204 protein-coding genes, 11 tRNA genes, 1 rRNA gene and 2 pseudogenes (1 of these 218 cut by a window edge) are annotated in these 230,686 nt (G+C 51.5%); 175 read left to right on the forward strand and 43 right to left on the reverse strand.

Features of this window, described 5'->3' with window-relative positions; all coding sequences use genetic code 11:
- The 23 genes from WFJ73_RS23630 to glmS form a co-directional block, all read left to right on the forward strand.
- Nucleotides 1–109, forward strand: a 23S ribosomal RNA gene (locus WFJ73_RS23630); the annotation flags it as partial.
- Between the two features lie 57 nt (nucleotides 110–166).
- Nucleotides 167–242: transfer RNA gene (locus WFJ73_RS23635), tRNA-Asn, on the forward strand.
- A 3-nt stretch (nucleotides 243–245) separates the two neighbouring features.
- Nucleotides 246–321, forward strand: a tRNA-Thr gene (locus WFJ73_RS23640).
- Nucleotides 322–336: 15 nt separating this feature from the next.
- Nucleotides 337–411, forward strand: a tRNA-Glu gene (locus WFJ73_RS23645).
- Between the two features lie 37 nt (nucleotides 412–448).
- Nucleotides 449–524: transfer RNA gene (locus WFJ73_RS23650), tRNA-Val, on the forward strand.
- Between the two features lie 9 nt (nucleotides 525–533).
- Nucleotides 534–608 (forward strand) — tRNA-Gln (locus WFJ73_RS23655).
- Nucleotides 609–617: 9 nt separating this feature from the next.
- A tRNA-Lys gene (locus WFJ73_RS23660) sits at nucleotides 618–690 on the forward strand.
- Nucleotides 691–714: 24 nt separating this feature from the next.
- Nucleotides 715–797 (forward strand) — tRNA-Leu (locus WFJ73_RS23665).
- Between the two features lie 92 nt (nucleotides 798–889).
- Nucleotides 890–1,624 (forward strand): oxygen-insensitive NADPH nitroreductase, encoded by a 735-nt coding sequence (gene nfsA, locus WFJ73_RS23670; protein ID WP_336775424.1) that lies wholly within the window; start codon nucleotides 890–892, stop codon nucleotides 1,622–1,624.
- A 197-nt stretch (nucleotides 1,625–1,821) separates the two neighbouring features.
- Entirely contained in the window at nucleotides 1,822–2,673 is an 852-nt protein-coding gene (locus WFJ73_RS23675) for an ABC transporter ATP-binding protein (RefSeq protein ID WP_336775425.1), read from the forward strand.
- Nucleotides 2,674–2,830: 157 nt separating this feature from the next.
- Nucleotides 2,831–2,905 (forward strand) — tRNA-Gly (locus WFJ73_RS23680).
- 6 nt (nucleotides 2,906–2,911) lie between these two features.
- Nucleotides 2,912–2,988 (forward strand) — tRNA-Arg (locus WFJ73_RS23685).
- Nucleotides 2,989–3,017: 29 nt separating this feature from the next.
- A tRNA-Pro gene (locus WFJ73_RS23690) sits at nucleotides 3,018–3,094 on the forward strand.
- A gap of 8 nt (nucleotides 3,095–3,102) precedes the next feature.
- A tRNA-Gly gene (locus WFJ73_RS23695) sits at nucleotides 3,103–3,176 on the forward strand.
- A 186-nt stretch (nucleotides 3,177–3,362) separates the two neighbouring features.
- Entirely contained in the window at nucleotides 3,363–6,173 is a 2,811-nt protein-coding gene (ppc, locus tag WFJ73_RS23700) for a phosphoenolpyruvate carboxylase (protein ID WP_336775426.1), read from the forward strand.
- Nucleotides 6,174–6,366: 193 nt separating this feature from the next.
- A complete protein-coding gene (locus WFJ73_RS23705; protein ID WP_336775427.1) occupies nucleotides 6,367–7,491 on the forward strand; it encodes a S1C family serine protease in 1,125 nt (374 codons plus the stop codon).
- A 124-nt stretch (nucleotides 7,492–7,615) separates the two neighbouring features.
- Nucleotides 7,616–8,527: an EamA family transporter gene (locus WFJ73_RS23710; protein WP_336775428.1), complete on the forward strand. Its 912-nt coding sequence runs from the start codon at nucleotides 7,616–7,618 to the stop codon at nucleotides 8,525–8,527.
- Nucleotides 8,528–8,760: 233 nt separating this feature from the next.
- Nucleotides 8,761–9,327, forward strand: a complete 567-nt coding sequence (sigW, locus tag WFJ73_RS23715; RefSeq protein ID WP_015847179.1) for an RNA polymerase sigma factor SigW — start codon at nucleotides 8,761–8,763, stop codon at nucleotides 9,325–9,327.
- Between the two features lie 93 nt (nucleotides 9,328–9,420).
- On the forward strand, nucleotides 9,421–10,053 hold the full coding sequence (locus WFJ73_RS23720; RefSeq protein WP_015847178.1) for a zf-HC2 domain-containing protein: 633 nt from the start codon (nucleotides 9,421–9,423) through the stop codon (nucleotides 10,051–10,053).
- Between the two features lie 207 nt (nucleotides 10,054–10,260).
- Nucleotides 10,261–11,115 (forward strand): diadenylate cyclase CdaA, encoded by an 855-nt coding sequence (gene cdaA / locus WFJ73_RS23725; protein ID WP_336775429.1) that lies wholly within the window; start codon nucleotides 10,261–10,263, stop codon nucleotides 11,113–11,115.
- Nucleotides 11,108–12,568, forward strand: coding sequence for a CdaR family protein (locus WFJ73_RS23730; protein ID WP_336775430.1), 1,461 nt, complete (start codon nucleotides 11,108–11,110; stop codon nucleotides 12,566–12,568). Before cdaA ends, WFJ73_RS23730 begins: the two co-directional genes overlap by 8 nt.
- A 127-nt stretch (nucleotides 12,569–12,695) precedes the next feature.
- Nucleotides 12,696–14,036, forward strand: a complete 1,341-nt coding sequence (gene glmM / locus WFJ73_RS23735; RefSeq protein ID WP_336775431.1) for a phosphoglucosamine mutase — start codon at nucleotides 12,696–12,698, stop codon at nucleotides 14,034–14,036.
- Between the two features lie 677 nt (nucleotides 14,037–14,713).
- Nucleotides 14,714–16,546 carry a glutamine--fructose-6-phosphate transaminase (isomerizing) gene (gene glmS, locus WFJ73_RS23740; protein WP_336775432.1) on the forward strand — a complete coding sequence of 611 codons (1,833 nt, stop codon included), beginning with the start codon at nucleotides 14,714–14,716 and terminating at the stop codon, nucleotides 16,544–16,546.
- Between the two features lie 78 nt (nucleotides 16,547–16,624).
- Here the strand turns inward: glmS and WFJ73_RS23745 are convergent, their stop codons facing one another.
- A complete protein-coding gene (locus WFJ73_RS23745) occupies nucleotides 16,625–17,335 on the reverse strand; it encodes an SDR family NAD(P)-dependent oxidoreductase (protein ID WP_336775433.1) in 711 nt (236 codons plus the stop codon).
- 104 nt (nucleotides 17,336–17,439) lie between these two features.
- Between WFJ73_RS23745 and WFJ73_RS23750 the strand changes: the two genes are divergently transcribed.
- The 11 genes from WFJ73_RS23750 to WFJ73_RS23800 all read left to right on the forward strand — a co-directional run bounded on the left by WFJ73_RS23750 (nucleotide 17,440) and on the right by WFJ73_RS23800 (nucleotide 30,620).
- On the forward strand, nucleotides 17,440–17,799 hold the full coding sequence (locus WFJ73_RS23750) for a MerR family transcriptional regulator (protein ID WP_336775434.1): 360 nt from the start codon (nucleotides 17,440–17,442) through the stop codon (nucleotides 17,797–17,799).
- Nucleotides 17,800–17,869: 70 nt separating this feature from the next.
- A complete protein-coding gene (locus WFJ73_RS23755; RefSeq protein ID WP_336775435.1) occupies nucleotides 17,870–18,016 on the forward strand; it encodes a hypothetical protein in 147 nt (48 codons plus the stop codon).
- Nucleotides 18,017–18,177: 161 nt separating this feature from the next.
- Nucleotides 18,178–18,525: a VOC family protein gene (locus tag WFJ73_RS23760; RefSeq protein WP_336775436.1), complete on the forward strand. Its 348-nt coding sequence runs from the start codon at nucleotides 18,178–18,180 to the stop codon at nucleotides 18,523–18,525.
- 284 nt (nucleotides 18,526–18,809) lie between these two features.
- Nucleotides 18,810–19,661, forward strand: coding sequence for a helix-turn-helix transcriptional regulator (locus tag WFJ73_RS23765; protein ID WP_336775437.1), 852 nt, complete (start codon nucleotides 18,810–18,812; stop codon nucleotides 19,659–19,661).
- A 63-nt stretch (nucleotides 19,662–19,724) separates the two neighbouring features.
- Entirely contained in the window at nucleotides 19,725–21,533 is a 1,809-nt protein-coding gene (locus WFJ73_RS23770) for a cache domain-containing sensor histidine kinase (RefSeq protein WP_336775438.1), read from the forward strand.
- Between the two features lies 1 nt (nucleotide 21,534).
- Nucleotides 21,535–23,181, forward strand: coding sequence for a response regulator transcription factor (locus WFJ73_RS23775; RefSeq protein ID WP_336775439.1), 1,647 nt, complete (start codon nucleotides 21,535–21,537; stop codon nucleotides 23,179–23,181).
- Between the two features lie 111 nt (nucleotides 23,182–23,292).
- Nucleotides 23,293–24,891, forward strand: a complete 1,599-nt coding sequence (locus WFJ73_RS23780; protein WP_336775440.1) for an extracellular solute-binding protein — start codon at nucleotides 23,293–23,295, stop codon at nucleotides 24,889–24,891.
- 33 nt (nucleotides 24,892–24,924) lie between these two features.
- Complete coding sequence (locus tag WFJ73_RS23785; RefSeq protein WP_336775441.1) at nucleotides 24,925–25,887, forward strand: ABC transporter permease; 963 nt, start codon at nucleotides 24,925–24,927, stop codon at nucleotides 25,885–25,887.
- Between the two features lie 14 nt (nucleotides 25,888–25,901).
- A complete protein-coding gene (locus WFJ73_RS23790) occupies nucleotides 25,902–26,789 on the forward strand; it encodes a carbohydrate ABC transporter permease (RefSeq protein WP_201007840.1) in 888 nt (295 codons plus the stop codon).
- Between the two features lie 35 nt (nucleotides 26,790–26,824).
- Entirely contained in the window at nucleotides 26,825–28,840 is a 2,016-nt protein-coding gene (locus WFJ73_RS23795; protein WP_336775442.1) for an alpha-L-arabinofuranosidase C-terminal domain-containing protein, read from the forward strand.
- 16 nt (nucleotides 28,841–28,856) lie between these two features.
- The gene (locus tag WFJ73_RS23800) at nucleotides 28,857–30,620 is read left to right on the forward strand and encodes a glycoside hydrolase family 2 protein (protein ID WP_336775443.1); all 1,764 of its coding nucleotides are present in this window, start codon (nucleotides 28,857–28,859) and stop codon (nucleotides 30,618–30,620) included.
- A 125-nt stretch (nucleotides 30,621–30,745) separates the two neighbouring features.
- On the opposite strand, the gene WFJ73_RS23805 is transcribed toward WFJ73_RS23800, so the two are convergent.
- Entirely contained in the window at nucleotides 30,746–32,281 is a 1,536-nt protein-coding gene (locus tag WFJ73_RS23805; RefSeq protein ID WP_336775444.1) for a sulfatase family protein, read from the reverse strand.
- 105 nt (nucleotides 32,282–32,386) lie between these two features.
- Between WFJ73_RS23805 and WFJ73_RS23810 the strand changes: the two genes are divergently transcribed.
- Nucleotides 32,387–33,265 (forward strand): AraC family transcriptional regulator, encoded by an 879-nt coding sequence (locus WFJ73_RS23810; RefSeq protein ID WP_336775445.1) that lies wholly within the window; start codon nucleotides 32,387–32,389, stop codon nucleotides 33,263–33,265.
- A gap of 87 nt (nucleotides 33,266–33,352) precedes the next feature.
- Here WFJ73_RS23810 and WFJ73_RS23815 read toward each other — a convergent pair whose 3' ends face one another.
- The 4 genes from WFJ73_RS23815 to WFJ73_RS23830 are packed head-to-tail and all read right to left on the reverse strand — an operon-like array spanning nucleotide 33,353 to nucleotide 37,487.
- Complete coding sequence (locus WFJ73_RS23815; protein WP_336775446.1) at nucleotides 33,353–34,429, reverse strand: acyltransferase; 1,077 nt, start codon at nucleotides 34,427–34,429, stop codon at nucleotides 33,353–33,355.
- Entirely contained in the window at nucleotides 34,422–35,273 is an 852-nt protein-coding gene (locus WFJ73_RS23820; RefSeq protein ID WP_336775447.1) for a D-alanyl-D-alanine carboxypeptidase family protein, read from the reverse strand. The genes WFJ73_RS23815 and WFJ73_RS23820 overlap by 8 nt, the downstream gene beginning before the upstream one ends.
- Nucleotides 35,225–36,394: an alanine racemase gene (gene alr, locus WFJ73_RS23825; protein ID WP_336775448.1), complete on the reverse strand. Its 1,170-nt coding sequence runs from the start codon at nucleotides 36,392–36,394 to the stop codon at nucleotides 35,225–35,227. Before alr ends, WFJ73_RS23820 begins: the two co-directional genes overlap by 49 nt.
- 16 nt (nucleotides 36,395–36,410) lie before the next feature.
- Complete coding sequence (locus tag WFJ73_RS23830; protein WP_336775449.1) at nucleotides 36,411–37,487, reverse strand: D-alanine--D-alanine ligase family protein; 1,077 nt, start codon at nucleotides 37,485–37,487, stop codon at nucleotides 36,411–36,413.
- A gap of 192 nt (nucleotides 37,488–37,679) precedes the next feature.
- On the opposite strand from WFJ73_RS23830, the gene WFJ73_RS23835 reads away from it, so the two are divergent.
- The 3 genes from WFJ73_RS23835 to WFJ73_RS23845 are packed head-to-tail and all read left to right on the forward strand — an operon-like array spanning nucleotide 37,680 to nucleotide 40,513.
- On the forward strand, nucleotides 37,680–38,381 hold the full coding sequence (locus tag WFJ73_RS23835) for a response regulator transcription factor (RefSeq protein WP_336775450.1): 702 nt from the start codon (nucleotides 37,680–37,682) through the stop codon (nucleotides 38,379–38,381).
- On the forward strand, nucleotides 38,371–39,501 hold the full coding sequence (locus WFJ73_RS23840) for a sensor histidine kinase (protein ID WP_336775451.1): 1,131 nt from the start codon (nucleotides 38,371–38,373) through the stop codon (nucleotides 39,499–39,501). The genes WFJ73_RS23835 and WFJ73_RS23840 overlap by 11 nt, the downstream gene beginning before the upstream one ends.
- Before the next feature lie 40 nt (nucleotides 39,502–39,541).
- Nucleotides 39,542–40,513, forward strand: coding sequence for a Gfo/Idh/MocA family protein (locus WFJ73_RS23845; protein ID WP_336775452.1), 972 nt, complete (start codon nucleotides 39,542–39,544; stop codon nucleotides 40,511–40,513).
- A gap of 74 nt (nucleotides 40,514–40,587) precedes the next feature.
- Here WFJ73_RS23845 and WFJ73_RS23850 read toward each other — a convergent pair whose 3' ends face one another.
- Both WFJ73_RS23850 and WFJ73_RS23855 read right to left on the reverse strand, forming a co-directional pair.
- Nucleotides 40,588–40,929 (reverse strand): nuclear transport factor 2 family protein, encoded by a 342-nt coding sequence (locus WFJ73_RS23850; RefSeq protein ID WP_336775453.1) that lies wholly within the window; start codon nucleotides 40,927–40,929, stop codon nucleotides 40,588–40,590.
- Between the two features lie 24 nt (nucleotides 40,930–40,953).
- On the reverse strand, nucleotides 40,954–41,745 hold the full coding sequence (locus WFJ73_RS23855; protein ID WP_336775454.1) for an SDR family oxidoreductase: 792 nt from the start codon (nucleotides 41,743–41,745) through the stop codon (nucleotides 40,954–40,956).
- A 128-nt stretch (nucleotides 41,746–41,873) separates the two neighbouring features.
- On the opposite strand from WFJ73_RS23855, the gene WFJ73_RS23860 reads away from it, so the two are divergent.
- From WFJ73_RS23860 to WFJ73_RS23900, 9 genes are all read left to right on the forward strand, one after another.
- Complete coding sequence (locus tag WFJ73_RS23860) at nucleotides 41,874–42,761, forward strand: LysR family transcriptional regulator (protein WP_336775455.1); 888 nt, start codon at nucleotides 41,874–41,876, stop codon at nucleotides 42,759–42,761.
- A 100-nt stretch (nucleotides 42,762–42,861) separates the two neighbouring features.
- A complete protein-coding gene (locus WFJ73_RS23865) occupies nucleotides 42,862–43,149 on the forward strand; it encodes a DUF1330 domain-containing protein (protein ID WP_336775456.1) in 288 nt (95 codons plus the stop codon).
- 219 nt (nucleotides 43,150–43,368) lie between these two features.
- Nucleotides 43,369–43,746: a BlaI/MecI/CopY family transcriptional regulator gene (locus WFJ73_RS23870; RefSeq protein WP_336775457.1), complete on the forward strand. Its 378-nt coding sequence runs from the start codon at nucleotides 43,369–43,371 to the stop codon at nucleotides 43,744–43,746.
- Nucleotides 43,747–43,751: 5 nt separating this feature from the next.
- Nucleotides 43,752–45,542, forward strand: coding sequence for a M56 family metallopeptidase (locus WFJ73_RS23875; RefSeq protein ID WP_336775458.1), 1,791 nt, complete (start codon nucleotides 43,752–43,754; stop codon nucleotides 45,540–45,542).
- Nucleotides 45,543–45,649: 107 nt separating this feature from the next.
- Nucleotides 45,650–46,003, forward strand: coding sequence for a CidA/LrgA family protein (locus WFJ73_RS23880; protein ID WP_336775459.1), 354 nt, complete (start codon nucleotides 45,650–45,652; stop codon nucleotides 46,001–46,003).
- Complete coding sequence (locus WFJ73_RS23885; protein ID WP_336775460.1) at nucleotides 45,996–46,682, forward strand: LrgB family protein; 687 nt, start codon at nucleotides 45,996–45,998, stop codon at nucleotides 46,680–46,682. The genes WFJ73_RS23880 and WFJ73_RS23885 overlap by 8 nt, the downstream gene beginning before the upstream one ends.
- Nucleotides 46,683–46,886: 204 nt before the next feature.
- Nucleotides 46,887–48,308, forward strand: a complete 1,422-nt coding sequence (locus WFJ73_RS23890; RefSeq protein WP_336775461.1) for an ABC transporter substrate-binding protein — start codon at nucleotides 46,887–46,889, stop codon at nucleotides 48,306–48,308.
- A gap of 60 nt (nucleotides 48,309–48,368) precedes the next feature.
- Nucleotides 48,369–49,343 carry a carbohydrate ABC transporter permease gene (locus WFJ73_RS23895; protein WP_336775462.1) on the forward strand — a complete coding sequence of 325 codons (975 nt, stop codon included), beginning with the start codon at nucleotides 48,369–48,371 and terminating at the stop codon, nucleotides 49,341–49,343.
- Between the two features lie 3 nt (nucleotides 49,344–49,346).
- Nucleotides 49,347–50,201, forward strand: coding sequence for a carbohydrate ABC transporter permease (locus WFJ73_RS23900; RefSeq protein WP_015847142.1), 855 nt, complete (start codon nucleotides 49,347–49,349; stop codon nucleotides 50,199–50,201).
- 537 nt (nucleotides 50,202–50,738) lie between these two features.
- Here the strand turns inward: WFJ73_RS23900 and WFJ73_RS23905 are convergent.
- Both WFJ73_RS23905 and WFJ73_RS23910 read right to left on the reverse strand, forming a co-directional pair.
- The gene (locus WFJ73_RS23905; protein WP_336775463.1) at nucleotides 50,739–52,331 is read right to left on the reverse strand and encodes a response regulator; all 1,593 of its coding nucleotides are present in this window, start codon (nucleotides 52,329–52,331) and stop codon (nucleotides 50,739–50,741) included.
- Nucleotides 52,332–52,334: 3 nt separating this feature from the next.
- Entirely contained in the window at nucleotides 52,335–54,080 is a 1,746-nt protein-coding gene (locus WFJ73_RS23910) for a sensor histidine kinase (protein WP_336775464.1), read from the reverse strand.
- A gap of 293 nt (nucleotides 54,081–54,373) precedes the next feature.
- Between WFJ73_RS23910 and WFJ73_RS23915 the strand changes: the two genes are divergently transcribed.
- The 7 genes from WFJ73_RS23915 (at nucleotide 54,374) to WFJ73_RS23945 (ending at nucleotide 60,940) form a co-directional block, all read left to right on the forward strand.
- Complete coding sequence (locus tag WFJ73_RS23915) at nucleotides 54,374–55,303, forward strand: ABC transporter permease (RefSeq protein WP_336775465.1); 930 nt, start codon at nucleotides 54,374–54,376, stop codon at nucleotides 55,301–55,303.
- Nucleotides 55,304–55,407: 104 nt separating this feature from the next.
- Nucleotides 55,408–56,319, forward strand: coding sequence for a carbohydrate ABC transporter permease (locus tag WFJ73_RS23920; RefSeq protein ID WP_336775466.1), 912 nt, complete (start codon nucleotides 55,408–55,410; stop codon nucleotides 56,317–56,319).
- A 48-nt stretch (nucleotides 56,320–56,367) separates the two neighbouring features.
- Complete coding sequence (locus tag WFJ73_RS23925; protein WP_336775467.1) at nucleotides 56,368–58,008, forward strand: extracellular solute-binding protein; 1,641 nt, start codon at nucleotides 56,368–56,370, stop codon at nucleotides 58,006–58,008.
- A 69-nt stretch (nucleotides 58,009–58,077) separates the two neighbouring features.
- Complete coding sequence (locus WFJ73_RS23930; protein ID WP_336775468.1) at nucleotides 58,078–58,812, forward strand: ThuA domain-containing protein; 735 nt, start codon at nucleotides 58,078–58,080, stop codon at nucleotides 58,810–58,812.
- Nucleotides 58,813–58,830: 18 nt separating this feature from the next.
- Complete coding sequence (locus WFJ73_RS23935) at nucleotides 58,831–59,880, forward strand: Gfo/Idh/MocA family protein (protein WP_336775469.1); 1,050 nt, start codon at nucleotides 58,831–58,833, stop codon at nucleotides 59,878–59,880.
- 141 nt (nucleotides 59,881–60,021) lie between these two features.
- The gene (locus WFJ73_RS23940; protein WP_336775470.1) at nucleotides 60,022–60,348 is read left to right on the forward strand and encodes a hypothetical protein; all 327 of its coding nucleotides are present in this window, start codon (nucleotides 60,022–60,024) and stop codon (nucleotides 60,346–60,348) included.
- Nucleotides 60,349–60,367: 19 nt separating this feature from the next.
- Nucleotides 60,368–60,940: a DMP19 family protein gene (locus tag WFJ73_RS23945; RefSeq protein WP_336775471.1), complete on the forward strand. Its 573-nt coding sequence runs from the start codon at nucleotides 60,368–60,370 to the stop codon at nucleotides 60,938–60,940.
- 74 nt (nucleotides 60,941–61,014) lie between these two features.
- Here WFJ73_RS23945 and WFJ73_RS23950 read toward each other — a convergent pair whose 3' ends face one another.
- Nucleotides 61,015–61,689, reverse strand: a complete 675-nt coding sequence (locus WFJ73_RS23950) for a hypothetical protein (protein ID WP_336775472.1) — start codon at nucleotides 61,687–61,689, stop codon at nucleotides 61,015–61,017.
- 20 nt (nucleotides 61,690–61,709) lie between these two features.
- Nucleotides 61,710–62,594 carry an alpha/beta hydrolase gene (locus WFJ73_RS23955; protein WP_336775473.1) on the reverse strand — a complete coding sequence of 295 codons (885 nt, stop codon included), beginning with the start codon at nucleotides 62,592–62,594 and terminating at the stop codon, nucleotides 61,710–61,712.
- 210 nt (nucleotides 62,595–62,804) lie between these two features.
- On the opposite strand from WFJ73_RS23955, the gene WFJ73_RS23960 reads away from it, so the two are divergent.
- The 8 genes from WFJ73_RS23960 to WFJ73_RS23995 all read left to right on the forward strand — a co-directional run bounded on the left by WFJ73_RS23960 (nucleotide 62,805) and on the right by WFJ73_RS23995 (nucleotide 77,375).
- Entirely contained in the window at nucleotides 62,805–64,634 is a 1,830-nt protein-coding gene (locus WFJ73_RS23960; RefSeq protein ID WP_336775474.1) for a cache domain-containing sensor histidine kinase, read from the forward strand.
- The gene (locus tag WFJ73_RS23965) at nucleotides 64,627–66,165 is read left to right on the forward strand and encodes a response regulator transcription factor (RefSeq protein ID WP_336775475.1); all 1,539 of its coding nucleotides are present in this window, start codon (nucleotides 64,627–64,629) and stop codon (nucleotides 66,163–66,165) included. The genes WFJ73_RS23960 and WFJ73_RS23965 overlap by 8 nt, the downstream gene beginning before the upstream one ends.
- Before the next feature lie 151 nt (nucleotides 66,166–66,316).
- Nucleotides 66,317–67,816 (forward strand): ABC transporter substrate-binding protein, encoded by a 1,500-nt coding sequence (locus WFJ73_RS23970; protein WP_336775476.1) that lies wholly within the window; start codon nucleotides 66,317–66,319, stop codon nucleotides 67,814–67,816.
- 315 nt (nucleotides 67,817–68,131) lie between these two features.
- The gene (locus WFJ73_RS23975) at nucleotides 68,132–69,067 is read left to right on the forward strand and encodes an ABC transporter permease (protein WP_336775477.1); all 936 of its coding nucleotides are present in this window, start codon (nucleotides 68,132–68,134) and stop codon (nucleotides 69,065–69,067) included.
- An 18-nt stretch (nucleotides 69,068–69,085) separates the two neighbouring features.
- A complete protein-coding gene (locus WFJ73_RS23980; RefSeq protein WP_336775478.1) occupies nucleotides 69,086–70,000 on the forward strand; it encodes a carbohydrate ABC transporter permease in 915 nt (304 codons plus the stop codon).
- A 155-nt stretch (nucleotides 70,001–70,155) separates the two neighbouring features.
- A complete protein-coding gene (locus WFJ73_RS23985; protein ID WP_336775479.1) occupies nucleotides 70,156–71,481 on the forward strand; it encodes a glycoside hydrolase family 125 protein in 1,326 nt (441 codons plus the stop codon).
- Nucleotides 71,474–74,587, forward strand: a complete 3,114-nt coding sequence (locus WFJ73_RS23990; protein WP_336775480.1) for a beta-galactosidase — start codon at nucleotides 71,474–71,476, stop codon at nucleotides 74,585–74,587. Before WFJ73_RS23985 ends, WFJ73_RS23990 begins: the two co-directional genes overlap by 8 nt.
- Before the next feature lie 28 nt (nucleotides 74,588–74,615).
- Nucleotides 74,616–77,375, forward strand: coding sequence for an alpha-mannosidase (locus WFJ73_RS23995; protein WP_336775481.1), 2,760 nt, complete (start codon nucleotides 74,616–74,618; stop codon nucleotides 77,373–77,375).
- A 112-nt stretch (nucleotides 77,376–77,487) separates the two neighbouring features.
- Here the strand turns inward: WFJ73_RS23995 and WFJ73_RS24000 are convergent, their stop codons facing one another.
- Nucleotides 77,488–78,798 carry an amidohydrolase family protein gene (locus WFJ73_RS24000; RefSeq protein ID WP_336775482.1) on the reverse strand — a complete coding sequence of 437 codons (1,311 nt, stop codon included), beginning with the start codon at nucleotides 78,796–78,798 and terminating at the stop codon, nucleotides 77,488–77,490.
- Nucleotides 78,799–78,956: 158 nt separating this feature from the next.
- On the opposite strand from WFJ73_RS24000, the gene WFJ73_RS24005 reads away from it, so the two are divergent.
- From WFJ73_RS24005 to WFJ73_RS24015, 3 genes are all read left to right on the forward strand, one after another.
- Nucleotides 78,957–79,385 carry a MarR family winged helix-turn-helix transcriptional regulator gene (locus WFJ73_RS24005; protein WP_336775483.1) on the forward strand — a complete coding sequence of 143 codons (429 nt, stop codon included), beginning with the start codon at nucleotides 78,957–78,959 and terminating at the stop codon, nucleotides 79,383–79,385.
- A 395-nt stretch (nucleotides 79,386–79,780) separates the two neighbouring features.
- Complete coding sequence (locus tag WFJ73_RS24010; RefSeq protein WP_336775484.1) at nucleotides 79,781–81,532, forward strand: methyl-accepting chemotaxis protein; 1,752 nt, start codon at nucleotides 79,781–79,783, stop codon at nucleotides 81,530–81,532.
- A 72-nt stretch (nucleotides 81,533–81,604) separates the two neighbouring features.
- Complete coding sequence (locus WFJ73_RS24015) at nucleotides 81,605–85,279, forward strand: non-ribosomal peptide synthetase family protein (protein ID WP_336775485.1); 3,675 nt, start codon at nucleotides 81,605–81,607, stop codon at nucleotides 85,277–85,279.
- Nucleotides 85,280–85,636: 357 nt separating this feature from the next.
- Here the strand turns inward: WFJ73_RS24015 and WFJ73_RS24020 are convergent, their stop codons facing one another.
- Nucleotides 85,637–89,455, reverse strand: a complete 3,819-nt coding sequence (locus tag WFJ73_RS24020; RefSeq protein ID WP_336775486.1) for a fibronectin type III domain-containing protein — start codon at nucleotides 89,453–89,455, stop codon at nucleotides 85,637–85,639.
- Between the two features lie 452 nt (nucleotides 89,456–89,907).
- On the opposite strand from WFJ73_RS24020, the gene WFJ73_RS24025 reads away from it, so the two are divergent.
- The 6 genes from WFJ73_RS24025 to WFJ73_RS24050 all read left to right on the forward strand — a co-directional run bounded on the left by WFJ73_RS24025 (nucleotide 89,908) and on the right by WFJ73_RS24050 (nucleotide 100,381).
- Nucleotides 89,908–94,443, forward strand: coding sequence for an S-layer homology domain-containing protein (locus WFJ73_RS24025; protein ID WP_336775487.1), 4,536 nt, complete (start codon nucleotides 89,908–89,910; stop codon nucleotides 94,441–94,443).
- A gap of 374 nt (nucleotides 94,444–94,817) precedes the next feature.
- Nucleotides 94,818–95,918: a Gfo/Idh/MocA family protein gene (locus WFJ73_RS24030; RefSeq protein ID WP_336775488.1), complete on the forward strand. Its 1,101-nt coding sequence runs from the start codon at nucleotides 94,818–94,820 to the stop codon at nucleotides 95,916–95,918.
- Nucleotides 95,919–95,930: 12 nt separating this feature from the next.
- Nucleotides 95,931–96,824 carry a carbohydrate ABC transporter permease gene (locus WFJ73_RS24035; protein ID WP_336775489.1) on the forward strand — a complete coding sequence of 298 codons (894 nt, stop codon included), beginning with the start codon at nucleotides 95,931–95,933 and terminating at the stop codon, nucleotides 96,822–96,824.
- A 14-nt stretch (nucleotides 96,825–96,838) separates the two neighbouring features.
- Nucleotides 96,839–97,678, forward strand: coding sequence for a carbohydrate ABC transporter permease (locus WFJ73_RS24040; protein WP_127492530.1), 840 nt, complete (start codon nucleotides 96,839–96,841; stop codon nucleotides 97,676–97,678).
- A gap of 80 nt (nucleotides 97,679–97,758) precedes the next feature.
- The gene (locus WFJ73_RS24045; protein WP_336775490.1) at nucleotides 97,759–99,132 is read left to right on the forward strand and encodes an ABC transporter substrate-binding protein; all 1,374 of its coding nucleotides are present in this window, start codon (nucleotides 97,759–97,761) and stop codon (nucleotides 99,130–99,132) included.
- Between the two features lie 196 nt (nucleotides 99,133–99,328).
- A complete protein-coding gene (locus WFJ73_RS24050; RefSeq protein ID WP_336775491.1) occupies nucleotides 99,329–100,381 on the forward strand; it encodes a LacI family DNA-binding transcriptional regulator in 1,053 nt (350 codons plus the stop codon).
- Nucleotides 100,382–100,806: 425 nt separating this feature from the next.
- On the opposite strand, the gene WFJ73_RS24055 is transcribed toward WFJ73_RS24050, so the two are convergent.
- The gene (locus WFJ73_RS24055) at nucleotides 100,807–101,706 is read right to left on the reverse strand and encodes an AraC family transcriptional regulator (RefSeq protein ID WP_336775492.1); all 900 of its coding nucleotides are present in this window, start codon (nucleotides 101,704–101,706) and stop codon (nucleotides 100,807–100,809) included.
- Nucleotides 101,707–101,852: 146 nt separating this feature from the next.
- On the opposite strand from WFJ73_RS24055, the gene WFJ73_RS24060 reads away from it, so the two are divergent.
- From WFJ73_RS24060 to WFJ73_RS24120, 13 genes are all read left to right on the forward strand, one after another.
- A complete protein-coding gene (locus tag WFJ73_RS24060) occupies nucleotides 101,853–102,701 on the forward strand; it encodes a sugar phosphate isomerase/epimerase family protein (protein WP_336775493.1) in 849 nt (282 codons plus the stop codon).
- Nucleotides 102,701–103,723, forward strand: a complete 1,023-nt coding sequence (locus WFJ73_RS24065) for a Gfo/Idh/MocA family protein (RefSeq protein ID WP_336775494.1) — start codon at nucleotides 102,701–102,703, stop codon at nucleotides 103,721–103,723. The genes WFJ73_RS24060 and WFJ73_RS24065 overlap by 1 nt, the downstream gene beginning before the upstream one ends.
- A gap of 14 nt (nucleotides 103,724–103,737) precedes the next feature.
- Nucleotides 103,738–104,385: a carbohydrate-binding family 9-like protein gene (locus tag WFJ73_RS24070; RefSeq protein WP_336775495.1), complete on the forward strand. Its 648-nt coding sequence runs from the start codon at nucleotides 103,738–103,740 to the stop codon at nucleotides 104,383–104,385.
- A 664-nt stretch (nucleotides 104,386–105,049) separates the two neighbouring features.
- Nucleotides 105,050–105,988: a hypothetical protein gene (locus tag WFJ73_RS24075; protein WP_336775496.1), complete on the forward strand. Its 939-nt coding sequence runs from the start codon at nucleotides 105,050–105,052 to the stop codon at nucleotides 105,986–105,988.
- 366 nt (nucleotides 105,989–106,354) lie between these two features.
- Nucleotides 106,355–106,927, forward strand: coding sequence for a sulfurtransferase TusA family protein (locus WFJ73_RS24080; RefSeq protein ID WP_336775497.1), 573 nt, complete (start codon nucleotides 106,355–106,357; stop codon nucleotides 106,925–106,927).
- A gap of 31 nt (nucleotides 106,928–106,958) precedes the next feature.
- Nucleotides 106,959–107,354, forward strand: coding sequence for a DsrE/DsrF/DrsH-like family protein (locus WFJ73_RS24085; protein WP_336775498.1), 396 nt, complete (start codon nucleotides 106,959–106,961; stop codon nucleotides 107,352–107,354).
- 42 nt (nucleotides 107,355–107,396) lie between these two features.
- Nucleotides 107,397–108,542 carry an MBL fold metallo-hydrolase gene (locus WFJ73_RS24090; protein ID WP_336775499.1) on the forward strand — a complete coding sequence of 382 codons (1,146 nt, stop codon included), beginning with the start codon at nucleotides 107,397–107,399 and terminating at the stop codon, nucleotides 108,540–108,542.
- Nucleotides 108,543–108,577: 35 nt separating this feature from the next.
- Nucleotides 108,578–108,805 (forward strand): sulfurtransferase TusA family protein, encoded by a 228-nt coding sequence (locus WFJ73_RS24095; protein WP_336775500.1) that lies wholly within the window; start codon nucleotides 108,578–108,580, stop codon nucleotides 108,803–108,805.
- 318 nt (nucleotides 108,806–109,123) lie between these two features.
- Nucleotides 109,124–109,912: a sulfite exporter TauE/SafE family protein gene (locus tag WFJ73_RS24100; RefSeq protein ID WP_336775501.1), complete on the forward strand. Its 789-nt coding sequence runs from the start codon at nucleotides 109,124–109,126 to the stop codon at nucleotides 109,910–109,912.
- 106 nt (nucleotides 109,913–110,018) lie between these two features.
- Nucleotides 110,019–110,492, forward strand: a complete 474-nt coding sequence (locus tag WFJ73_RS24105; RefSeq protein WP_127492556.1) for a DsrE/DsrF/DrsH-like family protein — start codon at nucleotides 110,019–110,021, stop codon at nucleotides 110,490–110,492.
- 71 nt (nucleotides 110,493–110,563) lie between these two features.
- Nucleotides 110,564–110,833 (forward strand): metal-sensitive transcriptional regulator, encoded by a 270-nt coding sequence (locus WFJ73_RS24110; protein WP_127492559.1) that lies wholly within the window; start codon nucleotides 110,564–110,566, stop codon nucleotides 110,831–110,833.
- Between the two features lie 36 nt (nucleotides 110,834–110,869).
- Nucleotides 110,870–111,181: a rhodanese-like domain-containing protein gene (locus WFJ73_RS24115; protein ID WP_336775502.1), complete on the forward strand. Its 312-nt coding sequence runs from the start codon at nucleotides 110,870–110,872 to the stop codon at nucleotides 111,179–111,181.
- A complete protein-coding gene (locus WFJ73_RS24120; protein WP_336775503.1) occupies nucleotides 111,181–111,564 on the forward strand; it encodes a rhodanese-like domain-containing protein in 384 nt (127 codons plus the stop codon). The genes WFJ73_RS24115 and WFJ73_RS24120 overlap by 1 nt, the downstream gene beginning before the upstream one ends.
- 95 nt (nucleotides 111,565–111,659) lie before the next feature.
- Here WFJ73_RS24120 and WFJ73_RS24125 read toward each other — a convergent pair whose 3' ends face one another.
- Nucleotides 111,660–112,109 carry an SRPBCC family protein gene (locus WFJ73_RS24125; RefSeq protein WP_336775634.1) on the reverse strand — a complete coding sequence of 150 codons (450 nt, stop codon included), beginning with the start codon at nucleotides 112,107–112,109 and terminating at the stop codon, nucleotides 111,660–111,662.
- Nucleotides 112,110–112,231: 122 nt separating this feature from the next.
- Here WFJ73_RS24125 and WFJ73_RS24130 point away from each other — a divergent pair, with 122 nt between their 5' ends.
- The 3 genes from WFJ73_RS24130 to WFJ73_RS24140 all read left to right on the forward strand — a co-directional run bounded on the left by WFJ73_RS24130 (nucleotide 112,232) and on the right by WFJ73_RS24140 (nucleotide 114,980).
- Nucleotides 112,232–113,041, forward strand: coding sequence for an AraC family transcriptional regulator (locus tag WFJ73_RS24130; protein ID WP_336775504.1), 810 nt, complete (start codon nucleotides 112,232–112,234; stop codon nucleotides 113,039–113,041).
- Between the two features lie 25 nt (nucleotides 113,042–113,066).
- A complete protein-coding gene (locus tag WFJ73_RS24135; RefSeq protein WP_336775505.1) occupies nucleotides 113,067–114,491 on the forward strand; it encodes an aldehyde dehydrogenase family protein in 1,425 nt (474 codons plus the stop codon).
- Nucleotides 114,492–114,776: 285 nt separating this feature from the next.
- The gene (locus tag WFJ73_RS24140; protein ID WP_336775506.1) at nucleotides 114,777–114,980 is read left to right on the forward strand and encodes a zinc ribbon domain-containing protein; all 204 of its coding nucleotides are present in this window, start codon (nucleotides 114,777–114,779) and stop codon (nucleotides 114,978–114,980) included.
- A gap of 71 nt (nucleotides 114,981–115,051) precedes the next feature.
- Here WFJ73_RS24140 and WFJ73_RS24145 read toward each other — a convergent pair.
- Nucleotides 115,052–115,543, reverse strand: a pseudogene (locus WFJ73_RS24145) (IS3 family transposase); the annotation flags it as partial.
- A 192-nt stretch (nucleotides 115,544–115,735) separates the two neighbouring features.
- On the opposite strand from WFJ73_RS24145, the gene WFJ73_RS24150 reads away from it, so the two are divergent.
- A complete protein-coding gene (locus WFJ73_RS24150) occupies nucleotides 115,736–115,906 on the forward strand; it encodes a hypothetical protein (RefSeq protein ID WP_336775507.1) in 171 nt (56 codons plus the stop codon).
- A 58-nt stretch (nucleotides 115,907–115,964) separates the two neighbouring features.
- Entirely contained in the window at nucleotides 115,965–116,327 is a 363-nt protein-coding gene (locus WFJ73_RS24155; RefSeq protein WP_336775508.1) for a hypothetical protein, read from the forward strand.
- Between the two features lie 213 nt (nucleotides 116,328–116,540).
- Here the strand turns inward: WFJ73_RS24155 and WFJ73_RS24160 are convergent.
- Nucleotides 116,541–117,209, reverse strand: a pseudogene (locus WFJ73_RS24160) (helix-turn-helix domain-containing protein); the annotation flags it as partial.
- A 141-nt stretch (nucleotides 117,210–117,350) separates the two neighbouring features.
- Between WFJ73_RS24160 and WFJ73_RS24165 the strand changes: the two are divergent.
- The 5 genes from WFJ73_RS24165 (at nucleotide 117,351) to WFJ73_RS24185 (ending at nucleotide 120,137) form a co-directional block, all read left to right on the forward strand.
- On the forward strand, nucleotides 117,351–118,454 hold the full coding sequence (locus tag WFJ73_RS24165) for a WG repeat-containing protein (protein WP_336775509.1): 1,104 nt from the start codon (nucleotides 117,351–117,353) through the stop codon (nucleotides 118,452–118,454).
- 175 nt (nucleotides 118,455–118,629) lie between these two features.
- Nucleotides 118,630–119,106: a DUF2975 domain-containing protein gene (locus WFJ73_RS24170; protein ID WP_336775510.1), complete on the forward strand. Its 477-nt coding sequence runs from the start codon at nucleotides 118,630–118,632 to the stop codon at nucleotides 119,104–119,106.
- An 11-nt stretch (nucleotides 119,107–119,117) separates the two neighbouring features.
- The gene (locus tag WFJ73_RS24175; RefSeq protein WP_336775511.1) at nucleotides 119,118–119,342 is read left to right on the forward strand and encodes a helix-turn-helix domain-containing protein; all 225 of its coding nucleotides are present in this window, start codon (nucleotides 119,118–119,120) and stop codon (nucleotides 119,340–119,342) included.
- Between the two features lie 144 nt (nucleotides 119,343–119,486).
- Nucleotides 119,487–119,873, forward strand: a complete 387-nt coding sequence (locus tag WFJ73_RS24180) for a hypothetical protein (RefSeq protein ID WP_336775512.1) — start codon at nucleotides 119,487–119,489, stop codon at nucleotides 119,871–119,873.
- 30 nt (nucleotides 119,874–119,903) lie between these two features.
- Nucleotides 119,904–120,137, forward strand: a complete 234-nt coding sequence (locus tag WFJ73_RS24185; protein ID WP_336775513.1) for a YdeI/OmpD-associated family protein — start codon at nucleotides 119,904–119,906, stop codon at nucleotides 120,135–120,137.
- A 54-nt stretch (nucleotides 120,138–120,191) separates the two neighbouring features.
- On the opposite strand, the gene WFJ73_RS24190 is transcribed toward WFJ73_RS24185, so the two are convergent.
- Nucleotides 120,192–120,989, reverse strand: coding sequence for a hypothetical protein (locus WFJ73_RS24190; RefSeq protein ID WP_336775514.1), 798 nt, complete (start codon nucleotides 120,987–120,989; stop codon nucleotides 120,192–120,194).
- A gap of 196 nt (nucleotides 120,990–121,185) precedes the next feature.
- Here WFJ73_RS24190 and WFJ73_RS24195 point away from each other — a divergent pair, with 196 nt between their 5' ends.
- Nucleotides 121,186–121,848 (forward strand): copper amine oxidase N-terminal domain-containing protein, encoded by a 663-nt coding sequence (locus tag WFJ73_RS24195; protein WP_336775515.1) that lies wholly within the window; start codon nucleotides 121,186–121,188, stop codon nucleotides 121,846–121,848.
- Nucleotides 121,849–121,933: 85 nt separating this feature from the next.
- Here WFJ73_RS24195 and WFJ73_RS24200 read toward each other — a convergent pair whose 3' ends face one another.
- Nucleotides 121,934–123,148: a low temperature requirement protein A gene (locus WFJ73_RS24200; RefSeq protein ID WP_336775516.1), complete on the reverse strand. Its 1,215-nt coding sequence runs from the start codon at nucleotides 123,146–123,148 to the stop codon at nucleotides 121,934–121,936.
- A gap of 143 nt (nucleotides 123,149–123,291) precedes the next feature.
- Here WFJ73_RS24200 and WFJ73_RS24205 point away from each other — a divergent pair, with 143 nt between their 5' ends.
- Entirely contained in the window at nucleotides 123,292–123,711 is a 420-nt protein-coding gene (locus WFJ73_RS24205) for an organic hydroperoxide resistance protein (protein ID WP_336775517.1), read from the forward strand.
- 190 nt (nucleotides 123,712–123,901) lie between these two features.
- Nucleotides 123,902–124,645, forward strand: a complete 744-nt coding sequence (locus tag WFJ73_RS24210) for a hypothetical protein (RefSeq protein WP_336775518.1) — start codon at nucleotides 123,902–123,904, stop codon at nucleotides 124,643–124,645.
- A 4-nt stretch (nucleotides 124,646–124,649) separates the two neighbouring features.
- On the opposite strand, the gene WFJ73_RS24215 is transcribed toward WFJ73_RS24210, so the two are convergent.
- The 3 genes from WFJ73_RS24215 to WFJ73_RS24225 all read right to left on the reverse strand — a co-directional run bounded on the left by WFJ73_RS24215 (nucleotide 124,650) and on the right by WFJ73_RS24225 (nucleotide 126,248).
- Entirely contained in the window at nucleotides 124,650–125,078 is a 429-nt protein-coding gene (locus WFJ73_RS24215; protein ID WP_336775519.1) for a hypothetical protein, read from the reverse strand.
- A gap of 277 nt (nucleotides 125,079–125,355) precedes the next feature.
- Nucleotides 125,356–125,871: an SRPBCC domain-containing protein gene (locus WFJ73_RS24220; RefSeq protein WP_336775520.1), complete on the reverse strand. Its 516-nt coding sequence runs from the start codon at nucleotides 125,869–125,871 to the stop codon at nucleotides 125,356–125,358.
- Complete coding sequence (locus WFJ73_RS24225; protein ID WP_336775521.1) at nucleotides 125,868–126,248, reverse strand: ArsR/SmtB family transcription factor; 381 nt, start codon at nucleotides 126,246–126,248, stop codon at nucleotides 125,868–125,870. The genes WFJ73_RS24220 and WFJ73_RS24225 overlap by 4 nt, the downstream gene beginning before the upstream one ends.
- Nucleotides 126,249–126,407: 159 nt before the next feature.
- On the opposite strand from WFJ73_RS24225, the gene WFJ73_RS24230 reads away from it, so the two are divergent.
- From WFJ73_RS24230 to WFJ73_RS24240, 3 genes are all read left to right on the forward strand, one after another.
- Nucleotides 126,408–126,824 carry a hypothetical protein gene (locus WFJ73_RS24230; protein ID WP_336775522.1) on the forward strand — a complete coding sequence of 139 codons (417 nt, stop codon included), beginning with the start codon at nucleotides 126,408–126,410 and terminating at the stop codon, nucleotides 126,822–126,824.
- Nucleotides 126,825–127,244: 420 nt separating this feature from the next.
- A complete protein-coding gene (locus WFJ73_RS24235) occupies nucleotides 127,245–133,175 on the forward strand; it encodes a rhamnogalacturonan lyase family protein (RefSeq protein ID WP_336775523.1) in 5,931 nt (1,976 codons plus the stop codon).
- A gap of 120 nt (nucleotides 133,176–133,295) precedes the next feature.
- Entirely contained in the window at nucleotides 133,296–133,997 is a 702-nt protein-coding gene (locus WFJ73_RS24240; RefSeq protein ID WP_336775524.1) for a phosphatase PAP2 family protein, read from the forward strand.
- 28 nt (nucleotides 133,998–134,025) lie between these two features.
- Here WFJ73_RS24240 and WFJ73_RS24245 read toward each other — a convergent pair whose 3' ends face one another.
- Entirely contained in the window at nucleotides 134,026–134,214 is a 189-nt protein-coding gene (locus tag WFJ73_RS24245) for a hypothetical protein (RefSeq protein ID WP_336775525.1), read from the reverse strand.
- Nucleotides 134,215–134,346: 132 nt separating this feature from the next.
- Between WFJ73_RS24245 and WFJ73_RS24250 the strand changes: the two genes are divergently transcribed.
- On the forward strand, nucleotides 134,347–136,122 hold the full coding sequence (locus WFJ73_RS24250; RefSeq protein WP_336775526.1) for an SgrR family transcriptional regulator: 1,776 nt from the start codon (nucleotides 134,347–134,349) through the stop codon (nucleotides 136,120–136,122).
- A 55-nt stretch (nucleotides 136,123–136,177) separates the two neighbouring features.
- Here WFJ73_RS24250 and WFJ73_RS24255 read toward each other — a convergent pair whose 3' ends face one another.
- The 3 genes from WFJ73_RS24255 to WFJ73_RS24265 are packed head-to-tail and all read right to left on the reverse strand — an operon-like array spanning nucleotide 136,178 to nucleotide 138,247.
- The gene (locus WFJ73_RS24255) at nucleotides 136,178–136,636 is read right to left on the reverse strand and encodes a hypothetical protein (RefSeq protein ID WP_336775527.1); all 459 of its coding nucleotides are present in this window, start codon (nucleotides 136,634–136,636) and stop codon (nucleotides 136,178–136,180) included.
- On the reverse strand, nucleotides 136,633–137,406 hold the full coding sequence (locus WFJ73_RS24260; protein WP_336775528.1) for a hypothetical protein: 774 nt from the start codon (nucleotides 137,404–137,406) through the stop codon (nucleotides 136,633–136,635). Before WFJ73_RS24260 ends, WFJ73_RS24255 begins: the two co-directional genes overlap by 4 nt.
- A 4-nt stretch (nucleotides 137,407–137,410) precedes the next feature.
- On the reverse strand, nucleotides 137,411–138,247 hold the full coding sequence (locus tag WFJ73_RS24265) for a hypothetical protein (RefSeq protein ID WP_336775529.1): 837 nt from the start codon (nucleotides 138,245–138,247) through the stop codon (nucleotides 137,411–137,413).
- A gap of 224 nt (nucleotides 138,248–138,471) precedes the next feature.
- On the opposite strand from WFJ73_RS24265, the gene WFJ73_RS24270 reads away from it, so the two are divergent.
- Nucleotides 138,472–138,627 carry a hypothetical protein gene (locus WFJ73_RS24270; RefSeq protein WP_336775530.1) on the forward strand — a complete coding sequence of 52 codons (156 nt, stop codon included), beginning with the start codon at nucleotides 138,472–138,474 and terminating at the stop codon, nucleotides 138,625–138,627.
- Between the two features lie 703 nt (nucleotides 138,628–139,330).
- Nucleotides 139,331–139,804: a Cys-tRNA(Pro) deacylase gene (gene ybaK / locus WFJ73_RS24275; RefSeq protein ID WP_336775531.1), complete on the forward strand. Its 474-nt coding sequence runs from the start codon at nucleotides 139,331–139,333 to the stop codon at nucleotides 139,802–139,804.
- A 14-nt stretch (nucleotides 139,805–139,818) separates the two neighbouring features.
- On the opposite strand, the gene WFJ73_RS24280 is transcribed toward ybaK, so the two are convergent.
- Nucleotides 139,819–140,238, reverse strand: coding sequence for a GNAT family N-acetyltransferase (locus tag WFJ73_RS24280; RefSeq protein ID WP_336775532.1), 420 nt, complete (start codon nucleotides 140,236–140,238; stop codon nucleotides 139,819–139,821).
- Between the two features lie 153 nt (nucleotides 140,239–140,391).
- Between WFJ73_RS24280 and WFJ73_RS24285 the strand changes: the two genes are divergently transcribed.
- The 27 genes from WFJ73_RS24285 (at nucleotide 140,392) to WFJ73_RS24415 (ending at nucleotide 169,565) form a co-directional block, all read left to right on the forward strand.
- Nucleotides 140,392–141,198, forward strand: a complete 807-nt coding sequence (locus WFJ73_RS24285) for an alpha/beta fold hydrolase (RefSeq protein WP_336775533.1) — start codon at nucleotides 140,392–140,394, stop codon at nucleotides 141,196–141,198.
- A 71-nt stretch (nucleotides 141,199–141,269) separates the two neighbouring features.
- Nucleotides 141,270–141,704 carry a YciI family protein gene (locus WFJ73_RS24290; RefSeq protein ID WP_336775534.1) on the forward strand — a complete coding sequence of 145 codons (435 nt, stop codon included), beginning with the start codon at nucleotides 141,270–141,272 and terminating at the stop codon, nucleotides 141,702–141,704.
- On the forward strand, nucleotides 141,701–142,969 hold the full coding sequence (locus tag WFJ73_RS24295; RefSeq protein WP_336775535.1) for an RNA polymerase sigma factor: 1,269 nt from the start codon (nucleotides 141,701–141,703) through the stop codon (nucleotides 142,967–142,969). The genes WFJ73_RS24290 and WFJ73_RS24295 overlap by 4 nt, the downstream gene beginning before the upstream one ends.
- Complete coding sequence (locus WFJ73_RS24300) at nucleotides 142,969–143,391, forward strand: YciI family protein (protein WP_336775536.1); 423 nt, start codon at nucleotides 142,969–142,971, stop codon at nucleotides 143,389–143,391. The genes WFJ73_RS24295 and WFJ73_RS24300 overlap by 1 nt, the downstream gene beginning before the upstream one ends.
- 83 nt (nucleotides 143,392–143,474) lie before the next feature.
- A complete protein-coding gene (locus WFJ73_RS24305) occupies nucleotides 143,475–143,849 on the forward strand; it encodes a VOC family protein (RefSeq protein ID WP_336775537.1) in 375 nt (124 codons plus the stop codon).
- A 206-nt stretch (nucleotides 143,850–144,055) separates the two neighbouring features.
- Entirely contained in the window at nucleotides 144,056–145,033 is a 978-nt protein-coding gene (locus WFJ73_RS24310; protein ID WP_336775538.1) for a LacI family DNA-binding transcriptional regulator, read from the forward strand.
- A gap of 215 nt (nucleotides 145,034–145,248) precedes the next feature.
- Nucleotides 145,249–146,586: an ABC transporter substrate-binding protein gene (locus tag WFJ73_RS24315; RefSeq protein WP_336775539.1), complete on the forward strand. Its 1,338-nt coding sequence runs from the start codon at nucleotides 145,249–145,251 to the stop codon at nucleotides 146,584–146,586.
- A 234-nt stretch (nucleotides 146,587–146,820) separates the two neighbouring features.
- On the forward strand, nucleotides 146,821–147,705 hold the full coding sequence (locus WFJ73_RS24320) for a carbohydrate ABC transporter permease (RefSeq protein ID WP_336775540.1): 885 nt from the start codon (nucleotides 146,821–146,823) through the stop codon (nucleotides 147,703–147,705).
- Nucleotides 147,705–148,532: a carbohydrate ABC transporter permease gene (locus WFJ73_RS24325; RefSeq protein WP_336775541.1), complete on the forward strand. Its 828-nt coding sequence runs from the start codon at nucleotides 147,705–147,707 to the stop codon at nucleotides 148,530–148,532. Before WFJ73_RS24320 ends, WFJ73_RS24325 begins: the two co-directional genes overlap by 1 nt.
- 114 nt (nucleotides 148,533–148,646) lie before the next feature.
- Nucleotides 148,647–150,116 carry a glycoside hydrolase family 32 protein gene (locus WFJ73_RS24330; RefSeq protein WP_336775542.1) on the forward strand — a complete coding sequence of 490 codons (1,470 nt, stop codon included), beginning with the start codon at nucleotides 148,647–148,649 and terminating at the stop codon, nucleotides 150,114–150,116.
- 40 nt (nucleotides 150,117–150,156) lie between these two features.
- Nucleotides 150,157–151,110, forward strand: coding sequence for a carbohydrate kinase family protein (locus tag WFJ73_RS24335; protein WP_336775543.1), 954 nt, complete (start codon nucleotides 150,157–150,159; stop codon nucleotides 151,108–151,110).
- Between the two features lie 198 nt (nucleotides 151,111–151,308).
- Complete coding sequence (locus WFJ73_RS24340) at nucleotides 151,309–151,731, forward strand: hypothetical protein (RefSeq protein ID WP_336775544.1); 423 nt, start codon at nucleotides 151,309–151,311, stop codon at nucleotides 151,729–151,731.
- Nucleotides 151,728–152,393, forward strand: a complete 666-nt coding sequence (locus WFJ73_RS24345) for a hypothetical protein (protein WP_336775545.1) — start codon at nucleotides 151,728–151,730, stop codon at nucleotides 152,391–152,393. Before WFJ73_RS24340 ends, WFJ73_RS24345 begins: the two co-directional genes overlap by 4 nt.
- 137 nt (nucleotides 152,394–152,530) lie before the next feature.
- Nucleotides 152,531–154,081 (forward strand): spore germination protein, encoded by a 1,551-nt coding sequence (locus WFJ73_RS24350; RefSeq protein WP_336775546.1) that lies wholly within the window; start codon nucleotides 152,531–152,533, stop codon nucleotides 154,079–154,081.
- Nucleotides 154,082–154,096: 15 nt separating this feature from the next.
- Nucleotides 154,097–155,281 carry a Ger(x)C family spore germination protein gene (locus WFJ73_RS24355; protein WP_336775547.1) on the forward strand — a complete coding sequence of 395 codons (1,185 nt, stop codon included), beginning with the start codon at nucleotides 154,097–154,099 and terminating at the stop codon, nucleotides 155,279–155,281.
- A gap of 22 nt (nucleotides 155,282–155,303) precedes the next feature.
- Nucleotides 155,304–155,528: a hypothetical protein gene (locus tag WFJ73_RS24360; RefSeq protein ID WP_336775548.1), complete on the forward strand. Its 225-nt coding sequence runs from the start codon at nucleotides 155,304–155,306 to the stop codon at nucleotides 155,526–155,528.
- 21 nt (nucleotides 155,529–155,549) lie between these two features.
- On the forward strand, nucleotides 155,550–156,701 hold the full coding sequence (locus tag WFJ73_RS24365) for a GerAB/ArcD/ProY family transporter (protein ID WP_336775549.1): 1,152 nt from the start codon (nucleotides 155,550–155,552) through the stop codon (nucleotides 156,699–156,701).
- 105 nt (nucleotides 156,702–156,806) lie between these two features.
- Nucleotides 156,807–157,598: an NUDIX domain-containing protein gene (locus WFJ73_RS24370; protein WP_317981163.1), complete on the forward strand. Its 792-nt coding sequence runs from the start codon at nucleotides 156,807–156,809 to the stop codon at nucleotides 157,596–157,598.
- Between the two features lie 81 nt (nucleotides 157,599–157,679).
- Nucleotides 157,680–158,606 (forward strand): hypothetical protein, encoded by a 927-nt coding sequence (locus WFJ73_RS24375; protein ID WP_336775550.1) that lies wholly within the window; start codon nucleotides 157,680–157,682, stop codon nucleotides 158,604–158,606.
- 26 nt (nucleotides 158,607–158,632) lie between these two features.
- Entirely contained in the window at nucleotides 158,633–160,132 is a 1,500-nt protein-coding gene (locus tag WFJ73_RS24380; protein ID WP_336775551.1) for a nicotinate phosphoribosyltransferase, read from the forward strand.
- Entirely contained in the window at nucleotides 160,129–160,755 is a 627-nt protein-coding gene (gene nadD / locus WFJ73_RS24385; protein ID WP_336775552.1) for a nicotinate-nucleotide adenylyltransferase, read from the forward strand. Before WFJ73_RS24380 ends, nadD begins: the two co-directional genes overlap by 4 nt.
- A 22-nt stretch (nucleotides 160,756–160,777) precedes the next feature.
- On the forward strand, nucleotides 160,778–161,608 hold the full coding sequence (gene nadE / locus WFJ73_RS24390; RefSeq protein WP_336775553.1) for an ammonia-dependent NAD(+) synthetase: 831 nt from the start codon (nucleotides 160,778–160,780) through the stop codon (nucleotides 161,606–161,608).
- A 198-nt stretch (nucleotides 161,609–161,806) separates the two neighbouring features.
- Nucleotides 161,807–162,889 (forward strand): LacI family DNA-binding transcriptional regulator, encoded by a 1,083-nt coding sequence (locus WFJ73_RS24395; protein ID WP_336775554.1) that lies wholly within the window; start codon nucleotides 161,807–161,809, stop codon nucleotides 162,887–162,889.
- Between the two features lie 260 nt (nucleotides 162,890–163,149).
- Nucleotides 163,150–165,927 (forward strand): beta-galactosidase, encoded by a 2,778-nt coding sequence (locus WFJ73_RS24400; protein ID WP_336775555.1) that lies wholly within the window; start codon nucleotides 163,150–163,152, stop codon nucleotides 165,925–165,927.
- A gap of 51 nt (nucleotides 165,928–165,978) precedes the next feature.
- Entirely contained in the window at nucleotides 165,979–166,944 is a 966-nt protein-coding gene (locus tag WFJ73_RS24405; RefSeq protein ID WP_336775556.1) for an ABC transporter permease, read from the forward strand.
- Nucleotides 166,945–166,955: 11 nt separating this feature from the next.
- Nucleotides 166,956–167,870, forward strand: a complete 915-nt coding sequence (locus WFJ73_RS24410; protein WP_336775557.1) for a carbohydrate ABC transporter permease — start codon at nucleotides 166,956–166,958, stop codon at nucleotides 167,868–167,870.
- 75 nt (nucleotides 167,871–167,945) lie between these two features.
- Nucleotides 167,946–169,565, forward strand: a complete 1,620-nt coding sequence (locus WFJ73_RS24415) for a DUF3502 domain-containing protein (RefSeq protein WP_336775558.1) — start codon at nucleotides 167,946–167,948, stop codon at nucleotides 169,563–169,565.
- A gap of 59 nt (nucleotides 169,566–169,624) precedes the next feature.
- Here WFJ73_RS24415 and WFJ73_RS24420 read toward each other — a convergent pair whose 3' ends face one another.
- Nucleotides 169,625–170,089 carry a GyrI-like domain-containing protein gene (locus WFJ73_RS24420; RefSeq protein ID WP_336775559.1) on the reverse strand — a complete coding sequence of 155 codons (465 nt, stop codon included), beginning with the start codon at nucleotides 170,087–170,089 and terminating at the stop codon, nucleotides 169,625–169,627.
- 205 nt (nucleotides 170,090–170,294) lie between these two features.
- Between WFJ73_RS24420 and WFJ73_RS24425 the strand changes: the two genes are divergently transcribed.
- Nucleotides 170,295–170,717, forward strand: a complete 423-nt coding sequence (locus tag WFJ73_RS24425; RefSeq protein WP_336775560.1) for a universal stress protein — start codon at nucleotides 170,295–170,297, stop codon at nucleotides 170,715–170,717.
- A 92-nt stretch (nucleotides 170,718–170,809) separates the two neighbouring features.
- Here the strand turns inward: WFJ73_RS24425 and WFJ73_RS24430 are convergent, their stop codons facing one another.
- A complete protein-coding gene (locus WFJ73_RS24430; protein ID WP_336775561.1) occupies nucleotides 170,810–171,604 on the reverse strand; it encodes a Nif3-like dinuclear metal center hexameric protein in 795 nt (264 codons plus the stop codon).
- Between the two features lie 3 nt (nucleotides 171,605–171,607).
- Nucleotides 171,608–172,204, reverse strand: a complete 597-nt coding sequence (locus WFJ73_RS24435) for a YdeI/OmpD-associated family protein (RefSeq protein ID WP_336775562.1) — start codon at nucleotides 172,202–172,204, stop codon at nucleotides 171,608–171,610.
- 146 nt (nucleotides 172,205–172,350) lie between these two features.
- Between WFJ73_RS24435 and WFJ73_RS24440 the strand changes: the two genes are divergently transcribed.
- The 3 genes from WFJ73_RS24440 to hmpA all read left to right on the forward strand — a co-directional run bounded on the left by WFJ73_RS24440 (nucleotide 172,351) and on the right by hmpA (nucleotide 174,905).
- A complete protein-coding gene (locus WFJ73_RS24440) occupies nucleotides 172,351–172,791 on the forward strand; it encodes a GNAT family N-acetyltransferase (protein WP_336775563.1) in 441 nt (146 codons plus the stop codon).
- A 22-nt stretch (nucleotides 172,792–172,813) separates the two neighbouring features.
- Nucleotides 172,814–173,338, forward strand: a complete 525-nt coding sequence (locus WFJ73_RS24445; protein ID WP_336775564.1) for a hypothetical protein — start codon at nucleotides 172,814–172,816, stop codon at nucleotides 173,336–173,338.
- A gap of 328 nt (nucleotides 173,339–173,666) precedes the next feature.
- Nucleotides 173,667–174,905 carry an NO-inducible flavohemoprotein gene (hmpA, locus tag WFJ73_RS24450; RefSeq protein WP_336775565.1) on the forward strand — a complete coding sequence of 413 codons (1,239 nt, stop codon included), beginning with the start codon at nucleotides 173,667–173,669 and terminating at the stop codon, nucleotides 174,903–174,905.
- Between the two features lie 14 nt (nucleotides 174,906–174,919).
- Here hmpA and WFJ73_RS24455 read toward each other — a convergent pair whose 3' ends face one another.
- The gene (locus WFJ73_RS24455) at nucleotides 174,920–175,423 is read right to left on the reverse strand and encodes a Crp/Fnr family transcriptional regulator (protein WP_336775566.1); all 504 of its coding nucleotides are present in this window, start codon (nucleotides 175,421–175,423) and stop codon (nucleotides 174,920–174,922) included.
- Between the two features lie 151 nt (nucleotides 175,424–175,574).
- Between WFJ73_RS24455 and WFJ73_RS24460 the strand changes: the two genes are divergently transcribed.
- Complete coding sequence (locus WFJ73_RS24460; RefSeq protein WP_336775567.1) at nucleotides 175,575–176,699, forward strand: nucleotidyltransferase family protein; 1,125 nt, start codon at nucleotides 175,575–175,577, stop codon at nucleotides 176,697–176,699.
- Nucleotides 176,700–176,814: 115 nt separating this feature from the next.
- On the opposite strand, the gene WFJ73_RS24465 is transcribed toward WFJ73_RS24460, so the two are convergent.
- Nucleotides 176,815–177,264: a MarR family winged helix-turn-helix transcriptional regulator gene (locus WFJ73_RS24465; RefSeq protein WP_336775568.1), complete on the reverse strand. Its 450-nt coding sequence runs from the start codon at nucleotides 177,262–177,264 to the stop codon at nucleotides 176,815–176,817.
- A 122-nt stretch (nucleotides 177,265–177,386) separates the two neighbouring features.
- Here WFJ73_RS24465 and WFJ73_RS24470 point away from each other — a divergent pair, with 122 nt between their 5' ends.
- From WFJ73_RS24470 to WFJ73_RS24490, 5 genes are all read left to right on the forward strand, one after another.
- Nucleotides 177,387–178,745: a UDP-glucose dehydrogenase family protein gene (locus WFJ73_RS24470; protein ID WP_336775569.1), complete on the forward strand. Its 1,359-nt coding sequence runs from the start codon at nucleotides 177,387–177,389 to the stop codon at nucleotides 178,743–178,745.
- A complete protein-coding gene (locus WFJ73_RS24475) occupies nucleotides 178,742–179,779 on the forward strand; it encodes a GDP-mannose 4,6-dehydratase (protein WP_336775570.1) in 1,038 nt (345 codons plus the stop codon). Before WFJ73_RS24470 ends, WFJ73_RS24475 begins: the two co-directional genes overlap by 4 nt.
- The gene (locus WFJ73_RS24480; RefSeq protein WP_336775571.1) at nucleotides 179,772–180,479 is read left to right on the forward strand and encodes a glycosyltransferase family 2 protein; all 708 of its coding nucleotides are present in this window, start codon (nucleotides 179,772–179,774) and stop codon (nucleotides 180,477–180,479) included. Before WFJ73_RS24475 ends, WFJ73_RS24480 begins: the two co-directional genes overlap by 8 nt.
- A 2-nt stretch (nucleotides 180,480–180,481) precedes the next feature.
- Complete coding sequence (locus WFJ73_RS24485) at nucleotides 180,482–180,805, forward strand: lipid-A-disaccharide synthase N-terminal domain-containing protein (protein WP_336775572.1); 324 nt, start codon at nucleotides 180,482–180,484, stop codon at nucleotides 180,803–180,805.
- Between the two features lie 473 nt (nucleotides 180,806–181,278).
- Nucleotides 181,279–185,373 (forward strand): galactose-binding domain-containing protein, encoded by a 4,095-nt coding sequence (locus WFJ73_RS24490; RefSeq protein ID WP_336775573.1) that lies wholly within the window; start codon nucleotides 181,279–181,281, stop codon nucleotides 185,371–185,373.
- A gap of 386 nt (nucleotides 185,374–185,759) precedes the next feature.
- Here WFJ73_RS24490 and WFJ73_RS24495 read toward each other — a convergent pair whose 3' ends face one another.
- Nucleotides 185,760–185,915: a hypothetical protein gene (locus WFJ73_RS24495; protein WP_015847029.1), complete on the reverse strand. Its 156-nt coding sequence runs from the start codon at nucleotides 185,913–185,915 to the stop codon at nucleotides 185,760–185,762.
- 263 nt (nucleotides 185,916–186,178) lie between these two features.
- On the opposite strand from WFJ73_RS24495, the gene WFJ73_RS24500 reads away from it, so the two are divergent.
- Nucleotides 186,179–186,718 (forward strand): GNAT family N-acetyltransferase, encoded by a 540-nt coding sequence (locus WFJ73_RS24500; RefSeq protein WP_336775574.1) that lies wholly within the window; start codon nucleotides 186,179–186,181, stop codon nucleotides 186,716–186,718.
- 67 nt (nucleotides 186,719–186,785) lie between these two features.
- Here WFJ73_RS24500 and WFJ73_RS24505 read toward each other — a convergent pair whose 3' ends face one another.
- Nucleotides 186,786–187,190 (reverse strand): VOC family protein, encoded by a 405-nt coding sequence (locus tag WFJ73_RS24505; protein WP_336775575.1) that lies wholly within the window; start codon nucleotides 187,188–187,190, stop codon nucleotides 186,786–186,788.
- Between the two features lie 82 nt (nucleotides 187,191–187,272).
- Complete coding sequence (locus WFJ73_RS24510) at nucleotides 187,273–188,559, reverse strand: galactokinase (RefSeq protein WP_336775576.1); 1,287 nt, start codon at nucleotides 188,557–188,559, stop codon at nucleotides 187,273–187,275.
- A gap of 261 nt (nucleotides 188,560–188,820) precedes the next feature.
- On the opposite strand from WFJ73_RS24510, the gene WFJ73_RS24515 reads away from it, so the two are divergent.
- The 5 genes from WFJ73_RS24515 to WFJ73_RS24535 all read left to right on the forward strand — a co-directional run bounded on the left by WFJ73_RS24515 (nucleotide 188,821) and on the right by WFJ73_RS24535 (nucleotide 192,409).
- The gene (locus WFJ73_RS24515; protein WP_336775577.1) at nucleotides 188,821–189,465 is read left to right on the forward strand and encodes a DUF6882 domain-containing protein; all 645 of its coding nucleotides are present in this window, start codon (nucleotides 188,821–188,823) and stop codon (nucleotides 189,463–189,465) included.
- A 146-nt stretch (nucleotides 189,466–189,611) separates the two neighbouring features.
- Complete coding sequence (locus WFJ73_RS24520) at nucleotides 189,612–189,941, forward strand: PadR family transcriptional regulator (protein WP_336775578.1); 330 nt, start codon at nucleotides 189,612–189,614, stop codon at nucleotides 189,939–189,941.
- 13 nt (nucleotides 189,942–189,954) lie between these two features.
- Nucleotides 189,955–190,824: a pentapeptide repeat-containing protein gene (locus WFJ73_RS24525; RefSeq protein ID WP_336775579.1), complete on the forward strand. Its 870-nt coding sequence runs from the start codon at nucleotides 189,955–189,957 to the stop codon at nucleotides 190,822–190,824.
- A gap of 55 nt (nucleotides 190,825–190,879) precedes the next feature.
- On the forward strand, nucleotides 190,880–191,641 hold the full coding sequence (locus WFJ73_RS24530) for an ABC transporter ATP-binding protein (RefSeq protein ID WP_336775580.1): 762 nt from the start codon (nucleotides 190,880–190,882) through the stop codon (nucleotides 191,639–191,641).
- Entirely contained in the window at nucleotides 191,642–192,409 is a 768-nt protein-coding gene (locus WFJ73_RS24535) for an ABC transporter permease (RefSeq protein ID WP_336775581.1), read from the forward strand.
- A gap of 62 nt (nucleotides 192,410–192,471) precedes the next feature.
- Here the strand turns inward: WFJ73_RS24535 and WFJ73_RS24540 are convergent, their stop codons facing one another.
- On the reverse strand, nucleotides 192,472–193,824 hold the full coding sequence (locus WFJ73_RS24540) for an MATE family efflux transporter (protein ID WP_336775582.1): 1,353 nt from the start codon (nucleotides 193,822–193,824) through the stop codon (nucleotides 192,472–192,474).
- 134 nt (nucleotides 193,825–193,958) lie between these two features.
- On the opposite strand from WFJ73_RS24540, the gene WFJ73_RS24545 reads away from it, so the two are divergent.
- The 3 genes from WFJ73_RS24545 (at nucleotide 193,959) to WFJ73_RS24555 (ending at nucleotide 195,766) form a co-directional block, all read left to right on the forward strand.
- Nucleotides 193,959–194,651, forward strand: coding sequence for a TetR/AcrR family transcriptional regulator (locus WFJ73_RS24545; RefSeq protein ID WP_336775583.1), 693 nt, complete (start codon nucleotides 193,959–193,961; stop codon nucleotides 194,649–194,651).
- Nucleotides 194,652–194,811: 160 nt separating this feature from the next.
- Nucleotides 194,812–195,078, forward strand: a complete 267-nt coding sequence (locus WFJ73_RS24550) for an autorepressor SdpR family transcription factor (RefSeq protein WP_015847019.1) — start codon at nucleotides 194,812–194,814, stop codon at nucleotides 195,076–195,078.
- Between the two features lie 7 nt (nucleotides 195,079–195,085).
- A complete protein-coding gene (locus WFJ73_RS24555; RefSeq protein ID WP_336775584.1) occupies nucleotides 195,086–195,766 on the forward strand; it encodes an SdpI family protein in 681 nt (226 codons plus the stop codon).
- Nucleotides 195,767–195,831: 65 nt separating this feature from the next.
- Here WFJ73_RS24555 and WFJ73_RS24560 read toward each other — a convergent pair whose 3' ends face one another.
- The gene (locus tag WFJ73_RS24560; RefSeq protein ID WP_336775585.1) at nucleotides 195,832–196,518 is read right to left on the reverse strand and encodes a TetR/AcrR family transcriptional regulator; all 687 of its coding nucleotides are present in this window, start codon (nucleotides 196,516–196,518) and stop codon (nucleotides 195,832–195,834) included.
- Between the two features lie 178 nt (nucleotides 196,519–196,696).
- On the opposite strand from WFJ73_RS24560, the gene WFJ73_RS24565 reads away from it, so the two are divergent.
- The 18 genes from WFJ73_RS24565 to WFJ73_RS24650 all read left to right on the forward strand — a co-directional run bounded on the left by WFJ73_RS24565 (nucleotide 196,697) and on the right by WFJ73_RS24650 (nucleotide 215,940).
- Nucleotides 196,697–198,148 carry an MDR family MFS transporter gene (locus WFJ73_RS24565; protein WP_336775586.1) on the forward strand — a complete coding sequence of 484 codons (1,452 nt, stop codon included), beginning with the start codon at nucleotides 196,697–196,699 and terminating at the stop codon, nucleotides 198,146–198,148.
- A gap of 212 nt (nucleotides 198,149–198,360) precedes the next feature.
- Nucleotides 198,361–199,158: an ABC transporter permease gene (locus WFJ73_RS24570; protein ID WP_336775587.1), complete on the forward strand. Its 798-nt coding sequence runs from the start codon at nucleotides 198,361–198,363 to the stop codon at nucleotides 199,156–199,158.
- Nucleotides 199,159–199,176: 18 nt separating this feature from the next.
- On the forward strand, nucleotides 199,177–200,067 hold the full coding sequence (locus WFJ73_RS24575; protein WP_336775588.1) for an ABC transporter permease: 891 nt from the start codon (nucleotides 199,177–199,179) through the stop codon (nucleotides 200,065–200,067).
- A gap of 96 nt (nucleotides 200,068–200,163) precedes the next feature.
- Entirely contained in the window at nucleotides 200,164–201,783 is a 1,620-nt protein-coding gene (locus WFJ73_RS24580) for an FAD-binding protein (RefSeq protein WP_336775589.1), read from the forward strand.
- Nucleotides 201,780–202,112, forward strand: a complete 333-nt coding sequence (locus WFJ73_RS24585; RefSeq protein WP_336775590.1) for a ferredoxin family protein — start codon at nucleotides 201,780–201,782, stop codon at nucleotides 202,110–202,112. Before WFJ73_RS24580 ends, WFJ73_RS24585 begins: the two co-directional genes overlap by 4 nt.
- Nucleotides 202,113–202,154: 42 nt before the next feature.
- The gene (locus WFJ73_RS24590) at nucleotides 202,155–203,228 is read left to right on the forward strand and encodes an ABC transporter substrate-binding protein (RefSeq protein ID WP_336775591.1); all 1,074 of its coding nucleotides are present in this window, start codon (nucleotides 202,155–202,157) and stop codon (nucleotides 203,226–203,228) included.
- A gap of 31 nt (nucleotides 203,229–203,259) precedes the next feature.
- Entirely contained in the window at nucleotides 203,260–204,057 is a 798-nt protein-coding gene (locus tag WFJ73_RS24595; RefSeq protein WP_336775592.1) for an alpha/beta hydrolase family protein, read from the forward strand.
- Between the two features lie 60 nt (nucleotides 204,058–204,117).
- On the forward strand, nucleotides 204,118–205,752 hold the full coding sequence (locus WFJ73_RS24600; RefSeq protein ID WP_336775593.1) for an FAD-binding protein: 1,635 nt from the start codon (nucleotides 204,118–204,120) through the stop codon (nucleotides 205,750–205,752).
- Nucleotides 205,749–206,141: a ferredoxin family protein gene (locus WFJ73_RS24605; RefSeq protein WP_336775594.1), complete on the forward strand. Its 393-nt coding sequence runs from the start codon at nucleotides 205,749–205,751 to the stop codon at nucleotides 206,139–206,141. The genes WFJ73_RS24600 and WFJ73_RS24605 overlap by 4 nt, the downstream gene beginning before the upstream one ends.
- A gap of 149 nt (nucleotides 206,142–206,290) precedes the next feature.
- On the forward strand, nucleotides 206,291–206,968 hold the full coding sequence (locus WFJ73_RS24610; RefSeq protein ID WP_336775595.1) for a response regulator transcription factor: 678 nt from the start codon (nucleotides 206,291–206,293) through the stop codon (nucleotides 206,966–206,968).
- Entirely contained in the window at nucleotides 206,965–208,344 is a 1,380-nt protein-coding gene (locus WFJ73_RS24615) for a sensor histidine kinase (RefSeq protein ID WP_336775596.1), read from the forward strand. The genes WFJ73_RS24610 and WFJ73_RS24615 overlap by 4 nt, the downstream gene beginning before the upstream one ends.
- Nucleotides 208,345–208,409: 65 nt before the next feature.
- Entirely contained in the window at nucleotides 208,410–209,522 is a 1,113-nt protein-coding gene (locus tag WFJ73_RS24620) for an ABC transporter permease (RefSeq protein WP_336775597.1), read from the forward strand.
- The gene (locus WFJ73_RS24625) at nucleotides 209,519–210,196 is read left to right on the forward strand and encodes an ABC transporter ATP-binding protein (protein WP_336775598.1); all 678 of its coding nucleotides are present in this window, start codon (nucleotides 209,519–209,521) and stop codon (nucleotides 210,194–210,196) included. The genes WFJ73_RS24620 and WFJ73_RS24625 overlap by 4 nt, the downstream gene beginning before the upstream one ends.
- Before the next feature lie 308 nt (nucleotides 210,197–210,504).
- The gene (locus tag WFJ73_RS24630; RefSeq protein WP_336775599.1) at nucleotides 210,505–211,044 is read left to right on the forward strand and encodes a hypothetical protein; all 540 of its coding nucleotides are present in this window, start codon (nucleotides 210,505–210,507) and stop codon (nucleotides 211,042–211,044) included.
- A 143-nt stretch (nucleotides 211,045–211,187) separates the two neighbouring features.
- Nucleotides 211,188–212,210, forward strand: a complete 1,023-nt coding sequence (locus WFJ73_RS24635) for a LacI family DNA-binding transcriptional regulator (protein ID WP_336775600.1) — start codon at nucleotides 211,188–211,190, stop codon at nucleotides 212,208–212,210.
- A gap of 32 nt (nucleotides 212,211–212,242) precedes the next feature.
- Nucleotides 212,243–214,435 carry an alpha-galactosidase gene (locus tag WFJ73_RS24640; protein WP_336775601.1) on the forward strand — a complete coding sequence of 731 codons (2,193 nt, stop codon included), beginning with the start codon at nucleotides 212,243–212,245 and terminating at the stop codon, nucleotides 214,433–214,435.
- A 146-nt stretch (nucleotides 214,436–214,581) separates the two neighbouring features.
- Nucleotides 214,582–215,193 (forward strand): hypothetical protein, encoded by a 612-nt coding sequence (locus WFJ73_RS24645; protein WP_336775602.1) that lies wholly within the window; start codon nucleotides 214,582–214,584, stop codon nucleotides 215,191–215,193.
- Nucleotides 215,194–215,262: 69 nt separating this feature from the next.
- Complete coding sequence (locus tag WFJ73_RS24650; protein ID WP_336775603.1) at nucleotides 215,263–215,940, forward strand: VOC family protein; 678 nt, start codon at nucleotides 215,263–215,265, stop codon at nucleotides 215,938–215,940.
- A gap of 45 nt (nucleotides 215,941–215,985) precedes the next feature.
- Here the strand turns inward: WFJ73_RS24650 and WFJ73_RS24655 are convergent, their stop codons facing one another.
- Entirely contained in the window at nucleotides 215,986–216,834 is an 849-nt protein-coding gene (locus tag WFJ73_RS24655) for a helix-turn-helix domain-containing protein (protein ID WP_336775604.1), read from the reverse strand.
- A gap of 125 nt (nucleotides 216,835–216,959) precedes the next feature.
- Between WFJ73_RS24655 and WFJ73_RS24660 the strand changes: the two genes are divergently transcribed.
- Nucleotides 216,960–219,368 (forward strand): glycoside hydrolase family 2 TIM barrel-domain containing protein, encoded by a 2,409-nt coding sequence (locus WFJ73_RS24660; RefSeq protein ID WP_336775605.1) that lies wholly within the window; start codon nucleotides 216,960–216,962, stop codon nucleotides 219,366–219,368.
- 48 nt (nucleotides 219,369–219,416) lie between these two features.
- Nucleotides 219,417–220,496: a glycoside hydrolase family 172 protein gene (locus tag WFJ73_RS24665; protein WP_336775606.1), complete on the forward strand. Its 1,080-nt coding sequence runs from the start codon at nucleotides 219,417–219,419 to the stop codon at nucleotides 220,494–220,496.
- 80 nt (nucleotides 220,497–220,576) lie between these two features.
- On the opposite strand, the gene WFJ73_RS24670 is transcribed toward WFJ73_RS24665, so the two are convergent.
- Nucleotides 220,577–221,872, reverse strand: coding sequence for a UDP-glucose dehydrogenase family protein (locus tag WFJ73_RS24670; protein WP_336775607.1), 1,296 nt, complete (start codon nucleotides 221,870–221,872; stop codon nucleotides 220,577–220,579).
- On the reverse strand, nucleotides 221,869–222,861 hold the full coding sequence (locus tag WFJ73_RS24675) for a sugar phosphate nucleotidyltransferase (protein ID WP_336775608.1): 993 nt from the start codon (nucleotides 222,859–222,861) through the stop codon (nucleotides 221,869–221,871). Before WFJ73_RS24675 ends, WFJ73_RS24670 begins: the two co-directional genes overlap by 4 nt.
- Before the next feature lie 191 nt (nucleotides 222,862–223,052).
- Here WFJ73_RS24675 and WFJ73_RS24680 point away from each other — a divergent pair, with 191 nt between their 5' ends.
- Both WFJ73_RS24680 and WFJ73_RS24685 read left to right on the forward strand, forming a co-directional pair.
- A complete protein-coding gene (locus WFJ73_RS24680) occupies nucleotides 223,053–224,081 on the forward strand; it encodes a glycosyltransferase family 4 protein (protein WP_336775609.1) in 1,029 nt (342 codons plus the stop codon).
- Nucleotides 224,082–224,771 (forward strand): glycosyltransferase family 2 protein, encoded by a 690-nt coding sequence (locus WFJ73_RS24685; protein ID WP_336775610.1) that lies wholly within the window; start codon nucleotides 224,082–224,084, stop codon nucleotides 224,769–224,771.
- A gap of 172 nt (nucleotides 224,772–224,943) precedes the next feature.
- Here WFJ73_RS24685 and WFJ73_RS24690 read toward each other — a convergent pair whose 3' ends face one another.
- Both WFJ73_RS24690 and WFJ73_RS24695 read right to left on the reverse strand, forming a co-directional pair.
- Nucleotides 224,944–225,357 carry a cupin domain-containing protein gene (locus tag WFJ73_RS24690; protein ID WP_336775611.1) on the reverse strand — a complete coding sequence of 138 codons (414 nt, stop codon included), beginning with the start codon at nucleotides 225,355–225,357 and terminating at the stop codon, nucleotides 224,944–224,946.
- Nucleotides 225,354–226,229, reverse strand: coding sequence for an AraC family transcriptional regulator (locus tag WFJ73_RS24695; protein ID WP_336775612.1), 876 nt, complete (start codon nucleotides 226,227–226,229; stop codon nucleotides 225,354–225,356). The genes WFJ73_RS24690 and WFJ73_RS24695 overlap by 4 nt, the downstream gene beginning before the upstream one ends.
- Nucleotides 226,230–226,404: 175 nt before the next feature.
- Here WFJ73_RS24695 and WFJ73_RS24700 point away from each other — a divergent pair, with 175 nt between their 5' ends.
- The 4 genes from WFJ73_RS24700 to htpG form a co-directional block, all read left to right on the forward strand.
- Nucleotides 226,405–227,781 (forward strand): MATE family efflux transporter, encoded by a 1,377-nt coding sequence (locus WFJ73_RS24700; protein WP_336775613.1) that lies wholly within the window; start codon nucleotides 226,405–226,407, stop codon nucleotides 227,779–227,781.
- A gap of 173 nt (nucleotides 227,782–227,954) precedes the next feature.
- Nucleotides 227,955–228,146, forward strand: a complete 192-nt coding sequence (locus WFJ73_RS24705; protein ID WP_336775614.1) for a hypothetical protein — start codon at nucleotides 227,955–227,957, stop codon at nucleotides 228,144–228,146.
- Nucleotides 228,147–228,162: 16 nt separating this feature from the next.
- Complete coding sequence (locus WFJ73_RS24710) at nucleotides 228,163–229,644, forward strand: serine hydrolase domain-containing protein (protein WP_336775615.1); 1,482 nt, start codon at nucleotides 228,163–228,165, stop codon at nucleotides 229,642–229,644.
- A 101-nt stretch (nucleotides 229,645–229,745) separates the two neighbouring features.
- On the forward strand, nucleotides 229,746–230,686 hold the 5' portion of the coding sequence (gene htpG / locus WFJ73_RS24715; RefSeq protein ID WP_336775616.1) for a molecular chaperone HtpG. It continues 940 nt past the right edge of the window; the window shows 941 of its 1,881 coding nt (coding positions 1–941); it begins with the start codon at nucleotides 229,746–229,748; the stop codon falls past the right edge of the window.

Raw genomic sequence — 230,686 nt, forward strand, 5'->3', positions numbered from 1 at the left:
ATTTCCCAATTAGTAAGACCCCTTGAAGACGACGAGGTTGATAGGTTCGGGGTGGAAGCACAGCAATGTGTGGAGCTGACGAATACTAATCGGTCGAGGGCTTATCCTAAAGTCTTAAGAGTTACACTTTCGCATCCAGTTTTCAAGGCACAAGCTTTGAATGTATTCCCTGATAGCTCAGTTGGTAGAGCACTCGACTGTTAATCGAGTTGTCACAGGTTCGAGTCCTGTTCGGGGAGCCATTTGCTCTCATAGCTCAGTAGGTAGAGTGCATCCATGGTAAGGATGAGGTCACCGGTTCGATCCCGGTTGAGAGCTCCAGAAGCACTTTTTCTAGGCCCGTTGGTCAAGGGGTTAAGACACCTCCCTTTCACGGAGGTAACAGGGGTTCGAATCCCCTACGGGTCACCATATATACTTATTTACACGGTGGATCATTAATGCCTGTGGAGGCTTAGCTCAGCTGGGAGAGCATCTGCCTTACAAGCAGAGGGTCGGGGGTTCGATCCCCTCAGCCTCCACCATTACAACATTGGGGATTAGCCAAGCGGTAAGGCAACGGACTTTGACTCCGTCACTCCAAGGTTCGAATCCTTGATCCCCAGCCATTTTAATGCGAGCCATTAGCTCAGTTGGTAGAGCACCTGACTTTTAATCAGGGTGTCGAAGGTTCGAGTCCTTCATGGCTCACTTTTCTTAATAAGTTTTACCCATGCGCGTATGGCGGAATTGGCAGACGCACCAGACTTAGGATCTGGCGGGCGACCGTGGGGGTTCAAGTCCCTCTACGCGCACCATACTTACCATCCAAACCTTCAGGAGATGTCCTGGAGGTTTTTTTGTGCTACATTGTAGCCATATCATTATTAGGACAAAGGAGATATCGATAATGAATGAAATGATAACTTTAATAAAGCAGCATCGTTCTATTCGCAAATTTACGAAGGATCCGGTGACAGAACAACAGCTGGATGCCATATTAACGGCGGCGCAGCAAGCATCTACTTCAAGCAATATGCAGGCTTATTCAGTCATTGGGATTACTGACATGGCACTACGCAGTGAGCTGGCTAAGCTGGCAGGTAACCAAGCTTATATAGAGGAAAGCCCCGTATTCCTCGTCTGGTGCGCTGACCTGTACCGCTGGGAGCAAGCAGCTAAACGGCATTATGAGGACGAGATGCCAAGCACGACGGAGAATTTTATTATCGGTACGGTGGATGCGGCATTAGCGGCGCAGAATGCAGCTATAGCGGCTGAATCTCTCGGACTTGGGATTGTGTATATCGGGGGGATCCGAAATCAGCCGAAGCAGGTGTCTGAGCTTCTGCAGCTCCCGCAGCAAGTGTACCCGGTGTTTGGGATGTGTATTGGCGTTCCGGATCAATCTCCGCTTAACCGACCGCGTCTGCCGCGTCAGGCGGTCTATTTCGAGAATACTTACAAGCAGGGCGCAATAGACTCTGCTATTGATACTTACGATGAGACGTTAAGCGCTTATATGAAGGCAAGATCGAACGGGAAGGCCAGCGCAACATGGTCACAGGCGATGGCCGGCAAAGCGGGACCGGTACGCATTCACATGCGCTCCTTTTTAGAGAATCAAGGGTTTAAGCTCGAGTAAGGTTAAGTTCCTTAAACATTAAATCGGTTAATCCAAATTTCATTTGGTCAAGTATCACATTTCTGTCATTGACAACGCATCTGAGAACGATTATCATTATACTTAGTTAATTGATAATTGTTATCACGGACGCGCTGTAGGCGCATATTAAATGACAACGATCTGCCTTACGGCATCGGAAGGAGCGTGCAGGTCAAATGATTCGTCTTGCGACTTCGAATCTGGACATTGCTTATGATGATCGACTCATCGTTCAAAATTTAAATATTGCTATCCCTCAAGGCAAAATTACGGCCCTTGTTGGTTCTAACGGATCGGGTAAATCGACCATCCTGAAGACGATGGCACGGTTGATGCATCCATCTGGAGGCAGCGTTCTCTTGGACGGAAGATCGATTCACAAGCAGTCTACAAAAGAAGTGGCGAAGCAGCTTGCGATTTTGCCGCAGAATCCGACAGCTCCGGACGGACTGACCGTTGCCGAGCTTGTATCGTATGGCCGCTTCCCTTATCAGAAGGGCTTTGGTTCCTTGACGAAGGAAGACCGCGGTATTATCCAATGGGCCATTGAAGCGACAGGCATGGGGGAATTCACCGATCGCCCGGTTGACCAACTGTCTGGCGGTCAGCGCCAGCGCGCGTGGATCGCAATGGCACTTGCGCAAGAAACGGACATTTTATTCCTCGACGAACCAACGACCTTTCTCGATATGGCCCATCAGTTGGAGGTTCTCCATTTGCTGCAGAAGCTTAACGAGATGAACAACCGTACGGTTGTTATGGTGGTCCATGATTTGAACCATGCATCGCGTTACGCGCATCATATGGTTGCCATTAAGAAGGGTACTGTCGTAGGCGAAGGAACGCCGGCTGAAGTTATGACACCGGATGTTTTGCGTGAAGTATTTAATATCGAAGCAGACATCGTTCCTGATCCGCGTACAGGCGTACCGCTTTGCCTGCCACACGCATTAGCTGGGGAACCGGCTGCCGATAAAGCAATGGCCGATACGAAACCTGAACGGATTTTGACAGCTGCAGGAGCATAATTATAACGAAAAGCCGTGCCGAAAAGCGCGGCTTTTTCTTTTCAAAACTTTTCTTTAAAAAACTTTTATAAAACAGTTGCATTTTGTTTTTGAAGGTGATATATTATTACTTGTCGCCGCGATGATAACAAAACGCGAACGACAACGAAAGTAACATGCGGAAGTGGCTCAGCGGTAGAGCATCGCCTTGCCAAGGCGAGGGTCGCGGGTTCGATTCCCGTCTTCCGCTCCATAATGTGCGGCCTTAGCTCAGCTGGATAGAGCGTTTGACTACGAATCAAAAGGTCAGGAGTTCGAATCTCTTAGGCCGCGCCAATTTTTTACTAATACTTACTTATATTTGTCGGGATGTAGCTCAGCTTGGTAGAGCACCTGGTTTGGGACCAGGGGGTCGCATGTTCAAATCGTGTCATCCCGACCATTTAATACGCGGGTGTAGTTCAATGGTAGAACTTTAGCCTTCCAAGCTAATAGCGTGGGTTCGATTCCCATCACCCGCTCCAGATTTTCAAACAATCTCCTTCTTCGGAAGGAGTTTTTATATTTTATCCCCTTATATTGGCAGCCCCCGCGGGGGCTGCCTTTCGCGCTTTCTGAAAAGAAAGTGGGCGCTTCGGGCTTCAACCGAGCGACGTTTTGTAGTATGATGATTAGAAGTTGAAAATGCGTTAAAGTACAGGAGGATCAGTATGTCGGACCAAGTAACATCGACTTTATCGGCACAACATCGGCCGCAGGCTAACAATTTGCTGCGCAGAGACGTCCGTTTCCTAGGCAACATACTTGGGGAAGTGCTCGTCCATCAAGGCGGCCGCGAACTGCTGGATATCGTCGAGCAAATTCGTGAAACAAGTAAAGCGTTACGCGCTGAATTTGTACCTGAGCTTTTTGAACAGTTTAAGACGACAATCGCATCATTAAGTCCCGAAAATCGCCATCAGGTGATCCGTGCATTCGCGATCTATTTCCAATTGGTCAACATTGCAGAGCAGAACCACCGTATTCGCCGTAAACGCGACTACGAGCGTTCCGCAGGAGAAAGTGTACAACGAGGTTCCATTGAGAGCGCGATTTCCGATCTGAAAGAGCGCAACATCGATGTTGAAGGTGTTCAAGAAATCTTGAGCAACATTTCACTCGAGCTCGTAATGACTGCGCATCCGACGGAAGCGACGCGTCGTGCCGTGCTTGATATTCACAAGCGGATTGCCGAAGACGTAATGGAGCTTGATAATCCGACTCTGACTTACCGCGAACGCGAGATCCTTCGGGACAAGCTGCTGAACGAAGTGCTTATTCTGTGGCAGACCGATGAGCTTCGCGACCGTAAGCCAACTGTTATCGATGAAGTGCGCAACGGGTTGTATTACTTCGACGAAACCCTGTTTGAGGTGCTTCCTAACGTATACGAAGAATTGGAACGCAATCTTACGAAATATTATCCGGGCGAGTCCTGGCATGTACCAAGCTACCTGCGCTTTGGCTCATGGATCGGCGGAGACCGCGACGGCAATCCGTCCGTAACCGCTAAGGTCACATGGGAGACGCTGACGCTTAACCGCCAGCTGGCTATCAAAAAATACGAAGAAAAGCTGCATGAGCTTGTTGGCATTCTGAGCTTCAGCACGAACCTGGTTGAAGTATCCGAAGAGCTGATCAACTCGATTAAGAAAGACCGCGAGCACGTTGAGCTCAAGTGTATCGACCTGTGGCGTAATGCGAAGGAACCTTACCGCATTAAGCTGGGCTTTATGCTGGAGAAGCTGGCCAATACGCGCGACGAGTCGCTCAAAGGCTCTGCAATGCGTTATAACAGCGCAAGCGAGCTGCTTGAGGATCTGTACATTATCGACCGCAGCTTGCGCGGACATTTTGCCGATTACGTAGCGGATACGCATATTGGCAAGCTTGTGCGCCAAGTGGAGCTGTTTGGCTTCCATATGCTTACTCTTGATATCCGTCAGCACAGCCAAGAGCATGAGAATGCGATGGCTGAGATTTTGGCGAAGATGAATATCGTTTCGAACTACGGTTCCTTGTCGGAAGAAGAAAAGATTGAATTGCTCAGCAAATTGCTGGAGGACCCGCGTCCGCTTACTTCTTCCCATCTGGATTACTCGGCATCGACTCGCGAGTGCCTCGACGTGTATCACACGGTCTACAGAGCGCAACAAGAGTTCGGACCGGAATGTATTTCGACTTATCTGATAAGTATGACACAAGGCGCCAGCGATATGCTGGAGGTTATGGTCTTCGCGAAAGAGGTTGGCCTGTTCCGCAAGGAAGCAGACGGCAGCGTTCGTTGCACGCTGCAATCCGTGCCTCTCTTCGAGACGATTGACGATCTTCACGCTGCACCTGGCATTATGAAGCTGCTCTTCGAGCTGCCAATCTATCGTCAAGCCGTTGCCGCAAGAGGCGACCTGCATGAAATTATGCTGGGTTACTCCGATAGCAATAAAGACGGCGGCGCGGTAACAGCGAACTGGGAGCTGCGCGTAGCGCTTAATGATATTACCGCAACTGCCGGCGAATACGGCATTAAGCTGAAGTTCTTCCATGGCCGCGGCGGTGCGCTTGGCCGTGGCGGAATGCCTCTTAACCGCAGTATTCTGGCTCAACCGCCTCATACGGTTGGCGGCGGTATTAAGATTACCGAGCAAGGCGAAGTATTGTCTTCGCGTTATTCGATGCAGGGCATTGCTTACCGCAGTCTGGAGCAGGCAACATGGGCGCTCGTTACGGCTGCCCGTCTTGCGAAATACCCGCAAGCACAAGATGATGCCGTGCTGAAAGAGTGGGAAGAGATTTCCCGTTCGATCTCGGAAACGGCACTGAACAAATATCAGGATCTGATCTTCCGCGATCCGGACTTCCTGACTTACTTCAAGGAGTCGACTCCGCTTCCTGAGGTTGGCGAGCTGAACATCGGTTCCCGTCCATCGAAACGGAAAAACAGTGACCGCTTTGAAGACCTCCGTGCAATTCCTTGGGTATTTGCATGGACGCAGAGCCGTTACTTGCTGCCGGCATGGTATGCGGCAGGTACTGCCTTGAAGCAATATACCGGCGATGACGCAAAACGTCTTGAAACATTGAAGACGATGTACGAGAAATTCCCGTTCTTCCGTTCGCTTATAGACAATCTGCAAATGGCGCTTGCTAAAGCAGATTTGACGATTGCGAAGGAATATGCGGATATGATCGCCGACAGCACGATTCGTGACCGTATCTTCACGCAGATCGAGAACGAATATAAGCTGACTTCGGATATGATCTTGAGCATCACCGGACAAGACGAGATTCTGGACAACGTACCTGTTATTCAGGAATCGATTCGTCTCCGCAATCCTTACGTGGATCCGCTCAGCTACATGCAGGTTCAGCTTCTGACAGAGCTGAGAGAGCTGCGCGCGAAGGAAGAAGACGATCCTGAGCTGCTCCGCGAAGTACTTCTTACTATCAACGGAATTGCTGCTGGTCTGAGAAACACGGGCTAACAGCAGACTTTATAACCGGGCATTCGGCTTACTACAAGCCGGATTGCCCGGTTTTTTCGTTTTCGCCTATTATTTATCCTCCTTTAAAATCCGCTTAAGTTTGATTTAAGGTACAACCCTCATGATAGTGATCAAGCAAGCGACATCAATTGCGAACGAAAATAGCGATTGTAATGACAAAGGAGCGATTACGATGAACCAAAACGAATTCGAAAATAACCAAGTAAACGAAAACGATACAACTAACACGGAATCTATAGCTGAACATAAGCCGTACACCTATACTTACGGACCTAGCCGGTCGGCAGCGAATCTTCGCGAAGCATACGAGAATCAATTACAGCTGACGGGGACGGATGGTTCCGATGGCGGATACGGCAGCGGCGGCAAGAAGAAGGGGAAGAAATCGCAGGCCAAAGCGATGGTTGCGGCGTTCCTTGTTGGCGCTGTAGTAATCAGCGGGTTTATGTACGCATCGGATAAAACAAATCTGTTCACCGGTAATCAGCAGCCTACGGCGGCAACCACGCTGGCTAGCAATCCGGCGCAGCAGTCCGCTGGCGTAACGACGGCATCTGTAAGCGTTGATGCTTCGATCGCTGATGTATATAAAGCAGCATCTCCTGCCGTAGTCAAAATCGAGAATTACACGGAGCCGGTTCAAAGCACCGGTAGAGGCTTCAGCGGCAGAGGGGGAGGCTGGCAAGGATTTAGCCAAACACCGCAGTCCCAAAGCGGAAGCGGCCAATCCGATTCCACGGATAGCTCGAATTTGCAGCTGGCAGGAACGGGTACGGGATTCTTTTTCGAATCCTCCGGTTATATCCTGACCAATGATCATGTTGTTGAGGGAGCCGCGCAAGTGAAGGTGCAAGTAGAAGGTTACGATGAGCCGTTTGTGGCAGAGGTTGTAGGCGAGAATGCGGATCAGGACTTGGCCGTATTGAAAATTACAGGATCCAAAGCATTCCCGACGTTAGCCATTGGCGATTCCGATCAAACCGCTATCGGGGATTGGGTTATCGCAATCGGCAATCCGTATGGATTCGACCACACGATGACCGTCGGGGTACTCAGCGCGAAGGAACGTCCGATTACAATTAGCGAAGACGATGGTACCGAGCATCAATACGAGCATCTGCTGCAAACGGATGCTTCGATCAACCCGGGCAACTCCGGCGGACCGCTGTTGAATGCAAAAGGCGAGGTTATCGGTATTAATACAGCCGTGAATGCAGAAGCGCAAGGCATCGGATTTGCTATTCCAACCGGCACGATTCAAGAAACCCTGAAGCAATTGCTTGGCCGTAGTGCATAATGCCATAATCCATTTATAAGCAAAACAAAACGAAGAGGCCGCTTACGCGCCTCTTCGTTTTGTTTTGCTTTTGCGGGGGGAGAACCGATATAATAGATCAGATGCGAATGGAGGTTTTTGTTCGGTGAAAACTTCATCTGGCTATTGGACGGGCGTTGTTATGGTCATTATCGCTGCGGCATGCTACGGAATCATGTCGCCGGTACTAAAGCTTGCATACGGACATGACTATACCTTTCAGCAAATAACGGTACACCAGGTCGGAATAGGCGCGGCGCTTCTGTGGATTCTTCTCCTTCTTCGGCCAAGCACATGGAGCAAGCTGGCATTCAGCTTGAAGCATTGGGCGGCATTAGCGTTTACCGGTATTTTCGGCCTGAGTATGACAACCGTATTATATAATCAAACCCTGGAGAGATTGGATGCTTCCTTCTCAATTGTCTTGCTTTTTCAGTTCATGTGGATTACGATTTTGCTAGAAAGTTTGCGGGACCGGAAATGGCCGACGAAATGGCAATGGGCAGCAATCGTTATGGCCATGGCAGGAACGGTACTGGCTGCCGGACTGCTTCAGAATAAACTTACGGATATGGATTGGGCTGGTGTTGGATATGGGCTGGCATCGGCGTTCTCATACAGCCTTTTTCTGTTTCTGGCGGGCAGGGTTGCTCCTGGTTACGATCCTGTCTTTAAGTCAGCTCTTATGATGTCGTTCGGATTTATTGTAATTCTGACTTTGTACGGCTATAAGGCATTTGATGGCGTTGACCAGCAATGGGGGCTTCTGGGATGGGGATTCGCGCTTGGGCTGCTAGGGCAGGTCATGCCGACCGTTTTCTTTAATGCAGGTATTCCCCGAGTAGGTAGCGGACTAGCTTCCATGCTTGGAGCAACGGAGCTGCCTTTTGCCGTGGTAAGCGCATGGCTGATTCTAGGGGAACCGATAACGTTAATCGGTACAGCGGGCATATTGCTTATTCTGGGCGGTATTGCGGTGGCCGAATACGGTGCGCGCTTAAGGCGGCAAGCCGCGTGACCATGCTTACGAAGTAAGAATTAACACGAACGCGTGATTGGACCATGCTTACGAAGTAAGAATTAACACGAACGCGTGATTGGACCATGCTTACGAAGTAAGAATTATCACGAATGAGTGATTGGACCATGCTTACGAAGTAAGAATTAACACGAACGGCGTGATTGGACCATGCTTACGAAGTAAGAATTATCACAAAAAGCGTGTGATAATTCTTTGTAGGAGGATGAATAGTGAATGTATTGGAAGCCCGTCTCGCCAGATTAGCGTTGAAAGGCGACCAGCGGGCATTTGCTGAGCTTGTAGGTCTGTATCAGGACAAGCTGTTCCATATGGCCTACCGAATGTTATATAACCGCCAAGAGGCGGAAGACGTCGTTCAGGAAACGTTCCTGCGCGTCTATAAAAATCTGGAGCGATACGACGAGTCGCTCAAATTCTCCACGTGGATATACCGGATTGCGACGAATCTTTGTATCGACCGGCTGAGAAAGCGGAAGCCTTCTTATTCATTGGATGCGGAGTCTACGGATCATGAAGGCCTGGATGGCTATTCCATGATCCCAAGCGATGACCGTACCCCGGAATCCGAGCTTCTGCTGTCGGAGACTCAGCGCATTATTCACGAATCGATCGAATCGCTCCCTCCGAAGTACAAGACGATTATGATGCTCCGCTATATTCAGGAGATGTCCCTGCAGGAGATTGGCGATGTTCTGGATATGCCGGTCACGACAATCAAGACGCGTGTCCACCGCGGCAGGGAGTTTTTGCGGAAAAAGCTGGAACACAAGTTATAGCTTAAAAAAAGTGAAACATCTGATGCGAGCTGTACGTACTCTATAAATGTGAAGAGCTTATGCGCGAGCAAACGAAAGAAAGGACTGGCTGCTATGAATTGCAACGTCGCGGTTGTATGGATGCATGATTATTTGGACGGCGATCTGCCGCGTGAAGATGCGCAAGAACTAAAAAATCATTTGCACTCATGTCCCGCTTGCCTGGCCCGCTTTGAACAGCTGGAGAAAACGGAAGCGATGATGCTGGGTACGCTAGAGCATACCGTTTCCATTCCCGATTATGATAAATCAGCTCTGACTGACCGTATTATGGCGCAGCTGCCAAAACCGGCAAAAACAAAAGAGCGTCGCGGCGTGCTCCGGTTCATCTACAAGTATCCGGGTCTTACGGCTGCCGCGTTGTTCGTGCTTGTCATGCTTGGCAGCTTCACTTCAATATGGGAACAGGATTCAAAGCTGATTGTATCCGGAGAAGATCTGCAGCAGGTTGTTATTAACGGAAACACGGTTACGGTACCGGAAGGCGCCCATGTAAAGGGGAATCTGGTTGTCGAGAATGGAACGGCTGATGTGAAAGGCGAAGTGGAAGGCAACGTAACGGTCATCGACGGCAGCCTCAATCTGGCATCAACGGGGTACATTGCAGGACAAAGCCGGACCATTGATCAGGCGCTAGACTGGTTCTGGTACAAAGTGACGGAAACGTTCAGCGGATTGGCTTCTTAGGACGAACTGCCTCTCTTGCAGAGAGGCGGTTATTTTTTTTATGAAAAAAAGGGTTTCGAAGTGCAATTCTAGAAAAGAATAAAGTTGAGTCCAAAAAAACGCATGATGGAGCGTCATACGTTTCGCGGCTGAAATATAGGCGGAAGATAGAGAAATCTTATACTTACTTAAATGATGAGTTGTCGTCGGCAGTTTGGGGGTTGATCTATGAATTACTTCAATGATTTGACTTGGAATGGCTGGATAAAGGACATCATTGATATCGGCATCGTCAGTTATATTATCTATAAATTGATTTTGCTGGTAAGAGGCACAAGAGCAGTCCAGCTTTTGAAAGGGATTTTGGTCCTGGTTGGTACCTGGGCGATAAGTACCTGGTTTAATCTGTATACGCTGAAATGGCTAATGAACCAGATGTTTACTTTTGGCGTCCTGGCGGTATTTATTATTTTCCAACCGGAGCTTCGTCGCGCGCTTGAGCAATTGGGACGCGGGAAGCTGTTTGCCCGTACGTCTACGCTGGAGCGGGATATTATAGCCGAACAGGTTGAGAGCGTCATGAAGGCTGTTCAGCACATGGCTCAGCGGACCATCGGGGCGTTGATTGTTTTTGAACGGAACACGGGAGTCAGCGAGCTGATCGAATCCGGGATTCAGATGGAATCGCGGATTACGTCAGAGCTGCTCATAAATATTTTTACGCCAAATACGCCGCTGCATGACGGAGCGGTTATTATCCGGGGCAATCAGATTATGGCCGCGGGCTGTTATTTGCCGCTCTCGGAAAATCCGTTTATCAGCAAAGAGCTGGGGACGCGCCATCGCGCAGCGATCGGGGTAAGCGAGGTGAGTGACGCCATCGCGGTTATCGTGTCGGAGGAGACGGGACAAGTCTCCCTTGCGATTAACGGCATGATTGTCCGTGATATTAAGGAAGAATCGCTTATTTCCAAGCTGTTCGAAGAGCTGACGCCGAAACAGACGAACGGCAAGGAGCGGGCAACCGTTTCTTCGTTCTCGTTCTCCTCGTTCTGGAAGCGGAAAGGAGGCCGCGATGGATAAGTGGTTAAGTCATCCGACGATACTTAAGATTCTTTCTGTGGCGATTGCGCTGCTTCTATGGGCTATGGTCCATTTTGACCCGGAATCGACCCCGGCCACGGTGACTTCCACGATGGATACAAAAGTCATTGAGGCCGCCTCGGTTATTCCGACCGGACTGGACGAAACGAAATACGCACTCGTAAATGTAGAACCTACCGTTGTCCGGCTGGTCGTAGAAGGACGCAAAGCTAATCTGTTGACGATGAAAGACGAGGATTATGCGGTGCATCTGGATTTAAGTCATGTGACGCCTGGCGAGCATGTGGTGCCGCTGACCTATGATTTGCCCAAGGGCATTAGTCTGATTGAAATGTCGCCGCGTTCCGCTACAGTGGATATTGTAGAGATCGAGACGAAGACGTTCGAGCTTGGGGTCGCAACGGAAGGGACGCCTGCGAACGGTTATATTGCCGGTACGCCAACGGTGAAATCGGGAACGATCGTAAACGTTACTCTGCCGAAGGACGAGATGGCTCTTGTAGGGGCCGTGCGTACAACCGTTGATATCGAAGGCTCGGAGAAGAACGTTGTGAATAAAAAGGCACAGGTTGTTGTCTACGATACGGAAGGCGAAGCGATGGAGCATGCGATCGTTAAACCCTCAACGGTTGAAGTGGAAGTACCGGTGACTCCGCCGCTTAAGACGATGCCTCTGCAGCTCAGCTTTACGGGTAGTCTACCGGATGGACTAAGCGTGAGCTCGGTAAAAGCGGATATTGATAAAGTTGCCGTATACGGGGATCAGAAGCTTCTGGATTCCATGGATACCTATACCGGAGGCGTGACGGTCGATCTGTCGAAGATCAAAGAATCGGGCACGGTCAAAGCAAAGGTAACGGCTGTTGGCGACGTGAAGATGGTTGAGCCGTCAGAGATCAACGTGGAGGTTACGGTTGTGCCTTCCCAGACGCTGACGCTGGACCGGAGCGTAATCTTGAATGATTTGCCCGATGGGCTTAAGACTGCCTTTAAGGATCCCTCAAACGGCCATATCTCGATAACGGTTCGCGGTGCGCCAAATATGCTTGCGGCTATTCAGGCTAACGATGTGAGGCTTATCGCGGATCTGAGCGATGCCAAGATTGGTCAAGCCACGTTTCCGCTTCTTGTGAAGCTGCCGCGGTTTATCGACCTGGCCGATGAATCGCAGAAATTTACGGTTACGCTTGATATTGAGGACAAAAACGCCACTAGCGGGAACAACACGGACGGCGGCAGCAGCAACAATGGCAACGGGGATGTTCCGGCCGGAGGTCAGCCGGAGGATACGCCTTCGCCGCCGGATACGAATACGGGAGCAGGAAACGGTACCGGAAATGGCTCCGGAAATAGCCCGGGCACGAATACAGGCTCCAGTCCTGATCCTTCTTCGAGTACAGACACCGAGGCCGATCCGGATACCGGCCATTAACGAATGAAAGCATGGAAGCGGAAAAAGCGGTAATTAATAGTAGTTCAAAAGCAGCCTCAGATGGAGTAGGATATGGAATAGGCCATTTGCAGCAGCAGATTTAACGACAAAAGGGGCATGAGAAACGATGGGGAAATATTTTGGTACGGACGGAGTGCGCGGAGTAGCCAATCAGGAGCTGACTCCGGAGCTTGCTTATAAAATCGGGCGCTGCGGCGGTTACGTATTAACAGGACAGGCGGATAAGCCTAAAGTCGTTATCGGCCTGGATACACGGATCTCGGGTCCGATGCTGGAGGCTGCTCTAATTGCAGGTCTTCTGTCGATTGGCGCAAGCGTTATTCGTCTTGGCGTCGTATCGACACCTGCGGTTGCGTACATTACGCGCGAGCTTAAAGCGGATGCGGGCGTTATGATCTCGGCTTCGCATAACCCGGTTCAGGATAACGGCATTAAGTTCTTTGGCGGCGACGGCTTCAAGCTGTCCGACGAGACGGAGCTTGAAATCGAGCGTCTGATTGATGCTGAAGTGGATGAACTGCCACGTCCAATCGGCGGCGATATCGGTGCGGTAACGAACGACGATCAGGCCAAGTTCCGTTATCTTGATTACTTGAAAACAACGATTAAAGGCGATTTCGGCGGCATCAAAATCGTTCTCGACTGCGCGCATGGCTCTGCATACGAGCTGGCTCCAAAAGTATTCCGCGAGCTTGGCGCGGAGATTATTACCGTAGGCGCAGAGCCGGACGGCCGCAACATCAATGCGGGCGTTGGTTCGACTCATCCGGAATATTTGCGCGAGCAGGTTCTGGCTCATGGCGCGGACCTAGGTCTTTCGTTTGACGGCGATGCCGACCGTCTGATCGCGATTGACGATAAAGGCGAAGAAGTAGACGGCGACTACATCTTGTGCATCTGCGGCGATGCGATGAAGCGGGCAGGCAAGCTGCATAACGATACGATTGTTACAACCGTTATGGCGAACATCGGTTTCTTCAAAGCGACGCAGCGCCTTGGTCTGAATACGGCGCAAACCGCAGTCGGCGACCGTTACGTAATGGAAGAAATGCGCCGCGGCGGCTTTAACCTGGGCGGCGAACAGTCCGGCCACGTGATCTTCCTTGACTACAACACAACCGGCGACGGTATTCTGACGGCTCTGCAGCTGGTGGATACACTCGTGGCATCCGGCCAGAAGTTAAGCGAGCTAAAAACGCTGATGAGCAAATATCCGCAGGTGCTGGTGAACGTTCGCGTAGCGGATAAGAGCCTATACGCGGGAAATGAGGCAATCGTTAACGCCGCTGAGCAGGTTGAGAAGGAGCTTGGCGATAACGGCCGCGTGCTTGTTCGACCTTCCGGTACGGAGTCTCTGATCCGCGTTATGGCGGAAGGCCCGGATAAGGACCAGATCGAGGAGTATGTGGCACGAATCGTAAATGTCGTGAAAGAGCAATTAGGCTAAACGTTAGCGGGCTTAAAGCCTTTGCATATACATGCAAAAGTCTCCACGAATCCGTGGAGACTTTTACATGTGCGGCTAGGCAAATGAATATATAGGTAATGTAAGGGAATTCAATTATTTTAGAAGTTGGGGCAAATGTATGACTACGCTTGGGCAATTCGGACGAGAAGGCGTATATTGTTAGTGGAAAATAAGGGCGTTGTTCGTCCTGCGTCTAAAGTTCAGGTTGCGAAACAAGTCGAAAGTGAATATGATAGGAAGTATGATTCAAGCAGGAAAGCGAGGATAGAGGTTAAAATTAACGTTTTATAAGCGCCAGAGCTTCAAGGGGGATGACGCCTTCCAATCTTATTTACAAGATCGGGGAGGGTCACACGAGGAAGCTGACGAGGTGAAGGTGTTCGAATTATTCGGCGGGGACCTTCCGGTTATCGCAAAGCCAACCGAAAGCCGATACGCAAAAAAATTGGGCGACCGATCTCACAAACGTTCGGCAGGCTGCACGTATTGATCATCTTATTCCTTTCGAGGTTTTTTACAAACATGCTCCCGTATGTCTATGGTGCCGCCTGAGGGGCTGGCACGGGCAAAAGGGAAAATAACGCCTGTGCCGCATATAGGCTGGCAGCCATATTCATAGTGGGGAGACTACTATTGATTATCGGAGGTCTTTATATATGTGTGGTATTGTAGGATATATTGGTAAACGTGATTCTCAGGATATTTTGATCGAAGGACTTAAGAAGCTGGAATACCGCGGTTATGACTCCGCCGGTATTGCGGTATTCACAACGAACGGACTGGAGATCAAGAAATCCAAAGGACGTCTGGCTGTCTTGGAGGATAAACTGCGTAATGAGCCGCTCGCCGGGTCGGTTGGCATCGGACATACACGCTGGGCTACTCATGGCAAGCCATCGGACGTTAATTCGCATCCTCATACGGATAACTCGGCGAAGTTCTCGGTCGTGCATAACGGCATTGTCGAAAACTACCTGGATCTGAAAGATGAGCTGATGGCGAAAGGACATCGTTTTGTGTCGGAGACGGACACAGAGGTTATCTCGCACTTGGTTGCTGACGAATACGACGGCAACATTGTCGAAGCGGTACAACGTGCCGTAAAACGCATGCGCGGCGCGTTTGCGCTTGGCGTATTGACGGAATACGAACCAGAACGTCTGGTTGCGGTTCGTTTTGCAAGCCCGCTTGTTATCGGCATCGGCGAAGGCGAGAACTTTATCGGGTCGGATATTCCGGCAATTTTGGAGCATACTCGAAATGTATACATCTTGAACGACGGCGAAATGGCTGTATTGACACGCGATAGTGTCGAACTCATGACGACAGAAGGCGAATTTATTTCCAAGGAAATATACCATGTCGATTGGGATCTTGTGACAGCGGAGAAAGCCGGATTTGATCATTTTATGCTGAAAGAAATTTACGAGCAGCCGAAGGCTTACCGTGACACCATGCTGGGCCGCATTGCGGAAGATGGCAAGTCCGTAAACCTGAAAGAGCTGACGATGACGGCGGATTACGTGAAGTCGATCCGTAAAGTGCATATCGTTGCTTGCGGTACGGCTTATCATGCAGGCATGGTTGGCAAAACGGTTATCGAATCGCTCGCGCGCATCCCGGTTGAGACGGATGTAGCCTCCGAATACCGTTACCGTTCGCCAATTATTACGCCTGACACGCTTGTTATCGTAGTCAGCCAATCGGGCGAAACGGCGGATACGCTGGCTGCGCTTCGCGAAGCGCAACGCAACGGTGCCCGCGTTCTCGCGATCACTAACGTTGTAGGCAGCTCGGTAGCCCGTGAAGCGGACGATGTGCTTGTTACTTGGGCAGGTCCGGAAATTGCGGTAGCATCGACAAAAGCTTATACATCGCAGCTGATTGCCTTCTACCTGTTTGGTCTGCACTTGGCTACCATCCTTGGAACAAAAGACGAAGCAACCGTTGCAGGTCTCATCGCAGCTATGAACGAGCTTCCCGAGCAAGTAGAGAGCATTCTCGAAAATGCTCCGGTTCTAAAGCAAGTAGCAGAATCGATCTCGCATCATAAGAGCCTGTTCTTCATCGGCCGCGGCGTTGACTATGCAGTTGCGCAAGAAGGTTCGCTGAAGCTGAAAGAAATCTCGTACATTCACTCCGAAGCGTATGCGGCGGGCGAGCTGAAGCACGGTACGCTGGCCTTGATCGAGGACGGTATTCCGGTCATCGCGCTTGTCACGCAAGAAGAGCTGTACGAAAAAACGCTGAGCAACATCAAGGAAGTAAAAGCACGCGGCGCGCATGTCTTTGGTCTTGCGAATGCAGGCAGCGAAGTGGAAGTAGGCAAATCGGTTGACGAATTGTTCGCGATTCCGAAAACTTTGCCGCTTCTGGCACCAGCCCTGTCGGTTGTGCCGCTGCAGCTGATCTCCTACTACGCATCGCTGGCACTTGGCCATGACGTTGATAAACCGCGTAACCTGGCGAAGTCGGTTACGGTGGAATAAGGTTTTAAAAGGATGTTTTGAATAATGAAAAGCCAGCAGCCGAAGGGCTGCTGGCTTTTTTACGCATAACGAATAGGATTACCACGCGATAACGCCTTGCTCATTCAGAAATTCACCGTTGTGTCGCTTACCGTCCGTTGCGTATCCTACGATAATGGCAGCACCTTCTGCCTTCGATTTACCGCCTTCCGCATTGCCGTTCAGATCGGTTGTCGTGAAACCAGGCGTTACAGCGAATACTTGAGCACCGCTGTTTCTTAGTTCATAGGCCATCGATAAGGTCATGGCATTATTGGCCGTTTTAGACGAGTTATAATCGAAGGCGTTTAACGTGAATTCGGCGTTTTGCATATGGTTAAGGGATGCCATGTCGGTTGATACGTTGACGATCGTGCCTTCGTTATCCTTGATCAACGGAAACAAGCGTTGGTTTAAGCGATAGGTACCGAAGAAATTTACTTCAAAAGCGTTACGCAGATCTTCTTCTTTCGTATCCGTAAAGGAACTGGAAAAGGCACCTGGCATGCCTGCATTGTTAATCAGAAGCTTTAACGCCGGATATTTCGTCTTGATTATTTGCGAAGCTGTTTCAATGCTCGTCAAATCAGTCATGTCGATTTGCATCCATTCCACGTCCAATCCTTGAGCGGACAGCTCGGAAACGGCGACTTGGCCCCGCTGCGCGTCGCGGGCGCCGAGGACCACCCGCCAGCCTTTTTCGCCCAGCTGTTTGGCGATTTCAAATCCGATTCCTTTATTCGCTCCCGTTACAAGTGCGGTCTTTTTCATTAGAATCCCTCTCTCATTGATTGTTTTTCGTTTCATGATTTATAGCTTAATATGCTACACTTAGTGTAGGTCAACATCCAAAATTCTATCTATCGAGGACAAGTATGTTTACAATTGGACATGTAGCGAAGGAGACGGGATTGAATATAGGTGCAATTCGCTTCTATGAAAGAAAAGGGCTGTTGGAACCGGCCGCGCGGAACGAACAAAATAATCGACTTTATACCAAGCAAGATCTGAATTGGCTGGTTTTCATCAGATGTCTTCGCGAAACCGGAATGAGCGTGGAAGACATAAAGCAATACTATGACATGGTAAAAGCCGGAACCGCCACTCTTCCTGAAAGAATTAAGCTTATTCAAGAACAGAAGCAAAAGCTTTTGGACGATATTGAGGAGAAGAAGTCGCAGCTCACTCACTTAGAACATAAGCTTGACCGTTATTATCGCGGTGAGAATTACTAGACAGAGCCCCGGAGATACTCGAGGCTCATTTTTTTAGCTGCGGTTATCCTTGGATTATTGGAGGGAACGAATGCAAGCAGCGATAAATAGGAAACGGTGGCCTGCCATCGCGGGGGGTTGCCGTCATACCGTTGGTCTTAAGTCGGACGGCATGGCGACTGCTGAGGCAGAGACGGATAACCGACTGGAGTCGGAAGAAGACTTGAAATGTATGTGAGCGATGAGCTTCGATGCCAATCTATTTTGCGAATTTGGCGTTAACGCCAAAAGACCATCTTGATTCCATCGTGAAATATTTGGATATGAAGGCTCAACAAGCATTAGCGAAATTAAGACCAAACGGGAAATAAATCTGATGAGTGACAGGGGATAGCTACGATGATCAAAGGCTTCGGAGGAGTATTTTGGAGAACCAAAAATCTTGAAGCGGTTAAAAAATGGTACAGCGAAGTGCTGCAGCTCGAAATAGGGGATTGGAACGGGACTATGATAAAAGCCCAATCGGAAAACGAAACGATCTTCTCTTTCTTTGCCGAGGATGACCCTTATTTCCCGACAGATCAACAAGTGATGCTGAATTTCCAAGTCCATAATATGGACGAGACGATTAAGCATCTTGAACAGGTTGGCGTTCCTCTGGCAAAGGAAAAAGAGAGCAGCGAATACGGACAGTTTGTTTGGATTGAAGATCCGGATGGTCGGCTGATCGAGCTTTGGGAGAAGTAATTAACGCAAGCGATTGTTATTGAGGTTATTAATTGATGCGACTAATAGGTCCAAAGAGGTTGTTCTGATACTCAGAGCAGCCTTTTTTATTTTTAGCGCTCTCACGCCTAAGGATGATGAAGCCGTTTCAACTTGATTGCGCGCGAGTAGATGATACAAAAAATATCAATATGTCAGGTTTACGAAAATCGGATCTCATTATATGCTTAGTTATATTGAGATTATAATCTTAAAACAGAATTATCTATTGTCATTTTGTTAGCTTAAGTGAGGAGATAGCGGACATGAGGGAGTACGATTACGAATATGCGGACTTTATCTACTACACGCCAGGAGAGCTGGACAAGGCAGGACGGCTGTGGCCGGTAAGGGCGGGAAGATGTCTAGCCAAGCCCCATTATAAGGTTGGGCCAAAACGAATCGAGTGCCACAGCATTCATTTCGTGCGGGAAGGAAAGCTGCGACTCGAATATGAGGGCCGGCAGGTGGAGCTTGCAAGGGGAGACCTCTTCGTCTTATTCCCGGACCGAACGTACTATTACGACATGCTCCCGGCCGAACGCCCGCTCGAGATGCGCTGGCTGGCTATCGACGGAGACCGGGTAGAGGCACTGCTTCAACTGGCGGGTCTTACGGAGCAAGAACCATTTCGCAAAGGTACCGTATCTTCGCGGATTGAAGCTGCCGCAGACCGGGCTATCGATGCGCTGGAGCGGGTTCAGCGATGGCGGCCTGCGGTGGCCTTGGAGCTGCAAGGGCATCTGTACAGTCTGCTCTCGGCCCTGATGCTGGAAGAGGCCGGGCAAGGCCCGGAGCTTGCAAGCTGGATCCACGAATGCGCGGAGTATATGGAGCTCCATGCGACTGAAGGAATTACCGTCCAGCAGGTGGCCGAATTTGCGGGCGTACACCGCTCTTATTTTACTCAAGTCTTTACGGAAGAAATGGGGATGCCCCCGATGAAATATATGCAGAAGGTTCGGATGGAGAAGGCTAGACGCCTCTTAATCGATACCCATGCTTCGGTGACGGAGATCGGATTGTCGCTGGGATATCCGAATCTGTATACGTTCACAAGGGCCTTCAAAATGTACTTCAAGGAATCTCCGCTGGCTTTAAGAAAGGCAGAGGCTTAGCCGATTCAGTCCTGTTATTGATGTAAGCGATTGCATTAATCTCCTCAAAAGGAGTTGTCCGTAATGAAGCTGTCCACCCTTAGGCGCTGGGTATCGCCAAGCCTCAGCATTCAAGGCAAAATTTTTCTGGCGTTCAGCCTTGTCGCTCTTCTCTCTATCGTATCGATCTCCGTCATTGTCTATCTCAACATGCGGGAGACGATCAAGTCCAACGCCGTAACCTCGGTATCGGATAGTATCAGGCAAGCCGACGAGTCATTAAACATTATGCTGGAGGAGATTGACCGGCTTAATACGATTGTTGTTACGAATAAAAGCACCGTGATCGATACGTTACTCAGCCCCTCGGAGGAAATAAGCTATGAGTGGTTCCAGGAGCAGAAGCGGATTGAGGAATTCCTGTCGTCTTTAGTCGCGAACAAGCCTTATATTGCGCGGATTGCCGTCGTAGGCCTAAGCGGCAAAGTGTTTTTCACCGGCGGGCCGTGGCTGGACCGTAGCGTACTCGGAACGCCAATGATGGACTATATGCTGCGCAACGGCTCGCGTCATGCCTATTTGAAGCAGACGGGCGTCACGGAGACGATAACGGTCGGCCGCGAAATCCGCTACAACCGCCAGACGATTGGCGTGGTGATGGTCGATCTGAATTACGACTTTATCCGCAAGACATACGGCGTTAGGCCAACCGCAGACAGTATGCTGTATGTGCTTGATCAGCAGGACGAATTCGTGTACCGGTATGATCACTCGCCAAGCTTTGCGCCCTCCGATCAGAAAATCGTCGACATGAAGCGCAAATTTGCGAAGCTTGGCAAGGTTGAGGGCGATGTGGAGGAGAGGGTCATTGGCGGCAGGTCCTATATCGTGGTCAGCCGGCAATCGGACCATACGGGCTGGTCGACGCTGGCGCTTATCCCGACGGATTCGCTGCTCAGCGAATCGGCCCGCCTGCTGAAGCTGATCATTGAAGCGTCGGCGATCGTCCTGCTGGTCGTCCTCGTTGTCTCGCTCCAGGTGTCGTCGCGCATTACGATTAATATCCGGCGCTTGAAGTCCATGATGATGCTGGTGAAGGACGGCAACCTGACGTTGCCGAAGAAGGAGATCGCTGCAAAGGACGAGGTGGGGCAGCTGTACCACGTGTTTATTGGCATGGTGGAGGAGCTGAAGCGGTTATTCGAAGGGATACGCGTAAGCGAGCAGGAGAAGCGGGAGGCCGAGCTGACTGCGCTTCAGGCGCAGATACGTCCTCATTTTCTCTACAATTCTCTTAATACGATCAAATATTTGGCCAAGCTCAACGGGACTCCAAACATAGAGGAGGTATCCGGCTCATTAATCGATTTGATGCGGGGCGTGTTGGGCAACTCCAACGAGTATTTGACGGTAAGGGAGGAGCTGGATTACGTGCGCAGCTATATCTCTATCGTCAAATACAAATACATGGAGCCGATTATCGTTCACGAAGAGATTGAAGATCCGTCGTTATTAGACAGCCGTGTTCTGAAGCTAACGCTGCAGCCCATTGTGGAGAACGCGGTTCTGCATGGAATTGGCTCGCGGGAGCAAGGCGGCTTCGTCACGATACGGGTATACGAGGATAACCGCGATCTGATGATCGAAGTGACGGACAACGGTAAAGGAATGACGTCCGAGCAGATGGAGCTGCTGCTGGGCGGAACGGGCACAAAACCGACTTCTTCGCGGTTCAGCGGAATGGGCGTGCGCAACGTGCACGAGAGAATCATCCGTTCGTTTGAAGCCCCCTACGGCATCAGGCTGTACAGCGAGCCTGGCTTGTATACGAAGGTCGAAATTCGTTTTCCCAATCTGCGGGGCCGGGCAGGCGCCGACCAAGAGGTGAGCTAATATGTATCGCGTGTTATTGGTAGACGACGAGCCGCTCGTTCGCAACGATCTGCGGTCTTTATTGGATTTTCGCGCCCATGGCTTCGAGCTCTGCGGAGAGGCTCAAAGCGCGGATTCGGCATTGGACATGATTGGGGAACAACGTCCCGACGTGGCAATCCTCGACGTCAACATGCCGGGAATGAACGGCGTGGATTTGAATCGGACGATCAAGCAGCGGTATCCCGCCGTCCAGACGATTATGCTAAGCAGCTATGACGATTACGACTACGTCCGGGACTGCCTGAAGAACGGCTCGGTCGATTATTTGCTGAAGCACCGGCTGGACAAGGAAACTTTGCTGGCGATGCTTGAAAAAGCAGTCCAGGCAGGTAAAGCATCCGAAGCCGCGGGTGAAGACGACGAATCGTCCCTCTTCAATGTCGAGTTGGTCCGGAGCCAGATCGCCGATCTGGCAAGAGGCAAGGCGGAAGCCGCAAGGGAGCTTGAAGGAAGCATCAAGCGTTACGGCATGTACCCGCAGGCGGATTTGTATGCGGCAGCGGTCCTGCAGATCGTTCCTTTTCTGCTGCTGACGGAGTCCAATACCGACGTGCAGACGAACCGGCTGGTCCAGCAGGTTGTCGAGCTTATGCAGCAGAGTCTGGGAGACGCGCGAGAGCGTACGGCTGCTTACGTGGAGGAAGGGCGGATCGTCGTCGTGTTTGCCATGCGGGAGCGGAGCGAGCACGCGGCCGCAAGCGAAGCGGCCAGAAGCATGAGCAAGCTTGGCCACGCGCTCGAGATGTACTTGAACTTGAAATCGATCTTTGCGGTTGGGCATGTATGCAACAGCTTGTCGCAGCTTGGGGCAAGCTGCGCCTCCGCCGAACGGGCGCTTGATGCGACAACCCAAGCCGCTAACCCAAATGCAGAGCGCGGAAAAGGCACGCGGGAGAGCCGCGTCGCGCTTACGATCGAAGAGCAGAAGCAGCTGCTGCTTGCCATCGAGAGGCTGGACGGGCAAGGCGCGCAGCGCCTGATCGCTTCGGTATTCGAGCCGCTTCGCGGGCTTCCTTTGCATTCGCACGCGGTGCAGATGACGGTCAGCGAGCTGCTTCATATCGGCGATAAGGCGTTGAAAAAAGGGAACCGGTCCCCGATAGGGACAACGAAGGATGCGGATCGTCTGCCGTCGCGCGGCGAGCTTAACCGTCTTGGGAGCGTCGGCGAGCTGGAGAAATGGCTTCAGTCGTTCTATGGCGTCTTGCTCGTTCTGCTTAAGGAGCATCACGCGACAGGCAGCTATTCCCGCCATGTATCTCAGGCGATCGGTTTTATTCTGGAGCGGTATTCCGATATCGTGACGCTGGAGCTTGCGGCAGGCTTTATCGGCTTAAATGCCTCCTATCTGAGCCGGATCTTCAAGGACGAGACGCAGTCGACGTTCTCCGAATACGTGAACCGGGTACGGGTCGACGCGGCGCGCAGGCTGCTGGAAAGCGGCCAATATACCATCAAGCAGGTCAGCGACCAGGTGGGCTTTTCCACGCACAACTATTTCTTCAAGGTATTCAAGGAAGTGACGGGCATGACGCCGCAGGCGTATTGGAACAGTCTCGGAGACGGAAAGGCAGCGGCAAAAGAATCCGTAAAATATGTGGAGTAAATAGTCATATAAGTGTAACTCGGCGTAACCGGCCGTACTTTATAATCGAGTAACACCGGCGGTAAACGCTTACAAGTACCGGTGAATTGAAAGTCTGGAGGGTATATAAACATGCGAAAAACATGGGGGAGATATGCTTTCGCCACGATGCTTGTTACCGGATTGATCGTATCCGGCTGCAGCAACGGCGGTAACGGCAATAGCAATGACAAAGGCGGCAATACGGGGGATTCCAAATCATCGGGCTCGGCGGAGAATGCGGTAAAAACGGAAGGATTCCCGATCGTTGATACGCCGATCAAGCTGAAGATGTTTACGCGCGTCGCACCCGTAAACGGTCCGTTCAAGGACATGCCGGTCTTTCAGGATTACGAGAAGATGAGCAACATCAAGGTCGATTTTATCGAGGCGCCGACCGACGGCTTCGCGGAGAAGAAAAACCTCCTGTTCGCATCCAATGAGCTTCCCGATGCTTTGTATCGTTCGGGTCTGACGCAGCTGGAGACGGTCCGTTACGGATCTTCGGGACAACTGATTCCGCTGGAGAAATTGATTGATCAATACGCGCCGAACCTGAAGAGTCTCATGGATCAATATCCGGAGATCCGCGCGGGCATCACGACGCCGGAGGGACATATTTACGCGATTCCGGGCATTGTTACGTTAGGCTCCGCCCGGACCGACAAGAGATGGATCAACAAGGCATGGCTGGATAAGCTGGGCCTGAAGGTGCCTGAGACGACCGACGAATTGTATGAAGTGCTGAAGGCATTCCGCGACGGCGATCCGAACGGCAACGGGAAAGCGGACGAGATTCCGATGACCGCGCGTATCGGCTTGCCAATCGTCTATCAAATGGCTGGGGCATTCGGGCTTGATTCCCAGCTCGGCTACAACATTAATGTCGAGAACGATAAAGTGCATATCTGGAGCGGCGACGAGCAGTACAAAGAGCTGCTCATGTATTTGAACAAGCTCTATAAGGAGAAGCTTATCGATCCTGAGATTTTCTCCCACACGGAAGCGCAATATCTTGCCAAGCAAGGTACGGGCAATACGGGATACTTCTTCGATCAGACGAACAATAACTTCCTGACCATTCAGGATCAATATATTGGCATTGCACCTCAAGCAGGTCCTAATGGCGACCGCCTGCAAAGCCAAGTCGCTCCGGTGCCGCGCGACTACGGAGCATTCGCCATTACGTCCGTCAACAAATATCCGGAAGCGACCATGCGCTGGATCGACTACTTCTACAGCGACGAAGGCTCAACGCTGCTGCGTTTCGGCCGGGAAGGCGAGCATTACGAAATGAAGGACGGTATCCCTTACTACAAGGAAGAGCTTCTGAACGTAGCGGGCGCCCAGGCAAAAATTACGCCATACGCCGGCGGCGGCGCGCCTCATCTCATCAGCGACAAAGTAGCATCGTTCATCAACCCGCCTCAAGTACAAGAGGCTTACGAGCAGCTTGAGCCGTATTTGCCGAAAATCCGCTATGCGCCGCCGTTGTTTGACGAAGCGACTGCCCAGAAAGTTAACGTACTGCGCAATGACATCGACAAATATTTCGAAGAGCAAAGCACGAAGTTCATCGTTGGGGCGCTCAGCTTCGACAAGTGGGACGAATTCCAGTCCACGCTGAAGAAAATGAACATTGCCGATCTTGAGAAGCTTTACCAGGATGCTTATGACAAAATGGCCAAATAAATGGGATGCCGCGAAGAGAAGGAGGGGTTGCTCATGGACAGCATGATCGAGAACGCGGGGGCGGCCCCCGTTCCCGGCCGCAAGAAGAGAAGCGACGGGCTGCTGAGAAAAATGGCGAAGCGGTATGATTTGTACCTCATGCTGCTGCCGCCGCTCGCCTTTTATTTAATTTTCCATTACGGGCCGCTGTACGGCCTGCAGATCGCCTTCAAAAACTTCAATCCGGCCAAAGGCATTATCGGCAGCCCGTGGGAAGGCTTCGGCCATTTCGAACGGTTTTTCAACTCGTATTACTTCTGGCGGCTGCTGTGGAATACGGTATCCATCAACTTGTTCTCGCTCCTCATCGCCTTCCCGGTACCGATCCTGCTGGCGCTGCTCGTGAACGAAATCAAAAGCCGGGCCTACAGCAAATGGCTGCAAAATATTACGTACATCCCGCATTTTATCTCGGTTGTTGTCATCGTTGGCATTCTGAATGTGTTTCTGTCGCCGAAGACGGGACCCGTCAACCAGCTGATCGAGGCGTTTGGCGGCACGCCGATTAATTTCCTGCAGGAAGCTGCCTGGTTTAAGCCGATCTTTATCGGGTCGAACATCTGGCAAAGCATGGGCTGGCAATCCATTATCTATATCGCCGCGCTCAGCGGGGTGAACCCGCAGCTGTACGAAGCGGCCAAGATGGACGGCGCCTCGCGGCTCCGCCGCATCTGGCACGTATCGCTGCCGGGCATTATGCCGGTTATCGTCATCTTGCTCATTCTCGATATCGGCCACTTCATGAACATTGGCTTCGAGAAAATTTTGCTTATGCAGAACAACCTGAATCTGGAATCCAGCGACGTCATCTCCACGTTCGTCTATACGACGGGAATCTTGAAGGGCGAGTACAGCTACACGGCGGCCATCGGCCTGTTCAACTCGGTGATCAACCTTATGCTGCTGCTGCTCGTAAACCGTTTTGCCCGCAAGACGTCGGAGACGAGCTTATGGTAAGGAGGTAATCGCTTATGGAAAAGAGCATAAGTCCGTCGAATGAGCGTTTGTTCGACGCAGTTGTATATATCATAGCCGCCATTATTATGGTCATTGTGTTATACCCGCTGCTGTTTATTGTCAGCGCGTCGTTCAGCGACCCGGCCAAAGTATTAAACGGCGACGTGTGGTTGCTGCCGCAAGGCCTCAATGTCGAGGCTTACGCCAACATTTTGCAGAACGACAAGATCTGGACCGGCTACGGCAACTCGATTATGTATACGGTCATCGGAACCGTCATTAACATTATCATGACGATTCTTGCGGCGTATCCGCTCTCGAGACCCGATCTTCCCTTGCGCAACGGGATTATGGTCCTGATTACGATGACGATGTTTTTCAGCGGAGGTCTTATCCCGACTTATTTGCTGGTCAAAGACCTGGGCATGGTCGACACCATGTGGGCGCTGATCGTACCTGGCGCTATCGCGACGTACAATCTTATCGTTATGCGCACATATTTTCAGAACAGTATCCCTTGGGAGCTGCAGGAGGCGGCCCATATGGACGGCTGCTCCAACTGGAGACTGCTCGTCAGCATCATCCTGCCGCTCTCAAAGCCGATTCTGGCCGTCATGGTGCTGTTCTACGCGGTTGGCCACTGGAACTCGTTCTTCAACGCATTGATCTATATTCGCGATGAAGGCAAATATCCGCTTCAGCTTGTGCTCCGCGAAATCTTGCTGATCAGCCAATCCGCCCAAACTGACGGCGGAAGCGTTGGCCTGGAGAAACAAATTTTGCTGTCGGAGAGCATCAAATTCGCGGTTATCATTGTGTCCAGCCTGCCCGTGCTGGTCATGTATCCCTTTGTGCAGCGGCATTTCGTCAAAGGCGTCATGATTGGCTCCATCAAGGGATAAGGCGACTATACTAACGTTTTCTATGGAGGTTCATTTTGACTAACAAAGCTAACATAACCGTCGATTGCGCAGGAGCGAGCCGGCATGCCGTCAACCCGTACCTGTTCGGGCACTTTGTCGAAGACATCCGGGACCATATGGAAGCCATGCTGGCCTTCCCTCTCAAGGATATGGACTTCGAGAGCGAGTCTGAAACGAAGCGGGAAATATCCGGAGGCTGGCAAGCTTATACGAACGGCCGCAATACGAAATATGCATTGGAGGCGCCCGCGCCCAAGCATTCGGGACGGGCGCAGCGCATCCGCTTGTTAAGCGATGATGAGGCCTATGCCGGAATCGCGCAGAAGGCCGCCCTCAAAGGGCCTGCCGATTATAAGGTGAAAGTGGTCGCCCGCGCGTCGATTGAGCTAAAGCGGCTGGTGGTGGAAGCGGTGGACCGGCATACGGAGGAAAACCTTGGTTCAGTAGTTATCGAGCTCGCCGGTCATAACTGGCGGGAATACGAAGCGGACTTAGCCGTCTCCCGTGCTTGCGCCGACGCCGAGCTTCGCGTCTATATTCCCGGCGATCATCCGCGCTGGGCGGATCACGTGTCGACCGGCATGCTGTGGCTCGATCACGTATCCTTGCTTGCAGCCGACAGTATCGCCCTGGTGAAGCGCGAGGTCATCGACATGACGAGAGAGCTGAACGCCGGCATGATGAGACTGGCCGGTAATTACATCAGCGCCTACCATTGGGAGCATGGCGTTGGTCCCGTGCTGGAGAGACCGGTTATGTACAACGAGGCATGGGGCGGCTGGACGAGCAAATATTTTGGCACGGACGAATTTATCGCCTTCTGCCGGGAGCTTCAGGTAGAGCCTCTCATTTGCGTGAACGACGGATCCGGAACGCCCCAAGAGGCGGCGGCATGGATCGAGTATTGCAATGGCGCGGCCGATACGCCGATGGGAGCTTTGCGCGCCGCGAACGGAAATCCCGAGCCGTACGGCGTGAAATATTGGGAGATTGGCAACGAGGTATGGGGAGGGTGGCAGGTTGGGACCTGCTCCGCCGAAGAATTCGCGGCGCGCACGGTATCGTTCGCCGAAGCGATGAAAGCGGCGGACCCTTCCATCGTGCTGCTTGCCTGCGGCCATTACGACCAAGCGTGGAACAAGCCGGTGCTGGAGCAGGCCGGCGAGCTGATCGACTATTTGACCCTGCATATCTACCATGGTTACGGACCTTTCGGCATGAACAGAAGCACGCCTCCGGAGGACCGGTACAAAGCCATTGCGGCCTATCCGGAATTCACGCGGCATTACTTGCGGGAGACAACGGACAGCATTAAGGCAAATCCGAAGCATGCTCATGTCAAAATCGCTATTACCGAATACAACACGATGTATTATCCGAATACGATCCGCAAAGGGCTGCCGAACGAGCATACGCTTGGCGCGGCGGTTGCCAATGCCGCCAACCTGAACGAAATGCTTCGTTCAAGCGATATGGTGCATATCGGCAGCTTCTCCGATCTGGTCAACGGCTGGCTTGGCGGCTGCATCCGGGTGGGCGATTATTATGCCGACCAATATTGCGGCAAAGAGTCCGGCTGGAGCAATCGGCCGCTCGACGTGTACGGGACGCCAACCTACGAGGTCATGAAGCTGTACGCAAACCGCGACCTGCAGCATATGCTTGCCGTGAAGGCGGACTGTGCGACATTTGCCGTGCCGTCGCTAAAGGAGATTCCAGTAGAACTGAACGGGCTGCCGGAGCTGGACATCGCGGCGGGCATCAACGGAGCCGGCGATACCGTTACGGTATTTATCGTTAACCGCGGGCTAAACGAAGTGAATGCCGTGCTGGACTTGGCTGCCTTCGACGCGGCCGGAGAGATGGTTCTGCACGAAATTACCGGCGAAGGCTACGACGAGATCAACAGCGTTTTCGAGCCGGAGAACATCATGAGCAAGAGCCGAACCGTGCAGACAGCCGAATGGCAGCAGGGCGTTCCGCTTCGCCCGTCTTCCATCTATGCAGCGGTATTCCAAGGCAAGGCATAGGAGCAGGAGGTGCAGCATGACAACGAAATCATATAGCAAGGACTATCCCAGACCCCAGCTCGTGCGCGGCGATTGGCATAATCTGAACGGCGAATGGGACTTCCGCTTCGACGACGCAAACGCCGGCGAGCGCGGGAAGTGGCAGGCGGCATTCGAGGCAACGCACCGGATTAACGTACCGTTCACGTACGAAACCAAAGTCAGCGGTATCGGCGAGGAAAGCTTTCATCCTTATGTGTGGTATAGCAGAGAAGTCTCCGTTCCGGCGGAAGCGGCGGGCAAGCAGGCTATTCTGCATTTTCAGGCCGTGGACTATGACGCCAAAGTATGGATTAACGGCGAGCTGGCCGGGAGGCATCAAGGCGGCTATGCGGCATTCTCCGTCGACATGACGCCGTATCTGAGGTTCGGAGCCGATAACCGGATAACGGTGAAGGTAACGGACAGCAACAGCTGCTACCAGCCGAGAGGCAAGCAGCGTTGGGTGCCGGACAACTTTGAATGCTTCTACGTGCAAACGACGGGCATCTGGCAGACGGTATGGATGGAATACGTAGAGGAAGAGCGGCTGGAGTCGGTCAAAATAACGCCGGATCTCGACCGCCATGTCGTTCGGTTCGATTACGAGGTAAACGGTGTCCGGCCCGGAGGCGATCTTCTGCTGGAGGCCATCGTCACATTCAAGGGGCAGCCCGTGAAGCGGGTTGCGCTGGGGATTGATCGCCCGTGCCTCTCGGTTGAGGTTGATCTTCACCATGAAGCAAACGGCCCGTGGAAAAGGGCGTATTGGACTCCGGCCCGTCCGAACTTGTACGATGTGGAGTTCGTACTGACCTCGGGCGGGCGTGTCGTCGACCGTACGCTTTCTTATTTCGGCATGCGGAAAATATCCATTGAGAACGGCAAGGTACTGCTCAACAACGCGCCGATCTACCAACGGCTTATTTTGGACCAGGGCTATTGGACGGACAGCCATCTGACGCCGCCAAGCGAAGAAGCGTTGATAGAGGATATAGACCTGATCCTGGCGATGGGTTACAACGGCGTGCGCAAGCATATGAAGATTGAGGATGCCCGTTTTCTCTATTGGTGCGACGTAAAGGGGCTGCTCGTTTGGTCGGAGATGGCGGCGACATTCGAGTTCCATGACCGCGCGGTCGAGGCCTTCACGAAGGAATGGCTGGAAATTATCAAGCAGCAGCATAACCATCCGAGCATCATTACGTGGGTGCCGTTCAACGAGTCGTGGGGGATTGGAAATATCCTTCGCGACAAGCGGCAGCAGAAGTTTACGGAGGGCATCTACCATCTCACGAAGTCGTTTGATCCGAATCGCCCGGTTATCGTCAACGACGGCTGGGAGCATACCGTATCGGATATCGTGACGCTGCATGATTACGTCCAGACCGGAGACGGCTTCCTGAAGCGTTACCGGGATAACAAGGAGGCTATCATGTCGCGAGAGACGACCTGCAACCATTGGAAATATGCCTTTGCCGAGGGCTACGGCTACCGGGGACAGCCGATTATCATCAGCGAGTTCGGCGGCATTGCGTTCCAGTCGGACAAGGGCTGGGGCTATGGGGAGCAGGTGGATTCGGTCGAAGCCTTCACGGAGCGCTTCAAGGGGCTTACGCAAGCCATCAAGTCCGTCGATTATATTTGCGGCTATTGCTATACGCAGGTGGCCGACGTGCAGCAGGAGATCAACGGTCTGCTTACGGAGGATCGCAAGCCGAAGATTCCGCTGGAAGAGATTCGGGCGATTAACTTGGGTTGATCTGCCTCCGCGAAAATAACGATAGAAACCGGGTCTGCAGCGTGCAGGCGCGGTTTCTTTTCGACGTCGTACAAAAGGGCTATTCCAAGTCATTTTATGACCGGGATAGCCCTTGTTCATTGCGCCTACGCGCCCGAGATGCGCGGCATCGGCATCGGTTCCTTGCCAAGCTCCGCCCAGATGTACTTGAGCAGCAGCTCGGATTTCAGCGCCGCGTATGCCGGATCGTCCCACAAGTTGTTAAGCTCGCCTGGGTCATCCTGGAAATCGAAGATTTCGCCGTAGGTCTGGTTGTAATAGACCGTGATTTTGTAACGCTGGTCGACGTACGTTTTCTGATGAATGGTTGTTGGCTCATGACGGAATTCGCAGATGGCATGATCTCTGGCAGCGGGTGCCTTGCCTTTCCATACCTCGCTTTGATCGACGCCGGTCATTGCATGCGGGACCGGAATGCCGCTGAGCGACAGGAACGTTGGCGCAAGGTCAACCAGCGATTGGATCGCGTCTGACGTTACTCCCGCCGGAACCTGCCTTGGATAACGCACGATAAACGGCAGGCGAATCAGGTCCTCGTAATGGAAGCCGCCTTTGGCCTGCAGACCATGCTGGCCGAAGAAATGGCCATGGTCCGTCGTAAAGACGACGACCGTATTGTCCGCGATGCCAAGCTCTTCGAGCTTGTCGAGGATGGTGCCGATATATTTGTCCATCATGCTGATCATGCCGTAATAGACGGCAACCAGCTTCTTCTTATCGTAGTCGGTTAGCTTCTTTTTCTCCCCGTATTCATAGTAATGGTGCGAACGGTAACCGTGAATGCCGTTACCGGATTCCGCCCAAGGAGAGAAGTCTGGATTATCCTCTTGCGTGAGGCCGAAATGAGGCGGGTTTTGGTCGTGCTCGCCTGGCACGATATCCGGAATCGTCAGGGAATCGGGATCGTACATCGTATCCCATGGCTCCGGCACCAGATATTCCGGATGCGGGTCGAAGAAGCTTGACCAGAGGAAGAACGGTTTGTCTTCTTCGGCGTATTGCTCCATAAGCGCGTTCGTTCGCTCCGCGATCCAGGTGTTGTAATGATATTTTTCGGGAATCGGCCATTTGTATGTGATAGCGGGATCCATGCTGCCTGTTGGAGGAAGGAAATAATCCCGCCAATTGGAGCAGCCTTTCTCTTCCATCCATAAGGCATAATGCTGGCCTACATGAGCTTCGTTGGTATGATTGCGCGTTAGCTCGACATGCTCGAAGCCGTAGAAAGGACCGTTGAATTGCTTCCATTTCTCCAAATCCTGCAGGACCGGGTAAGCCTCAAGCGACGGGTATTCCTCCGTTGAAGACAGCGGCTGAAAATGGGCTTTGCCAACCAGCGCGGTTTTGTAGCCGGCAGAATTAAAATCTTCCCCGACGAAGTGCCGGTCTTCCAGAAGCTTGGTTCCGAGCGTCCAAGCGCCGTGCTGGCTTGGGTATTGGCCCGTAATAATGGATGCACGACTTGGCGTGCAGGTCGGATTCGGACAGTAGGCTCTCGTAAAGGTTGTGCCGGACCGAATAAGCCGGTCTAAATTGGGCGTGCTTAATTCGTTATTGAAATAACCTAGTGTATTCCAATGCTGCTGATCGCTTGTAATCAACAAAATGTTTGGTTTTTTCAAGAGAAAATCGCCTCCATGCCAATCATTGTAATAGATATGAGGCAGTCGTAAAATAGCATCATGTATGGTTGATTTACCAATTTGTCAGGTAGGGGGCGGATTGTGATGAATAGCAATAGTTCGGTAGGCTTCGAAACCGCCGAGTTTCTGTTCCATGCGATAAGCGAGCTGGACAAGCAATGCTCGATATGGCCCGTAAGAGGGGGGCTGACGGAGACCAGGCAAGGTTACAGTGCCGGACCCAAAAGGATTGAGAGTTATAGCCTGCATATCGTAAAGGAAGGCTTCGTTCGGGTAGAGTGGGATGCGGATAATAGCGTAACGCTGTCGGCAGGGGATCTGTTCTGCTTGTTCCCTGCGCGTACCTATACGTACTATGCGATCGAAGGGGAAAAGCCGCCCCGGATGAGCTGGATTGTGATGGATGGCCCACGCGCAGCAGAGATGCTGGCGCTTACCGGCATCAGTTACGAAAGGCCGTTTCTGGAGAAGGGATGGACGCAAGAGGCAGAGCGGTCGCTTCTTGGCTTGCTTGATCTGATGCGGAGCGGGGAGACGGAGAGCGCCCATGTTCGGTCGCTTGAAATGCAAAGCCTGCTGTACCGTCTATTGGCAGCCTTATGCCGGACGGTTCCACTTGCGTATGCCCTGAATGCCACGGATTGGGTCAAGCAAAGCCTGTCCTATATCCGGCAGCATGCCACGGAAGGCATCACCGTCCAGCAGGCAGCCAAGGCAGCGGGAATGAACCGGACGTATTACTCCGTTGCTTTCGCGGAAAAGGTTGGAATGCCGCCAAGCGATTTCATTACGCAGGTACGGATGGAATCCGCCAAGCGGCTTCTTGCGGAGACGGATGCCTCCATTACGGAGGTCGCTTATACGACCGGCTATTCCTCTTTGTATGCTTTTACGCGAACGTTTAAAAATCGTATTGGGGAAACGCCAACTGCCTACCGGGAAGCGATTTGGAAACGAATATAGTCCAATAAGCCTACGCCACATACTTGTTGTCCACAGTTATTCACAAAGTTATACACATATTAAGAGCGCTTTCTATCGGACAACTGTTCATTTTCGAAGTGTTATCCACTTGTCCACAGGAGTTGTTATCCACATCCGCATAGGAGCTTTGAGCTTCCCGATGATTGCCAACAGCCATACGCTAAACGCGGACAACCCAATCGACAGCAGACAGACCGCGGCGAAATGAAGCAGACTATTCGAGATAAATATCCGCTCTAGATGCACGGCTTCGGCAGCTCCGCGGACAAGCACGATAGCCAAGGGATGCAGTATATATACCCATGTCCGCCACTCCCGGAACCTTTTGCTGGCCGGAACCTTCCACTGCATGGACCATTGGAATAAGAAATAGGTAGCGGGAATCGTAAACACATACATGCTGTCATGCCGCGGAATTCCCGACGAGTGCAGAAGTATCCCTTCGGCGAACATAAGTCCAAGCGATCCCGCAAACATAGCCGCGCTTACGATTGGCTTTCGGGCCGGAGGAGGCTGCTTGGCTGACCAAGCTCCCATTGCCAAATAAAGAGGGGCATAGAACAGTCCGTTGCGGGTGTAATCAAACACCTTAAACATCCCTTCGTAGATAGAGGTCAGCTCTTTACTGTTTTGCAGGATGCCAAAGTAGCTGTCTCCAAGCAGCCCGATGATGTACAAGAGCCCGGCCGAAGCCAGCACCGCCTTCATCGGCATGAACCGCACCATTGTACAAGTTATCAACAGGCCGATCATTAACGCCGGCAAATACCATAGGTGATAAAAGGTTCCGTCGAACACGATGTCTTTGATGACGGAATACGTCGTTAAGGAATCGGAGAAATAACCGGTATATAGGTTCAGCGGAATGTACAGGACAATGGCAATGGCGTAGAGCTTTACAATTTTCAGCAGGTAGCCTTGAACAGCTTTTCGATCCGTTAACGGATTGCCGGACAGCTTGCGGAACAATAGGAATCCGGCTGTCATAAAAAAGACGGGAACGGCAATACGCGTAAGCAGATTGCTTACAAGAAAATCGGCGGCAGCGCTGTATGATAGAAGCGGGCTGGTATGATTGGCAACAACGAGCAGAGCGGCTGCGAATTTGAGCCAATCGAGTCCGCCATATCCCGTTCTAGACATGGGATCGCCTGCTTTTATCCCTAAACGCGGTCACGATAAAACCGTCAACGTTATTCCCTGACAAGTTGAAGCGGTCGCATGGGATAAGGGGAATTGACGTCGAAGCTCCTGCGTCTGCCGCCACGTAATAGATTTCAACAAATGAACGATCGTCCTCGAATAAAAAATGTTCATTGTTGTAGGTGTAGCTTCTAAGCGCGTCGATATATTCCTCCAGGCACCAATCGTTCCGCTCCATAATGTCTGCATGGGGATAACCGATGTAACGGAAATGCCAAGGCTCGCACGAGATTTGAGTGAGGGCTTCCTTGCCTTCCTTGTAACGCTGAATGAAACCAAAGCTTGCTGCAAGCTGCTTAAAGGACTTATAGACATCCGTGTCCGGGAACGCCGGTGCGATAAAATCAATCTCTTTGCTGAGCCGGCCAACGTCGATAGCCAGCCCCGTTTGGTGCTCGCTCCGGTCGGGCAATGCGACATAACGTGCCGTGTAATCCGCGCCGTTGTCCGCTAAGGAGGAGCTGTAAATCTGTTCCTGGTCATTTTTGGTCCGATAGCCGCTAACCGCGATAATATCGTCCATCCCTTGGCTGGCCTCAAGAAGCTCGGCCAACTGGCGTAAGCAGGTTCGCTCTAACCTCATGCCATCCTTCAGCGTATGGATAGCCGGGATCGAACGGATTGGCGCTAAACGGTCCGAAGAAGGGATTTGCCGTATGGGATTCTCCCGATTAATCAAGACCAGATGTCCTTTGTGAACACCGGAATTGGCGGTTTGAATGGTTGTGTGAAACGTTATATGACGGCCTGGCTGATGTCGTCCGGCCAAGTTGTTTTGTCCCATCTTGTACGTACCTCCTCGATATCTTTATAGGTTCTCGCAACTCTTGTTCCCAGCGAAGTGGAGACTTCCTGCGCAACGCTTCCGATATGGGCGGCAAGCTCGGCAAATGTAATACGCTGCCCGCCTTGAGCACCAATCAAGGTAACCGGCGTGCCTTCCGCGTAAGGGGCCGGAAGCTTGATCATCAGCTGATCCATGCAGATTTTGCCCACAATGGGAGCGCGATGGCCGCCAATGAGCACATCCGTACCTTGCATCCGCTGCGCCCAGCCGTCGGCATAACCGATAGGCACCGTTCCGATCCATTCCTCCTCTTCGGCCCGGTAAGAATTGTCGTAGCCGAGATATTCTCCCGCAGCGAGCTTCTTCACTTGAATCAGGCGGCTATGAAGACTTAAGGCCGGCTCCAGCTTAACCGGACAAGCAAGCTTAGCAGGGTAAAAGCCGTACATCGCCGCTCCGATCCGGACCATATCCATCGCCAGATGAGGAAATCTCAGCGCCGCTACGCTACCCGCGCAATGATAATGACGGATGACGAGTCCTGAAGCGCGTGCCCATTCCTTCATATCGAGGAATCGGGCAGTCTGCTGCTCGAGAAAGCGGGTATCCTCTTGCCCGGCCGTAGCAAAATGCGTATAGAAACCGTCCACGTCAACATCTTCATTCTGCAGCCATGGAACAAGCTCATCCCATTCTTGCTTGGTCCGGATACCGATTCGCCCAAGCCCCGTATCCATTTTCACATGAACCCGAAGCTTGCCTGCGGGGCAAGGCTTAAAGTCCCGCATCTCGGAAAACCATTTGGCGCTTGTTACGGTTAAGGAGAGATTATGCCTCAGAGCCAATTGCACAAGCTCCGGCCCGATAGGCGTTAATACGAGAATCGGCAGCTTTACTCCGGCATCGCGCAGCCGAATCGCTTCTTCCAGGTAAGCAACCGCCAAATAATCCGCGCCGGCCCTCATCGCGGCCATGGCCGACTCGATGTCTCCATGCCCGTAGCCGTTCGCCTTCACGACAGCCATCAGCTTCACCGTACCGGGAAGAGACCGGCGAATGTTCAGCATATTCTCCCGAATACGGCTCAAACTAATTTCAGCCCAAGTGTCTCTTAACATATGACTCTCACCTCGCTTATTTCGTATATTGAATCTTTTGTTTATCTTGGTGACGGGCAATGGCATGCCCGATTAATTGTTCGATCAGCTCGGAATAGGACGTTCCGTTCGTGCGTTCCCACATAACCGGGTACATACTGAAATTCGTAAATCCGGGCAGCGCGTTTATCTCGTTCAGGTACAGTTGACCTTCTCCGTCAAGGAAGAAGTCGACGCGGGCAAGGCCTTCGCAGCCATGAGCTTGATAGGCGCGGATTGCCAGCTCCCGAATTCGCGGAGTCAGGCCGTCCGCCAGCTTGGCGGGAATTTGCATGGTAAGCCGCTTGTCCATGTATTTGGATTCGTAATCGAAGAAAACATGATCATGAATGAACTCGCCGGGCAGCGAGGCAAGAGGCTTCTCATTGCCGATAACGGCGACTTGAATTTCTCTGCCGCTCACTTCGCGTTCGATAACAAGCTTTTTATCGTAAGAGAAGGCTTCATGGATACCGGCGAGGAGCTCTCCGCGGTTCGTGCATCTGCTGATGCCGATACTGGAGCCAAGGGAAGCAGGCTTCACGTAACACGGATATCCAATGGCATCTTCCAACCTGCGCAATACGGCTGCCTGATCCGTTGTCCACTCCTCATGGCGGTACACCCGATATTCCGTCTGATTAATGCCGGCTTGGGCCAGCATCTGCTTCGACATCGCCTTGTCCAAGGTTAATGCGGCAGCCAGCACGCCATTGCCTACATAAGGAACGTTCAACAGCTCCAGCAGGCCTTGTACCGTACCGTCTTCTCCATTGGGACCATGAAGAAGCGGCAAGACGACTTTTGGACCGGGAAGGGCCATAATGCCCGACAGAATCTCACCGATGGAATGGGCAGGATCAGGAAACGCTGGCTGAGCAATCAGCCGTTCAATCGACAACTCATCCTTGGCAAGATGACCCGGCGTGCACCACAAGCCTTCGCGGGTAATGTAGACGGGATAAACCTCGTAGCGGCTTTCGTCAATGGATTGAAGGACGGTGACGGCCGTTTTTAACGACACTTCATGTTCGACGGATTTGCCGCCGTATAGCACGTATAGCTTTGTTTTCATCTATTTCTACCTCCGGGTATATTCTTGTCCGTTGCTCTATATCCAAGATAACGCGCCGGGCCGTTGAGGTTCGTAAGACATCCTAAAGGAAACCTTAAGAATTTCTTATTTGTGATTGAAGGCTGTCCGCTCCGTAGAATATTTCTGATACACTATAGCCACATTCATTAACCAAATAGACGGGGAGATCTCATGAATACCATTCAAATTCTGATCGCGGACGATGACCTGGAAATCGCGGAGCTGATCAAAATCTATCTGACCAACGAAGGATATCAGGTGCTTATTGCGGGCAACGGCCGGGAGGCCATGGAGCTAATCGCCAAGGAATCCTTCCAATTAATGATTCTCGACGTCATGATGCCGGAGATGAACGGCCTGGAGGTTGTCCGGGCGGTACGCGCGGAGTATGGCATTCCGATCTTGATGCTGAGTGCCAAAGCGGAGGACATGGACAAAATCATGGGGCTGACGACAGGCGCCGACGATTACATGGTGAAACCGTTTAACGCGCTGGAGCTGATTGCCCGGGTGAAGTCGCTGCTCCGCAGGTCCATTTATTTGAATCCTCAGCTTCAAACGGCGCAGGATCAGGACATCATCCAGCTTCATTCCCTGAAAATAAGCAAGAAATCGCATACCGTAACGGTGGAGGATCGGGGGATTAATCTGACGTCAACGGAGTTTGATATTTTGTACTTGCTGGCGAGCCATCCCGGGCAGGTATTTAGCGCGGAGGCAATCTTTGAAGCGGTGTGGAAGGACAGGTTCCTGGAATCCAACAACACCGTGATGGTGCATATAAGCAAGCTTCGGGATAAATTGGAGAGCGAGCTGGGCGGCGTTAAGCTGATTCAGACCGTGTGGGGAGTAGGGTACAAAATTGAGCCGTAAACCGTGGAAAAGCCTTCGTTTTAAAATGCTGTATCTGTTCGGGCTAAGCGCGCTTGCCTCGTTCTTCACGACGGGGCTGCTATATCTGGCCGCGATCGCCGCGTACAGCAGCGATATGTTTTATCTTTCCCCTCTGCTGAGGGAGGTCTTTGATAAGTTTGGAATTTTAACGTCGTATATTACCGTCACCCTTGTCTTTTTTTTCATCTATTTCTTCGCTTTAAGCCGTTCGACAATCCGTTACTTAATGAGAATCTCGCAAGGAATCGAACGGATTGCCGGCGGGGATTTCGAATCCCGGCTGCCGGTGCGAGGCGGGGACGAGCTTGGAGCGTTGGCGGAAAATATCAATAAAATGACGGCTCAGCTTAAGTTCTCCATCGAGGAGGAGCGGCGCACGGAACGGACAAAAGCCGAGCTTGTGACCAACGTATCCCACGATTTGCGCACGCCTCTAACGTCTATTGTCGGGTACCTGGGCCTGATCGAAGAAGACCGTTACCGGGATGAGGTGGAACTAAGGCATTACGTTCAAATCGCTTATGAGAAATCGACTCGTCTGAAGACGATGATCGACGATTTGTTCGAATATACGAGGACAAGCGGCGGAATAGGGCTTCGGCTGTCCCCCATCAATCTGGTAGAGATGATTGGCCAGTTGGCGGCCCAATTCCGCTTGCAATTCGAGCAGGCGGAGATGCAATGCCGGTTGGCTCTTCCGGATCATTCGATCCTCGTCGATGCGGACGGAGACAAGCTTGTCCGGGTGTTCGAGAATCTGGTCGTTAACGCCATTCAATACGGAAAAGAGGGCAGGCAGATCGATATCTCGGTATGGAGCGAGAGGGGGCTGGCCGTCGTGGAAATTGCGAATTACGGAGAGCCCTTGCCGGCTTCGGTAATTCCCCTATTGTTCGAACGGTTCTATCGCGGCGAGCAGTCCCGTTCCCAGAATACCGGCGGTTCAGGTCTAGGTCTCGCGATCGCCAAGAACATTGTCGAACTGCATCATGGCATGATTTCCGCGGCGAGTGCCGAAGGGAAAACCTCTTTTAAGGTCGAGCTTCCGCTTGGCGGCAAAGATCTCCTTGACATCCATAGGGACGCAGGTAAACATTAGGGGGAAGGCATAAAACTACGACGTTAGGTGGGAATGTAGAGTGACTCTTCGAATTGGTATTGCGGGAACGGGCTGGTTTGGACGGATGCATGCGGAAAAGCTTGCTGCGATGGAAGGGGTAAGCGTCAGCGCGTTTTGCGGGACAAGCCTCGATAAGGCGGAAACGGCAGCAAGGCCTTATAGCGACGCTCGCGGTTACGACACGATTGAAGCGATGCTTGAGGACCGCAAGCTGGATGCGGTATATATTTGTACGCCGCCGTTTGCTCATGGCGAGATTGAATTAGCGCTTGCGGAGAGGGGGATTCCTTTCCTCGTCGAAAAGCCGATTGGCGTAGACGAGGAGACACCGTCCCGGATCCGTCAGGTGATTGCAGATAAAGGACTTATTACGTCGGTTGGTTATCATTTCCGTTATATGGACAGCACAAACCACGCGAAGGAGCTTCTTGCGGACCGCACGCCGCTAATGGCTTTGGGTCAATGGATGGGCTCGATGCCGGGCGTATACTGGTGGCGCAAGATGGAGACTTCCGGCGGACAGTTCGTGGAGCAGACGACGCATATCGTGGATTTGACCCGTTATTTGCTTGGCGAAGTCAATGAAGTCTATGCGGCGTTCGGCAGCAGACATATGGCTCAGGTGGAAGAGGGCGTTACGGTGCCTGATGTGGGTACGGTAACGATCAAGCTGGCGAGCGGGGCCGTTGCAACGATCAGCAATACATGCGCGATTCCGGCTGGGGGCCATGCCGGACTTCAAATCTACACAAATACGGGCGTACTGCAGGTTACGGGCGAAGCTCTTGTCGATATCGAAGCCGATAAGAAGACCGAGTACAGATCCTCGAACAATCCGTACGTACGGGAGAATGAAGCTTTCCTTCATGCCGTCAGAACAGGCGACAGAAGCCAGATTCTGTCCACTTACGAGGATGCTTGGGAGACGCATCGCGTAACGATGGCAGCCAATGAATCCGCAAGAACGGGCCTGCCTGTTAAGCTGAGATAACTTTTCGAACAACATGCAAACGACCGCTCGTCTGATCCTATCAGGCAAGCGGTCGTTTATTTGCATTAATGGGATTAAGGGAAAGAAATATGCAGTTCCTTGATCTTATCGTTGGCAATAAGGAATTCATGCTTCATGAGGAGTGGATCGGGCAGATTCGTTTTATCAAATTCGCCGTCTACGGCGACCGTAATGATATAACGGTTATCTTGCTCCTTGGCATCCTTCATTTCAAATCGAACCTTCGGTTCGAAAATTTCCGTTTTGCTCCACTTGGCAATAGCCTTCCCGCCGACATATTCCTTCTTCATGACGAGAACATGGGACTGCTCATCAAACGCTTCTAGAAAACGTTCCGGTTCCTGTTCATTCACCGCATTGAAATAATTAGCTACAGCAACAGGCACTATGATCATAGAATTAGCCTCCTTGAGGGAAAATTAAACGGTAGGTATCGTTCCGCCATCAATGACATACTCGCTGCCGTGTATGGAGGCTGCGCGGTCCGATGCAAGGAACGCGGCAAGCTCGGCGACCTCTTCAGGCAATCCCGGACGGCCGAACGGAATGCCTCCAAGGGAATCCATCAGCTGATTCAGCGCTGCTTCGCGGCTTCCTGCAGTAATGGCAAGGCGGTCGAGGAGACGGTTGGCCGCTTCGGTTTGAATAAAGCCGGGAGCGATTGCGTTGATACGAATTCCTTTTGGCGCGAATTCGTTGGACAAGCCTTTGCTGTACGTGGCCAAAGCGGCTTTTGCCGCGGCATAGGCCAGAGTGGATTCGTATAGGGGTAGCGTTCTTTGAATAGAGCTGACATGAATGATGACTCCTTTGCCTTGTTCCAGCATGATCGGAAGCAAGCTGCGGTCCAAACGAACAGAACCAAGCAGATTCATGTTTAGTTCCTCAAGCCAATGCTCATCGGTTAAGGCCAACGCTCCGCCTGCGGGTGAGTTGGAGCCGCCAACCGTGTTGATTATGATGTCGATTCCGCCGAGCTTCTCTTTGACGGCATTAACAATAGCTTTGGTTCCCTGGGGCTGTGTTATGTTTGCTTGTAAAAAATGCACGTTTGGAATCTGATAATCAGTTGGCATATTTCTCGCTGTCGTTAGCACCGTTGCGCCAGCGCCTGCCAATCTTTTGACAATCGCAAGCCCCATGCCCTGCGTTCCCCCCGTAACCAAAGCCCGTTTGCCATGAAATTCTTTATCATAAGATGAAAAGTTCATTTTTATATCCTCCTTGTGTTAGGCAAGTTTTCTTCTACGTGCTTTAGTCTACGCTTCATGTTAAAATAAATAAAATTTATATTATTAATTGTTTTGATGAATTAAATTCATGTAGGGGCGAGAACAAGATGGAATTGACCCAATTGGAATACTTTTTAAAGGTCGCGCAGACGGAGCATCTAACCAAAGCTGCCGAATCGTTGGCGATTACCCAGCCTGCTCTAAGTCATTCTATTTTGAAGCTGGAAGCCGAGCTTGGAGTTCCGCTATTCGAACGCAAAGGAAGGAATCTGAGGATCAACCGGTACGGAACTATGTTCTCGATGCATGTGGAGAAGATTCTGCAGGAAGTAGAGCGGGGCAAAAAGGAGATCGAGGAGCACTCCAATCCGGATTCTGGCGTTATTTATCTTGCTTATTTGAACATCTTAGGGGTGGATCTCATTCCGAATCTCATTCGGGACTATCGGAAGCTTAATCCGGCCGTCACCTTCGAATTAACGCAGGGCGACAAGGGAGCTATTCTGAATCAGGTGGAGGAAGGTCGTTCCGACCTCATGATTACGTCCGAAAAACCCGTTAACGATACGTTTGAATGGATACCGATGTTGTCTCTGCCGCTTTATCTCGTAGTCCCTGAGGAGCATCGGCTAGCCCGTCAAGCCTCGGTAAGCTTAGGAGAGATCACGGGAGAGCCCTTTGTAGGGCTTAAGCATAATTGTAATTTGAAAAATTCGCTGCTAGCCCGAGTCCACCATATGAATTTTACTCTTGCGTCCACGTATGATGCGGAGGATTTGCAGACGGTGGCTGGATTTGTAGCAGCAGGGTTAGGCGTCTCGGTATTGCCGCAGACAGCCGGTTTAAACATCGCCGGTCTTTGCTGGCTCCCCATTGATGAGGAAGGCTGGCGCTGGGAAGTAGGCCTTCATCTGAAGAAAGAACGATTTTTGTCTCCCGCAACGGATATGTTCGTACGGTTCATTAAAGAAAGGGCGTTCGGGTCTGGATTTTAAATGAATTTTATTTATGAATACCATGAAAAATACAAATTTTACGATTATACCATGGGGTAGTTATCCTAAATACAAGACAGTGAGGGGAGGGTGCAATAGGATGACGGCTTACGTTGTTTTTATCCGGGAGGAAACGGTTGATCCCGATGAACTAAAGATTTATGCCTCCAAAGCCCCGGCTGGACTTGAGGGACATCCCGTTAAACCGATTGCCATGTATGGTCATTATGAAGTGCTGGAAGGGCCGGATGCGGAAGGAGCTGCTATTCTGGAATTCCCTAGTTTGTATGAAGCTAAGGCATGGTATTACAGTCCGGCTTATCAAGAAGCGTTGCAGCATCGCCTGAAAGGCGGAGTCTACAGAGGAATTATGATAGAGGGGAAGTAAGGTTAGATCGTCGTAGTTAACATAAGATGCCTATCGTTATTTTACGATAGGTATCTTTTTTTGCGTTAGCAATTCGCGGGGCTGAATGTTACTAGCATTGAAGCTTATCGTGAATACTCACTTAGCATGAAGGATTGACAACCATTGATTACAATTGTAATATTGACTACAGTTGTAATGTTGATTACATATGTAGTCGAGAGGTGGAGGCAAGAACCAATGAAAGAGATGTCGCGAATCTCCGATGCGGAGTGGGAAGTCATGAAAGCGTTATGGATGAAATCGCCAATGAGCGCAAGCGAGGTGATCGAGGCTTTAGCAGGCGTTAACGATTGGAGCCCCAAAACCATTAGAACCCTGCTTACCCGGCTGGTTCAAAAAGAAGTCATAACCTTGGATTCAAACAGCAAACCCTATGTCTATTCTCCGCTCGTTACGGAAGAAGAAACAACAAGGGCCGAAACAGAGTCTTTTTTGAAACGGCTGTACGGAAGCGTTGCTTTGAAGCCGATGCTGGTTAACTTTTTAAAACACGAGAAATTGACTAAAGAAGATATTGACGAGCTGAAAAGCATTCTGGACGAAAGAAAGGAATAAGACAGATGACCGTTCGTCTTTCCGACTTTTTTGCCTGGATCCTGTCTGCCTCGCTGATGGCCAGCGTATTGGTCGTTCTTATTTTAGCCGCGAAAGGGTTGCTGAGAGATAAATTAAAGCCTAGATGGGGTTATCTGCTGTGGCTCCTCTTGATTCTGCGGCTCGTGCTGCCGTGGGCGCCCGAAAGCCCGATTAGCATGTACAATATTGTTCATCTATTTGCAGAGAAAAATCACTTTGCAGCCGCGAACGAAACGATAATCACACCTGCAGTGAAGCCGGAAACTGAAGGAGTAAACCCAACGCAATTAACTCAATCGCCTCAGGATACATTAGCAGCTATTCAAAAGGATCCGGCGATTAAAAAATCGGCCACATCGGCTGCGCCTCTGCAAGTCGCCTCAATCGTTTGGCTGGTTGGTGCCGTTGTGTTCCTTGGTATGATGTTCAGGGCCAATCTGCGTTTTGCCAGGAAAATTAAAGGCGAAAAGGCCATTATGGATCCGGGAATCGCTGCTTTATTTGAAAGCTGTAAAGAAGACATGAACCTGCGTCGGAGGATCACGTTAATACGGACGAATCGAGTATCCAGTCCCACCTTATTCGGGTTATTTAAACCAAAGCTGTTGCTGCCAGGCACGGCTCTACAAACGTTAAGCGAGGCGCAGCTGCGGTATGTGTTTTTACATGAGCTGTCGCATGTTCGCCGCAATGATATTGCCTTGAACGGGGTCATGAGCATTTTGCTGGCACTGCATTGGTTTAATCCTTTTGTCTGGTATGCCTATCACAAAATGCGGGTAGACCAGGAATTAGCTTGTGACGCATTGGCTTTAACGAGAGTTAAGCCGGAGGAATCCAAGGAGTACGCCTTAACGATAATAAAATTGTTAGAGCTGTTTACTAAACCCATTCATCTGGCAGGGGCTGCAAGTATTTTGGGAAATAAAAAAGAGCTCAAGAGGAGACTGATTATGATCACCTCACCCGTAAGAAGCTCCTATAAGTGGTCGGTTGGTGGGGTTATCGTGTTCTTATTATTAGGGGGTGCTGCATTAACCAATGCAAGCTCGGAGGAACAGCAAAAGGGAGCAACCACGCAAACAGCTAATGCGGCGATAGAAAACCTGACTACGGTTTGGGCGGATGCGCTAAAGTCGCGGGACGGTAAGCCCCGTTATGACATGATGTCCGCCAAAGCGAAAGAAAAGTTCGTGGAGGAACAGGTCAACAGGAGCGGCGAGGAGTGGAATTATAATATAGGTGTTTCGAGCCCTTGGGTGATCGATTACCGGAGCAAAGTCGACGGGATGAATGCGGTTATTACTTATGTCACGCAAACCAGCGAGCCGGCCTACTATAAGACGGTGGAATCGGTTACGTTCGCCAAGAAGAAGGGTAAGCTTGTTGTGGATGATTATGAGACCCTTCTTGAAGGGGAGTTGATTCCTACTGAGATCAGATTTACACAATCCGAGGTCGAGCGAATGATGAATATAATTATAGCAGTTAACAGAGGGGAGCTGCCTGTATCTGCTTTAAAAGGCGCTAATCCAATTATTAGAAGAGAAGATGGTATAGCGAAATTATCTCCGTCTGTTAGGGAACAGTATAGGAAAGAAATTGGCTACCCACTCATTTCGATAGAAGAGTTCACGAAAATGTCTGACATTGTTACCGAAGTTAATGCCGGAAACTTGCCTCCCGAGGCTCTTGAGGATGCCAAGCTTTTGCTTGAAAGAAGACCAAAGATAATCACACCGGAAACTCGGGCGAAATATTTAGCTTTTAAATAACAGGTTCGACCAAGAGCCCTCCGATTATTATCGGCGGGCTCTTTATCGTTATGCACCTTGCTGGTAAGCTATTAACTAGCACTTATACGAAAAAGGAGAACCAATATATGAGAGGACTTGCCATCTTGCTGTGCTACACCCTTTTGGGCAACGCGTTACACTATCTTCTGTCCGTACCGATTTCGGGGAACGTAATTGGAATGGTATTGCTTGTTATCAGCTTGTTTGCAGGCTGGGTGAAGCTGGCCTGGATTGAAGAGACGGCACAATTTTTTTTGAAGCATATGATGATCTTTTTTGCGCCCGTTATCGTGGGCACGATGATGTTTTTTGGCGTGATCGGAGAAGAGTGGTTAGCCATAGCGGTTGCGTTAGCTGTCAGCACAATTATCGTCATCCTGGTTACAGCCGGCGTTACGGCATGGCAAACCGGGAAAGCCAGGGAACGTACCTATGAATGAAGCCTGGTTTCAACAGCCGTTGTTCGGCATTACGATCACCGTATTATTTTATGTGGGAGCCCAACTTCTTAATAGCCGCTATAAATGGTTAAACCCTTTGTTTGTTACCTCGGGAGGCATTATCCTACTTCTGCTGATTGGCAATATTCCTTATGAGGCTTACCAGGCGGGAGGGGATATCATTACCTTTTTCCTCGGGCCGGCTACGGTTGCTCTAGCGGTTCCCTTTTACAAAAACTTTCAAAAGCTAAGAGATCAGCTTATGCCCATTGTTATAGGCGTCAGCGCCGGATTAATATGCGGACTGCTTGCGGTATGGGGGATCGTTAGTCTTCTCCATGGTTCAAAACAGATTATGCTCACCATGCTGCCCAAATCGGTCACAACGCCTATTGCGATAGAAGTTGCGGATTTGCTAGGCGGAACGCCGGAGCTGGCCGGGGTGTTTGCCGTACTGACTGGCCTTCTTGGAAGCATGATTGGACCTATGATACTCAAAATATTGAGATTCCGCAGCGATCTAGCGATTGGAGCCGCAATGGGGACGGCGGCACACGGCATCGGTACAGCGCGTATTATGCGCGACTCCGAGGTTCAAGGCGGCATCAGCGCTTTTGCCATGGGGCTGTCGAGCATCTTGACGCCGCTGTTTTGCATACCGCTGATTTGGTGGCTGTAAAAAACGAAAAAGGTACCTGTCGTGATTTGGCGATAGGTACCTTTTTCGTTACCGCGTACCTATGACTTTGGGAATAAAAACCAATAAGAGTGGAATTTTTCCCAATAATGGATTCCTTACGCCTGCCATTTATTGGTTCTATAATAATGAATGCGGTTACAAGATAAACGCAAAAAACAAGGATCATTAAAAGGGAGGCAAAGCATGAAACGAATGAAACGCGCTTTAATGGGGATCTCCACACTGCTTGTGATGACAACAGCTCTCGCGGCATGCGGCGGAAACTCAAACTCGAATTCGAATTCGAACGCCAACTCATCATCTAGCCCTAGCCCGACAGCATCTGAGACAGCATCAGCCGAACCAGCAAAAAGTGACGGCAAAAAAGTCACCATTAATCTCTGGAGCTTCACGGATGAGATTCCGAACATGACCAAAAAGTACATCGAAACGCATCCTGACGCAAACGTAGAGTTCAAAACAACGGTAATCGCTACAACCGACGGCGCTTATCAGCCTGCGCTTGACCAGGCTTTGGCCGGCGGCGGCAAAGACGCTCCGGACATTTACGCTGCTGAAGCGGCGTTTGTACTGAAATATACGCAAGGCGACGCATCCACCTATGCCGCAAACTATGCGGACCTGGGGCTGACCGACCAAATGGTTAAAGACGCGGAAATCGCCCAATACTCCGTTGATATCGGCTCGAAAGACGGCCAGTTGAAAGGTCTTGCTTACCAAGCAACCGGCGGCGGCTTTATCTATCGCCGTTCGATTGCCAAGGACGTATTCGGAACGGATGACCCGGCAGCAATCAAGAACGAAGTTGGCCCGGGCTGGGATAAATACTTCGCGGCAGCTGATAAGCTGAAAGCAAAAGGCTACGCGATTGTATCCGGCGACGGCGACATCTGGCATCCAATCGAGAACAGCTCCGACAAAGGCTGGGTTGTGGATGGAAAGCTGCATATTGATCCTAAACGCGAGCAATTCCTTGATTTCTCTAAAAAGCTGACAGACAACGGCTACAGCAACGGAACGCAGGACTGGCAGGAAGCTTGGTACGCGGATATGTCCGGCGCTGGCGCAAAACCGGTATTTGGTTTCTTTGGTCCGGCATGGCTTATTAACTACGTTATGAAAGATCAAGTTAAAGATACGAATGGCGACTGGGCAGTTACCGAACCGCCAACAGGCTTCTTCTGGGGCGGCACATGGCTGCTCGCCAACAAAGACGTAACGAAGGACGACGCGAAGAAGAAAGCGGTAGCGGACTTCATCAATTGGGTTACGCTTGATACTTCCGAAACAGGTCTCCAATACTACTGGGCGAACGGCACGATGAAGGAAGGCGAGCAAGGCACGAAGGACAGCGTAGCTTCCTCCGTCGTGATGTCGAAATCGAACGGCGAAGTAGCATTGCTGGGTGGACAAAACATGTTTGACGCCTTTGTTCCGGCTAACGCAAACGCAACAGGCAAAAACCTGACGCAATACGACGAATCGATCAACCTGATCTGGCGCGACCAAGTCCGTGCTTACGCTTCCGGCAGCAAGAGCCGCGAAGCTGCACTGAAAGACTTCAAACAAACGGTTAAAGACCAGCTTGGTCTCGAAAGCGAATAATAGGCGCCAAGGGGCGGGAGCATGATCCCGCCCCTTTATATCAATTGATGGGGTGAGAGCATGCGCCGCAAGGGAGTCAATTACTCGAAATACGGCTATATTTTCAGTATTCCTTTTATACTAGCGTTCCTTATTTTTTCTTTGTATCCTACGTTGTACACGGCTTTTATCGGCTTCACGGATATGAAAGGGGTTATTCCGAAGCAGGTTCATATTCTGGATAATCCGTTTGGGAATTTTAAAGACCTGATTCTCAACAACGTTTCGTTCAAACAGTCTCTTGTGAATACCTTTGTCCTCTGGATTGCAAACTTCATTCCGCAGATCGGTCTAGCGCTCTTGCTTACGGCCTGGTTCACCAACAGACGCCTTAATATTAAAGGGCAAGGCGCATTTAAGGTTCTGCTCTACATGCCGAATATTATCACGGCGAGTACAATCGCTGTGCTTTTCAGCACCTTGTTCGCTTATCCGATGGGTCCTGTCAACAGCTTATTCCATGCACTGGGGTGGAGCGACGCACCGATTCAGTTCCTGCAGGATAAGAACACGGCAAGGGGCATTGTTTCGTTCATCCAGTTCTGGATGTGGTACGGAAATACGATGATTATTCTGATCGCAGGCGTAATGGGGATTAACCCAGCACTCTTTGAGGCGGCGGCCATTGACGGAGCAACGGGTACTCAAACCTTTTTCCGCGTGACTCTGCCAAGTCTTCGAACCATCCTGCTGTACTCGCTTGTTACCTCCATGATCGGGGGACTGCAGATGTTTGATATTCCGCAGCTGTTCATCACTCCTGCGGGCGGTCCGGACAACGCGACCTTAACGACATCGGTATTTATCTACGGGCAAGCGTTCAAGGGAGCCTATATGTATAACAAAGCTGCAGCGGCAAGCATGATTATGTTCCTCATAGCGGCCGTATTGTCCGCGCTCCTGTTCTATTTGATGCGCGACCGCGGCGAGGCGAAGCTTAGAAAGCAGCTAAAGCTGCAAGAGAAAGCTGCAAAAGCAGCGGCAAAGGGGCTGTGAGGGATGGCGAAAATAGAAAGAACAGCAACGGTCTCCCGGGGCATAAATAAGACAATTATCTATATTGTCTGTATCGGCCTTGCGCTGCTTAGCATCCTTCCATTCTGGGTGATGTTCGTGAATGCAACGCGTTCTACGGCGGAGATTCAAAGCGGCCTGTCACTAATTCCATCCACGCATCTCAAGACCAACTGGGACGTGCTGACCAGCAAAAGCTTCGATCCGTTAAAAGGGTTCCTGAACTCGTTCATTATTTCGGCTACATCAACCGTCTGCGCCGTATATTTCTCGTCCTTGACGGCCTACGGGCTTGTTGTGTACAACTGGAAATGGCGTCAAACGTTCTTCACGTTTATCCTATGCGTGATGATGATTCCGGCGCAGGCAAGCGCGATTGGCTTCTATCAATTTATGTACCAGCTGCACTGGACGAACAGCTTCCTGCCGCTGATTCTGCCTGCGATCGCAGCGCCGGCCATTGTGTTCTTCATGCGCCAATACCTGCTGGCAACCTTGTCGCTCGAGATTGTTGAAGCATCGCGTATTGACGGCTCCGGCGAGTTTGCAACCTTCAACAAGATCATCATTCCGATTATGATGCCGGCGGTTGCGACGCAAGCGATCTTCGCTTTTGTGGCAAGCTGGAACAACCTATTTATGCCACTCATCCTGCTCACGGACAAATCAAAGTATACGCTGCCAGTCATGGTCAGCCTGCTCCGGGGCGATATCTACAAGACGGAGTTTGGCTCGATCTACATGGGGCTGGCATTAACGGCCCTGCCGCTATTCGTCATTTACTTCCTGCTATCCCGGTATATTATCGCGGGCGTAGCGCTTGGCGGAGTTAAGGAATAATATTGTTGCTTGGTTGAAAGAGGCTGCCACATTTGGCAGCCTCTTTGTTGTTTTAACGATATGCCGCACACTAGCCCTGCATTAGACCGGAACTTAAGGTCCCTAAGGGCCCTTAACGATGCAAAATTGTCGTCGCACGAGATGCTTAAGGTCCATTAGGGACCTTAAGCGAGCGGGAAGGTGCTCCAAATGAGCAAAAAAGGCGGGTTATCCGGAACTTAAGGTCCCTAAGGGCCCCTAACGATGCAAAATAGCCGTCGCACGAGATGCTTAAGGTCCTTTAGGGACTTTAAGCGAGCAGGAAGGTGCTCCAAATGAGCAATAAAGGCGGGTTATCCGGAACTTAAGGTTCCTAAAGGCCCTTAACCATGTAAAATAGCCGTCGTATGAGATGCTTAAGGTCCTTTAGGGACCTTAAGCGAGCGGAAGGTGCTCCAAATGAGTAAAAACAGCCTCGCTGGTGTCGCGCATTGTTAAGCAGAACATGCCGCAGCAGCGCTGACGCCTGTGGTGGCGGTAAATATCGGCCACCACCTCCTAGCAATCCTGCTTATATTCATTAGGCGTAACGCCGGCCTCTTGCTTAAACACCTTCGCGAAGTACGAATAGTTGGCATAGCCGACCTTCTTCGCCACGGCGAAGACCGACAGATTGGTTGTGCGAAGCAGTTGCTTGGCCGCTTCCATTCGGGCGCTGATTACATACGTACCCAGGGAAACGCCGGTCTCCTTCTTGAACAGTCTGGCCAGATAATCGGGATGGAGGTAGACGATTTCCGCCAGGCTGATGCGGGTCAGATCCTCCCCGTAATGGGCATGGATATACTGCTTGATTTCCTCGGCAACGGATTTAGGCTGCTCGGCGAAATCGCGGTATTCCATGGCCGTGTGGACCAGATAATTCAAGTAAGCTTCCAAGTCCTCGATGGAATGGAGGGAGTGGGCGAGCAGCCGTTCATTCGTTTTGCCCGTGTATAATTGATGCGCCTGAATACCCTTCGACTTCAGAAACGCATATACAAGCTGCATCATATCCAGCCGGAACAGGCTAAGGACGGATGTGGAAAAATGATCCCGATGCACCGACTCGTTTAAATACCGGGTTGTCTCCTTTAGGAATTCCTCCGGCAAATTCCGCTCCAGCAGCTCTTCCAGCTTAGTTAGATCCGGTGGCTGATAAGCTTCGTCGGCTTGCCGAAGACCATGCTCCACGAAAAAAATATGATTGCGCCGCTTGGCGATATCCTGATTCCGCTCCAGCAGCTGGCGGATGACCGGGCTAATGCCCTCAAGCCGACCGGACATGGCGACGATGCAGCAGGCATCGCATTTAAGCGAGCGGTTCGCCTGCTGGATAAACGCGGCGCAAAGCCCATCAAGCGTCTGGGCATCGGGGGCTTCCTTCCATTTGAGCACGGCAATCCAGTTATGCGCGCTGTACTCCAGAACCGTCTCGACCGTAAATTGCGGATGCTGGAATAGCTCGTATAGGACGTTAAGCAACGCGAAGTCGAACAGATTTTTTTCCTCAACGCCCATGCTGCCGTCATAGGGAAAGAGATTAAGCAGTACGGGTTGAATGAGATCATTGCGGTCGTAAGAGAGATGCTGCTCCTCAACGGCAACCAAGATATCCGCAGCCTTAAGCGCGCAGGATACGCTGCCGCTGATCAGCCTGCGCCAGAAGTGCTCCAGCATCTTCGCTTGATTGCGCTGCCAGTAATAGCCCTCCTGAATGGCTTTTTCCTGCTGCTGCTGTTCCGTCGCCCGCTCAACGGCCTTCCGGATAATAAGCATCAGCTTATCGAATTGGATCGGCTTCAGGAAATATTCGAAGCTGCGCAGCTCAATTGCTTTTTGCGCGTAATTGAAGTCCGCGTAGTTGGTCAAGAAAATAGCCTGCACGTTGTAGTTCTCCTCGCGAATCCACGCCAAGAGCTCCAGGCCGCTTCCCTGCGGCATTTCGATATCCGATATAAGAATTTGAACCTTGTGCTTCATCAGAATATCCCGCGCTTGGGCGACATTATGAGCCGTATAGATGCCCTCGATGCCAAGCGAAGCCCAGTCGATCTTCTTCTCCAGCGCGGTTACGACAAAGTAATCGTCATCAACTAGCAATACATTCATGAGCTACACTCCCGTCTCATTCGAATTGGCCGGAAGCTCCGGTAGATAGAGGGTTACCGAGGCGCCGCCGTCAAGCGGATTTCCGAAGCGGATCTGCGCAAGCTCTCCATACAGGTATTTCAATCGCTGAACGGTATTCATAATGCCGATTTGCGTGCCAAGCGTCTGATCAAGCGGCTCTCCTTGCTGGAGCTTTACCAAGACCTCCGGCGGAAAACCGGGCCCCGTATCCGTAATTTGGATAACGGTCATCCTTTGCTCCTCCATCATTTGCTTCTCAACGGTCAGCGTAATAAGCACCTCATGATCCCGCGACACCGCGTATTTGATCGCATTTTCAATAAAAGTCTGCAGCACGAGAGGAGGGATCGGGACATCCCGCGTCGACTCCTCTTGCTCAATCCGGTACAGGAACGAGCTTCGGTAGCGGTTCCTCTGAATTTCGAGATAAACCCGGACATGCTCGATTTCGTCCTCCAGGCGGACAAAGTCCTGGCCGTTCTGGAAAATATACCGGAAATACACGGAGGTGGATAAAGCCATCTGCTGGATTTCTTCGGTCATATCCATCTGTGCCATGCTGTGAATCGTCGTAAGGCAGTTCAGGAAAAAATGCGGCTTGATCTGCAGCTTCATATAATCCAGCTGAATACGCTGCTTCTCCAGCTCGCGTTCGTAAATATCGATCTTGTAGGTTTTAATCTGGTTAACGAGCTGGGCAAATTGTTTATTGGCTTTCTCCAGTTCCACAATCTTGCTGCCCGTACTGTCGAGCGGCTCCCCATCCTCCGCCCAGAAGGCAAGGTTGTAGGAGAAGCTTTTGATCGGCTGCAGCACCTTGTTCTTGAAGTACAGCATAATGAAGCTCAGGCTGCAGGCGACAATAACGGCGAGCAGCATAATCAGCAGCTGAACGATCATGATTTTCTCAAACGCGCCGAATTGAATGACCAGCTTCACGAAGAAGGATGCGTTATCGAACTCGCCGTTAACCGTCGTTCGCGTCTGAAGAGTGTTCATGATGGAGGAGCTTTTCTGCTCCTTTTCGATGTTCAGCAGCTTGCCTTTATTCGAGATGGGGCTTGTTACAAGACTGCCGTCTTCGGCACGCAGGGAGGCGTATCCATTCTCGCCCAGATTAATCTGGCGGAGCGGGCGGATTAGGTCATCCGCGGCAACTAAGCAGATCATATAGCTGTCATGGTAAGGCACGATATTAACGATATAAAATTTCCCGGCAAGCTGAATGGTCGACCATCGGGAATAGAACTTTTCATAGATAACTTTGTCTTTGATGAAGACATTGATCTGCTGCTGCAATTGCTGATATTCCTTGTAGGTCACCCTCATAGGCGCAATGTTGAGCATCACGTTCTTCTTCTTGAAGAAGATAAAGAAGTTGTAGCTCTTGTCATAGCTGGTCTGAAGCTCGACGAATCGCTTGTACAACGCGTCGTTGGCCTTGATGAATTCCGTTTCGTTCGTGTCGTGGGTATCCATCATTTTGACGTTCTCGTCGTTGGCCAGAGTCCAGCCCATGAAATGATTAATGTAGGAAAAGTCGCTGTTAATCCGGTTGATGTACAGATAAGCGGTATCCCTCAAATCCCTTGCGGACTGCTGCTTAACGATCGTGATCGACGCAAAGCTGATGATAAAATCCAGAATCAGCGCGGTAAACGAAATGACGAGAATGATTTTGACGTAATGCTGAATCGGATACAGCTTGTTCTCCGACGGTTTGGCCATTTGCCCGCAACTCCCCGCTATCAACCTCTATTAAAGCAAAATCACGTGTCAGATAATTATAGCCTTGGTCTTCGAAATTGCAACCGGTTGCAACCCCTTGAAAGAGCGAATGTCCGAATAGTGACAGCAAAAAGTCTGGATTGTAGGTCTGCCCAAGCGGCGAGCCTCCGTTAAGGCTGCAATCCGGTTTTCCAGCATTCGAATGTCCGGAATTTGCATCCATGAAGTCCAAATCCCGTTATCGCGAGCACGTATACTGAAGTCAATCACACAGCAAAGGGAGGTACACATTCTTGATAAACAGTTCATCGAGCGGTAATCTGCATCGTTACGTAACGAGAATCAGCAGAAACTGGGGTTTATACCTGCTCTTGCTGCCGGCTGTCGTGCTGCTGCTCTGTTTTACTTATAAGCCGATGTACGGGGTCATTATCGCCTTTAAAGATTTCAAACCGGCGCTTGGCATTATGGACAGTCCCTGGGTAGGGTTCAAATATTTCGAGAAGTTTTTTCATTCCTACCAATTCACGGTCACCATTAAGAATACGGTATTCATCAGCTTGTACAGCTTTGTCACCTTTCCGCTTCCGATTGCATTCGCCATTCTCGTGAATCAGCTGCGGCAGAACCGGTTCAAACGGGTATTCCAGACGATTACGTACATGCCGCATTTTATTTCGACTATCGTAATCGTGGGTCTCATGATGATCCTGCTGTCTCCGGGGAACGGACTGATCGGCAACATCTACCGGCTATTCGGCGCCGAAGCGCCCAACCTGATGGGTTCGGCCAGCATGTTTAGCAGCCTGTATGTATGGTCGGACGTCTGGCAGCATACGGGATGGGACAGCATTATTTATCTCGCAGCCTTATCCTCCGTAAGTCCAAGCCTATACGAAGCGGCAACCGTGGACGGAGCCAGCCGATGGCAGAAAATCCGCTACATCGACATTCCGATGCTTATCCCAACGGCGGTAACCTTATTGATCCTGCGAATTGGCGGACTGCTTGGCGTTGGCTTCGAGAAGGCCTATCTGCTGCAAAACAACCTGAATATAGGCGGCAGCGAAGTGATCTCGACTTACGTGTACAAAATCGGGCTGCTCAGCTCTCAATACAGCTTCTCGGCGGCTATCAATCTATTTAATACCCTTATTAATTTCACGCTGTTAATTCTGGTCAACTGGATATCGAAAAAATACTCCGAGAACAGTCTCTGGTAAGCGGATGCTTACGAAGTATGAATTGCTCGCAATTCATTTTAGTCAATGCTTACGAAGTATGAATGGCTTCGCCATTCATTTTAGAAAGGGGGAGCTGAACAGCTATGGAGGCTGCCACGAATTTAGCCATGCAACCGAAAAAATCGGGCAACAGCGATAAGCTGCTGGAGATCCTGCTCTATATTTGGGCCGCGATTGTCCTTATCATTGTGTTATATCCGCTTTACTTTATTATCATCGCTTCCTTCAGCGATCCTTCGGCTGTGGGGAACGGAAAGGTATGGTTATTTCCGAAAGGGTTTACAGTCGATGGTTATAAGGAATTACTGAATCATTCGAATATATGGATCGGCTACCGGAACACGATCGTGTACACGGTTGTGGGTACCTTGATCGGCCTTATCGTCAACGTGTCGGCGGGTTATGCCCTGTCGAGAAAGGATCTGGTCGGACGCAAATTTTTGTCCCTCTTCTTTATTTTCACCATGTTCTTTAACGGGGGACTAGTGCCTACGTTTCTGACGATCCGGGATTTTCATCTGTACGACACGTTTCTGGTCATGGTGCTGCCGTTCTCGGTTGCCGTCTTTGATATTATCGTAGCGCGTACGTTCTTCCGGACGGGCATTCCGACGGAGTTATGGGAAGCCGCGCAAATCGACGGCTGCGGAAACCTGCGTTTTTACGCTCAGATGGTGCTGCCGCTCTCGAAACCGATTATTGCCGTATTGGCTTTATGGTTTGCCGTTGGTCAGTGGAATTCGTATTTTAACGCGCTAATCTATCTGCAGGATAAGAATCTATACCCGCTGCAGCTGATCTTAAGAGATATTCTGGTCACCAATCAGATGCAGACCGCGCTTGGCACGGGGGAAGCGGCCCAAATCGCGCTGCGCCTTGCCAATCTGCTGCGATATTCCGTCATTATCGTCGCTACGGTTCCGATCATGTGCATCTACCCGTTTGTGCAAAAGCATTTCAACAAGGGGGTGATGATCGGCGCCGTGAAGGAGTAAGCAAGCTGTGAGGAAATTGCCATTATCCTTTTAGAGGGGGATTTATACATGACAACCGTTTCAAAGAGAAATACGAGAAAAATGCTGTCCGGCCTCGCTTTGATTTCCGTATTGGGCACCACGGTGCTTGCGGGCTGCAGCAGCGATAAGGATACCAATAATGCCGCTGCTTCCAATAACGGGGGTAACGGCAAAGCAGGCAGCAACTTCCATGCGGAAGGCCTTCCGATTGTAGATAAGCCGGTAACGCTGGACGTTCTTACGATCCGTTGGGGCAACATGGGAGATACGTTCACGAAGAACACCTGGCTTCAGGAGCTGGAGAAAAATTCGAATGTCAAAATCAACTGGCAGGTCATTTCCTCAAGCGATTGGGATGCCCAGAAATCGGTTATGCTGGCAAGCGGAAAAATGCCGGATGTTATCATCGGCGACCTGGCGTTTGGGGATTCCGATATCGTGAATAACCTGAGCATTTTCCGTCCGCTTGACGACTACATCGACAAATATATGCCGAATTTGAAAGCGGCCATGGCCGAAATGCCGGAGCTGAAGAAGCTGAGCACGTTCCCGGACGGCAAAATCTACTCGCTGCCCGCAAGGCTGCCGTCGCGGCCGTATTCTTCCGTGCAGCCGGTTATCAACAAAGAGTGGCTGGACAAATTGGGATTGAAGGCGCCTGATACGCTTGATGAACTATATACGGTGCTGAAGGCGTTTAAGGAAAAGGATCCAAACGGCAACGGCAAGGCTGACGAGATTCCGTACAGCGATCAAAAGGATCTGGACATGAACCTGTTCGCGCCGTTCGGCATTACGGATATCCGCGGCAACCATATGGTGTTGAAGGACGGCAAGCCGGAATATTTCCCGACATCGGAAGCCTATAAGGCGGCTATTACTTGGGCGAATAAATTGTATTCCGAAGGCTTGATCGATAAAGAAACGTTCACGCAGGACGATACGATGCTGACGGCCAAGCGGCAAAATCCGGACGCCGCGCTTGTTGGATTCTCGTACCAATGGACGCCGGACGCGGTATTCGGTCAATGGAGCAAGCAGTATGAGACCATCGCGCCGATTACAGGGCCGGACGGCAAGAAATATCAGATTGGCGATCCGAACGGGTTAAGCATCCGTCGTAACGAGGTGCTCATTACAACCTCGAACGAGCATCCGGAGGTTGCCGCGCGTTGGGCTGATCAATTCTATACCGGAGAAGCAAGCATCCAGAACTTCTGGGGAGCGATCGGCACCTCCATTGAGAAAAACGCCGACGGTACCTATACGCTGATGGATCCGCCGGACGGTACAAGCGCGGACGCTTGGTATTGGGACAGCTCCTTGCGCGATTTTGGACCGAAATACGTCAGCCCCGAATTCGAGAAGAACATCAAGCTTGATCCAACAAGCGGTGACGGTCTGAAGCTTGAGCTCGACAGCTTGGGCAAGGAATATGTCACGCAGCCGTTCCCGGACGTGATGTACACCGAGGAAGAATACGCTGAGCTGCCAACGCTTATTACGGATATCGAGAGCTACATCAAGAGCACCCGCGCCAAATGGGTGACCAAAGGCGGCATCGACCAGGAGTGGGATGCGTACGTCAAGAAGCTGAACGATATGGGCCTGGAGAAGCTGATCAAGATTTACAATGACGCTTATGACCGTTACATGAACATCAAATAAGATTTTGCTGCTGCCCTGCGTACGGACTGCAGGGCAGCTTTTTTTAGATCATGCTGGGAGGAACAAGAGATGACTGACAAACTGCGAGTAACCGTATGGAACGAGAACCGCCATGAACGGACGAACCCCAAGGCGAAGGAGATTTATCCGGATGGCATCCATCAGGCTATCGCGCGCTTTTTGACCGAAGCGGGGATGGAAGCGGGAACGGCGACTTTGGACGAACCGGAGCATGGACTTACCGATGAAGTGCTTGCTGATACCGATGTATTAATCTGGTGGGGCCATCTCGCGCATGACGAAGTGCAGGACGAGATCGTCGGCAAGGTGTATCAACGCGTACTGGACGGCATGGGGCTTATCGTTCTTCACTCCGGCCATTATTCTAAAATTTTCAAGGCTCTGATGGGTACAAGCTGCAGTCTGAAATGGCGCGAAGCCGACGAGAAGGAGCGTCTCTGGGTGGTAGCGCCGGGACATCCGATCGCCGAAGGAATCGGGGAATATATCGAGCTGCCGGAAGAGGAAATGTACGGCGAGCATTTCGATATCCCGGCACCGGATGAGCTTATCTTCGCAAGCTGGTTCGAGGGCGGCGAAATCTTCCGCAGCGGCTGCGCTTATACGCGCGGCAGCGGCAAGGTGTTTTATTTTAGACCCGGTCACGAAACGTATCCGACTTACCATAACCCGGCGATTCAGCGCGTCATCGTTAATGCGGTTAAATGGGCGCAGCCGGTTCGACGGGAGCTGCCTATACGCGGCAACGTGCAGCCGCTTGAGCCGATTGGCGTGAAGGCATAAGGAGTAGGGGGAATCACGATGAAGAAGTATCGAATCGGATTAATTGGTCTTGGCGGCATGTCGCATTCGCATATCCGTTGGATGGCCGAGGAAGGCCGCTTTGCTATTATTGCGGTGAGCGATGTGAATGAAGCAGCGTTAACGGAGAAAGGCGATTTGCTGGGGATATCGCCCGACAAACGATACGGGGATTTCGTGCAGCTCATTAACGACCCGGATGTGGATGCGGTCGTATCGGTGACGCCAAATAACGTTCATGCGGATATCGTTCGCGCCTGCCTTCAGGCCGGAAAACCTTACCTCGCGGAGAAGCCGTTCACCCGCGTATTCGAGGAGGCAGCGAGGCTGCTCGAGTTATACGAGCAACAGCCGGTTAACGGCATGGTTGGATACAGCTATCGTTATACGCCCGCATTCCGTTATGCGCGGGAGCTTGTGCGGGAAGGGAAGCTGGGCAAGGTACGGAGCTTTGCGATCCAATACCTGCAGGACTGGGGAGCGGTTCCGAACCAGACGCCGTATATTTGGCGCTTTAACAAGGACATTACCGGCACGGGAACGCTTGGCGATCTAGGCTCGCATATGATCGATATGGCTCGTTTTCTCTTTGGGGAATTCAAGGAGCTGTCCGCGCAGATGCGTACGCTGGTTCCGGAGCGTCCGGATCCGGCTACCGGCCAGATGGTGAAGATCGAAGTCGACGACTTCGTAAGCTTCCAGGCCCGAATGTCCGGCGATGAGGTCGGCATCTTCCAGTCGTCGCGGAATGCGATCGGGTCGGGCAACCAGCATGAAGTATCGATCTACGGCGATGGCGGTACGCTGCACGCGTCGACGCTGAACCCGGATCAGATTGTCTGGATTCGCGAGGAAGCGCCGGGTCAGCTGGCGAGATCGGTTATTAACGTGCCGGAGAGATGCCGGGTAACCCAATACGGCGACTTCCTGTCGCTGTTGGATGGTACGGCATCGGAGAGTCTCCCGGGCTTTATGGACGGCTACCGCAACCAGGAGATTATCGATGCGGTCATTCGCGCGAGCGAAGAGAAGCGTACGATTGTGATTTGAGTTATTGGGGATAAAGGTATCTGCGTTCATTGGACGCAGGTACCTTTTTTATTTTTGACAGCAGATTTGATTTCTGTTGTATGGTATTATTTGGATGAAAGTATAATGATTGTTTTTAGAGAGGATTGTGCCCATTAAGCTATGAAAATACGGAAAATAGTTGTTCCTGCCGTTATTCTGCTTCTGCTTGCAGCCTCGTTCTATTTTCTAAATACTAGAGTCTGGGTGGATAAATACGAAATTAGAGGCGACGCCATCGTATTTGAAGATAATCGTTATGTCTATGAAGGATCAAGCTCCGATCATCTTGGAAAAACAATCGGTATAGCATACAACGAGGGAGAGAAAAGAGGAATCACCGATTACATTTGGCCCGAATGGGTGTATGCATACAAAGGCGATAAAACTCATAAGCGCATTTTCGTAAGAGGGTTAATGGATATAGGGGGGACCTATATTAGGCAGTAACAGACCTGGGAGGAGAAGTATGAGTAATCTTCATGCAATAGTGCAACAACTAGTACCTAATAAAGAACTTTTACACGGTATTTCTGCCAGTGATCTAATTGATCATGTTTGTACGAATAGGTACAACAAAGAAATCTATTACAAAAATGACAAAGAGGTGTTTAAGAAGCTTCCGGAGGTTCTTCAGGATATCATATTGCTTATTGATTTGGATACGGAATTAAATATGAATGGCATACTAGGTTTTGCTGAAAATTCAACAGGCCGATATTTGGACGAGACAATAAAAGCATTAGAGCGCGTTGGAGCCATTAATGATGCAAATGCTTTAATTGAAATAAAAGAGATTCTTAAAGAGTATGGTGCAAATACACACAAACTAAATGATGATCTACAGCATCTACAGCAATACGGAGTCCAAAACTTTGCGGAAACCCATCAAATTTTTGATGACGAATTTTACGACCGCATACAAAAAGCGGAAGAGAAGTTGTATGTTTACGCTAATCAAGGAAACATATTTGATAATTTAATAGCCTATATTGAAGTTAATAAAAAGGAATTAATTGATAAGATAGTTGTTTATTTGTAAAAGAACCTGCGGTATGGGGCGCACGAATAAAAGCCCGTCTCGCCTTGCGGCGAGACGGGCTTTTTGATCATGCCTTATTGCGCATCTTGCGTATCGTCCAAGACGTCGGGATACACGACCGTATTAAACACTTCCTTGGTGTCCGCATCCTTATAATGAATCGTAACTTTGTACTTATCTTGAGCAACGCCGCTGAACGCTTGATACATCATTGCGCTTACCCCGAGGCCAAGCCCGGCGAAAGCGTCGAAGCTGGATTCGAACGCTGCTTTGTCCACGGTTACGGTAAATTCGGAGAGCGCCTTGTTATGGTCGACGCTCTTGATCGATTGGAACGTCGTGCCGTCCGTTAATTTCTCCGTGTAGTCGAGAACGCCTTTTTCCGTTTCTTTCAGCATGTCGTTATAGACGGATTTGGACATTTTGTACGTGTACGAGCCGTCTGCGTTAGCCGTAACTTCCTTCACGCCTTTGCTCTTTACGTCCGCGATGATTTGATCGCTTGTTCGCTCATCGCCCTCGAAGAAGCTGGCGGGCAGCGTGAGCTCCGTGTTTAATAGCCCCTTGTCCACCTCGATCTGACCGCCGTCCGTTTTCGTGTCCGCGTTGCTCGAATTTACCGGAGCTGCTGCCGTTCCTGCGTTCGCGGAAGCGTTGTTCCCTGCCCTGGCTTCGTTCTTATCCGCGCCGTTCGAGCAGCCTGCGAGCAGCAAAGCGGCGAGCGCGGTAAGCGCTATAGCTTTTTTCATGTTCTCTATCCCTCCCTATTCTACCTATATCGGTTGGATACGGATGGGATATTAGGATTTAGCTTCCTTTTTATGGCTGCAGCAAGCCAACGGTAAACTTCAGGGAACAGCTTGCTCCACGTGCCTTCGTTGTGCTCTCCGCCGGGAATGAGATCGAATCGTGCGCGGCTTTCCGGAACCCCGGCTGCTATGATCGTCTGATGGGCCAGCGTAACGTGCTCGCCCGCGAGTTTGTTAAAGTCGGTATTGTCGGTTTCCAGTTCTCCAATGCTTAGATAAACGCGCAGCGCGGGGGAGAGGTCCAACTGCCGGATCAATTGAATAATCGCTCCGTTGTCATGCCACATGACGAAGGAAATCCCGCCCACGCGGCCAAAAAGATCCTGATAGCGGATGGCGGTATACAGGGAGATGTAGGCGCCGAACGAGCTTCCGGCAATCATCGTATGCTCCGGTTCAGGGAGCGTCCGGTAATGGCTGTCGATATAGGGCTTGAGCGTCTCCGCCAGGAATGCGGCGTACCCTTCTCCTTGGCCTCCAAAGCCGTATTCGGCGTTAATCGTGAAGTTATACTCATTGTTGCGCTTGTCGCCGCCGTGATCAATGGCGACTACGATAGACTCGAATGCGGAATCCTCCAAAGCCATCTGCTCCAAAGTTTCGTCGACGCCCCATTCGCTGCCCCAGGATGTTGCTTGATTGAATACATTCTGGCCGTCGTGCATGTAGAGGACAGGGTAGCTGCGATCCCCTCTGTTATAGCTTTTCGGCAAATAAATCCAAACCCTGCGCTCCGTCTGCAGCTGCGGAATCGGGAATGCTTCGATAATGCGCACATCCCCGGTAATCGTGTGTGCAGCTTCGTCTGCAAGCACTTCTCTCCAAGGCAAAGGAACGTTATTCATAATAGGTGACTCTCCTGGTAAATGTATTTACGAAAATCTTAACGCGCGGACCTTCCGGAATGCAATGGACTTCATGTTTCTTCCGGTGGTATGATTTGTGCTGAAAATCGGACCTGTCGCAGGCAGCAGCCGGATTGAATAGGCGCGGCTCCGTGCTTAATGTTATAATGGCGGCAAATCCTAACTATCGACGAGAGAGGGCACGGACGTTTGAGATTCCGGAAAATCTACCGAAACTATATACAGAACAACCTGTTCGTCAAAGTCATTCTCGTCTTTGCGCTTATTGTGCATTTGACGATCATCACGCTCTCGTATCTGCTCTTCGGTCTCATATCCGATTCCATCGTGAAGAGCGAGCTGAACAATCAGAAGCAGGCCATGGAGCGGGTGAACCGCTACATGGAGCAGAAGTACGACTGGGTGCAGAACACGGTGCAGGACATCTACCGCAACAGCTTGCTCGCGAGCAATGCCTCTTACTTTCTGCGGCATTCCTACAGCGAATACGCGCAGTACATGCTCGACCAGAATTACGCGGGCGGCAATGAAAGCGCGGTCGATATTCTGAGCTATCTCGCAGACCGGATGGATGCCGATCCCGACATCCAGAATATCCTGCTGTACAGCACGGACATGCAGCAGCTGTACGCTTTCAATCGGAACGGCCCGCGACGGCTGTACACAACCAATCCAACCCGTTCGTACATTCCGGAGATCATGGCGGCGGAAGGGCCCGTGGCGGCAACGCCGAACATCTGGATCCGCGGGCTGATCGGCCAATGGAATTCGCAGTTGTATTCCATGCGCGTGCAAGTAAACGATAAGAATACGCTCAAAAATATCGGCCAGCTGCTCGTATACTTCGATTCCGGCATGGTGAACCGGTCGCTTGACCAGCAGCGGACGCCGCTGAAGGGAGAGATTCTGGTGCTGTCCCAGGACGGGCAGGTGCTGTCCGATTCCGCGAACCGATATTACGGACAGATCTTCCCGTACATGAAGCAAATCGGCTCCCTGAAGGAAACCGGCATGCTCGACGAGCCGTCTTACATCTCCACGCTGACGCAAAACGCAGCCGGTTATTTCGTCGTTGGCATTACGCCCAAGAGCGTGATGGAGGAGGCGTACGCGGGTCTCAAGCGGACGATCATTCTAATCAGTACGATCTGCATCGTTGTCGCGGTCATTATTCCGTCCATCGTAATCGTCAACATTTCCCGGCGAACTAACCGGATCGTGCACTTCATGCGGAAGGTGGAGGGGGGCAATCTCACCGCCCGCCTGCAGGACGCCCGTGAAGACGAGCTCGGGCAGATCTCTCAGAGCTTTAACGAGATGCTCGACGAGCTGGGCCGGCATATCGACCGGGAATACAAGGCGGAACTTAGGCATAAGCAGACCGAGCTTGCCGCTCTACAGGCCAGGATAAATCCCCATTTCCTGTACAACACGCTGGAGGTCATCCGTATGCGGGCAATGTCCCAGGGCGCGGTAGACGTAGGGGAGATGATTTACAGTCTCGCCGCGCTGTTCCGCAACTCGGTCAGCGCGAAGGCGGAGAACACGCTGGGCGAGGAGCTCGAGATGTGCAGGCTGTACCTGGAGCTGTTCCGGATCCGTTACAAAGACAAATTCGCCTACGAAGTCGAATGCGACGAGGAGCTGCTGCGGGTTCCGGTTGCAAAGCTTCTGCTGCAGCCAATCGTGGAGAACTATATCGTGCACGGGATGGATTCCAGGCGCAAGAATAACCGTCTGACTATCGAGGCAACGCAAGAGCACGGCCTGATCCGGGTCCGGGTACGCGACAACGGCAAAGGCATCGAGCCGGAGCAGCTTGCGACCATTATGCGGCGGCTGAAGATGCCGGAAACCGAGGAGCAGCAGTCCTTCGGGCTGCGCAGCGTGCACGAGCGGATTGAACTCGTGCACGGCCCCGGCTACGGGCTAAGCATGGAAAGCACGCCCGGGAAGGGGACATCGGTAACGGTGACCTGGCCCGCGGCTGAACAACAGGAGGAAGCTGGCGATGTATAAAGTATTGCTTGTGGATGACGAACCGTTTATCACGGAAGGCCTGAGTGACGCCGTCGATTGGTCCGCCTTCGGCCTGGAGGTTGTCGGCAGCGCCGAAGACGGCGAGGAAGCGCTGGAGCGTCTGCGCGAGCTGCCGGTCGACTTGCTCATCACCGACATCTCGATGCCGATCATGACCGGGCTTGAACTGATCCGCAAGGCGCGGGAGCTGCAGCCGCGATTGAAGGTGATCATCCTGAGCGGATTCAACGAATTCAATTATCTCAAGGAAGGCATGCGCCTTGGCATCGAGAACTACCTGCTCAAGCCGATTAACTTCGGGGAGCTGGAGGCAACGCTGACGGATACGGTAAGGAAGCTGGAGGCGGACAGGCCGGAAAAGCCGCTCGGAGAAGACGAGGTCGGCATCCTGCGTGACAACGTCATGACAAGGTGGGTAAACGGACGGATCGCGTTGCCTGAGCTGACGGAGCGGACGGCCCTCCTTGGCATCGATCTCTCGAAGCCGTATGCGGCGGTGGCGATCATTCGTTTTCGCCCTAAACAGGGTGTCGCGGATTACGGCCCCGACGACTGCATAGCGGATCTCTTAGCCGAGGAGGCGGAAGGCTTGTCTATTGTTCCCTTTCTCAACGATGAAGGCGAGTTGGCCGCCGTCTGCTGCATAAACGAGGGCAATCGGAATCAAGCTAAGGTAACGGAAGCCTTGGAAAGAGCGGCGGATAAATGGGAAAACAGACAGCTTGGCCCGCAGATCGCGCTCGGCGGGATCGTGGCGACGGCCGATGCCGCAGCAAGCTACGTAGAGGCACGTAAAGCGCAGCAGTTTTTCCTGGTGCGGCATGACCGGCATTTGCTCGATTATACGGACATTTCCGCGGAAACGGCTGCTCTTCCTTCGGGATTATTCGAATGGGAGGCTTATGCCAAGCCTATCCTCGCCAAGGACAAGGCCGAGCTGGCGGAAGTTATCGAACGCGATTTCGCGGCTATACGAATGGCGGAGAGCTTGCATCCCATACGGGCGAGAGGCGCCGCCATCGAGCTCATGATCCTGATGAAGATCGAAGTCGACAAGCTTGGACGCGCGGATGCCGCGGAGGTATTCCAAGGCGCGCTCGACCAAGCGGTGACCGCGGCGACGCTCGAAGGCGTAGAGAATGCCGTGCGCACGGCAGCTTTCTTCGCAGCCGATTCGTTTTCCGGGGAGGACATGAGTCCAGTGATCAAGCAGGCGCTGCGTTACATCCACGAGCACTACGCGGAGGCGCTGACGCTCAAGTCGCTTGGGCTGCAGTTCCACATTCACCCCAATTACCTCGGGCAGCTCTTCAACAAGCAGACGGGGGATACGTTTACGGATTACCTGAATAAATTTCGTATCGAAAAAGCGAAGGAACTGCTGGCGGACAGCCGGCTTAAGGTGAACGAGATCGCAAGACAGGTCGGGTACTGGGAGACAGGCTACTTCTACAAGCAGTTCAAGAAGCATGTCGGGATGGTGCCGGGCGATTTTAAGGAGCTGCTGTGACGCTAAGGCGTCATTCGCGGTTCCTTTCTTTATTTTGTACACTTATTCTTTGTTTTCTATTATTTTTGAAAATGTTTTCATCTTCTAAGATGAAGTAGCAAGAAGTCGCGACTACTGAATTTGCTACACAGACAAAAGGGAGGCAACACCAATGGGAATCCGTAAAAAGGCATCAATCGGCCTGACATCCGCGATGGCCGTCATGCTCTTGCTGAGCGCATGCGGAAGCAACGGCGGCAACACGGCCGCAAGCAACAACACATCTTCTTCAGGCAACTCGGGCAGCAACGCCAAACCGGTTGAATTGAACTGGTACACAATCGGCACACCGCAGAAAGACGTCGACAAAGTCATGGAAGCGGTTAGCGAATACACGAAAGAAAAAATCGGCGCAACAGTCAAAATGACAATGATCGACTGGGGCGATTATAACCAGAAGATGCAGGTACTGACGGCTTCCGGCGCGGACATGGACATCATGTTCACCGCTGCATGGGCATTCGATTACGTGCAAAACGCGCGTAAAGGGGCTTTCGCTCCAATCGATGATCTGCTGACGCAATACGGCAAAGGCATTACCGACACGCTGAACCCTGCCTTCCTTAACGGTTCCAAAGTCGACGGCAAAAACTACGGCGTACCGGCAAACAAAGAGCTTCCGACATCCGAGGTATGGCGCTTCAACAAGAACATTCTTGACGAGAATAAGCTGAGCATCACGGACGTGCGCTCCCTGGAAAGCCTGGAGCCGCTGCTCAAGACAGTTAAACAAAACAACCCGGACGTGACGCCGCTGCAAGTGGACAAGACCTTCACGCCGTACATTCCATATGACTACCTGATCGAGAAATTCCCGCTGGCCGTGAAGCTCGACGACACCAGCTATAAAATCGTAAACGTATTCGAAACGCCTGAAATGAAGCAAGCGCTCGAAACGATGCACAAATACTACCTTGCCGGCTACGTTCCGACGGAAGCCGCGACGCTGGAATCGTCCTCGGACGTTCAGGCGACAGGCAAATGGTTCGCTGACAAGGCGACGACGCAACCGTTCGCGGACAACGTATGGTCGACCAGCTACGGCTACCCAATCGTTTCCACTCCGATGAGCGACGCGCTGATCTACAACCAGTCGGTCATGGGTTCCATGCAAGCTATCTCCGCGAACTCGAAGCATAAAGAGAAAGCGATGGAATTCCTGAACCTGCTGAACACCGATCCGGTTCTTCGCAACATGGTTGACTCCGGCATCGAAGGCACGCACTACAAAGTAACCGACGGCGACTACATGGAGAATCTTCCTGAGTCCAAGAACTACGACATGCCAACGTTCGCGCTCGGCAATATTATGATCACTCACCTGAACCCGGGCGATCCTGCCGACAAATGGGAACAGTTCAAGAAATACAACGATGCAGGCAAACCTGCCGCCTTGCTCGGCTTCAACTTCGATCCGACGAAAGTGTCGAGCGAGATCGCAGCCGTGCAAAACGCGAAGGAATCCTTCTGGGCGCCGCTCATGACGGGTACCGTCGATCCGGAAAAATATTTGCCGCAAGCGATCAAAAAGCTGAATGACGCGGGTCTTGGCAAAATCATGGCCGAAGCGCAAACGCAGCTCGACGCTTGGAAAGCTACGCAAGGCAAGTAATCATTTATAGCACCGAAGGGCGAATGTTCGGCATTCGCCCTTTTATACAAAAAGAGAGAAACGAACGGGATAGGACATCCCGTACGTTGTTTCTCGTTCTAAGGGATGAAACTTGCGCCGCTGCCAATGGACGGCATCAGCCGTTTCATCTTGAATTCTAAGAGTCTATAAGTGTTTTCTTATAAACATGGCTTAGAATTCTCCGGATTGAAACGCGCCACCCCGCCTAAGGACGGGGAAGCCGTTTCACCTTGGGACGAATTGCCGCAGGCCCTTGGCGCTGCAAACCGACTTCTCTTGGAAAGGGTGAACCCCATGAAGGCCTTTGGGCGTTTCTTCAAAGACATCAATCGAAATAAAGCCCTGCTCCTGATGGTGCTTCCCGCAACCGTCTGGTTTCTTTTCTTCTCGTACCTGCCAATGCTCGGCACGGTAATTTCCTTCAAGGAATACCGCGTGCACGGCGGATTTCTCTCCAGCATCATCCACAGCCGCTGGGTCGGCTTCGATAATTTCAAGTTCCTGTTCAGCACAAACGATGCGTACGTCATCACTCGCAATACTTTGCTCTACAACATCGTGTTCATCATTATTGGTCTAGTTCTGGCAGTGGCCTTGGCCATCGTCCTTTCCGAAATCGCAAACAAGCGGCTGGCGAAATGGTACCAGACGGGAATGTTCCTGCCTTACTTCCTGTCCTGGGTCATCGTCGGTTATTTCGCATATAGCTTCCTCAGCTTCGACCGCGGCGTGATGAACAAGATCGTCCTGGCGTTCGGCATGGATCCGCAGCAATGGTATTCGGAGCCGAAGTACTGGCCGTTCATCATCGTCATCGTGTTCCTATGGAAATCGCTCGGCTATAACAGCGTTGTCTATCTGGCCGCAATCATGGGCATCGACAAATCGCTGTACGAGGCGGCGATGATCGACGGCGCGAACAAATGGCAGCAGATCCGCAACGTCACGCTGCCGATGCTGGCTCCTCTCATGACCATTTTGACCTTGCTGGCCATCGGCCGCATTTTCTACGCGGATTTCGGCTTGTTCTATCAAGTTACCCGCGATTCCGGCACGCTCTACAACGTCACGAACGTTATCGATACCTACGTGTACCGCGGCCTGAAAACGACCGGGGAGATCGGCATGAGTACCGCGGCTGGCCTGTACCAATCGTTCGTCGGCTTCGTACTCGTCATCACGTCCAACTGGATCGTCCGTCGCTTCAATAAGGACAACGCGTTATTTTAGGAAGAAAGGAGAATTATCATGGCATCCCTAAGGAAAACCAAGGACTTTCATCGGCTGACGCCGGCCTGGAACGTCATCTTCAACCTCATTGCCGGACTGTTCGCGCTGGCTTGCGTGTTTCCGTTTCTGCTCGTCATGGTTATCTCGTTCACGGACGAGAAGACGCTTGCGCTGGACGGGTATTCGTTATTCCCGAAAAAATGGAGCACCGACGCCTACAGCTACCTGTTCAAGGCGGGCGACCAACTATTGCGCTCCTACGGCGTAACGATTCTCGTTACGGTCGTCGGCACGGTGATCAGCTTGGTACTCATCTCGCTCTTCGCCTACGCGATCTCTCGCAAAGGGTTCAAATACCGTAAATTTTTCTCGTTCCTGGCCTTCTTCACGATGCTGTTCAACGGCGGGCTTGTACCGACCTACATCGTGACGACAAAGCTGCTCGGCATCGGGAACTCCCTGTGGGCGCTCATTCTGCCGCTCGCGGTTAATGCCTTCTATATCATGATCATGCGCACGTTCTTCTCGACCATGATCCCGGACGCCATTATCGAATCCGGCAAGATCGACGGCGCCGGCGAGTTCGGCATTTTCTTCCGGCTCATCGTTCCGCTTGCGCTGCCGGGCCTCGCGACAATCGCGCTGTTCAACGTGCTTGGCTACTGGAACGACTGGTTCAACGCCCTGCTGTACATCGAGAATCCCGACTTGGTACCGCTGCAATCGATGCTGATGCGGATCGAGAACAGCATGCAGTTCATTCTCGCCAACAGCAACAACGCCTCCTTGGGGACGGCCGTACTGCAATCGATGCCGCAGGATACGTCGCGGATGGCGATGGTGGTCCTGGCGACCGGGCCGATCGTGCTCGCGTATCCGTTCTTCCAGCGCTATTTCGTGCAAGGCCTGACGGTTGGCGCCGTGAAGGAGTAATGCCCTTAAGCCTAGAAGGTTAACGGAGCGAAAAATAAACCGCATTACGTACATTTCACACCGCAAGCGGCCCGCGGCGCGGACAACCGCCGACGGGCCGTTTTTGCGGTTCGCATAAGCAACGCGATAAAGTAACGACAAAGGGGAAAACAACCATGGAACAATTTAGATTGCCCAAAATCGATATGCCTAACCTGCCGCTGCCGCAATCCGTGCAAGCGGTACTGGCGGAGGCGGAGACGCGCCTTGCGCACCGTCCGAAGCTGCTTCAGCTGTTCAAGAACTGTTTCCCGAATACGCTGGAAACAACGACGAAGCTGCTGGACGACGGTACAACGTTTGTCATTACGGGAGATATCCCCGCGATGTGGCTGCGCGATTCCGTGGAGCAGGTTATGCACTATGTTCCGTTTGCCAAGGACGACGCCGACCTCCAGCGGATTATCGGCGGCCTGATCAAGCTGCACATGCGCAACATCGTCATCGACCCGTACGCGAACGCGTTTAACGAGATGGCGAACGATTGGCACTGGAATACCGACGACAAGACGGACATGTCCCCTTGGGTATGGGAGCGCAAGTTCGAGCTCGATTCCATCTGCTTCTCGATGCGCCTCGCGTTCGCATATTGGAAGGAAACCGGCCGCGCCGACATCTTTGACGCGGACTTCAAGGTTGCGATGCGCGCCGCGGTCGACCTGTGGAAGCGGGAGCAGCACCATTTCGAGCGTTCGCCGTACCGCTTCGAGCGGGATAACGGCATCATGACCGATTCGCTCATGAATGATGGCATCGGTATGCCTGTCAACTACACGGGCATGATCTGGTCCGGCTTCCGTCCAAGCGACGACGCCTGCGATTTCCATTACAACATCCCGGACAACATGTTCGCGGTTGTCACGCTGCGCCAGATGCGCGAAATCGCCGAATTCGTCTTCCGCGACCTGTCGTTCGAGAAGGAAATGGCGAAGCTGGAGCGCGAGATCAATCACGGCATCCAGCTGTACGGTATCTACCGGCATCCGGAGTTCGGGCCGATCTACGCGTACGAGACGGACGGCTTCGGCAACTACTGTCTAATGGACGATGCAGGCACGCCGGGCTTGATCTCGATTCCGTACCTCGGCTACGTGGACGGAGACGATCCGATCTATCAGAATACTCGCCGTTTCGCCCTGAGCAAGGAAAACCCGTTCTACTACGAAGGCACGGCCGCGAAAGGCATCGGCAGCCCTCATACGCCTCCGGGTTATATCTGGCATATGGCCTTGTCCATGCAAGGGCTCACGGCCAAGACGAACGAGGAAATGCTCGACATGATCGCGGTATTGGAAGCGACGGACGCCGACACCGGCTTCATGCATGAAGGCTTCCATTCGGACGATCCTGCCGTATTCACGCGCAAATGGTTCGCCTGGTCCAACAGCTTGTTCTCTCAGTTAGTCTATAAAGCGATGAAAGCGGGACTCCTCGATGCTTAATTCGACGATTATTTTCTATGATGGCGCCTTTCCGGGCGCCTCTGCCATTGACGGAGCGGAACTGGAAAAGCTGCGGGGCGTCGGCGAGGTATACGGCGCCGATGCGCTGGCGGCAAGGCTGGAAGGAGCGGAAGGCGGCGTATTCGTGTCGCTGCACGCGCCTTATTTCCCGGTAGATGCATGGGAAGCGCTGCTCGGGTTTTTGAAACGCGGCGGCGGATTGATCAGCTTGGGTGGCGCGCCTTTCCGCGTGCCGGTCCGCAAAGTAGCGGGCGAGTGGCTTGCAGAGCCGGAGCAAACCGCGTATCACCGGCAGCTGCGCATTCATGAAATGCTGCCTGTGAAGGCGGAGCCCGTCCTGAAGCTGGCCGCTAGCGAAGAAATCCCTCTATTCAAGGGCAGAGAGGCGCTGCTTGACGCCAAGGATACGTGGAACCTCGTGCCGCATGTGACCAAATCAAGCGACCTGCCGCTGCAGATGGGGTCGGCGGGTCCGATGGACGCGCATATTTACCCCGTGCTGAAGGGCATTTCCGCCGAGGGGCGTGAAGTTGCCGCACCAGCCGTGCTGTGGGAGAACACGAAGGGCGATTTCGCCGGCGGACGCTGGCTTTTCGTCAACCTGCCGCTTGGCGCGGATTTCTTCGCGCGCGGCGGAGCAGAGGCGCTTGTGGCGTGGGCGGCGTTCTGCGCGGCCGGCGTAACCGAGCTGTGGCTGAAACCGGCTTATGCTTCCTACGAGCTGCATGAGCGGCCAATGCTGACGCTCCAAGCGCAGAAGCTGGGGCGAGGCTCGGTTGGCAAGACGAACTGGACGTTCGACATTAAAGTCAGCCGCGCGGAAGGATCAGGCGACGTGTCCACCTACTGGCACGAGGCTGAAGTCGGCCCCGAGCTGGAGCTGAAGCGCATTGCGCTGCTTGGCGACATCCAAGCGGGTTATTATCTTGTGGATTGCGTAGCCAAGTCCTCGGACGGAGAGACGCGCCTGCTTCGCCAAGGCTTCTGGGGTATGGACGCCGATTTGCTGAACACCGGCGGGCTGCTCGCGCGCGGCCGGGATTATTTCGAGAAGGATGGCCGGCCGATGCCAGTTGTCGGCATGACTTACATGACCTCGGACGTCGCGCGCAAGTTCTTGTTCCTGCCGAACGTATCGGTATGGGATCGCGATATGGCGCAAATGCGCAAAGCGGGCATTAACTGGATCCGCACGGGCATCTGGACGGCATACCGCAATATCATGCAGGTGGACGGGCATGCGTCCGAAGAAGTGCTGCGCTCGATCGACGCGTTCTTCATGACCGCGAAGCGGCACGGCCTGCAGGTGACGTTTACGTTCTTCTCCTTTACGCCGGAGACGTGGGAAGGCACGAACCCGTACCTCGATCCGCGCAGCGTGGAAGCGCAGAAGCGGTTCATCCGTTCCATCGTCAGCCGTCACCGCGGGACGACCAACGTGGATTGGGACCTGATCAACGAGCCATCGATGTTCGATCCGCCGCGGATCTTCTCCGACGGTCCGCGCTCGAGCCGCGACCGGTTCGAGAAAGCGGCTTACGCGGAATGGCTGGCGGAGCGCCACGGCACCATCGAGAAGCTTCGAGAGCGCTGGGGCATGACCCCGGGCGAGCTGCCGGATTTCGCGTCAGCTGTCATACCGGAGCCGGAGGACATCAACTTCGACGTGCAGGATATGCACCAAGGCAAAAGGGGTACGCGTTGGCTGGATTACGCATTGTTCTCGATGGATATGCATAGCCGCTGGGCGAAGCAGCTCGTCGACGCAATCAAGGAAAGCAATCCGTCGCAGCTCGTGACGGTTGGCCAGGACGAAGCGCTTGGCGCGCAGCGTCCTTCGCCGTTCTTTTACGGGGAAGAGGTCGATTATACGACTGTGCATTCCTGGTGGCTGAACGACCATCTGCTATGGGACGGCATCTTCGCGAAGACGGCCGACAAGCCAAACGTCGTGCAGGAGACGGGGATCATGTACGTGGAAACGCCGGCCGGATTCGCGAAGCGGTCCGAGGAAGAGCTGCGGGCGATGCTGGAGCGCAAGTACGCGTACGCCTTCGCGGCAGGCGGAGCCGGAGCCGTGCAGTGGATCTGGAACACCAACTTCTACATGGACAACGCGAACGAATCCCATATCGGCGCGCTGCGGGCCGACGGAACCGAGAAGCCGGAGGCGGACGTCTCTTACCGATTCGGCAGCTTCATGGAGCGGATCCGCGATCTGTTCCGGGACCGCGAGCTGGAGGATGTCGCCGCCGTATTCCCGTACTCCAACGACTTCTCGAACCGCAAGCTGGCATTCGACGCGACGACGCGCCTGACGCGCGTGCTCGGCTACGAGCTAAAGACGCCGTTCCGCGGCGTGTCGGAATACCATCTGGACGCGCTTGAAGCGGCGCCGGCCAAGCTGATCATCGTGCCGTCCGCGCATAACTTCGCCGACGAGGCCTTCGCGCGGCTGCTGGACATCGTGGACAGGACGGCTGCCACTCTCTTGTTCACGGGTCCGCTCGGGCTTGACGCCTACTGGCGGGAAGCGGACCGGCTGTCGGATACATTCGGCCAGCGGAAGCCGGCTAACGTCGTTCGCGAAGAACGGCTCGCGATCGGAGACAAGGGGTATCCGGTATCGTACGGTCACCGGAGAATCGCCGAAGTGTTCAAGGAAGCCGGTTACGGCGCCGCTGCGGGAGCGGATCAGGTCATGGAAGCAGCTTACGGACAAGGACGCCTGATCTGGTGTCCGCTGCCGGTGGAGCTGAACGAACGCGCCGAGCCGGTCGCGGCGCTTTATGCGCATGCACTGGAGGTATCGGGCGCGCGCCGCGAATTGGAATGGCTGAAGGGCGGCGACCTGGCCGGCGTGTACGGCCGGGGTCTTCGCTTCAGGGACGGCGAGCTCTTCGTGTTCGTATCCGAATACGCGCATGACGCGAAGATCGAAGTGAAGTCCGCCGCGACGGGAACGACGTATTCGTTCGTGCTGGAGAGGGAGCGCGCGGTATTGTTTGCCGTCGACCGGACCGGCCGAGTGACGGAGGTTTATCGCCCGGACGAAGTGGAAGTGTTGGCGCTGCCGGCCGAATAAGGCTTGAAATCGAAAGGAGACGATCGCCATGGCGAACGCTGATCATAGAAAAACGGCGCATATCATCTCGCACACGCATTGGGACCGCGAATGGTATCTGCCTTACGAGAAACATCACGTGCGGCTTATCGCGCTTATGGATACGCTGCTGGACACGCTGGAGAACGACACGGAATACCGCAGCTTTTATCTAGACGGACAGACGATCATCATCGAAGACTACCTGCAGGTACGCCCGGAAGAGCGGGAGCGACTGGAGAAATGGATCCGCGAGGGCCGCATTCATATCGGTCCGTGGTACGTGCTGCAGGATGCGTTCCTGACAAGCAGCGAAGCGAACGTCCGCAATCTGCAGATCGGGCATCAAGATGCCGCGCAGTACGGCACGATCGCGAAGGTCGGGTATTTCCCCGACACCTTCGGCAACATCGGCCAAGCGCCGCAGCTCATGAAGCAGGCGGGCATCGACAACGCGGTGTTCGGCCGCGGCGTCAAGCCGACGGGCTTCAACAACATGGTCTCGGACTCCGCGTACGAGTCGTCCTTCTCGGAGCTCGTATGGGAAGGGCCGGACGGTTCGCAGGTGCTGGGCATTCTGTTCGCCAACTGGTACAGCAACGGCAACGAGGTGCCCGTGGACGAAGCGGAGGCCAAGGAATACTGGGACCGCAAGCTGGCCGATGCCGGCAAATACGCATCGACGGGGCAGCTGCTGTTCATGAACGGCTGCGATCATCAGCCGATCCAGACGGATCTGGCCGAAGCGATTCGCGTTGCTCGCAAGCTATACCCGGATACGGATTTCGTTCATTCGAATTTCCCGGATTATCTGGCATCGCTGAAGTCGTCGCTCAAAGACAAGCAGCTGTCGGTCGTGCGCGGCGAGCTGCGCAGCCAGCGGACGGACGGCTGGTCGACGCTTGTGAATACGGCGTCCGCCCGCGTCTACCTGAAACAGATGAACCAGGTCGGCCAGACGATCCTCGAGAAGGTCGCCGAGCCGCTCGCCGCGTTCGCTCATATGACGGGCAAAGCCAAGTACCCGCATCATCTGCTGAAGTATGCTTGGAAAACGCTCATGCAGAACCATCCGCATGACAGCATCTGCGGCTGCAGCGTCGACGAGGTGCATCGGGAGATGGTCACCCGGTTCGACAAGAGCCGCCATGTGGCGGAGACGATCGTCGACGACAGCAAGCATGCCGTTGCCGGCGCCGTCGATACGAGCGCGTTCGCGGGCTACGGAAAGGATGCGCTTCCGCTTGTCGCGTTTAATACGACGGGATGGACGCGCAGCGGCGTCGTGGAAATCGAGCTGGATGTTGCACGCGTGTATTTCCGCGAAGGCATCGCCCCGAATGACATGATTCGCATGATGAAGGAAATCTCCCTCGAGGGGCGCACGCTCGTGGACGCGGACGGCAACGCCGTCGAGCATACGTTCGAGGATCTGGGCTTGCAGTTCGGCTACGACCTGCCGGATGACAAATTCCGCCAGCCGTATTGGACTCGCCGCGTGAAGCTGACGTTCGAAGCAACCGCCGTGCCGGCGCTTGGCTTGAAGACGTACGCTTGGGTGCTGGGCGCCGCAGACGGCGCAGCATCGCCGTCGCTGGTAACCGGTCCCCGTACGCTAGCGAACAACAACCTGAACATCGAGATTGCCGAAGACGGAACCCTGGCGGTAACGGATATCGCCAGCGGACGCACGTACCGCGATCTGCTCATCTATGAAGATGCCGGAGATATCGGCAACGAGTACATGTTCAAGCAGCCGGACGGCGAGCCGGCGCTCACGACTAAAGGTCTTGCGGCCGAAATCCGCGTCATCGAAGACAACGCGTACCGCGCATCGTTCGAGATCGTGCATCATTGGTCGATCCCGGCGTCCGCCGACGAGCTGTTCGAGCAGGAGAAGCAGGAAGCCGTTTATTATCCCGAGCGCAAAGCCGGCCGTTCGACGGATTACGTGCCGTTCACGATCCGCACCGTCGTCAGCCTGGAGCGTTCCGGACGCGGCGTAGGCATCCGTACCACGTTTAATAACCAAGCGAAGGACCATCGCGTGCGCGCCTTGTTCCCGACAGACTTGGCCGCGTCCGTCCATCGGGCCGACGCGATCTTCGAAGTGGCGGTTCGCGATAACGAGCCTGCCGCCGAATGGGAGAACCCGAGCAACGCGCAGCATCAGCAAGCCTTTGCCGATGTCAGCGACGGCACGCAGGGCCTCACGATCGCGAACCTTGGCTTGAACGAATACGAAGTGCTGCGTGACGGCCGCAATACGATTGCGGTTACGCTGCTTCGCTCCGTTTCCGAGCTGGGCGACTGGGGCGTCTTCCCGACGCCGGAAGCGCAATGCCTCGGCGAGCAAACCGTGGAGCTCTTGATCATTCCGCATGGCGGCGACGGCGCAGCAACGGGCGCGTATGCGTCCGCTTATCAGTTCCAAGCGCCGTGGACCATCACGCAAACCGGTGTACACGGCGGAACGCTGTCGCCGGCGCATTCGTTCCTGGCATGGGAAGGCGAAGGCATTGCGTTCTCCTCGGCCAAGATCGCGGAAGCGACGGGCGACCTCATGCTGCGCTGGTTCAACATGCGGCCGGAAGCGGCGAAGCTGCAGGCGCAGCCGAACGTCGGCTCTGCCGTGGTGGCGTACGCGAGCGACGTGCTTGAGCAGGCGGGCGAACGCCTGCAGCCGTCCGGCGAAGGCGCGAACGGCTCGTTCGCGGCGGAGCTTGGGCCGTGCGAGATCTATACGGTAGGCATCAAGACAGCGCAATGACGCGGCATGGCTTTTGCGAATTGAATATAGGGCAGTTGGCTATATGGCCAGCTGCCCTTTTTTAAGGTAATGGAAAAGAAGAAATTTTGAATATGGCTTCCAAAAGAAATAATTAACCCCGTTTTTGCGCACCTTTAAACCATACGGCTTTAATAGATAAGGTATCCGAGATATTGGTTGTCGGATCGCCATTCACCAATACGAAGTCCGCGCGCGCGCCTTCCGCAATACGGCCACGATCACGAAGACCGAACCGACGGGCAGGTTTCGAGGTTGCAGACTGAAGTGCTTCTATCGGAGTGAACCCGGCCGTTACCAGCAGTTGCAATTCATGATGTACGCTGGCTCCGTGGGCAAGGCCGCCAAGATTCGGAACGGGAACGGGGGCGACATCCGTCCCGACTAGAATATCGACTCCGGCATTGTGAAGATCCATCACGTTTTTAAAGCTATTTTCCAGTTTGCCTTGCGGGAAAGTATTGAAGCTTGAGTTCAATATATCAATCCATTCCGGACTTAACTTGGAATGAACGCGAGGATCATTCGCCAATTCCGATGCTGGGTTCCCCAGGATGGATGAGTTTAACACCAGGCACGGTGTAACAAAGGCGCCAGAATCTGCGATGGATTGCACTAACTCCGACGTATACCCGGGCCGGTCGATAAACAGATGGCCCAATCCGTCCACTGCAAGATCGATGGCGGTTTGCGATGAACGGGCAGTCAAGACGTGGGCGATGACGATTTTATCGAACTTATGGGCTTCTTCTACGGCAGCTTTCAGAATCTCGTCGCTTAATACAGGCAGGCCGGGGGCGCCCATCACCGTACCTTCTTCAATCATGATTTTTATATAGTCGGCGCCATTATCCACCTGAGTATGCACATGTTTAATCGCTTCTTCCACCGTCGTTACTTGCGGCACCTCTTCGTGATCGTGGGCGTAAGCGGCTAGCATAGCTTCCCGGTCTTCATCCGATAACTTATCCAGTTCCTTTAATACGAATTCCGGAATCTCGTCCCCGTCCGGCAGTAATTCATCCGGATGACCTCCCGGAGCGGTGATTGCCGTGCCTGCAGAGCGGACATCGGCGACGTCATCCACATTTTTTAATTGAATCGAGCGTCCTCTCCCCGTAAAATCACCATTCATCTCGAGTTCTGTCGTCACTCCGAACTGTAATGCATCCCTTAATCCACCGATGGAGGTGTGGACATGCGCATCAATCAAGCCGGGCAGTAAGGTTGCGCCCTCGGCATTGATTATCGTTGCATTCGCCGGAATGTCGCCGCCCACCGCAATAATGGTTTCCCCTTTGATGACAATACTCCTTGATTCGATTACTTTCTCGCCATCGAAAATACGCGCATTCGTAATAGCGGTAACTTTCTCTACAGAAGAGCTTGGGCCTGAATTTTTCATTTTGTTGTTCCTCCTTGGAGTTGCAATTGATTCAGTTCGGAGTATAACTGTTAGATAACTAACTGTCAATAAACTAATATTTATTTGACAGGGAAGCTGGTTCTCTGTATAGTTTATTTGCTTATAGTTAGCGTTCTAACAATAAGGGAGGAACGGTCATGAAGCCCCGTAAGGAGACGCCTTATCTGGATTTGTTTCAGATTATTGGCCTTAAGTTAAAGAAAAAAGCGGACGAGAGCATAAAAGAGTTAGGTTTAAACGCTCAACAAGGAAAAATAATTGGCTATATCTACGAGAATCAAGAAACGGAATTAATTCAGAGGGATCTTGCCGATCGGTTTCATCTGCGCGGGGCTAGCATTACAAGCATGCTTCAAGGTCTTGAGCAAAAAGGATTTATCGAGCGGAAAATCCCAGCCAATAACGAAAGGCAAAAAAATATTTATGTTTTACCAAAGGCCGTTGAATTAATTGAAGATTTTAACGAGTCCTTCCAAAAGGTGGAGGATGAGATCGTTCAAGTCCTTACCGAAGAGGAAAAGCAAACCTTAAAGGAATTGTTGGTCAAAATTAATGAACGCTTATAATCGATAAAAAGAACGGACAAAAGCAGCATTTCCTTTTACGGAAATGCTGCTTTTTTAGCATCAAAAATAAGGGCTGCAGGATACAGGATTTGAAAAAATATTCTGATATTTCCTGATAAATAGATCAAAAGTACTACATATTTGATTTTTTTCACGAAATTATTACAAAATGTATAAAGTATTTACACATTTTTTTTAATTTTGCTATTCAACTTATAGTTATTTAGTACGATACTATATAAATAGTCTATGTCTAAATTTGGAAGCATTACGAGAACGAATTCGCTTTTTTCAGAAATTATTCCATATCATCATTCGTGGAAGGGGGTTAATTACGCTTTCATTTGATAATGCAGCCAAATAGACAATTAAATCATAATAGGAGCGTTTTACAGATGTTGTTGATCAGACGGATGTCCTTTTTCACCAAGATGTTGCTGTTAGCCTTTATTAACATTATTTTAATCGGCACGATTCTAATCTCCTCCAGTTATATGACCCAAAAAGACATTCTTATTGAGCAGCTGCGCGGCCAGATTATTGCGATTACGCAGGAATGGGCAAAAGAAATCGATCCGGCTGTCGTTGCCCAGGCGATCGAGCAGAAGAGCTACCAAGGCTCGGCGCAAGCCCAGCTTCAGGTTTTATTCGATCAAATTCATAAATACAACCCTAATATTGCTCAAGCCTACATATTCGGCACGGAGCTTGCGGATGGCAATAAAACTTCGCTGGTCGCCATGCCTACAAGTCTCGTAGAAGCGTTCTCGGCCGAGAACATTAATATCGGCGACATGTACGAGCAGCCTGCCGCTATGGCGAACGCTGTTGCCAAGATGCTGAAGACCGGCAAGCCGACCTTTACAAGCTTCTATTCCGACAGCTTCGGAACATGGACGTCGGTTCTTTACCCGATCGTTGACAGCCAAGGCAACAGCCTTGGATTCTTTGCCGCCGACGTGGATGCCAGCGCTGTTCCGGAGGGGCTGCATAAGCTTCTGGTGAACGGCATTACCATTATGGTTATTTTCATGCTGATTATTTTCTTGATCCAATTCTTTGTATCCCGCCGTACGATGAAGCCTATTCAAGAGCTGGTTCGCGGCATTGATACGGTCAGCACCGGCAACCTGAACGTGGAACTGAAGACCGGAAGCGACGACCTTGGAATGGTTAACCAGAAATTCAACCAGATGGTTAGCCGGATTAACGATATGATGCTTCAAGTTCAGCATACCTCGCATGCCGTTACGAATTCTGCCAAGAATCTGCATGAAATCTCGGAGCTGAACAGTAAAAATACAAACCTGATCACTGCAAGCGTTCAGGAAATCTCGGGAGGCATCGGGGAGCAGAAGCAGGCGACCATGGATACCGCCAGAGCGATGACCGAGCTTGCGGCCGTTATTCAGACGATCGCGGAGAACTCTTCGAAGGTCGCTCACGAAGCTTACGACATGGAGCAAAAATCCATTGAGGGCAACTCGGCCGTTAAGCAGGTCATGACGCAGATGGAGCAAATCCAGGCCGTGGTCAGCAAGTCTACGAGTGCCATTAAGCTGCTGGACAGCCGTTCGCAGGAGATCGAAAATATCGTTTCGATGATTATGAGCATCTCCGGCCAGACGAACCTGCTCGCGTTAAACGCCGCGATCGAGGCCGCGCGTGTAGGCGAGCATGGCAAGGGCTTTGCCGTTGTTGCCGGCGAGGTCCGGAAGCTGGCGGAGCAGTCCGATCAGTCCGCGAAGCAAATCTCCGAGCTGGTGAAGGAAATTCAGGACGTCATCCGGATTGCCGTAGAGGCGCTGGAGCAAGGGACTTACGAGGTTAATGACGGTCTTCAGATTACGAACACCACGGAACAGCTGTTGAACGAGATTCTTCAGGCTACGCAAAACGTAACGATGCAAATTCAAGAGGTGTCGAGTTCGACAGAGGAGCTGTCGGCAGGTACGGAGGAGCTTACGGCTACATCCGAAAGCCTGTCGTCGGCAGTGAGCGTTACGGCCGTAAACAGTGCCCAAATATCCGATTCCGTCGAAGAGCAGAAGGAAAGCATGTCTGCCATCGTCGACTCTTCAACGGAGCTTACCGCTCTGTCGGAAAAACTTCAGAAGCTCCTTAACCAATTTCAGGTTAAAGGTTAAGGCTAACCTGTTCCATCCTCGCATCGGATTCGATGCGGGGACATTTTTACTGCTCGGAAGGAGTAAAGAGATATGACGGAGATTAATCATCACACTAAGGTAACAGAGAATTTGCTGCTATTTATCCCGCTCGATTCATCACGTCACAGCCGCACTTATTCCTACTTAACAGTAGAAGCAGCTTTCGAAGACCGCTTAAACGCGAAGCTGCAGGCTTTGAAGGATGGCAGAGAGCAAATGGCGGCAGCGGCTTTTATGGCATTGCTGTATCGTTTATCCGGGGAAAACGACATTTTTGCGGAGTGGATTACGGGCGGCGGGACGCCGGTACCCCTTCTTCTAAGCTTCGAACAGAAGCAGACCTTCGCAAGTTTAAAAGAATCGATTAACAGCCAGGCAGCCGCAGGGGCTGTCGCTTCGCCGGAGCTTCAATTCGATACCCGGTTCTCGTGCGGCCGGCCGATCAGTACGGTGCAGGAGCTGCTCAACTGGCAGCTGCTTCAGGAGGGCGGCCGCTGGATGCTGCGCGTGGATTACGACAGCTCGGTGCTCACGGACTCTACGATCCGCAGGTATGCGCAATATTTCATTATCTTGCTGGAGGCGGCTCTATCGGATGAGAACAGCCTGATTGCCGCGGTTGATATTCTGCTGGACACAGACCGGGCTGTCTATGACCGCATGAACGATACGTCTTATCCTTACGATAAAACAAAGACGATTCACGGCATGTTCGAGCAAGCGGCGGCAGCTTATCCGGACCGTATCGCAGTCTCTTCCGTTTACGGTCAGCTGACTTACCGGGAATTAAACGAGAGATCGAACAGCACCGCAAGAATGCTGTTAAACCGCGGTCTCGGCAAAGGAGATTTCGTCACCATTTTTATGGAGCGGAGCCTGGAGCTTATCGTCAGCCTGCTTGGCATTCTTAAGGCGGGCGGCGTATACGTTCCGGTTGACCCGGAGCATCCGGAGGACCGCAACCGATATATTTTGTCGGATACCGCATCGGCCTTTATCCTGACCAAATCCGCTTATGAAGCACAGGCGGCCTTGCTCTGCGAAGGCGTGGACACCGTTAAGGAGATCATTGCGTTAGACTCCGGCATGACCGAGGTCTATGAAGGCATCTACAATATCGAGAACGGAGTTGCCCCGGAGGATCTGGCCTATATTATCTATACATCCGGCTCGACCGGAAGGCCGAAAGGCGCGCTGATCGCGCACGAAGGCGTCGTCAATTTAGGCGAGACGGTGCGTACGGATTGCCGGATCGGCCCTGAAGACGTGCTTACGCAGTTCGCGACCTACAGCTTTGACGCTTCGGTATGGGATACGATTGGCGCTTTATTTTACGGGGCGCATTTGTATCTGCTGTCTTCGGAGGAGCGGGTATCCGTCGAGGAATTCGCAAGCGCGATTGAGAGAACGGGGACAACGATTATTACCATTCTTCCAACGGTGTTCTTTAACCAGCTGTCCGCGTACTTATCGGAGGAAGGCTACCGCAAGCTGTCGGGCGTCAAGCTCATCACCGTAGCGGGTGAGGCGCTGTACGGCGAGCAGGTCCGGGCTTTCCAGCGAAAATTCCATGACGCGATCGATATCGTTAACGTGTACGGCCCAACCGAATGCACGGTTTGCACAACAACGTTTACGGTAAGAGGGTTTATTCCGGATGAGGTAACGAGCGTTCCGATCGGCAAGCCGATTCATAATTACAAGGTTTATATTGTGAACGAAGAAAATCGGCTGTGCCCGGTGAACGTGCATGGCGAGGTATATATTTCAACGGTAGGTCTCGCGAAAGGGTACTTGAACCAGCCGGAGAAAACGGCCGAAGCCTTTATCGATAATCCGTTTGGCGAGGGACAAATTTACAGGTCCGGCGATATCGCCAAGCTGCTGCCTGACGGAACGGTCGAATATGTAGGGCGCCGCGACTCCCAGATCAAAATTCGCGGTCACCGTATTGAAATCGGGGAAATCGAGGACAGCTTCGCCAAAATTCCAAACGTACAGGACGTTGCGGTCATCTGCAAGAAGGATACGGACGGCCAAAATATGCTGGTCGGTTATTTCACGACCCAAGACGGCGATCAGCTGCAGTCGGCGGTTATCAAGCGGATGCTGGGAGCTAAGCTGCCTTCCTATTTTGTGCCGAAATGGATCGTTCAGCTGGATGCGATGCCAATCTCGCCAACGGGCAAAATCGACCGTAAAGGTCTTCAGCGCTTCAATCATATGGAGAAGGCGGCCGCCGATGAGGGCTTTGTGGCGCCGGCTACGGCTATTGAGCGGGACGTTGCGGCATCCTGGCAGGAGGCTCTGCGCCAGGAGCAAGTTGGCAGGTACGATGATTTCTTCTCGATTGGCGGCGATTCGCTGGCGATTATTCATGTGCTTGTCCTGCTGAAGCCGCAATATCCGGAGCTGAAAATCAATGATTTCTTCACCTTCCGGACGGTGGAAGCTTTGTCCTCGCGGATCGAGCAGCTGCAGGCGGAACAGCCTCAGGCGGAGGAACGCGCTGCTAAGCTGACAGGTCCCCTTGTGCCGCTTAATGAGGAGCCTCCAATCCCGGATTCGGAAGCAGAATTGCCGCAAGGCAGCAGCGTTGAGCCCCAAGCCTTCTTGCTGACGGGAGCTACGGGCTATCTTGGCGCTTATCTGCTGCATGAGCTGCTTGAGCAGAGCGATGCGAAGGTCTATTGCCTCGTCCGTCCGGGTATCGATTCCGGTCTGGTCCGCATTCAGGCGCATATGGAATACTTCTTTGGCCAAGCTGCCAAGGAGCGCATCGAGGAGCGGGTGATTGCGGTAGAAGGCGATTTGGAGCAAGAGGATCTGGGGATTTCCGCCGAGATCCGGCAGGAGCTTCTGGGTGCGCTGGATGCCATTATTCACAGCGCAGCCGATGTAAGGCATTTTGGCGAGGAAGAGCAATTTGCGAAGACGAATATTGCGGGCACGCTTGCTTTGATTAATCTTGCCAAAGCATGCGGGAAGCCGGTTCGTTTCCATCATATTTCCACGCTTGGCATTCCGGAGGATCTGGCTTTAAGCGGGCAATGGGAACAGGTATTAAACGAGCAGACGTTATGGCCTGATCTGAAGGTAGAGAATTTGTATACGAACAGCAAGATGGAGGCGGAAAAAGCGCTGATGTCCGCCGCCGGGGAAGGGCTGAGCGTAAACATCTACCGTGCCGGCAATCTGTCCTCCCATTCCGAGAGCGGCTTGTTCCAGCGGAATATCGACAGCAATTCGTTCTACCGTATGCTGAAGGCGATGCTGCTGCTCGGCAAAGCGCCAAAGGTGCAATGGGAGGTGGACTTTACCCCAATCGATTACGCGGGTAAATCAATCGTAACGCTTGCGCTGCAGCCGGCTCACTCGGGACGATTGTTCCACATTTGCAATCCGGAGACCATCCCGTATACCAAATGGGTGGATCTTATCCGCAATTACGGTTATGCTATAGAGCTTCTGGAGCCGGACGCTTATGCCAAATGGCTGTTTGACGCATCCGTTCCGAAAAACGCGGAAGGCGTCAAGCTGGCGATTGCCCAGCTGGAAGGGGACGGAGCGAAGGATTCCGGGTACCGCTACGGATGCGAATACACGTATGAAGTATTGCAGGAGCTTAACGTTACATGCGCTGCGCCGGACAGCCGCTTTATGGGGGCTATGCTGGATCATGCCGTGAGAATCGGGTATTTCCCGAAAGTACTGGTAACGGTTTGATAGGTAGTCATCGAGAGATGACTATCTATAATCTCGCACGTTGGAATTCTTCCAATAAAAAGCGGCTGACAGGGTAGAACGTAGAGGTTACGTTGGATTTACCCCAGTAAAATAGTCCATATTGGGCCGCTTTCGCCTAATTGAGCAGATTATACTGGACCCAATCCAATGTACTTGAGTAGAAAAGGAAAAATAGCTTGTCATGCTGTATGGAATCCACTGTGGCTCTAACTCATTCATGTTAACCTGATAAAATACTTAAAGGGCAATCCCGTGACGGGATTGCCCTTTGTTTGTTCGGGATGGTTGCCTCCATGCCCGCGATGCTGTTACGGCGGGGGTTATTTAAGCCAACTGTTAAGCCAACGTATAGCTTAACAACGTGCCGTTTGCGGCCGGCAGCCGGTTTGCGGTCGAATCGTTAGTGATGAAGCCTAGGCGAATGGTGCTGCCTGCGGTTAAACCAAGAGAAGAAAGAGGAACCGCGACTTCGATAACCGTATCGTTGCGGACATACTGGGCGGCGCTGAGCGTAGAAGCCAGGCTCCAGGTCCAGCTGTTGCCGGTACCGCTGTAAGCGAACAGATTCTGATTCTCCAGCAGGGTATCCACGCCGCTTGTTGCCCAGTTCGCTGGATTATAGCCGGAAGACGCGTTATTATCCGTGTTCAGATAGAACTGGCTTTTGGCGTTCAAGCCGCTGCCTTGAATAAGCAGATACAGGTTGGTACCGTCGTTTTTCGCTTTCATGGCGGTAATGGTGCCGCCTGCGCTGCCGTTTAGTGCCGGGACCGATCCCCAGTCGCTTGCGCTGCCGTCGATTGTTATCGTGGTAACGGCCTGAGGTGTCGCGCTGACGGCGGTTGATTTGGCGGATTCATTATTGCTTGTATCCACGGCGCTGATCTGGAACGAATAGGAGGTGCCGTTGGTTAGTCCGGTAGCGGTGTAAGTCGTTCCTGTCACGGGGGTGGTATTTAACTTCGTTGTCCCCCGGTAAAGGTTGTAGCCCTGCAGATCGGATTCGGCGTTGGCCGACCAGGTTAATGTGACCTGGCTGCTGCCTGCGGAAGCGGTTAGACCAGCCGGAACGGAAGGCGCTGTCGTATCCGGCGTTGTGCCGCCTCCGCCGGTTCCGCCGCTGCCAAGCGTATAGCCGGGCAGAACACCGCCGCTTACGGGCAGACGGTTCACCGTCGAGTCATTGCTGACATAGCCCGCACGGATGGTGCTTCCGTTTGCGAGGTTTAGCGTGTTGAGCGGGATCGACAGCTCCACGACGTTATTGTTGCGCTGGAACTCGGTCGTGCTAAGCGTACCGACAGACGTCCAAGACCAGCCTGCGCCATTGTTGCGGTACACGATATTGTTCTCGATCATATATTCGGCGCCGCTTTCCGCGCCGGAAGTATTCCAGCCTGCCGCGTTATAACCGGTCAGCCGGTTGTTGTCCGTATCGAGGAAAAACTGGCCTTTAACATTCAGGTTATTGCCTTGGACAAGCAGGTACAGCTGACTTGCGGTATTGGATGCCTTAAGTACCTGTACATCGGAGGTACCGGTAGCTAGCGCAGGGATGCCGCTCCAGTCCGAGGCTGATCCGTCGATCGTAATCGTTGCTGGTGTCGTTCCGTTAGGCGTCACGGATACGGCAGCGCTTAGCGGAGACTCCTGACCGGCATTGTTCACCGCGGATACCTGGAAGCTGTAGCTGGTGCCGTTTGTTAAACCGGTATTGGTATAAGAAGTTCCGGTTATCGGCGAGCTGTTTGCTTTCGTGCCGTTCCGGTACACGTTATATCCCGAGAGGTTCGCTTCCGTATTGGCGGTCCAGCTTAAGACGGCCTGCCCGTTGCCGGCAGCCGCGGTCAGTCCGGCGGGAGCAGACGGCGCAACAGGGGCGGCGGGAGTGGCGGATACGGCTGAGCTGAGCGCCGATTGGACGCCGTTTGTATTCACGGCCGCAACCTGGAAGCTGTAGCTGGTGCCGTTTGTCAGTCCCGTTGCGGTATAGGATGAGCTGGTCACAAGGGTGCTGTTAAGCTTTGTGCCGCCGCGATAGACGTTATAGCCAGCCAGATTGGACTCGGAATTCGGGCTCCAGCTTAAGAATACCTGGCCGTTGCCCGCTGAAGCCGTCAATCCGGTTGGAGCGCTTGGCACGGCGGGCGAGCCCGGAACGGTGAATTTAACCGACGAGCCGCCGAAGTTGGCTGTCCGGAACCACATCCAGATATCCTGCCCGGCAAGCGAATCCGGGAAAATATAGTCCGCGTCAAACATCAGCTCAACCGAATTTCCGGATTGCTTCGCAATCACCGGCCATCCGTTATTGCCGACGGTGGTGGACGGGAACTTGAACACGTCGGCCTGCCCGCTTACATGCGGGGCGAGGTACACCTTGTTCATATTCTCGAAATAGATGCGGGAATCCGGCGTAATGGGCCAAGCGACGCCTTGCCAGCCGGTTGCGCCTTTTTTGTCGTAATCGAAGTAGAGCATTTCCCCTTGCATGTTTATCGCGGATAAGGCATCAATCCTCATCAGGAATTTGTCGCCGGCGAACTTGGCATACACCTTCGTAATGCCTTTGGCATTGCTGCCCGCCGGATCGCTGTAGATTGGCGTTTCGCTTGCCCAGTCCGAGAACTGCCCGTCGATATTGAAGCCGCCCTGCAGATCGGTCGGATGCGTGCCGGAAAGCGAGGAGGAAGGATGACCGCTCGCATCAAGCCAGTTTTTCGCGTCTTGATACATATTGGTGAAATTGGTGGCGCCGCTTACGTCGTAACCCATGTAGTGGCTGTTATTCACGATTTCGTTCATCCATTTGTTTGTGCTTGCGGAAGGGATCGTAAAGTCGCAGATGATGATGTTGAAGCCGTCCGTCTGATTCGCCTGGGCGTTCATGTAGTCTTTCCAGAAGCCGCCGAAGTTGTCGCGGCTGCGGTAGGTAGGGGAGGCGGAATTGGTGTTCCAGTTGTCCGCGAATGCCGCGTTCTCGTCATAGAACTTGGAGCCTGAAGTGATGTAGGGGTTGTAATACCAGGATTCGGTCAGGAAAATGTTAATCGCATGCCGATAGCGCTCGGCGAATTGGGAGGTGCCTTCGTCCGGGTTGAAATACCAGTAGCCCCGGTTCGCCGCAACTATCTTGGTTGGGTCAACGGCTTTGACCGCTTCGACCAGCTCAACCATGCCTTTGGCCGTAAAACCGAAGTTGCCGCGCGGTCCCCAGGAGGTTGTTGGGCCTGCGCCGCCAATAGGATCCGGCGTATCAACGGTATCCAGGAAGACGCCGTCGTACCCGGCATCATGCTCCAGCTTGTCGGTCATGAAGGTGATGAGCTTTTTCCACGTCGGATCACCGCCGTTTATATAACCGCCGCCGTAGGTTTTGTTCTTGTCGGCAACGCCGTCCCCGGATTTCCAATACCCTCCGTACATGTAGCGAGTGTCGCTTACCCATGTCCCTTGCTGATCCAGATACCAAGGCATCAGACCGTTATTGCTCCAGCTGAGCAGATTGCCGGTAGAGGAGTAATCATTCGCAATCGAGATGCCCGTGTAGCCGTTGTAACCGGAATTATAAGTGCCGTCCGGCGTTGCGCCGCCTTCCACGTTTATGTAATTGCCGGAGCTGTTGTAGTTCCAAGGATTCGGACCGTGCAGCGGTCCGCTTGGTCCGCTGTAATCCGCCGGAAGCAGACCAACGTCCTTGCCGTTCTGGATCGTCATGTCGCCGGTAAAGCCGGTAAATACGCTGGAAGTGGCCAGCTCGCCAACCGACATATAGGCCAGCACGATAACATCGTCGGCTGTTCCGAGAATGCCGTCTACGCCCCGTTTTACTTCGTTAACCTGATTGGGAGTAAACGTCTCGAAGTAGAATTGGTTCTTCGCAACGTTAATGATGCGGATGGTAGGCTCGAGGATGACGAGATCGTATGTCTTTAATGTATCAAGCTGAGTCTGGGTAGCGGTATTAGTGCCGTACCAGATCATAACCCGGCTGTATTCGCTGAGACCGGGTACTTTGCCGTACAAGGGATCTTTGCCGATGGCGGCGTGTGCGGACGGCGCGAGGCCGGGGGCGCGGAATGCCGGGAACAGAAGCAGCAGAATCAGGGATGCAGTGAACATTCGGCGAGCCAAACGGTGGAAGGCTTTAAGCAAAATAATCACTCCTCTTTTTATTTAACTACTTAAGTCGGAAAATTCGGATAAATCACCTCCTGAATAGGTCTAATAAATTTGGCGCAAAAAACGAAGTGAATTAATAGGCTAAATGAGATGCTCATGCACCAACGAGGCCATTATAATCGAGCATTTACAGGAATACAACAAATAAATTCACGGTTTTTAAGGGACATACCTTCTATTGCGATTTTTAACGCCCTTAAAGGATGAAGGGATTAGTTATAAGTCTGGTGAAATATTTGCCGCAAACTAAATAAATATTTTCCTAAAAATGATTGAAATTTGTGTAAATATTTACTAGAATGAGGGGCAATAAGCGCCTAGCGCTTATACAAACAAAGGAGGCTGCGATTGGCAGGAGCAACGTCTAAGGGAGTTCGTCGAGAATCGCTTCAAAGGGAACCACAAACCGAAGGGATGGGGAAACGATGGGCAAGGCGGGGAAAAAGTTAGCGTTAACGGCATTGGCGGCAATGATGGGGGCTCTTCCGACTGCAGGGCTGCCTGCGACAGCGGCGGCAGCGGCGGAAGCGGGTTCCGGTGCCGCGCCGCTGTACGGGAATTTCGAGGATTGGAATGGCGGGCACACGAATCAGGCAACGGCTAATAACCGGATGGAATCGATTAAAGCCGTTAATCAGGACGGCAAGCTTTATGTCATGGCGAAAGGAAGCGGGATGAACCGCGCCAAGACGCTGTACATAAATGCCGACAATAATACGGCGACGGGTGCGAATATAGCCGGGTGGAAGGATTCGGTCGGCATTGATTATAAGGTCGAAGGCGATGCGGCGTATGCGTACGAGAACGGAGAATGGGTGCAGCAGGGACAGGTTGTGCGGAAGGACAACGACACCGTGGCGGAATACGAGATTGATCTGACGGCGCTTCCGGCTGCCGATCCTGCCGGCAAAATCAAGGTGGGTTTGTTGTCGGAGGGATCAATGCTGCCGGAGCTTGGCGAGTTAATGGTCTCGGTGCAGCCTTCCTCCTCCGGCGGTGCAGCTCAAGCAGCTCCTCCGCCGCCAACCGATCTGGCCATTGACGGGGATGGTGCCGAATGGGCTGATGTGCCTGAGCTGTTCCGCAGCGCTGACGGGAAAACAACGGTGAAATACGCGGTTTCGGCGAATGCTCTGCACATGCTGATTGAAGGGCGTATCGACAATGGCGAATTCCCGGATTTGTGGGAGCACTTGCTGATCGACGTTGACCGCAAGCCTTCGACGGGCAATGCGATGTGGGCATGGGCGAGCACGCTAGGCTCGGAGTACCTCGTACAATCCGGTTTTCTCTATGAGGCAAACGGAAGCGGCGGCTGGCAGGAGGCAGCGACCGGACTAAGCTATGCCCGTTCCGGAACGGAAGATGCAAAGACGATCGAATGGACGCTGCCTCTTGCCGACCTGCATGCCGGCGATGCAAAGTCGGTTCATGTGGCTTTCCTGAGCAATAACTATGCCATGCCAGACCCTGCCGGCGATCCCGCGGAAATTAGTCTCGTGGCGAAGCCGCAGTTAAAGGTGGACGGCGATCCCGCGGATTGGGCGGGTATTCAGCCGCTGACCGTTACGGCGGACGGGCTGACAACGGTGAAGACCTATGTGATGGACGGCAAGCTATTTGCACTCATTGATGGCCGTATCGATAATACCGAATTCCCTAATCTGTGGGAGCATCTCTTCCTGGATACGGACAAAAATCCTTCCACCGGCACCTCCAGCTGGGCATGGGCGGGCAAGCTCGGAACCGAATACCTGGTTCAGACGGCTATTCTGTACGCCTCGAACGGAAGCGGCGGCTGGGATCAGACGCCCGCGGTATTCCCTTATGTCAGCAAGGGTACCGGCGATCATAAAGTGATTGAATGGTCCGTGCCGCTTAGCGAGCTTGGGATTACGGACGAACAATCCATACATGCCGGATTCCTGAGCAACAGCTATGCCGCGCCTGACGCAAGCGGCGATCCGGCTGTTATCCAGCTCCGCAGCAGCGGGTCCGCGATTACCGTAGACGGGGACGATAGCGATTGGGGCGGGGTGGAGCTTGGCGCCACCGCAGGGGGTTCCCCTTATGTGCTGGATGCGGTGCAGGACGAACGCAAACTGTATGTTCGGGTAAAGGGCAAGAATCTCGATCTGCGCAACGTCTATTATCTAAATACGGACGGCGATTCGGATACGGGGGCGTCGGCCGGACTGTGGACGGAGGAAGGCTTCGATTACAAAATCGACCGCGGAACGTTGTACGAATACCGGGAGCAAGAAGGCGATTGGACGGAGAAGGGACCGGTTTATCTGGCCGTAACCGACGATTCGGTTGAGATGGACGTTTATCTGGATGAGCTTGGCTTTCAAGGTCAGGAGCCAATCAAGCTTGGTTATGCCAACCGCGGCATGCTGCAGCTGCCGATGGGCGGCAGCGCGCCGCTGACCGTGGACAATGCGGTGCGGACGCAGGAGACTGCGGGCGTATTCTACCCTCGCCAAAGCTTTGAGTTGCTGAACAATCCTTTTATGGGATGGGTGGCTTGGGCGAAGGACTCTTCCAAGGCGGACGGCACTCCGTATCCGCAGCAGCACAGTTTGGTGTATGCGGGGATTTCTTGGCGGGAGCTGGAGCCGGTTAAAGGGCAATTCGACTGGGCAGGCATCGAGCAGAAATACCAGTTCGCCTATTGGGCATCACAGGGCAAACGGATCAATCTGCGGATTGTGATGGATACGCCTACGGCCGACCCGTCCCATAAGGATATTCCGGATTGGCTGTACGATGAGCTTGCCGCGGAAGGGAATGCCGGCACCTGGTACGATACGCAGGAGGTTGGCTCAGGCTTTAGTCCGAATTACAACAGCGAGACGCTGCTAGCCGAGCATGAGCGGATGATCGCCAAGGTAGCAGGGCGCTACGACAACGATCCGCGGATAGCTTTTGTGCAATTGGGAAGCCTGGGTCACTGGGGAGAGTGGCATACTTGGCCAAGCGGCTCCGGCGTGTTTCCGAAGCTGAGCATTTCCGATCAGTACGTTCAGCACTATCTGGACGCGTTTAAGCACAAGCAGATTGGCATGAGAAAGCCGTTCCCGATCGCAAGCGGGCAGCGGACCGGATTGTTTAACGACGTGTTCGGCATTAAATCCAGCACGGACGAGTGGGTAGGCTGGACGCAAAACGGCTGGTCGGGCATCGGAGAATTCGTGGATGATCCGGCGAATGCGGCTTCCGTGCAAGCGGCTTCCGCAATGCCGGACTTTTGGAAGTATGCGTACTCCGGCGGAGAGTTTGCCAACGGCAACCCGGAAAGCTGGCTGACCGATGACGCCATTATGGAATCCTTGCGCCAGATGCGGGTCAGCCATACCTCATGGCTGGGACCGTCTTCACCGGCGCGTACGGCATACGGGACCGGCATTCAGTCCAATATCGAGACGATGCAGAAAATGATGGGTTACCGCTATGTGATCGAGGCGGTTAAACATTCGGACTCCATCGCGCGCGGAACCTCCGCTTCCGTAGAGACGGTTCTTAACAATAAAGGAGTTGCTCCGTTCTATCAGGATTGGAAGCTGGAATACAGCCTCGCCGATGCCAACGGAACAATCGTGTACAAAGAGCGGCAGGATACCGATCTGCGTACGCTTCTGCCGGGCCGGCATGTGCTGGAACATCGGCTGAATTTGCCAAGTACGCTGGCTGCGGGCAGCTACAAGCTGCTTATTGCCGTCATTGATCCGGCAACGGATTCTCCGGGCATGGAGCTGGCGATTGACGAAAAACGTCCGGATGGAAGATACGAGGTTGGCAGTCTGACGGTGACCGGCTCGTCCGGCAGTACGGGCGGCGCGAACGGCTCGGCCCCGGCGGCGGATGACAGTAAGGTTCAGCGACTAAACAATCCGGTTCTCACGGACGGTAAGCTTGCTATTACACTGCTTACAGGCAAAGAGAAAATCGAGGTGCCTCTTCAGGCATCGGCTCTCGCGGGCAATCCGTCCATCGTTATTTCGGATGGAAAGGTAAACTGGGAGCTGCCGGGCTCCCTGCTGGCCAAGGCGAAGGAGCAGGCCGGAAGCGGCTTGGCTTGGCTGACTATTACCGTTAAGCCCGGCTTGGATCTGGCTTCCTACGCAATGAAGGATAACGCTGCGGCACAAGGCATCGGGCAGGCTGTTTCCTTTGGGCTTGCCGTAACTACGGCAGCGGGGGAAAAGACGATTGATTTTGCGGCTTCGCCCGTCAAGGTGTCCTTGAAGCCTGATTCGACCGATGTAAATGCCGTTAATCTTTACGGTATTCAGAATGAACGGTTAAAAGCGGCTTCTGCGATCTTCCGTAACGGGGTATTAACGGCGCAAATAACAGCCCCGGGAACCTATCAATGGCTGAATTACGAGAAGGTCTTCCGTGATGTTGCAGTCGGTCATTGGGCGGCGAACGCAATCGAAGCGCTGGCGGCCAAGCAAGTGATGCAAGGGGTAGACGGCGACAGGTTTGCGCCTAACCGGTCCATTACCCGCGTAGAGCTTGCCGCCATACTTGCAAGGGTATTGGGGCTTGGAACGGTGCCGGACGACGGAACGCAAACGCCGTTCCGGGATGTTCCGGCGCAAGCTTGGTATACAGAGGAGTTGAAGGGAGTGTTGGCAGCAGGATTGATGAGTGGTTACGGCGATACGTTCCGGCCAAATGCGGAAATTACCCGGGAGGAGCTGGCGGTTCTGGCTATTCGCGCGGCCGCGAAGATTTCCGGGGAATCCGCTGCGGGAACGTCTCCGAATCATGAAGAAGCAAGCTATCGGGATGCGGAACGGATTAGCGATTGGGCCACCGACAGCGTAATGAAGGCGAAGCGGCTTGGTCTTATGATTGGCGATGAAGATGGCTCTTTCCGTCCTCATGAAGGCGTGTCGCGTGCGGAGGCGGCGGTTATTACGCTTCGGTTGATGGAAATGCTGTTGAAATAAGAGCGTGCACAAGAGACTGCCCGGAAAGCCGGGCAGTCTTTTTTTGCCCCAAGTACATTTGAGGGAAATTGTTGGAGAAATTTGCTTAACAAATATTAAATTTGGCGCAAATCAATAAAATATACCTGACTTATTGATGTCATATTTCCAAATTTTATGGAGCAATAAGTTAAAATGTTTAGCGAAAAACCCGCGTTATTACTGAGAAAAATATATAAATTAATTTTGGCGCAAATATGTCAGGTATTTTACCCAAAAATTGTTGACTTGTCGTGAAGGCTGCGTTATGATCAGAACATGAAAGCGACTACTCGCCATGAGTTGTAACGATCCGGATCATATTTGGCGCAAAATTATCGATGGAGAGTGTAGACATGGAAAAACTGAAAATGGCATTTATCGGCGTGGGAGATATGGGCTCGCATCATTGCATTGGTTTTGATCTGCTGCCGGAGTGCAAAGTGAATTATATTTGCGATATGAACCAGGCAAACGTTGAGCGTACGCTTGCGGAGCTGAAGAACAGCAAGCCGGTTATCGTAGCCGACTATAAAGAGCTCTTACATAAAGAAGACATTGATGCGGTTGTCATCAGCGTGCCTAACTATTTGCACCGTGAAGTAGCGGTCGCTTTTCTCGAGGCCGGCAAGCATGTTTTCCTGGAAAAACCCGTTGCCCATACCCTTGAAGACTGCAACGCGATTATTGAGGCAGCTGAGGCAAACGACCGCATCCTGCAGATCGGTCTCGTGTACCGTTACTCCAACGTATACCGGAGAATGGCCGAGGAGCTGGGGCGAGGACGCCTTGGCGACGTAAAGCTCATGTGGTGCAAGGAGTTCCGCGATCCGTTCCCTCCGACGGAGTGGTTCTATGACAAGAACAAGTCGGGCGGCGCGCTGGTTGAGAAGGACTGCCATCACTTTGATATTTTCAACTGGATGATCGGCTCGAAGCCGGTACGGGTATTCGCAACCGGCGGTCAACACGTGATGAAGCAAGGGCAGCCGAACCTGATTACCAACTCCTACAGCCATTATCCTGCTAAGCCTATCGAGGATATCTCGATCGTTGACCATGCATGGGTAACGATTGAGTACGAGAACGGAAGCAAGGCGAATCTTGGTCTTTGCATGTACCTGAAGCCTCGCAATTTGATGGGGGAGGGTCTTGAGATCGGGCTGATCGGCGAGAACGGCGGCCAGATGGTGGCGAAGAACGACAAGACGATCGACATCGTAGGCGGACAAAACTTTACCCGCGACCACCTCGATATCGACGTTACTTCAGACTCGATTATGGGAGGACATACCGGCGGACAAACGCAGCGGATCGAATTCGTGAAGAGCGTGAAGGAAGGCAAGCAGCCTTTTGCCTCCGCTTATGTCGGCAGAGACGCGCTTCTGATTGCGCTGGCGGCGGAGAAATCCATCGTGGAAGAACGCTATGTTTACGTGAACGAATTAATGAAGTAAGGGGGTGCCCGGATGAAAAGCAAGCTGAGAAGATATGACACACTTATTTTCTTCTTATTTATTTCCCCTTGGATAATCGGATTCTCGCTCTTTTTCCTTGTTCCTTTTGGTACTTCCGTATTTTACGCGTTTACCGATGCCCGCCTGCCGGGCGCGGCGAACTATAACTTCGTCGGGTTGTCGAACTTCGTAGACATGTTCAATAATCCGATCTTCAGCAAAAGCTTAGGGAACACCGCCTACTTCGTCGTTATAGGTGTTCCAATCGTAACGGCGGGCATGCTGCTGCTGGCCATGCTGCTCAATATGAACGTCAAAGGCATCGCCCTTTACCGCACCTTTTATTACTTGCCAACGCTGGTGCCGATCGTGGCGACCGTCATCATCTGGCGTCTCGTGTTCAACTCGGAATTCGGCATTCTGAATGCGGGGTTGTCCGTGCTTGGAATCGGCAAGATCGACTGGATGGGCAGCGAAGGCTTGATCAAGCCGGTCATAATCCTGCTGCAGGTATGGATTTCCGGGAGCGGGGTGCTTATCTTCCTTGCGGCTCTCAAGAACGTGCCGAAGCATCTGTATGAAGCGGTTCTCATCGACGGGGCTAACAAGGTTCAATCGTTCTTCCGCGTGACGCTTCCGATGATCAGTCCTTCCATTCTGTTTGTCGTCATTATCCAGACGATGTACAACTTTCAGATGTTTACGGAAGCGCTGCTGCTGACGAAGGGCGGGCCTAATTACGCGGCGTACACCTTTGTCTATAACATCTACAAGTCGGCGTTTACGGATTTGAAATTCAGCATGGCGATGACGCAGTCCATCTTCCTGTTCGCGCTGATCTCGCTTGTGACGTTTGTTCTGATGAAGCTGTCTAAGCGGTTTGTCTATTATGAAGGCGAGAAATAGAAGGGGGAAACAAGATGACTACGTCTAACAGACGCGTGATGAAGCAAACCGGCAAATACGCGCTTCTGACAGCCGCGCTGGTGCTGTTCGCGGGACCGCTCGTATGGATGCTGTCGACGATGCTCAAGACAAAAGCCGAAACGTACAAGGTTCCTCCGACATTACTGCCGGAATCGCTCAACTTCGAAGCGTTCAACAGGCTGTTTGATGTACAGCCGCTGATGTGGAGGTGGATCCAGAACTCCTTCGCAATCTCCGCGCTTGTGGTGCTTGGTGCGGTATTGTCCAGCTCGATTGTTGCTTACGGCTTCTCGCGTTTTTCAACCAAATACAAGGACCGGCTGTTCCCGATCGTCCTTATGACGCTGATGATCCCGCCGTCCATTCTGATGATTCCGTCCTACGTGCTCTTTACGAAGCTGCACTGGGTGGATACATGGCTGCCGCTGATCGTTCCGGCGTGGCTTGGCGGCGCGTACTACATCTTCCTGTTCCGGCAATTTTTCATGACGATTCCTCAAGAGCTTGACGAAGCGACTTATCTTGATGGGGGGAACCGTTGGACCGTGTTTACGAAGGTTATCATGCCGCTGTCCAAACCGATTGTCGTTACGACCGTAATCTTTGCTTTCGTGAACTCATGGCTCGATTTTCTCGGACCGTTTCTTTACATCAAGAGCAACAACATGTTTACCCTCAGCGTTGGTCTGCAGCTGCTCATCGGCCAGACGAGTCAGGATTTCCCGGCGCTTGCCGCCGGCGCTTTTATCAGCATTGTGCCAATCGGTCTGCTGTTCCTGTTCGCGCAGCGCTATATCGTTGAGGGGGTGGTGCTCACGGGTTCGAAGGGGTAAGGACGATAGGGAGAACAACACGGGCAGGCATAAGATTTTCAATACTGCTGTTTTCAAAATAATCTAAAGGGGAACTGGATATGAAAACAAACAGAAAGTGGTTATTGGGTCTTTTTACGCTGGTATTATCCATGACGATTATCATCTCCGGCTGTGGCAGCAACAATAATAATGGCGGTTCGAATACGGCGGCAAACGGCGGGCAAAGCGATAACGGCAGCGCGGAGCAGACAGAGAAACCAGCCGAGCCGGTTACGATTACGTATTCGCAATGGGGAACGGCGGAAGAGCTGCAACGTACGCAAGAGCTTCTCAATAAATTCATGGAAGCCAATCCGAGCATTACCGTTAAGCTGGAAGGCAAAGACTGGGGTAGCTATTGGGACGGTCTGACGGCTAACGCCGCGGGCGGCACGCTTCCCGACGTATTCAAAACCAGCTATGCCTTTATTGAGAAATACGCCGAGCTTGGCATCTTCAAAGAGCTGGACGGTCCGCTTGCGGACAACAACTTCGATTTGAACAATATTGACCAAAGCCTGCTTGGTTTACATAAATACAACGGTAAGCAGGTATCGCTTCCGATTGACGCGAACGTTATCGTCTGGTACTACGATAAAGCGATCTTTGCGGATCCGAAGAAGAATCCTAAGAACGCGCCGGTTCCTTCCCTTGAACCAACCTGGAATGAGATTATCGACATCGCAACCAAGCTGACGCTCGACAAGAACGGCAAGAACCCTGGCGAAGCCGGCTTTGACGGCAACAACATCGTGCAATGGGGCATGTCCGTATCGCCTGGCTCAACCATGGATTGGTTCCTGGAGCCGGAGCTGTGGTCCAACGGCGCGAAGCTTGTGAACGATGACGGATCGCTTGCCCTGAATACCCCTGAAGCACGTGAAGTACTGGATTTCTTTATTGACGCAACGAAGAAAAAAATCAATACAACGCCTGCGCAAATTGAAGGTCTCGGCGGCCAGGTGAACCTCGGCATTACAACCGGCAAGGTTGCGATGAACCCGGGCGGCAACTGGAATACCACCAACTTCAAGGAAGCTAAGGTAGATTACGGCATTACGTACCTCCCGAAATTCAAAGAGAACAAAACGGTTGTACAACCGGCTGGTATCGCGATTTCGAGCAACACGAAGCATGAAGACGCAGCATATAAGCTGCTTGCATGGCTGGCAGGTCCTGAAGGTCAAACCGAGCTGGCGAAGCAAGGCTACTCGATTCCGGCGAATAAAGCGGCATCCGACGCTTATATCGCAACCGCAGGCGAAGCGAATAAAATTTTCCTCGACGCGCAGCAGTTCGGCATCATTTCGCCGTTCACGGTGAAGAAGACGGATCTGGTATGGACATACGGCGAGCAATCGCTTAAAAATCCGCTTGCCGGCGACGGCGACGTGGATGCGGCCATTAAGGATCTGGAATCCAAGCTGAAATAAGAGGGTTAAGGAAAGAGCGGGGGAAAGAGGCGTTTGGTCGCTTCTTTTCCCTTTTTTGCTTAGGCCTGAAAGCCTGAAATGACGGTGTTTCTTGACTATTGATGAATAGGGCTATACAATAGAATTTGCCGCAACTTTTGCGTTGTTGCCGCAATTATAGAGAGCATATATTCGATATAGGAACAGAGAGGAACGTATGATGGCCAAGTTGAAGGATATTGCAGAGCAGGTCGGGGTATCGATCTCGACGGTATCGCGGGTCATGAAGAATGACTCCACCCGTTCCGTCAGCGAAGAGACCCGTAAGAAAATTTGGGAAGTTGCGGAGAAGCTCGGCTACAAGGCGAACCGTGCGGAGAAGCTGGGCAAATCCGATAACAAGCTGATGGTTCATATCGGCTGTGTCGTTGCCATTCCTCAGAACAAATATAATAATCCTTACTTCTCCGTTATTCTGGAGGGTATCGAGAAAGCATTGACAGAGTCCGGTCTACGGCTGGATTTTGTATACAGCATCGAGAATCAGCAGGATATCCAGCAGCTCCAGTCCCTCGTGAAGGAGCACCGGATTGACGGCATGATTATTGTCGAGCGGATTGATGCGGATGCGTACCAATGGATCAAGCAGAACGTGAAGGCTGTTGTTGGCGTGGATTTGGCGGACAGAGCGATTCCGGTCGTCTGCTATGACCGCGAAGCCGCGGCGAAGGAAGCCGTGCAGCATCTCATCAAGCAGGGACATAAGCAGATTGGCTATATAGGCGGTCCGGAGCTGAATGATCCTTTCCGTCAGGAGAAGCGGTTCCTAGGCTATCAAAGCGCGATGCGCGAAGCAGGGCTCGAGCTGAACGACAATTGGATTATCGACGTGAAATGGGATGTATCTCTCAGCTATGAGCTGACCAAGCAGGCATTCGAGAAAAAAGGCTATTCGCCAACCGCCATATTCGCGGCCAGCGATATGATGGCGATTGCGGCGATGCGCGCCGCTTCGGAGCGCGGTCTTCGCATTCCCGAGGATATCGCGGTTGTTGGCGTCGATAATATCGAAATTTCCGAGTTCACTTCGCCGCCGCTTACGACCATCCACGTACCGAAAATCGAGATGGGAATGTATGCGGTGAAGCTGCTGCTCGATTATTTGAATCATCAATATTCGCTGCCGGTGCGCATGACGATTCCATATCGGATGGTATACCGCCGCTCGTCCGAGTCCCAGCAACCGGCCATCAGCAGCTTACAATCATAGAGAAGAGGCCCCTGAAGTCATCGTTGATGATGGCATTGGGGCGCCTTTTTTTGTTCCCTTCATAGAATTCTACTAATAGACTGCACTCCGCCTTGCATAGGATCTCGCCGTTAACCGGAACGCATTCTGGTTTCTATGAGCTCATACTTGCTGGCAGCGACCAACGGTATGGCACGCGCGGAGCTTCATTGCAAAAAGTGCAGGATAATTGCTCAAAATAGTGGTTGCCGAAGAGATATGTTGCATGGAATGCAGTATATCGTTCGTAAAGAGCTCAGATTAACCGTTTTTCGCCTGATATCCTGCACTCCGTGCAGGATATTGTTATGAAGGGCCTAAAATGTACAATTACGCTGCATAATGTGCAGTCTGCAAGAAGGGATGGATTAAATAGCAAGCTTCGAAAGCCGCCATTAGGGGGTTGCTCATCCCTGTGCCCTTGCCTTGGCAGTACGGGCGTAATCGGACGGCGGCATGCCGGTTGCTTTCTTGAAATCGCGCGAGAAATAATGAATGCTGCTGTAGCCAAGCATGGCGGCAATCTCGGTCATGTTGTATTGCTGCTCGCGGATCATCGTTTTGGCTTCCTCGATCTTGAGCTGCTTGAAATAGTCCATCGGGCCAATGCCGGCCTGCGCGTGGAACACTTCCTTGAGCCGGCTTTTCCCCAAGTGAAGCTCCTTGCATAGCCTGTCCAAAGTCAGTTGTTCGGATAAATGCCCGCGCATGAAGGAGATAATCCGGTCGGCTGTCCGCTGCTCGGCTTTCTCCGTCTGAAAGGAGGCAGGCTTGCGTACGGATTGCCGGTCGGCATCTTCTTGCTGCCGGATCAGCTGAATGAGCAGGGTCTCCAAGTAATTGCGCATCGCCTGCTCGCTGGCGAAGGGGGCGTCCTCCCGGGTAACAAGCTCGTGGATATCGGACTTGTCGTAAGGCGGTTCAAAGGAATAAAAGCCTTCCTGCATGAGCAATGACAGCAGATTCCGGTCTTTTGTCCCGAGCTGAAGAATCCGGTTCTCGAAGCTTTCCATGCATGGGGAAGAGCACTCGAAAGAAAGCACAAACAGGTTAGGCGGCTTATGCTGGCTGCCAACCTTCACCGTATGAAACTCTCCGGGCTTATGGAAGATGATCATGCCTTGATCGAGCTGATGCGTTTGCTCATCCGCCCTTACCTCTACGGTCCCCTTATCCACGTAAAGCAGCTCCCAGAAGTCGTGCTGCTCCCCCTCGAACACGTAACCTTTCGCAAATTCAAAGTAATGGAACGAAATCAGCTTGCGTACCGCAAGCATTTCTTTAAGCGTATGGCGAATGAATTCCACCTGTTGCCCTCTCCCTTTTTCACACTTGTTTGCACTAATTATAAATCCTTTTCGCCCTGTGCAAAAGGTCCGGCTGATTTGCTAAATAAGGGCGTCGCAGCGGCCTTTATAATGGCAATATAAAGAGCTAAAGGAGGCTGCCCAACTTGAAAAAAGGGATTAATATTTGGTCATTTCCGGCAGGCATGAGTATAGAGGAAAGTATTGAACTGGCGAAGGATGCCGGCTTTGACGGCATCGAGCTGTCGCTGAACGAGACAGGCCCGCTAAGCGTGGAAAGTACAACGGATGAAGTACGCGCAATCCGCCAATTTGCGGATAACACCGGTATCGAGCTGTCGAGCCTCGCAAGCGGCTTGTATTGGGACTACCCGCCAACCAGCGAGAATGAACAAGTGAGCGCAAAAGCATTTGACGTTGCAAGAAAGCAGCTTGAGCACGCGGCTGCGCTGGGCGTGGATTCGGTGTTGATCGTGCCTGGAGCGGTTGGCGTTGATTTTATTCCGAATGCGCCGGTGGTTCCTTATGACCGGGCGTACGACAATGCGCTGGCCTTCTTCACGAAGCTGGCGAAGGAAGCGGAAGCGGTGAAGGTATCCGTTGGCATCGAGAACGTATGGAACAAGTTTCTGCTGTCGCCGCTTGAAATGCGCGGATTTATTGACGCGGTTGGCTCCGAGTATGTCGGTTCTTACTTCGACGTAGGCAATGTTGTTTATTCCGGCTACCCGGAGCATTGGATCTCGATCCTGAACAAAAGGATTAAGAAGGTGCATTTCAAGGATTATCGCAGACAAGCGGGCGGACTTCACGGCTTTGTGGACTTGCTTGCAGGTGACGTGGATTATCCGGAAGTTATTCGCGCGCTGGAAGCAATCGGCTATAACGATTACGTAACGGCGGAGATGATCCCGCCATACACCCATCATACGAAACAAATCGTGTATAACACGTCTGCTGCAATGGATGCGATTTTAGGGAGGACGGAACGCTAATGCTGAAAATTGGACTGATTGGACTTGGATTCATGGGCAAAACCCATCTCGAGAATTACCTGCGTCTCGAAAGAGAAGGAGCGCCGATTCGCGTCGTAGCGCTTTGCGATGTGGACGAAGTGAAGCTGAACGGCGGCGGCAGCGGCGGGAATATCGATACTTCCTCGGAGAACGCGATTGATTACGGCCGGTTCAACAAATATACGTCGGTACAAGCGATGCTGGAGAGCGAGCAGCTTGATGCGGTCGATATTACGCTGCCTACCTTCCTGCACCGAGACGTCACTACACAATGTCTGAGCAACGGCGTTCATGTGCTCTGCGAGAAGCCGATGGCGATGAATGCGGAAGAGTGTGACGTAATGATTGCAGCCGCGGAAGCAAGCGGGAAGCAGCTGATGATCGGACAATGCCTGCGCTTCTGGCCGGCTTATGTCTACCTGCAGGAGCTCGTCAGCAACGGCAAGTTCGGCAATGTAACTAGTGCGTACTTTTACCGCGGCGGCGGCACGCCTTCCTGGGGACCTTGGGTGTTGGTGAACGAAAAAGGCGGCGGCGCTTTGCTCGATATGCACGTGCATGATACCGATGTCGTAAACTGGCTGTTTGGGAAGCCGGAAGCGGTATCGTGTTACGGCAGAAACGTAATCGCTGGAAGCGGCTACGATATCGTCTCCACGCATTACCGTTATGCGGATAACAAGATTGTATCCGCCCAAGTGGACTGGACGTTAAATGGCGACTTTGGCTTTGAGATGGGCTACAAGGTTAACTTTGAGCATGGCAACGTGCAGTTCGACGGCGCTTCCGTCAAAGTAAATCCGAATGACGGAGCAGGCTTCACGGCAGAGCTGCCGGCTGATCAGGGCTATTACTATCAGCAAAAATATTTCATCGAAGCGCTTGTTCAAGGTTTGCCGCTGGATACGGCTACTCCGGAGAGCACAAAGGCCAGCATCGAAATCGTAACGGCGGAGCGGGAATCGGCGGATCAACGCGGCGCATGGATTGCCGTACCGTAAAGGATCGCCTAGTCATGAGTAAACAGCATGAATTTTCATTTGCAGCGGGCGCTGCCGGTTATACGGACAAGGAATGGCGGGAGCTGCCGTCAGCGGAGGTTGCTTATCAGCAGTGGCTTCAGGTAGAGCAGCCGCCCGAGACGGAGGTCCGCGGCGTATACGATGATGAGGCGCTGCACCTGCAGTTCCGGGTTTACGAGGAATCGCCTGTTATGCGCCACAGGCGGCATGGCGACCCGGTCTATCAGGACAGCTGCGTGGAATTTTTCGTTCAGCCGCTTCCCGCCCGGGATTCGCGTTATCTCAACTTCGAGCTGAACGCCGCCGGTATGCTGCTCTTGGAGATAGGCGAAAGCGGCGGCTCGAAACGCAAGCGGATTCTGCCGGAAGCCGCAAGCCAGTTCGGCATACGCACGGCCCTTGGTTTATGGAATCCCGATTGCCGGAGAATGTACTGGGAGCTTAACCTGCGTATTCCGTTTGCTTTCATTAAATACTGGTTTCCGGATTTCCGGGCGGAACCCGGTGCCGTGATGAAGGGCAATTTTTATAAATGCGGCGATCTGACGCCGGCCCCTCATTACTTGAGCTGGTCGCCGGTTCAGTCGGAAACCCCTAATTTTCATCGCAGCGACAGCTTTGGAACGTTGGTATTTGAATAAGTCTGGCATCAGTAAAATGAAGAAGCGTATTCATGAAAAAGTGTTGCAGAGGGTGAACTGTCCCTGCAACGCTTTTTTCGATTTTGATCCATTCCAGCCTTCATTAACAAATGGTGTGCAAGAGAAAGCCATTGCCCTTCGGTTGTTAGAGCGCAAAAAGCCTCACTAATTAGTGAGGCTTTTTGCGTTAAAGCTGCGCACGCAGCTACTATCGGGCGAATTAGTGAGTATCTCCGCCGTCCGCGTACGTTGTCCCTCACAAACAATGAGTCTAGCCCTCACAGTCGCACGATATCGCCGGCCCCGAGCACGTTTGATTGCGAAATTTTTATGCCATTCCAAGAAGGTATGCGTTTTTTCTTCCTGCATAGAATGGCAAGGCTTATTAAGATCTCGCAAAGTTATTCACATAGTTACCCACATATCAACGGGCTGATTACACGGGAAAATTAGACTTTCAACAGCTTTCGCCCACATATCCACAGGTTGTTTTATCCACACGTGATTAATTATTAAGGCTCCTAATTTTTTAGTTAACCGCCTTAAAGACTAGGGGGAATAAGCCTAGTACTCCAATAAGGACCGGCTGTTTTCTATATTTTCCAAGGTATGGTAAGGTAGTCATAAGAACGGGGTCATTATGAACAGGAGGGAAATGATGAGAATGAAGGGCATGTGGATAGGTGGGGCTATAGGCTTGCTGCTGCTTGCCGGATGCGCGAACTCGGAAACAAACGAACCCACGCCAACACCAACACCAGTGGTAAGTGAACTTGCTGAAACGCCGGTGCCTAGCATAGAAACGCCAGAAGAACAGCCTACGGAATCGGATGATGGGGCGGCTAACGGACAATTGGAGTTGAGTGGTCTGGAAAACGTGTTTGCGTTCGCGGACGAAACGGGGCAGCAGTTGATCACTATTCCGAATGATAACGGGGATGAAGTAGAGAATCCCGAGCAATTCGTCACGGCTATCGGAAATGGCGGGGACCGGGTTGAGATCGAGTATGTCCACCATCAGGAGGCTAATGAACAGGATAACAACAGACAGTCGATTAATAACTTTAATAATATGGCGGGGTACCTTTACAAGGTGAAAGACGATGGGATTCTCCTGCCGAATAAATCCTATCTGTTGGCAAGGGAAGGCGTCGTTAATCAAGGCTCCTTGGTCGACATAACCAGTGCAGAAGACGGGCAATACGAACAAGCGGATGCCGATACGATAGCCCGCGTAGAAGGATTAAAGGGCAGAAAAGTGACGTCAAGCAGCATCCTCTCCGAATCGGACCAAGAGAAGATAGCCTTGTTTGTATTCGAGCGCGAAGGAGACGACATGCTGGCAAGCCTCGCTTACCTTCGCGACGATAAAGTGCTGTTCAAGGATTTCCCCGCAACCTATAACGAGTCCGGTACTTGGCGGGTAGACGGCGGAGACGACCCGGGACGGTTTGAGGTGCTGTTCCTCGCCCACTCCAATGAAGGAGTGCTGCTGGGAATCGCATGGGCGGGTTTCGAAGGCGAAAACCTGTTTGTCTTACAAGAAGCAGACGGTGCCCTCCAGGATACGGATCTTAAGGGCGGAAGGTATTGGTCGCCTTAATAATCATTTTGTTTTAGAGCAGCCGAAAGGCTGCTTTTTTCACCATATAAGAATTTAAAAGCTCCCGAGCAAGTCGGAAGAACAAATTCTTATTGGCGATAAAACCTACCTCTAAACGCGGTCGATCTTCTTCGAAAGGCCTCGATTAGAGGTTTTTTCATATAGTACCTAGGCGTTACATGATTTATCCGCTAATTAGTCTGGGAAAATAAGTATTATTTCGAGCGGTTGACAATAAACCATCCTGAAAGTAATATACCTATAGGGGTATACGTATTATACTCAAATTCACATCCCGTCGGGCAAAGCAAATCATATTTGTTTTTCATATTGGCTAAAAACCTACAATTTGAGGAGGCTACAACATTGCTTGATATTAAAGTAAATAAGGTTCTGGATTGCAAAGGCTTGGCATGTCCGATGCCGATTGTCAAAACAAAGAAAGCGATGGATCAGCTTGAATCCGGTCAAGTGATAGAGGTTCAGGCAACGGACAAAGGTTCGCTCGCCGATATTCAAGGCTGGGCAAGAAACACGGGTCATCAATATTTGGGAACTGTAGAAGAGGGAGATTTGCTTAAGCATTATCTCCGCAAATCCAGCCCGAATGAAATTAAGGAAGAGAAAAAACATCCACTTACGGCGTCCAACGATGAACTTTTGAAGAAGCTGCAAGCGGCAGAGAACGTAACGATTCTCGATGTGCGGGAGTCCGCTGAATATTCTTTTAATCGCATACCCGGTGCCGTATCAATTCCGCTTGGCGAGCTGAAAGATAGAATAAGCGAGCTGAAGCCGGAGGATGAGGTGTATGTCGTTTGCAGAACGGGCACCAGAAGCGATTTGGCCTGTCAGCTGCTCGCAAGCAAAGGCTTCAAGCAAGTGAAGAATGTGCTACCGGGCATGTCCGAATGGACAGGGCCAACGGAAAAGCTGTAACAAACAACCCAATAAACGGAGGTTATCTAATATGAGTTCTAAAGTAGCGATTATCGCAAGCAATGGCGGAATGTTTGACGCGTACAAGGTTTTTAACATTGCAACGGCATCTGCGGCAACGGATGCAGAGGTGGCTATTTTCTTCACTTTCGAAGGCCTGAACCTGATTCACAACGAGATGCATCGTCAGCTGCCGCTTCCGGCAGGAGCAGAGCATATCGCGGAAGGCTTCAAGCAAGCCAATGTTCCGTCAATCCCTGAGCTGCTTGCAATGGCTATGGAAATGGGCGTAAAAATCATTGCCTGCCAAATGACGATGGATGTCATGGATTTGAAAAAAGAAGATTTTGTTGATGGAATCGAAGTCGGTGGAGCCGTTACTTTCCTCGACTTTGCCAAGGACGCTAACGTTACTTTGACTTTCTAAACCGTAATCCTAATTTTATATTCTTCCAAGGAGGCTTCAATAATGACGGATACAACCATTGTAAAAATGACAGCGAAAGAGCTTACCCGCATGGTGCTTGATAAGCAGGATTTGTTTATTCTCGATGTGCGCAACGAAACGGATTTCAACGATTGGAAAATCGAAGGCGACAGCATTGAAATCATCAATATTCCTTATTTCGAATTGCTGGAAGGCGTTGACGATATTCTTCCTCGCATTCCGGAAGGCAAAAAGGTTCTTGTTGTCTGCGCGAAGGAAGGCTCTTCGAAATTCGTGGCTGAACAGCTGGCGGAAGCAGGCCGCGGTGACGTATTTTATCTCAAAGGCGGCATGAAATCGTGGAGCGAATACCTCGAGCCGGTAAAGATCGGCGATCTGAAGGACGGCGGCGAGCTGTACCAGTTCGTGCGGATCGGCAAGGGCTGCTTGTCTTATATGGCTATATCGAACGGCGAGGCTGCGGTAGTCGATACGCTGCGAATGACGGACGTCTTCGAGCAATTCGCTAAGGAGAAAGGCGCGGTAATCAAGCATACGCTGGATACGCATCTGCATGCCGATCATATATCCGGAGGCCGGAAGCTGGCCGAGACAACGGGTGCTACGTATTGGCTGCCGCCAAAGGATGCGAAAGAGGTAACTTTCGGCTACGAGAGGCTGGAAGAGGGCCGCGATATTACGGTCGGAAACACAACGATCCGGATTCAGCCGGTTTATTCCCCTGGTCATACGATTGGCAGTACGTCCTTCATCATTGACGATCAATATCTGTTGACCGGAGACATCTTATTCATCGAGTCTATCGGCAGACCCGATTTGGCTGGCAGAGCAGAGGATTGGGTGAGCGATTTGCGGGAAACGCTGTACAAACGTTATAAATCTTTGTCTGAGACTCTGCTTGTTCTGCCTGCCCATTTCGGCAAAATTACAGAGCTTGGAGAAGGCGGAAGAGTCATGGCGAGGCTGTCCGATTTGTACCGCAGCAACCCTGGTCTAAACATTGCGGAGGAAACGGAATTCCGCCGTACGGTAACGGAGAATCTGCCTCCGCAGCCTAACGCTTATCAGCAAATCCGTCAAACGAATATGGGAAAAATAAATCCAAGCGAGGACGAGCAGCGCGATATGGAAATTGGCCCTAACCGCTGTGCCGTTCATGATAAATAATAAGGAATAATCAATCATTCTAGGAGGAAACGAACATGAAAACAGATCTTACGGTAGATACAAAGGGAATGGCATGTCCGATGCCGATCGTAAAAGCGAAAAAAGCATTGGATAGCTTGCAGGCAGGCCAGGTTATGGAGGTTTTGTCTACGGATAAGGGCTCGGTAAACGATTTTCAAGCGTGGGTAAAGCAAACGAAGCATGAGCTGCTCAGCCACGAAGAAGACAACGGCATTTATAAATTTTACGTTCGAAAAATTTAAATGATAGGAAATAAGCGAATACGCCTTCGCGCATTCGCTTATTTCAAGCCGTCATAAACGATGGTAACGCCAAGCGTGCAGTAGGTTTCCTCTTTGTAATGTCCTTGAGGGCAAGATTTAGTGGTGCAGGCCGTATTCGACACAGCTTGAAGCTTATCATCACAGACAGGGCACTTATCATCAAACCAGCCTTTTATTTTGTCGAGCATCATTATGCCTCATTTCATATAAAATTACTTGGTATTAGTATAACTTCTTTAATACGCTGCGTATACAGGTTTTTTGTGCAAAAAACGTTGTTTTGGAAGGAGGGGAACAATGGATACTCTGCTCTATATCATCATGGCAGCCCTTGGGCTTATTGGCTCCTTCTTTTCAGGTTTGCTTGGTATCGGCGGCGCGATCATTAATTTTCCGCTGTTATTATATGTGCCGCCTCTGTTTGGTGCTGCATCCTTTTCAGCCCATGAGGTTTCTTCGATAAGTATGTTTCAGGTGTTTTTCGCCTCGCTTGCCGGCGTACTCGCCTTTCGCAAGAAGGGCGGCGGCGCGCAAGCGGTTCTCCATAAAGGGCTTGTCGCTTATATGGGGAGCAGCATTCTTGCAGGAAGCTTGATCGGCGGCTTCTTGTCGGGAATGCTTGACGGAAACATGATTAATCTGATTTACGGAATCCTTGCCGTGCTTGCCGTTATCCTTATGCTTATTCCCCGCAGAGGGACGGAAGAAAAGGCGGGGGATCTGTCCTTTAACAAGTTTATCGCGGTAGGAGCTTCATTCCTTGTAGGGATTGTGTCCGGCATTGTGGGAGCGGGCGGGGCTTTTATTCTGATTCCGATCATGCTGACGGTGCTGAAGATACCGACGCGAACCACTATAGCGTCCTCTCTTGCCATTGTGTTCATTTCGGCGATTGGGGGAGTAGCCGGCAAACTAACCGGCGGAGGGATCCCGTTTTGGCCTACGGTGTTTACCGTAATCGGCAGTCTGATCGGGGCGCCGCTTGGTTCCAAGGTAAGCTCCAAAATCAATGTGAAAATGTTGAGATACGGTTTAGTCGTGCTTATTGCGCTTACCGCTGTGAAGACGTGGCTGACGATCCTTTAATTGGAGCGGATGGAGTTATTGTAAAAGAGCTTTTTGTCATTTTATAATACCTATAGGGGTATTAGTATGAAAGAGTACAATATCGAAAGGGTGTCTGAATCAGGACATGGCAGAAAAAACGACGATTGTTTTATTTAGCGGCGATTTGGATAAGGCGATTGCGGCTTTTATTATAGCAAACGGGGCAGCGGCCTATGATCATGAGGTTACGATCTTTTTCACGTTCTGGGGTCTGAACACGCTTAGGAAAGACGAGGTCGTCAAGACGCGCAAAGGTCCTCTGGAAAAAGCGTTTGGCTGGATGATGCCGCGAGGTGCCCGGAAGCTGGGGTTGTCTAAAATGAATTTTGGCGGCCTTGGACCGCAAATGATTAAGCATGTGATGAAGAAGCATAATGCCTTGTCGCTGCCGCAGCTAATTGAACTGGCCCAAGAGCAAGGCGTTAAGCTTGTAGCCTGCACGATGACGATGGACCTGCTAGGACTGCAAAAGGAAGAGCTTATTGACGGACTGGAATACGCGGGCGTAGCGGCTTATCTCGGCGATGCGGTTGACGCGAAAGTAAATCTTTTCATTTAAAGGTGTTAGTATAGATGAAATTTGCTCTATACTATACCTATACCGGTATGATATAGAGAGGAAGATAATAAATGGATTACAACTATACGGATGCGATGAAGACTAGATTAAGAAGAATTGAAGGGCAAATCAGAGGCGTGCTTCGTCTGATGGAGGAAGGGAAATCCTGCAAGGATGTCGTATCGCAGCTTTCTGCGATAAGAAATGCTTCGGATAAGGCGATTGCGCAGATTGTCGCGGAGAACCTGCAGCAGTGCATTCTCGCTGAGCAAGCCGCAGGCAATAAGGATACGAGTAAAATTGTACAGGAAGCGGTAGAGCTGCTGGTAAAGAGCCGCTGATGCTTTCCGATCGAATATGAGAAGAGGAGAATCGTTATGGCATTTCAAATAATTAGAACGATTTCGCCGGCAGAAGTTGCCGAGAAGCTTAAGCAGGGTGAGACCTTGTATATGGTGGATGTCCGCGAGCCTAACGAGTGGGCGGCAGGCCATGTTGAAGGAGCGAAGCATATTCCGCTAGGCCAGCTTGGCGAACGGCTGCATGAGCTCGATTCTTCCGCGGAGATCATTATGATCTGCCGCAGCGGCAACCGAAGCGGGCTGGCTTGCGAATTATTAAGCGAAAAGGGCTTTAACGTTGTGAATATGACGGGCGGATTAAACGCCTGGACAAGCGAGCTGGTCTAATGAGTACGGGGACTCTTATCAATATTGTCATTATCGTGCTGATAGCATGGTTTGCCTATTCCCGCATGAAACCGGCCAAAGGCTTGAGAAACCTGAATGCCGAAGCATTTAAGGAAGAAAGCGTTAAGTATGGAGCCATGATTATTGATGTCCGGGAGCCGGGGGAATTCAAAGGCGGATTTATTCCGGGCGCACGGAACATTCCCTTGTCCCAGCTCTCCCGTCGCCTTGGCGATATTCCGCGGGATAAAACGCTGCTGCTCTACTGCCGGAGCGGGATGAGAAGCAAAAACGCGGCGGCATTGCTGCGCAAAAACGGATACAGCGATCTTGCTCACCTGCAAGGCGGCATTAGCGCATGGAAGGGCAAGCTGGCAAAATAATACCGAAATAGGCTGTCGGGTTTCCCCGGCAGCCTATTTTTGTCCTATGCTTATGCTCACCGGCTTTGGAGAATACAGCCGTTTGAGCTTGCTTGTTACCAGCCGAAGTCGAGCGTTTTACCCGTTTCCGTGTACGTCTTAATGTTGCTGAGCATCATCCACCAGTGTTCTTTCGAATTCGCAAAGGAAGGGTGATCCGGCGTCCATTGATCATTAACCAGCGTCAGCTTTGTGCATGAGCCTACCGTCTCCAGAGTGAAGGTCACGCGGGATTCAAGCTCGGCATGGTTGTCCCTGTAAGAAGGGCCCGGATGCTCCCGATAGCTGAGCGATTTGCCTGGATCCGCTTGAAGTATTGTGCCGTATACATGAACCGTATTCTCGCCGTCCGCTCCGGGGCCAACGTACTCAAAGGATGCGCCAGGCTCCAGGGAAGAGTTCAGGACGGTTCCGAAAAAAGTGCTCCGCGTTCCTTCCGGGCTGACAAGCGTCTGCCACACCTGCTCGGGCGAGGCATCAATATAGAATACATAGTTGAGTTCCATCATTAAGTTATCCTCCTAAAAAGAATTCCCACAATAGGTTCTTCGATGCTTGTGGTAAACTCATTATAGATGAGGACTTTTTCTAAGTATTGTAAAAACGCGACAGGAACAGGAGTGAAGGGATGAGCCAACCGCAAACCCGGCCCAGCATGGGCGTTCTCGGATTAAACGGAGCAGGGGACCAATTCCGGCTGGAACGTTATCCGGCTTCGGAGGTATTGTCGCTTTTTATCAAGCATTACTGGATTGTTCAGTGGAATCTGGAACAGAACGATTCCTATTGGCAGCATGTTGTACCAAATCCGTGTGCCAATCTGGTAGTGGAACAGGGAAAAACCTTTTTCTACGGGCCAGGCAAGGAGAAGTTCTCTTATCTGCTGAGCGGAAGAGGAATTGTTTTTGGCGTAAAGTTCCGGCCGGGCGGACTTTATCCGTTTGTGAATAGAGAGCTGTCCGAGTTGACGGGAAGACCCATAGAGGTGGAGACCGTGCTCGGGATACAAGGGTCGGAGCTTGAAGAGCTTGTGCTTGCCCATCAGGATAATGACCAGAGGATGATTCAAGTGGTCGAGCGGCTTCTGACAAAGAGGCTCCCAGCTTATGATGAGCAAATAACGCTAGTCAATCAGATCATCGATTATGCGGCACGCAACCAGGGTATAACCAAGGTAGAGCAGGTCTGCGAGTCTTTTGATTTAAACATCCGGCGGCTGCAGCGCTTATTCGCCAAATACGTTGGAGTTAATCCGAAGTCGGTTATCCGGTTGTTCCGGCTGCAAAATGCCGCGGAAGCGATGGACCTTGGGCAAGCTCAGGATTTGGCCGGCTTATCGGTTGAACTAGGTTATCACGATCAAGCGCATTTCAGCAAAGACTTTAAGGCCGTGATAGGCCGATCACCGGAGCAGTATTTATCGAATGTTATCCTGTAAGGTTTAGAGCAAAGGAGTGCTGGCAATGAAGAGACAAAAGCTGCTGATCGGCGGTAGAGAGGTTGAGACAGCAACCTATACGACGCTTTATGCCCCGTATTCAAAAAAAGCTATTGCCGAGATTGCGGATGCTGGATTGGCGGAAGCAAATCTGGCTATTGAAGCTGCGGTGGAGGCAAAGGCCATTATGCGTAAAATGCCGGCCCACAAGCGTGCCGCCATTCTGGAAAAGCTTGTGCAGCTGCTGGCTGAGCGCCGGGAAGAGGCTGCGCGGCTTGTCGCGCTGGAGGCGGCCAAGCCCCTCAAGGCTGCATATGCCGAGGTTGATCGTACGATTCAGACCTATCAAATAGCTGCCGAAGAAGCGAAACGTATACATGGAGAGACAATTCCTATGGATGCGGTGCCGGGCGGCGAAGGCCGCTTTGGATATACCGTTCGCGAGCCTATAGGCGTCGTTGGCGCCATAACGCCATTCAACTTTCCTCTCAATCTGGTTGCCCACAAGCTGGGGCCGGCGATTGCGTCGGGAAATTCAATCGTGCTGAAGCCCGCGCCGCAAACGCCGCTTTCCGCGTATTTTATCGCGGAGCTGCTTCAAGAAGCGGGTCTGCCGGAGGGAGTGCTCAACGTGATAACCGGCGATGGCCGTCTTCTGGGCGAGGCTATAGTGAAGGATCCAAGGGTGAACATGGTTACCTTTACGGGGAGTGCGGCGGTTGGTGCAAGCATTCGCGCAATGGCTGGCATCAAGCGGGTAACGCTTGAGCTAGGTTCGAACTCCGCGGTTATTATCGATAAGGGCGTTCATATCGAAGCCGTCGCCACCCGCGCCGCAGTGGGCGCATTCTCCTACCAGGGACAGGTATGTATTTCGCTGCAGCGAGTCTACGTGCTGGCAGAAGTATTCGAAGAATTCGTGGAACGGTTTACGGCAGAGGTTCAAAAGCTTCAAATCGGCGATCCGCTTGATCCGGCGACCGACGTATCGGCACTGATCTCGGAGCGGGATGTCACGCGGGCGCTGGAATGGATGGAGGAGGCGCGTGAGCTTGGCGCAGCCATCGCCTGCGGCGGAACGGCGGAAGACGGCATCGTGATGCCAACCGTATTGCTGAACGTTCCTTCCCATGCGCAAGTATCCTGTAAAGAAGTGTTCGCTCCGGTTGTTATAGTGAACAAAGTGGATACCCTGGAGGAAGCGGTCGAGAAGGTGAACGATTCCGAATTCGGTCTGCAGGCCGGCCTCTATACGAATGATCTGAAGACGGCGCTTGATCTGTCCGAGCTGCTGCAGGTTGGCGGAGTGATGATTAACGACATTCCAACATTCCGTGTTGACCAGATGCCGTATGGCGGCATTAAGCAAAGCGGCCTTGGCCGTGAAGGCATTAAATACGCCATTGAAGATATGACCGAGCTGAAGCTTGTCGTCTTTAATCGCAGTTAGTGGTTGGTATTGTAGGCGCTGTCCTCTCGATGGAGGGCGGCGTCTTTTCGTCCTCTCGTCTGTTGAGCTCCTGCTGCTCTAACGAACCTGTGTATGCTTATTTAGCAGAAAAAGAACTATTTAAGAATCTAACGAAACGTTGTATCGTTATTTGGCTGTTTCGGAGTGAAAAAATGGGGAAATACGAGGAATAGCGATATATAGTTTCGTTAGAATCTCTCACGGTGAAACCTTCCAGGTACTGGGAACGTAAAGATGGTATATTATTTAAGGAGTGAAATTCTTATGACTGAAAAAGGTTGCGTCAAATGCGGAAGCAGAAATGCAAGAACGAAGGAAGTAGCCATGACCGGGACCGGCTTCTCCAAAATGTTTGATATCCAGCATAATCAGTTTCTCGTTGTGTACTGCGCAAATTGCGGATACTCCGAATTTTACAATAAGGAATCCTCAGCCGGCTCCAACATTTTGGATTTGTTTTTTGGGTAGAGGGAGTTAGCGGAATAATATTCGACAGGCTGTCTTTAATTGAAGTGACCCCTAAAAGTTAGACAATAATATTATGCAACCTGTTGGGCATGAGCTCGGTATTGTACCGGGCTCATGCCTTTTAGTTTGGACTTGATACGCTTGTGATTGTAGTAATGAATGTATCGTTCTAGTTCCTGCTTGAACTGATCTATACTTTCAAACTCATTAAGATAGAGAAACTCCGATTTCATAATGCCAAAGAAATTTTCAATGACTGCATTATGGTAGAAATTCCCTTTTCGGGACATGCTCTGGGTTATCCCCTGATTCTTCAAAGCATGCTGATACTGCTTCATTTGGTAATGCCAGCCTTGATCGGAATGCAGGAGGAGTTCATCCTCATCGGATAGTCGTTTAAAGGCCTTGTTTAGCATTTCAGAGACTAAGGAATAGGTAGGACGATTACCTACTGTGTAAGTGATAATTTCACCGTTAAACAAGTCCAGAACAGGTGAAAAATACAGCTTTTCGCCAAACAGCTTAAACTCCGTAATATCGGTAACCCACTTCTCATTGGATTTCTCTGTCCAGTGAAAATATAGTTTTAGACTGAAATGCCTGATTTAACGCGGTTTATGAGATTGAAAATTGCCAGACTTCTAAAAATAACTATTAGACTGACCATAATAACGAAACAACGGCGGACAAAGACGTGAAAAAGAAAGTCCTAGACTGCCGCTGGTCTTTACTGAACTAACGTTCTCATGGCCGTCATGGCGACAAGGAAGCGTCCAGCTTCCGTTCGGGGGAAGGCGGAGCAGCGGGTTTGCGGAGTGGAGGAGCTGATTGCCGAGCTGCAAAGCGCGGCAATCAGCTCCGCTTGCTTGATGGTGAATCTTGAAATTCTATCCTTGTCCAAACTATCTACAATTGGTACAATGTAACTAGGTCCAAAGGCCTAATTCGGAAAAATACATTTCCTTCAGACCGGAGGTTACTGCCTTGCCAACCACTCGTATTATCGACCGGCCAGCCCGGATCGTCGAAATCGTATGGGCGTCTGCAGCGACGCCTGAAGATTTTGACCGCATTACCGAAGAAATCAAAGGATTTTCCGAGGAGCTCGGCGGCAGCTTCGATGTGATCGTCGATATGCGTACGGTCAAAGCGTTTAAACCGGAATCGCAGGCGAAGCTGGTGGAACACCAGAAGGCGCTGAAAACGTACGGGATGAAACGCGCGGCGGTCGTCACCGCTGGCTCCATTGTCCGCCTACAACTGAACCGCACGGCCAAGCAATCCGAACATACGACGGAAACGCAATGGGACGATTATGCGGAGGCGCTGGCGTTTCTGAAGCAGTAAGCCGGCACGGCTGGAAACAGAGGGGGCTGTCCCAACGTCATCGAAAGATGACGCGGGAGAGCCCCTTTCCATTCCCGTTTGGTAAATATAAGCATGTACATCGGTAATAATTCCTTCTGCCCGTTAGTTCAGCAGCGCCCTGTGAGTCTAATACTTTATTTTTCAGTCTAGAACTATATTTTTCAGTCTAACGCTTTATTTTCACTAAACATTCTCCGCATGAAAATTACGATCGAGTACGTTAGGGGCAATTTTACCTACTGTTCCTTTATGGGAACGATATTTCTTCATGCGCACCACAGATTTCAATCCTAATTCTTTCATGATACGCTGTACTTTTTTATGATTAACTCGGTGTCCCCGATTTAATAGTTCAACACGAATACGACGATAGCTCTTGTTTTGAACTAAGGCATTCAACTTTTTTAAATAGGCATTTTCCATGCGCAGACGCTCAACTTCAGCTCGTAAAGCCTCAACTGATCCCTCAGGTTCTAGCTTCTTTTGTCCTTTATTATCCTTTTCCGTCATACAGCGACGCCCCTTTTTCCTTGGTTTTAGGGCGTCAATCCCATGTTTATTGAATAGACTACGCCATTCTCGAATCATTCCTGGAGATGAGATATTGAAAATGACAGCTGCTTCATTTGGAGACGTCCCATTGTCGTTCATGTAGTTGAATACGTCTAGTTTATATGCCATGGAGTATGCTGTATAGGATTTTTCAAAAGCTTTTACGCCGTGATATTTGTATTGCCTTATCCACATGCGTAAAACTTCATGGTTTATCCCTAATGATTTTGCAATGCTTTTTATCCCTTCAATACCATTTTGATACTGATGAATGGCCTTCAATTTCACTTCTAAACTGTAATGGGTCAAAAAAAACTGCACCTCCAATGTTAGATGTGTCTAACAATTGGGGTGCAGTTCATAATTGGACAGTCTGTTTTTTATTTGAAGGAAAATGATACCTGTCCCCGAATTAGTGTTGGAGTAACTAATGGACAGGAGCGTGTATACGTGAGAAAAAGTTTTTCTTTTTTAATAGTAGGTGTAAGCCTAGTCTGCTGTACTTCCTTTTTGACGGCGGCGGCTGTTCCTTTTAAAAACGAGCCATTGTTTTTGATCGAACAGAATGGGAAGTACGGGTATATGGACAAAAACGGACAGGTTAAAATTAAGCCGCGGTTTGATGGGGCTGACGATTTCTCAGAAGGCCGCGCGCTTGTATGGCAGCAGCAAGGGGATGAATTCCAATACGGTTATATTGACGAGCAGGGAAAAGCAATCGTTCCTTTGAGTTACGATTTTGCCATGGACTATCGGGAGGGACTAGCTTCCGTCGTTACCTATTTGAAGGATGGTATTAGGAATGATTTTATCGATAAAACGGGTAAAACCGTATTCTCCGTTGGCAGCCACGTCTCGTTTGGTTTTTCAGAGGGAAGAGCAGCTATTCTAAATAATTTTGGTACGGGAATGGGAGATACTAGAGTTGGATTTATCGATAATAAAGGGAAAACCATCGTTCAACCGCAGTACGAGTACACCATTGCTGATGACTCCGATTTCCACGAAGGTTTGGCTTCTGTTCATAAGAATGGTCAGTATGGCTTTATTGATAAGAATGGTGCTGTGAAAATAAACTTCAAATATGAAACGGCGCTTCCGTTCCAAGAAAACCTCGCAGCGGTTGAAGATGATAATGGCAAATGGGGATTTATCGATAAGACCGGCGAGTATATAATTCAGCCACAGTTCGCAGAAGTGAATTCGTTCCATGACGGTCTTGCCCCTGTGATGCAAGAAGTGAACGGGGATTCTTTATGGGGCTATATCGATAAAACAGGTAAGCTCGTTATTCCAGTTGAATACACCGATGCTGAACCTTTTGCAGAAGGTTTGGCGGCTGTTGAGGTAGAAGTAGGAGACAGCGGAAAGTGGGGCTTTATCGACGGTCAGGGCACGCTTGTCGTTAAACCGCAATTTGATTATGCGGAGCCATTTCATAATGGATTAGCTAGTGTCCAAATTAACGATGGCTCCGATAATTATGCAAATGCCAGTTACCGTTACGGCTACATCAACAAACAAGGCAAATATGTCTGGAAGCCAAGCAAGTGATATACGGATACGGGAAAAGAGCGCTATGGCGGCCATCAATCCGATGGCTGCTTTTTTGTGCTGAAATCTTGCTAAGCAAGTATTATGGTTTTCTCTAAAACGAGTAAAATATATTGTAAAACGATAAATCATGTGTTACATTCAAAACGATAATAATGAAGTGAGGTGCATGTTTGTGGAACGGGGAACAACGCTCTTTTTGAAGGTGACCGTGTTTCTGATGGGGCTTCCGGTTCTTGCATTGTGTATTTTAGGGTTGCCTGCAATAATGAAAGAGGCTAGGGAAGCTTGGCCGGATAGTTGGGTATATCCGATTATCATCGCGATGTATCTTTCGGCGATACCTTTTTATATGGCATTGTATCAGGCATTTAAGCTGCTCGGCTATATCGACAACAAACAGGCATTCTCCGAATTATCCGTGAGGGCGTTGAAAAATATTAAGTACTGCGCGATTGCGATTAGCATTTTGTATGCGGCAGCGGAACCTTTCGTTTATCTCATTGCGGAAAAGGATGACGCTCCGGGTCTGATCGTTATCGGTTTGGTTGTTATCTTCGCGTCTCTCGTAATTGCAGTCTTTGCGGCTGTTCTTCAGAAGCTTCTCAAAAATGCCATCGATATAAAATCAGAAAATGATTTAACGATCTGAGGTGAAATAACATGGCGATCATAATTAACGTTGATGTAATGCTGGCCAAAAGGAAGATGAGCGTGACAGAGCTCTCGGAGCGGGTTGGAATAACGATGGCGAACCTGTCGATTCTGAAGAACGGCAAGGCAAAAGCCATTCGGATTTCAACTTTAAATGCCATTTGCAAGGCGCTGGATTGCCAGCCGGGAGATGTTTTGGAATACAGAATGAGTGAAGACGACGAAGAGGAATAGAATACAGCAAGAAGCTCGGCTGCCGGGACTGAGGCGGCTTTTTTGTTTTTTCTCCCGAAAAGTAATGCAACCAACAGGAGGATTAAACGTCATAGAAATGGAAGAAATAGATAAGTAAATTTCCGTTTTAAGGAGGAGGATCTATTGATTCATGACAATGTCATTTTATCGTATACGGTCGATCTGCAAAATGATCAAATAGTGATTCATACAAGAGACGAGTCGTCCTTAAAGGAAGTTGATATTGTATTAAAAGAAGTGAGTTGTCATCATTTTGAGCATCAGTTGCAGGGCAGTATTATTCTTGCTATGACCGTATCTAACATTTCCAGTTTTATAGCAGGGAACATTGAAATTCTGCAAAATGGCAAGAATCACGGTTGGCCAACTGCTTATGAAACATTAGACGAGCTGGAGCAAAAGCTGACTGAGAGCGGATATAAATATTTTAATCTTTACTCCTCTTACGGAATGAATGGCTGGATTGTCGCTAAGGATTTGGACGTCGTTAAGAAGGGCGAGGAGGAATAGAAAGCATGAAGTTTCGAAGGCGGAAAATACATGATTCCGGTAAGCGCAGAAGTCAGAGCAGCAGCTGGAGTTGCGGCGGGTGATGAAATCGATGTGAACATAGAGTTGGATAACGAGCCCAGAGAACTTGTTGTTCCGGAGGATTTCTCCGAGGCACTCGAACAGCAGCAAGAGGCGAAGCGGTTTTTTGAGGGATTGTCGTACAGCAATAGGCGGCGTATGGATAAAGCGATTAGCTTGTTAAGCGAAGGACGGATCCAATAGAAATCGGATTAAAGCCCCGTTATCAACCGAGATGATAACGGGGCTTTTTGTTCGTTAAGCGTTGGTATCCGAAGTTGTCGCGCTGTCCGTACTTGCTTGATCCTTCGTTTTTGCTGCACCGCCATGGTGGCCGCCGTCGCCTTTAAGCTGGAACTCGCCGTTTACGATGCTTTGAGCCTGTGCGGCAGTATTTTCTTTCTTCGTTGCGGCTTCATCTGCTGTCAGCTTGCCGTCGGTGACGGCTTGATCGATTTGAGCATTAATCGCAGTTTCGAGCGCGCTAACAACGGAATCGGTGCTAACTCCTTTCGCTTCAGCGATATCGGCGATTGTTTTACCTGCCTGCAGCTCTGTTTTTAGTTCATCCTCCGTTATATTTAATGCCGTAGCAACGGTATCCAGGTTTTGTCCAAAACCGCGTCCTCCTCTGCGTCCTTCGCGTCCTTGAGCAAGTTGGTCGGAGTTGATCAGGTTGTCCAGGTTTGCGGTGAACTGGGATTTTTCGTCCGACTGGCGTTGTTCAAAGGCGGTTGTCAGAGCTGCTTTCAAATCATCATTTGAAACGCCCTGCTCCTTTGCGATATCCGCAAGCGTGCTGCCTGCAGCAAGCTTCTCATTAAACGTGTCACGGTCAAGATTGAGAAGCGTAAGTACGGAGTCGGAGACGAAGTTGCCGCCGAAACCGCCGCGGCGATGTTTGCCGTCCACTTGCTTAGAGGTATCCGTTTGAACTTGCGCGGTATTTGAAGGACTTGTGGTCGACGTTGTGCCCGATGATGCTGCAAATGCGCTTAGCGGAACCATGACCGCCAAAGTAGCTGTAATCCCGATTGTCTTTAAGTATTTGTTCATTTCCATTGCCTCCTTAGGGCTTGTAGGTTGTCTTACAGGACCCATTATGGACACGGTACCTTAAATGGAACTGAAATGAATTTAAAATTATTTTCAACAGGTAAAATGATGAATCTCTTGCTCCATTGTTTGGGTAATAGAAAATAGATATACTAATTGGATTAAACTCTTAATTAAACCTTCATTAGGAGGCGCTATGAAAAAAACAAAAATGAAGATTCTAGCCGGATTAACGGGAATCAGTCTGTTGCTTAACCCTATTGCTACTTACGCTGAAGATGCGGGCATTCCATTAACGGTACTGGATGGCAAGCTGGTTAGCGGGAGAGTGTTTATGCCGCTTAGGGCAGCCGGAGACGCCATCGGCGCGAAGATCGGCTGGAATCAGAAGACGCAGACCGCAACGGTTGAGAAGGACGGAACCGTATTCGTAGCAAAAGTTGGTCCGTTTGTGAAGCTGTTTAATAATCGGGTTTACGTTCAGTTTAGGGAGTTTAGCGAGACTTTCTTTGAGCAGGATACCATCCTATGGGAGAACAATTATTTGCAGGCCTCTTCGGCGCATTTCCTTGTTCAGACCGCCCCTTTGAAGAATGCCGAGGCTTTGAAAATAGCGGCCGGTGCAGTCGCGGGGAAGAAAGATAGAAAGCAGTTTCTGAAGGAGACAGACGGGTTTTTCGTTAACGAGTATGTGACCTGGAACGGGCTAAATCAATATACAGCCCGCTATAATTCGGAATGGAATGATACTCGAGACTATTACGCTTCGACAATAGAAGTGGTGATGACAAAGTCGGGCGACCGCTGGTCCGCTGGCTCTTTTCGGTATTATAAAGAGCAAATATTGCCTCCCCATTAAGAAAAGGCCGCTCCATGAGTCATCGGAATGACGATGGGGCGGCATTGAATTTGGTCACTTAACGTGATGTAGTTTCGTTAGACTTTTAATGCATCTCGTTTTTATGCTTTCCAGGCAGCGGCGCCTGGCAAAGCCGGTTGGTAAAGGCGGAGCCCCATACAGCGACGCCAACAAGCGTAAGCGTTGCAAGGACAGATAAGAATAGCGGAGGAATGATGCTGTAGAGCAGGAACAGAGCAACAAGAACAAGGATTCCAACCGTATACGGTGCCGATACAACACCGGCTACGATTCGCATAAACAGCATATTACCAAGCAAATAGAGAGCAGGGCCTGCCATAATAACAAGCGCGGTCTTAAGCTCGATATGCCCGGTAGGGTGCGCGAGCACCAATTCGTCCGCTACGGCCGACAGGATAATGCCGGCAACCAGAAGCAGATGCGTATACGTATAAGCCGAACGGGCAACTCTGCCCGGATCTTCGGAATGAGCGATAAAATGATGACCGGTTTTGGACGTCATATTGAAATAAATCCACCACATCGTGACCGAGCTGACAAAAGCGGCGGCAAAAGACCCGAAGGTGAGCAAATCCCATTCAAGCTCCGCGAAGGTCGCTCCCGTAACCAGAATGGATTCGCCAAGCGCGATAATAATAAACAATCCGCATCGCTCCGCCATATGGGAGCCTTCCACATCCCAGACGGTAGTAGGGGTTTTGCCAAGCTTCGGCGTCCAGAAGCCCATCGATGGGGAAAGGTATTCAATAAGTAACGCGATGCACCAAAGGGCGAGACGGTTTTCTTCGTGCGCGATTCCTCCGGCAATCCAGAAGATTCCCGAAAAAGCCAGCCAGCTGAATATCCGAATAAAATTAATCCGCAGCTCGGTTGAGCCATGCTGGAGAACCCATACGGTATAAGCGGTTCTTCCCACCTGGAACAACGTATAGGCACACGCAAAATAAATTCCCGTTTTCTCAAAAGCCTCCGGCAGCGACGACGACATAATAAGTCCCACCAGCATAAGCGCAATAAGCATAAACCGGACGCGTGTCGTTTCCGGATTAAGCCAGTTCATGACCCAAGCGGTAAAAATCCAGACCCACCAGATCGCCATCGTCAGAATACCGAGATGAATGGCCCCCTCCAGAGTGAAATTTTTCAGAAAGGAATGGGATAACTGAGTAACCGCGAAAACAAAGATCAAGTCAAAAAACAATTCGATAAAAGATACTTTTCCGGAATCAATACTGCCCCTGCTTCGGAACAGCATCGAATCTGCCGCCAACCTCTTCATTCGTTCTCTCCTTTGTCCTGTATTTCCATAGTTTGCGTCGATTGTATCACGGGAGGCTTGAAATGTCTTGATACAACGATGATGAAATTGGGTAATTTTATTCTGAATAGGCAACACTACCGCATGGACAGGAGGGAAAACCAATGATAGCAAAAGAACTGTACAAAACAAGCGTAAAAGCGGTTGGAGGCCGTAACGGTCGGCTTGAATCGGATGATGGTCTGTTGGCCGTCAATGTGCTTCACCCGAAGGAGCTCGGGGGACCGGGAGGCGCAACCAATCCGGAGCAGCTGTTTGCCGGCGGTTATGCCGCATGCTTCGAGAGTGCGTTGAATGTAGTGTGCCGGGAAAGAAAAATCAAACCGGAAAGCACATCCGTGACGGCGCAAGTGACGCTTGGCAAGGATGCGGAGGACAATTTCGAGCTTGCGGTTGCGCTCGATATTACCTTGACCGGCGTGGAACGCGCCCAGGCTCAGGAGCTTGCCGAAGCGGCGCATCATGTGTGTCCGTATTCGAGAGCAACCCGTGGCAACATCAACGTTCAATTAAACGTAGTTTGACCTTGCTTGGTTGACGGAAAGCCCATCCGATAACATGATCGGATGGGCTTTTTAGGTTTATATCCCTTATGAAACAGGAACTCCCTGTTTCCGTTTTTCGTAATAGACTTGATTCTGTAACATGGAGATCAAGGAAAAAACGATACGGCATGGAATAGGAGAGTATAACGCTGCTTGAGAGGTGTTCGCTATGAAAGATTGGCTGCGATTCCTGCCCGTCATTGAATTACTGCTTGTTAGCTTTGTGGTGTACTCCATTGCAAGAACAGTCATCCGTTACAGAAATTCAGCCGATGGTCATGACAGGCTTGAGGGGATCAGAACGGCGCTTGAACCCAAGCTGGGAAAAGGCTTGCTTCTGGAAATCGTCATGGCCGAAATTAACGTCCTTCACTATTCCATATTAGTGTGGTTCCGGAAGTCAGGGGAAGAAGAACGGCAGGGGGCTTTTTCCTATCATAAAACCTCCCAAATCCAAATCTTTGTTGTCGTGTTCTCCATTCTGATTTTGGCCGAAGGGCTGTTTGTTCATTTCCTTCTTGCACAGTGGAATGGGGCGGCGGCATGGATTTTTACCATCCTAAATCTGTATGCGCTGCTCTATATGATAGGCCTCTATAACTCGGTTAGATTTAAACCTCACCTGATAAAGGACGACATTTTAATGATTTATCTTGGCTTTCAATACTACATCAAAACAGAGATTTCTAACATTAACAGCATGAAAAAAGCGGTAGATACGGGATTAAGCATTCCGAAGGATACCTGCCACGCGATGCTAAGAATTGACCCGCCGCAAGTCGAGCTGGCTCTAAAAGAGCCGGTGCTGATGAAAGCCTCGTATGGCAGAAGTAAGTATGTGAAAACCATTATATTCAGGGCCGATGAGCCCGGACGCATGATGGAAGAGATTAAATCGAAGATGGATTGTTAGGATATTATTTAATCATTTTTCGAATGTGAATCAATTCATTGATATAAAAATCAACCTGTTGCTGTATGTTTTCGGTCTGTCTGAACTGATCAACCTCGGAACGTGATGCGGCGAGGCTTGCCTCTTCCAGCTTCCGAAGGGCAATGCCGGCCCCAATCGCGGTTATGCCGTCTCCTATGGAGGCGATAATGGATCCGATATAGCCAAGCCGGGCGGCGATAATATCCACGTAGTCACTAGTTGGATTGCTGTTACTATCGCTGTTACTATTGCTGTTATTGCTGTTATTGCTGTTATTGTTACTGTTATTATTGTTGTTGCTTGTACTTTTGTTATTGCTTGTACTTTTGTTATTGCTATTACTATTGCCTTTGCCCTTACTTTTGCTTTTACCGTTTCCGTTGTTTCTCCTTTGACCGTGGTTGTTCCCCATGAATAGTGCTCACCTCGCCCAAGCGTTGCTATCTCTTCTCAGATATTAGCCTATGCAGGAGGGGAGGGTGGGGTATGGGCGGCCTTCAGCCTAAACAAAAAAGCGTTGAACCAACGGTTCAACGTCTTTTTCTTAAATAACAAAAAAGCGTTGAACCAATGGCTCAACGTCTTTTTCTTAAATAACAAAAAAGCGTTGAACCAATGGCTCAACGTCTTTTTCTTAAATAACGAAAAAGCGCTGAACCAACGGTTCAACGCTTTTTCCTCTGTACAGCTTATTTCGCAGCTTGCAATGCTTCTTCCAGACGGTCCCAAGTTTCCGAAATGCCTTGCAGCATCCCCATATCCATAACTGTCTTCAGGGCTTCGCCCGAAGCATACACGGCACGGTTGATCAGCTTTGTTGTGCCGTTTCCTAGATCAACAAATTCCAAAACGATATCGGTAGAAGGCAATTCTTCATTAATATTGCCTTCCGCATCGGAAAAATAATCCCTGTAGCTGATGCTGTTCGGCTCATCTATTTCTTTGTATTCGGCTTTGCCCCAGGATTCCATACCGTAGAAATCGCCTTGGTTCTGATCCATGCACTTCATGCAATAATGCCATACGCCGCCCGGACGGAAATCGATTGTGCATACAGGCACTTCCCAGCCGCGTGGTCCCCACCAGCGCTTCAGATGCTCCGGTTCCTTGAACATCTTGAACACCAGCTCGCGCGGCGCTGTGAATACGCGTTCCAGCACCAGTACATTGTCATTCTCTACTCTTGATACGATTGCGTTTGTCATTTTAATTCCTCCTCGTTATGGTTGTTGGGACTTTGTAACTGTTCTTTACTTTGCAGTTCACGCAGGTAGTTCTCCAGATTATCGTAACGCTCTTCCCAGAGCCGGCGGAAGGAGTTAACCCATGAATCTAGCGAGTGGAAAGGCTCTGGGCGGAGCTTGTAAAACCTGCGGTTAGCTTCCGCTTTTACTTCTACAATGCCATTATCGCTAAGCACTTTCAGATGCTTCGAAGCTTGAGGCTGCCTGATCCCCAGCTTGTCGGCGATTTCTCCTACTGTCAGGGGACCGTCACGCAGCAGCTCAACAATATGCTTCCGATTAGGTTCGGAGAGTGCGCTTAACGTCGTCATATCCAAGTCCGGATTATGTCCTGACATGCCTTTCACCTCTTTAGTTGTCAGTCTCTCCGGTTGCTGAATTAAATATACACCAAAGGGAATATTCCTGTAAAGGAATATTTAAAGGTTTTTCCGAAATCGTTTCTGCAACATAATTCCGGATGACCCCGTTAACAGCATCAAGAAGGAGGATGCGCTATGAAAAGGCTGTTGTTTGTCTTGTTGTTCGTCATGACGATCTTAACCGCTTGCCAGGATAAAGAAGTAACGGAAGCGCCGGCAGAGCCTGACCTGATTCTTCATCTCAGCAAATCGGAAGGAAAAGACTATACGCTTTATAAGAAAATCGAAGATAAAGAAACGGTAACGATGGTGATGGATCTTTTATCTCAAATCGATTGGGAAAACGCGGAAGTATCCATGTCCCGGCAGCCGGATTACAAAATCCGTAACATTAATCGGGATCCAGCCGCTCGTTATGAACAAGCTACCTACGCGATATGGCTCTCCCCGCAGAAAGATCGCTTAGAAGCAGTAATTGAAGGGCAGTCCAAATACGGAAAAATGACAAAGGAGAATACGGAAAAACTGCTGCCTATTCTGGAATCCCCCTGATGCCTTAATGGACCGCCATACTCCTAAATACCCTATACCGAATGAGATAAACAAACCGCTTTTCCCAGGCAAAGCAGCTGATTCCCCGAATCGGCTGCTTTTTTTGATTCAACCTCTGATTTTTGATGAAAAATACCGGATTTTTAAATAGGAATCCGGATCTTGTTAGCAGTATGATCTTTGTGCACTGAAATTTTGGTAATGACTGCCATGCCTGTCAGAGCCTGAAGGGAGGAATGGAAGATGATGAGCAAGGGGTCGGCAATCCGATTGCTGGCATCGGCTTAACGGTAGTTTTGAAAGCGGTTGCAGTACTGAATGCGTAATGCGTATGGTAAGGCATCTCAAGAACCTACTGACGAATGAAAATAGGGAAGCGGGGATATCCATTATATGCGAATAAGAAGAAGATCGTTGTACATGTCATTGCTAGCTTTTGTTCTGCTCTGCACAACCTTGCTGCCGGGCATTCAGTTTGGCGCAAAGCCCGCTCATGCAAGCGCGGCTGATCCCATTGTACGGAAATTCGATTTTGGCACAGCCTCCAGCCCGGTAATGGCCGGATATACGAGGGTACATGAGTCGCTGCTGTATACAACGGAGATCGGATACGGCCTAAGCGTGGCGGTGGCGTCCCGCAACCGTTCGGGCGGCGATGAGCTGACGAATGATTTTGTGCTCGGCTTGTCCTATTCGTTCCTTGTTGATCTGCCCAACGGCGACTATAATGTCACCGCCTATTCGGGCGATATCGCGGGGAGCGGAACAACCAAGACTAACTTTGTCCTTGAAGGCGTGACGGCGGGATCGATCAGCGGCAAAGCGGTCGTGAACTCGGCTACATACCGGGCGACCGTAAGCGACGGACAGTTAACGGTAGACATTACCGGCTCCGGCGCGGGCGGTTATTTGAACGGTCTTGTTATTGAGGAAGCGGTAGAAGCAGCTCCTGCAGCTCCGAGTTCCCTTGCGGTGACCGGACTCACTTCCTCGAGCGTAACGCTCGCTTGGAATAGTGTTGATGGAGCGGCGCACTATTCCGTATACCGTGCAAGCAGTGCTGGCGCAACGCCAACGTTAATCGGGCAAACGCAGGCTGCAGAAACGATGTATTCGGATACTTCGGTTGCGGTTGGCGGCAGCTATACGTATTACGTATCCGCCCTTAGCGCCAGCGGCTTGGAATCCCAGCGGAGCGCACCTGTGACCGTAAGCGAGATTCCGGCTCCGCAGCCTCCGGCCGCGCCGACGGGCATTTCGGTAGATGAAGTTAACGCCAATGCGGTGAAGCTGAGCTGGAACGTAACGGAAGGGGCGTCCAGCTACAAGATCACGCGTTCCGAAGGGGCTGAGGGTCCTTTTGCCGAGATTGGCCAATCGACGAATCCGTCTTATACGGACAACACCGCGGATACGTCGAAGCGTTATTATTATCAAATCATATCGGCGAATGAGGCGGGCGAATCTCCTGCATCCGGCACCGTATCGAGCCCGGTATACGTACCTCCGGCCGAGCTGCCGGAGGGCGGGGTTCAGCGGTTTGATTTTGGCCCGGGTGCCGTTGCCGATGGCTATATCGGAGTTGCGGCAACAACCAAATACTCTTCGTCGCTGAAATACGGCTTTGCCGATCCCGCAAAGGTAACGTCCGTTGACCGGGGCACAAGCGATGCGGTTAAATCCGATTTTGCCGTGCCGCAGGACACCTCCTTTATCGTGGATCTTCCGAACGGGGATTACACGGTGTCGCTTGTGGCGGGGGATGAGCAAGGAGCAACGGACATTGCGATTAAGGTAGAAAACATGCAGAAGGTGCAGCAGACGGCGAAGACAGCCGGACAATACCTGGAGATGGAGTTCCCGATTGCGCTTGTTGACGGGCAATTGAATTTCGAGTTTACTGGTACGGCGCCAAAGATCAATTCCATCGTTATTACGAAGCAGGTTGACCGTCAGCCGGGCGAGATTCCAACCGTCTATATTGCGGGCGACTCGACCGTGCAGACCTATGACCCGTATTGGGAGCCGCAAGCCGGCTGGGGGCAAATGCTGCCTCGTTTCTTCAATAACGACGTAGCGATCGTGAACAAGGCGATTGGCGGACGCAGCACCAAAAACTTCATTACGGAAGGCCGTCTCGACGAGGTCCTGCGCGCGATCAAGCCGGGCGATTACTTCCTCGTTCAATTCGGCCACAACGATGCGACGATAAGCATTCCTGAACGTTACGCCTCTCCGGCCGATTATAAGAACTATTTGGAGAACTATTATATTGAAGGAGCCATTCAGCGCGGCGCAACGCCGATTCTCGTAACGCCGATGGGCCGCCGCGACTTTAATGCCGTGACCGGCAAGTTTAACGTCAGCTTCCCGGAATACGTGCAGGCGATGAAGGAAGCTGCAGCGGATAAGCACGTTGCTTTGGTGGATCTGAGCGCATTAAGCATTGCTTATTACAATTCGATTGGATTTGAAGCAACAACATCGGTGTTCCTCTATGCCGATCCGGGCATCTATCAGGCATTCCCGAACGGTTCGGCGGATAATACGCATTTCCAGGAATACGGCGCCATTCAGCTTGCCCGCATGCTGGCAGGAGGCATTAAGGAGCTGGATCTTCCGCTTGCAAATTCGGTGAAAGAAATTGAGCTTCCGGCAGATGTTCCGGCCAAGATAAGCGGGTTGATTGCGGGCAGCGTGAGCAACGCAGGGGCTGTGCTCAAATGGAATGCCGACGAGACAGCGGATATTTACAAGGTGTACCGCAAGCTCGCTTCCGATCCGGCTTCGGCATATAAAATGGTAGGAACGGCAACCGTTCCAAGCTTTACGATGGGAGGCATGGCGGAAGGGCTGAGCTATACGGTCCGCGTAACGGCTGTCAACGGCCGTGGCGAATCCACGCCTTCCGATGAAGTGACGATTACAACGAAGTCGGCAAAATACCGGTACGATTTTGGCCCGGTTGGCGCTCCGGTTGCGGAAGGTTATACCGAGGTGACGCGCAGCGTCTTGTATACACCGGAGCGAGGATACGGCTTGACGGACAGCACGGGAATGATCGACCGCGACCGCGGCTCGGCAACGGATGCTTTGCGCCGCGACTTTGTTGCTTACTTCGGCAACTCGTATGAGTTCAAGGCAGACCTCCCGAACGGGTATTACTCCGTGAAGACCTATACCGGCGACTGGATTGGCTCAACGAAAACAAACGTTGCCATTGAAGGCAAAGACTATGGAACCGTCTCGTCCGGCAAGGAAAATGTCGCGGAGAAAGTGTACAACAACATCGCGGTAAAAGACGGTCAGATGAATCTCGTATTCAGCGGTCAGACGGCGCATTTGAACGGCCTTGAAATTACGCCGATTCTGCTTGCGCCAACGGGACTTAAGCTGGATGAGCTGCAGCTTTCAACCGATCCGGTTGAGGCCCAGCTGTCCTGGATCCCAGCGGAAAGCGCGGCAACCTACCGCATATACCGCAAATCGGCGGATGCGGCTAATGCGGAGCTTCTTGGCGAGGTGACGGGCACATCCTTCCGCGATACGACAGGGGACGTGGATCAGCAATATGTGTACACGGTTACGGCGGTAGACAGCGCAGGCTTTGAATCCGTTACTTCGAACGAACTGACGATTTCTACCATTGATCCAAGCGTACCGCTTGCTCCCGTACCGAAGGATCTGGCTGTCGCCACCATCAGCAAGAATAGCGTGAGCATCACTTGGACCGGTTCAACGGAGGCTCGTGCTTACAATGTCTACCGCGCGTCCAAAGCAAACGGCACCTTCAAGCTGCTTGGCAAAACAAAAGAACCTTCCTACACCGACTCCACCGTATTAACAACGGTTCCTTATTACTACAAGGTAGCGGCGGTGAACGCGGGCGGTATTTCCGCTCTGTCGGAGGTGCTTGCAACAGAAGCGGTAACCACGCTGTACCGCAATATGGAATACTTGGACCGCGCGCCGGTTGCGGTTAAGCAAGCAGGCGGTATCTATATCGGCTGGCGTATGTTGGGCCTGGATCCGGATACGATTGCGTTTAATGTCTACCGAGACGGTGTGAAGCTGAATAAAACTCCTATTACGGGCAGCACGAATTACTTCGACGCAGCAGGCACGGATCAGTCGCAATACCGTATCACGTTAATCATTAACGGCGTTGAAAGACCCGCAACCAAAACGTTTAACGTATGGAAGCAGCAATACCTGTCCGTTCCGCTGCAAAAACCGGCGGACGCTTATACGAAGGACGGCCAGCCGTATACGTATAGCGCGGGCGACGCAAGCGTTGGCGATCTGGACGGCGACGGACAGTATGAAATCGTTATGCTGTGGTCTCCTTCGAATGCGAAGGACAACTCGCAGGCAGGTTATACGGGTATCGTATATATGGATGCTTATGAGATGGACGGAACGCGTCTGTGGCGGATTAATCTTGGACCAAACATCCGGGCCGGGGCGCATTACTCGCCATTTACGGTTTATGATCTGGACGGGGACGGCAAATCGGAGGTTGTGCTCAAAACCGCGGACGGCACGATTGACGGCCAAGGCAAAGTGATCGGCGACGCGTCCAAGGATAACCGCAACAGCTCGGGTTACGTGCTGCTGGGCGATGAATTCCTGACGGTATTTAACGGGCAGACCGGCGGAGCCGTATCCACCGTCAGCTATGATCCGCCACGCGGCGATGTTGGCGCATGGGGCGATACGTACGGCAACCGCGTTGACCGCTTCCTGGCTTCCGTCGCTTACCTGGACGGCGAGCATCCAAGCGTAATCTTCAGCCGCGGCTACTATACACGCACCGTCATTGTTGCTTATGACTTCAAAGACGGCAAGCTTGCGAAACGCTGGCGTTTCGACACGAACGACGAAGGCAACGGCGGTTATACGGGCCAAGGCAACCATAACATGTCGGTTGGCGATGTGGATCAGGACGGCAAGGACGAAATTCTGTTCGGAGCGCTAGCTATCGACGATAACGGCGAAGCATTGTACAGTACGGGCCTTGGTCATGGCGACGCGATGCATTTCGGCGATCTCGATCCAACCCGCCCGGGGCTTGAAGTATTTGGCGTACACGAGCACACGGATGCGGAATACGGTCTCGAAATGCATGATGCGGCAACCGGAGAGATCGTGTGGGGCGTACGTACCGGCATCGATACGGGCCGCGGATTAACGGCGGATCTCGATCCAAATTATCCGGGTGAAGAAATGTGGTCTTCTACGATCACGAACGAACAGCAAATTCAAATTACCGGATTGTTCAGCGCAAAAGGCGAGCTGATCAGCACAAGCATTCCTTCGTCAACAAACAACGCCATATGGTGGGATGCCGATCCGCTTAGAGAGCTGCTTGATCATAAGTGGGATACAACGCTTAAATCGGGCACCGGCAAAATCGACAAGTGGAATTACGAGACGAAAACCACGGAAAATCTGCTGACTGCGGAAGGCACCTTGTCCAACAACTCGACAAAAGGCAATCCTTCGCTCCAGGCCGATTTGTTTGGCGATTGGCGGGAAGAGGTGATGTGGCGATCCGCGGACAGCTCGGAGCTGCGCATCTATACAACAACGGATGTAACGGATTACCGTATCCGGACGCTGATGCAGGATCCGGTCTACCGACTTGGGGTTGCGTGGCAGAACAGCGGCTACAACCAGCCGCCGCATACTAGCTTCTTCCTTGGAGCGGGCATGGAAATGCCTTCGGCTCCGCGCATCCAATATGCAGCGCCGCAGCCGGAAGAGAAAGCGTTGGGCGTGCCGGGCAAGCCGGTGCTCGCAAGCGATAACGGCTACGATAACGGATTACTGGACGGCAGCTACAAGATTACGATGAACATGTGGTACGGCTACAACGGTACAACTTACAAGCTGTACGAGAACGGCGTGCTCATCGATACGAAGCAGCTGACGGACAATTCCCCAACGGCTCAAACCGCGGCAACCGCGATCAGCGGCAAAGCGAACGGCACGTACACGTATACATGCGAGCTGATCAACTCGTTTGGCACAACGTCCTGCTCTCCTCTTACCGTAACGGTTAAGGACGCATCGCCCGGCAAGCCGGTGCTGTCGAATGACAACTGGGATAACAACGGCGACTATAAAGTGACGATGAACATGTGGTGGGGCACAAACGCGACTGCCTACAAGCTGTACGAGAATGGCGTGTTAATCGATACGCAATCGCTCCCGACTCATACACCAAACGCGCAGACTGCGGTGACAACGATCTCGGGCCGCGCCAAAGGCACTTATGAATACCGGGCAGAATTGATTAACGATGTTGGCGTAACGGAAAGCTCCGTCATGAAGGTAACGGTAAAATAACAAATTGTTAGAGGGCAGGCAGCTGACTCAGGCTGTCTGTCTTTTTTTTCGCTTGATGCTCTTGATCCCGGCGTTTCAGGGTATACTAGGGGACAAAGGGAAAGGGAGCCTGTTATTGGAATGAGATCAATCAAAGAGCAAAACAAGGTATTATTGCGGTCATTCGTATTCACGATTCTGATTTTGTTCGTATTCGGATGGATCGCGCAGCTTGTCAGCAGGCAGCAGATTGCGGCTTTTGACAATAAAATAACGGATGCCGTCCGCAACGTGCGTTCCGATGCCATGACGGGCGTCATGAAAGTATTTACCCAACTCGGGTCGGAATATTTGGTCATCCTTATAGTCATTGCCTTTTCATTGCTGTTTGCGTTTATTGGCTATCGGAGGGAGCTTATCTTTTATCTCGGTGTCATCGTGGGCTCGGCGCTGCTGAATCTGGTGCTCAAGACAATCTTTCATCGGGCTAGACCGGACATTAACCGGATTATCGAGGCGACGGGCTTCAGCTTTCCCAGCGGGCATTCCATGTCGGCCTTTACGCTGTACGGCATTACGATTTATTTCCTCTGGAAGCATTTGAAGTATAGATGGATGCGGGCGGCGGCGATCCTGGTTGGAGTCGTGATTATAGCCATGATCGGGATCAGCAGAATCTATCTCGGGGTTCATTATCCAAGCGATGTGATTGGCGGTTATTTGGTCAGCGCGGCATGGCTGATGATGAGTATCGGGTTATACGAGCGATTTCTGGAGCAGCGATGGCTCTCCCGGAAGTTTCGGCTTCGCGGCGGCAAAAGTGAAGGACCCTCCTCGGTATAGGATGGTCCTTTTCATTTGCGACAGCGAATCATCTTTTCCTCCAGGTGAGCGGCTTCATCACATGCAGCAGCGGAGTAAGGAAGCCTTTGAGGCTGTTTTTTTTCAAATCGCTGTCGTGTTTGACGTAACGTCCCGAGCGGATGGCCCGGTCGAGCTCGGCCTGGCGCATTTTATGCAGCTGGTCGACGGTGTGATAATCATTGTAATTGTACGGCATTTCAACATCCCCTTTAAATGGTTGAGGTATTTGCTTTCTTGTTTTCATTATGCAGGTGAAACAAAGAGGTAAAAAGTGTAGAATAATTGCAATAGATTTCCCCTTTTAGCGAGGTGAGGAGTATTGCTGGCATTGGAACGTTATTTGACCTTATACAACCGGTTTGCAGGTGCGCCCGGAGCTGGCGCTACAGCAGAGGCGTCCCTGGAACAGGTGGCGGAAGCTTTATTTTGCACGGAGCGTAATGCCAAGCTGGTACTCCGGAAACTGACGGAAGAAGGACTGATCGATTGGCAGGCGGGACGGGGCCGAGGCAACCGTTCGCAAATTACGTTTCGGGAAGACCGGGAGAAGCTGCTCCTTGATCTGTCGAGGCGGTATGCGGAGGACGGCGAATACAATAAGGCGTTCCATCTCCTCCAATCCTATGGGGAAGGGACGGGGGCGAACGAGAAGTTTATGGAATGGATGAGCGGCAGCTTTGGCTTCCGAAGACAGCCGGGGAAGGAAGCGGATGTGCTCCGTCTCCCGATTTTCAAGACGATTATGACGCTTGATCCGGCCGATTTCGTCTATTCCTTATGCTCGCATATGATTCAGCAGATTTTCGACCGGCTTGTCCTGCTGGATGAATCGACCGGACAGATTAAGCCCGCTATCGCGCATTATTGGGAGCATAATGAAGACGCAACCGTATGGACCTTCCATCTGCGTAAGGGTATCCTTTTTCATGGCGGACATGAACTTACGGCAGCGGATGTTGTATTTACGGCGGAGCGTCTGAGGAACGGAGGCAAGCGCAACAGCTGGATTATGCGTTCCCTGGAGCAGGTGGAAGCCGTAACGGAGCGGATTGTAAGGTTCCGTCTGGTTCGGTCGAACTGGCTGTTTCTGAAATACGCGTCTTCGAATGTGATGGCGATACTGCCAGCGGGCTTGCTGGGGTTAAGCGAAGAGCAGTTCTGGAAGCTGCCTTCCGGTACCGGACCGTTCCAGATTGAAGAGTGGAAGGACGGCAGGCTGCTGCTGGGAGCCAACCCGTATTATTATCAATCCCGTGCACATTTGGATCAGGTAGAGATCGTTCATGTGCCGCAGGCGGAAGCCATAAAAGCCGGAATGACCAGCTGGCAGCAGCTGATCTGCGATCCGACGCTTAGGGATGTAACGGTGGAGAACGGCTGGATTCAAATCGAATCGAGGAGCTTATGCACCAGTCTGCTAAGCTGGAATATGAAGAAGGCTGGTCCGCAGCGGTCGGAGACCTTCCGCCGTATCGTAAACCGGCTTATTGACCGGCATGCCATGATCCGGGAATTGTCCGGGTATAGGGATTTTCCGGCAAGAGGTTTTTTTCCCGAGCTAATGACCGCTCATGAACCGGATAAGAATAGTCTGGAACCGGAGGAAGCAAGCAGGTTGCTGCTTGAAGCAGGGTATGCCGGAGAGCCGATGTCCTTATGCGCTCATCCGGGTCATGCCGAGGATGTGAATTGGATTGCGGACCGCTGCCGACGTGCCGGTATTCCAGTCGAGGTCCGTATTGAGGCGCCTTATACGATTCATCATGTCCTGGATGAGATTGATCTGCTGTTCCATGCGCTTGTATTTCCGGAGGAGGATGTAAGTCTCATTGAGGGGTGCGAGCAAGAGGGAAGCTTTCTGAAGGAGCTGATGAGCCCGGAGCTGTCGATCTGGACGATGGAAAGCTTCGATCAGGCGCTGGCAAGCGAAGATCCGGCTAGCCGAAAGGCGATTTACACGGCTATTGAGGAGAGACTTAAAGGCGAAGCACAGGTGCATTTTGTCCTTCATATGACATTTCATACCGATTATCATCCTTCGTTAAAAGGAGTCCGGATCAATTCGCTTGGATGGATCGATTTCAAGGATATTTTCCGTACCTGATTATTAGCGGGATTAACGGTCTGCCCCTGGCAGGCTGTTTTTTTGTGACCGGGAACTATTCGGGCGAGGCATGGGCAAGGCCAACGGTTAAGGCACTGCTTGCCCACATCACTTGTTGAACCTCGTCGGCTTGCTTGGCCTGGCATTGTACGATGACGGTAACCTCCGCTTTAAGCTTATTGTGTTCTTGGTGTTTCTTCGCGAATACGGCATTGATGCCGAACCCCAGGCAGAAGCCAATAAAGGCGAAGATTAGTCCCCATATCACCGGCCCCCATGTCCATATGAATCCAAGGCTGGTACCAATAACGGACAACCCCGTAGCAAAGGCCAAGCCAATCTCGATTCCCGTGGAAACCGAACTCTCTTTGTTTGGCTTATCGGATTGAAAAATCTTGGATTCCTTGTCCATGCAGACGACTAGCAGCCGTTCCTTGGATAGCCCTATGCTTTCCAATTTGGTCAGAGCATGCTCAAGCTCGATGGAATGCTTGAAGGTGCCAATAATAATCATCTGTTTTCACCTGACTTGCCAAAGATTCGTACAGCGGAGGAGCGGTAACGCTCTGCCAGATGCTGGCGCTGCTCCAGGCTGAAAAGCCTATTATGCTCTTTAGCCTTTATAAAGGCAAGATACACGGAACCGCCAATAACAGAGGGCATGAATAACAGCCAATGTGCTCGTAAAACGGCGATAGAATCCGAAAGCCTGCCGGTCAGAAGGTAGACCAGCGATTCATGCGCATGAGACAAAACAACATACAGCCACCACCAGAACATCGCATAAAAGGCAAGGCCAATCCGATGATTATACAGCTGGCCCATACCCGGGAAGAGCAGCGAAATGACGGCTGCGGCTAATGGACTTTTAGGCTGAATGCACTGAACCTCGGACGTAAACAGCATCATGCTTGGCAGAGGCTCGTTCTTAAGCTGCGCGATACCGTAGAGCTTATTCTGATAGACCGCGGAGTTGTAGCAGTCCCACATCGCGACGAAATAAATAATGATATAGCCGATGACATAACGGGGTTCCAGGATCGCTGAAGCTTCGGTAAAATTCCCGCAAAGCGTATAGACGATTGCCTCGTTGACGTGGCCAAGCGTGTTGAATATCACTTCCGATAACGTGAGGAAGGTCCCCCTTAAATACTGGTTCAGCAAAAAATGGCCAAAGCCGGGAAAAGCAGCCGACCACCACCAGACCATGTAGGGATTGCGGGAATGGATAGACGTAATGCCAAACGGGCTTAGTTTGGCGATAGGCCGCCGTGAGGGGTCCATGGAATCAGTTCTCCCTTCGCAATAGCACAGCGGATTTTTCAACAATAATCCGGTGAAGTCCGCCAAGCAGCTGAATAACTACGATTTGCAGCATGAGCAATAGGAGCACAAGCCCAATGCCGGACGTATATAAAATATCCCTAAGGCTAAGCCACCAGTAGCCGCAGCCCAGCAGACCAATGACGATTGCTTTCCAGATCCAGTTGCCCCGCAAGGAAATTAACAAGGCAAACAAGACGGAATCGATATGGACAATTAAAGTGGCGAATGCTAGGTTATCTCTTGCAGGGTCCTCAAACCATCCGGGTCTGAAGCCGATCTGGTGAAAAAGGAGCAGAAGGCCGGACATGAACGTTCCTTGCAGGGATACATTAATGATATAAAGCACAATCAGACGGATCAGGTAGGGCTGATTCGCTTGGCATAGCTTTTTCCAGAGCCATCTCCCCATAAGAGGCAGCAAAATTAAACCTGTTCCCGTATAGATGATTTTCCACCAATGATGCTCGAAAACCCCTAAATAGATAAAGGTTTGTTCAATTCCCATAAACCCCACGGCAATAAGCAAAACCCACCGAAAGCGAATGCCGTAAGCGGCAATTAAGGTGCAGGTAGACGGCACGATAAACCCGTTCGATACAATAGAGCCTATCGCGCTGTCATAGAACGAATTACGGAGTATCCCGGGCTTATAGTAGTAGCTGTTAAGAAGTACAAAGATGACCAGCTCAAAGATGTAGACCGCCCCGGCAATGCAAATATAGAAGGGGATGATCTTTAAGCTTTTTGTTCTGAACCAGGAGAGCGCGATAAACAGTAAACTAGCAATAACAAGGAGCAAATACGGGACAAACGATGGAATAATATCATCTCCAGGCTGGCAAGATGTAGGACTGGCATTATTTTTCCAATTTTGTTCTAATTTATTCCATTGATAATATCTTTGCAGGCAAAGATGGAATAAAGGCTTTCACATCAAACCTTCAACTGTACGGAACACTCCCTTAATGTTCATCAATAAAATAGGTCTTGTTCCACATTTCACCTAAATGGGAGAGTGAATTCATGTACACGTCACCAATGAAACAAACGGTGAAAACAGCTGTAGCCGGAACGAGGGCAGCGGCTCTGCTTGCGGCTCCGTTCCTGTATTCGCAATCGGCTTTTGCCGCGGTTGGCACGCCTAACTACGATTGTTCCTCTGGTACAAGGAGTATCTGATGTCGGAAACCGAAAAGCATATCTACCTGGAAAATACCCACCGCAATCCGCTCCCGGACGACGAGCTCGCCCGGCGGCTGGAGGAGAAGTTTAGCCGAGAAGGCTAAGCGCAGAGCGGTCTTTGCGAGTTAAGGCCCTTTAGGGGCCTTAAGCTTAGAAAAAACGCCTAGATGAGGCTCGAATCCGGCACTCGTTGCAAGTTTAAGGCCCCTAAGGGACCTTAACGGCAGAAAAATGCAAGACAGTAAGGAGCTTAAGGCTCTTTAGGGATCTTAAGTTTGGAAAAAGGCCCCAATTAGGCTCGGATTTGGCCCACGTCTTCAGTTTAAGGCCCTTGAGGGACCTTAAAGGCAGAAAAATGCGAGACAAAAAGAAGCTTAAGACCCTTTAGGGACCTTAAGCTTCTTTGTTAGAGAGTAGCTAATTGGGTAGTGATAAGACCCTGGCAAGGTCTTATCGGTCATGGAATGTGCGCGGACGTGCTGAAATGGTGATTTATCGCGGTGATAAGACCCTCGGAGGGTCTTATTTGCAAGGAAAGTAGCTAATTGGTTAGGGATAAGATCCCGGTAGGGTCTTATCGGGTATAGGAAAGTGCGGGGACGTACGGAGTTGGTGGGATTGTTATACTCGTATTGGTCTCAACCCCAATTCCTTGGTATAGTCAATCTATGACTATACCAAGGAATTGAGGTTTTTTATTATGTCTAACAAGACAAATGCCTGCCGCAAGCTGGACTCTTTACATATTAAGTACACGCTGCACGAATACGAGTGGGACGAGGAGCATTTGGACGTCGATACCGTTGCGGACAAGGTTGGACTTCCTTCTAACCAGCTTTACAAGACCCTCGTGCTGAGGGGAGATAAGACCGGCGTTATCGCGGCTTGCATCCCGGGAGATAAGGAACTGAATCTGAAAGGCCTGGCACAGGCCAGCGGCAACAAAAAAGTAGAGATGGTCGCGGTAAAAGAGATTCAAGGCCTGACGGGGTACATCCGAGGCGGCGTATCTCCGCTTGGAATGAAGAAGAACTACCCGTTTTATTTACACGAAACCGTGACGGGTATGGAGCTGATCAGTATTAGCGCGGGAAAACGCGGTTTGCAAATCTTCCTCAGCGGCGCAGATCTGGCCGCCGCTTCTGAAGGCAAGCTGGTTGATATTGCGCACTAAGGCGGGTGGTAGAGCTAGCGCTCCATCCTCATATAGACGCTTCTCTCCTTGAAGCCAAGCGACCGCCAGAACGCATAAGCGGCTTCGTTCCCGTACATCACTTCTATATCAAGCTGGTCCGCGTCTAATAGTGCGGCCAGCTTCCCGAACGCCAATTTCCCGAAGCCGTTCCGCCTCTGGTCCCGGCAGATAAAGAACTGCCGTACATACAAGGGCTGCCGCGTATGATCAACAAGAGCATAACCCACAAGCTTATTACCCTGCTCAAACAGGTAAGCTTTGTATGAGGTCCCCATGAAATGCTTCATCCGCTCCTTCAGCTCGCTCAAGGTCATGGCATTATCATGACCTTCATCTTCGATAAGCTGTTTGTTCAGCCAAGCAAGCAGCTCCAAATCCGCTTCAAGGCCTATCCTTATTGTTAATTCACTCATCCCCAATCACCTCATGAGAACCATTCGTTAACCGCCTCAATTCCCCTGCCAAAAAAACTTTTTCAATTTTTTTATAACCGATGTCGATTATCCCGTCTGGCGTTCGTCGTTATAGTAAGAAGCACAAAAAACAACGGTTAAGGAGAGAATGACATGAACACAGTGATCTCGAAGGACGGCACCAAAATTGCTTACGACAAAACAGGGCGCGGCCCGGCACTCGTATTGGTAGCGGGAGCGTTTAGCTACCGGAAGTTCCCGGGGCAGGTGGAGCTTGCGAATGCGTTATCGAGCCGGTACACCGTCTACAACTATGACCGGCGCGGCCGCGGCGACAGCGGAGATGCATCCTCTTACGCGATTGAACGGGAGATCGAGGACCTGAACGCGATTATTGAAGCAGCAGGCGGTTCCGCTTATGTCTGGGGATTATCTTCGGGTGCGGTGCTTGCTCTCGAAGCGGCAGCAAGCGGCTCCAACATTACAAGGCTGGCGCTGCATGAACCGCCGTTTATCGTGAAGGCGGAGGACCGGAAGCCGCCAAGCGATTTTACCGAGCATGTTGGCAAGCTGATTAAAGCCGATCGGCGCGCGGAAGCGATCAAATATTTTATGACCAAAGGCATGGGAGCCCCTTCCTTCGTTATCCCGATGATGAGAATGATGCCCGGCGTATGGTCGAGGCTGATGGCGATAGCCCACACGCTTCCTTATGATGCGGCTTTGCTCAAAGACTACATGAACGGCCAATCGCTGCCGAGTGAGAAATGGAGAGGCGTTGCTGTTCCAACCGTCGTGCTGGAGGGCACAGAAAGTCCGGTATCCCTGCGGCATGCCGCGAAACAGACGGCAGAGGTATTGCCTAACGCGAAGCTGATCAGCAAGAAAGGTCTTGGACATACGAAAAAACTGCAAACGGACAAAATCGCGCAAGAGCTTACTTCTTTCTTTGCAGTTTAGTTTTCAGGCAGGTAATGGCAATAAGGCAAGAGAAGAGATAAGAACAATACCAATACTAGGAGGGAATTACCATGAGATTTATGATGATCGTAAAAGCAACCACGGATTCGGAGGCAGGCGTTCTGCCAAGCCAGGAGCTGATTGACGCTATGCAAAAGTACAACGAGGAGCTTGTAAAAGCAGGCGTATTGCTCGCCGCCGACGGTCTGCATTCCAGTTCCAACGCGGTCCGGATTTCGTATCCGGAGCCAGGGGGCAAGCCGAAGGTAGTTGACGGTCCATTTACGGAAGCAAAAGAAATGATCGCCGGTTACACGTTGATCGAAGTGAAATCAAGAGAAGAAGCGATCGAGTGGGCACTGCGCATGCCGGATCCGCATGGTTATGGCCAAGGCGAGATTGAGCTCCGCCAGGTGTTTGAGGTGGAAGAGCTGATGGAGGATCCGGAATCGATTGCCAGAGAGGAAGCGCTCCGCAAGCAGATCGGGGAGACCAAAAACGCGTGAGCGTCTCCCAAACGCATCGAACCATCGAAACGATATGGCGAATGGAGTCGCCTAAGATAATCGCAGGCGTAACGCGGATCGTTCGCGACGTCGGGCTGGCCGAGGATATTGCCCAGGATGCGCTTGTCATCGCGCTCGATCGCTGGCCCGACGCGGGCATTCCGGAGAAACCGGGTGCCTGGCTCATGACGACGGCGAAGCGCCGGGCGCTGGATCTGCTGCGGCGCAACAAGCTGCAGGATCAGAAATACGTCGAAATAGCCCGGGAAATAGATACGTATACCGAGGACGATGCGGATCGTGCTCTTGACGGGGAAATTGAAGACGATCTGCTGCGGCTTATCTTTATGACCTGCCATCCGGTATTGTCGCAGGACGCAAGAGTCGCGCTGACGCTGCGTTTGTTATGCGGTCTGACAACCGATGAGATTGCCCGTTCCTTTCTTATCGCAGAGTCTACGGTTGCCCAGCGGATCGTCCGGGCGAAGCGTACGCTGAATGCGGAGAAGGTGCCGTTTGAGGTGCCGGTTGGCAAAGAGCTTGAAGAGCGGCTATCCGCTGTTCTTGAAGTGATCTACCTGATGTTTAACGAGGGGTATTCGGCTACCTCCGGACAGAACTGGACGCGCCCGCTTTTATGCCAGGAAGCGCTTAGGCTCGGAAGAGTACTTGCCGCCATTGTACCGGGAGAACCGGAGGTTCATGGGCTGGCCGCCTTGATGGAGCTTCAGTCTTCAAGACTCAAAACCCGCGTGAATGCGCAAGGCGAGCCAATCCTACTGATGGATCAGAATCGGGCGTTATGGGATCAGCTGCTAATCCGCCGTGGGCTTGCTGCCCTGGAACGCGGGCAAAAGCTGGGGCGGACGTTAGGTCCGTATGCGCTTCAGGCCTCTATCTCCGCTTGCCACGCGGTGGCGCGTACCCCGGAGGAGACGAATTGGATTCGGATTGCCGCGCTTTACGAAGCGCTCTCGAGGCAGACGCCGTCTCCAATTGTGGAGCTGAACCGCGCTGTCGCCATTGGGATGGCTTTTGGCCCGGCCTATGGGCTGCAGCTTGTGGATGCTCTTTACGCCGAGCCTGCGCTCTCGGAATATCATCTGCTGCCAAGCGTTCGGGGCGATTTGCTGGAGAAGCTTGGCCGCTACGAAGAAGCCGCGGCAGAGTTCGAGCGCGCGGCCGCGATGACCCGCAATGAAAAGGAGCAGGCGCTATTGCTGAAGCGGGCGGCAGCATGCAGACAGGAAGGAGGGCAGGCATAATGCGTTATTTAATGATGGTGAAGGCGTCCGGCTTTACCGAAGCGGGAATTGGTACAAGCAGGGATTACGCGGCAAAAATGCTGTCATACCGGCGTGACCTGAAACAGGCCGGCGTGCTTCTTGCCCATGAAGAGCTGCAGCCAAGCTCGGCCGGGTTAAGAGTCGATTATCCGACGGGCGGAGGCGAGGCGGAGGTTTGGGCGGGACCTTTTTCAATTGACCAGGGACTTATCGCAGAGTTTACCTTAATTAATGTCGACACGGAAGAAGAGGCGCTCCAGTGGGCGCTGCGCATGCCGGTTCCGGCGGGGAAAGGTGCCTATGGCATTGAGCTTCGCAGGCTTGAGGATCGGTTAGAGCAACCCCGCGATCCAAGACAGGCCGCCATGGAGCTGGAACTGAAAAATTATTTGCAGTTGTAGGACATGGCCGGCATGTTAGCGGATCGTCGTTTGTGGTAATATAAGGCTTGGCAATTACTCTACTCTAAGGAGTGTAGAAATCAATGATTAATCAGCTTGGACAAGTGATGCTGTACGTGAACGATCAGGAAAAAGCGCGGGTGTTTTGGACGGAAAAAGCTGGTTTTAAAGTAATAGCCGAGGAAGAAGCCATGGGCCAAAAGTGGATTGAGCTTGCTCCGGAAGGCGCGCAGACCTCCATTATTTTGCACGATAAAGAAGTAGTTGCCAAAATGTCGCTCGGAGTAAACCTGGGCACGCCATCGTTAATGTTCTTCTCCGACAGGCTGGATGAGCTGTACAGCGACTTCAAGAACAAGAACGTAACGGTAGGCGAGCTTGTTGAGCTGCCTTTCGGCCGGGTATTTAACTTCGCGGATGAAGAAGACAATTATTTTGCCGTAATGGAAAGAAAATAAATGGCGTTAAACAGCCCCGGTGATCACGGATCATCGGGGCTGTTTTTTATGCTTTTTGTGAATGCCTATGCGTAAACCCGAAGAAATAAAACCCGATAGTATTACCGGAAACCAAATATTGAAGTACAATAAAAGTCAATCCTGGATACGCTTAAGAATGTAGGGCCGTATGCAGCGGAAAACATGAATAAAGAAGAGGGACAATAATGGCAACGATTCATGATGTCGCAACGAAAGCCGGGGTATCGGTCACAACGGTATCGCGAGTACTGAACAACAGGGGCTACATTAGCGAGAAAACGCGCAAGAAAGTATTCGATATTATGGCCGAACTTAATTACCAGCCGAACGAAATCGCGCGTTCCTTGCTTCGAAAGCAATCCAATGTAATCGGTTTGATCATTCCGATGGTGTCCCATCCGTTCTTCAGCCAGTTGGCGAACTATGTAGAATACTACGCTTATCAAGCTGGCTTCAAGGTGATGCTGTGCAATTCCCAACATGATCCGGTGAAAGAGCGGGAATATATCGATATGCTGAAGCGGAACCGGGTTGACGGCATCATCATGGGCAGCCACACGCTCGAGGTGGAGGAATATCGCCATTTGCATTCTCCGATCGTCACGATCGACCGCCAGATTGACAATGAAATCCCATCCGTGTCTTCCGATAATTATCGGGGAGGCGAGCTTGCCGCGGAGCTGCTCATTCGGAAGGGATGCCGCAAAATCGCGCATATATGCGGCAACCAGGAGCTGGACATGCTGTCCAACCTGCGCACGGACGCTTTTCACGAAATCATGCGCAAGCATGATGTTCCGTTTATTACGCTCCAAACAGACATGAACATGTTCGCCCATATGGAATACGAGCGTATTATCGATAAGCTGCTGGAGGAACACCCGGATACGGACGGTATCTTCACGACCAGCGATATTATAGCCACTTTCGCAATTAAGGGATGCATGCGGATAGGCAAAAAGGTGCCGCAGGATGTAAGAATCATCGGTTATGACGATGTAAACGTCTCCTCCTGGATGCTTCCTGAATTGACAACGATTCGACAGCCGATCGGGGAGATGGGCCGCCTGGCCGTAGAGCTTATCCGCAGGCAGCTGGAAGGAGAGCCGTTCGAGGTGGAGAATGTTCTGCCGGTGCAGCTAGTGGAGCGTTCAACGACCTAGGACGCTCTCCTGGAGGCGCATTCAATCGATGGACCTTTCTAAACGAAATATGTCAATCGTTTGACATGTCAAACGATTGACATATGCTAAACGTTTGACATATAATGACTCGTGTAAGCGGTTTATTGGAATGAAACGCGCGTGGCCGCCAATGATGCGATAGCCGTTTCACCTTGCCGCTATCTAAAATATTTGATCCAAATGGGGGAAGAAACGTGAAGAAAATCAAGGGGATTCAATTATCATTGCTTGCTTTTATTTTCGTAATGACGATTACGGCGTGCGGCGGCAACAACGCTTCGAATACGGCGGGTAAAGCCAATTCGTCCGGCAATGCAAGCGCTGCCAGCGACAAAGTGAAAATTACTCTTCTGAACTCCAAAGGCGAAATTCAAACCCAGCTTGAAGACGCTGCTAAGGCATTCCATGAAGACAATCCCGAGATTACGCTTGATATCCAGACTGTTCCAAGCGGCTCGTCGCCGTTCGAGCGCGCCTCCGCATTGTATGCGTCCGGCAATCCGCCGACAATGATCATGCTGGACACCGGAGACGTAGAGAAATTCAAGGACCGCATTCTTGATCTAAGCGGCGAGAAGTGGAATAGCGATGCCGTTGCTAACGCAACCGACCTCACCACCTTCGACGGCAAGAACTACGCGTTCCCGCTGGCGGTTGAAGGCTACGGCTTCATCTATAACAAAGCGGTCGTCGATAAGGCGGTTGGCGGCAGCTTCGATCCGACCACGATCAGGACGACGGCTGATCTTGAGAATCTCTTCAAGCAGATCGAGGCATCGGGCAAGAAGGCGCTCGTTATCTCGCCGATGGATTGGTCGCTTGGCGCGCATTACTTGCCGCTTGCTTACGCCGGCCAGAACAAGGATATGGCGGAAGTGAACAAATTTATCGATTCGCTCAAAGCCGGCACCGCCGATTTGGGAAGCAATAAGGTATTTAACGGCCTCATGGATACATTCGATGTCATGATGAAGTACAACGCCGATCAGAAGTCGCCGCTTTCCGGCGTATATGAGCGCGGACCGGAACTGCTGGGCAAAGGCGAAGTGGGCATCTGGTTCATGGGCAACTGGGCTTGGCCGCAAATCAGCAGCTTCGATACCGCTAACGGCCAATACGGTTTCCTGCCGGTGCCGGTCAGCAACAATCCGGATGATTACGGCAACCAGGAAATCTCGTCCGCGGTGTCCAAGCGTATCGTAGTCGACAAAGAAAAGAGCACGCCTGCAGAGCAGCAAGCGGCCGAGAAGTTCCTGAACTGGATCGTCTACGAGCAGAAGGGACAGGATTTCCTGGTCAACAAAGCAAGCATTATTCCGGCATTCAAAAACATAACGCTTCCAGCAGCCGATCCGCTTGGCAAATCGATTCAGGATTACATTGCAAAAGGCAAATCCGAGCAATCGATGAGCGCGCTTCCGGCGGATCACTGGTCGAAGGTCGGCGCATCCATGCAGAAGTACTTGGCTAAAAAGGGCGATCGCGCGACGCTGGCGGCCGAAATCCAAGACTACTGGAAAAACGTAAAATAGGTTTTATTCAAGAGCACAGATTACATCGAGCAATGGATAAGACAATTGGCGTCTTATCCATTGTTTTCTTTTTAAATTCTAAGAATTTATAAGTTTTGTATTATAAATAGGACTTAGAATTCTCCGGAATGAAACGCGCCACGCCACCAAAGGACGGCGAAGCCGTTTCACCTTGGACTGTTCCGTATCTAATCCCCCATCAAATAATTCCATACAGATCGAGAGGTATCGTCTATGATTGCGGAAAAAGGAGCGTGGAACCGGATTCGTTCCAGACTGTTGTTTACCGGTCCCACCTTGTTTGCATTTCTAACCGTCATGATCATTCCGTTTTTCTACGGCATTTATTTAACGTTTACGAACTGGGACGGTATTTCCACGTCGCATTCGCTTGTCGGATTCTCAAATTACGGCGAAGTGTTCAAGGACCACGTGTTCTGGAAGTCGTTCGGCCTTACGCTCAAATATGTGTTCATCTCGGTTATTCTGATCAACGCGGCCGCTTTTGCGCTGGCTTATGCGCTGTCGAGGGGAATGAAGGGGCAAAGCCTGTTCAGGGCAGGCTTTTTCGTTCCGAATCTTGTCGGGGGCATCGTGCTTGGGTTTATCTGGCAGTTTATTTTCTCGAACGTGCTTGTTTACTTCGGGACCAAGGCGGATATTCCGTTCTTTAGCGCTTCCTGGCTGGCCGATCCCGACAAAGCCTTTTGGTCGCTTATCATCGTCACCGTCTGGCAGTACGCTGGTTACATGATGGTCATCTTCGTTGCCGGATTGATGAGCGTTCCCGGCGATATACTGGAGGCTGCAAGCATCGATGGCGCTAATGGCTGGACGAGAATGCGCAAGATGATTCTGCCGCTGATGATTCCTTCCTTCATCGTCACGATCTTTCTATCGCTGCAGCGCTGCTTCATGGTGTATGACCTGAACCTTACGCTAACGAAGGGCGGACCGTTCAAAAGCACGGAAATGGTCTCGATGCATGTGTATGAGAAGGCGTTTCTGTCCCGGGATTACGGGGTTGGCCAGGCGGAGGCATTCGTATTGTTCCTGCTTGTTGCCGGAATTACGCTGCTTCAGGTCTATTTCAGCAAAAAATTGGAGGTGGAGGCGTAATGGTAGGCAGCAAACCCGCTATCCCTTGGTTGAAAGGCGTCGTACTCACGGTATGCCTCGTCCTGTTCATCGTTCCGTTCGTAATCTTGATCTTGAATTCGTTCAAAGAAAATCAAGCGATTACGTCCAATCCCTTGTCGCTGCCTCTGCGTCTTGAATTCACGAACTACAAGAACGCGTTCGAGCAGATGAATTATATGTCGGCTTTCTCGAATACGCTGGTGATTACGGTTGTCAGCGTGGTTATTGTTTCGCTGCTAGCAGCGATGACCGCGCATTATTTTGTCCGGAATAACACGAAGTTCAATCAGTATACGTTCTTGATCATGGTTGCTTCCATGATTATTCCGTTTCAGGCGATTATGATCCCGCTCGTGAAAATTTACGGATCGCTTGGGCTGCTGGACAATAAATGGTCGCTGATGTATATGTATCTCGGATTCGGCAGCTCGCTCGCCGTCTTTATCTATCATGGATTCGTGAAGAGCATTCCGGCGGAGCTGGAAGAAGCGGCTATGATCGATGGCTGTACGCGGACGCAGACCTTTTTCCGTATCGTGTTCCCGGTGCTTGCCCCGACGACGGCGACAATCGCGATCTTGAACGTCCTGTGGATATGGAACGATTACCTGCTGCCGTCTCTTATTCTGGTGAAACCGGAGGAGCTGACGCTTCCGCTCTCGACGTACAGCTTCCAGGGTACCTATACGTCGGACTACGGACCGCTGATGGCTGCTCTCGTGCTGACGATTCTTCCGATTATCCTGGTGTATCTGTTCGCCCAAAGATATATCATTCAAGGCGTCATGCAAGGGTCGATCAAATGAGAATGAGCGACCGCGTTTAGAGGTAGGTTTTATCGCCAATAAAAATTTGTACTTCCGATTTGCTCGAAATTATAAATTCTTATGTGGTAAATTATCGCAAGGGTAGGATGGCATATGACACAGACTATAGAGTATACGAGAGAGCATGCTGACCGCTATATTCGGGAATCGAAGCCTCTGCTTCGCCCGGATTACAGGTTGAATTATCATCTTATGGCGGAGTTCGGCTGGATGAACGATCCCAATGGCTTTGTTCAGTACAACGACGAGTATCATTTGTTCTATCAGCATTATCCCTATCAGCCGGCATGGGGGCCGATGCATTGGGGGCATGCGGTGAGCAAGGATTTGATCAAGTGGGAATACCTGCCCGTAGCGCTTGCCCCGGATACGGATTTCGATAGCGGCGGATGTTTCTCCGGCAGTGCGGTGAGCAGAGACGGCAAGCTCTTCCTGATGTATACCGGCCATGTCGTAACCGGCCCGGATAAAGACAGCGATTACAAGCAGTCGCAGGGCATCGCGGTATCGGAGGACGGGGTAACCTTCAAGAAGCATCCGTTAAATCCGGTCATCGGCTACGATCAAATACCGGAGTGGGCGAGCCAGAAAGACTTCCGCGATCCGAAAGTATTCGAGCGGGACGGTTGTTATTACGTTGTGCTTGGTTCTAACGACGGCGCAGGCAACGGGCTGGTTCTCGTCTACCGGTCGGACGACCTGATGAATTGGACGTTCGTTGGGGAGCTGGCGCGAAGCGACGGCAGATTCGGCGATAACTGGGAATGTCCGGATCTGTTCGAGCTTGGCGGGAAAGAGGTATTCATGCTGTCCCCGCAGCGGATGCCGGCGCAAGGCGAGCAATACCGCAACCTGCATTCCACGATGACGGTTATCGGCGCATTCGATGGCAAGACCGGCAGGTTCGACATGGAGAAGAATGCGCAGGTGGACCACGGCTTTGATTTCTATGCGCCGCAATCCACGCTGGATGAGAAGGGGCGGCGCATCGTTATCGGCTGGATGGATATGTGGGAAACGGACATGCCGACGCAGAATGGCCACCATTGGGCGGGCGCCATGAGCTTGCCGCGGGAGGCTGTATTGGTTGGAGAACGGATTCTATACCGGCCGGTGGCAGAGATTGAGAACTATCGGCTCAATGCCTACTCGGAGACGGATATTCAGCTGAACGGAGTACGCGAGCTGCCTGTCGGCGGTGATTGCTATGAGCTCGAGGTTGTGTTCGAGGCGGAGCAAGCGGAGCAATTCGGATTGAAGCTGCGCGTCGGCGACGGCGAGGAGACGGTATTGTCTTATCACCCGGACGATCAGCTCCTGCGATTCAACCGCGACCGGTCCGGCATCGGTCCCGGAGGCGAGCGCCGCGCCCTGACTAGACTTGCGGACGGCAAGCTTGGATTGCGCATTTTCGTGGATAAAAGCTCGGTGGAAGTATTCGTCGGCGACGGCGAGATCGTCATGACGGGACGGATCTATCCCGGTGCGGCTTCTACGGGCATTCATCTGTTCGCAAACGGCGCCTGCCGGCTGGTTTCGCTTCGGAAGTGGGACATCAAGTAAGGTTAATGGGCAGAAGTTATATGGAGGAGGTAGTATGCAGGTGCGGACGGTATTTACGATTGGAGAAGCGTTAATCGATTTTATCCCCCATGAGAAAGGATGCGGCTTGAAGAAGGTGGACAGCTTCCGCAAGGCCGCGGGGGGCGCGCCTGCTAACGTGGCCTGCGCGGTCGCGAAGCTCGGCGGACGCAGCTCATTCATCGGCAAGGTCGGCGCCGACGCCTTCGGCGACTTTCTTGTGGAGACGATGGAGCAAGCGGGCGTTGATACACGTTATGTATTCCGGACGAACGAGGCGAATACCGCGCTGGCCTTCGTTAGTCTGCAGGCGGACGGAAACAGGGAGTTCTCCTTCTACCGACATCCAAGCGCGGACATGCTGCTGAGCGTTGCGGAAATCGGGAACGATTGGTTCGCCGAAGGCGACATCCTGCATTTCTGCTCCGTCGATTTAATCGAGGCACCGGTCAAATACGCGCACCGCAAAGCGATTGAGTCGGCCAAGGCCGCCGGCGCAATCGTCAGCTTCGATCCAAACGTACGGCTGCCGCTCTGGCCCGATCGGGAATCGTGCAGACAGACGATTCTGGAGTTCCTCCCGCTAAGCCATATCGTGAAAATAAGCGATGAGGAGCTTGCGTTCATTACAGGCCATGCCGACGAGCGGACCGCAATCGCCTCGTTGTTCGTCGGTGATGTGCAGCATGTCGTATACACGCGAGGACCGGAAGGGGCGGTCTGGTACGCGCGAGATTTTGCTGTATCGGTGCCGGGTCAACGGGTGACGGCGATCGATACGACGGGAGCGGGCGATGCCTTCGTCGGCTCGCTGCTGTCCCTCGTCGCGAAGCATCCGGAGTTTCTCGATCGTATTCGCGAAGAGTCGGCTCGCGGCATGCTGGCGTTTGCTAACCGAGCAGCAGCCATAACCGTAACGCGTTCCGGCGCAATCGATTCGCTGCCTGCGCTGGAAGAGATCGAGGATTTCGGTTAAGCAGAGTATCTATTCCCCCAGCCGGTACGCAGCCTTGACCGGATATTATAATAATTGAAGGACGCGCACGGGCCGATCGCCATGAACGATCAGCCCGTGCGTGTCTTTTTTTATAATTCCAGGCATGAAGCCAGCCTGAAGCAACATCTTACTCCCGAATCACGTTGTAGGTATAAGTGGATAAGGGAGGAATTTCTGGTGAAATTAGGCAAGACTCTATTGCTGCTTCTTGTTATATTACTAGCAGGCTGCGAAAACGGGAATAAGAATGGTTCGGAAACGCAGCAGGCAAAGGCGATAAGTAATCCACCAACAGAGACGACGCATAGTTCAGCCAGCTGGCCTTTCGCGCGGATGATCAAGTTCCAGGATAGAATCTATGTCGGGGTGGAAGAAAAGGTAGAGTCGGTCGAAGGGAAGCTGGGGGAGGTAAAACATCATTTGACTGAAGAAAGGTTTGAAGAGCCCGACGAATCCTCCAACTATTACAAGGAAGGAACCGCACTCTATCAGATTACAGGAGTACCCATAGAATCCGGAATTGCTGTTGAAACCGGACCCGGTCATTACGTCAAAGCCGTACCCGTGGAAGAGATATTAGGAGGAAGCCGTTCGAAATGAGCAATTGGTTAAGATGGGTAGTAACCCTTGTCATCGCCATCGCGGCGGGAACTTGGTATGGACTTCATCCAAGCGTCCCTCCAGTCGTATTTTACATTGGACTTTTTATCGTGGTTTTTGGGGTCAGCACGTTCCCCGTTGTCTATTTTACTTATTTCTCGAAAAATATGAACCGGGTAGAGAAGTTTATGCTGCGTTCATCCCATAAGCCTTATTATGCCGTTACTCTGGATTTGATAAATGGCCGGATCAAAGAAGCAGAGCAGAGAATTTCGCAGATTAAGCACGAACAGCAGCGTCTGGCCATGCAGATTTCGCTTGATTACGAGAAACAGAATTTTGCTGCCCTGCCGCGTCAAATAGAGAAAGTAAAACGGCCTGAAGCAAAGCTTTACTATACCGGGCTTATAGCTGTTATGGAAAATGACTGGGATAAGGTGGAGGCATGCAAAATTCAGATGAGAAGCAAAGCGCTCCGTTCGGTGCTTGATGCTGAAGCTGCTTTCAAAACCGGCAGGTATGACGACGCAAAGAAGCATGGCGACCAGGCGATTGCCGATTCGGCGGGCATGCAGTGTTACATCCTAATCAAAATGATAGGCAATCCCGCAGCGAGCAGCGCATCAGTTATTTTTAATTGCATCTTTTTATTGGACAGCTGAGGCTGTCTTTTTTTATTAATTGGAAAATTATGCACGTAGGAAGTTGTTGCGTGCTTTCTGCCCGCATCCAAGTTTAAACACCCTCCGAGAATGGTCATAATGGAAGGATAGACTTTCATCCTGGAGGTAGCTCGCTTATGCACCGGCAACTGTTCAACAATCGTTCGAGCTCCAAAAACAACCAAATGCTGCCCGAATACGCCAATATTCCGATTGACCCTGCGGTGGAAAATAACTTATTGCGGTTGAAACGCGACATGGGCGGCAGCGATGACCTCATTATGCGGAAGATTCACAACGAGGGAATAGATACGGCATCCGCGGCGGTTATCTATATCGACGGACTGTCTAACGCGATGGCTATTAATCAATACATTTATGATGTGCTTGACTATTCCTTGCCCCGCTATGACGGGGAGGATATGATGACGCTGGATGCAGGGGCGCTTGCCAAGAAGCTGCTGAACGGCATGGGACCAATCCGTACCGTATCTGATCTGGGCTCTCTTTACAAGAATCTGCTGTCCGGCGAAGCGATTATACTGCTGCGGGGACACCAGTACGCTTATTGTGCGGACATCCGGGAATGGAAGGGCCGGGACGTTACGGAATCAACAAACCAGACGTCTATTCGGGGGCCCCGGGAAAGCTTTACCGAGACGCTCCGAACCAATACTTCGCTCATTCGGCGGAAGATCAAGGATCCGCGCCTTTGGCTTGAAACGGTCACCATCGGTCATATGACCAAAACCGATGTGACGCTCATGTACATAAACGGGCTTGCGAAGCCGGATGTTCTTCAGTTGGTTCGGGATCGGTTAAGCAAGATTAAAATCGACGGTATTCTCGACAGCGGCTATATCGAGGAATTAATTGAGGATAACAAATGGTCGTTGTTCCCTACGGTATTTAATACCGAGCTTCCGGATAATGTTGCCGGCCAGCTGTTGGAAGGCAGAGTAGCCATACTTGTGGAGGGGACGCCTAACGTACTGATCGCGCCTACCCAGATGATTACCTTTTTTCAATCAACGGAGGATTATTACCAGCGTACCTTCTACGCAAGCTTATTGCGTATGTTACGCTTCGGAAGCGTCTTTATTTCGCTCCTGTTTCCATCGCTTTACATAGCAATCACGACGTTTCACCGCGATATGCTGCCGGCATCGCTCCTGATCTCCTTGGCAGCACAACGGGAAGGCGTGCCGTTTCCGGCTTTTTTCGAAGCGCTTATTATGGAGATTACGTTCGAGATCCTGCGGGAAGCGGGGCTTCGGATGCCGCGGGCTATTGGTCAAGCCGTGTCTGTCGTAGGTACTCTGGTTATCGGACAGGCGGCAGTGGAAGCGGGAATCGTGTCAGCGGCCATGGTTATTGTGGTATCCATTACCGCAATCTCTACGTTTACGCTTCCTGCTTACAGTATGTCGATTCCGGTACGAATTCTCCGTTTTGTCTTTATGGGGGTAGCGGCAAGCTTTGGCCTGTTTGGCATTATTATGGGCTTTTTTGTTCTTATGCTCCATCTGTGCGCATTGCGTTCCTTCGGCGAGCCGTTTATGTCTCCGCTGTCGCCTTTTCAAAAAAACGACATGCAGGACGCTTTAGTCCGCTTGCCAAGATGGCTCTCGTTCAAGCGTCCGGACACCTCCTTGGGAACCGACTCCAATAGAATCCGCAAAAGTTAGGAGGGAGGCAGCATCATGTTCTACAAATTCGCGATTTCGATGCTGTGCCTTCTGATGCTGACAGGCTGCTGGAGCAGAAGGGAGCTGAACGAGCTTCTGATCGTGCTTGGTGTTGGAGTGGATTGGGAGGACGGGCATTATCTCGTTTCGTACCAGGTTGTAAATCCAAGCGAGATCTCCAATCAGCAGAAAAGAGGAGACCGTCCGCCAAGCACTATATTTCAAGGAAGAGGAAGAACGTTGTTTGAGGCGGCTAGATCGGTTACGGCAGAAGCGCCGCGTAAAGTCTATATGGGGCATTTGCAGATCTACGTTATCGGAGAAGAAGCGGCTAGAAAAAAAGGCATTAACGAGTTAATAGACAGCGCTGCTCGTGATAATGAAACGCGAATGGATTTTAATATTATCGTTGCAAAAGGGTCCAAAGCAGAGGAAGTCCTGAAGCTGTATACGCCGGTGGAAAAGCTGCCGAGCTACAGCATGCAGCAGTCGCTGCAGACCTCCCAGAAGAATTGGGCGCCAACCATTGCCGTCACGCTGGATGAAGCGATAACCAAGCTCTCTTCGCAAGGGAGTGAGCTTGCTTTGACCGGCATAAGGGTCATCGGCAACCCTAAGGTAGGAGAAACCAAGCAAAATATAGAGAAATTTATGCCGCCAAGCCGATTCCGTTACTCAGGCATAGCAGCTTTTAAAGATGATAAGTTGATCGGCTGGCTGAATGAAAGGGAGAGCAGGGGCTATACCGATATTACGAATAATCTGGATAGTACTTCGATCGCTGTACCATGCGGGGAACAGCGATATTTAGGAATAGAAGTCACTTCTTCCGATTCCAAAATCAAAACAAAGGTTGTAAACGGAAATCCAGAGGCTGAAGTATCCATCCGAACAGAAGCAAATATCGTCGAGAGATCGTGTACGCACGTGGATTTATCGAACCCCGCAACGATCAAGGAGTTAGAGGGACAGACCAAAAAAGCCATCCAATCCAACGCGGAAGCAGCCGTTAACCACGCCAAGGATATGAAGGCGGATATTTTTGGCTTTGGCACTCAAATGGAGAAGGAACATCCGGCCTTCTGGTACAAAGTGAAGGATCAATGGCGCGATGAATATTTTCCGAAGCTTAAAGTGAGCTACAAGATTAAATTGTATATCCGGGAAACGGGTACAACCGAGAACAGTACGATCAGATAAATGCGGAGGAGGGGATCGGCAGATGGCATCACTATTTGGCGTCCTGGCTTTGGCCGCGGGTACCTTCTGGCTGGAAGCACGGGGACTAATCCGGCGGCGGCAATTCCGGGAGCTCGCGTTCTTCCTTGTCCTCCTTCTGATCGGAACGGCATTGTACAGTGCTCTGGTACTTCGATTAGAGCTCCCTAACCCTTTTTTATTGGTCAAATGGATGTACGGCTGGATAGGGATGGCGAAATCAACGTAGAGGAAAGGGGGAGGCAAGTCCGTGACGCCCAAATACATGAATGGAAAAATATCGGTCAGACAGTTTACGATTTTAATTATGATCGGATCGGTGGGCGATTCCATTCTAATCATGCCGACTATTACGGCTGCCTTCTCCAAGCAGGATGCCTGGCTGTCCATGCTGCTTGCTTTAATTGCCGGGCTTGCGACAGGCGGTCTGTTCGCGGCTATTGCCAATAAGCTTCAGCGGGTAAGTCTATATGAAGCGATCCGCCAAAGGCTGGGCGTATGGTTTGGAGGCTTCGTCTTCCTCCTCTTTCTCTTTTCCTCGTTTATGTGCATTCTGACGCTGCTAAGCGAGATGAGCCAATTCATGACGACGCAATTAATGCCGGAGACGCCGGTTAATGCCATTATCTTGGTTTATGCAGCAGTCATTATTATCGCTTACCGCTATGGCATTGAAGCTTACGCGAGAATGGGAGAACTGTTATTTCCTGCTATGATAGGGATGTTTGGTCTCCTAGTGCTCTTTCTGCTGCCGCAGATCGAGTGGGAGAATGTACGTCCGATTATGGTCCGGGGGATGCTTCCTGTTATTAATGGTGCACTACCTGCGTATTGTACAGGGTTTGTAGAAATGGCCGTACTGCTTATGCTTGTACCTTATGTGGAAGGCACCAGCAAGCTGACGAAGTCCATTCTGACGGGCTTTGCAGTAGGAGGCACGATCTTATTCCTTGTTGTTCTCCTCAGTGTGTTTGTTCTTGGGCCAAGTCTGATGGAGAGCAAATATTACCCGACCTTTGTGCTTGCCCAGAAAATTATGATTGGCCATTTCTTAGAGCGGATTGAGGCTGTGATGGCCTTTTTGTGGATCATTACGGTATTCTACAAAACGCTGATTCACTACTTTACGCTTACAACGGGTCTGGCACAGGCGTTCCGGCTGAAGGAGAGCAAAATGCTGACGATTCCTCTTGGCATGATTCTGCTCGTGTGCACGGTTGTCGGGACGCCTAATATCGTGACCTATAATCAAATTCTGACGGATTATTATCCGTGGTTTGACCTGACCTTTTTCCTTGTGCTGCCGGTCATTATGTTGATACTCTTGCTCGCGATCAAGAAAAAGCAGCGGAAGTCGCAGCTACCGCAAGGGCAGCAGCAACCGCAGCAGCAGCAAAATTAGGCCAATTATTTTCCAAAAAAACTCTTGTTCCTTCAGCGGGATCATGTTAATATGACACTATAAATAATAAAACATGAAATATGAAATATTATTGAGGTGACTGGAATGGCCCGTTACAACTCCGAAGAAGAAGTTCTCGCCCATTACGATCCGAAGAAATACCGGACACCGGATGGCTATACGAGCGATATAGCGGTATTTACGATCATTAGCGAGCCAATCGCGCCTAATAAGCCGCCGAAGCGGACGATGAAGCTGATGCTGATCCGCCGGGCACGGCATGACCGTGAAGGAAGTCCAAATATTGAAGGCGGGAAGTGGGCGCTGCCGGGAGGTTTTATCGACCCCGAGGAGGTTGCTTACGAAGCGGCGAAGCGCGAATTGTCCGAAGAGACCGGCGTCGAGGGAATTCATATCCGGCATTACGGGGTCTATGACAAGCTGGGCCGGGATAAGCGGGGATGGATCATCTCCAATGCCCATTACGCGATTGTGCCGGAGGATTATCTCGAGAAACGCAAGGCGGCCGACGATGCGGAGGAGGTGGCGCTCTTTACGATCGAGGAGATTAAAGAGCTGGAGCTTGCCTTTGACCATCGCGAAGTGATTGCGGATGCTTACGAAATGATCCGAAAGGATATGCTGCTCTCGACGGTTGCGCGCAGCTTCCTGCCGCAGGAATTTACGCTAAGCGAACTGCAAAGCGTGCTCTTAACCGTTACGGACAGCCCGAAGGTAGCGAAGTATTCGACATTCCGGAACCGTGCCGAACGCCTCCCGTTTATCGAAGTCGTTCGAATCGACGGCGAAGCCAAAACCACATCAAGAAACTCCAAGCGACCATCGATTTTGTACCGTTTCAAAGAGGGAGAACCTCTGGAGTCGATCTACTTCTAAAGGTATTGTCACAATACCTGTTCTTTTTAACTTTAATATTTCATAAAACATGAAATAAGGAATAAGAGGAGATGGCTAGCGATGACTTCGAATAATCAGCTTGTTACCCCGTTTGAGCGTTTGTTCCGGGAGGCCGAGATTGGCGGCAAAAGCAGCGCCACAATAAATGTTGTGCTGGAAGAAGCAGCAAAAGAGCAGCTGCCGCCAGCTGAAGAGGATCAAGAGAAAATCCTGCTGCTGGTTATTGATGAGCAGAACAGCTTCATTGAAGGCGGGGACTTGGGGGTTCCCGGGTCGGTACGGGACACCGCTCGGCTTGGAAAATTTATGTATCGAAATTTGCATAAAATCACACAAATCGCTCTGACCAAAGACGTCCATACGCCGCTGCAGATTTTTCATCCTTGCTGGTGGATTGACAGGAATGGCAAGCATCCCGCACCTGTAGAAACGGTCATTACGGTGGAGTCGGTCATAAATGGGGAGTGGACGCCGGTCTATTCGCCGGCGAGAAGCCTTGCGTATCTTCATGAGCTTATGGCGGGAGGGAAGAGAGAACTCCGGATCTGGCCTTACCACTGCCTGGAAGGAACAAACGGCGTGGAGTTCGAAAGCCAATTCATGAATCTCGTCTACTTCCACACGGTGACAAGAAGAAGCACGCCGGTTATTTTGGAAAAAGGGCAAGATCCGTTAAGCGAAATGTACGGCGCGTTCTATCGGGAGGATGGCGTGGCGAGCGACGCCAACCGGGCTTTTCTGGATAGCCTCACGGATTATCACAAAATTTATATCGCGGGTCAGGCACTCTCGCATTGCGTACTCGATACGCTGAAGCATATTTTGGAGCATCATGCCGAGAACCGTGCATTGACCGAAAGCATTCATCTGCTGACGGATTGCTCGAGCCCGATTCCGGGTACGGAAGCTTTGACGGATACGGCGATTAAGGAGCTAGTTAAGCGATACGGCATTCAGCTTGCTACGGCGGAAGGCCTGACGATTTAAGCATAAGCCTACGGAGGTAATGGGACATGGACAACGTACAGCAAATCAACAAATACGCGGACGACAGCCTTGCGCTGCACACGGACTTATACCAGGTTAATATGGTGGAGACTTATTGGGCGGAAGGAATGAGCGAACGTCGAGCGGTTTTCGAACTCTTTTTCCGCAAGCTGCCTTTCGGGAACGGCTATGCGATCTTTGCGGGACTGGAACGGATTATCGAGTATGTGCAAAGCTTCGGATTTACGGATTCGGACCTGGCCTACCTGCATGAAGAGCTTGGTTATGAAGAGGATTTCCTCGCTTACCTGAAGCAGCTTCGCTTTACCGGCAAAATTACCGCCATGCGCGAGGGAGAGCTTGTCTTCGGCAATGAAGCGATCCTCCGTGTGGAAGGCACGTTGGCTGAAGCCCAGTTTATCGAGACGGCGCTGCTTAATATCGTAAATTACCAGACGCTGATCGCGACCAAAGCCTCGAGAATCCGAAACGCGGTTGGAGATGCGCCGCTTCTCGAATTCGGCACGCGCCGCGCTCATGAAATGGACGCCGCTCTGTGGGGCTCGCGGGCTGCTATCATTGGCGGCTGCGATGCGACCTCGAACGTGCGCTGCGGCAAACGGTTTGGCGCTAAGGTATCGGGCACGCATGCTCATGCGATGGTGCAAGCGATGCTGGACGAATACGAAGCGTTCCTCCGTTATGCCAAGCGGCAGAAGCAGATGAACCGCAAATGCGTCTTCCTGATCGATACGTACGATACGCTCAAATCGGGCATTCATAACGCGATCAGAGTCGTGAAGGAGCTTGGCATCAAGGATTTGTTCGAAGGAGTCCGCCTTGATTCGGGCGACCTTGCTTATCTGTCGAAGGAAGTCCGCAAGCTGCTGAACAAAGCGGGTTTTAAGGAAACCCGGATTTATGCCTCGAATGATCTCGATGAATATACGGTCCTGAATTTGAAGTCGCAAGGCGCGGTTATCGATGCATGGGGGATCGGAACAAAGCTGATTACGGCGTATGATCAGCCGGCTTTAGGCGCAGTCTATAAAATTGTGGCGATCGAAGATGATCATGGAAAAATGGTCGATACGATCAAAATTTCGGGCAATCCCGAGAAAGTGACCACTCCGGGAAGGAAGAAGCTGTACCGGATCATTAATCTGGTGAACCACCGCTCGGAGGGCGATTATATCGCGCTGGAAGAGGAGAATCCGCAGGAGGAAGGACGCCTCAAGATGTTCCATCCGGTGTACACCTACATCAGCAAATTCGTAACGAATTACGAGGCGAGAGAGCTTCATGCGGATATTTTTGTAGACGGCAAGCTGGTCTACGAGATGCCTGAGCTTTATGAGGTGCAGGCTTTTGCCAAAGGAAATTTGGAGCTGCTCTGGGACGAATACAAGCGGAATCAGAATCCGGAGGATTATCCGGTTGATCTAAGCCAGCGCTGCTGGGACAACAAGATGAATCTCATCCATGCGATGAAGGAGAAAGCGGAAGGAGTGGCCAAAGAGACATGACGACAAAACCTCGGAAAATCGGCATCTACGGATCATCTTTCGACCCGATCACGAATGTGCATTTATGGACGGCTTCGACGGTGGCGCACCGCAAAAACCTGGATTTAGTGATCTTTCTGCCTTCCTCCAGCATGCGCCATGACAAGAAAACGAACACTAGCGACGAGCACAGGGTGAATATGATTAAGCTTGCGATTCAGGATAATCCGAAGTTTGTTTTCGATCCTTACGAGCTTACGGTTCTTGCGGGCATGCAATACACATTCCATACGATGAGGCATTTCCGCGAGCAATATCCGGAGGATGAGCTGTATTTTATTATGGGCGCCGATCTTCTGGTCGATATCGCGGACGGCAAATGGTCGCATGAGAAGGAATTGATTGAGGAAAATAAGTTTATCATAATGGCACGTAATGGAATCGACATGACGGAAGCGATCTCCCGTTCGCCGATTCTCCGCAATCATGACGACGGACGGTTCCAGCTGATGAGCAAAGGGCTTGCCATGGAGATCAGCTCGACCTACATTCGGGATGAATTCAGCCGGGGCGGGGAGCCGAAATATTTGCTGCCGGATTCGTGTTATGACTATATTAAGAAAAACAGCCTGTACCGTATTTAACGATTAAAGGAGGCGCTTGGCGATGACCTTGCAGCAGCAGATTATTGAGAAATTGGGAGTAAAACCGCAGATTGACGCACAGGAGGAAATCCGGAGAACGGTAGATTTTATTAAAGACTACGTCACCTTTGCGCGAAAAACCGCCTTGGTTCTTGGTATTTCGGGCGGACAGGATTCGACGCTTGCCGGCAAGCTTTGCCAAATGGCGATGAATGAATTAAACGACGAAGAGGGAGTAAAGACCTATCGTTTTATTCCCGTCCGGCTGCCTTACGGCAACCAAAAGGATGAGCAGGATGCGCAGGATGCGATTGCTTTTATCGGGGCGGAAGGCTTTATCACGATTAATATCAAGGCAGCCGTTGATGCCGGAGCATCGGAATACGAAGCCCGGACCGGGAAGAAGCTGAGCGATTTTACGAAGGGCAACCGGAAGGCAAGAGAGCGGATGATCGCGCAGTTCGAGATTGCGGCCGAGGAGAATGGGCTGGTTGTCGGAACGGACCATGCGGCTGAGGCGATCACGGGCTTTTATACGAAATTTGGCGACGGCGCGGCGGATCTGACTCCGTTATACCGTCTGAACAAACGTCAGGGAAGACAGATTCTGAAGGAGCTTAACTGCCCGGAGCATCTATACTTGAAGGCCCCTACCGCAGACCTTGAAGAGGATAAGCCGCAGCTTGCCGACGAAGTTGCTCTAGGTGTGACTTACGACGATATCGATAACTACCTGGAAGGCAAGGAAATTGGCGAAGACGAGCGGCAAAAGATCGAAAACTGGTATATTCGGACGATTCATAAACGGGAGCAGCCGGTGACCGTATTCGACCGTTGGTGGAAGAAGGTTTGACGAAAAATAAGAGCTTCAAGGCACGAAACCTACCCGGGCATTCACGAGAGTGACGGGTAGGTTTTTTGTCATGCTGAGCGGCGTTAAAGGTATAGGTCGTTAATACTAAATCCAAATAATCGCAAGAGATTGTTTTTATTTTTGAAAAAATCTGCTATTCTACTGGTGATCAGCTAATGGATTGGGGAGTGAGAACTTTTGAAACCGGTTACAGTGTATGATATTGCGAAGGAAGCGAATGTATCGGTTGCAACGGTATCGCGGGTCTTGAACAATACTGCCCCCGTAAAAAAGTCAACGAGAGATCGCATCGTAGAATTGATGAACAAGTACCAGTTTCAGCCTAATGCATTAGCTCGAAGCCTGTCCAAGAAGGAGACGGGGATGATCGGGATTGTTTTGCCGGACATCACCAATCCGTTCTTTCCGACCGTTCTGGCCGGGTTCGAGCAAGAGGCGAGAATCAAAGGCTACACGTTCTTTCTATGCGATACCGTCTCGACAAACGGGGACTCGAAGGAGCAATACGAGCGTGAATCGCAGTATCTAAGCCTGCTGATGGAGAAGCAGGTAGACGGCATCGTTATGATTGGCGGCCGGATCAACCTGGCTAGGCCTAGCGAGGCTATGGTGAGCGAAGTTGTTGATATCAGCAAGCGCGTCCCGACTTTGCTTATAAACGGCAATTTGCCCGGGCAAAACATTCATTCCGTTTGCGTTGACGAGCGGGAGGGGGCGGAGCTTGCCACGCAGCACCTAATCGATCTGGGTCATCGGGATATCGCGTTTGCCGGCGGCTATCAGAGCATGGCGAATACGCTTCAGCGTGTCCAAGGCTTTGTGAAGACGATGCAGAAAAATGGGCTTACGGTCCGGAAAGAATGGCTGCTGGACGGCGGCTTTACGGTAGAGAAGGGCAAGCTGTTCATGAATTATTTGCTTAGCCTGCCGGAGAGGCCTACTGCTGTGTTTTGCGCGAATGATCTAGTCGCTATCGGTGCTCTTAAAGCTGCCTATAATGCCGGCTTGCGGGTACCGGAGGATCTGTCTTTGGTTGGCTTTGACGATGTTCCGTACGCATCCAACAGTATTCCGGAGCTGACGACGGTGTCTCTTAAATGCTATGACATCGGGAAATATGCGGCCGAGCAGCTGCATAAGATGATTACCAAAACAAAGGTAAGCAGGAAGGCGAAACTGAGACCTGAGTTGGTCATTCGGGAATCTACGGCTCCGCCAATAGGCTCAAGGCTAAATGGGCCAAATGGAATATTTAGATAAATATTTCAAAAAACTTTCTTGACAACGCTTTCATGTCTGATTTAGAATCAAGGTGTCAAAGCAATACACGGTTCGAACAAAAATGAAACCCGTTTCAATGCAATCGGCTATCATCATATTATCCACATGAAATGCACGTAAGAATACCGTAAATATGACAGTTAATGTTGTTTCGGATCGAATGTGTATTTTATTTTTATGAAAAAATGAAACGGGTTTCATGAAACGGGATACATGTTACCGATCGGGGGTCGTCTAGAATGGGTTTGGATACACAGGCGATATCGGCAGTACAGTTCGAGGCCGATGCAGTTCGTATACACGGAGAACCCAAGCTGCTCTTAAGCGCTTCGCTCTTTTACTTCCGGATTCCGAGGCTGCTGTGGAAGGAACGGATGGAGCAGCTGAAAGCTTATGGCTATAACAGTATCGATGTATACTTCCCTTGGAACTATCATGAACGGCGGGAAGGCGAATGGGACTTCTGCGGAGAGCGTGATGTCGAAGCCTTCCTTGAAGCGGCAAGAGATGCGGGGTTATGGGTGATCGCAAGACCGGGACCTTACATTTGTTCCGAATGGGACGGAGGCGCGCTTCCCGCATATTTGCTGGCACAAGGAATAGAAATTCGGCAGAATGATCCGGTATTTCTATCCCGGGTAGCTGCCTGGTTCGACCGTATTATCCCTCTTCTTAAAGCCTACCAGGCTGACGAAGGCGGAACGGTTATCGCGGTGCAGCTGGATAACGAGCTCGACTTCTATGATTGCATGGATCCGAAAGGGTATATCGGCGCATTAAGAGATTTGGTACTGGCGCATGGGATATCGGTTCCGCTGTTCGCCTGCGCCGGTCAAGGCGGCTTGCTTCAAGCAGCAGGAATTGCAGAGGGAGTAGCCCCAACCTGCAACTTCTATCCGAATGACCGGGATCCCGAATTCGAGCAGAAGGTGCTCCATTACGGCGGGCTTATGGAGGAGCTTGGCTATCCTCTCCTCGTAACCGAAACAAACCGCGCGCATTATCTGCTTCGCCGATTGCTCGGCTGCGGCGCTAAGCTACTGGGACCTTACCTTCAGGTATCGGGTACGGATTTTGGTTTTACGAACGCCACGAACAATTGGGGTAAGCCGCTTGCTTTTATGACGTCGGATTATGATTTTGGCGGAATGATCTCTCCGGAAGGACATATCCGGGAGGAAGCTTACGAAGGCAGGCTGCTCGGCAGACTAATCGAAGCTTACGGAAGCAAGCTGGCAGAAGCGAAAGCAACCGGAGCAGCGGATGAGAATCTCATTCTCACTGGCCAATGGAATAACATTGCCGGCCCGTATGCGCTCGATCTGAAGGACGGCGGCCAACTGTTGTTCCTGACGAATCTGGATGACGAGGATAAGGAACTTACGATAGCCGGTTCGGATTCGTTTGTCTTACGGGGAGGCCGATCGCTGGCTCTGCCGTATCAAGTTCCGTTAGCAGGCTGGGGATTGGAAGGGACACTGGAGCAATCAACAGCGGAGCTTTATTATGCGAAGCAGACGACAAGCCGCCGGGTACTTGCTTTCCATACCGAAAGCGCCGGTCAAATTCAGCTAAGCAGCGAAGAGATAGCTGCCGTTGAATCCGAGAACTGCGCGGCAGACATGCAGGACGGTCGGTTAAACATCAAGTTTGATGGAACATCGGATGCCGTATGCCGGATCAATACCCGCAGCGGAGACATTTTGACAATTGCGATCCATGATAGAGTAAAAGCGCTTTATATGGTTGAGATGGATGAAGAAGGATTATTGCACACCTGTTCATCAGATGTTCAACCTGCTGATAAAGAGCAAACGGAGGTCACCAATTGGCAGCTTAGCTCCTTGAACGGAGCAGAGCCGATGACCTTGCCAGAGTCAAGGCAATCGAGAACGGAAGCCGCATATCTGGAACAAAACGAGATTTATCGAGGATATAGCTGGTATGAAGCAGCTGTTTCGACTGATCGAGCGAATGCGGCGGAAGGTGTATTGATCCAAAACGGCAGCGACGTCATTTCGCTTTACGCGGATGGCCATTACGTTGGAACTACGGTTCCCGGCGGCAGCAGCAGCTACCTCCCGTTAAAAGAAGGGCTGACGCAAGGCAAGCTGGTTGCCCGAACGGAAATCTGGGGACATTCCAACTTCGATGATTCCAGGCTGCCGGGCTTAAAGCTTAACGCTTTAAAAGGCCTCACAGGCATGACGCTAGTAACAAGGCAGCATGAAATGAGCCGTAATTGGAGCGTGTACCGCGCAACGGACCGAACGATTCGGCCGGAACTTACGGCTGAAGCTGACCGGAAGCTGTGGCCGATTGTGAACTTGGGCGGCTGGTTATCGCCGGATCATCCCGCCTTCGAATATTACCGGAAAAGCTTTATTCCCGGAGAACAGGCAGACAGCTGGATCCTTCATTTCGAAGGGATGCAGTCGACGGCGAAGGTGTTTGTCGATGGGAAGTGGGCTGGAGATGTGGGACCATTTGATCCTTATCTTGACCTCTCCGGTCAGCTCACAGCTGGGCAGCCAGCAGAGCTTGCGATCTTCCTCGAGAGAGTAATTGGACTTCCTGCAGGAAGAAGAGCGGTCATGTATGAAGGAGTCAAGGCAGTGAACTGGGTGATCAGCGGGGCGGAAGAGCCCGAGCTATCGGCCCATGCGAATGCAGCTCGTTCACAGTCGCAGGTTACGGAGCTTCCCGTGCAGCTCGATGCTGGTCAGACGGCATGGCTGTACAGCACCATTCCGAATTCGGATAACGGCAAGGGTTGGCGCGCAGCGGTTTCCGGATCAGGACTTAAGCTGACGGTGTTTCTCGAAGGACAAATCGTTGGACGGATTTGGACATCCGGCGGAGAGGACCGGCCGGTAATTACCGGCGGCAATCCGCAGTCGGTTTACTTGCCGGGCGTTTGGTTTAACAAGAAGGAAGGCGAGCTTGCTATCCTCTTGGAAGCAGTAGATCTAGCAGCGCCTTGCAGGCTGGATGCCATCAGGCTTCAACCGGTCTAGCCGAACGCAAAAGGCTGGAAATTAATTAGTAATTGGTAAGGAGGTCTTCACATGGAAAAGGTTATACAACCAGCCATCAAGAGCAAGCCGCGTACGGAAAGCTCAGGCAGGCTGAGACGATTCTGGAACAATAAAACTTTGCTTCTGATGTGTTTGCCGGCAATTGCATTCTTTATTGTATTTGCTTATCTGCCGATGCCAGGCGTGTATCTGGCGTTCATTCAGTACAATTACGCGGACGGCATATTCAAAAGTCCGTTTGTTGCCTTCGACAACTTCCGCTTCCTCGTTATGAATGGCGACCTGTGGCGGCTGACTTTTAATACCGTAGCTTATAACGTTGCTTTTATCTTGCTGGGGAATTTGCTGCAAATATTCGTAGCTATCCTGCTTAACGAGCTGCGCCGCAAATGGTTTAAGAAAGTAGCTCAAACCTTATTGTTCCTCCCGCACTTTATCTCGGCCGTATTGATCGGTCTGATCGCTTACAACATTCTGAGCTATGATTACGGCCTGCTGAACCATGTACTTGCATCTATCGGCATGGATCCGGTTAAAGTCTACTCCAATTCTCATGTATGGCCATTCATTATCGTAATAACCTACTTATGGCAGTCAACGGGTTATGGCTCTATCGTATACTTCGCAGCTATCATGGGTCTTGATAATGAGATCATTGAAGCTTCCGAAATCGATGGTGCAAACGCTTTCCAACGGATTATCTACATCGTTATCCCATGGCTTAAGCCAACGTTCATTATTTTGTTGCTGTTCTCGCTTGGCGGCATTATGAAAGGCAACTTCGGTTTGTTCTACAACTTGGTTGGAGCAAACAATACGGCATTGTACTCGTCGACGGATATTATCGAAACTTACGTATTCCGTTCGCTTATGACGAACTTCAACTTCTCTATCGGTAGTGCGGTTAGCTTATATCAATCGGTGTTCGGCTTCGTGATCGTTATAACGGCCAACTGGCTCGTTAAAAAGGCGTCGCCAGAAAACTCGTTATTCTAGGGGGTGCTGACATGGAAGAGAATATCGTAGAATCCAGAAGCATTCGGACAGATGCGAGCGAAGTCGTCGTCAGAACATTTGGTTACGTCGTGATTTCCATCTTTGCGCTTTGCTGTTTGCTGCCATTCCTTCTCATCTTGGGTACATCGTTTACTTCGGAGTCGGCTATCAAGAAATTTGGCTTTAACTTCTGGCCGAAGGAATTTAGTACCTTTGCTTACAAAATCGTATTCGAGAATCCTGATATCATCGTCGGTTCTTATATTGTAACGATTCTGCTTACCGTGGCTGGTACGGCTATTGGCTTGTTCCTTGTAGCGATGACCGGTTATGCGCTGCAACGCCCGGACTTTGGTTACCGGAACGGCATCTCGTTCTTTATCTACTTCACGACTTTGTTCTCCGGCGGCCTTGTACCTTTCTACCTGCTTGTGACGCAATATTTGAGCCTGAAGGACAATTATTTGGCCGTCTTGCTGCCAGGGCTTCTCAGCCCGTTCCTGATCATTATGATGAAAAGCTTTGTTCGCTCCATCCCGCATGCCATTACGGAATCGGCAAAAATCGACGGAGCAGGGGACTTTACGATTTTCCTGCGGCTGATCTTGCCGATGACGACACCGGCTCTTGCAACAATCGGTTTGTTTATCGCGCTTGGTTACTGGAATGAATGGTATAACTCGATGCTGTTCCTGTCGCCGAATATGGAATACCGTCCACTCCAGCTCTTCCTATATAACGTCGTTACTAGCGCCGACTTTGTCCGCAACTCTGCAGCAGCCTCCAACGTCTCGCTTCGGGATGTGCCGCTTGAGTCCATGAAGATGGCAACGGCCGTTGTTGCAACTGGACCTGTCATTATGTTCTATCCTTTCGTGCAACGTTACTTCATTAAAGGTATTACCGTAGGTGCAGTTAAAGGTTGATGTGCCGAAGGCCAAAAAAAGCCTCTTCACATAACGGGCAAAGCCCAAATTATTAAAAACAAAGGGGAGACGTGCATGTTTAAGAAAAGTTCCGCAATCTTGCTCTCTATTTTGATGGCTTCCAGCTTGGCAGCCTGCTCCGGTAATAACAACAAAGATAATAAACCAGCAGACACAGCTAAACCAAGCAACAATGCAAGCACAAACACAGAAGGATCAACAAACACTGGCGGCGACGCTGCAGTTGATACTTCCAAGTTCGTCAAAATCACCTATATGGTGCTTGGTAACAAGCCGACTAACGGACAATTCGAAAAGGTGCTTGCTGAAGTTAACAAAATCATGAAGGAAAAAATCAATGCCGAGCTGGAATGGAAATGGATCGAATGGACGGACTGGCAGACGAAATACAACCTTGCGCTTGCTTCCGGCGAACCAGTCGATCTGATTACGATCGGTACAGACTGGCTTGATACATGGGGTAATGCTCAACGCGGCGCCTTCATGAACCTGGATGATCTGCTTCCAAAATACGCGCCTCAGACCTGGAATTCGATTCCGGAAAAAGATTGGTCTGAATCCAAATACAACGGTAAAATCGTCCTCATTCCTGAAGATCAATATACGCAATGGGTTAACCATGGCTTCTTCTACCGCGGTGACTGGGCGAAAGAAGCAGGCATTACAGAGCCAATTAAAGACTGGGAAGGCATTGGCAAATATCTTCAATACATTAAGGACAACAAGCCTGACGTAATTCCTTGGGATGCGGTTTCCGGAACAAGTACATTCGGCGGATTTGATACTTCCTACACGGATAACCTTGAGCTGCCAATCTCGACAGGTTACCTGCCGGTATTCACGACCAAATCGTATGACGAGAAATATACCGTTAACAGCCCTGTCTTCGAAGATACAATGGTGAAATACGCTACCATGATGAAAGAATGGGCAGACAAAGGCTTCTGGCGTGAAGACGTACTGAACAACAAAAACGATACCCGTGCATCGCTGCGTGCCGGCCTGACAGGTATGGATCAGCACCATACGCAAACCTTTGGCGGTCTCCGCGTTCAAATGGATAAAGACCAACCGGGTTCCGATCTGCAGATGTTCCCGTTTGCCCGCCAAGGCGGCAACAACCTGCTTGAGCTGTCCATCACTCACGGCGGTACTTCCGTTGGCGCACACAGCAAAAACCCTGAGCGCGCTCTGATGGCTTACGACCTGATCCGCAACGACGAGCAAATTTACCACCTGCTCAACTACGGTATTGAAGGCGTACAGTACGAAGTAAAAGACGGCAAACGTCAACAACCAGCTGGCTATGACGAAACAAAAGACGGCTTCTACTCCGACTTCTGGGGCGGCCGTGTCGACAAATTCGAGATTCCAAGCGTAACAACTTGGGATAAACTGGAAGAAACTTATTATGCTGAGTATGACAAAATCAAAAAACCTTATCCATACGGCCAATTCGTATTCGACAAAACGCCGGTTGAAGCCGAGCTGACAGCGATTACGCAAGTAACGGGCGAGATGGGTCCAGCTATCGCTTACGGTAAAGCAGGCGACCCTGTCAAAGCGGTTGAACAATTCCGCAGCAAGCTGAAAACAGCAGGCTACGATAAAGTTCTTGCCGAGCTGCAAAAACAAATGGATGCATTCAAAGCAAAAATGGAATCCGGTCAATAAGCGGTATAGGAAACCGGGATTCGACGCCAAGCGTCGGATCCCGGTTTTTGTCGCTTTGTTTAGCCGGGAATAAGGATATCGATACGGGAATCCTGCCGGTCCAAGGCATAGACGTCATTCCAATACTCGATATCGATGGGCCTGTAACCAAGCGTGTTATTTATGTAATCATACGTATCGCCAATCTCTGACTCCGGGCCCTCATGAACGATCCTCGTATAGTGTCCTGAAGGTAAAGTATAGGCGGTCATGTCGGCGGGTATTTGCTCAAAGGCGCTTACTTCGAAAGCGATCACATGCTGATAGGGGGTGTCATGCGTCCATTGGCCGTCCTGGTTATAGATCTGAACCAAATAAATACCTTCATTAATCCGGTTCGGCAGCTCATTCCTTCGTTCGGCCAGCTGCTCGCGCAATACGCCAACAATTCGCGTTTGCAGAACGTTGTTAAGGCTTTCCCTAATGGAATAGCCAACCAGCTTGAGCTCTTCCCGATCAATCCTGTCGATCTGATAAGTACGCAAAATTTATACCTCCCCGATAATGGTAAATATAACCATATTTAGGATAAAGAATATACGTTCGCTTGTAAAGGGAAAGTTTTAATTATAACGTTTACGTTGACGTTAATATTAAGGAGGAGTATGCTAATTATAGATAGAAGGTTTGAACAAGCTTGGAAGTGGGTATTAAGAGGTTAGGGATTACATTTTGAAGGAGGCATCTCTTATGTACAATCATATCCTTGTTCCCGTCGACGGTTCGCAGCAGGCCAGCAAAGCTCTTGATCACGCGATCCATTTGGTGAAGGCGATCAATGCGCCGATACGGCTGTCTGTGATCCATGTTACGGGACGCGTCGCAATGAGTCAGGCTTTTGTTTATGTGGATGTGGGGGAGATGCTGGAGAAGGAAGAGAATGAAGTGCTTTCCGCGGCCTCTGCTCAGCTCAGAGACTCCGGAGTAAATTACACGCTGCTTAGAGCAGGCGGCGATCCTTCTACTCTGATCTGCAATACCTCGAAGGAACGGAGTTGCGACCTGATCGTTATGGGCAGCCGCGGGGTAGGGCTTGTCTCGGAAATTCTGCTTGGCAGCGTCAGCCACGGAGTATCCCAGCATGCTCACTGTCCGGTCCTGCTTGTAAAATAATATATGTTAAGCTAAAAAGGCTGCCCGCGGGCAGCCTTTTTTCGTATTTTGGTCCCTTAACGATGCGGTGCATCGTTAAGCTAGATCCTCCGCTACACGATCCGGAAGATCGGCTTGATCGGCAAAAACTCTACCCGGATTTCCGGATACCGCAGCTTCAACTCCTCGCTTAACGCGCGCATGCCCGGCTCTTCGCTTTCCGCGTGGCCTAGGGTCAACAATGCTTTTGCCCGGCCTTGATGCGCGGCATCCCGGATATATTCCGGCGTTTCCCATTCCGGACCTTCCCCGACGATAAGCAGATCGAGGTTATGGTCGCGCATAAACGGAATAGCGGTTGAAGCGCCTCCCCGATAACCAACCAGTATACCCGCACGGCTGACCGGAGTGGAAGGATCCCCCGTAATCCGGAGGAAAGGCATGCCAAGCTTTTGCTTCACATGCGCGGCAACCTCCGTTACCGTTACAGGCGGAAGCTCGAGAATGGCGGCGATCGGCAGCATTTCCGCCAAGCGGGATTCCCATTCCAACGCGGACAATAGACCCGTCATAATAATGTCCGGCTGCTTCCGGTGGCAGTAATCATGGTATCGGAAAATCGCGATTCCGCTCTCTTCGATAAGCTTCAGCTTTTGCGCAAAAACCGGATCGTTCCCGATCAGCTTCTCTTCATGCCTGTGATTGTAGGAAAGGGGTTCATGCGTGATCAGAAGATTAGCTCCCGCCGCGACCGCTTTTTCAATCACCTGCTGGGTTGGCATGAAGGAGACGGCAATTCCCGATACCTCGGTATCGGACCTGCCGGCCATCAGAACATCCACCGTGTCGGGAATCGGGGGAACCGATGATCGCAAGGCATCTATGATGGTCTGAACCTTTATCGGCATAAATTATTTTCCTTCCTTTTTGCTTGGATATATTTTTTCGCCCTTCTCCAGCATTTCGATAAACTGCTGAATCTTCTTCACCCGCGTCTCTTGCTTTTTGACATTGTGAATGCGGAACAGAATCGCATACCTGTTCTGCTTGTCCAACGTTTCGAAAAACTGCCCAGCCCTCTCGTTGCGCGCCAGCTCAAGGGCGAAATCCTCCGGAATGGCAGCGTTGGACTGCGATTCGTAAGCTTTGTCCCATAAGCCGTTCTGCTTGGCTATTTCGATGGCCTTAAGGCCGCTTGGCTGCATTTTTCCCGCGGCGATAAGGGATGCGGCTTTATCCTTATTAATCTGCGACCAGATGCTTTTTGGTCCTCTTGGCGAAAAACGCTGAATCCAGCTTTCTTCGTCATGCTTTCTTTTATGGCTGTCGATCCAGCCGTAGCATAAGGCAACGTCCAGCGCTTCATGGTAAGTAACCGAGGGGCTGGCAGCATTTTTTTTCGCAATCTGCAGCCAGATGCCGGACGACTGATCGTATTGCTCGGCGAGCCATCGTTCGAAAGCTGTCTGATCCGGGAAGTGGAGAATAGGCAGCTCTTTTGTGCTCATTGTACAAAACTCCTTTATGCCGTTTCCTTCCAATATTATAGCATTGTCGCACCAACCGTATAAGTCTTGAGTTTACAGACTTTTCCTATAAAATGAGGATACCGCCCGCCTATACGGCGGGGATGACGAAAGCGGGGAGCGGACCAATGAGCCAAGTTAGAGCTATAAGGGAGCATGAACTGCAGGAGCTTCTGGATTTATACCGTCATTTGATTCCGAACGATCCGGAGCTTCGGGCGGCGGATGTTCAAGAATTATGGAGTCAAATCCGGGAGGATCGCAACCTGCACTATCTTGTTGTTGAAGCGGAAGGCCGGATAGCGGCAGCCTGCGCGCTGATTATTATTCCGAATTTAACGAGAGGGGCAAGGCCATACGGACTGATCGAAAACGTGGTAACCCATACCGATTTCCGCAGAAAAGGTTACGGAACCGACGTATTGCGCGAGGCGCTTGCTATCGCCTGGAAGCAAAATTGCTACAAGGTGATGCTGCTGACGAGCTCCAAGCAGGAGGGCACCCTTACTTTTTACGAAAAGGCCGGTTTTGTAAAAGGGATTAAAACGGGGTTTATCGCGAAGCCGTAACCAGAAGGTTAGGAGGGTTAAATTGAAACCCGCTAAACGATTAACGAGCATAACGGTGTATGGCTGTCTGATCATCGTAATCGGGATTGCCGCCGCAGCAGGCATATGGTATCAGCAAACGGAGCCGCTTAATACCGACGGGCTGTCCACCTTTACGCCCCCTGATGGAAATCCTCCGGAGTATGTGGTTGGTCTGGTGAACAAGGGACTCCGGAAAATCGATATCGTGAGCGTAACGATTAACGGAACTTCCCCATCCGGCCCCGTGCAGCTAGGTATTACTTATGATTCGGGGCAGTTTGTGCAGGTCATGCCGGAGCCTGTTCCGGAAATCGAATTTATGGGAATACACGATTCATCCATTTACCCGGCTCTTGCCGGTGACGAGTTAACGAAGGCCATTAAGAAAAAAGCCCATACGCCTATTCTCTACGGAATTCGTTTTTCCGCTGAGGAGGGAACGGTTCAAAGCGTTACGGTTAAATATAAGTATCTGGGGTTTACGAAAAAGCTTACGGTTACGAGATGGTTTGATAACAATCGCTAAGCTTATCCGAGGTACGTTGGATTTCATGTAGCGTAACGCAACGTTTTGGCCTGGCAACACAACCTACGTTGGAATTTCTGCAGGAAATCGACTCGAATTGGGCGAGAGAGGCGGTTTTCTTTCACTTTTACCGGAGTGGATCCAACGTAGGCTGCAAAGAGGGCTTCCAGAGCTATTTTCACTGTAGGAAATCCAACGTACGGTATAGCTACCTGAGTGATTCATTTCACATATCGTTCTGATTTGGTGTGATTGGAATCACATCGGCGGGAGGCCACCCTTCCGTATACTTGGATCATAACAAGTTGAAGAAAGCGGGGAGAGCTTCATGCTGAATGAAAACACGATAGCCATTATTAAATCGACTGTACCGGTGCTTGAGGTTCATGGGACGGCCATTACAAAAAGGTTCTATCAATTATTGTTTACCAGTCATCCCGAGCTTATGAATGTTTTTAACCATGCCAACCAAAGACAGGGCAAACAGCAGACCGCGCTTGCGAATACCGTTTATGCCGTTGCCCTGTATATCGATAAACTTGAAACCATTCTGCCGGCCGTGAAGCAGATCGCGCACAAACACCGTAGTCTTGGCATTACGGCAGACCAATATCCGATTGTCGGCCAAAACCTGCTGCAGGCCATTAAAGAGGTGCTTGGCGATGCCGCAACCGACGAGATTCTGAATGCATGGGCCGAAGCATACGGCGTTATCGCGAATGTGTTTATCAGCGTCGAAGCGGAGATGTACAAGGAAGCGGAAGAGCAGCAAGGAGGCTGGGCGGGGTACCGCGCATTCCGCATCCAGCGTAAAGTTCAGGAGAGCAATGTCATTACCTCCTTCTACCTGGTGCCGGAGGATGGCGGAGCGATTGCAATGTTTGAACCGGGACAATACGTGAGCGTAAAGATGAGCATTCCGAATCAGAAGAACACTCATATCCGCCAATACAGTCTGTCGGATGCGGCTGGCAAGCCGTATTACCGGATCTCGGTCAAAAGAGAGGACTCGCAGCAAGGCAAGGATGCCGGCGTTGTCTCGGTTTACCTGCATGAGCAGGTGAAGGAAGGCGATGTGCTCTGGTTGTCCGCACCGGCCGGTGATTTCACGCTTGATCTGAAGGATACGCGTCCAGTGGTATTGATCAGCGGCGGTGTTGGCTTGACGCCGATGGTCAGCATGCTGAATACGCTTGTGGATACGAAATCTAATTGTCCAATTACATTCATTCATGCGGCGCAAAACGGGCAATTCCATGCCCTTAAGCAGCAGGTAGAGGAGAAGATCGATCAGGCAGCGCAAGCAAAAGCATACTGGTGCTATGCGCAGCCAACAGAGCAGGATACGGGAGCGTACCACAAAAAAGGTTATGTGGATCTTCCGTGGCTGCAGGAAATTGTTCCGTCCAAGGATGCCGTGTTCTACTTCTGCGGACCAACGCCGTTTATGGCCCATATCAACCGCCAGCTTCTCGAATGGGGAGTTCCTGCCGCAGATATTCATTACGAATTCTTTGGTCCAAAAGGCAGCCTGGATGAGGCGGATAAAGAAGCAGTTGCCAAGTAATTGGTTATTCTCAATCAGCTTTCCTTCTTGGCCCGCAGCAGCCGGTTGATTGTCTCCCGGCGGAGACCGATAAACTGTCCGATCTCGTCCTGGGTCAAGACGTCGGTCAGCTTCTCCGGTGAGATGTATTGATCGAACCAAGCTTCAAGCTTTCGCAGCTTGTCCGCCGGCGCAATCGCGGTCAACTGATCGATCCGCTGCTGCATCATGCGAAGCTTGTCTTGCAATTGCAGCCCGATTGAACGATACCGGTCGGGATGCTGCTCAAGCTCCTCATACCAGGCGGCGGCGGGAAGAATATCCACTTCGCTTTTGACGATTGCGATAGACGTGCCGAAGTAAGGGTTCGGACTTATGAGAGAATGATGCGGGATGATTTCGTCCGGCACGATAATATTGACCAGAATCTGCGAGCCGTCTGGGTGAACGCGCACGATTTTGAGCAGTCCGCTGCGCAGATGGAAGAGCGGACCCGACTGGCCCTGCAAAAATAACGTTTCGCCTTTATGCAAAATCATAAGCGGTAAAGCCTCCATATGAACAAGCGAAGCCTGAATTCGGGCTTCGCTTTTTTGTTTTCATTATACGACAGTTTGGTTTTTCATGTTGCATTGCCTTCCAGTTAATGTATTCTAGTAAGAGAACTTGTGTTCGACAAGGAGGGGCAGCTTGAGACAGTTGAATAATGAACGGGATATTATAGATCTCGTGCTTGAAGACGAGTGGATGATGAAGGTGCTGCATACGGCGGGAGCATTGAACCTGCCGGACTGGTGGGTATGCGCGGGCTTTGTAAGGTCGAAGGTATGGGATTATCTGCATGGTTATACGGAGCGGTTCGCGTTGCCGGATGTGGATCTGATTTATTATGATCCTTCCCAAACGGATGAAGCAGCAGAAAAAATGCTCGAGCAGAAACTAAGAGACGCCATGCCGGATGTTCCGTGGTCGGTGAAAAACGAAGCGAGAATGCATCTGGTGAACGAGATTGAGCCTTACTCATCCGCCGTTGATGCCATGTCCAAGTTTCCGGAGACCGTTACCGCTCTTGGTCTGACCTTGGACGAGCAGAATGGAGTTGTGCTGTCGGCACCTCACGGCATTGAGGATTTGCTGGGCTTCGTTGTCCGGCCTACGCCGCATTTTAAGCAGTCGCCGGCTCTTATGCCGATTTACGAGAAGCGTCTTCTTCAGAAGAACTGGAAAAGCAGATGGAATAAGGTTGAAGCTGCGCTTACTCAGGTTTACATGGTTCGGCATGCGCACTCCGTCTATAAGGCAGACGACGAATTGTACCGGCCGTTGTCTCCTCAAGGGGAGGAAGCGGCGAGAACAGTCGGCGATCTTCTGGCGGACGAACGGATTTCGGCGATTATCTCCAGTCCGTACAAACGAGCCCTTCAAACGGTCGAGCCGTTAGCGGCACGAAAAGGTCTTGCCATTCGAGTGGAGGAAGACTTTCGGGAACGGTTATTAGCGGACCGGCCGCAGGATGATTTTGATTATGCCATCCGGAAGGTATGGGAAGAGGAAGCCTTTTCCTGGCCGGGAGGCGAATCCAATCTTGCCGCTCAGCATAGAGGAGTACAGGCTCTCCAGAGCGTACTCCGGCGTTATCAGGGAGATACAATCGCCATCGGGACGCATGGCAACCTTATAGCATTAATGATTAAGGCTTTTAAGCCGGAATACGGCTTTGCATTCTGGCAGCAGCTGAGCATGCCGGATATTTATAAGCTAAGCTTTAATGGCCTTGCTCTTACGCATATCGAGCGGGTTTGGAATAGATCCTAAATGGCGTTAACAACACGGAAAATTCCTCTTACAGAAATTCACCATGTAAATCAAAGTCATACTCTATGAAAAATCTTAATAATATGTAAGTAAGAGAGGGATATCCCTCTCTTTTTCAATCTTTTTCGTTAAAGTAATTGTAAGCTTTCGTTAATAAGTCGGAGAGCATCAACGTTTGCTCCTCGCCCAGGTGCTCGACCAGGCCGCTGAGATGCTGGTTCAGCTGTTCGTCCGCTTCCTTCGCAATCTGCTCTCCTTTTGGAGTAAGCTCAATTCCCACGGAACGCCTGTCATCCGGATCTACGGTACGTTCAACAAGCCCGTCGGCTATCAGTTTCTTAAGAAGCTGGGTGACGGTTGGGGTAGTGACAAGCAGCTTGTTGCTGATTTCGGATACTCTGATTTTAGGATTATCGACATCGGTATTCATCATGATGCAGAACAAAATGCGAAGCTCGCTCTTGTTAAGACCGTTAACCGATCTTTGTCTCCACTCGGCTTTCGCAAAACGGGTAAATGATTCCCTCAAACGTTGGATGGTCTCCTGATGGTTGTCTTTGTTCATACCTACTCCCAATTCCTAAGTTGTTAATTGTTTATACTTGAAATATATCATACTTCTCATTATTATGATTATAGTTAAGTTGGTAAACTAATTATTTAACGCCAAAATAATGGGGTGGAACGATGGTTAACGTAGGAGTAATGGGTACGGGTTACGTTGGGCTTGTCCATGGTGCTGTACTATCCAGTTACGGTTTCCGGGTTACCTGCATGGACGTAGACGAAAAGAAAATCGAGCGTCTGAACCAAGGCCTTTCTCCAATCTACGAGCCGGGGCTCGAAGAGCTGCTCCAAAGCGGCCTTCGCGCCGGGAATCTCGTCTTTACGGCAAGCGCGCAGCAAGTCGTTCAGACAAGCGACGTTCTGTTTATTGCAGTGGGAACGCCCGCCAAGGAAGACGGCAGCGCGGATCTTACGCATGTATGGGATGTGGTGCAGCAGATCGGCAAACATATCAACGGTTATAAAGTGATTGTCAGCAAATCAACGATGCCGGTTGGAACAAGCAGAAGCATTGCCATGTATCTTGACGGTATGCTCAGAGGCACCCCGTACCGGGTTGATGTCGCTTCTAATCCGGAATTCCTGAGACAAGGCAAGGCTGTCAGCGATTCGTTGTCTCCATCCCGGGTTGTGATCGGCACGGAGAGCGACGATGCGGTGCAAATGCTGAAGAAGGTTTACGCTACTCATCTTGAGCAGGATGTCCCGTTTCTATTCACGAACTGGGAAACTTCCGAGATGATCAAATACGCGTCAAACTCCTTCCTGGCGGTCAAAATTTCTTTTATTAACGAATTGGCGCTATTATCCGAAAAGGTAGGCGCAAAAATTCAGGACATTGCGACGGGCATGGGCATGGATGACAGAATTTCGCCGCATTTCCTGCAGGCAGGCCCCGGTTATGGAGGCAGCTGCTTCCCGAAAGATACGCAGGCAATCGTGGATGTCGGCAGGAAGAACGGCGAGGAGCTGTACGTCGTGCGTGCGGCCATAGCAGCCAATGAAAAGCAGAAGGCGAAAATGGTGAGCAAGGTCGAAGAGGTGTTATCCTTTGACGGCACCTTGAAAGGAAGAACCGTTGCGGTATGGGGGCTTACCTTCAAGCCGGATACGGATGACATCCGTTACACCCCAAGCTACGAGATTATTCAGGGACTGCTCGGCAGAGGAGCTTCCGTTAAAGTCTATTGCCCGCAAGGGATGAAGCAAGCGAAGCTTAATTGGACCGATTTGAACAGCCGCATCCAATATTGCGACAGCGAGGCGGAATGCTCGCAGCAGGCGGATGCGATTGTGCTGATGACCGAATGGGAGCAGTTCCGTGCTGCCAATTTGGAGAAAATCGCCCGAGGCATGCGCGGGAACGCGTTTTTTGATATGCGGAATATGTTTGCGGGGGACGCATCCGTCCTTCAATGGTTCAAATACTACCCGGTGGGCGCAAGCGAGCACGGGTATCCATTGCGGGAGGCACAATGAAGACGTATTGCGTAACCGGGGGAGCGGGTTTTATCGGCTCCCATCTTTGCGAGCAGCTGCTGGCTCAAGGCCACCGTGTCGTCAATATCGATAATTTCAACGACGTCTACGACTATAAAACCAAAATCAGGAATATCCTGAATAGTACAAGGTCGGAATTACCTTTCCTCTATTCGGGGGATAAGGATGGCGATTTGGCCAAGCTTCAGGCGATTGTCGAATCGGATGATTACCGGCTGGTTGTGGCGGATATCCGCAGCATGGACGAGCTTGAAGCCGTATTTGCCAGCGAGAGGATCGATGCGGTTATCCACCTGGCGGCAATGGCCGGGGTTCGGCCGTCGATTGAGGATCCGCTTCTGTACGAGGATGTGAACGTGAAGGGAACTCTTCATATCCTGGAGGTGATGCGTAAGCATGGCGTGCGCAAATGGCTTTGCGCCTCTTCTTCGTCCGTGTACGGGAATAACAGGAAGGTGCCTTTTTCCGAGGAAGATGTCGTGGATTACAGTATTTCGCCTTATGCGGCGACCAAGAAAGCCTGCGAGGTGCTTGGACATACGTACCATCATCTTCATCATATCGATACGATTATGCTGCGCTTTTTCACGGTTTACGGAGAGCGGCAGCGGCCTGATCTTGCGATCCACAAATTCGCGGGGATGCTGGACAAGAACGAAGAGCTGACGATGTATGGCGATGGCTCCTCGAGGCGGGACTATACGTATATCGGCGATATTATCGCGGGTATTCTTGGCGCCTTGTCGTATGTGGAACGGATGGAAAACCTCTATGAGGTTGTGAATCTGGGCACGAACCGAACCATCACGCTCCGGGATTTGATTACCAGCTTGGAACAGGAGTTTGGCAAAAGAGCCCTTATTCGGACATTGCCCAACCAGCCGGGAGATGTGGAGCAGACCTATGCCGACGTATCCAAGGCGAATCAGCTGTTCGGCTACAACCCGCAGACCGATTTTGCTGAAGGAATACACAAGTTTGTTACATGGTACAGGGGGAATAGACATGGTTAAGTTATCGGTCGTTGCGCCAATCTATAACGAAGAAGAAAATATTAAGCTGCTGCACGAGGCGATTACGAATGCGGTTAAAGATAAAGTAGAGAGCTACGAAATCGTCCTCGTCAACGACGGCAGCAAGGACCGCAGCGCGATGCTGCTCGATGAGCTGGCGGAGCAGGATTCTCACGTAAGAGTGATTCATTTCGAAAAGAACTGCGGTCAGACCGCGGCGATCTACGCCGGCCTCAAAGGTTCGGCCGGCGAGCTTGTTGCGCTGATTGACGCTGATCTTCAGACGGACCCGAGGGATATTTTCAAGCTGATGCCTTATATTCCGAATATGGATTTCGTGAACGGCAAGCGTGTGCGGCGCAGGGATACCGTCGTGAAGAAGGTATCGTCCAGGGTTGGCAACGGCGTTCGCAACTGGCTGACCGGCGATCAGATCTACGATACCGGCTGCCCGATGAAGCTGATGAAGCGCGAGGTGGCGGACAGCTATTATTTGTACGAGGGTCAGCATCGTTTTCTCCCGACTCTGGCGAAGATCAACGGCTTTAAGGTTGTCGAGGTAGCCGTATCCCATCAGGAGAGACAGCATGGCGTATCCAAATACGGCGTATTTAACAGAGCCTTCGTGGGGCTTATGGATGCAATCGTCATTGGCTGGCTCCGCAAACGGGTCATTCGCTATCAGATCAAAGGACATTAATTATGTGGTGGCATTCGATTATAGGCAATGTGTCGGCCGGCAACATGGGATGGATTATCTTTGGCTTTATCGGGCAGATCATGTTTACGATGCGGTTCATTACCCAATGGCTGGCGAGCGAAAAAGCGAAAAAAACCGTCATTCCGCTATCCTTCTGGGTCTACAGCATCCTGGGCAGCGCGGTCTTATCTATTTATGCGATATACCGCAAGGATCCTGTCTTTCTGCTTGGCCAATTGCCCAGCGTTTTTATCTATTTCCGCAACATTATGCTAACCCGCAAGTCCGAAGTGCAGGCCGCGAACAGCAATTCGGTGGATATGTAGTTAAAACTTTGGAGAAGCACTTAAGGCCCTTTGGGTACCTTAAGTGCTTTTTTATTGGCGGCATGGAGCAGGTTAAAGTCCCCGAGGGATCTTAACCTGCTCCAGAAAGTGAAATATGACCGGAAAATAGGCGTTTGTGAGATGATTAAGGCCTTTTTGGGACCTTAAGTTCGACAAATTAGGTAGTACGAAGCCTGTTAAGGTCCCTAAGGGACCTTGGCTTAACGGTTGTCGCGTGAGAAAATCGCTGGAATGATGGAATATGCCAAGCCCAAGATATCTTGGCATAAATCGCTAAATATTGGCATGTTCTTCCTATCGCTTGCGGCATTATACTAATCGGTGCATGGCGATGAAAGCGTTGCCAGTAATCGTTGATTGAGGAAGGAGGACTGAAGGGGCAAATCATGCGATTGGCTAGAGCTCAAGTACGGCCATGAACAACTATTGCGAATTAGGGAGGAAATAGACGAATGCTTACGATTTATCGGGAAAGGACGACGAGAAAGCTGCTGGTCTTGACGCTATGCGCGGTCCTGCTGGTCTCGCTTGTATCGTCCTTATTTATCCGTGAGGTACATGCGGCAGGCTCATATTTATTATCCCAAAACAAAACGGCGTACGCCTCTTCCGTGGAAGGAGGCAACGCGGCGAATCTTGCTGTGGACGGTTCAATCGGTACGCGCTGGGGAAGCCAGTGGGGCGTGGATCCGCAATGGCTTTATGTCGATCTTGGCGCAAACGCCACGATTGACCGCGTGAAAATCCAATGGGAAGGCGCTTATGCAAAAGCCTATAAAATCCAGGTTTCCAGCGATGAATCGACCTGGAACGACGTTTACTCGACAACAACGGGAGACGGCGGCACCGATGACCTTGCGTTAACCGGAACCGGCCGCTATGTACGGGTATTAGGCACGCAGCGTGCCCTTGCGGCTTATGGTTACTCGATTTTGGAATTTGAAGTATACGGGACTGGCGGCTCTACGGCCCCACCGGTTGATTACGGTCCTAACGTAGCGCTGAACAAACCCGTGACGGTATCATCGACTGAAAATTCCGCCTATTTACCTCCGGGCTCGACTGCTGCCTCCAACGCGGTTGACGGCAACCCGGCAACGCGCTGGTCATCCAACGCAACCGACAGTGAATGGATCTATGTCGATCTGGGCTCCGCCCATCAGATCGGCCGGGTGGTCCTGAACTGGGAAGCGGCAGCCGGACGGGCGTACGATGTTCAAGTATCGAATAACGGCACGCAATGGACAACCGTCTATCGCGAGCTTCACTTTGCGGGAGGCAAACAGGAAATCCCGCTATATACGAACGGGCGTTACGTTCGGATGAACGGGATCGGCCGCGCGACAAGCTTCGGCTATTCGCTTCTCGAATTCGAGGTTTATGATTATATCGCCGGCCAGCCGCAGCCGACGTATTCGATTCCGGCGCTGCCAACGCCAACAACCGTGCAATCGGGCTCCGGCAGCTATCTGACCAACGATATTCATATGCCGCAGCCGAAATATCCGGCTAACAAGTCGTCGAACATCTCGACTCCGATCCCGTCGAATGACTGGTGGCAGTCGATTCTGATCAAGCCTTACGGCGATTATCTCGTAACGCTGCCGCTGAAGTCGAAGTACTTCCAGCAAGGGCTTGGCATTCTGAATCCTGGAGCGGGCTGGCTGTCCTCGGACGGTAGAGCGGTCAATGCCGACGGCAATCCCGATCTGTACGTCATGTCAAACAGCATTAACACGTCCAGGCTCCAAACCCGCGTGACGGGTTACGGCGACTGGTCCGTAGACGCGGTTGTAAGCGACGATGCCACGGACAAAATGAAATCGACCTTCGTCAAAGGCTCGCCTTACGTGTACAATACCTTTGCCGATCCAAGCTCGGTTGAGATTTATTCCTCGCTGATTACGCAGCTATTTGACGACAACGGCAACTCCGTCCTGACAACCGAAGGCGCTACGCTGACAGCCGACCATATCGGCGTGAAGCTGGTGAATACGGACGGCAGCGGCGCATCTTATACGCGTTACTACGGTATTTTTGCGCCGGCGGGAACGGTATTCAAGAAGGTTGGGGCCAAGGTCAAAATCCAGCTTGGCAGCGGAGGCAATTATCTGTCGGTTGCCGCTTTGCCGGCTGCTTCAAACTTGAACTACTACTACCAGCATGCTTATGCCTTCGTAACGGATACAAAAGTGAATTACAGCTATAACGAATCGACTTCTCAGGTGACAACGGATTATACGCTGACAACGGCATTGAAGCGTACCGGGTTCTCGAATCAGGCGCTGACAACGCTTTTGCCGCATCAATGGAAGGTGTCCTCGACACCGCTTACCGCGCTGACTTATTCTTCGGTTCGCGGTACGTTGAAGGTACGCGAAGGCAATACCTTTACGACGGTCGACCGCTTCTACGGTATCGTGCCACAGTTCACGGAGCCTACGGATTCGGCTTACGACAAATCGCTGATGGTCTCTTACCTGAAGGCTCTGGACGAGGAAACAACAAGCAACCTGATGGCTGCCGACGCTTATTGGCAAGGCAAGAAGCTCCATCCGCTTGCGATGGGCGTGCTTGCGGCTAATGAGCTTGGCGAAACGGCTTACCGGGATAAATTCCTGTCGCGGATCAAGACGATCCTGACGGACTGGTATACGTATACAAACGGCGAACCGGACTATTTCCTGTACTATAACTCCGATTGGGGGACAACGTACTACAAGTCCAGCGAGTTCGGCGCGAATAACGGCATTACCGACCATCACTTCACGTACGGTTACTACGTATTTGCGTCTGCCGTGCTTGCGACCTTCGACAATGATTTCAAGACGCAATACGGTCCGATGATCGATCATCTCGTCCGCGATTACGCGAACCCTTCGCGCACGGATGCCATGTTCCCGTTCTTCCGCAGCTTTGACCCTTATGAAGGCCATTCATGGGCAGGCGGCTACGCGGATAACGACAACGGCAACAACCAGGAAGCGGCAGGCGAATCGCTCTTCGGATGGGTTGGCCAATACATGTGGGCATTGACCAGTGGCGATACGGCTTTCCGCAACGCCGCGATTTACGGCTTCACAACGGAGCTTAACGCGGTGATGCAATATTGGTTCAACTATGACGGCGACAACTGGATTCCGCAATATACGCACAAAACGGTCGGACAAGTGTACGGAGCATCCAACTTCTTCGGCACCTTCTTTAACGGAGATCCGGTATACGTATACGGTATCCATTGGCTGCCGACTGCTGAATATTTGACAAGCTACAGCCTTGTTCCGGGCAAAGCGGCCGGACTGTACAGCGGTTTCGTAGCCGATAACGGCGGTCCGGAGACGGACTGGTATCATATCGTATGGCCAATCCAAGCGTTAAGCGATCCGCAGGCGGTCATTAACAAATGGAGCGCAGCCAGCATGCAGAAGAACGAAATCTTTAACACGTATTGGTTCGTTCATAACATGCAGACGCTTGGCACGCGTACGAAGGATGTCTGGGCAACGGGCTGGACGAGCGCTACAGTGTACAAGAAAGGCAATGCGTACACCGCTCAAATCTGGAACCCGACGGCAAGCCCCGTGACGGTAACGTTTAAAAATGCTGCCGGCACAACAGGCACGGCGGTAGTAGCCGCAAAATCCCTTGTCTCGGTCAATCCGATGGCGAACACCAATTCCGGCGATAGCTGGCCTCCGGTCGGCAGCGGCGGGGACAACGGCGGCGGTGATAACGGCAATGGCGGCAACAATGGCACAGATACCAACGTAGCGCTGAACAAAACCGTAACGGTATCGTCGACCGAGGCGCCTTTTGCCGGATCGAATGCCGTGGATGGCAACGCGCAGACCCGCTGGGCATCCATTGCGGGTGCCGATCCTCAAACCTTGACGATTGACCTTGGCTCCTCGCAGCAGCTCAGCCGCGTGAAGCTGAACTGGGAGACGGCATACGGCAAATCGTATAAGGTTCAAGTATCGGCTGACGGAAACAGCTGGTCCGATATTTATGCAACAACAACCGGTGACGGCGGTATTGATGACTTCAACGCAACCGGAACCGGACGTTACGTCCGGATTAATATGACGGAGCGCGGTACGATTTACGGCTATTCGCTGTATGAAGTTGAGGTATACGGTCATGCCGCAGCCTCTTCAAATGCTACGCTGCTGTCCGTAGGCAAGACGGCAACCGCTTCCTCCTATCAGGATCCTTTTGTCCCGGCTTCGGCGGTGGACAATGATCCCGGCACGCGATGGGGCTCGGCGACGGGGGCTGATCCGCAGTGGATTACGGTTGATCTCGGTCAGAACCGCACGGTAACCAACATCAAGCTGAAATGGGAGACCGCTTATGCCAAGTCGTTTAAGCTGCAAATCTCGGCGGACGGCAACAGCTGGACGGATCTGTACAGCACGACGACGGGGACAGGCGCCGATCTTGACCAGAATGTGAACGGCAATGGCCGTTATGTGCGCATGCTGGGAACGGAGCGCGGTACGCAGTGGGGCTATTCGCTTTGGAGCTTGGACGTATACGGCTATTAAGAATGATCAAGAGAGACTGTCCCATCGGGGACAGTCTCTTTGCCGTGTTGCGGTGCTAAGCCGATCGAAGACATTTGATAAAACCTCTCCGCTGTTACGGCAGCGAAGCCTGCGGATTGGGACGAACAGCCGCCGCAATGGGAGGTTCTGTACGCACAACTGAAGGAGCTTCGCAGAGCCATGCATGAGATCTTCGAAAACCGGCTGGATGAGTCGGTGCCGGAGAAATTCCTGAAAGCGTAAAATATCGGCGAGCTCATTATCGCGACCTCCCTGCATATGTTTTACCACCAAGGCGTTTATGGCATGCTTAATGCGCTGAAATAATAAAGACAAAACAAAAACCGCCTATCATTGGGCGGTTTTTGTTCGTATCAAGCCGTGATTTAAAACATCGGTATAAGGTATCTCGCTATGAAATACAGCACCCCGAAAGTAATGATTACATAAGCAAGATATTTGATAAAGGTGGATGCCACACGGCTCGGGTCATGCCTTTTCTCGATATGGCGTTCTTCATAATCATGTTGTTGAACGGACATTCGAATCACCGCCTCAATTTTTTGTAACTGCTACTTTGTCTTTACCCTGGACGGCAGGGGATGAAACAAATAATGAAAGTTAACAAGTACGATATACCCGTCCGCACGAGAATGGCCCGGGCGGACTTGGAGCAGATGCTTCGGCTGAGTCAGTTGCGAAGCTTGTGCAGAATAAAGTGAATTTAATGCTTAACGAGTAGCTGATATACTTAAGGTAATTGCATAAGGCTTCACCGGAGGACAGGGGAGTTGAACGGAGTAAAGTGATTGAGATTAATGAATTAAAGCCAACGGATTTGGAACCGGCTGTCGAGCTCTTTAGGCGAACCATTCCCGAAGCTTTTCGGGAGGAAGGATTAGCTGCGCTCACTGCTGAGATCCAGCAAGAAATAGAAGGCAAGAGACGAATGCTGCAAGATGCTTTGTTTAATGAGAGATCTCCGATACGGTTTCTTGTCGCGCGCATGGGCGCAAATCTTGTCGGCATGATTTCAATCGGTCCTTGCAATGACGATATTGTCAGATGTACGGGCGGCCGATTAAAAATCATTCCTGAGCTTGGCAGTTTATATGTTCTGCGGGAATATCAGGGTCAAGGAATCGCTTCTGCTTTAATTAAAGCAATGGCCAACAGTCTAGCCGATCGAGGAATCGAAAGTTTTTGCCTGGATAGCGGTTATCGGAATGCCCAAGTCAAGTGGCTGCGTAAGTTCGGTCAGCCCTATTCGACCGTGCAGGATTATTGGGGTCAGGGCTTGGCCCATATGGTATGGCATTGTGAAGTGGCTCATTATTTGAGTTGATTTTCCCGTGTTTCTTGGAGAGCCTGCAATATGAGATAGCCGGTCTTATGAGAAGACCGGCTGTCCGTCAGCTTCTGTTGCTGAACCGTTGGATCGCTTCCTCGGTTACCGGCGCGAAGAGGTTAATAAGGTTTCCGTCTGGATCGCGGAACAGCGCGGCACGGTTGCCCCACGGCATTGTGGTTGGTTCCTTTACCCAATTGCCGACAAAAGGCTTCAGGCGCTCGTATTCGGCATCAACGTCGTCGACGCGAAGCTCGATAATGACCGAGTGATTGTTGGCGGCTACCGCGGAACCGGCGCCGAACAGCTGCACCGTCTGGGAGTGCCCGATCGCCAAGGTAAAAGGCGGCACAACGAATTCCGCAAAGACGGGCGCGGGACGTTCGGCCGAAACGCCCATGACCTTCTCATAAAACTCGACTAAACGATCCACGTCGTCGGTAATGATGCGTATGGAGGCAAAATTCATGATTTATCATCCTTTCTAATTTCGAGTATAAAAAAACGCTACTGACAACAGTATGTCAGTAGCGTTTTGTTTTTTTTAAAAACTAAAAGAGTGTATTCAAGCAGACCGCTCCGATTTCGCGCACGCGGATCTTGAATAGCTCCGTACCCGTCGTACGCGCGATCAGTTCGCGGTATTCCTCTACCGCCGCATGCGGCAGAACGGCCAGAATAACGCCGGCGAAGCCGCCGCCGTGTACCCGGCATGCACCGTCGCCCAACTGCTCGATGAAGCGTTCGGTAATGGCGAGCGTAATCGCAATTCCTTGTTCATGGGACACCGATTCCTGGTAAATGTTCTGCAGCCATTTCCAAGAGGAATTACCCGAGGCGGTAATATGCTTCAGCACGTTTTGCCACTCGCCAGATTTAATAGCCTCTACCTGCCGCCCGACACGGTCGTTTTCATCCAGGAAATGCAGCGCCCTCAGCACAGCCCGATCCCCGGCAGTTTCGCGGAGCTCCGCCAGACGTCCGTAGATCATCTCTGCCGTCAAATCGCGGCATACTTCTACGCCGAAGGCTTGCGCCACCGCCCGCATTTCGTTCGGAATCGAAGCATAGTCCTTCGTCAGGTCGGCGTGGTTACCGCCGGTGCCGACGATGACAAGGCTGTAGCCTGCTGCTTCAAAGGTACCCGGAATACGTTCGATCCGAGGCTGTGCCGGTTCTTTAAAGTCGATGGTAATCATACCGCCGTACGAGCAGGCCATCTGGTCAAGCATCCCCGACGGCTTGTTCCAATACAGATTTTCGGCATGCTTGCCGATCCGCGACATCATAACCGCGTCCAGTTCCCCGTTGTTATAAAGAGTGCTTAGAATCTGGCAGACCAGAACCTCGAAAGAGGCAGAGGAGCTGAGTCCTGAGGCCGGAAGAACGTTACTGCTGACGCTGGCATTAAATCCTCCGATTCGGTACCCGTGCTGCAGGAAACCGTGTGCGATACCGCGGATTAAAGCAGCTGTCCCGCCTTCGCCTTCCTGTGGTTCCAGATTATCCAGATGGATAACGGAAATGCCCGGATAACCTTCGGAAATGACGGAAATAACCCCGGTATCCACGGCTGCCGCAGCCGCAATCGTATCTAACTGAATACTAGCCGCAAGCACCTTTCCATGGTTATGGTCCGTATGATTGCCGCCTATCTCCGTACGGCCCGGCGCGCTGAAGTACTTCAAGGACTCCGTGTTGCCATATTGCGTGCCGTATCCTTCCATGCATTTCCGGTATCTGTCGATTTGTTGCTCCCGTTCTTCGCTGCCGTACATCTGCTCCAGCAGCTGCTTTGCCTGAGCCGAATTAAAAAGCTGTTCGAATTGTTCGTTCATCTTGAAAGTTCCTCCTGGTCCTTACGGTTTGAATAGAAGTTATCATGTCCATTGTATCGGATTGCAGCGTTTACAGAAAGGATATTAAAAGAGGCTTGTAAGAACCTGGAACATTTAATAAACTGGAATTTCTTGATAAGAAATGCCATTTAAAATGATTAAGCAGGTGGGAGAATGGGATTATTCGATTTTTTAAAGAAGAAAAGCTCTGAGCAGGAAAAAAGGAAAGAAATTTCGAAAAGCATCGGGAATTATTCTACGTTGCAACAATTATTAGAGCGATATGGCGGCATAGCTCTGGAGAAACAGCTGGCGGTAACCGAGTCGATCGGCAGCCTTGATTGGGCGGTTGATATGAATGCGGGAACAGCGACATTTGGCAATCAGTCGACATTCCCGATTCAAATGCTGGGCAGCGTTTCGCATCAATCAAACACTTGGTTGTGGGCATGGGCAAACACGCAATCTCAAATCTCCCCGGAACGTTTGAGACAAGCCAATCAAATGAGGGCTTACGGGAAGAAGAACAATATTCCTGAGCTGACGGAAGGGAAAATCGCTGCGAACGATAACGAAGGACATATCCTAGCAAGCATTGCTTCCGGCATGTTTAACAACCGGTTTTATTACGCCGGCAACTTCGGGGCGGGAACGGCCTTTTTTACTATTGACCTACCGGAAGAGGACGTAAAGGCACAGCCCGAATCGGTACTGACCGTATTTCCGCAGCTGATTTCCTCATTTGATCTCGATCATAAGAAAGCATTAGGCTTTTATCTGGAGGACAAAGGCTTTAGCGTAACGGAATCGAATGACCGTCTAACCGGCGTCTCCGGGAAAATTACGGTTACTGCGCATTTCGATGCGCTGAATCGAATGACCAACATGGAAGCGGCCTACAACTAAAATAACGATTAGTCCTCTGAAACCGCGCGCTTGCGCGGTTTTTTCTTTTTTTATGCACCAATTATTCGTGACAGAGTATTATGTTTAAAGAAGTACCTTGACAGTCACAGTAATATACCTTATTATGCAGATATGGAGGTGATTACATGAGCGAGAACAAAATCACATCCGACCTGCTGAGAGGACATACGGATACGATGGTTTTAAGGCTCTTGTCCGAAGCTGACCGTTACGGTTACGAGATTGTGAAGCTGATTGCCGACCGTTCGGACGGCGAGTATGAACTAAAGGAAGCCACCATGTACTCGAGCTTCCGAAGGCTGGAGGCTGACGGCGATATCGAGTGGTACTGGGGCGATGAATCGCAGGGCGGACGTCGCAAATATTTCAGAATTACCGAAAAGGGCAAGGAGACTTACACCCGCAACAAAAGCAATTGGGAGTATGCGAAACGCGTGTTAGAAAACCTATTATAAGGAGAGATTTGACATGACAAATCCAAAATTGAACGATTATCTGAACAGCGTGTTTACCCCATACGACGGGGTAAAAAGCGTTACCGAACTGAAGGCCGACCTGCTGTCCGATTTGCAGGAGCGCTACAACGAGCTCAAAGCGGAGGGCAAGGACGACGAAACGGCGTTTAAGACGACAATCGAGAGCATTGGCGACATCGAGCAAACGATCCTGGAGGTCGCCAATCTCTCCCGCTCGCTGGAGCGTCAAGTGGTCACCAACTTTAACGGCAGCAACCTGGCAGACAGCGACTTTGCGGGCGTTAAAGCTCACAAAGGACAATTCAAAGGCAGCGCGCTGCAAGGCTCCGATTTCTCGGGCGCCGATCTGACCGGCAGCTCGTTCAAGAGCAGCGACGTACGCCAAGCGAATTTTGACGGCGCTAACCTGACGGACTGCAGCTTCTCCGCGCTGGATCTGACTAATGCCAGCTTCAACAAGTCGACTCTTGTGCGCACCAACTTCAGCAAATCCGGGCTTGACGGAGTCAAATTTACGGGTGCGAAGTTGACCGACGTTACGTTAACTCTGACGGATCTTAGAAAAACGAAATTCGATGGCTGTTTATTTGACGGAGTAGACTTCAAGTACTCCGATCTGACAAGGCAATGCTTTGACGGGCAGACGTTTATCGGCGTCAAGTTTGAAAAAGCGGCTTTAACCGAGGCTTCGTTCAAAGGCGCTACGTTTAAAAACGTCTCCTTCCAGCCAGGTTTTACGTTGACGAAGAAGTACTATCGCATGATCAAAACCGTCAACTTCGACGGCGCAACGATGGATAAATTAACTTTCGCGCACCTCAAGGGCATGGATGCCGATTTGTCGAAAGTGACCGTTGTTTAAACAGGCGATTTATTAATCAAGAATGGTTTCACATCCATTTTTAGGAGGTTACCCCATGCAAACCAAGTCTATTCAAGTAAAAGGTCTGCGGAAATCCTACAAGCAGCTCGAAGTGTTGAAGGGTGTGGATTTCGAGGTAGAGCAGGGCAGCATCTTCGCTCTCCTCGGATCTAACGGGGCAGGGAAAACAACGGTAGTGAAAATTCTCACGACGCTGCTAGCGCCGGACGGAGGAACCGCAGTCATCAACGGATTTGATGTCTCGTCGAAGCAGGATGAGGTGCGTCAGGCCATCAGCTTGACTGGACAGTTCGCCGCCGTGGATGAAATCCTGACCGGACGCGAGAACTTGATTATGATCGCCAAGCTGCGATATCTCAAAAATCCGCGCCAGGTCGCGGAAGACATGTTGAAGCGTTTTGGCTTAACCGACGCTGCCGACCGAAGAGTGTCTACTTACTCCGGAGGGATGCGCCGCAGACTCGACATTGCGCTTAGTCTTGTGGGCAAACCAAAGATTATTTTTCTGGATGAGCCAACGACGGGACTTGATCCCGAGGCCCGCATCGAGGTATGGAAGGTCGTCAAGGAGCTGGCGGACGGCGGAACGACAGTCCTTCTGACTACGCAGTATTTGGAGGAGGCGGAGCAGCTGGCCGACCGGATTGCCATTCTTCACGAAGGCCGGATTATCGCAAACGGCACGCTTGCGGATTTGAAAAAGCTTTTCCCTGCGACAAAGGTAGAATACATCGAGAAACAACCGTCCTTAGAGGATATCTTCCTCTCGATTATCGGTAAAAAGGAGGCTATGTAAATGGAAACGGCAAAGAAGCATTTTTTTATCGACATTAGCGTGATGCTTGGGCGTTCCATGCGCCACATTTTCCGCAGTATGGATACCATCGTTACGGTGACCATTACGCCAATCGCCATGATGCTGCTGTTCGTGTACGTATTTGGCGGCGCTATAAAAACCGGAACGGATAACTATGTGAATTACCTGCTTCCAGGCATACTCTTAATGGCGATTGCCAGCGGCATAGCTTATACGGCATTCCGGTTGTTCACCGATGTCCAGAAGGGGATATTCCAACGGTTTCACACGATGCCGATATCGCGTTCCGCCTTGCTCTGGGGGCATGTATTAACTTCGCTTGTATCTAATGCTATCTCGGTGGCTGTCATCATTCTAGTCGCCTTAATTATGGGATTTCGCTCGTCCGCGGGAGTGCTGCCATGGCTTGCGGTAGCCGGTATCCTCGCTTTGTTTACGTTAGCTTTAACTTGGGTCGCCGCGATAGCCGGATTGTCGGCCAAAACAGTTGACGGTGCCAGCGCCTTTTCCTATCCTCTCATCTTCCTGCCCTTTATCAGCTCCGCATTTGTGCCAACCGAATCGATGCCAACCGTCGTTCGCGTGTTTGCCGAAAACCAGCCAGTCACCTCCATCGTAGAATCCATCCGTGCTTTGCTTGCAGGCCAGCCTTTACACAATGACATCTGGATCGCTCTTGCCTGGTGTGTTGGAATTATGCTCGTAGCTTATGTCTTCGCAATGAGGGTGTACAAAAAGAAGGTGTAACCCGTTTATACAAAAAAGCAAAAAGGCAGGATGGGGTCCTGCCTTTTGCTTTTTTAAATAGTTTAATGAACCAAGCTTTCCAAATCCGGCTGTAATTTATTCCGCAATATAAATAGCATGATAGCTCCAACAAGGAATGCGACGGTATCCGCAATGACGAGCGACCACACTACACCGTGGAAGCCGTTCATTTGATTAGCGATATAGAGAACCGGAATCAACGTAACTCCTTGAATAATGGACATAATAAACGCGGCGGTTCCTTGCGCTGTTGCTTGGAAGACCCCCGTAAACAACGTGGTCATTCCGGTGATGAACAAGGATAAGAAGGTTACGTGCAAAATGTAACTGCCCATTTCGATTAATTGCGGGTCGTTCGTAAACAAGCCAATCAAGTGATCGGAAATCAGATAGACGATAATGCCGAATACGACGGCTAACGATACGATTATTTTGATCGTAAATCCGATGGTTTCCTTCATGCGAGATTTATTCGCCGTGAAGGTGAAAGCAATTAACGGCACGACGCCTTCGCATAAGCCCATCAGAATAAATTCGGGAAACTGCAGTAAACGGGATGAAATGCCGTAAGCCGCTACGGATTGATCTCCGTACTCGACAAGATAGTGGTTAAAGATAAGCGACATGGCGCCCAGAAAAATACTCATAATAAAAACGGGAACCCCGATTTTGAATACATTGCCCATAATCTCCTTGGTAACCTTGAACCATTTCATGGAGATCGTTAGGAATTGGCTCTTTTTCCCCATATGGAAGGCAAAAAACATACACGCAACCAAGTTTGAAACGACCGTAGCAGACGCAACGCCGATCACGTCCCAATGGAAGACGAAGACGACCAGAGCATCGAGAATAATATTGACGACAACGCTTAGAATCATGCCGGTCATCGACGTTATAGCCGCGCCCTCCGAGCGTACAATGTTCTCCAGCGTGAAGAATAATACGACGATTGGCGAACCGATAAGCATAATCGTGACATAGTCCTTTGTGTATCCGAAGGATTCGGGCGTTGCCCCGAGGCCATGGACAATGGCATCGATGAACGGGAGGCCAACGGCAATCACGATAAGACCAAGCACTAAACTGCTGTAAAATGCGAAGGAAGAGACATGCTTTACATCATCATATCGTTTCTCTCCCAGCAAACGGGAGATGAAGGTACCGCTGCCCATGCCGATCAGGTTGCCCAGCGCCATAATAATAGCGAATAAAGGCAAGGTTAACGCTAGTGCGGTTAACATGGCGGTATTGTTAAGCGTACCGAGGAAATAGGCATTCAAGATGGAATAGATGACACTCATCGACGTGCCCAGCATCATCGGTACAGCGAAGTGAGCTACGGCTTTTGCGACCGGTGCTTTTTCAAAGTAATGGAGGTTTTGCGCATCCATATGGATCACTTCTTTCTATATGTGTTGTGTTTGTCTAACGGTGTTAGATTGAACCTTACAGTGTTAGATGATATCATGAACTTATAAACCTGTAAAGAATAAACTTACACTGTTAGATTAAAGGACGGATACGGATGAATAAGAAGCAGAAGCAGCCGCAGATTTCGGAGGATAAGATACTGGATGCCTCATGGGAGCTTTTGGGGGAGGAAGGGATCGAGAAGTTTAGCATGAGACGTTTAGCCGATCGGCTGGGTATTCAGGCTCCTTCTCTGTACTGGTACTTCAAGAGCAAGCAGAAACTTTATCAGCGTCTGGCTAATCAGGTGTCGAAAATTATTTTGGAGGAGTACCGCTCCGAAGGGGACTGGAAAGAACAGCTGGCAGGCCTTGCGGTAACGGTACGGATTGTGCTCCGCCGTTACCCTTGCTCCACGCAGCTTATGATGATGACGCTTCCCCACGAGCCGGACATCATCCGGTTCACCAACCGTATGCTGCTCTGCGTGGAATCGACGCCGCTTGACCAAGAGCAGAAGTTACAGGCTATTCTTACGGTTATGAATTATGTTTTCTACTTCGTTCTGGACGATTACGAGCATCAGCGTAATGTCTCCGCTATTCTTAAGGAGCAGGGAGAGATGCCAAGCGGCGAGATGCTTCATCTTCTCGACTCGATGAGCGAGACGGATGCTGGACTGTTCCGGAGGATGTTCAAGAACGGACTATTCGAGCTGATGGGGACTGACGGAGCGTTTGAGTTCGGGTTGAAGCTGATTCTGTCGGGAATTGAACAGGTGATTAAAGAACAGGAGACGGCGCATTAGAATAGGACGGATGGACAGCCTGCCGCAACGGCAGGCTTTTTTTTTTCGATTGACCCTATGCAGATTTTCTTGAAAAAGGGGATATGCATGCTTGCTTTTATTCGATATTTAGAATATTATCTAAATATCGAATAGTTGCTTCGGAAGGAGTGAGTCAATCTTGAATGATGCCTTTAAGGCGTTGTCCGATCCGACAAGACGGCAGATCCTTCAAATGCTGAGGGAACAGGATCTGTCCGCCGGACAAATCGCCGACCATTTTAATATTTCCAAGCCAAGCATTTCCCATCATTTGAATTTGCTGAAGCAAGCCAAGCTGGTGACCGAAGAAAGACAGGGACAAAATCGGGTGTACTCGCTGAACATGACCGTTGTGCAGGAAGCAATGGGCTGGTTCCTCGGCATACTCGGAACGAAAGGGGACTGAAGTAAAGATGAACGAAACAACGAATCAGACCATACGCTGGGGCAAGCAAGACTGGATTTTGCTTATCGTTAATGCCGTTATTTTCGGAATCGCATTTCTTGTGTTTAACCATCAGCTTCCGGATGTCGTAGGCAGTCACTACAATGTCAAAGGCGAGCAGGATGGCACAATGACCAAATCGGGCATGTGGCTGCTGTACGCGGGTATCGGCATCGCGCTGCCCGTATTTCTATCGGTCGTCCGAAATGTCGATCCGCGCCGTCAGAACTATGCAAGGTTCAGCGAGTATTACACGTTGATGCGGTGGACGATCAGCTTGTTTATCCACGGCGTGTTTGTGCTGATGTTTCTGCAAAATCTGGATTACGATCTGCCGTTTGTCAATATCGTGTTTGGCGGCCTCGGCATTATGTGGATGATCATCGGCAACCGGATGGGGCAGCTTCGCAGCAATTTCTTTATGGGAATCCGGACGCCGTGGACGATCACGGATGAGAATAACTGGCGCAGCACGCACCGTCTGGGCGGAAGGTTATGGTTTGTAGCGGGGATTCTGATGCTATTGGGAGCATGCCTGCTATCGGCTAAGTGGCTCATTGCGGTTCTAATCGTTAGCATGATACTAAGTGTCGTTGTCCCGTATCTTTACTCTTATCTCTTGTTTACGGGAGCGAAAAAGAAGTCGTAAATAAGGGACAAATAAAGGCAGCTGCCGGGTGACGAACCCGTTAGCTGCCTTTATTCATTTGCTGCTTAAGAGACCCCGTAAGTGATTTTCCGAACCAAGGAATCCACCTTCTCCGACATGGTTTCATCGTTAATCTGGGCAAGCACGTCGGGCTTGAACAGCTGCTGCTTCTTGATCTGGTAGTAATCCCAGATGGCGCCCCGAAGCGTGAGGTTGTGCCTCATCAAATAATGCGGATCGAGCAGCTTCTGGAACATAAGCTCGTCTTGCAGGATGATAAGCATCGCATTCAAATCGTTCATATACCCTTCGGCCATGCCCCGCTCGTAGAACGCCCGAAGCCGGCCGTTGCGGTCACTGATCGATACTTCGATCGAGGCCAGCAACTGCGGATAGATTTCGCGCAAATCCTGGAAAAAGGGTTCCGTGCCGTAGTTAGCAATAATAAGCGTCTGCGAGAAGGTGGACTGAAAGCCCTTGATATATGCCTCGGGGCTACCTTCCATCAGCTTTGCTTCATCGCAAACTACATACTTAATATAAAGGTCTGTCAGCCGCTCAATGATCTCATCGCGGGAAGGAAAATATTTATATAATGTCGCTTTGGACAGATCCATCGCCTTGGCGATGTCATCCATGCGAAGTCCCTGAAAGCCGTTTGACTTTATGGGATGCAACAGCTTGGCGACATATTTGTTTTTGGTCGTTTCATCGGTATATCGGCAGCTTTGCGTTTCACCCGTTGTATCCATAAAGGTTCCAACCTCTCTTCCTATGTAAGAGTATACACGATTATGCCGGATAATGAAATGAACCAAATAGTCAAACTAAACTAATTTTATGTAAATGAGTTTACTTTGGATACTTTTTGCAGTATGATCATTTCTACAGTAGGCCATCCGGCCATAAGAGATAGGAGAAGAGGAACAAATGAATACATCATCCAGCCAGAATATCCGGTTCTGGCCGATTATGATTGCCATATTTTTTGGCGCTTTCCTGAGTATTCTCGGGATCAGCACCATTAATGTCGCGCTTACGATCTTTATGCAGGATTTCCACTCGGACCTAAGCACGGTGCAGTGGACCTTAACGGGCTTTATGCTTTCCTTGGGAACGATCGCGCCGTTGTCGGGTTATTTGGGGGATAAATTCGGCTACAAGAACGTCTATCTGTACGCCATGATCGGGTTTGTTATTTTCTCCTTATTGTGCGGCTTTTCCTGGAATGCCGGTTCGCTGATTGCTTTCCGGATTATCCAAGGCATCTTTACGGGGCTTGTTATGCCTGCGACCATGACCATTATTTTTCAGATCATTCCGAAGGAAAAACAGCCGTTTGCCGTAAGTATCTGGGGCTTGTCCGGCATGCTTGCTCCGGCATTTGGCCCAACGCTCAGCGGCTGGCTCATTCAGCAGTTCGACTGGCGCTGGATTTTCTTTATGAACGTGCCAATCGGTATCGTGGCGATCCTGTTTATTATAGCGATGATTCCGGATGTTAGAATCGGAACGGCTAAGGTTCTGGATAAGCTTGGTCTGACTACCGTTGTGCTCAGCAGCGTAGCGCTGCTGCTTGCCTTGAGCGAAGGGCGCCAATGGGGTTGGGATTCCGCAAAAGTGCTAGGCCTGTTTGGTCTTGGAGCGGTCATGCTGGTGCTCTTTATCTGGCATGAGCTTAGAACGCAGAATCCGTTGCTTAACCTGAGAGTGTTCGGCAACTACCGCTTCTCGATTACGCTGGTAGCCAACACGATTATTACGATCAGCCTGTATTCGGGCACCTTGCTTGTTCCGCTATTCCTGCAAAATGTGCAGCAAATCACGCCGATGGATACGGGGCTTATCCTGCTTCCTTCGTCTCTTGTGATGGCGCTGGCGATGCCGATTGCCGGCAAGCTGTACCCGCGCGTTGGCGCGAAATGGATGACGATCGGCGGGCTTGTGCTTATTATTCTCGGCAGCTACGAGATGACTCATCTGCATACGGACAGCTCGCATTTGTATGTGATTTTCTGGATGGCGGTTCGTAACCTTGGGGTATCGTTTGCCGCTGCGGCAACAAGCACGGCCGGCATGGAAGAAATTCCGCCGCAAATGGTGGGGCATGCATCCTCGGTAACCAACTGGGTGCGTAACGTAGGCGGCTCCTTTGCAATCGCCTTGTTCACCTCGCTGCTGGCTTCCCATACGATTACTCATGTTTCGGATCTGACGCAAGCCGGCGCGGAAAACGCAAAGGTCATTCCGCTGTTCGCCTTTACGCTCAGCGTTAATGATGTCTTTACGATAGCGACTTATATCGCGGTTATCGCGATTCCGTTCACCCTTATCATCCGCAAACAAGCGAAACGTTCCAAAAACGCTGCAGCCGCAGCTTAATGAAAAAGCATCATGGCCATGAGGCCGTGATGCTTTTTTTGCGTTTGAGGATTTTCCGGTTGACAGTCAAAAATCCCCATGCTAATCTTATACCACAGTTAGTCAATAGGAATTAACGAGATTAATAAAAACGTCCACCGTTCTAACGGAGGCATTCTCTTATTTTATATGGGGATGCCTCTTTTTTATTTTAGGGGAAAGTGGTGATAAAGATGAGCAGTCAAGCTGCGGAGGCAGGAAAAGCGCCGGGCAAGCTGACGCTGACGGGGCTGGCGCTTGTATTTCCGGTAACGCTGCTGGTCTTATGGCAGGTGCTTGGGCATTACGGCTATATATCGGAGCTGCTGTTCCCGACGCCTTATACGATTGTGGAGGCCGGCGTTTCCTTGACATCGACAGGAGACCTCTGGTCGAATATCCAGATCAGCGTGACGAGGGCTTTGCTGGGTTTTGCGCTTGGCGGTTCGCTGGGCTTGCTGTTTGGCATTGCGGTTGGCTTGTTCCGACGGACGGAAAAGCTGCTCGATCCATCGATTCAGATGATCCGGATGATCCCAAGCCTTGCCGTAGTGCCGCTGTTTATTTTATGGTTCGGCATCGGCGAGGAATCCAAAGTGCTGCTAATTGCCAAAAGCGCCTTTTTCCCGCTGTACATCAATACGTTCCTCGGAATCCGCAATGTGGACAACAAGCTGTTTGAAGTGGCAAGAGTGCTGGGCTTCAGCCGCTTGAAGCAGATCACAAGGCTGATCCTGCCGGCGGCTCTGCCGAATATTATTTTGGGCGCGCGCTTATCGATCGGGTTATCCTGGCTTGGCCTGGTTGTTGCGGAGCTGATTGCTTCAACCTCCGGGATCGGTTATATGATGTCGGATGCCCGGCAGTTTGCGGATACGCCTGTGGTCTTCGTAGGAATCTTTATCTTCGCCGTTCTTGGGCTGTTCACCGACACGCTGCTCGCCTTGATCGAGCGCCGGCTGCTCAGATGGAAGGACCGTTACAACGGCTAGAAGGGAGGCAAGGAAATCATGAGCAATTCACTCGAAGCGATTGTTTCTCCCCAAGCGGCACCGGAAGCGGGGCTAGCCGGAGGGGAGAGAGCCGCGGGAAAAGGGGCTGCAAAGCGTAAGCGGCGTTGGTCAACCAAGCTTGCGGCAGCTATCCTGAAAGATATTGCAATAGGGGCGGCGATTCCGGCCGTGCTTCTTGTTTTGTGGCAGATCGCTGCTTCGGCCGGGTATATCTCGCCTATGTTTATGCCGTCGCCGGCCTCGATTCTTCAAGCATTCGGGACGCTGGCCACCTCGGAAAATCTTCTGCACCATCTGCTCGTCAGCATGGGGCGGGCCGGTCTAGGCTTTCTGATCGGAGGGGCGGCCGGACTCCTGTTCGGATTACTGACAGGGCTGTTCCGGAAAGCCCAATACCTGCTTGATCCAAGCATCCAAGTGTTACGGCTTGTCCCGCATCTGGCCATTGCTCCGCTTATTATCCTGTGGTTTGGTTTTGGGGAAACGTCCAAGATCGCCATTATCGTATCCGGCTCGTTTTTCCCGCTCTATATCAACACGTTCCTCGGCATCCGCAATGTAGACAATAAGCTGTTCGAAGTATCGCGCATTCTGGGCTTCAGTCCGCTCAAGCGGCTGACCCGGCTGATCCTTCCGGCTGCGCTTCCCGATATTCTGATCGGTGTGCGAATCTCGCTTGCGGTATCCTGGATTGGGCTTGTCGTAGCCGAGCTGATCGGCTCCCGTTCAGGAATTGGCTTCCTTATCAATGAGGCCAAACAGAACTCGGAAACCTCCGTTATTTTTGTCGGCATCATCATATTTGCGGTAATCGGCAAGCTGATTGATTCCATCATGAAGAGCGTTGAGATTCGCTGGCTGAACTGGCGCGACAGCTATAAGGGCTAATGCTTGAAAGGCATTCCCGGTTGTTCTCGCCAGAGCAGCAGTTTAACTCGACAATAGTCGAAATATTCAATCAATTATTCGAGGGGGAAAAACGAAATGTCGATATTAATGCCAAACGGTGCTATTCAATTGCAAGCGGATGTTCTTGTCATCGGAGGCGGACCAGCGGGAACATGGGCGGCCATTACGGCGGCTTCGCAAGGCGCGAAGGTTATTCTGGCTGACAAAGGCTATTGCGGCTCAAGCGGGGCGACGGCACCTTCGGGCACCGGCGTCTGGTATGTGAAGCCGGAGGGCCGGCTGCGCGAGGAGGCGAAAGCCAGCCGTTACGAAATGGGCGGCCGGCTTGCCGAGCACCGCTGGATGGACCGGGTGCTTGACCGGACGTACGAGAATATGAACCGGCTTGGCCATGCCGGATATCCTTTTCCGAAGGATGATGGCGGCGAGCTGCATAAACGGGGACTCCAAGGTCCCGAGTATATGCGTCTGATGCGCAAGCTGGTGAAAAAGGCGGGCGTCAAAATTTTGGATCATAGCCCCGCTCTCGAGCTGCTTGTGGATGAACACGGCGTTGGCGGCGCATCCGGCGTACAGACGCAGACGGGCGATGCCTGGACCGTGCATGCCGGAGCCGTTGTGATCGCAACCGGCGGGTGCGCGTTCTTAAGCAAGGCGCTTGGCTGCAACGTGCTGACCGGTGACGGTTATTTGCTTGCGGCGGAGACGGGCGCTCAGTTATCGGGCATGGAATTCTCGAACGCTTATGCGATTAGCCCGACGTTTTCTTCGGTTACGAAAACAGCCTATTACTCCTACGCTTCCTTCTATTATGAGGACGGAACGCCGGTAGAGGGGGCGGGCTCGAAGCGCGGCCGCTCTATTATCGCCCGCAAGCTGCTGGAAGGCCAACAGGTGTACGCGAAGCTGGATCTTGCTCCGGAGGAGATCAAGCCGCTGCTGCGGGTGAACCAGACGAACTTCTTCCTGCCGTTCGACCGCCGCGGAATTGATCCGTTCACCGATTTGTTCCCGGTAACGCTGAGACTGGAAGGCACGGTCCGCGGAACAGGCGGTATCCGCATTACCGACGAGACCTGCGCCACTTCAGTGCCGGGCCTCTATGCAGCTGGCGATGCGGCAACACGCGAGCTGATCTGCGGCGGTTTCACCGGCGGCGGCAGCCATAACGCGGCATGGGCGATGTCTTCCGGTTCTTTTGCCGGAGAAGGCGCAGCCGCTTATTCGAAAAAGCTTGGCGAGCATGCGGCGGGACGCAGGCTGCAAAGTGCTTCTACTTCGATCATTACGAGCACGGTGGCTGCTACTCCGAATAAGACGGAGGAGATCGTCCGCGCCGTGCAGGAGGAAGTAGCGCCGTACGACCGCAACTTGTTCCGTACGGAGCAAGGGCTGAAGGGCTCGCTGCAGCGGCTTGACGGACTGTGGAAGGATCAGCGGAATCAGGCGGTGGAGCGTTCGGCAGGCGGGGTGAAAGCGCGCGAAGCGCAGGCCATGACCGCAACCGCAAGATGGATGTACAATTCCGCGCTTGCCCGGACGGAGACCCGCGGCATGCATAAGCGCGAGGATTTCCCAACGCAGGATGCCGGCCAGCATTACCGGCTTATCAGCGGCGGGTTGGATCAAGTGTGGGTGAAGCCCGAAGCCGTCAATGAAAAAGCAGGTACCGAGAAGGAGGTTATTGCACCATGATTGAGGTAGTCAGCGAGAGCCGGTGCGTGTCCTGCAATCAATGCGTATCGGTATGCCCAACGAATGTATTCGACCGGGGCGATGACGGGATTCCCGTCATCGCCAGGCAGGATGAATGCCAGACCTGCTTCATGTGCGAGCTGTACTGCCCGGTAGACGCGTTGTACGTTGCGCCGGATTCGGAGCAGGTTATCGGCATTACCGAGCAAGAAGCGGAGCAGCAAGGTCTGCTTGGCGGATACCGTGAGAAGGTCGGCTGGGGCAAAGGCAGGACGCCGGTCGCTTCGCATGATTATATGTACCGGTTATCCAAGTACGCAAAATTTTAGGGAAAACATCATCATACTTAACTACCGAGAGGGGTCTGTTTTATGAGCAGAGAAAAACAAAGAGGATTACGCGGACCGGTTAGACTAGCGCTGATCGCGGTGCTGATTATGGCAACGGCATGGCTGCAGGCTTGCGGAGCTAACAATAGCTCGAATGGGAACGCGAAGGACAGCGCCAATGCCGGCGCCAGCGCGTCAACGGGAACGGAGACGGCAGCTGCGGCGGAACAGACCAGCAAAGCGCCGGCGGTTCTCAACTACGGCTACATCGGAAGCAATGATAAGAATCTTCCCGGCGGAGCGGAAGGCTGGGGCTTTTATAAAGGCATCATTCAAGCGGAATTAAAAAAATACGGCATTGAGGAAGTAAAGCTGACGGGCTTCCCGAACGGTCCGGACCAGACGGAATCGCTGATCAGCGGACGGCTTGATTTTGGCGGCTTGGGCGATACCCCGGCCATTATCGCTTACGCTTCCGGCGCGAAGACCAGGTTGATAAATCAGACGACGATTACCAACATCGGTTATTTGATTTCCGGTCCTAACGGTCCAAAGACGGTCGAAGAGCTGAAAGGCAAGACGATTGCGATTCAAAAGGGCTCCTACATGCACCGTTACGTTGTTGGTCTGCTGAAGCAGGCTGGCGTGACGGACTATAAGCTGGTCCATATGCTTATTCCCGATGCTCAAGCAGCGCTTGCTAAAGGCGACGTGGATGCGATGACCAACACGGGTTATACCGCGCAGAAGCTGCTTGGCCAAGGGTATACGCTGATCGACGATTCCACCAAGCATCCGGAGCTGCATGGCACGGGCGTAACGGTTGTATCGGAGAGCTACCTGAAGAAATTCCCGGATTTCCCAAAGGTGTGGAACGAAGCCCGTCTTAAAGCGTTGGAGGATTTAAAACAGCATGAAGACGAATATTACCAGTTTATTGCCGATCTGAACAAAACGACCGTAGACCTGGCGAAGAAGGTAAGCCCGATCAGCGATATTACGGTTGAGCCGTTCCCGGCGGAAGGAATTACGCGGATTACGGGGACGAAGGACTTCCTTGTAGAGGAAGGACTAGCGAAAAAGGATTACAAGATCGAGGATTGGGAAGTGAAGTAACCGATAGGTCGGATAGGAGAGGAATTGTTATATGGGAAAAGATACGCTGACCGTCCAGTCCTTTACGTTGTATTCGAGCAAGGGCATCCGTTTGCAGGGCGAAGTAAAAACCTTGGATGACGGCAAGCCGCATCCGGTTATTATCGTAAGTCATGGCTTTAGAGGCTATAAGGACTGGGCATTCTGGCCGGATGTGACGAGCCGTTTGGCTGAAGAGGGCTTCTATGCGGTCAGCTACAATTTCTCCCGTATTGCCGCCAGGGAAGACGGCTTAGAGGAAGCGTCGATTGCAGCCGCATCAACCTTCTCCCAGGAGCTTGACGATCTGGAGACGGTGCTTCGCGCGGTATTAAACGGCGATTTGCCGCAGGCTCAAGCGGCTGACTTGGCAAAGGTCGGGCTGCTAGGACACAGCAGAGCAGGAGGAAGCAGCATCCTGACGGCCAGCGAGAAGCCGGAACAAATAGCCGCTTTGGCGGTGTGGAACGGAGGACCTCCTCCATCCCGCCACCTGCCGGCCGGCGAAACGGTTAGCCTGCTGGATCTGACGGTCCAGGAGGATTGGCAGAGGAATGAAGCGCGCTTCAACATACGCGAAGCTTTTACCGGTCTGCAGCTTCCTGCCTTGATTGTGCAGGGAGACCTGGATCGGGAGCCGCTGCTGGAGCAGCTGCGCTGCTTCCAAGAAGAAGCTCCGCATCAGCAATATGTGCTGGTGCAAGGAGCCGATCACACCTTTAATACGGGACATACGTATGGAGGGGCAAACGCACAGCTGCAAACGGCGCTGCAGGCGACAATCAACTTTTTCGCGGAGAAGCTGCTATAAGAAAGAGGGCGCTTGAAGCCATTCAAGTGCCTCTTTTCATTGGGATAAGGAGGAAGGAAGATGAGTGATTCAGCAGAGCGGCGGTTGACCGCGGATGTGCTTGTGATTGGCGGGGGTCCTGCCGGAGCTTGGGCGGCTTGGAGCGCGGCCACTAACGGAGCCAAGGTCGTACTGGCAGACAAGGGCTTCCTTGGCAGCAGCGGGGCGACGGCGCCGGGAGGCACGAATCTGCTGTATTTGCCGCCAGACGAAGAAATGAGAAAGCGTGCCGTGGAAGAGCGAATGAAGCAGGGCGGACATTTGGCGGAGCCGGCATGGATTCACCGGGTGCTTGACCAGGTGTATACGAATATGGAGCTGATCGAGCAGTGGGGCTATCCGTTCGTCCGCGACGAGAACAATACTCCGATGCGGGATCATCTTCACGGTCCCGAATATATGTCGATTATGCGCAAGGTTGTGAAGCGTGCCGGCGTCAAAGTGCTCGACCAGTCGCCGGCTCTTGAGCTGCTGGTTGATGAGTACGGCGTAGGCGGCGCACGCGGCGTGTCCCGGCAGGATAATCAGACCTGGGAAGTACGCGCGAATGCCGTTGTTATCGCAACGGGCGGCTGCGCTTTTCTGAGCAATGGACTAGGCTGCAATGTATTGACCGGCGACGGCTACTTAATGGCCGGCGAGCTTGGCGTAGAGCTGTCGGGGATGGAGTTTACCCGCAAGTATGCTCCGTCCCCGGCTTTTGGCTCGAATACCCGTTCAAGACTGCTTGGCTGGGCAACTTATTACGATCATGCCGGCGAAGAAATCGTTGCGGGACGGCAGGGGGATTTTCTGGCGGAGGCTCTGCTCAAGGGACCCGTGTATGCCATTATGAACAAGGCGGATACCCCGGAGAAGCAGGCCATCTTACGAAAATCCCACGCGATATTCTTCCTGCCGTATGACCGCGCGGGGATTGACGTGTTTACCGAGCCCTTCCCGCTCACGCTTCGTTATGAAGGGACCGTAAGAGGCACGGGCGGCATACGGATTGTTGGCGATGATTGCAGCACAACGGTAGGAGGATTATTCGCCGCAGGGGATGCGGCAACACGCGAGCGTATTACCGGTTCGGCATCCGGCGGAGGCGCCTTTAACGCATCGTGGGCGATCTGCTCGGGAACCTGGGCGGGCAAAGGCGCAGCCGCCTATGCCTTGTCTCACCGGAGCAGCGCGGCGGAACGCGATTTGAAGCCAGCCGGGCGCTACGGGCTTGGAACGGCTCCGGCTTCTTCCGTAGTGTCCTCGCAGGAGCTGATCAAGGATATTCAGAGTCAGGTTCTTCCGCTTGGCATTAATTATTTCCGCACCGAACGAGGGCTGAAGCTCGCTTTGCGTCAGCTGGAAGAGGTATGGAAGCGGGTGAATGATCAAGCGCCGCAAACGATGCTGGATCAGGTGCGCGCCCGCGAGACCGCGGCGATGGCGGCAACTGCTAGGTGGATGTATACGGCTGCGTTGTCGCGGAAGGAATCCCGAAGCGGCGGACTGCATGTGCTGGCGGAATACCCTGGTCAAGACGAGGAGCAGCAGCATCGGCTTCTCGTCTCGGGACTTGAAGAGATCCGCGTCCGGGCGGAGAAGGTGCCGGAAACAAGCAGCAATGTTGTACCAACCGGGGCGGCGGCTGCTTCCGAGGGGGTGCAGGCCGGATGATTGAATTAGTCAGCGAGGAACGGTGCATTTCCTGCAGCATCTGCGTTAAGGTATGCCCGACCAATGTTTTCGATAAAGGCGAGGACGGCATTCCCGTCATTGCGCGGCAAAGCGATTGTCAGACCTGCTTCATCTGCGAGGTTTATTGCCCGGCGGATGCGCTGTATGTCTCGCCTTATGCCGAGCAGACCGTGGAAGTGAACGAACAGGAGCTGGCCGAGCAGGGCGTGCTGGGCAGCTGGCGGGCCATTATCGGCTGGGGGCCGGGACGTACGAGGATTGCGGCTATCGATACAACGCCGTTTATCGACAGAATCCTGCCTCCCCGTACGGTCCGTCCGCAAGGCGTATCGGAAGTCGTTCGGAGCGGAGTCAAACGAACTGAATAGAAGGAAAAGAGCAAGTCCCAGGGGATCCTTGATGCCCTGGGACTTGTTTTTTTTGTAAGGCTGGTTAAAGCCGGGTCCTGTTTGTGTTTGCCCGGTATTGTGCTATGCTATCAACGAAAAATACTGGAATACGACAGGGGGTTGCTAGGATGTATCATTTGCTCCTGGCTGACGACGATCCGAATATTAGAGCGCTTGTCCGTTTCGTGATGACCCGCGAAGGCTATCAGGTGTATGAAGCGCAGGATGGGGCCGAGGCGGTGGAGGTCATGCAGCGCGAGCCGATAAACCTGGCCATTATTGATGTGATGATGCCGCGGATAGACGGATTTGAGCTATGCGAATACATTCGGGAGCGTTATGATATCCCGATTATTATGCTGACGGCTAAAGACCAGCTGTCGGATAAAGAGCAGGGTTATCTGAGGGGAACCGATGATTACGTGACTAAGCCTTTTGAACCGGAGGAGCTGCTGTTTCGGGTTAAAGCGCTGTTCCGCCGTTATAATCAGGTATCCCATGATCTGATCCGGATGAACCGAATCACGATTGACCGCAAAAATGTAGAAGTCACCGACGGCCAATCGGTTCTGCTGCTGCCGATGAAGGAATTCGAGCTTCTCGCCCAGCTTGCTCAGTACCCGGGACGGCTGTTTTCCCGCGAGGAGCTGATTCGTCTCGTGTGGGCGGCAGATTTCGAAGGGGATGACCGAACCGTTGACGTGCATATTAAGCGGCTTCGCCAGCGTTTTGCCGATTACGCTGAAGACTTTACCATCCAGACGGTACGGGGGATCGGGTACAAGGTTGAGGTGAAGGGAAAATGAAATCATTGTACTTCCGGGTATTTCTGATCACCGCGGCCGTTATACTGGTCAGCAGCGTAATCGGGTTTCTGGTATCCAACCTGTATTACCATATGAAGCTGAAATCTTTCAACGATGAGAAGCTGGTGGGGATTGCCCGGCAGATGAAAAGCTTTATCGAGACGGAGCCTGCCGGGATGGAGCGTTATTTGCAAAACGCGGCTTCGCTTGGTTACGAGATTTACGTGACGGACGGCCAAGGGGAAGCCCATTTTTACGGACGCAGCTTTCGCGAGCAGGATCTGGATCAACGGGCCGTTGCGCTCGTGCTTGGCGGAGAAGTGTATCACGGAGTAGCACAGTTTCCGAACAAGCCGTTTATTACCGGTTTTTTCGATAACCGGTTAAGCAATACGGTAGGGGTGCTAGTGCAGTCTTCCGGCAAAAACTATGCCCTGTTTATGAGGCCCGACGTTCTTTTGCAGTTTGGCGAGCTTCGCACCTTTTTTGCCCTGGTCGGTTTGTATACGGTTATAATCAGTATTTTCTTGTTCCTTATTAGTACCCGCTATTTGGTCAAGCCGATCACAAGACTAACGGAGGCGACTAAGCGCATCGCGCAAGGGAATTACAATCTTCGTCTGCCCACGAGAAGACGCGATGAAATCGGCCAGCTTGCCGAGCATTTCATGACCATGAGCAAAGAGCTCGAGCGCGTGGACCAGACCCGCCAGCAGTTCGTTTCGAATGTGTCGCATGAAATTCAATCGCCGCTTACTTCGATTCAGGGGTTTGCAGCCGTGTTAAGGGAGCAAGAGCTTCCAAGCGAGGAACGCAAGCATTACGCCGATATTATCGAAGCGGAAAGCCGCCATCTCTCAATACTCGGCAAGCAGCTGCTGCTTCTATCCTCGCTGGAGCAGGGTGAGGAAGCGTTGAATAAAAAGCATTTTACCCTCTATAAACATATTCGCCAAGCCGTGCAGGTTCTGCAGTGGCAGCTGGAGGAGAAGGATTTGCTGCTTAAGCTGTCCGTTCCCGACTCCCTTACGCTATATGGCGACGAGGTGCTGCTGCAGCAGGTGTGGATGAATCTGCTTGGCAATGCCATCAACTATATTCCGCCCGGGAGAAGCATTGAGGTGCTAGCGGAAAAGACGTTGTCCCATATCGTTATCGTGTTCTCGGATACGGGGGAGGGAATACCGCCCGAGCATCTTCCTTTTCTGTTTGACCGGTTTTACCGGGTTGACCGTGCCCGCGAGCGGACTTCGGGGCGGACAGGCCTTGGACTCGCTATCGTGAAAAAGATCGTGCAGCTGCACGGCGGGAACATCGAAGTTGATAGCTCGCCCGGAGCGGGCACTCGTATTACAGTTAGACTTCCCGATTTGTAATCATTCGTTCACGCGCCGTTCATTTTCGCTTCCTACACTTGAGCCATCAAAGGGAGGGAAGCAACATGTATTTGGCTATACGGGAGATGAGGTTTGCTAAAGTCCGCTATACGCTTATCGCAACGATTATGCTGCTGGTCTCTTTTCTGGTCCTGTTCGTTACGGGACTTGCGCAGGGACTCGCTTATGACAACGCGGCGTCGATAGAAAATATGGACGCTACGCATTTTGTAATGGAGAAGGATTCGAACCATCGGTTTACCCGCTCTCAGGTTGGAGTGGAGGCTCTGGAACAGGCTAAGTCGATCGCCGGCGAGAAGAATGCGCAGCCGCTGGGCGTCCGGATGACTACCGTAACCCTGGAGGGGAATAAGCTTGATGTGACGCTGCTTGCCGTGGAGCCTGAAGGCTGGCTTACGCCGCCGGCCGTAGAGGGGAGATCTCTTGCGGAAGCCGGTGTCGGTTCAGTGCTTGTCGACAGCAAGTTAAAGGATTCGGGAGTCCGCATCGGCTCAACGCTCGTTGATCTGGCCTCCGGCATGAAATGGACGGTAGGCGGCTTTGTTAGCCGGGAATCGTTCAGTCATTCCCCCGCCGTATTCTTAAGCGAGCATGATTGGCAGCAGCTCCAGCAGGTAGCGGCGACTAGGAGCGGGATGTCAACGGACAAGACTTACAATGCTATTGCGGTCAAAGCCGACAAGCAGCAGGCCGAGCGCCTTGCCTCAGCCTTACCGGATCACGAGATCGTGACGAAATCGGAAGCAGTCTCGGCAATACCCGGCTATAAGGAAGAGCAGGGATCGCTTATGATGATGATTGTATTCCTGTTTGTCATTTCGGCTTTTGTCCTGGCGGTATTCTTCTATGTCATTACGATTCAAAAGAGCAGCCAATTCGGTATCCTGAAGGCAATCGGTACACGTGCCTCTTATCTTGCCGGAAGCGTGGCTTTGCAAGTGCTGCTTTTATGCCCCGGAAGCTTGACCATCAGCGTGCTTCTGGTTCAAGCCTTGGAATCGGTATTGCCTGGCGGCATGCCGTTTCAGCTTCCTGCTTCTACGCTTGCTCTTACAAGCGGCGCTTTTATGGCCATGTCGCTGGCAGGCTCCTTGCTTTCCGTCTGGAAAGTGAGCCGAATTAACGCCTTGGAAGCGATAGGGAGGACGGCAGCATGAGACAACGCATCGTTTTGCAAAATATTACGCATTCTTTCGAGGATGGCGGTATGCAGCGCGTAGTCCTGGACCACTTGAATTTATGCGTTGCGGAAGGCGAGCTTGTAGCCGTGATGGGGCCGTCCGGCTCCGGGAAAAGCACGTTCCTCTCCATTGCGGGAGCGCTTCTTGAGCCAACAAGCGGCGATGTGCTCGTTGACGGGCAATCGGTCATCGGCAGATCCCATCAGGAGCTGTCGGACATGAGGCTTCATAAGCTGGGGTTTATTTTTCAAAGCGCCAATCTGATTCCGTATTTGAAAGTGGAAGAGCAGCTGCTGTTCGTGGCGAAGCAGGGAGGCATGGATAAATCGAAGGCAACGGGCAAGGCGCGGGAACTGCTTCAGAAGCTAGGTTTAACCCATCGCCGCAGCGCCTATCCGGAGAAGCTGTCCGGCGGAGAACGCCAGCGCGTCGCGATCGCTAGAGCGCTAATGAATGACCCGGCCGTTCTGCTTGCGGACGAACCAACGGCAAGCCTCGACGCAAGCCGCGGGATGGATGTTGTGCGCATGATCGCGGACGAGGCCAAGGAGCAGGGCAAGGCCGCTATTATGGTTACCCACGATGAACGGGTTCTTCCGTTATGCGACCGCGTTTTGTATCTGGAGGAGGGGCGTTTGGTGGAGCATTAGTTCGGTTGCTTCCGGCTTTTGCATTAATACAGTGCGAGTTAACGGAGTGTGAGCTACGTTGGAATCTATGCAGGGTAATCAGTCTATTTGGGTGTTATATGCTCCATTCCGCGATTTTTACTGGAACACATCCAACGCAGCTAAGGCACCGGCTCATTCCAGCCTCTTTTTACTGTAGTGAATCCAATGTACAAGGCTTTTTCGGGGTTCGTTATACCCCAAAGCCTTTTTAATTTGAACCTTTTTCGCTCTTGCGCTCGTTCTAATCCATATGGTAATTTCTGAGAGTGGAGAGGGCGTGGCGTAAAATGCTGAACAGAGGATTGAAAATAACCGGTATTGTTCTATTTATTGTATTAGCTTTTGCAGGCTTAATCGTATGGAAATACGACTTTCCGAAGAAGATCAATGTATCTTATCCGGCAGTGGAGTTCCGGCCCGGAGATCCGTCGACGGTTGATAAAACAACGATTACGGTAAAAGGAACCTTGCATCGGAAGCTGTTCCGCAACCAACAATTCACCGGAAGTATAAAGGTTGCGAAGTATAAGCTGACGATGGCACGAATGTTCCCGGTAACCTTTAACAAGGATATTAAAGAGGGCTGGGGCTCTGTCACCTATTTTAACGAGCAATTCAAGGCGACAGGCGCAATAAGCACGTCAACTCTAATTGGATTTACTAACGTATGGAAAAAGGGTGAATTTGAGAGTGTAAAGCTGTTATTGTTTGAACCGGTTGGAACAGGCCAAGGCCAAGGCAAAGACCTTCAAATCCTGGCTCCGGCCACGGATTATGATAGCGCCTTTGCCCTTTCCGAGCAGTATAAAGAGCGGGGGCAATACTAGTCCCATGCAAAAATAGAGCGAAGTTTGCTTATGCCATTTCGGCATCCCGCAAGCTTCGCTCTTGTTTGTTCCGCGGCTATTTGCTACAATATTAATTATAGTTTAGTAAAATTATTAACTAAATATTTATGAATGAGGCATTTATGGCTACGATTAAACAAATTGCAAGCGAAGCAGGCGTCTCGCCTGCGACGGTATCGCGGGTGTTGAATAACGATTTATCGCTGAGTGTCAGCGAAGAGACGCGCAGCCGCATCTTTAGTATTGCCGAACAGCTGCAATATAAGCCGGCTCGCCTCAAGCGAATGAAACAAGATCAGCTGCTCTCCACGATTAAAGTTGGCCTCGTCATGTGGTCAACGCTTGAGGATGAGCACAGCGATCCGTACTTTGGTGCCATCCGGCGCGGCATTGAAACCCGCTGCGAGGAGCTTGGCATCGGAATCGATAAGGTAATACGCGGTGTTCTGAAATCCGAAGCAACGCCGCTTTCGGAGCTGGACGGGCTTATTGTGGTGGGCTCCGTTGATGAGCAGGAGGTATACCGGCTGTATCCGCGCAAGGACAGGGTGATCTTCGTCAATCACGACCAGACGCCGGATGATTGCGATTCCGTCCAGCTTAACTTTGGTCAAGCGATGAAGGAAGTGCTTCGTCATTTGTACGAGCTGGGACATACGGAAATTGGTTTTATCGGAGGCAGCTCGAATCCCGACCAGCATCGCGAAGAGGGACAGCACGAGGATCCGCGGACCAGACTGTTCGCCGAGCTGCAGCAGAAGAAGGGGATTTACAACCCGAAGCTGATGGTTTTGGCGGATTGGTCGTCGAATAGCGGGTATGAAGCCATGCTTCGGATGTTAGACGATGGGCTCCGGCCGACGGCCTGCTTTGTGGCCAGCGATCCGATGGCGGTTGGCGCGCTTCGCGCCCTTCATGAACGCGGTCTTCGCGTTCCGGAGGATATGGCGATTATCGGCTTCGACGATATTGAGGTATCCGCCTTCCTTACGCCGCCGCTTACAACCGTGCGCGTCCACACCGAGCTGATGGGCCGGACGGCCGTGCAGCTGCTGCTTGAACGAGTAGAAGGAAGAGAAATCACCTCGCATATTACGATTAATACGAAGCTGATCGTTCGAGAGAGCAGCGGAACGAACAGGTAAATTTTTATTACATTTTGAGGAGGAACATAACAATGGCTATTATTTACGATCAGGAAACCCGCGTATTTCATCTGCAATCGAAAAACACAAGCTATGCGTTTCAAATTCTGAAGCAGGGTTATCCCGCTCACATTTATTGGGGCAAGAAGGTAAGAGGCCTGCAGCTTAACCGCCTGCTCCAGATCAAAGAAAGAGCTTCGTTCAGCCCGAATCCGGACCAGAATCAGCTGGATCTGTCGCTCGATGCTTTGCCGCAGGAGTATCCTTCCTATGGAGCAACCGATTTCCGTTCGCCGGCCTACCAAGTGAAGCTGCCTAACGGCTCGACGATTCTGGAATTGACATACCACTCCCATGAAATCTACAACGGGAAAAAGAAACTCGAAGGCTTGCCGGCTGTTTACGTCGAATCGGACTCGGAAGCGCAGACGCTTGAGCTGACGCTGAAGGATGACCTGACCGGACTTACGGCGGTATTGTCCTATACGGTATTCGAGGATCATGACGCGATTACGCGTTCCGTGAAATTCATTAATAGCGGCGAAATGACGCTGGATCTTCAGCGCGCGCTTAGCATGAGCGTTGATTTTGTCCATGACCGTTTCGAAATGCTGCAATTGTCCGGCGCATGGGCGCGCGAGCGTTACGTGCACAAGCGTAAGCTTGAGCCAGGCATGCAATCCGTCGAGAGCCGCCGCGGTTCCTCCAGCCATATGCAAAATCCGTTCCTCGCCTTGCTAAGCGTTGGCGCAACCGAGGATCATGGCGATGTTTACGGCGTTAACCTTGTGTACAGCGGCAGCTTTATTGCGGGTGTTGAAGTCGATCAATACCATTCGTCGCGTTTGTTTATCGGCATTAATCCATTCGACTTCAACTGGAAGCTGGAAGCCGGAGCGCAGTTCCAGACACCGGAAGCGGTTATGGTCTTCTCGCCTGACGGACTTGGCGGCATGTCCCGCATTTACCACGAGCTTTATCGCACAAGACTGGTTCGCGGGGAATTCCGCGACAAAACTCGTCCAATCCTCGTTAACAACTGGGAAGCGACTTACTTCAACTTCAACGCGGACAAAATCGAAGCGATCGCTACGGCCGGCAAAGAGCTTGGCATCGAAATGTTCGTTCTCGATGACGGCTGGTTCGGTAAACGGAACGCGGATACAACCTCGCTTGGCGACTGGTTCGTTGACCGTAACAAGCTGCCGAACGGACTCGAGGATCTGGTAGCACGGGTGAAACGCCTGGATATGCAATTTGGCCTGTGGTTCGAGCCGGAGATGATCTCGCCGGAGAGCGAGCTGTACAAGGCGCATCCGGACTGGTGCCTCCATGTGGAAGGCCGCCGCAGATCGCAAGGCCGCAATCAGCTCATTCTCGACTTCTCCCGCCAAGATGTGAGAGACTACATCGTGAAGACGGTATCGGATATTCTGTCGAGCGCGCCAATCACTTACGTGAAATGGGACATGAACCGCAATATGACGGAGATCGGTTCCGCTCTCCTGCCGGCTGACCGCCAGCGCGAGACGGCTCACCGCTACATGCTGGGACTGTATGAAGTGCTCGAGACGATTACGACATCGTTCCCTCATATTCTGTTCGAGAGCTGCTCGGGCGGCGGCGGACGTTTCGATCCGGGTATGCTGTACTACATGCCGCAGACTTGGACCAGCGATAACACCGATGCGGTATCCCGTCTGAAAATCCAGTACGGCACAAGCATCGTTTATCCGATCAGCACGATGGGCGCCCATGTATCGGCGATTCCGAATCATCAGGTTGGCCGTAAAGCATCCCTTGAAACTCGCGGCAACGTAGCTTTGTCGGGTAACTTCGGTTATGAGCTGGACCTTACCGTGTTCACGGAAGAAGAGAAAGAAGCCGTGAAGAAGCAGGTTGAACTGTACAAAGAGGTTCGTCATTTGGTGCAATTCGGCGACTTCTACCGTCTGCTTAGCCCGTTTGAGGGCAACGAGACAGCTTGGATGTTTGTCTCCAAAGACAAGAGCGAAGCGTTTGTCGTTTACGTATCCGTTCTTCAAGAGGCTAATCAGAAGCTGGACCGCCTCCGCCTGAAAGGGCTTGATCCGAACTTCGACTATGTACTCGACGGAGAAGAAGGCGCATTTGGCGGCGACGAGCTGATGCATGCCGGCATTCAGGCACCGCTGTTCCATGGCGATTATTCGAGCAAGGTATTCCGCTTCCGCGCGGTAAAATAGATGACAAAAATCCTGAAGGGAAAGTCCTTTCAGGATTTTTTTGCTTCTAAAAGAAAGGTTAAATTTTACTAGTAAGCATATTTAAAGGCCTTTGCTCGAGTACAATAGAAGGAAGAGAATAAGAGCCGAAGGAGGTTATGAGGAAGGTGAACATTCGCATACGCGGCTATTCGCTTGACCGGATCTTTACCGTGAAAAGCCTTGCAGCCTTGCTGATCGCTTTTATGCTGACGCCTTTGCTGCTAACGGTACACGCGATGCTTCAGGAGAGGTATTCCCAGGCTGTCATCGAGGATCGTATATTCTCGCGGAACGGTTACCGGATTACGGGGCAGCAGCAGTCGGTGAAGCTGGATTTCCGGATTGATCCCGCCTATATTCCGAAGAAGCAAGGCGAGGTATTTCGGCTGCACAAGCTAATCTATAACCGCAATCATACGAAGATCTACCTGGAGACGGTTGCGTGGTACAACCCGCCCCGGAATTCGGACCATATTTATATCGAGTTGAAGTTTGATCCTACTTATCTATACGGCAAAGGCAGCTTTGTGACCGACGCTGTCTTTAATAACGATCATTCCTTCAGCAACGTGTTGTTTATGCCGGACTATTATGCCGATAACGGCATCAAGCTTCCGATTAACGACGGGAACGGCAGAAACACCGCCTTTATTCCCGTGGAACAGCTTGCAGATCTTGACGGCGGGTTAACGCTGAGATTTGAAGGATTTAACCTGGTGAAATACGAGCGAGAGTAGGCTGTATTATACTGCATTTCATATATTCTACCAGCAGAACTTGTGATGAGTATGGAAGGAGAGAGTCGAATGATCATCCAACGGTTAGAGCTGTATACGCATAAAGTACCGGAGCAAAAAAGCTTTTATACCGGCTTGCTGGGCATGCCATTAATAGAGGAAGAAGATGACTCCTTCACCGTAATGGCCGGGCATACGCGATTAACATTTAAACAGGCTAATGAGAGCTATGTCTATCATTTTGCCTTTAATATCGAAGAAAACAAGCTGGAATCGGCGGTTCGCTTTGTGCGTGAACGAACCCGGACGCTTAGCGACGGGCAGGATGAGATTTTTCGCTTTGAGGATTGGAATGCCCATGCCTGTTATTTTTACGATGCAGCGGGCAATATCGTTGAATTTATTGCAAGGCATAACCTTGCGAGCGAAGCGGGGGGACCGTTCACCATCCATGATGTGACTGGCATCAGCGAGTTGGGCATGCCGGTAGAAGACGTGCCGGAGGTTGTTCGGTATTGCCGGGAGGAGCTGGGCCTTGACCCGTGGCGCGGGAACGGCACAAACTTCCAACCAGTTGGAGATGAGCATGGCCTGTTTATCGCAGCCTCGCTGGATCGGTCCTGGTTCCCTACGCAGACTCAAGCGGAGGTTGCTCCTTTTATCATCACGATAGCGGGATCGCAAGAATGGAGATCCGTTATTCCCGGCTATCCCTACGAGATCATCATCACGAGCTCTGCCGAATAATACCCGCCCTGTTCCCGGAACAGGGCTTTTTCATGCCCGCTCCCCTCATTGAAATTGCTTCTTGTATTCGCTTGGCGGAATGCCTACGGTGCTGCGGAATATCCTGCTGAAGTAGAGCGGATTGTCATAGCCAACTACGGATGCGACCTCCTTCACATGAAGCGAAGACTCCGACAGCAGCTTTTTTGCTTCGTTTATCCGAATCTCGGTAATATACTTCATCGGCGTCATGCCGGTCACTTCCTTGAACTTATGAATAAACCGGAATACGCTCAAGGAGCATTCGCCCGCCAGTTCGGAGATGCTTAAGGAATCGCTGTATTTTTCATGGATAAAAGCAATCATCTGATTAATGTCGGGATGCCGTCCCTGCGCTCCGGGTTCTTCCGCCGTTTGCAGCCTTCTGCCAAGAAGAGTCAGCATCTCCAGCAGATAGGCGTTAACCATATGACTGCCGAGCGGCCGGTGGCTGTTCAGCTCCTGAATGATTTTTTTGAACAAAGCGGTTACTTCGTCTATCATGCCGACCGTATGAACGGGCTGCTTCAAGAGGCCGAATTGCTGCAGGTAATCATAAGCACTGTACCCGGTAAAATGAATCCAATAGACCTCCGTGCCGTCCTCGGCTTGATAGCTGTAATGCTGCGGCTGTCCCGGCGTATAGACGACCAGACTTCCGCTTGGAACCTCGATCGTCTCGTTAAGAAAGCGAAAGCGCCCTTTGCCGCCCGTTATATAGATCAGTTGAAAATCTATCCGCCCATGCTCGCGATTGCGTGTCAGGCTTCTTGTCAGGAGCCTTTGGTAGCCGCACCAGTTGACGGCCAGAAATTGCTCTTTATCCTCAATACCGCGCTCCTGCCAGCTGTGGGCATCACCGGATATACTGATCACAAGCTCACGCTCCCGGAACAACAATTTTGTGTATGTTTACAGCAATTTGATTCATTCTATATTCCCTATTATAGCTCTATAATCTAGGTGAATCGCAATACAGGGAATGCGAAAGGGGAAAGCGGATGAACAAGGGGCGTATCATTAACCATATAAATCTGAATTGGAAATTTCATAGAGGCGATGAGCCTCGTGCCTGGTATAAAGGCTTGGACGATTCCAATTGGCGTCAGGTTACTCTTCCTCATGACTGGTCGGTCGAAGAGCCGTTCTCGGAGGAGCATTCCAGCGGAACAGGCTATCTGCCGGGCGGGATCGGCTGGTACAGAAAAGCGATAACTCTCCCTTCGAATCTTCAAGGCAAGCGCGTCTACATCACTTTTGAAGGCGTTTACAACAATTCGCAAGTATGGTGCAACAGTTATTATATCGGAAAACGGCCTTACGGTTATAGTTCTTTTACTTATGATATAACGGATTTCGTCTCGTTTGGAGACCGGGAAACGATCATTTCGGTAAAGGTTGACCATAAGGATATCGCGGATTCCAGATGGTTTACCGGATCGGGCATTTACAGGGATGTATTCGTGACGGTTACCGATCAGGTTCATATCGATACGTATGGCGTGTTCGTGACAACGCCCGTCGTATCGAAAGAGCAGGCCGAGGTATCGGTTAATGTGAAAGTGGCGAACGGTTCTGCCAAGGATGAGCTGGTAGAAATAAAGAACACTCTACTGGACCAAACGGGGCAAGTGGTGCAGACGGTGCATGGCAGTATGTCCGTGCCGGGCGACTCCGCGAAAGAAACGGAACAGACGTTGATTGTTGCAGGGCCAAAGCTCTGGTCGCCGGACAGCCCTTATCTTTATACGGTAAGAACGGAGATTCTGCGGGACGGCGAGCTTATTGATCATGTCGAGACGCCGGCCGGTATCCGCTGGTTCGAATTTAATGCGGCGAACGGCTTTTTCCTTAACGGCGAGAATATGAAAATGAAAGGCGTATGCGTGCATCACGACGCAGGCGCTTTGGGTGCTGCCGTTCCGGCCAAAGTCTGGGTCCGCCGGCTTGAAGCGCTGAAGGAATTGGGCTGCAACGCGATCCGGATGAGCCATAATCCGCCGGCTTCCAATCTGCTGGATTTATGCGATCAAATGGGCTTCCTTGTTATCGACGAGGCGTTTGACGAATGGGAAGGCGTAAAGAACAAATGGTCGACGGGTCATAACGTGTATCCGCCGAAGCATTTCGGCTATTACGAGGATTTCCCGCAATGGGGCGAGATCGACCTGAAGGAAATGGTGCTGCGCGACCGCAACCATCCGTCGATCATCATGTGGAGTATCGGCAATGAAGTGGATTATCCGAATGACCCGTATTGCCATCCTTATTTCGAGACGATGACCGGCAACAACGATGCCAACAAGCCGGCGGCGGAGCGTCAATACGATCCGAATAAGCCCAATGCGGAGCGTCTGGCGGTTATCGCCAGAAAGCTGGCGAAGGCGGTTAAGGAATGCGATGCGACAAGGCCGGTAACGGCTGCGCTTGCTTTCCCGGAGCTGTCCAACCTGACCGGTTATGCGGAAGCGCTCGACATTGTCGGCTACAACTACAAGGAGCATCTGTACGAGGAGGATCTCCGGAAATTCCCGGACAGAGTCACCTACGGCAGCGAAAACGGCTCGAGCCTGCAGGCTTGGCTGGCGGTTCGGGATAACGATGCGATCAGCGGGCAATTCATCTGGACCGGCATCGATTATTTGGGCGAGGCCAAAGGCTGGCCGGTGCGCGTAGCCGGAGCCGGATTTATGGACACGGCGGGCTTCAAGAAAACAAGCTATTATTACCGCCAAAGCTTGTGGAGCGACAAGCCGGTTGTTTTCCTTGCCGCAATCAAGGCGGAGGATTCCGAGAAGGGCTCGAGAAGATGGACCGGCGGCGTGCCGCATTGGAACTGGGAAGCGGGCGACCAGCTTAAGGTCAGCTGCCATACGAACTGCGAAGAGGTGGAGCTGTTCCTGAACGGCCGGTCGCTTGGCGTCAGGAAGATGGCGGATGCGCCGGAGCTGTATCTGACTTGGGAGACGGCTTATGAAGAAGGAACATTGGAAGCGGTGGCGAAAGGGAAAGACGGCGAGGCGTATTCTTGCGTCCTTCATACAGTAGCCGAAGCTGCTCAGCTGCAGCTGCATGCGGATGCTGCCGAGCTTCAGGCAGACGGGCTGGATATTGCGCATATCGAAATTCAGATTACGGATGGCGAGGGGCGTCCCGTGTATCTGGCCGAGCATCCGATTGCTCTGACGATAGAAGGTCCGGGCGAAATTATCGGGATGGAAAACGGCGATATTCAAGACCTGGAGCCGTTCAGCTCGCGGGAACGCAAAGCCCATCGCGGCAAGCTTCTCGCTTACGTAAGAGCAACCACCGAAGCCGGGGACATTGTTGTCGCGGCAGCGGCGGAGGGACTCCATTCCTCCAAGGTAACGATCAAAGCAATCGACGTCACGGAAGCCGTAAACGCGTAAGCGGGCAAGATCACCTGCAATTTATATCCCGGGAGGCTACTCAATAACATGAACGCTTTTAACGGATTAGGTATGGGACTTGGCAATTTGGCGAGAGTTTCGAATGCGGTATCGAGATCGATTTCTCCGGAGAACTTTACGGGCGAGAAGGGCAAAGGCGCCATGGCTTCGGAAGGCACGGGCGCTCATGCGGCCCGGGACCTTGGCGTTGGCTGGAAGGTATCCCCTTCGGTCAGCATCGCGGGCCATCAGGAGTTTACGATGGGGGTTATCGACGGGCCGGGTGTCATCCAAAATATTTGGCTGACCTGCTCGCATCAGGTTGTAAGATCGTTAATCTTCAAGATTTATTGGGATGAGGAAGAGGAGCCTTCCGTGTACGTGCCGGTCGGGGATTTCTTCTGCAACGGCTGGGGCGAACGCGCGCTTGTGAACTCGCTGCCGATCTCGGTTAATCCGGCGGGCGGCTTTAACAGCTATTGGGAAATGCCTTTCCGTAAAAAGGCGCGGATCGTCATGCAGAACCTGTCGCATGAATCGACGGTTCTGTATTATCAGATCAACTACACGCTGACGGACGTTCCTGACGATATGGCCTATTTCCATGCCCAGTGGCGCCGCAGCAATCCGGTTCCGTACAAGGATGTCCATACGATTGTTGACGGCATTAAAGGTAAAGGGCATTACGTCGGCACCTATCTCGCCTGGCAGGTGAACAGCAACAACTGGTGGGGAGAGGGAGAGGTCAAGTTCTACATGGACGGCGACAAGGACTATCCGACGATCTGCAGCACAGGGACGGAGGATTACTTCGGCGGTGCCTGGAACTGGGATATGAACGGGCAGTATGTGACGTATTCCACGCCATTCCTCGGGATGCATCAGGCGATTAAGGCCGACGGCTTGTACAAGGCGAATCAGCGCTTTGGCATGTACCGGTTCCATGTGATGGATCCGATTCGCTTCGAGGATGATCTGAAGGTGACGATTCAGGCGCTCGGCTGGCGTTCGCATGGGCGTTATCTGCCGCTGCAGGACGACATTGCATCCGTCGCGTACTGGTATCAGCTGGAGCCGCATACGGCTCATCCGCCAATGCCGGGAATGGATGATCTCGAAATTATTTAGGACGTAAAATAGCAGGCCGGCCTCAAGTCATCGGACTTGAAGGCCAACCTTTTTTTTGAAAAATATAGGATTTAGATTATTCAATAACCGCTGCCAATGCCTTGATAATAATACCCGAGTCTGCGCATCCGCTTAGCGTCCAACATATTGCGTCCGTCAAAAATGTTCGGTTGCCCGAGAAGCTTTTTCGCTTTCTTCCAATCGAGCTGTCCGAATTCGGACCATTCCGTGCATAGTATAATCGCATCCGCGCCTCTTAAGGCTTCTTCGGCTGAGGAACAGATCTTCACCGCCTTGTAGGAAGGATGACCCGGCAAAGCCGCAATGGGATCATACAACTGCACGCCCGCTTGCTCGAGTAGCAATTGATCGAGGATCCGTAAAGCCGGCGCTTCCCGAATATCGTCCGTATCCGGCTTGAATGCCAGCCCCAGTACCGTAACCGTTTTGTCTGCAAAGCCACTGAGGCGCGACCGCGCCTTGTCGAGCAAATAAGCGTACTGGGCGCGGTTAACTTCTGTGACTCCCTCCAAGATTCGAAGATTTACATGATGCTTTCTCGAAGTCGCAACGAGTTCCGAGACGTCTTTAGGAAAACAGGAGCCTCCGTATCCCAGTCCGGCTTGCAGGAAGCTTGGTCCGATCCGGGGATCAAGGCCCATTCCCTCGGCAATTTCCTTTACGTTGACCTCCAGCTCGTCACAAAGTCTAGCAAGCTCGTTCATATACGATATTTTAGTTGCGAGAAACGAATTGGATGCATACTTGATAAGCTCTGCGGTTCTTGGCGTCGTTACAACCCAAGGGCACGCAAAAGAATAATACAGCTTCTTAAGCTGTTCCGTTGCCCGCTGGCTATCGGTACCGATCACGATACGGTCGGGCCGCAAAGCGTCTTCGACGGCCTTGCCTTCCCTCAGAAATTCGGGATTGGAAGCGACGTCGAAGGGATAGGCCGTTTGCTGCGCTGCTTCTATCCACTTCTTGATCTGCTCTTGCGTTCCGACGGGCACGGTGCTTTTGGTGACAACAAGTTTATAGCCTGTCATCAAACGCCCGATATCCTCGGCGGCTTGACCAACATAGCGCAGGTCTGCGCTTCCGTCCGGAAGCGATGGCGTTCCGACGCAAAGGAAAATAACGTCATGCTCTTTAATAGCGGCTTGTTTATCCGTCGTAAACCGCAAACGGCCGCTTTGCACATGCTTGGCAATCAGGCCTTCAAGGCCGGGCTCGTGAAAATGCAGTTGTCCCTTCTTTAGCCTTTCGATTTTGCCCGCATCGATATCAAGTCCGGTTACCTGCCAGCCGATCTCGGAAAAAACCATTGCGGTCGTGGCTCCAACATAGCCCGTACCAATAATCAGAATTTTCAAGGCTCCTTCACCTCTTTATCAATCATTCCCCCGGCGACAATGGAATGTTCACCAATGATGACATTTTTAATAGGAAACGGGAGATCTTTCATATGAACCCCATTCAGAATAATGCTGCTCTCGATTTGGCAATTTTCCAGCGTGGAGCCCGCTCCCACCGAAACGTAAGGGCCAATCCGGCAATCCTTCAGCACGCAGTCCTTATCGATCGATACCGGCTCTACGATTGTGCAGCGCTCCATCTGGACGGAGTCGTGAACCCGTTTCTGCAGGGCATTGGCTTCCAGCAGTTTGCGATTGGCCAGCAGCCATCGTTCCTTCGTACCCACGTCGATGTTCAATTGGTCGGTCACACGGTAAGCGACGTCGTAACGCTGCTCGATCAACCACTGAATCGCATCCGTTATTTCGTACTCGCCGCGCTTAGAGGGTGTGATTTTGTTCACGGCGCGAAAGATCTCCTTCGTAAAAGCGTAACCCCCTATAACCGCTAAATTCGACTTCGGGTGTACCGGTTTCTCTTCCAGACCTATGATTCGCGAATCCCGGATCTCCGCGATGCCGTAATCCTTCGGGTCCGCAACTTCCGCGAGCAATAAGGACGCTTGTACACCGCCATGCTCGACATCGTACTTCAGATCGAATAACGGAGCGGAAATCAAATTATCTCCCAGAAGAAGCAGGAACGGTTCGCCGGATAAATAATATTCCGCATTTTTTAGCGCGTTCGCGATTCCTTTGGGTGCATGCTGATAAATGTACGTAATCGAAATGCCAAACGCCTCTCCCTCGCCGAATTGCCCGCGAATGTCGGCCTCTTGGGATGGATGGATGACGATGCCGATACGATCTATTCCAAGCTCCATTAACTTCATGATTGATAATTGCAACAGGGGCGTATTTGTGACGGGTATAAGCGTCTTCGGCCGATTTTTGGTAAACGGATATAAACGGCTTCCTTTCCCCGCACAGAGAATCAATCCCTTCAACAGCTTCTCACCTCTTTCTATCAACTTCTACTATTCTATTAAAAAGGCTTACACTTGGTATGGGCGTATACTGTACGCGGTATAAAGTAGGTGGCTGATAATAGTGAAAGCGCCGTGCCCTGCACAGAAGTCCATTCATATCCTACAAGGAATGCCTATGGGAAGATTGGACCTAAGGAGTTGAGAGACATTTGAGAATTGCTCAAATATCGACGAATACGATTCCTGTGCCTCCGAAGGATTACGGGGGTACGCAGCGCGACGTGCATTATTTAACGGAAGAGTTGGTCAACCGGGGGCATGAAGTGTTTCTGTTTGCGAAGAAAGGATCAACCTCGAATGCGACCCAAACGTTCGAATACGAGTCGGATGATCCGAAAAAGCAGCTGGACTTTATTATTAAAAACCTCCCGCCTGACGTAGATATCATACACGATCACTACGGCATCGTTGCGAAAGCAAATCCGCCTATTCCGACTATAAGCAACTCCCATTCCAAAGGATTCAAGGGGGACGTACAGCTTCGGGTATACGTCAGCAAATTCATTCTCCGCAAATACGGGAAACGAAAGGGTTATGCCGTCCATAACGGCATCCGCATGGAGGATTACACCTACAAGAAAGACAAACAAAATTATTTGCTCTTCTTAGGAAGATTAATCGAGGAAAAAGGCGTCCATCTCGCCATTAAGGTTGCCAAAAAAACAGGCATGCGGCTCATCATTGCCGGCACGCTGAACGACAAAGCTTATTTCAATGCAAAAATTAAACCCCATCTGGGCAGCAAAATCAGTTATATCGGCCCCGTTGGCGGAGACCGCAAACGCGAGCTGCTCGCCAACGCAAGCTGCGTCCTGTTCACGTCGACTTGGGATGAACCCTTCGGACTGGTCCTCATCGAATCGCTGGCCAGCGGCACGCCCGTGCTAGGCTTTAAGAAAGGCGGCGTTGCCGAGGTGCTCAAAGGAATGCCTCAGCTCTTATGCAAAACAACATCCGAAATGGCCATGAAGGTTAAATACCGCAAGACAAGGCTGCCCAAGGCCAGCGAATGCAGACGTTACGCCAGAAGCCGCTACTCCGATCTAATCATGACGGACCGATTCTTAAGTTTGTATCAGAAAATCATCGATGAAAAATTGTACAAAATCAAAAAAAATACATTATGGAACCGACGCGAAGCCAAGCTGCTGGCTGCGCCGAATGGAGATGATAAGTAGATGATCACCGTAATCGCTTGTACGATGAGATCCGAATTCATCGATAATGTATTCGAGAATTACGATCGGCAGGTTTGGAAGGACAAACAAATGATTATCGTCTTGAATAACGACAAGATGGATATCGAGCTTTACCAGGAGAGGGCAAGCCAATATCCGGAGAACGAAGTTAGAGTGATCCAGCTCCCTCAGGAATATAAGCTCGGCAAATGTTTGAACTACGCCATTAATATGGCCGAGGGCGGCATCATCGCCAAATTTGACGATGACGATTACTACGGGCCCAAATTTTTGCGGGAAGCCGCGCGTGCCATCAAGAGCGGCAAGGCGTCTATTGTAGGCAAGCATACCTCCTATATTTATTTTGAGGCCTATCGTTCACTGATGGTTTTCCGCAGGGGCGGAGAAAAGAAGTATTCGCGCAGCATCAAGGGCGGCACGCTGGTCTTTCGGAAGTCGGTCTGGAAGCGCGTCCCCTTTCCCGAATTCAAAAAGGTCGGCTCGGATTCCGGCTGGGTTGGGCGGTGCATACGCAGAGGCTTTCGCGTGTATTCCTTGTCGAAGCGGCATTACGTCTGTATTAGGAGAAGGGATTACAAAAGCCACACGCAAAAGAAAAGCACGCGTCTCTACATGTCGCATTGCAAGTTTGTTCTCAGAACGAAGCATTACAGACGTTATGTGAATTAGGGATGGTTAGGCGAAGAAGCCTGCAGGATTATCGGCTTGGCAGGAGCGCGCCTGATAGCGGCGGTACAATAAGTAGACGGATTCCGTCTGCTTTTTTTGTGCTCAAACACCGTCTTATCCCATAAGAGGGTCAGCTGCCGATCTCGGCGGCGAGACGTTAGACGGATACCGGTTACCATCCTACGAATTCGGATTCATACTGTTCAAATAACCTCCGCAGCGCTTCCGGGCTGCGATCCGAGGCAGCATGAATGGCCTCGATCAGCTCGCTGATCCGGACCGTCATGATTAGAAGGTAACGCGCGGACTCAGCCTTTGGATTCCAGTACGTATGGGCGGCTCCCCGAGACACCATAACAGCGTCGCCTGCTTTCGCCTCTACCGTCTTGTCGTCAATCCGGAAGGCAAGAGCTCCCTCCAGTACATACCATGCTTCATCATCCCCGTGATGAATGTGCAACGGAGCGATTTTCATTGGCTCCGCTCCTTCAGTAACGCCCTCTGCCGTCCACTCGGCGATAACCAGATTGCCTCCTGTTGTTGACAGTAAATGTCCCGCTAATGGGAACGCGGTTACGTTTTTCATATGGTTTGCCCCTTTCGAAGATCACGCGGCGACACGCCCCGCAGCTGGCGGAACAGCTTCGAGAAGCTGTTAATGCTGCTGCAGCCGATCTCGGCAGCGATGTCCGTGACGCTCATTGATGTGTTTTTCAGCAAGTATTCCGCTCTATTAATGCGGTTTAGATTCATGTATTGCACAAAGGTCTGCCCCGTAATCTTCTTGAACATACGGCAGAAATGATACGGACTCATATGGACAAACGAGGCTGCTTGCTCGACGGTTACGCGCTCGGCGACGTCGGATTCCAGGCGGGTGAGCAGCTCCTTCAAGCGGTCGGTTCTCGCGCGGAACGCGTTCATCTCGGAATCGCTGTGCTGCATGACGGTAAATTCCCGGCTAAGCCAGGTGAAAAGCAGCTGGCAGTAGGAGCGGACCGCAAGCTCATAGCCGCGGGGTTTCCGTTCGAACTCTCCGGCTAACTGCAGCGTTGTTTGCTTCAGCAGCGGATACATCGGGTCCGTCTGCCCGATCCGGTTCGCAATCATGGACATGCCGTTCGTATACGGAGCGACCAGATCGACAATATGCGGTTCTTTCAGGCCTAGTATAGACGGATTAAACACAAGCGCGTATATCGTAAAAGGCTCGTTCGGATTAAGCGAGGATGCCGAATGGAGCTCGCCGCTGTTGACGAACAGCAGGTCGCCCGGTTTGGCCTTGAACGGCTGGCCGCCGATGGTATAGAGAACCTCGCCGCTTTCGACGTAGATGAGCTCGAAATGCTCATGCCAGTGGAGGGGCAGGGAGCATCCGATTCCAAAGGTTGGATGAAATACGTTAATCGGCAGAGCCGGATCGGTCATAAGAGTATTCTCATATAAATCACTTCGCATAGGCACTGCCTCCGGCCAACAGATTAGCAAGATCGGGATAATAAACAACAAGAAGCATTAAGACATTAATCCGCGAACGTTCTATATTGGTTAATATTATCACAGAGAGAAGCTCCAGTGGTTATCGATTGTTGGAGCAAAAACGGGTTAAACAGGCCGGGAGGTACGGGCAGCTATGGCTCACATCAAAAAAGACAGATCTATCTCTTTATACGCGCTAGCGTGGCCAATCGCTATCGAGTTGATTTTACAATTTCTAATGGGAACCGTGGATTCCTTGATGGTCAGCCGCCTAGGGGATAATGCGGTGTCGGCGGTAGGCGTATCCAATCAGGTGATGCGTTCCCTGCTTACGATTTTTGTGCTTATTAACGGCGGGGCAGGGATCGTAATCGCGCGCAGATGGGGAGCGGGTGACCCGACTACGGCAAGGCGAGCCGCGGCTATGGCGATTAAAGTCGGGCTCCTTGGCGGGGTCCTGGTTAGTCTGCTGTTCGCTTTTGGCTCGGGTACCATTGTCCGTTTAATGGGGACACCTGCCGAAGTGGTGCCGCAGGCGACCACTTATATGTCCTTTATCGGCGGCTGCTCTCTCTTGACGGAGCTTAATATGATGCTGACCGTGATGATCCGGAACACCGGCAATACGCGCGGGCCGATGATGATTGCAATCGGAATGAACGTGGTTCACGTGCTGCTGAACTATGTATTAATTTTTGGCGAGTTAGGCTTCCCGCAGATGGGGATCGAGGGGATTGGCATCTCGACGATCATCAGCCGTTTGCTTGCGTGCGCTGTGGGGGTATGGCTCTTGCTTCGCTCATTCCCAAGCCCGTTTCAGCGGAGCGACTGGCGCGGTTTTGACCGTCCGCTGCTTAAGGAGATGATTGGCATCGGTCTTCCGAACCTGGGAAATGCGGCGTCCTGGGGGTATTCGCAGATTGTCACGCTGGCGATAGTGTCATCCATGGGGACGGCGCAGCTGGCTGCCTTCTCCTACTTCAACATTATTCAGCAGCTGCCCTGGCTGATCGGCAATTCGATCGGCATGGCGGTCCAGATTCAGTGCGGTCAGCTGTACGGCGGGAAAAGGTATGACGAGGTCTATAGGGCTCCGTACCGCGCTGCCATGATAGGAATGGTGCCAACCTTTGCGCTGGCCGTGCTGCTGTACGCTTTTGGACATACGGCAATCGGCTGGTTTACATCGGACCAAGAGATAACCGGAATCCTGCTGCCCTTGTTTTTCTGGTGCATGATCTGGCAGCCCATGCGGACATGGACGTATTCCTTCATCCAGTCCTTAACGGCGATTGGCGAAGCCAAGTTTGTCGCCATGAGCAGCATGCTTGGCATGTGGATCTTCGCAACAGGCGGGGCTTATGTGTTTGGCGTAGTGTTCCATATGGGCATTATGGGGGCATTGGTTGGCCTGCTCCTAGATGAACTGTTCCGCGCCATCCTAGTCGGCACGCGCTGGATCCGCCGCCGCAAGCTGCCGCGGCAGCAGGGGGGGACTGCATCCGCGGTGCAGAAGGTTGGAATAAACTAGATGAAGGAAGCCACTCTTGCGGGAGTGGCTTTTTTGCTTCTAAGTAGACCCCTTAGGCGGATTTCGCTGTATGAAATCCAGCCTACGATAGGATATGCAGAAAAACTGGTGCACTGCTTTGGATGGAATCCAATCTGGTAACTTCAAACATAAAGGAATAGGGTCTGCTAGACTTGAATTATATGGTCTATTCGACGGAAATGAGGAAGCGGATTTGTGCCGGTATATCATTCGAAAGCGCTATGGAGTTCTCAATCTATTCAACCAAAGAGATACCTGCCGGTCAGATTACTATTGAAGATCAGAAGGCTGCTCGTTATGCCGATCAATTCGATGTCGGATATGACGGGAACGGCTTGTCCTAGAATAGGAGGCTCTCACTTGTCTTTGTTCTATGATTTCCCGGAAAATCACGGCTTGTCTACGCAGGCGTTGATTGATTTGTTCGCCCGGATCGAGCAGAGGGGTCTGCGGGTCAACAGCTTTATGCTGCTGCAGGACGGAAAAATAACGGCAGAGTATTGGCGCGAGCCTTACCGGAAGGACACGCCTCAGCTGCTGTATTCCTTAAGCAAAAGCATTACGTCGATTGCCGTGGGCATCGCCTGGGATCAAGGCCTGCTTGATCTCGATGATCCCGTCATCTCGTTTTTCCCGGATAAGCTGCCCGATATCGGATCTCCTAATCTGGCTCGAATGACTATTCGCCATCTGCTCTCCATGACCGCGGGCCATGATTTTAATCTATATTCCGCCGTTGCGGCCGAAAAGGATTGGGTGGCAGCGTTCCTTGCTCAGGAAGTAGCGCTGGAGCCGGGAACTCATTATTTGTACAGCACGCATTCGACTTATATGCTGTCGGCCATAATAGAGCGGGTGACCGGGCAGTCGCTTGTCGACTTCCTGATGCCAACCTTGTTCGAGCCTCTCTGTATACCAAAACCGGCCTGGGAGACTTGTCCTCTTGGCATTACGGCCGGGGGGATGGGGCTAAGCTTGACGACGGAGAGTGTTGCTAAGTTTGGCCAAATGCTCTTGAATAGAGGAGTTTACGAGAATAAAAGAATCGTCTCGGAGCGATATTTGAGACTTGCTACAACCGAGCAAAGCGATAACCGCATAGCCAATGCGGGGAAAATCGACTCCATGCAAGGCTACGGCTATCAGTTCCATCTGTGCCGCCGCTGCTGTTACCGGGGGGACGGGTCTTTTGGCCAAATGTGCTTGGTAGCTCCTGAGCAGAAGCTGGTCATTGCGATGACGGCAGGCTTCAGCAGCATGCGCGAGCTGCAGGTTACGCTGGACCTTATCTACGAGTATATCTTTGACTGTTTGGAAAAGAAGAAGCTGTCAGTGTCAGCATCCGCATCGAACCTGTTTCGGCAGCGGCTCTACAGCATATCCCGGCTTTACATTCCGGCCGCAATGCCGATTCCAGACGATGCTATCCGTCTGGCAAACCGAAGATATAGTCTATCTGATAACTCGCATGGGCTTCAGGAGCTCGCTTTCGTCGATGGAAGCAATGGGCAACCGATGGAGCTTCAGCTGATTTACAAAGACAGCAAGCGGAACGCGAGGCTTCCGTATACTTTTGCCGAGCCGGTCTATTCGAAATCCGTCTTTACGAAAGATCTCGCCGACCACGAGCAGACGGTTGTCACCTATGCCGCATGGGAGAATGGCCGCCGATTAAAGCTCACGCTCTACTATGTCGAAACGCCGTATATCGTCATGTACACGCTGGATTTCCAAGGCGACAGCTCGATTGAACTGCGGTTCAACATCAATGTCTCGTTAACGATCCCTGACTTCAAAGCCCAAGGCGTACGAAATACGCATTCAAACCCGATATCCGGTTGACACCCAAAATCTCCGTATTATATAGTAAAAGCAAGGTTTAGCACTCCAACATAGAGAGTGCTAACGTAATCTCACAATATTGGAAGGAGAACATCACACGAATGGAAAAGCAACAGTTCAAAGCGGAATCGAAACGGCTGCTGGAGATGATGATCAACTCCATTTATACGCAGCGCGAAATTTTCTTGAGAGAGCTTATCTCGAATGCCAGCGACGCGATTGATAAAATCTACTACAAAGCACTGACGGACGACCAACTGGTATTCAACAAAGAGAGCTATTACATAAAGGTAACGGTGGATAAGGATAACCGTAAGCTGATCCTCTCGGATACGGGTATCGGCATGACGCAAGAGGAGCTTGAAAACAATCTTGGCGTTATTGCGAAGAGCGGCTCGCTTGCGTTCAAGAAAGAGAACGAAGCGAAGGACGGCCACAACATTATCGGCCAATTCGGCGTAGGCTTCTACTCCGCGTTTATGGTGGCGGACAAGGTTGAGGTCATCAGCCGCGCGCTTGGCTCGGACGAAGCGTTCAAGTGGGAGTCGGAAGGCGCTGACGGCTACTCGATTACGACTGCGGACAAAGCCGGCGTAGGCACGGATATCATCATGACGATCAAGCCGAACACCGAGGACGACAATTACGACGAGTTCCTCGAAGAATACCGCCTGAGATCGATCATTAAGAAGTACTCGGACTTTATCCGTTACCCGATCAAGATGGATGTGAAGGGCCAGCGTCCAAAAGCGGACACCGAAGGCGAGTTCGAGGAATACCAAGAGGAACAAACCATCAACAGCATGGTTCCGATCTGGCGCAAAAACAAAAATGAGCTGACGCAGGAAGACTACGACAACTTCTACTTCGAGAAGCGTTACGGCTTCGACAAGCCGCTGAAGCATCTTCATATAAGCGCTGACGGCGCGGTAGTCTACAACGCGATTCTGTTTATCCCGGAAAATACGCCATTTGACTACTACACGAAGGAATTCGAAAAAGGCCTGGAGCTTTACTCGAACGGCGTCCTTATTATGGACAA

The sequence above is a fragment of the Paenibacillus sp. MMO-58 genome (assembly GCF_037146255.1).
Lineage (GTDB): Bacteria > Bacillota > Bacilli > Paenibacillales > Paenibacillaceae > Pristimantibacillus.

Coding starts and splice junctions, on each gene's coding strand:
- WFJ73_RS23905 (WP_336775463.1), bottom strand. CDS start 52,331: ATGAATGTATTGCTAGTTGATGACGATTACTTTGTCGTAACCGCGCTG.
- WFJ73_RS23720 (WP_015847178.1), top strand. CDS start 9,421: ATGAATTGCAACGTCGCGGTTGTATGGATGCATGATTATTTGGACGGC.
- WFJ73_RS24380 (WP_336775551.1), top strand. CDS start 158,633: ATGGACAACGTACAGCAAATCAACAAATACGCGGACGACAGCCTTGCG.
- WFJ73_RS24310 (WP_336775538.1), top strand. CDS start 144,056: ATGGCAACGATTCATGATGTCGCAACGAAAGCCGGGGTATCGGTCACA.
- WFJ73_RS24685 (WP_336775610.1), top strand. CDS start 224,082: ATGATCACCGTAATCGCTTGTACGATGAGATCCGAATTCATCGATAAT.
- WFJ73_RS23830 (WP_336775449.1), bottom strand. CDS start 37,487: ATGAAAACAAAGCTATACGTGCTATACGGCGGCAAATCCGTCGAACAT.
- WFJ73_RS24190 (WP_336775514.1), bottom strand. CDS start 120,989: ATGAACAAATACTTAAAGACAATCGGGATTACAGCTACTTTGGCGGTC.
- WFJ73_RS24095 (WP_336775500.1), top strand. CDS start 108,578: ATGAAAACAGATCTTACGGTAGATACAAAGGGAATGGCATGTCCGATG.
- WFJ73_RS24040 (WP_127492530.1), top strand. CDS start 96,839: ATGACTACGTCTAACAGACGCGTGATGAAGCAAACCGGCAAATACGCG.
- WFJ73_RS24375 (WP_336775550.1), top strand. CDS start 157,680: ATGACTTCGAATAATCAGCTTGTTACCCCGTTTGAGCGTTTGTTCCGG.
- WFJ73_RS24525 (WP_336775579.1), top strand. CDS start 189,955: ATGACAAATCCAAAATTGAACGATTATCTGAACAGCGTGTTTACCCCA.
- WFJ73_RS24220 (WP_336775520.1), bottom strand. CDS start 125,871: ATGACAAACGCAATCGTATCAAGAGTAGAGAATGACAATGTACTGGTG.
- WFJ73_RS24415 (WP_336775558.1), top strand. CDS start 167,946: ATGTTTAAGAAAAGTTCCGCAATCTTGCTCTCTATTTTGATGGCTTCC.
- WFJ73_RS24590 (WP_336775591.1), top strand. CDS start 202,155: ATGAGCAGAGAAAAACAAAGAGGATTACGCGGACCGGTTAGACTAGCG.
- WFJ73_RS23860 (WP_336775455.1), top strand. CDS start 41,874: ATGGAATTGACCCAATTGGAATACTTTTTAAAGGTCGCGCAGACGGAG.
- WFJ73_RS23945 (WP_336775471.1), top strand. CDS start 60,368: ATGAGTAATCTTCATGCAATAGTGCAACAACTAGTACCTAATAAAGAA.
- nadD (WP_336775552.1), top strand. CDS start 160,129: ATGACGACAAAACCTCGGAAAATCGGCATCTACGGATCATCTTTCGAC.
- WFJ73_RS24065 (WP_336775494.1), top strand. CDS start 102,701: ATGCTGAAAATTGGACTGATTGGACTTGGATTCATGGGCAAAACCCAT.
- WFJ73_RS24640 (WP_336775601.1), top strand. CDS start 212,243: ATGGCTATTATTTACGATCAGGAAACCCGCGTATTTCATCTGCAATCG.
- ppc (WP_336775426.1), top strand. CDS start 3,363: ATGTCGGACCAAGTAACATCGACTTTATCGGCACAACATCGGCCGCAG.
- WFJ73_RS24520 (WP_336775578.1), top strand. CDS start 189,612: ATGAGCGAGAACAAAATCACATCCGACCTGCTGAGAGGACATACGGAT.
- WFJ73_RS24410 (WP_336775557.1), top strand. CDS start 166,956: ATGGAAGAGAATATCGTAGAATCCAGAAGCATTCGGACAGATGCGAGC.
- WFJ73_RS24035 (WP_336775489.1), top strand. CDS start 95,931: ATGAAAAGCAAGCTGAGAAGATATGACACACTTATTTTCTTCTTATTT.
- WFJ73_RS23995 (WP_336775481.1), top strand. CDS start 74,616: ATGGCGAACGCTGATCATAGAAAAACGGCGCATATCATCTCGCACACG.
- WFJ73_RS24120 (WP_336775503.1), top strand. CDS start 111,181: ATGAGTACGGGGACTCTTATCAATATTGTCATTATCGTGCTGATAGCA.
- WFJ73_RS23965 (WP_336775475.1), top strand. CDS start 64,627: ATGTATAAAGTATTGCTTGTGGATGACGAACCGTTTATCACGGAAGGC.
- WFJ73_RS24085 (WP_336775498.1), top strand. CDS start 106,959: ATGAGTTCTAAAGTAGCGATTATCGCAAGCAATGGCGGAATGTTTGAC.
- WFJ73_RS24225 (WP_336775521.1), bottom strand. CDS start 126,248: ATGTCAGGACATAATCCGGACTTGGATATGACGACGTTAAGCGCACTC.
- WFJ73_RS24290 (WP_336775534.1), top strand. CDS start 141,270: ATGAGATTTATGATGATCGTAAAAGCAACCACGGATTCGGAGGCAGGC.
- WFJ73_RS24270 (WP_336775530.1), top strand. CDS start 138,472: ATGTACACGTCACCAATGAAACAAACGGTGAAAACAGCTGTAGCCGGA.
- WFJ73_RS24650 (WP_336775603.1), top strand. CDS start 215,263: ATGATCATCCAACGGTTAGAGCTGTATACGCATAAAGTACCGGAGCAA.
- WFJ73_RS24370 (WP_317981163.1), top strand. CDS start 156,807: ATGGCCCGTTACAACTCCGAAGAAGAAGTTCTCGCCCATTACGATCCG.
- WFJ73_RS23770 (WP_336775438.1), top strand. CDS start 19,725: ATGAAGCTGTCCACCCTTAGGCGCTGGGTATCGCCAAGCCTCAGCATT.
- WFJ73_RS24575 (WP_336775588.1), top strand. CDS start 199,177: ATGAGCAATTCACTCGAAGCGATTGTTTCTCCCCAAGCGGCACCGGAA.
- WFJ73_RS24200 (WP_336775516.1), bottom strand. CDS start 123,148: ATGAAGAGGTTGGCGGCAGATTCGATGCTGTTCCGAAGCAGGGGCAGT.
- WFJ73_RS24210 (WP_336775518.1), top strand. CDS start 123,902: ATGAAAGATTGGCTGCGATTCCTGCCCGTCATTGAATTACTGCTTGTT.
- WFJ73_RS24475 (WP_336775570.1), top strand. CDS start 178,742: ATGAAGACGTATTGCGTAACCGGGGGAGCGGGTTTTATCGGCTCCCAT.
- WFJ73_RS23930 (WP_336775468.1), top strand. CDS start 58,078: ATGACTGACAAACTGCGAGTAACCGTATGGAACGAGAACCGCCATGAA.
- WFJ73_RS23815 (WP_336775446.1), bottom strand. CDS start 34,429: ATGTCTAGAACGGGATATGGCGGACTCGATTGGCTCAAATTCGCAGCC.
- WFJ73_RS23935 (WP_336775469.1), top strand. CDS start 58,831: ATGAAGAAGTATCGAATCGGATTAATTGGTCTTGGCGGCATGTCGCAT.
- WFJ73_RS24355 (WP_336775547.1), top strand. CDS start 154,097: ATGTTCTACAAATTCGCGATTTCGATGCTGTGCCTTCTGATGCTGACA.
- WFJ73_RS23705 (WP_336775427.1), top strand. CDS start 6,367: ATGAACCAAAACGAATTCGAAAATAACCAAGTAAACGAAAACGATACA.
- WFJ73_RS24345 (WP_336775545.1), top strand. CDS start 151,728: ATGAGCAATTGGTTAAGATGGGTAGTAACCCTTGTCATCGCCATCGCG.
- WFJ73_RS24490 (WP_336775573.1), top strand. CDS start 181,279: ATGCTTACGATTTATCGGGAAAGGACGACGAGAAAGCTGCTGGTCTTG.
- WFJ73_RS24610 (WP_336775595.1), top strand. CDS start 206,291: ATGTATCATTTGCTCCTGGCTGACGACGATCCGAATATTAGAGCGCTT.
- WFJ73_RS23870 (WP_336775457.1), top strand. CDS start 43,369: ATGAAAGAGATGTCGCGAATCTCCGATGCGGAGTGGGAAGTCATGAAA.
- WFJ73_RS24070 (WP_336775495.1), top strand. CDS start 103,738: ATGAGTAAACAGCATGAATTTTCATTTGCAGCGGGCGCTGCCGGTTAT.
- hmpA (WP_336775565.1), top strand. CDS start 173,667: ATGCTGAATGAAAACACGATAGCCATTATTAAATCGACTGTACCGGTG.
- WFJ73_RS23980 (WP_336775478.1), top strand. CDS start 69,086: ATGGCATCCCTAAGGAAAACCAAGGACTTTCATCGGCTGACGCCGGCC.
- WFJ73_RS23790 (WP_201007840.1), top strand. CDS start 25,902: ATGGAAAAGAGCATAAGTCCGTCGAATGAGCGTTTGTTCGACGCAGTT.
- glmS (WP_336775432.1), top strand. CDS start 14,714: ATGTGTGGTATTGTAGGATATATTGGTAAACGTGATTCTCAGGATATT.
- WFJ73_RS23985 (WP_336775479.1), top strand. CDS start 70,156: ATGGAACAATTTAGATTGCCCAAAATCGATATGCCTAACCTGCCGCTG.
- WFJ73_RS23780 (WP_336775440.1), top strand. CDS start 23,293: ATGCGAAAAACATGGGGGAGATATGCTTTCGCCACGATGCTTGTTACC.
- WFJ73_RS24665 (WP_336775606.1), top strand. CDS start 219,417: ATGAACGCTTTTAACGGATTAGGTATGGGACTTGGCAATTTGGCGAGA.
- WFJ73_RS24405 (WP_336775556.1), top strand. CDS start 165,979: ATGGAAAAGGTTATACAACCAGCCATCAAGAGCAAGCCGCGTACGGAA.
- WFJ73_RS23990 (WP_336775480.1), top strand. CDS start 71,474: ATGCTTAATTCGACGATTATTTTCTATGATGGCGCCTTTCCGGGCGCC.
- WFJ73_RS24700 (WP_336775613.1), top strand. CDS start 226,405: ATGGCTCACATCAAAAAAGACAGATCTATCTCTTTATACGCGCTAGCG.
- WFJ73_RS23865 (WP_336775456.1), top strand. CDS start 42,862: ATGACGGCTTACGTTGTTTTTATCCGGGAGGAAACGGTTGATCCCGAT.
- WFJ73_RS24285 (WP_336775533.1), top strand. CDS start 140,392: ATGAACACAGTGATCTCGAAGGACGGCACCAAAATTGCTTACGACAAA.
- WFJ73_RS24305 (WP_336775537.1), top strand. CDS start 143,475: ATGATTAATCAGCTTGGACAAGTGATGCTGTACGTGAACGATCAGGAA.
- WFJ73_RS23880 (WP_336775459.1), top strand. CDS start 45,650: ATGAGAGGACTTGCCATCTTGCTGTGCTACACCCTTTTGGGCAACGCG.
- WFJ73_RS24495 (WP_015847029.1), bottom strand. CDS start 185,915: ATGTCCGTTCAACAACATGATTATGAAGAACGCCATATCGAGAAAAGG.
- cdaA (WP_336775429.1), top strand. CDS start 10,261: ATGAATTACTTCAATGATTTGACTTGGAATGGCTGGATAAAGGACATC.
- WFJ73_RS24240 (WP_336775524.1), top strand. CDS start 133,296: ATGAGATCAATCAAAGAGCAAAACAAGGTATTATTGCGGTCATTCGTA.
- WFJ73_RS24125 (WP_336775634.1), bottom strand. CDS start 112,109: ATGGAACTCAACTATGTATTCTATATTGATGCCTCGCCCGAGCAGGTG.
- WFJ73_RS24505 (WP_336775575.1), bottom strand. CDS start 187,190: ATGAATTTTGCCTCCATACGCATCATTACCGACGACGTGGATCGTTTA.
- WFJ73_RS24570 (WP_336775587.1), top strand. CDS start 198,361: ATGAGCAGTCAAGCTGCGGAGGCAGGAAAAGCGCCGGGCAAGCTGACG.
- WFJ73_RS24300 (WP_336775536.1), top strand. CDS start 142,969: ATGCGTTATTTAATGATGGTGAAGGCGTCCGGCTTTACCGAAGCGGGA.
- WFJ73_RS23675 (WP_336775425.1), top strand. CDS start 1,822: ATGATTCGTCTTGCGACTTCGAATCTGGACATTGCTTATGATGATCGA.
- WFJ73_RS24000 (WP_336775482.1), bottom strand. CDS start 78,798: ATGAAAAATTCAGGCCCAAGCTCTTCTGTAGAGAAAGTTACCGCTATT.
- WFJ73_RS23940 (WP_336775470.1), top strand. CDS start 60,022: ATGAAAATACGGAAAATAGTTGTTCCTGCCGTTATTCTGCTTCTGCTT.
- WFJ73_RS23765 (WP_336775437.1), top strand. CDS start 18,810: ATGAGGGAGTACGATTACGAATATGCGGACTTTATCTACTACACGCCA.
- WFJ73_RS23810 (WP_336775445.1), top strand. CDS start 32,387: ATGAATAGCAATAGTTCGGTAGGCTTCGAAACCGCCGAGTTTCTGTTC.
- WFJ73_RS24555 (WP_336775584.1), top strand. CDS start 195,086: ATGAACGAAACAACGAATCAGACCATACGCTGGGGCAAGCAAGACTGG.
- WFJ73_RS24100 (WP_336775501.1), top strand. CDS start 109,124: ATGGATACTCTGCTCTATATCATCATGGCAGCCCTTGGGCTTATTGGC.
- WFJ73_RS24185 (WP_336775513.1), top strand. CDS start 119,904: ATGATTCCGGTAAGCGCAGAAGTCAGAGCAGCAGCTGGAGTTGCGGCG.
- WFJ73_RS24280 (WP_336775532.1), bottom strand. CDS start 140,238: ATGAGTGAATTAACAATAAGGATAGGCCTTGAAGCGGATTTGGAGCTG.
- WFJ73_RS23820 (WP_336775447.1), bottom strand. CDS start 35,273: ATGGGACAAAACAACTTGGCCGGACGACATCAGCCAGGCCGTCATATA.
- alr (WP_336775448.1), bottom strand. CDS start 36,394: ATGTTAAGAGACACTTGGGCTGAAATTAGTTTGAGCCGTATTCGGGAG.
- WFJ73_RS24465 (WP_336775568.1), bottom strand. CDS start 177,264: ATGAACAAAGACAACCATCAGGAGACCATCCAACGTTTGAGGGAATCA.
- WFJ73_RS24105 (WP_127492556.1), top strand. CDS start 110,019: ATGGCAGAAAAAACGACGATTGTTTTATTTAGCGGCGATTTGGATAAG.
- WFJ73_RS24455 (WP_336775566.1), bottom strand. CDS start 175,423: ATGATTTTGCATAAAGGCGAAACGTTATTTTTGCAGGGCCAGTCGGGT.
- WFJ73_RS24615 (WP_336775596.1), top strand. CDS start 206,965: ATGAAATCATTGTACTTCCGGGTATTTCTGATCACCGCGGCCGTTATA.
- WFJ73_RS24075 (WP_336775496.1), top strand. CDS start 105,050: ATGAAGGGCATGTGGATAGGTGGGGCTATAGGCTTGCTGCTGCTTGCC.
- WFJ73_RS24045 (WP_336775490.1), top strand. CDS start 97,759: ATGAAAACAAACAGAAAGTGGTTATTGGGTCTTTTTACGCTGGTATTA.
- WFJ73_RS24175 (WP_336775511.1), top strand. CDS start 119,118: ATGGCGATCATAATTAACGTTGATGTAATGCTGGCCAAAAGGAAGATG.
- WFJ73_RS23875 (WP_336775458.1), top strand. CDS start 43,752: ATGACCGTTCGTCTTTCCGACTTTTTTGCCTGGATCCTGTCTGCCTCG.
- WFJ73_RS23855 (WP_336775454.1), bottom strand. CDS start 41,745: ATGAACTTTTCATCTTATGATAAAGAATTTCATGGCAAACGGGCTTTG.
- nfsA (WP_336775424.1), top strand. CDS start 890: ATGAATGAAATGATAACTTTAATAAAGCAGCATCGTTCTATTCGCAAA.
- WFJ73_RS23775 (WP_336775439.1), top strand. CDS start 21,535: ATGTATCGCGTGTTATTGGTAGACGACGAGCCGCTCGTTCGCAACGAT.
- WFJ73_RS24110 (WP_127492559.1), top strand. CDS start 110,564: ATGGATTACAACTATACGGATGCGATGAAGACTAGATTAAGAAGAATT.
- WFJ73_RS24580 (WP_336775589.1), top strand. CDS start 200,164: ATGTCGATATTAATGCCAAACGGTGCTATTCAATTGCAAGCGGATGTT.
- WFJ73_RS23895 (WP_336775462.1), top strand. CDS start 48,369: ATGCGCCGCAAGGGAGTCAATTACTCGAAATACGGCTATATTTTCAGT.
- WFJ73_RS24360 (WP_336775548.1), top strand. CDS start 155,304: ATGGCATCACTATTTGGCGTCCTGGCTTTGGCCGCGGGTACCTTCTGG.
- WFJ73_RS24150 (WP_336775507.1), top strand. CDS start 115,736: ATGGCGACAAGGAAGCGTCCAGCTTCCGTTCGGGGGAAGGCGGAGCAG.
- WFJ73_RS23760 (WP_336775436.1), top strand. CDS start 18,178: ATGATCAAAGGCTTCGGAGGAGTATTTTGGAGAACCAAAAATCTTGAA.
- WFJ73_RS23890 (WP_336775461.1), top strand. CDS start 46,887: ATGAAACGAATGAAACGCGCTTTAATGGGGATCTCCACACTGCTTGTG.
- WFJ73_RS24260 (WP_336775528.1), bottom strand. CDS start 137,406: ATGGACCCCTCACGGCGGCCTATCGCCAAACTAAGCCCGTTTGGCATT.
- nadE (WP_336775553.1), top strand. CDS start 160,778: ATGACCTTGCAGCAGCAGATTATTGAGAAATTGGGAGTAAAACCGCAG.
- WFJ73_RS24630 (WP_336775599.1), top strand. CDS start 210,505: ATGCTGAACAGAGGATTGAAAATAACCGGTATTGTTCTATTTATTGTA.
- WFJ73_RS24595 (WP_336775592.1), top strand. CDS start 203,260: ATGGGAAAAGATACGCTGACCGTCCAGTCCTTTACGTTGTATTCGAGC.
- WFJ73_RS24535 (WP_336775581.1), top strand. CDS start 191,642: ATGGAAACGGCAAAGAAGCATTTTTTTATCGACATTAGCGTGATGCTT.
- WFJ73_RS24015 (WP_336775485.1), top strand. CDS start 81,605: ATGACGGAGATTAATCATCACACTAAGGTAACAGAGAATTTGCTGCTA.
- WFJ73_RS23730 (WP_336775430.1), top strand. CDS start 11,108: ATGGATAAGTGGTTAAGTCATCCGACGATACTTAAGATTCTTTCTGTG.
- WFJ73_RS24215 (WP_336775519.1), bottom strand. CDS start 125,078: ATGGGGAACAACCACGGTCAAAGGAGAAACAACGGAAACGGTAAAAGC.
- WFJ73_RS24350 (WP_336775546.1), top strand. CDS start 152,531: ATGCACCGGCAACTGTTCAACAATCGTTCGAGCTCCAAAAACAACCAA.
- WFJ73_RS23850 (WP_336775453.1), bottom strand. CDS start 40,929: ATGATCATAGTGCCTGTTGCTGTAGCTAATTATTTCAATGCGGTGAAT.
- WFJ73_RS23970 (WP_336775476.1), top strand. CDS start 66,317: ATGGGAATCCGTAAAAAGGCATCAATCGGCCTGACATCCGCGATGGCC.
- WFJ73_RS23950 (WP_336775472.1), bottom strand. CDS start 61,689: ATGAAAAAAGCTATAGCGCTTACCGCGCTCGCCGCTTTGCTGCTCGCA.
- WFJ73_RS24480 (WP_336775571.1), top strand. CDS start 179,772: ATGGTTAAGTTATCGGTCGTTGCGCCAATCTATAACGAAGAAGAAAAT.
- WFJ73_RS24530 (WP_336775580.1), top strand. CDS start 190,880: ATGCAAACCAAGTCTATTCAAGTAAAAGGTCTGCGGAAATCCTACAAG.
- WFJ73_RS24435 (WP_336775562.1), bottom strand. CDS start 172,204: ATGAGCACAAAAGAGCTGCCTATTCTCCACTTCCCGGATCAGACAGCT.
- WFJ73_RS23925 (WP_336775467.1), top strand. CDS start 56,368: ATGACAACCGTTTCAAAGAGAAATACGAGAAAAATGCTGTCCGGCCTC.
- WFJ73_RS24205 (WP_336775517.1), top strand. CDS start 123,292: ATGATAGCAAAAGAACTGTACAAAACAAGCGTAAAAGCGGTTGGAGGC.
- WFJ73_RS23750 (WP_336775434.1), top strand. CDS start 17,440: ATGTTTACAATTGGACATGTAGCGAAGGAGACGGGATTGAATATAGGT.
- WFJ73_RS24660 (WP_336775605.1), top strand. CDS start 216,960: ATGAACAAGGGGCGTATCATTAACCATATAAATCTGAATTGGAAATTT.
- WFJ73_RS24010 (WP_336775484.1), top strand. CDS start 79,781: ATGTTGTTGATCAGACGGATGTCCTTTTTCACCAAGATGTTGCTGTTA.
- WFJ73_RS23800 (WP_336775443.1), top strand. CDS start 28,857: ATGACAACGAAATCATATAGCAAGGACTATCCCAGACCCCAGCTCGTG.
- WFJ73_RS24605 (WP_336775594.1), top strand. CDS start 205,749: ATGATTGAATTAGTCAGCGAGGAACGGTGCATTTCCTGCAGCATCTGC.
- WFJ73_RS24470 (WP_336775569.1), top strand. CDS start 177,387: ATGGTTAACGTAGGAGTAATGGGTACGGGTTACGTTGGGCTTGTCCAT.
- WFJ73_RS24635 (WP_336775600.1), top strand. CDS start 211,188: ATGGCTACGATTAAACAAATTGCAAGCGAAGCAGGCGTCTCGCCTGCG.
- WFJ73_RS24135 (WP_336775505.1), top strand. CDS start 113,067: ATGAAGAGACAAAAGCTGCTGATCGGCGGTAGAGAGGTTGAGACAGCA.
- WFJ73_RS24540 (WP_336775582.1), bottom strand. CDS start 193,824: ATGGATGCGCAAAACCTCCATTACTTTGAAAAAGCACCGGTCGCAAAA.
- WFJ73_RS23910 (WP_336775464.1), bottom strand. CDS start 54,080: ATGGCCAAACCGTCGGAGAACAAGCTGTATCCGATTCAGCATTACGTC.
- WFJ73_RS24625 (WP_336775598.1), top strand. CDS start 209,519: ATGAGACAACGCATCGTTTTGCAAAATATTACGCATTCTTTCGAGGAT.
- WFJ73_RS24325 (WP_336775541.1), top strand. CDS start 147,705: ATGGTAGGCAGCAAACCCGCTATCCCTTGGTTGAAAGGCGTCGTACTC.
- WFJ73_RS24050 (WP_336775491.1), top strand. CDS start 99,329: ATGATGGCCAAGTTGAAGGATATTGCAGAGCAGGTCGGGGTATCGATC.
- WFJ73_RS23900 (WP_015847142.1), top strand. CDS start 49,347: ATGGCGAAAATAGAAAGAACAGCAACGGTCTCCCGGGGCATAAATAAG.
- WFJ73_RS24425 (WP_336775560.1), top strand. CDS start 170,295: ATGTACAATCATATCCTTGTTCCCGTCGACGGTTCGCAGCAGGCCAGC.
- WFJ73_RS23835 (WP_336775450.1), top strand. CDS start 37,680: ATGAATACCATTCAAATTCTGATCGCGGACGATGACCTGGAAATCGCG.
- WFJ73_RS24235 (WP_336775523.1), top strand. CDS start 127,245: ATGTCATTGCTAGCTTTTGTTCTGCTCTGCACAACCTTGCTGCCGGGC.
- WFJ73_RS24090 (WP_336775499.1), top strand. CDS start 107,397: ATGACGGATACAACCATTGTAAAAATGACAGCGAAAGAGCTTACCCGC.
- WFJ73_RS24130 (WP_336775504.1), top strand. CDS start 112,232: ATGAGCCAACCGCAAACCCGGCCCAGCATGGGCGTTCTCGGATTAAAC.
- WFJ73_RS24690 (WP_336775611.1), bottom strand. CDS start 225,357: ATGAAAAACGTAACCGCGTTCCCATTAGCGGGACATTTACTGTCAACA.
- WFJ73_RS24430 (WP_336775561.1), bottom strand. CDS start 171,604: ATGCCGATAAAGGTTCAGACCATCATAGATGCCTTGCGATCATCGGTT.
- WFJ73_RS24025 (WP_336775487.1), top strand. CDS start 89,908: ATGGGCAAGGCGGGGAAAAAGTTAGCGTTAACGGCATTGGCGGCAATG.
- WFJ73_RS24600 (WP_336775593.1), top strand. CDS start 204,118: ATGAGTGATTCAGCAGAGCGGCGGTTGACCGCGGATGTGCTTGTGATT.
- WFJ73_RS24255 (WP_336775527.1), bottom strand. CDS start 136,636: ATGATTATTATTGGCACCTTCAAGCATTCCATCGAGCTTGAGCATGCT.
- glmM (WP_336775431.1), top strand. CDS start 12,696: ATGGGGAAATATTTTGGTACGGACGGAGTGCGCGGAGTAGCCAATCAG.
- WFJ73_RS24620 (WP_336775597.1), top strand. CDS start 208,410: ATGTATTTGGCTATACGGGAGATGAGGTTTGCTAAAGTCCGCTATACG.
- WFJ73_RS23745 (WP_336775433.1), bottom strand. CDS start 17,335: ATGAAAAAGACCGCACTTGTAACGGGAGCGAATAAAGGAATCGGATTT.
- WFJ73_RS24005 (WP_336775483.1), top strand. CDS start 78,957: ATGAAGCCCCGTAAGGAGACGCCTTATCTGGATTTGTTTCAGATTATT.
- WFJ73_RS24245 (WP_336775525.1), bottom strand. CDS start 134,214: ATGCCGTACAATTACAATGATTATCACACCGTCGACCAGCTGCATAAA.
- WFJ73_RS23755 (WP_336775435.1), top strand. CDS start 17,870: ATGCAAGCAGCGATAAATAGGAAACGGTGGCCTGCCATCGCGGGGGGT.
- WFJ73_RS24115 (WP_336775502.1), top strand. CDS start 110,870: ATGGCATTTCAAATAATTAGAACGATTTCGCCGGCAGAAGTTGCCGAG.
- WFJ73_RS24440 (WP_336775563.1), top strand. CDS start 172,351: ATGAGCCAAGTTAGAGCTATAAGGGAGCATGAACTGCAGGAGCTTCTG.
- WFJ73_RS24545 (WP_336775583.1), top strand. CDS start 193,959: ATGAATAAGAAGCAGAAGCAGCCGCAGATTTCGGAGGATAAGATACTG.
- WFJ73_RS24195 (WP_336775515.1), top strand. CDS start 121,186: ATGAAAAAAACAAAAATGAAGATTCTAGCCGGATTAACGGGAATCAGT.
- WFJ73_RS24485 (WP_336775572.1), top strand. CDS start 180,482: ATGTGGTGGCATTCGATTATAGGCAATGTGTCGGCCGGCAACATGGGA.
- WFJ73_RS24140 (WP_336775506.1), top strand. CDS start 114,777: ATGACTGAAAAAGGTTGCGTCAAATGCGGAAGCAGAAATGCAAGAACG.
- WFJ73_RS23785 (WP_336775441.1), top strand. CDS start 24,925: ATGGACAGCATGATCGAGAACGCGGGGGCGGCCCCCGTTCCCGGCCGC.
- WFJ73_RS24320 (WP_336775540.1), top strand. CDS start 146,821: ATGATTGCGGAAAAAGGAGCGTGGAACCGGATTCGTTCCAGACTGTTG.
- WFJ73_RS24560 (WP_336775585.1), bottom strand. CDS start 196,518: ATGGATACAACGGGTGAAACGCAAAGCTGCCGATATACCGATGAAACG.
- WFJ73_RS24510 (WP_336775576.1), bottom strand. CDS start 188,559: ATGAACGAACAATTCGAACAGCTTTTTAATTCGGCTCAGGCAAAGCAG.
- WFJ73_RS24695 (WP_336775612.1), bottom strand. CDS start 226,229: ATGCGAAGTGATTTATATGAGAATACTCTTATGACCGATCCGGCTCTG.
- WFJ73_RS24585 (WP_336775590.1), top strand. CDS start 201,780: ATGATTGAGGTAGTCAGCGAGAGCCGGTGCGTGTCCTGCAATCAATGC.
- ybaK (WP_336775531.1), top strand. CDS start 139,331: ATGTCTAACAAGACAAATGCCTGCCGCAAGCTGGACTCTTTACATATT.
- WFJ73_RS23955 (WP_336775473.1), bottom strand. CDS start 62,594: ATGAATAACGTTCCTTTGCCTTGGAGAGAAGTGCTTGCAGACGAAGCT.
- WFJ73_RS24230 (WP_336775522.1), top strand. CDS start 126,408: ATGAAAAGGCTGTTGTTTGTCTTGTTGTTCGTCATGACGATCTTAACC.
- WFJ73_RS24330 (WP_336775542.1), top strand. CDS start 148,647: ATGACACAGACTATAGAGTATACGAGAGAGCATGCTGACCGCTATATT.
- WFJ73_RS23920 (WP_336775466.1), top strand. CDS start 55,408: ATGGAGGCTGCCACGAATTTAGCCATGCAACCGAAAAAATCGGGCAAC.
- WFJ73_RS24565 (WP_336775586.1), top strand. CDS start 196,697: ATGAATACATCATCCAGCCAGAATATCCGGTTCTGGCCGATTATGATT.
- WFJ73_RS23975 (WP_336775477.1), top strand. CDS start 68,132: ATGAAGGCCTTTGGGCGTTTCTTCAAAGACATCAATCGAAATAAAGCC.
- WFJ73_RS24030 (WP_336775488.1), top strand. CDS start 94,818: ATGGAAAAACTGAAAATGGCATTTATCGGCGTGGGAGATATGGGCTCG.
- WFJ73_RS23885 (WP_336775460.1), top strand. CDS start 45,996: ATGAATGAAGCCTGGTTTCAACAGCCGTTGTTCGGCATTACGATCACC.
- WFJ73_RS24400 (WP_336775555.1), top strand. CDS start 163,150: ATGGGTTTGGATACACAGGCGATATCGGCAGTACAGTTCGAGGCCGAT.